Source organism: Polaromonas sp. P1_A2 (assembly GCF_056406895.1).
The window spans coordinates 1-211,351 of the sequence record NZ_JBFTZI010000006.1; the positions used below are offsets into that span (position 1 = coordinate 1).

Below are 211,351 nucleotides of genomic sequence, written 5' to 3' on the forward strand. Positions count from 1 at the left end.
GCTTGCCTCTGCGCTCCTCGGCCCAGCCAGGACGGGGCAATCGGGAACCGAATACCGAAATACCAAGAAGACAAATACAAACAAGGACACGCCATGGCGTGTCCTTGTGGTTTTTAGGTATTGGTATTTTTCTCCCACCCCCTTGTGTATGCGCCGAGGAGCGGAGGTTCAGGCGGATAAGGGATCGCGTTGTTTGAGCGAAGTGAAACGTAGCGAGTTTAGCGAGACCCCGCCTGAACCGAGCACCGCAGGTTGCCCGTAGCGAAGCGAAGGGACGCAGACACCAGGGTCGCCTTTTCTTTGGTGACTTTCTTTTGGCGAAGCAAAAGAAAGTTACTGGCCGCCGGGCCACTCCCGGCCAGCAGGAGTCAGAGGGGAGCGCCCCGCTGGAGCAAGACCGGCCTCAACCCTTGGGCTTATAAGCCACCACATCAATCTCCACCTTCGCATCGACCATCAAGCGAGCCTCGGTGGTAGACCGGGCCGGCTTGCCGCCCGTGAAGTAACTCATGTAGACCCGGTTAAAGCTGCCGAAGTCGCGCGCATCTTGCAGCCACACCGTGGTCTTGCAGACGTCGTCCAGTGTGCAGCCGGCCAAAGCCAGCGCGGCCTGGAGGTTTTTCATGACCTGGCGGGTCTGCACCTCGATGCCTCCCTGCACGATCTCACCTTTTTCGTCACCCGGCACCTGGCCCGAGACATACACAAAATCGCCGGCACGCACGGCGGGCGAGAACGGGCGGGGCTGGTGGTCGGAGGCCAGGGGTGGATTTCCTAAATATTCCAGAGGCATGAAAAACTCCTTTTTAAGTTCAGTTTGTCGCTAAAGATGAAAAATATTTTCAGAAATCCACCTTTTATTCGGGTTTATCCTGAAAAATAGCATTTATAGACCAATTAATCTTCAAGCGTGAAATTTAACTTCAATCAGGAGTTCTTTATGACCCGTGGAATCCGCATGCACCGCCGCACCGCCCTGTCCTCCCTGCTGGCCCTGGGTGCGGCCGGCGCCGGTTTCGGCCCGGCCGCCGCGCAGGGCGGCAAATCGGCCCTGAATCTGGCCATGGTGGCCGAGCCGCCGACGCTGGACATCCAGTCCACGCCGGCAGACCTGGTCTGCATCATCATGCAGCACGTTTACGAACCGCTGTTCACCTTCGATGCCAAGGCGGCGCTGGTGCCCATGCTGGCCGAGGCCATGCCGAAAATCTCGGCCGACGGCAAGCTCTACACCATCACCTTGCGAAAAGGCGTGATGCTGCACAGTGGCCGTGAACTCAATGCCGACGACGTGGTGGCCAGCCTCAAGCGCTGGATGGACGTCTCGCCGCGCGGCAAGTCGGTGGCGGTGCAAGTGGCCGACCTGGCGGCCAAGGGGCCGCTCACGGTGGACATCACATTGAAGAACGCCTATGCGCCGCTGCTTTCGCAACTGGCCATGGCTTCGGGCATGGCGGCCATCATGGCCAAGGAGTCGCTGGCCCAGCCGCTGCGCGAGTATGTGGGCACCGGGCCCTACAAGTTCAAGGAACGCAAGCCCGACCAGTACGTGCTGCTCACCCGCTTCGACGGCTACGCCGCGCGCAAGGAAGCTGCCAGCGGCTATGGCGGCAAGCGTGTGGCCACGGTGGAAGAGCTGCGCTTCGTGCCGGTGCCCAACGCCAACACGCGGGTGGAAGGCGCGCTGGCCGGCCAGTTCCACTACGCCGACCTGCTGCCGATCGAGGCCCTGCCGCGGCTGGAAAAGGCCGGCGGCAAGGTGGTGCCCATCATGACGCCTTCTTTCGGCTTTCCTTACCTGGTGTTCAACACCAAGGAAGGCTCGCTGGCGCACCAGCCTGTGCGCAAGGCAGTGCAGACCGCGCTGGGCGAAGGCGAAATGCTGGCAGCTGGCTTTGGCGACACACGCTTTTTCGTTGCCGAGGGCAACCATTTCCCCAAGGGCACGCCCTTTTATTCGACCGCCGGCACCACCGCTTACAACGAGCGCGACGCAAAGAAGGCCAAGAGCCAGGCCGAACAGGCCGGCTACAAGGGCGAGCCGGTGCGCATCCTGACGAGCCGCCAGTACGACTTCCACTACAACATGGCGCTCATCATGGCCGAGCAGCTCAAGCGCGCCGGCTTCAAGGCCGAGCTGAACGTGGTGGAGTGGGCCACGCTGCTGCAGCGCCGCGCCGACCCCAAGCTGTGGGATATCTACATCACGCATTCCGGCCTGTTCCCCGAGCCCATGCTCTCGCCCCCGCAACTGGGCGACGGCGCGCCGGGCTGGTGGAGCTCGCCCGCCAAGACGGAGGCGCTGGCCGCGCTGAACCAGGAGCCGAACCCGGCCAAGCGCGGGGCGCTATGGGGCAAGGTGCAGCAGGTGGTCTACGACGAGGTGCCCTACATCCAGGTCGGCAAATTCGCCAGCCTGTCGGCGCGCGCCCCGGCGCTGCAGGGTTACACGCCTTATACCTATCCGTTCTTCTGGAACACCAGCCTGAAATAAGCCCCCACGCTTTTCACTTCGTGTAATACGCTGCCCCCCGAGGGGGCCGCCCGCCTGCGGCCCGGCAAAGCCGGTTCCGCGGCTTGAGCTGGTTTGGGTTCGCTTCTTTTTTTGCCGGGTGTAGTGCGGTTGATCTGGAGCGCCTTCGAATGGTTAGAAGATTCACCTCATTGAATAGAAGAAAGTCATGACACGGTATCTTTTGTCCCGGCTAGGCGGCATGCTGGTGGTCATGGCCATCGTGGCCGTGCTGGTTTTCATCCTCACGCGCGCCGCCCCGGGTGACCCGATTGCGGTGTTGCTGGGCGACCAGGCCACGGCGGAGGACATCGCCCGGGTGCAGAAGGTCTACGGCCTGGACAAGTCCCTGCCGGTGCAGTTCGCCTTGTGGATTCGTGAACTGGCACACGGCAACCTGGGCGAATCGATCTTTCTGCAGCGGCCCGTGACCCAGGCGCTCTGGGAGCGGGCCGAGCCCACCGCCTTGCTGTCGCTGATGGCGGTCGCGATTGCCGCCTTGATCGGCGTGCCCTGCGGCATCGTCTCGGCGGTATTTCGCGGCAAGCCCGTGGACCAGGCCTTTACCGGCTTCGCGATGCTGGGCGCCAGTGTGCCCAGCTTCTGGTTCGGCCTGGTGCTGATGCAGATATTCGCCGTCTCCCTGGGGTGGTTTCCGGTCTCGGGCTATGGCGAGCCGGGCGCCTCGCTGGCCGAGCGCATCCATTGCCTGGTCCTGCCTGCGGCGGTGCTGGGCGTTCTCAATTCGGCGCTCATCATCCGCTTTACCCGCGCCTCCATGCTGGACGTGCTGGGCGAGGACTATGTGCGCACCGCACGGGCCAAGGGTTTGTCTGAAAGCGTGGTGGTGCTCAAGCATGCGCTGCGCAACGCGCTGGTGCCCATCGTCACCGTCCTTGGCTTGACGGTGGCGCTCATGATTGGCGGCGCGGTGGTGACGGAGACCGTGTTCGGTTTGCCCGGCGTGGGCAACCTGGTGGTGAGCGCAGTGATACGGCGCGACTACCCGGTGATCCAGGGCGCGCTGCTGGTGGTGGCCGCGATCTACGTGGTCATCAATTTCGCCATCGACCTGCTCTACACCGTCGTTGATCCCCGAGTGAAATACTGACATGCAGATGCCCCTGATTCTTCGCAAGCTGTTCCGCCGGCGCATCGTGCTGGCCGCGGCGATCGCGCTGGCGATCGTCGTCCTGGTGTCGCTCTTCGCCGGCCCCCTGAGCGGCCTGGACCCGAACGAGACCGCCGTGAGCCAGCGGCTGTCCCAGCCGTCATCCTCCCATTTGTTCGGCACCGATGAATTGGGCCGCGACCTTTTCGCCCGCATTGCCTTCGGCGGCCGCTATTCGCTGACCATCGCATTGTTGACCGCGCTGGGCTCGGTGGTCAGCGGCACGCTGTTCGGCCTGGTCGCGGGATTCTTTCGCAGGCTCGATGCGCCGGTGATGCGTGTGGTCGACGCGATGATGTCCTTTCCCGACATCCTGCTGGCGATCGCGCTGGTCGGCATCCTCGGGCCGTCCATGCTGAACGTGGTGCTGGCCCTGGTGCTGGTTTACACGCCGCGGGTGGCGCGCGTGGTGCGCGCCTCCACGCTGGTGGTGCGCGAGCTGCTGTTTGTTGAGGCGGCACGCGCCGTCGGTGTCTCCACCGCGCGCATCCTGTGGCGCCACATCCTGCCCAACCTGATGTCGCCCATCCTGGTGCAGGCTTCTTTTATCTTTGCCTACGCCATCCTGGCCGAGGCCGCGCTGTCCTTCCTGGGCGTGGGCGTTCCGCCTGAAATTCCGACCTGGGGCACCATGGTGGCCGGCAGCCAACAGTACGCCCACCAGGCGTTGTGGATTGTGCTGTTCCCGGGGCTGGCCATCATCCTCACTGCGCTCTCGCTGCAACTGCTGGGCGACGGCATTCGCGATCTGCTGGACCCACGCTTGAGGAAATCGATGTGAAGGAAATCGACGTGAACCGGTTGGAAGTCCGCCATCTCAGCACCTTTTTCGACACCGACGAAGGCCTGATACGCTCCGTCGCCGACGTGAGTTTCAGCATACGCCCCGGCAAGACCACCGCGCTGGTCGGCGAGTCGGGCTCCGGCAAGTCGGTGACCAGCCTCACGCTGATGCGCCTCTTGTCGCGCACCGCCTCCACCCAGGTCAGCGGCGAGGCCTTGTTCACCAACCGCGCCGGCCAGACGCTGGACCTGCTCTCGCTGCCCGAAGCCGGCATGCGGCGCATACGCGGCAATGAGATCGCGATGATCTTCCAGGAGCCCATGACCAGCCTGAACCCGGTCTTCACCGTGGGCGAGCAGATCGCCGAATCGGTGCGCCTGCATATGGGGCTGGACCGCAAGGCCGCGCTGGCCCACGCGCTGCGCATGCTGGAGCTGGTCGAGATCCCGGCCGCCGCGCAGCGCCTGAACGAATACCCGCACCAGCTCTCCGGCGGCATGCGCCAGCGCGTGATGATCGCGCTGGCCATGGCCTGCAACCCGACGCTGCTGATCGCCGACGAGCCCACCACCGCGCTGGACGTGACCATACAGGCGCAGATCCTGGAGCTCATGCGCCGGCTGCAGGCCGAGACCGGCATGAGCATTTTGTTCATCACCCACAACCTTGGTGTGGTGGCCCACCATGCCGACGACGTGGCCGTGATGTACGCGGGCCGCATTGTGGAGGCCGCACCGGTGCGTGATCTGTTTGCCCAGCCGCGCCACCCTTACACGCAAGGCCTGCTGGCCTGCCTGCCCGCACAGCAGCGCAAGCGCGAACTGGCCAGCGGCCAGGCTGGCGCGAAACGCCGGCTCTACGCCATACGCGGCCAGGTCTCCAGCCCGCTGGCGCCGCCGCCGGGCTGCGCTTTTGAGCCGCGCTGCGACCTGGCGATTCCGCCTTGCCGCGATGCCATGCCCGCGCTGCTTGCTGCCGGCCCTACCCGCGCCGCGCGTTGCATTCGCGTGGAAGAAACAGCTGTTGCTACGGTGGAATCAGTATGAGCGCACCCTTGATCGAGGTGAAAAACCTCCAGCGTTATTTCGGCGCGGCCGCGAAGCCGGTGCGCGCGGTCGACGATGTTTCCTTCAGCATCCAGCCCGGCGAAACCCTGGGCCTGGTCGGCGAATCCGGCTCGGGCAAAAGCACCATAGGCCGCACGCTGCTGCGCCTGATCGAGGCCACCTCGGGCCAGGTGCTGTACCGCGGTGAAGACCTTGGCAGTGCCTCGAGCGGCCGCATGCGCGCGCTGCGCAGCAAGCTGCAGATGATTTTCCAGGACCCTTATGCCAGCCTGAACCCCAAGATGCGGGTCAGGGACATCCTGGGCGAGGCCCTGCAGGTGCACGGCCTGGCCAAGGGCAAAGAGGCGCGCGAGGCGCGTATCGCCGAGCTGCTGGAACTGGTCGGCCTGCGCGCCGAGCATGCCAGCCGCTACCCGCATGAGTTCTCCGGCGGCCAGCGCCAGCGCATAGGCGTGGCGCGCGCGCTCGCGGTGGAGCCCGAATTCATCGTGGCCGACGAGCCGCTGTCGGCGCTCGACGTGTCCATCCAGGCGCAGGTGGTCAACCTGCTGTGCGACCTGCGCGACCGCCTGTCGCTGACCATGCTGTTCATCTCGCACGACCTCGACGTGGTCGAGTATTTGTGCGACCGCGTCGTGGTGCTGTATCTCGGCCGCGTGATGGAAGTCGCGCCCACGGCCGAGCTGTTCGCCCAGCCGCTGCATCCTTACACGCAAGCGCTGCTGGCCGCCTCGCCCAAGCCCGACCCTGAGTTCAAAAGCGAGCGCATCGCGCTCAAGGGCGACATCCCCAGCCCGGTCAACCCGCCCTCGGGCTGTGTGTTCCGCACGCGCTGCCCGCATGTGGTGGATGCCTGCTCGGTGGCGCGCCCCGAACTGCGCGACATGGGCAATGGCCGCTTCAAGGCCTGCATACGCGACGATATCGCCAGTGCCGTGCCGGTCGCGGTCGTGCCCACTGCTACATTGGCCGCTGCTTGACAATCCCAAAAAAACTCATGACCACATTGCAAGACCTCCTGGATCCGCAGCTTGACCGTTCCTTCAAGGGCTTTCCCCACAACAGCGGGCCGGTGCGCCGCTCCGAGATGGGCAAACAGGGCTGGAACGTGCTCAAGGGCGACCTGCCGCTGCCGCTGGCCGTCGTCAAACAGTCGGCGATGAAACACAACCTCGGCTGGATGCAGCGCTTTGCCAAAGGCCAGGGCGTGGACATGGCGCCGCACGGCAAGACCACCATGTCGCCGCAGCTGCTCAAGCGCCAGCTTGACGAAGGCGCCTGGGGCCTTACCTTCGCCACCGTCACGCAGATGCGTGCCGGCATCACGGCCGGCGCCAAACGCCTCATCATCGCCAACCAGGTCGTGAACGCCATGGACCTGGCCGGCATCCAGGGCATGCTGCGCGAATACCCGGGTCTGCGCATCGTCTTCCTGGTCGACTCGCTGGCCCAGCTCGCACTGATCGATGCCTGGGCGCGCGCCAATACCGCCCTCATGGCCGCCCCCTTTGAGGTGTTGATGGAAATCGGCGTCATGGGCGCGCGCACCGGCGTGCGCAATGAGGACGACGCCATCGCCCTGGCCGCTGCCATACGCACCAGCCTGGCCTGCCGCCTGGTGGGCATAGAGACCTATGAAGGGCAGGGCGCCACCGGCGATTCGGCGGCGGACAAGGCCTATGCCGATGCGCTCATGCGGCGCACCTGCGACATTGCCCTGATCTGCGACCAGCAGGGGCTGTTCGACAGCGAGGAAATCTTGATGACGGCCGGCGGCTCGGCCATCTTCGACCTGGTCAGCGGCTGGCTCACGCCCAAGCTCTCGCGGCCGGTGCGCGGCCTGCTGCGTTCGGGCTGCTACATCACGCACGACCACGGCAACTACAAGCGCCTGGTCGGCGCCGTCAATGCGCGACTGCATGACAGCGACGGCCTGAAACCGGCCATCGAGGTGTGGGCCACGGTGCAATCCTGCCCCGAGCCGGGCCTGGCCATCCTGGCCGTGGGCCGGCGCGACCTGTCCTACGACCTGGAAATGCCGATACCGCTGTCTTCGATAAGCGCCCCCGGCGCCGCGCCCGTGGCCGCGCCCGCGGACTGGAAAGTCACGGCGCTCAACGACCAGCATGCCTACCTGCGCGGCAGCGGCCCCGAACTGGCCGCGCTCAAGGTCGGCGACCTGGTGGCGCTGGGCATCTCCCATCCTTGCACCACCTTCGACAAATGGCGCTGGATGCCGGTTGTCGATGAGAATTACACGGTCTGCGATGCCCTCGTCACGTGTTTTTAAGCCGCTTGCTCTCCCTGGTGTAATGGTCCGTACAGCTTTCCGTGCACCGCAACCAAAGTCCTCATGACCTCACAAGTTCTTGCCAAAATCGCCGACGCCATCGCCAGCGCTCCCACGTCCAGGCGCAGCGTGCTGGAGTTGATCCTGCAGGACCCCCAGCGCGTGCTGGATGAAAGTTTTGAGCAGCTGGCGCAGCGCGCGGGCAGCTCGGTGCCCACCATCATGCGCACCTGCCGCGACCTGGGGTATCCGGGCTTGCGCGAGTTCAAGCTGGCGCTGGCGCAGGAAATGGCCGTGGGCGGCTCGCCGCTGAACCGGCGCGTGCGCATCGACGACGATACCCGCCAGGTGATCACCAAGGTGACGCGCGGCGCCGCCATCGTGATCAACAGCGTGCAGGCCCAGCTCAGCGTGGAGGCGACGCAGGCGGCGGCCGACGCCATCGTCGCCGGCGCCCGGGTCGATTGCTACGGTGTCGGCGTGACCTCCAACTTCATGGCCTCGGACTTGCAGGCGCGCTTGTTCCGCATGGGCCTGGCCGCCAGCAGCTACCTGGACCCGCACCTGCAACTGATCTCGGCCGCCACCATCGGCCCGCGCGGCGTGGTGATGGCCATCACCCACGTCGGCGGCATGCCCTCGCTGCTGGAGGCCGTGGACGTGGCGCGCTCGCAGGGCGCCACCGTCATCGCGCTGACGCAGCCCGGCTCACAGCTGGCGGCCTTGGCCGACATCGTGCTGGGTGTGGAAGTGGCGCCCGACCCGGTGATGCCGGTGGGCCCCGAAGCCTACCTGGCGCACCTGACGGTGATCGAAATTCTCACCGTGCTCGTGGCGCAGCGGCTGGGCGACAAGGCGGTGAACCGGTTGGCAAACATCCAGCGCACGCTGGAGACGCGCGGCGTGGACATGCACCACCATCCCCGGCTCGACTGGGACGAGGGCGCCAAGCTCACGACAGGAAAAGTGCGATGACCCGCGCCACCCTGCTTGAAAACGGCCTGCTGGTGGACGGCTCCGGCGCGCCGGGCCGACCCGGCGATCTGCTGCTGGTGGATGACCGCATCACGGCCGTCGGCCCGGGCCTGCGCCATCGCCTGCCGCAAGGCCTGGCCATCGCCGACGTCCAGGTGCACGATTGCACCGGCCTTGCCATCACGCCCGGCTTCATCGACGTCCACACCCACGACGACGCCATCGTGCTGAACGCACCCGGAATGTTTCCCAAGCTGTCGCAGGGCATCACCACGGTGGTCACCGGCAACTGCGGCCTGTCGGTTGCGCCCTTCGTGGTGGAAGAACCGCAGGGCGCCCTCACCCTGCTGGGCAATTCGTTCAAGTACCCTTCGGTGGATGCCTATGCAGGCGCGGTGGCCGAGGCGCAGCCGGCCGTCAACGTGGCGCCGCTGATCGGACACACCACGTTGCGCTATGCCTGCATGAAGGACCTCAGCCGGCCGGCCACGGCCGATGAAGTGGCTGCCATGTGCGCTCTGCTGGAGCAGTGCATGGCCCAGGGCGCGATCGGCATGTCCTCCGGCCTGTTCTATGCCGAAGCCATGCCGGCGCCGGCGGCCGAGGTGACCGCGCTGGCGCGTGTGGTGGCCCGCCATGGCGGCATCTATGCCACCCACATGCGCTCGGAGATGGCCGAGATCCTGGAAGCCATGCACGAGGCCAGTGACTGCGCTTTCGAGGCGGGCGTGCCGCTGGTGATCTCGCACCACAAATGCGCCGGCCCGGACAACTGGGGCCGCACGCGCGAGACGCTGCCCTTGATCGATACGCTGGCCAAGCGCCAGGATATCGCGATGGATGTCTATCCCTATGTGGCCGGCTCGACGGTGCTGCGCGAAGACCTGGTTGACGGCGTCATCGACGTCCTCTTGAGCTGGTCCACCCCGCACCCCGAAATGATGGGCCGCACGCTGGCCTCGATTGCCGAGGAATGGGGCGTGGACCAGAAAACCGCCTGCCGCCGCCTGCAACCGGGCGGCGCCTGTTATTTCCAGATGCACGAGGACGACGTCAAGCGCGTGATCGCGCATCCGCTCTCCATGATCGGGTCGGATGGATTGCCGCATGACAAGCATCCGCACCCACGCCTCTGGGGCGCTTTTCCCCGCGTGCTGGCCCGCTACTGGCGCGAGCAAAACCTTTTTCCGCTGGAAACCGCGATCTACAAAATGACCGGCCTGTCGGCCCGCAACTTCCGCCTGCACCAGCGCGGCCAGCTGCAGCCCGGCTGGCACGCCGACGTCGTGGTGCTGGACCCGGCCCGCGTGCGCGACGTGGCGACCTACCAGGATCCGATCGCGGTGTCGGAAGGCATCGAGAAGGTGTTTGTGAACGGTGAGCTGGCCTATGTGGCCGGCAACGCCGAGGCGGCGAACGCCAAGGTGCAGGCGCGTGCCGGGCGGTTATTGAAGCGGCAAACCTAATCCACCCCCGTCCAGGCTCACTGCGTGTAGCCTGTTCCCCCCTCAAGGGGGCGGCGCCTGCGGTCTGGCAAAACCAGTCCCGCGGCGCCTGCTGGCTCTAGTCCAAAGAGTCCACCGTGTCCGGATCGGGCACGTCACCTATGGCCTCGCGCGTCAGCGCGGCCTGGCTTTTGAGCCAGTCGCAAAAAGCCACAACCTCTGGCCTGGCCACATTGCGCGGGCCGACGATCAGCCAGTAGCTCATGGGCGACTCCATGCGTGTCTGCGGCAGCGGCTCGACCAGGTCGCCCGAGGCCAGGCTTTCGGCAATCAGCGGCAGGCGCGCCAGCACCACGCCCTGGCCGGTCAGCGTGGCCTGCACCATCTGGTAGGCGTAGTTGAAGTACAGCCAGCGCTTGGCCTCCAGCTTGGGGCTGGCGTGCTCGTCCAGCCAGCGCCGCCAGGTCAGCCATTCCAGGTGGGTCTGGTGGGCGTCGCCCGCCTCGATCAGGGTGAACTGCGCGAGGTCGTCGGGTTTCTTCAGGCGCGGCCCGCTTTTGAGCAGCCAGGGGCTGATCACCGGCGTGATCTGCTCGCCGAAAAGCCGTATCGCGCCCGGCGGCATGTGGCTGGCCGGGGCGTAGCGCAAGGCCAGGTCCAGGTCCGAAATGTCCAGGTCCACCGCGACGTCCGATGCATCAATCCGGATGTCGATGTCGGGGTTGTCGCGCTGGAAGCCCTCCAGCCGCGGGATCAGCCACATCGACGCGAAGGAGGCAAACGTGGTCAGCGACACGCTCTTGCGCCCCGCTGTCTGGCGTATCTGCCGCACCGCGTTGTCTATGCGCTCCAACGAGGGCGTGACGGCCCGCAGCAGGATGCCGCCGGCGGCGGTCAGTTCCACCGCCCGGGTGTGGCGGTGGAAAAGGCTCACACCCACGTCTTCTTCCAGGCCCTGGATCTGCCGGCTCACGGCCGACTGGGTCAGGGCCAGTTCCTCCGAGGCGGCGCGGAAATTGAGATGCCGCGCCACGGCCTCGAAAGCCCGGAGCTGGCCGGCGGAAATCGGCCGGGAACGCAAGTGTGTTTGTGAATGCAGCATGACAGTTCGGGGGTATTAGGGCAATTTCGGCCTGATTGATTGATGCGATTATGGAATGAATAGCTTACCGCGATTTCATTGGACCGCGCAAGCCGGCGGCGAGATGATTCAACCCTCATCACTCACTTTGTGCCTTTTTTGGAGAACACCATGGAACACTCAGCTTCTCACGCAGGCGACCGCTTTTTGCAACAGGCTACCGATGCCACCACCGGCCAGGTTGACGGGTTGGCGGGCTTCTGGAAGCTGGGTGCGGGACGGGCCCTGACCTTGCACGCCGCCCAGGCCGGTGTGTTGCGAATTGCGCATGGCCGGGTCTGGGCCACCTTCGACTCCGCCAGCCAGGACGCCGAGGTGCGCGCCGGCGACCATTTCCTGAGCCGGGGCGAAAGCCTGACGCTCCAGGCCGGTGAGTCGCTGGTGATCGAGTCCTTCAGCGCGGGCCATGCCGCATCGGCCTACTTCAGCTGGGAGCCTGTTGCGGCCTGCGCCGCCGTCAGGCAGCCCGCCGCCGAGCCGGCCGGCTGGCGCGCCGGCGTGCTGCAGCCGCTGAGCGACCTGCGCGCCGCCTTCGGCCTGGCCGCCGGCGCCCTGGGCCGCCTGGCCCGCGGCCTGGTGCTGGGTGCGGCAGCGGCGTTTGAAGCCCTGCTGACCCCGCTGGCCATGGTTTTTTTGACCGCCCGCGCCCGCCCCATGGCGGCCGGCCACGACTTTGACACTTTCAAGGACGACCAGCGCCGGCACCCGCACCGCTACAACGTGCTGGCCATGTCCAACCTGGTGTAAACAGTTCTAGTCAGTGGCTCCTTCCGGAAGGGAGCTTTGAACCCGCGGCCGCAAGGCTGCGGGTTTTTTTATGCGCGGCTTTTTTTGGCCGGCGCCGCCTTGGCTTGGATTTTGGCCTTGGCGGGGGTTTTTGTTTTGGCTTTCGGCTTCCTGGCCGGTTTGACCGGTTTGGCCGCGCGTGCCCTGAGCGCGCAGTCCAGCGCCAGGCGCGCCCAGGGCAGCATCAAGGACGGCGACTCCATGGCCTCTTCGGGCGCGCTGTAGTAGCCCAGGCTGTGCGGGGAGCGCACGCCGTTGCGGGTCATCTCGTAGGTGAAGCGGCCGCAGCCCTGGGCCTCGAACAGGCCGCGCGTGGCCTCATCGGCCTTGAGCCACAAGGTCTCGCCGCCGCCCAGGTCGGCCACCAGCGCGAAGGTCAGGCCGCCGGTGCTGATGCCGAAACCGCCGAACATGCGTTTGGCCGTGCAGGGCCCCACGCCCGACAGGAGCTCGCAGCAGTACATCGCAAAATCATTTTTGGGTGAGGCCATGGCGCAACGATAACAAAGCACGGGCGCTCCTATCAACCGCGGTTTTGCCTCGGCTGTCACCCAAGGGCGCGCCAAGCGCCCGCGGGCCGCGATAATTTATGCATGACCGCCGCATCCCAGACCCGCCCCCTTCCCGCTTCCGTCACGCCCCATGACGGCTTGCCCGTGCGTGTGGTGGTGATGGGTGTGGCGGGCTGCGGCAAGTCGGCGGTCGGGCGCCTGGTGGCCCAGCAGCTGTCGCTGCCGCTGATCGAGGGTGACGACTTCCACCCGCCCGGCAACATCGCCAAGATGCAACAGGGCATTGCCCTGACCGACGAAGACCGTGCCGATTGGCTGCACCAGCTGGGCGCCGAACTGGCGCGCCACCCCGAGGGCGTGGTGCTGACCTGCTCGGCCCTGAAGGCCGGCTACCGCGACAGCCTGCGCGCCGCGGCTGCGGGCCTGCGCTTTGTGCACCTGGCCATCAGCCAGGCCGAGTCGCTGCGCCGCGTGTCCGTGCGCCCCGGCCACTTTTACCCGCCCAGCCTGGTGGCCAGCCAGTTCGAGGCCTTGCAGGATCCTTCGGCCGAGCCCGGCGTGCTGACCCTGGCCGGTGATGCGCCGCTGGAGTCACTGGCGCGCAGCGCGGTGGATTGGCTGGCCGGGACTCATTCCTGAATCAGGGCGTGCGCGCCTTCATGGCCTCAAGCACCAGGTCGTGCAGGGCCTGCGCGGCCGCCGACAGGCTGCCCTCCTGCCGTCGCACCAGGTAGATCTTGCGCGTCAGCCCGCTGGCAGCCAGGGGCCGGGTCACCAGGCTTTTGCGCTCAAAGTGAAACAGCGTCAGCGCCGGCACCACGCTGATGCCCAGCCCGGCCTCGACCATGCCCGCGGCGGTGGCCAACTGGTCGACTTCCAGCACGGTGTTGGCCTGCTGCGGATGCAGGGCCGCCTCCAGCGCCTGGCGCACGCTGCTGTTGCGCGACATGTGGATAAAAGGGTAGGGCGCCAGTTTTTTCAGCGTGGGCGAGGCCTCGGCTGCCAGCGGGTGGTCCTTGCGGCACACCAGGTAAAAGCGGTCGGTGCAGACCAGCCGCGTGCTCAGGCCCGCATGGCTGACGCCGGTGGAGGCCAGCGCGAAGTCGGCCTTGCCGCTCCTCACCAGGTCCACGCAGGCATCCGACAGCAGGTCGCTGAGGTTGAGTTCTATGCCGGGCCAGGCCTGCCTGAATTCGGCAAACACCGCGGGCAGCCAGCCCGCCGCCAGCGAGGGCAGGGCCGCGATGTGCACCCGGCCCTTGCGGCGCTCCACATGGTCGTTCAGGTCGACCAGGGCGGCGCCGAAATCCTCGACCAGCCGGCGCGCCGAGGCCTCGAAGAGCCTGCCCTCGGCCGTCAGTTCCACGCTGCGCGTGTCGCGGTCAAACAGCCGCGTGTTGAGCTCGCCCTCCAGCGTGCGTATCAGCGCGCTGAAGGCCGGCTGCGAAAGATGGCAGGTGGCCGCGGCCTGCGTGAAGCTGCGCTGCTCGGCCAGGGCCAGGAAGGCGCGCAGTTGCCGCAGCGAGAGGTTGGGTTGGGCCATTTATCTGTAGTTCAAATTAATAGATCAGTATTTTAAATTTTACAAATAAGTACCCAAGGCCTAGATTCAGGGCTTGCACGCCACGCCCATGACTTCATCCCCTCCTTCCCCTTTGTTGATAGGCTGCGCCGCCGGTTTTTCGGGCGACCGCGTCGATGCCGCCGGGCCGGTGGTGGACACGCTGATCGCGCGCGGCGGGCCGGCCTTCCTGATTTTTGAAACCCTGGCCGAACGCACGCTGGCACTTGCGCAGCTGCGCCGCCGCGCCGACCCCGATGCCGGCTTCGAGCCGCTGCTGGACGACATGCTGCGCCCCGTGCTGGCGCGCTGCCTGGCGCACAAGATCCGCATCGTGAGCAATTTCGGCGCCGCCAACCCGCTGGCGGCCGCGCGCCACATCCAGGCCATGGCCGCCGGCATGGGCCTGCCCGCGCCGCGCATCGCCGTGGTGGCGGGCGACGACCTGTCGGGCACGCAGCATGAGCCGCTGCTGCGCGCGCAACTGGGCGCGGCCATGGACGGCATACGCAAGGTCAGCGCCAACGCCTACATAGGCGCCGAAGCCATCGCCGCCGCGCTGGACGCGGGCGCGCAGATCGTGGTGGCCGGGCGCGTGGCCGACCCGTCACTGACGGTGGGGCCGGCGATGTCGCATTTCGGCTGGCGCGCCGACGACTGGGACCGGCTGGCGCGCGCCACCATGGCGGGCCATTTGCTCGAATGCGGCGCCCAGGTCTGCGGCGGCTATTTCGCCGATCCCGGCTACAAGGAGGTGCCGGACCTGCACGCCGTGGGCTATCCCATCGCCGAAATCGACAGCGAGGGAAATTGCGTCATCGGCAAGGCGGCGCATACCGGCGGTGTGGTGAGCCTGGCCGGCGTCAAGGAGCAGCTGCTGTATGAAGTGCACGACCCGGCCGCCTATTTGACGCCCGACGTCGTGGCCGACATCAGCGCCGCGCGGCTCAGCCCCGCCGGCCCTGACCGCGTGGCCCTGAGCGGCGTGCGCGGGCATGCGCGGCCGGCCAGCCTCAAGGTCAATGTCTGCCATGAAGGCGGCTGGCTGGCCGAAGGTGAAATTTCTTATGCCGGCCCGCGTGCCGAGGCGCGCGCCCGCCTGGCCGCCGAGGTGCTGCGCCGGCGCCTGCCGGCGCTCGCGCTGCGCGTGGACCTGATAGGCGCGCTCAGCATCATGGGCGACGACGCGGGCCGTTTACTGGCCGAGGCGCCCGCGGGTGATGCGCGCGACGTGCGCCTGCGCGTGGCCGCGACCCATGCCGAACGCGCGCAGGCCGAGCGGCTGCCGCGTGAAGTGACGGCGCTGTACTGCTGCGGACCGGCCGGCGGCGGCGGCGTGCGCACTTCGCTGACGCCGCGCCTCAATACCTTGTCTTGCCTGGTGCCGCGTGAGGCGGTGCCGCTGCGCTTTGAGATGCTGGAGGATATGCAATGAGCGCCAGTATCACAGTACCTTTGTACCGCGCCGCCCACGGCCGCACCGGCGACAAGGGCAACCGCTCCAACATCAGCGTGATTGCCTGGCATGCCGATCTTTACCCCGTATTGCTGGCGCAAGTGACCGAGGCCGTGGTGGCACGGCACTTTGCCCACAGGCGGCCGGCCCGCGTGCAGCGTTTTGAGCTGCCGGGGCTGGCGGCGCTCAATTTTGTGCTCGACGAGGTGCTGGACGGCGGCGTGAACGACGCGCTCAATCTGGACACCCACGGCAAGGCCCTGTCCTTCTGGCTGCTGGATTTGCCCATAGAGATTCCCGCCGCGCTGGCGCCCCTGCTGGCGGGTCCGCCCTGAGGCTTGCGACAGACGGCGACCGACTTTTAATTCAAAAAAGGAGACAAACATGACCCCCTCAACATCCCACTTCACCAGCCCGCGCCTGCGCCCCCTGGTGCTCGCCGCCGCCGCGCTTTGCGCGCTGGCGCCCGCGCTGGCACCGGCCCAGGGCTTTCCCGACAAGCCCATCACCTTTATCGTGCCCTTTGCCGCCGGCAGCGCCACCGACCAGCTGGCGCGCGCCATAGGCCAGGCCGTGACCAACGACAGCAAGGCCAGCGTGGTGGTGGACAACAAGCCCGGCGCCAACAGTTTTATAGGCGCGCAGGCGGCGGCCAAGGCCAGGCCCGACGGTTACACCGTCTTCATCACCACCAACACCACGCAGTCGGCCAACGAGCACCTGTTCAAGAAGCTGCCCTATGACCCGGTCAAGGATTTCGCGCCGCTCACGGCCCTGGGGCGCGGCGGCCAGATCATGGTCGTCAACCCGGCGCTGCCGGTCAGCAGCGTGGCCGACTTCATCAAGCTGGCCAAATCCAAGCCGGGCAAGCTGTCCTTCGGCAGCGGCAGCTCCTCCAGCCGCGTCGCGGGCGAGCAGTTCAAGCAGATGACGGGCACCTACATCCTGAACATTCCCTACAAGAGCAACCCGCCGGCCGTGACCGACCTGCTGGGCGGGCAGATCGACATGATGATCACCGACATGGCCACCGGCTTGCCGCAGGTCAAGGCCGGCAAGCTCAAGGCCCTGGGCGTGTCCACGCGGCAGCGCTCGCCGCTGGCGCCGGATGTGCCCACCATCGCCGAGGCCGGCGTGAAGGGTTATGAGATGACCTACTGGTTTGCCGCCTACGCGCCCGCCGGCACGCCGGCCGACGTGGTGGCCAAACTCGCCGACATGCTCGCGCGCGCCGCGCGCAGCCCCTCGGCCGCGCCTTTCTACCAGTCCAGCGGCACTGAGATCTTCACCAGCAATCCCGAAGAGCTGCGCAAGTTTCAGGCGGACGAGACCCTCAAATGGGGAAAAATCATCAAGGCGGCGGGCATAGAGCCCGAATAAGGGCAGGGGGCCGTGGGGTTTCGGGATTCAACTATTCGTAATGCATTACGTTTAAGTAAAATTCCCGGGCAAAGCCGGCGGCTGCTGCTCCGCCCTGCGCCGCGCCCCACCCAGGAAACCCCATGTCCAAAGCCTTCGCCTCCCAGTCCGACCTGACCGACAAGACCATCACCTTCGAGCAGCTCAGCGCGCACTGCTGGGCCTATACCGCCGAGGGCGACCCCAATTCCGGCGTCATCATCGGCGACAAGTTCATCATGGTCAGCGACGCCACGGCCACGCCGGCGATGGCGCAGGACCTGATCAAGCGCATACGCAGCGTCAGCGACAAGCCCATCAAGTACGTGCTGCTCACGCACTACCACGCGGTGCGCGTGCTGGGCGCCAGCGCCTACGAGGCCGAAGGCGCGACTGAGATCATCGCCAGCCAGGGTACCTACGAGCTGATCGTCGAGCGCGGCGCGCAGGACATGCAAAGCGAGATGGAGCGCTTCCCCCGCCTCTTTCGCAATGCCGAAAGCGTGCCCGGCCTGACCTGGCCGACGCTGGTGATAGACGGCGGCAATCCTGTCAAAGGCGAAAAGCCCGGCAAGCTGGTGCTGGACCTGGGCGGCGTGAAGGTACAGATCTGGCACCCGGGCCCCGGCCACACGCGCGGCGACACGATTGCCTGGATCGAAGAAGAAAAAGTGCTGTTCTCAGGTGACCTGGTCGAATACGAGGCCGGTGTTTACACCGGCGACGCCCAGCTCGAGGAATGGCCCGCCACCCTGGAAGCCCTGCGCGCGCTCAAGGCCGAGGCCATAGTCCCCGGCCGCGGCGAAGCCATGAAAGGTGCGGCCAACGTCAACAAGGCGCTGGATTACACCAAACGCTGGGTTGAAACGCTGTACCAGGCCGGCAAGGAAGCAGCCGCCGCCGGCATGGACCTGAAAGCCGCCATGGCCCACACGCGCAAAAGCATGGACCCGGCCTTCGGCCATGTGTTCATCTACGAGCACTGCCTGCCCTTTGACGTGAGCCGCGCGTTTGACGAGGCCAGCGGCATCAAGAACCCGCGCATCTGGACAGCGCAGAGGGATCAGGAAATGTGGAGTGCGCTCCAGGGTTAGTGCCGTCGAACTCAGGTATCCAGGTCCAGCGCGGACAGCAGCCCGGCAAAAGCATCGAGCGCGGCCTGGCCGTCCATGCTTTCCATGCGTTCCAGCACGTCGTCATCCTCGACCAGGCAATAACCCAGGCTGAAGCGCTTGAAGCGCCGGGCGGCCAGCTCGCCGTGGTGCAGGACCTGCAGGTTGGTATGGCGGCTGTCCTGGCGTATGCGCTCCAGCAGTGCCAGCACCTGTTTCTGCCCGCCCTCCAGCTGCTGGCAAAAACGCATGCCGTCAAAGATCAGCAGGCCGGTGATGGCGCGCTCGGCGTTGGCCTGCCGGGCCTTGGCGGCGATATCTCCCACAACGCTGAGCGGCGCTTCAGGGGCCAGCGTGCTGACATAAAGGATTTCATACAGGGAGGTGCTTGTGAGTGTCATCGCGGCACAATGTAGCGGCACGCCTTGCACCGCACAATGTCAAAAGACACAGGGATATGCGCCTAAGATAAGTCTTCCATGAGTATCCCAACGCCAACTTCAGCGATCTGCCCGCCGCACTGCAGTGCCTGCGGCTTGCGGCGTACCGGGGCCTTCATGCCGGTGAACGCCGAGGAACTGAAGTTCATTGAAACCTTCCGCACCGGCACCACGTCGGTCAAGGCCGGCGGCACCATTCTTTATGAGCAAAAGCCCAACGGCAAATTGTTCACGCTGTACTCGGGCTGGGCCTTTCGCTACAAAACCCTGAGCGACGGCCGGCGGCAAATCCTCAATTTTTTGCTGCCGGGCGACTTCATCGGCCTGCAGCAGAAGTTTGCCGACGGCCCCATGCACGGGATAGAAGCCGTGACCGACACCAGCCTCTGCGTGTTCCCGCGCGAACGCCTGTGGGAGCTGTTCCGCAATTTCCCCAACCTGGGTTATGACATCACTTGGCTGGCCGCGCGCGAGGAGGGCATGGTGGACGACCACCTGCTGACCGCCGGGCGGCGTAACGCCACCGAGCGCGTGGCCATGCTGCTCATGCATTTGTTCCGACGGCTGGAACGCGTGGGCATGGCCGATGGCGGCATGGTGGAGTTCCCCATCAACCAGCAGCATATCGCCGATGCGCTGGGGCTGTCGCTGGTGCACACCAACAAAACCTTGCGGCGCCTGCGCCAGCTGGGCCTGCACGAAATCCAGGACGGCAAGCTGCGGCTGCTCAATACCCGGGCGCTGGAGCGTATTGCGGATTACTACGACACGCCGCCGCCGCAAGTCCCTTTGCTCTGATTCAGCCCTGTAGGCTGCCGCTGACAGCCGGGTGGCGTGTTGGCCTACAAACACCCCCGACGCCGGGTTTTAAGGTGTTTCTCTTGCCCGCGATAGGCCTTTCGATGGACCATTCTTTCATGCGAAGGAAACCGCGGCGACGCGTCATCCAGGAGCCTCCCATGAACCACGCACAAGCACCGGGCGCACGGCTGCAGCAGCAGCCGCAGCGCTTCATGGACCGCCAGCAACAGCAAAGCAGCGGCTCACGCGAGTTCCAGCCGCACCGCTCGCAGCCCTTCGATGTGCCGTCCAGCCAGATGGGCGGGGGCGAGCGCCAATACCAGGGCAAGCCCAGCCAGGCCGGCTCCAAGTCCTAGCGGGCGCCGGCTCAGGACTTTTGCGCGTTCAGCGTCCTGAAGTCCTGCTCGTAGCGGTGCAGCGTCTCCACCGCCTTGTGACGCTGCGCCGGCGTGGTGCTGTTGTGCAGCTCGGCGAGCGTGGCGCAGGCGTCCTGCGTGAGCTTCTCCATATAGTCGCGGTAAGCCGCATCGGGCGAGTTCAGGGTGCGCTCGAACAGCCCGCGCACCGCGGCCTGGGCTTTTTCGGGTGTGGCCTGGCCCGCCACCAGCGGGTGCAGTGTGTGCAGGGCGTCCTGCTGGCGCCGGATTTTTTCCGCATAGCTGCGCGGGGCGTCGAAGTGCGAGGCGTCTATGCGCCGCTCGATCACGGCCAGCTGTTTTTTCTCGAGCCGGCCGTAAAGCATTTCGGCGCGCTTGACCGCCTCCTTGTAGCGCTTGTCGCGCTGGGCCTTGGGCGAGGCCTCCAGGAAGTCCTCGCGGTATTCCTCATTGCCCTTGGCGAAGCGGCGTTCCAGGTTTTTCAATTGGCCGGCCTGCAGCGAGCCCACCAGGGTCGCCATGGGCGGCTCCGCCTGGCGCGACAGCAGCACCAGCTTGCCGCGCACGTCGGTGTAAATCGCGCAGGCTGCCGCGGCGTCCATGTCCGAAGGCATTTGTTTCTGCAGTTTTTGCAGCGCCTCGATATAGCCGGGCAGCTGTGTCTGCCGGTGCCAGGACTGCAGTTTGTCCAGGTCGGCCTTGACCTGCAGGCTTTGCGCGTCGGTGAAGTCGAAATGGCGGTCCAGCTGCCAGTAGACCAGTTCGGGCGCCTGGTTGTAGGCGATTTTCATGAGGCTGCAGCTTTGCAGCAGCCCGGCCAGCGCCAGCACCGCCAGCCCGCCGATAATCCTTGTGCAGCGCCCCGTGCCCGCTCCGGCGGCCCGGGAGCGCGTCTCCACCCCAAGATCCAGAGGAAATTTCATGGCAGCAACCCCAATCGATGTCGTCATCATGGCCGCGGGCAAAGGCACGCGGATGAAGAGCAGCTTACCCAAAGTCCTGCACCGTTTGGGCGGGAAAGCCCTGCTGGCGCATGTCATCGAATGCGCCGCCTCCGTGTCGGCGCGCCAGGCGGTGGTCATCACCGGCCACGGCGCGGCCGAGGTTGAGGCCGCCTGCGGCCGTTTTGGCCCCTCCGCCGGCACCCCCGTGGCGCTGCAGTTCGCGCGCCAGGAGCCGCAGCTGGGCACCGGCCACGCGGTGCAGCAGGCCCTGCCCCTGCTGGCCGACGACGGCGTCACGCTGGTGCTGTCGGGCGACGTGCCGCTGACCGAGGCCGCCACCTTGCAGGCCCTGATCGCCCAGTGCGACGCCCAGCGCCTGGCGCTGCTCACGCTCAGCATGGCCGACCCCACGGGTTACGGGCGCATCGTGCGCGCCGGCCCCGAGGCCTCGGCGCAGGTGCGCGCCATCGTCGAGCACAAGGACGCCAGCACCGCCCAGCGCGAGATCCGTGAAATCTACAGCGGCATCATGGCCGTGCCCACGCGCCTCCTGCGCGCCTGGCTGGCCCGGCTGGACAACAAGAATGCCCAGGGCGAGTACTACCTCACCGACATCGTGAAGTTCGCCGTGGCCGACGGTGTGGCCGTGGTGGCCCACCAGATCACCGATGCGGCCCAGGTGGCCGGCGTCAACAGCCCGGTGCAACTGGCCGAACTCGAACGTGTTTACCAAGGCCGGCTGGCCGTGGCCCTGATGGAGCAGGGCGTGCGCCTGGCCGACCCGGCGCGCCTGGACGTGCGCGGCACGCTCAGCTGCGGCCAGGACGTCGAGATCGACGTGAACTGCATCTTTGAAGGCAAGGTCAGCCTGGGCGTGGGCGTGCGCATAGGCGCGAACTGCGTGATCGCCAACTGCAGCATCGCCGCCGGCGCCGTGATCCACCCCTTCACCCACATCGACGGCGAAAAGCTGGGCGTGCAGGTCGGCGAGGGCGCACTCATAGGCCCCTTCGCACGCCTGCGCCCCGGCGCGCAGCTGGGCGCGGAAGTCCACATCGGCAATTTTGTGGAAGTGAAGAACTCCACCCTGGCCAAGGGCGCCAAGGCCAACCACCTGGCCTACCTGGGCGACGCCACCGTCGGCGAACGCGTCAACTACGGCGCCGGCAGCATCACCGCCAATTACGACGGCGCCAACAAGCATCGCACGGTGATCGAGGCCGATGTGCACATCGGCAGCAATTGTGTGCTGGTGGCGCCTGTGACCATAGGCGCGGGCGGCACTGTGGGGGGCGGGTCTACCATTACGAAGAGCACGCCTGCTGGTGCGCTCAGCGTGGCGCGGGGCAAGCAGGTCAGTTTGCCGAATTGGTCGCGGCCCGCCAAGGTTGTTAAGGGGTAGATTCCCCTTTCCCCTCTGGCTCGCTGCATTGGCCGGGCCTGTCCCGGCTGGTGCTTCCCCTGCTGGGGCTTGCTGGCCGGGGTTGCCCGGCGGCAACTCACTTTTCTTTGCTTCGCCAAAGAAAAGTAAGCAAAAGAAAGGCGACCCTGGTTGCTGCGTCCCCTTCGCTGCGCTACGGGGCAACCTGCGGTGTTCGGTCCAGACGGGGTCAAAAACAACTCGCTTCGCTCAAACAAGTTTTTGCCCTGATCCGTCTGGCCCTGCGCTCCTCGGCGCATCCACAAGGGGGTGGAGACAGAAATACCAAACAGCCGAAGACAAAATCCCGAATACCTGAAGAAACAAGGACACGCCATGGCGTGTCCTTGTTTGTATTTGTCTTCTTGGTATTTCGGTATTCGGTTCCCGATTGCCCCGTCCTGGCTGGGCCGAGGAGCGCAGAGGCAAGCGGATCAGGGCTCGCGATTGTCTGAGCGAAGCGCAGCGTAGCGAGTTCGAGCGAGACCCCGCTTGACTCGAGCACCGCAGGTTGCCCGCAGCGAAGCGGAGGGACCCAGACTGCGGGTCGCCTTTTCTTTGCCTACTTTTCTTTTGGCGAAGCAAAAGAAAGTAGGTCGCCCGCCGGGGCGAGACCCGGCCAGCAGAACTAAGAAGAGGGAAGAGAGGAAGAGGGGGAAGAGCGCGCTCGCCGAAGCAAGACTCGGCAAACCCTACTTCACGCGATTCACCAAAAACACCCCAAAAATCGCCAACCCCCCACCAGCCAGCAGGCTGACGCTCAGGGGCTCACCGAGAATGAGCCACCCCAACAACACCCCAAACACCGGCACCAGGTTGTTGAACACCACCGTGCGTGCAGCACCCAACTGCCGCAGGCCTTCGTAGTACCAGACAAAAGCCACGGCCGTGCCGAGCACGCCGAGAAAAGCCAGGCCGGCCCAGACTTCCGGTGTGAACGATGCGGCGTGCACCTGGTGGATGTCACGCAGGGCCAGCAGGCCTAAAAACAGCGTGCCCCAGATCGCCGCCCACAGCGTGGCCAGCACCGGCGACAGGCCTTGCAGCAGCTTGCGGCCGACCAGGGTGTAGACGGCCCAGGCGCAGACGGCGCCGAACATCGCGAGTTCGCCCTTGCCCAGCGACTGCACGAGTTGCGAGAGGTCGCCGCGCGTCACCACCACCCACACGCCCAGCAGCGCCAGGGCCACGCCCAGCCAGCGCGTGGCCGAGAGCCGGTCGCCCAACAACGCGGCGGCAATCAGCAAGGTGACCACCGGATTGAGCGCAATGATCAGCGAGGTGCGCCCGGCCGGCAGCACCGACAGCGCGGTGAAGAACAGCAGGTTGTAGGCAAAGATGCCGGTTGCACCCAGCGCCATGGTGCCCAGCAGCTGGCGCCGCGTGATGCGCGTGATGGCGCGCAGGCCTTCGGTGAAATGCAGCGTCGCCAGCAAGGCCAGGGTGGCGAACACAAAGCGGATAAAACCCGCGGTGGCCGGCGGCAGGTGGGCCGAGATCACGCGCCCTGCGATAAAGGTGCCGCCCCAGAGAATCGGCACGCAGGTCAGGCGCAAATACAGGCTCCAGAGCTTGCCGTTTGCGAGTGTGGGCGAAGCCGGTGCGGTGGAAGCGGTGGGCAGGGTGGCGGAGGGGGAGGCGGTGGTCATGGGTGGGGAAGCGGGTACTGGGGGTGGGTATTTGGTGGAAAGCGGCGAATCGGGTAAATTGATGTATGAGATTAATTGTTAAATTGCTCACTATCAAATGAGCATTTACTCATCTTCGAGCCTGTGCATCTACGGCATCCACCTTTGTCTTGTTGACTCTCGTTGAGTCTTTGTTGAGTCCTTGTTGAGTGTCCGTAGCTGGTTCTGATCTTCTTTTTTATCCCGCACACCGTCTTGTATTTTTGAAACACCATGACCCTGGCCCAACTCGAAGTACTCATCACCCTGGACGAATGCCGCAGCTTCTCGCGCGCGGCCATGCGCCTGGGCACCACCCAGTCGGCCGTCAGCCATGCGCTGCGTGCGCTGGAGACCGAATTCGGCGTCAAGCTGGCGCTGCGCGATGCCTCCGGCGTGTCCATGACCGACGCCGGCGAGCGCCTGCTGCTGCGCGCCCGCGAGATGACGGCCCTGGCCGCCACCATGGCGCAGGAGCTGGGCGACGCAAAAGAACTCAAGACCGGCACGCTGCGCATAGGCTCTTTCGGCCCGACCTCCACCGTCAACCTGCTGCCGCCGCTGCTGGCCGCCTTCAAGCAGGCCCACCCCGGCGCGCAGGTGCGCATCGAGGAGGAAAGCGATGAGGTCATTGACGAGTGGCTGCTGCAAAAGCGCGTGGAGCTGGGTTTTGTTGTGGTGCCCGACGAGCGTTTTGAAGTGCTGCCGCTGGTGCAGGACGAGTTTGTCGCCATCCTGCCCGCCGGCCATGCGCTGGCCGCGCACCCGGCCGTGCCCGTCAGCGCGCTCAACGGCCTGGACTTTGTACTGACCGAAGCCGGCTGCGGCCCGGTCATCGTGCCCATCCTGCAGAAAAACATCACCCTGCCCAAGGTGCTTTACCACTTCACCCAGATCATCTCCATCCTGCAGTTTGTGCAGCGGGGCCTGGCGGTCTCGGTCGCCGCGCGCCTGGCGCTGCCCGATGCGCCCGAGGGTGTGGTCTACCGGCCGCTGCTGCCCGCGCAGCCGCGCACCGTGGGCCTGGCCTGCCTGGACGTGGCCAAACTCTCGCCGCTGGCGCGGGCCTTCTGGGAGACCGCGCGCGAGCGGGCACGTGCACAGGCCGGGCCCAAGCCGGCCCCTGCCGGCAAAGCCCGGGCCCTTCGCGACGCCCCGGTCGGCGTCTGAGGCGCGCCGACCCCATCAAGTACTATCAGCCCCATCCATAAAAGGGGAGGGGTTGGGCCATGATCATCTGGAGCATTGTGTGGGGCGCCATCCTGGGCTGGTTCTGGCCGGGTTATGGCGATGCCGGCGTTTTCCTGGGCGCTTTCCTCGGCTTTTTTGCCGGCCTGTCGCTGCGCTGGGCCGTGCGGGCCGAAGTGCACGCCGCCTGGAAAAAAGCGCCGCAGCCGGCCGCACCCGCTGCGCGCCAGGCTTCGGCCGTGCCCCCGAGTATTGAAGAAGCCCACGCACCGGCGGCCTCGGTGCCGCAGCCTGTTCCCGTTCCCCCGCCACCGGCCAGCGCCGCCGACAACGAAGCAGCACAGGCGCCGGACCTCGCCCCCAATGGCTTGCCGCGCGCGCAAGCCGCCGCAGCGCCCGCCGTCCCCACCATCGCTGCACGGCCCGCCTACAAACCGGCCGAACCCAACGCTGTGGAACTGGCCCTGCTCGCCGCCAAAAACTGGTTCCTGGGCGGCAACACCATTGTTCGCGTGGGCCTGGTCATCCTGTTCATAGGCCTGTCATTCCTCGCGCGTTATGCCGCCTCGGCCGGGCTGTTCCCGGTGGAGCTGCGCCTGGCGGCCATAGGCGCGGCGGCCATCGCGCTGCTGGCCGTGGGCTTTCGCAAGCGCCACGACAAGCCCGGCTTCGCGCTCGCGCTGCAGGGCGCCGGCGTGGCGGTGATGTACCTCACCGTCTTCGCGGCTTTCCGCCTCTACGGCCTGCTGGAGCCGCTGCCGGCGTTCGCGCTGATGATCATCGTCTGCGGCCTGAGCTGCGCGCTGGCGCTGCTGCAGGATTCGCGCGCGCTCGCGGTGGCGGCCTTTGCCGGCGGCTTTGCCGCGCCGCTGCTGCTGTCGACCGGGCAGGGCAGCCATGTGGGCCTCTTCAGCTACTACACGGTGCTCAACCTGGCCATCCTGTTCATCGCCTACAAGCGCTCCTGGCGCGTCCTCAACGTGGTCGGCTTTGTCGCCACCTTCGGCGTGGCCACGGCCTGGGGTGTGCTCAAGTACGCGCCCGCGCACTACGCCAGCGCGCAGCCCTTTCTCATCGGCTTTGTATTGATCTACCTGTTCACCGCCATCCTGTATGCGCGCAACACGCCGACCCGCCTGGGCAACGCGGTCGACACCATGCTGGTGTTCGGCACGCCGCTGGCGGGCTTCGGCCTGCAGGCCGGGCTGGTGCGCGGCATGGAGCTGGGCACGGCCTTCTCGGCGCTGGGCTTTGCCGCGCTGTACCTGCTGGCGGCCATGCTGCTGGCGCGGCGCGCGCTGGCCGGCTACCGCCTGCTGATTGAATGTTTCATCGCCGTGGGCGTGGGCTTTGCCACGCTGGCCGTGCCGCTGGCGCTCGATGCCCAATGGACCTCGGCCGTCTGGGCACTCGAGGGCGCGGGCGCCTTCTGGGTCGGCATGCGCCAGGCGCGCTGGATGGCGCGCGCCTTCGGCCTGCTGCTGCAGGGCGTCGCGGCCATGGCCTTCCTCGGCGGGCTCGATGGCGCGGCCGGCGGCCTGGGCCACCATGTGTACGCCATTCCTTTCGGCAACCCGGCTTTTATAGGCGCGATGCTGATTGCCTTGCCCGCGCTGCAGCTGGCCTGGTGGCTGCGCAAGCCCTTACCGCACAGCGAGTCATCCTGGGCCAAGGGCTATGCGGGTGTGGAGGCACAGCTCAGCGTGCCCGTCTACCTCTACGGCTTTTTCTTCTGGTGCCTGGGCTGGCTGCTTGAGATTGCCCGCCGCGTGCCGGCGCTGGAAGCCGACGCCATGCCCCTGCACGTTTTCAGCGAGCGCACCACCGGCCTGCTCATGATGCTGGCCGTGGTCGCCAGCGCGGCCCTGTCCATGCTGCTGGGCCTCAAAAAACAATGGCCGGTCGCGACCTGGCCCGCGCGCGTCAGCGTCGCCGTGCTGGCGCTGGGCTACCTGGCGCAGACCGGCGAAGGCTACCGCGTGCTGGCCACGCCGGCCTGGGCCGTCTGGCCGGTGGTGCTGGTGCTGCACTACTGGATGCTGCGGCAGACCGACCGCCTGGCGCAGGCCCCCATCTCGCCCGGCGGCGAGGGCCGCGCATCGCCTTTCGGCTTTCTGCATGCGGCCGGCGCCTGGCTGGTCACGGTGCTGCTGGCCGATTGCCTGTGGTCGGGCATAGGCAAGGCCGAACTCTGGCGCACCTCCTGGGCCGGCGTGGTGCTGCTGGTCAGCGCCATCGCGGTGCTCATGCTGCTGGCCACCTGGGCCGGCAAGGCCAACCGGCAGGCGCAGCGCCAGGGCTTCGCCTGGCCGCTCAATCCGCATGCGCAGGCCTACTACTGGCTGGCGGCCCTGCCGCTGGTGGTGCTGGTCTTCTGGGGCACGCTGCTTGCTGCCGTGCACTCCTCGGGCCACACCGCGCCCCTGCCTTACATCCCGCTGCTCAACCCCACCGACCTCACGCTGGCGCTCGCGCTGGGTGCGCTGGTGTTCTGGCGCCGCGTGCTGGTCACGGCCGCGCCGCCGCCGGCCGGCGCGGGCTGGGCCACGGGCCGCAATGCGCTGGTGGCCCTGGCCCTGCTGGTGTTCATCGCGGTCAACACCGTCTGGCTGCGCGTCGCCCACCACTTCTTCGGCGTGCGCTGGGATGCCGACGCGCTGTTCGAAAGTTTTGTGGTGCAGACGGGCTATGCGATTTTGTGGACCCTGCTGGCGCTGACCCTGATGGTGCTGGCGCACCGCCGCGTGCAGCGGCCGCTGTGGCTGGTGGGCGCGGGCCTGCTGGGCCTGGTGGTGCTCAAGCTGCTGCTCATTGATTTGTCCAACGCCGGCGGCGCTGAACGCATCATCGCTTTCATCGTGGTCGGTGTGCTGATGCTGGTGGTCGGCTACTTCGCGCCGCTGCCGCCCAAGGCGCAGCCGGTCGCGGCGCCGGATGCCCAAGATATGAAAGAAGAGGCCCTGCCATGAAGACATACCCATACGCCCGCCTGCTGGCGCTCACCTGCTCGGCGGGGCTGGCCATGCCGCTGCTGGCGGCCGATCCGTCCGACGCCGGCAACGCAAAGTCCTATGCCATCCGCATTCCCGTCGCGCCGGCCGACGCCCCGCTGCAGCGCCTGTTGTTGCCGGCCGAGGCGCTGGTGCGGCTGCAAAACGCGGCTTATGCCGACCTGCGCCTTTTCAACGCCGCCGGCCAGCCCGTGCCCATGGCGCTGGCCAGCGTCCCGACGCAGACCTCCACGCAGGAGCACAGCGTCAAGCTGCCCGCCTATCCTATCCTGGGCGCGGAGTCCGCTGCCGCTGCCGGGCTGGAAGGCCTGTCGCTGCGCATCGAAGAGCGCCAGGGCAAACGTGTGGTGCAACTGAACACGGGCGGTACCACCACCGCCGCGGCCGGGCCGCAAAAAGTGCTGGGCGCGCTGATCGATGTACGCAAGCTCAGCGAGCCCGCGGCCGGCATGACGCTGGACGCCGACCTGCCTGTCGGCCAGCCCGTCAGCTTCAATGTGCAGGCCAGCAAGGACCTCAAAAGCTGGCGTTCGCTGGCCGGCACCGTGCTCTACCGCGCCGATGCCTCGGCCTCCGCGGCCAGCCTGGGCGACTCTCGCCTGGACCTGGCCATGGCCGAGCTCAAGGACCACTACCTGCGCATCAGCTGGGGCACCGCCGCCGTCACCGTGCGCGGCGCCACGCTGCTCACCTCGCAAAGCACCGCCGTGCGCCAGCGCGTCAGCGCGAGCATGGCCGCACCCGCACTCACCAACGCGCACGAGCTGGCGTTTACGCTGCCCTTTGCCACGCCGGTGGCCGCGCTCAAAATCACGCCGCAGGGCAGCAATGTGCTGGTGCCGATCCGCGTGCTGGGCCGCAATAACCGCGAGCAGCCCTGGGCCCTGCTGGCCACCATGGTGGTGTATCGCCTGGGCACGGCCGGCAAGGAGCAGGCCAGCGGCCCGGTGGAGATAGGAGGCGCCTCGGTGCGCGAAGTGAAGATAGAAGCCGACGCCAAGACGCCGGGCTTTGCCGCCGCGCCCGAGATCAGCCTGCAGTTCGAGCCCGCGCAAGTCGTGTTCCTGGCCAGCGGCCAGGGCCCGTTCACGCTGGCCGCCGGGCTGGCGGGCCCGGCCGGTGCCGCGGGCGCTTTCCTGCCCATGGCCAGCCTGATCCCGAACTACCAGCCCTCGCAGGAAAACACGCTGCCCCTGGCGCGGGCCGATGTGTCCAAGGCCGAGGCCAGCGGCGGCGCAGTACTCGCCGGCCCGCTGGTGGCCGCCGCGCCGCCAGCCGAGGGCCTGCCCACGCGCAGCCTGGTGCTCTGGGGCATCCTGCTGCTGGGCGTGCTGGCCCTGGCCGGCATGGCCTGGGGCCTGCTCAAACAAACCAAAAAGACCGCCTGACCTTGCCCGGACATTCACGATGAGTAACGACACCTTCCCCAAAGACATCTACACCGAACCCGAGGTCGACCCCGACACCCTGGCCAACCTGGGTCCGCTGCGCGCCATGGCCGGCATCTGGGAGGGCGCGCGCGGCGCCGACGTCAAACCCGTGGCCACAGGCACCAAGACGCAAGCGTATATAGAGCGCTACGAACTGCACCCGATAGACGCGCAAACCAACGGCCCGCAGGCGCTCTACGGCCTGCGGTATCACACCTTCATCCACAAGCCCGGCTTTACCAAGACTTACCACGACCAGGTCGGCTACTGGCTGTGGGAGCCGGCCACCAGCACCGTGTATCACACGCTCGCGATTCCGCGCGGCCAAGTGGCCATGGCCAGCGGCAAGGTCGCCGCCGATGCGACGCAGTTCGAGCTGGTCTCCGAGCGCGGCAGCCTGACCAATGGCATCGTCTCCAACCCCTTTATCGAACACGCCTTCACCACGCTGGCCTGGCGCATTGCCGTCACGCTCAATGCCGACGGCAGCTGGTCCTACTTCCAGACCACGGTGCTGCAGATAGAGGGCCGCGACCAGCCCTTTGACCACACCGACCGCAATACCCTGGTCAAGGTCGGCGAGCCCGCGCTCAATCCCAAGGCGCTGGCGAAGCAGCAGGGCACTACGGCTTAAGGCGCCAGCAACACCCGCGGCGCAAACTTCGCGCGCCGGGTGCTGAAGAAGGCCTTCACATTGCGCACATTCGCATCGCTGGTAAACAGCCGCTGCGCCAGCGCGAGGTAGCGCGGCATGTCGGCCACGTGCACCACCAGCATGAAGTCCGGACCCGGCGAGACGCGGTAGCACTGCTGCACGGCCTCGTCCAGCACCACGCGCGCCTCAAAGGCCTCTTGCTGCTCGGCGCCTTGCCGCTCCAGTGTGATTTCCACGAGTGCTGTGAGTCCGTGGCCCGTGATCGCAGCCAGCTTGTCGACATTGAGCAGCGCCACATCGCGCTCCACCAGCCCGGCATCGCGCAGGCGCTTGACGCGGCGCAAGCAGGTGGGCGGCGAGATATGCACCCGCTCGGCCAGGGCCTGGTTGCTCAGCGAGGCGTCGGTTTGCAGGCTGTCCAGCAGCTTGAGGTCTGTCTCATCGAGTGTTATTTGTTCCATCATTGAACTTTAAATGGAATTAAATTCAATCAGTAAAGAAATATGAAATTAAATTCCATAAATAGATAAAAATCAATCACATAACAAAATCTCAAGCACGTAGCATCCACACATCGTTCTTCAGGAGACCCTCATGTGCGGCATTGTTGCTTCCGTTTCGACCCGAAATATCGTTCCCATCCTGGTGCAGGGTTTGCAGCGCCTCGAATACCGCGGTTATGACTCCTGCGGCGTCGCCGTTTATGCCGACGGCCTCAAGCGCGCGCGCAGCACCTCACGCGTCGCCGAACTGCAGGAGCAAGTGAGCGCCGACAAACTCGAAGGCGGCACCGGCATTGCCCACACCCGCTGGGCCACCCACGGCGCGCCCGAGGTGCACAACGCCCACCCGCACTTCAGCCACGGCAGCGGCGCCGCATCACAAACCAAACCCGGCAAGGTCGCGCTGGTGCACAACGGCATCATCGAAAACTACGAAGAGCTGCGCACCGGCCTGAAGGCCAAGGGTTATGCCTTTGAAAGCCAGACCGACACCGAAGTCATCGTCCACCTGATGGACAGCCTGTATGACGGCGATTTGTTCGAAGCCCTCAAGGCCACCGTCGCGCAACTGCACGGCGCGTATGCAATTGCCGCCTTCTGCAAGGACGAACCACACCGCGTCGTCGGCGCGCGCGCCGGCTCGCCGCTGATCCTGGGCGTGGGCAAGGACAAGAGCGAGAACTTCCTGGCCAGCGACGCCATGGCCCTGGCCGGCGTGACCGACCAGATCGTCTACCTCGAAGAGGGCGACATGGTCGACATCCAGCTCGGCAAATACTGGATCGTCGGCAAGGACGGCAAGCCCGCGCAGCGCGAAGTCAAGACCGTGCAGGCCCACAGCGGTGCCGCCGAGCTCGGCCCCTACCGCCACTACATGCAAAAAGAAATTTTTGAGCAGCCGCGCGCGATTGCCGACACGCTCGAAGGCGTGGAAGGCATAGTGCCCGAGCTCTTCGGCGACCAGGCTTTCCGCGTCTTCAAGGACATCGATTCCGTCCTCATCCTGGCCTGCGGCACCAGCTACTACAGCGGCTGCGCCGCCAAGTACTGGCTTGAATCCATCGCCGGCATCCCCACCCAGGTCGAAGTCGCCAGCGAATACCGCTACCGCACCTCGGTGCCCAACCCCAAGACCCTGGTCGTCACCATCACCCAGAGCGGCGAGACCGCCGACACCCTGGCCGCGCTGCGCCACGCGCAAAGCCTGGGCATGACGCAGACTTTGACCATCTGCAACGTATCCACCTCGGCCATGGTGCGCGAATGCAAGCTCGCCTACATCACACGCGCCGGCGTCGAGATCGGCGTCGCCTCCACCAAAGCCTTCACCACCCAGCTCGCGGGCCTCTTTTTGCTCACGCTGGCCCTGGCCCAAAGCAAAGGCAAGCTCAGCGAGGAAGAAGAAGCCGGCCACCTCAAAGCCATGCGCCACCTGCCCGCCGCCCTGCAAGCCGTGCTGGCCCTGGAGCCGCAAGTCATCAGCTGGGCCGAGGACTTCGCCAAAATGGAAAACGCGCTCTTCCTGGGCCGCGGCCTGCACTACCCCATCGCCCTCGAAGGCGCGCTCAAGCTCAAGGAAATCAGCTACATCCACGCCGAGGCCTACCCGGCCGGTGAACTCAAACACGGCCCCCTGGCCCTGGTCACCAGCGAGATGCCCGTGGTGACGGTGGCCCCCAACGACACCCTGCTCGAAAAACTCAAAAGCAATATGCAGGAAGTCCGCGCCCGCGGCGGCGTCCTCTACGTGCTGGCCGACGCAGACAGCCACATCGAAAGCGGCGAAGGCCTGCACGTGATCCGCATGCCCGAACACTACGGCGCGCTCAGCCCGCTGCTGCATGTGGTGCCGCTGCAGTTGCTGGCGTATCACACCGCTGTGGCGCGGGGGACGGATGTGGACAAGCCTCGCAATCTTGCAAAGAGCGTGACCGTCGAATGACGGTCACGGTGCGCGTAGCGCACTGCGAGGCTTGGTGGACGCTCACTTCGCGCAGCGAAGTTACGCGGCCACACAAACCCTCTTCCCCGCAACTTGGCAAAGTCTGTGACCGTCGCCTCTAACACGTACGTTTGCTCATCACCGGACACCTCGGTCTAGACGGGCAAGCGCAGTTGCTTGCGCAAGCTCTTGTCGAACGCGGACCGCGGCACGAAACGACGCAGCAGGCTCACTTGTCTGGCGAAGCCGCCCGCGGTGTACCGGCTGCCCGGCTTCGCCGTGGTAGCCGCTTTCAAAACAGCCTTTGCGACCACCTCCGGCGAGTCGGCGGTCAGCATCACCTCGCGCGTCACGGTTTCCGCATTCGAACGCGCGGACGCGTAATCGCCCAACGGCTGATCGGCCCGGATCAAATTGCTTTCGAACGATGTGCGCGTGTAGGCGGGTTCCACGAGCACCACCCTGACGCCAAAGTCCCGAACCTCGTGGTCCAGCGATTCCGAGTAGCCTTCCAAAGCGTGCTTGCTCGCCCCATACAGAGCGAAGTAGGGGGCCGGGATAAATCCCTGCACGGAGCTGATATTGACGATGCGGCCCGACCGCTGCCGGCGCATCACCGGGAGGACGGCCTTGACGGTTCGAATGACGCCGAACAGGTTGACATCGAAGAGTGCTTTCGCCTGTTCGATCGATGATTCCTCAGCCGCGCCAATAAGGCCGACCCCGGCATTGTTGACCAGCAAGTCGATGCGCCCGGCTTTCGCGAGGACCTCCGCGATCGCGGCCCCGACCGAGTCATCGCTGGTCACGTCACAAGCCACATGTTCCACGCCCGGGGTTGGTCGAGTCGGCGCCTTGCGAGAGGTGCCGAACACACGGTATCCGGCCTGTGCCAGCGCCCGTGCGGTCGCCTCTCCGATACCGCCCGATGCTCCAGTAATGACTGCTACGGGACTTGGGTGCTGCTTTTGCAGTATGTCCATTCCATGCTCCTGTGTTGAGAAAAAATTCAGGTGGCCGTAATCACGGCGCACACTGACAAACTTCGAATCCGTTCGGTCGATGGGTTTGTAGCCCACCGCGCCGGTTAATGTTGAGGAAGAGCATCAGCGCGGATCAGCCAGCGTTGCCGGGCGGATCTTGAACCAGATGGAATACATGGCAGGCAGGAACACAAGCGTCATGATCGTTCCCGCCAGGGTGCCGCCGATCAGGGTGTAGGCAAGGGTTCCCCAGAACACCGAATGGGTCAGCGGCATGAACGCAAAGATTGCCGCCAGCGCAGTCAGGATCACAGGCCGGGCGCGCTGCACGGTCGCCTCCACGACGGCCCGGAACGGATCCAGCCCCGCCTGTTCGTTGTGATGAATTTGCCCGATCAGAATCAGCGTGTTGCGCATCAAAATACCGGACAGCGCAATCAACCCCACCAGCGCATTGATGCCGAACGGCTGCTGGAACAGCAGCAGCGTAGGTACCACGCCAATCAGCCCTAATGGACTGGTCAGGAAGACCATCACCATCGCGGAGATCGAACGCACTTGCAAGATGATGATCAGCAAGGTGATCGCCAGCATGATCGGAAAGAGCGGCAGCATGGCTTTCGTCGCCTTGCCTGATTCTTCAATGGAGCCGGCCTCGTCGATGCGATAGCCGCCTGGCAGCTTGTCCATGATGGGGCGGAGCTGGCGGGTAATGCTTGCCGACACGTCCGGCGGCTGCAAGCCATCGGCAATATCGCCTCGCACCGTAATCGTTGGCATGCGGTCGCGTCGGCGTATGACGGGTTCTTCCATGCGCACCTCCACCTGGCCGATCTGTGACAGCGGAATGCGTTGGCCGTTGGCTCCGGCCAGCGTGAAGTCGCCGATTCTTGCCGGGTCGAGCCGGATAGTGCCAGCTGACCGGACGACCACTTGCACCGTCCGAATGTCTTCGCGCACCGCAGTCACCGGCACGCCGGTCAACAGGAATTGCAGTTGCTGCGCCACGGCGCTGGAGGTCAACCCGACCGCCTGCAGCCGGTCTTGCTGCAAGTTGAAGTGCAGAGTGGGTGTACGGGTGCCCCAGTCGGAGTTCACCGTTCGCATCATCGGGCTGGCTGTCATGACCTGCTGTACTTCGGCTGCAATATCGCGCAGCTTTTCCGGGTCCGGGCCAGTGACACGGTAGGCCACCGGGAACGGCGAATACGGGCCGAATACCAGCTGGGTGACGCGTACGCGGGCCTCCGGGGCCAGGCCGTCGGCGATTGCCTGGCGCAGCCGGTTTTTCAATGCGTCGCGCTCGTCCTGGCTGTCTGTGCGGACCACGATCTTGGCAAACGATGGATCGGGAAGCTCAGGCCCCACCGAAAAGAAGAAGCGCGGCGCGCCCTGGCCGATGTAGGCGGTGACGATCCTGGCTTCTTCCTGTTTGGCCAACCAGGCCTCTACCTTCGCCGTGGCGGTACTGGTCTGCGAGATCGACGTGCCATAGGGCATCTGCACCTCGACCAGCACTTCAGGCCGGTCGGAGATCGGGAAGAACTGCTTTTTGACCACTGCCATGCCGAGCACGGAGATGACAAAAAGCCCGATCACTGAACCTGCAACCAGCCACTTGCGTGCGATGACGCGCGTAAGCACCTGGCGGAAGCGGTTATAGCGTGGCGTGTTGTACATCGCGTCATGCCCGCCTTCCACCTTTTTAAGGTCGGGCAGCAGCTTGACGCCCAGATAGGGGGTAAAGACCACGGCGACCACCCAGGACGCGATCAACGCGATGCCGACGATCCAGAACATATTGCTCGTGTATTCGCCCGCGGTGGATGGTGCAAAGCCGTTGGGCATAAAGCCGACGGCCGTGACCAGCGTGCCCGAGAGCATGGGTGCCGCGGTATGGCTCCATGCGTAGGCGGAGGCTGCGGTGCGGCTGTAGCCCTCTTCCATCTTCACCACCATCATTTCGATGGCGATGATGGCGTCATCCACCAGCAGGCCCAGCGCCAGAATCAGCGAGCCCAGCGTGATGCGGTCGAAATTCTTGCCGGTGGCAAGCATCACCATGAAGACAGCCGCCAGCGTCAACGGCACGGCCGCGGCGACAACCACACCGACGCGCCAGCCCATGCTCACGAAACACACCACCATGACCACCAGCAGCGCGGCAAAAAACTTGACCATGAATTCGTCGACCGACGAACTGATGTTGACGGCCTGGTCCGTGACCTTGGTCAGACCCAGGCCCAGCGGCTGCTCGGCGTTGATCGCGCCCACTTCGCCGTCCAGTGCCTTGCCCAGATCGAGTCCGTTCCAGCCGTCTCGCATGACGACGCCCAGCAGCAGGGCCGGTTCACCACCGTTGCGGACCAGGAAAGTCGCAGGATCTTCGTAGCCGCGCTTGACGGTGGCAACGTCCGACAGCTTCAAGGTGCGGCCTTGCGCCGTGACCGGCGTGTCGCGAATCTTTTGCAGCGCATCAAAGGAGCCGTCCAGGCGGATGAACACCTGCGGTCCCTTGGTTTCGACAGAGCCAGCCGGCGTCAGGGCATTCTGGCCATTCAGCGCCGCGAACACGTCTTGCGGGCTGACGCCCAGCGTTGCCAGGCGTTCATGGGAGAACTCGACATAGACACGCTCGGGCTGCTCGCCGACGATGTTGACCTTCTTCACGCCGGGCACATGCAGCAGCCGCTGGCGCAGCGTTTCCGCGTCACGTACCAGCAAGCGCTGTGATTCGCCCTTGGCCTTGAGCGCGTACAGGGCAAAGGTGACATCCGAGTATTCGTCATTGACCATCGGCCCGATCACGCCAGGCGGGAGGTTGCCGGCCTCGTCGCTGATCTTCTTGCGGGCCTGGTAGAACTCCTTTTCCACCTCCGCGGGGGGGGTGCTGTCGAGCAGGGTCAGGGTTGTGAAGGCCAGGCCCGGCCTGGTGAAGGTCTCGGTGCGGTCATACCAGCGCAGTTCCTGCAAGCGCTTTTCGAGCTTTTCGGTGACCTGGTTTTGCATTTCCTGCGGCGTGGCCCCAGGCCAGGCGGTGATGATGGTCATCACCTTGATGGTGAACGAGGGGTCTTCTGCCCGCCCCAGTTTGAAGAAGGAAACGAGACCGGCCAGAGAGATCAGGCAGATCAGGAACAGGGTGATGGAGCGCTCGCGCACAGCGAGCGCCGAGAGGTTGAAGCGGCCTTCACTCATGGCTTTTTCGCGGGAACCGCGCCTTGCGCTGCCACACGGATTGGCTGGCCTTCGCGCAGCAGATGCGCACCGAGCGCCACGATGCGATCGCCCTGCTTGAGTTGGCCGGTGATGCGCGCGCCTTCGTCATCCAGGCGCTGCACCTCGACCGGCTTCCAGGAAACCTTGGCCGGTTCACCGCTGATGACCCACACCCCCGGCCCCTTGCCTGCGTCGAAGAGGGCGCCAATCGGCACCTGCAAACCGCCTTGCGCGGAACGGCCGTCTGGGATCTGAATAGTGACTGTGGCGCCTATGGGCGCGTTGGCCAGTTCGCCCTCCAGCACATACCGTGCTTCGAAGGTGCGGGTCAGGCGGTCTGCAGAATCCGAGAGCAAGCGGAGCTTTGCCGGAACGCTCACGCCTTCTTTGCCGAACAGCGTGGCTTGGCCGGCCGATCCCAGAGTGGGCCGGAGTGTTTCCGGCAACTGGATGACGGCCTCGCGGCGTCCGGCATGGGCGACGCGAATCACAGCCTGCCCGGGGTTGACAACCTGGCCGGGCTCGGCCAGCGTCTCCGTGACGACGCCGTCGGCATCCGCCACCAATTCCGCATAACGGCTCGCGTTGCGGGCAACTTCGGCCTGGGCCTCGCTTGCGTTGAGCTGGGCTTTGGCGGCGTCCGCCGCAGCCTTGACCTGGTCGTAGGCCGAAGCCGCTATCGCGCCGGTTCCGCGCAGATCGCGGTAGCGGGCTTCATCTTCGGCCGTCTGCAGTGCCCGCGCCCGGGCCGCGCCAACTGCTTCCAGCTGGGCGTGCGCCGCGAGTTTCAGGTCGACCGGGTCGATGCGCATGAGCGTTTGCCCGCGCCGGACCGTTTGTCCCGCATCGACAAGCCGTTCAATCACCTTGCCGGAGACGCGAAAGCCCAGATCGCTTTGCACCCGGGCAGAGACGGTGCCGGTGAAGTTGCGTAACCCGGAGCCTGCGGCTTGAACTGGGGCCTCGCGAACCAGCAAGGCCTCGGTGCGCGGGTCAGACGGCGCCTTTTCGCCGCAGGCGACTAGCGCAAAGGACAGCCCGGCGATGCCGGCGGAGAAAAGAAGGTGACGGACCATGGGAATTCCATAACGAATTAATTGGAATTCCAATTTTGGTACTAGTGACCAAAATAGTCAAGAGTCACATAAATTCAAGGAGACAAGCTGCGGAGCGCCAATCCAGACAACAGGACGGGTGCCTCATCCGTAAACGCAATACTGTGGGGTAGGAGCAACGGGTTTATGTAGGGCCGCATCACCAGATAAATGGCCAGGGCGGCCTCATCGATCGGCGTCTTCCGTTCGAAATCCCCCGTTTGCCGGCCTTCCTGCAAGATCTCCTGAAGTATTTTCTGGATGTGCTCCTCGTAGGTCAGCACGGTTTGCCAGCGCTCTGTGGCCGCAGACGTGGCAATCTCATAGAGCTTGCGATCCATGGAGAACAGGCGAAGGCTGGCCTCGGTAATCGTCTTGAACATTCGCCGTAACTTCTCGGGCGGGGCGTCGGTTTCACTAATCGCTTGCCTCACCTCGTTTTCGATCTGCTGCAGGCAGGACGCGCAAATCATCTCGCCAATGGCCTGCTTGGATGCGAAGAACTTGTAGATGTATGCCTTGGAAAAGCCGATGGCTTTGGCCAGGTCCGAAACGGTGGTCTTTTCGTAGCCATACCGGCTGAAGTGTTCGGCCGCGGCGGCGACGATTTGATCTCGCACGTCGTGATCGACTGGACCGCGTTCCGAAACGGGGTAGGTGGATGCTTTGCTCATTGCCCTAGCTTAACGCCAAGCAAAAAAAACTACAACAAGTGACCATAATGTAATATAGTCACTATACTTTGTTAGTTTTTAGACCCGGGAGAAGACCCTATGTTGCTCAAATCCGCGATTTCCATGGCGCTGGTTGCCAGCCTGACGGCAGGCTGCGCGGTCGGTCCCGACTACGTCCGCCCGGAGACGCCCATGCCAAATCAGTTTATGGGCAAGGCCGCAGTAGACCGGCGGCAAACCGCTGCGAATGCCGATCTGGTCACCTGGTGGAGCGGTTTTGGCGACCCAAAACTGACCCGATTCATCACGCTAGCGCTGGAGCAGAACCTCGACCTCGCGCAGGCGGTCGCTCGCGTTGCGCAGGCGCGTGCGGGAGTGGGCGCGGCAAATGCCGCATTGCTGCCATCAGGAAACATCAACGGCCAGGCCGCCAGGGCCTATCAGTCGGTTGAAACACCACTCGGCCGGGTCCTGAACTCCACGCCCAATTTCAATCGCCTTGGTAATGCTTACGAAACCAATCTTGGCGCGAGCTGGGAACTCGACATCTTTGGTGGTCTGCGTCGTGGACGCGAAGCGGCGCTTGCCGACTTCCAGGCCACCGAGGCTGGCGCATCCGCCACACGACTCGCCATAGCGGCGCAGACTGCCGACATCTATATCGGTATCCGAGGGCTACAAGCTCGTCTGGCCATTGCGCGGCGGCAAGTTCAAACCCAGCAGGAACTGCTCTCAATTCTTAACCTCCTCCATGGCAAGGGCCTGGCTGCCGAACTTCAGGTTCACCAGGCAGAAGGCGCACTCGCAGAGGTCCGGTCTTCGGTGCCCGTCCTGGAAGCGGGGCTTGCCGCTGCCATGAATGCACTGGATGTGATGGTCGGAGCAACACCCGGCACATTCCGGGCTGAACTGTCCGAGCCTGCTGCCATCCCGGATGCTCCCGCACTTGCTGCCACAGGGGCGCCGGGTGAGTTGCTCAGGCGCCGGCCAGATTTGATTGCAGCGGAGCGCCGCCTCGCGGCTTCAAATGCGCGCATAGGCGCTTCCATCGCAGAGTATTACCCCAAGTTTTCCCTGAGCGGTCTGATCGGTAGTGCTACGTCCGTGTCCGCTGGCAACCTGTTCACCAGCGGCGCCGGTCAAGCCGCAGGTGTGCTGGGCCTGCGCTGGCGTCTGTTTGATTTTGGCCGCATCAACGCTCAGATCGACCTGGCCAAGGGACAAGAAGCAGAGATGCTGGCTGCGTATCGGCTTGCCGTGCTGCGAGCAACCGAGGACGTGGAAAACGCCTTTTCGGGTCTGGTCAAGCGCGAGGAGCAGGCCGCTGTACTTGCGCAAGGGGTGGACTCTCTCGGCCGCGCACGAGCAGCTTCGTTTGCGGCGTATCAAAAAGGGGTCCTGAGCCTGATCGAAGTCCTGCAGGCCGACGAAAACCTGCTGCGCGCCTCCGATGCGCGAGCGCAGGCGCAAACCGAATCCGCACGCGCCGCGGTTGCGGCGTTTAAAGCACTCGGAGGCGGTTGGCAGCCCCAGGAATCCACGGTAGCAGTTAGGTAACAAGCAATGCCGAGCGCGCCCACGGCATCGCCGCCCCGCAGCACCTACCGCCACGGCGACCTGCGGCGTGCCCTGCTGGATGCGGGCGTGGAGCTGGCCCGCGCCGGCGGGCCTGAAGCCGTTGTGCTGCGCGAAGCCACCCGGCGCGCGGGCGTGGCACCCAATGCGGCGTATCGGCATTTCGGCAGCCGCCAGGCTTTGCTCTATGCGGTTCGCTCCGTCGCGCTCGCGGCCATGGCCCGTGCCATGGAGGTCGAGCTCGCTGCGATACCGCAGGATTTGCCGCCCGCCGAACTTGCCCGCGCCAACCTCCGCGCGGTTGGTACCAGCTACCTGCGTTTTGCGCAGGCGGAGAGCGGGCTGTTCCGCACGGCGTTTGGCGTCTCGGATGACCTGAAAGAAGGAGCCCAGGGCGCGCCGGCGAACACTGAGCGCAAAGGGCAAAGCGGCCTCGACCCCTTTGAACTGCTGGGCGCCGCGCTCGACAAGCTTGTGAGTGCCGGCGTGTTGCCGCCAGAGCGCCGTCCCGGCGCCGAATTCCTGGCCTGGTCGGCGGTGCATGGGCTGGCCATGTTGGTCGTAGACGGGCCGCTGGGCCCGATCCTCGGCCCGCAGATGCAGCAGATCGGCGAGCGTCTGGTGCACATGGTGGAAAAGGGCCTGTGCGGGGAGTAGGCGCAAGGCGGGTTCACAACTGCCGCCGTGCTCAGGGGCTTACAACCAGATGTCTCGAGTTGTACCTGCCCAGGATATGGATGCGCTGCGTGTTACAAGTCCCGACAGACGCTATTCCGCGGCAGTAATATTTGCGCTAGCTTCGACGGGCTTTCGACAGCCTCTTAGAACTTTCCGCAACTCATGCTCTCCTGGGTGAAAGCCCGACAGAGGTTATTCCCACGGAACAAGCGCACTGCGGGGTTTGGTGGACGCTCACTTCGCGCAGCGAAGTTACGCGGCCACACAAGCCTCTCCCCTCGCACTCTTGCAAAGAGCGTGACTGTCGAATGACGGTCACGGTGCGCGCAAGCGCACTGCGAGGCTTGGCGGAGCACGCATTTCGCGGATCAACGGTCCGAATGCGTCTCGAAGACAAGTGATCTGAGCCACTGGTTTGCCGGGTCCTTGTGGTACTTGGCGTGCCAAAAAAGATTGATGGCGATTTGTGGCAACTTGACGGGATGGTTGACGTATCTGAGATTGAATGGCGTCGCCATTTTTTCCGCCAGGCGTTCGGGCACTGTGGCCGCCATGTCGGTCGATTGAAGAATATGGCCAATCGCGACGAAATGGGGAACCGTGAGGCGTATGCGTCTTTTTTGTGAACCGCTGTCCAGAATTTCGTCGACTTTCCCGTGTCCGGTTCCCGCGGACGCAATCACGACGTGATCGCTTGCAAAAAAATCCGCTGGAGAAATCTTTCGCTTGTCCAGTGCATGGTTTTTGCGAAACACACAAACGTATTGTTGAGAGAACAGGCGCTGCTGGAAGAATCCGGCCTTCAATTGGGGTAACAGCCCGATCGCCAGATCGACGTGTCCTGCCTCCATGGCATCTTTGAGGTTGACGGTGGTATTGCGCACCGTGCTGATGGAAATCCCGGGCGCCACTTTCTGGATCTTTTCCATCAAGAGCGGCAGGAAGTAGATTTCACCGATGTCGGTCATCCCGACGGTAAAGCTCCGTTTGCTGCTGGCGGGGTCGAATGAATTCTTGACGTTGATCGCGCCGTGGATCATGCCCAGCGCATAACCTATCGATTCGGCCAACTGGTCCGCAAAGGGCGTGGGCTGCATGCCGCTCGACGTGCGCAGAAAAAGTTCATCCCCAAACAGCTTGCGCAGGCGCGCCAGGGCGTTGCTGACGGCGGGCTGTCCCAGGCCGAGGTTCTCTGCCACCTTGGAGACTTTTCTTTCGGTCAGCAGCTGGTTAAAGATCACCAGCAGGTTCAGGTCTATGTCCTTGAGTTCCATTTGCGGCCCCTGGTGGTAGTGGTACTGATTATTGATTCAAATGATATAGAACATTAACGCCATTGTATTGACTGATTTTGGTGGGTCTCTGATCATGCCCTCATTGCAGCTGCTGGTCCTGATTGCCGCTGCCCACGAGACACACCAGATCAATCACGATGGAAATTTTTGTCCGCCCTCTCCAGCGTACGCTGAGCGTTAGCGCAGGGGTGAACTTGCTGGACGCCCTGCGCGCCAACGACGTGCCGGTGTCCTACAGCTGCCTGGCCGGGCGTTGCGGCACCTGCCGCTGCAAGCTCGTCGAAGGGCAAGCGCTCGCCTCGGGCGGGGCAGCGCAGCGGCCGGTGGCGGATGGCGACCCGTACGTATTGGCCTGCCAGACCTTTCTGACGGAATCCTGCATTGTCGAGATCCCCGAGCCTGACGAGGTCGTTGTCCATACGGCAAAAATCGTCAAGGCCACCGTCGTTGCGGTGGAAGACCAGACCCACGACATCAAACGCCTGCGGCTGAAACCGGCCAAGCCCATCGAGTTCTCACCAGGGCAGTACGCCCAGCTTCAGTTCACGCCCGAGCACATCCGGCCTTATTCCATGGCGGGCCTGTGCGCCGACGGCGAGCTGGAGTTCCACGTGCGCCTGGTCGCCGAGGGCCGTGTTACGGGCTACATCGCCAATACGCTGAAGGTCGGCGACGCGGTGCGCGTCAGCGGTCCGCTGGGTTCGGCCTACCTGCGCCGCAAGCATGAAGGGCCGATGCTCTGCGTGGCCGGCGGTACAGGCCTGGCGCCGATTCTGTCCATCATCCGCGGCGTCATTGCCGAAGGCATGCGCAACAGCATCCACCTGTATTTCGGCGTTCGTTCCGAACGCGACGTCTATGGCCGCGAGTGGCTGGCGGAGCTTCAGCGCCAGCATCCGCAACTGAAGGTGCACCTCGTGCTTGCGTCCGGCCAGGCGCCCGGCTGCCGCACCGGCCTGGTCACCGAAGCCATCGCCCAGGACTGGCCGGGGCTTGAGGGCTTCCGTGCCTATCTCTGCGGTGCGCCCCCCATGGTTGAGGCCACCAGCCTGCTGGTGCGCCAGATGGGCGTGCTGCCCGAACAAATCTATGCCGATGCGTTTTATGCCAGCGGCACTTGAGCGACCAGACCGATCAGACCGAACAACAGGAACCCCCATGAACAGCAGAAATACCGACCTTGATTCCCAGCTGAGCCGCAAAGCCTATTACGACCGCATCGGCGTCGACAACATGACGCCCTTATGGGAAGTGCTGGGCGCGCTGGTGCCGCACTCGCCGAAGTCGCCGGCGGTCGCGCATCTGTGGAAATACGCCGACGTGCGCCAACGGGTCATGGAAGCGGGCACGCTGATCAGCGCGGCTGAGGCTGAACGCCGCGTGCTGATTCTGGAAAACCCCGGGCTGCGCGGCCAATCCTGCATCACACAGTCGCTGTATGCCGGCCTGCAGCTCATCATGCCGGGGGAAGTGGCGCCGGCGCACCGCCACACCCAGTCCGCGCTGCGGCTGGTGCTGGACGGTGAAGGCGCCTACACGGCGGTCGATGGCGAACGCACGACCATGCGCCGCGGCGACTTCATCATCACACCGGCCTGGACCTGGCACGACCACGGCAACCCGGGTGACCAGCCGGTGGTGTGGCTCGACGGACTGGACATTCCCATCGTGCGCTTCCTCGATGCGGGATTTGCCGAGAAAAGCGACAGCAACTACCAGGCCGTCGTCCGGCCGGAAGGCGATGCGCTGGCGCGCTATGGCGCCAACATGGTGCCGGTCGATTTTTACCAGCAGCCCGCCGAGCCGACCAAAGTGTTTGTCTATCCCTGGGAGCGCACGCTGGCATCGTTGAAAGCCATCGCCGCTGGCAGCGAACCTGACGCGCACTTCGGCCACAAGCAGCGTTACGTCAACCCGGCCACCGGCCGCTCGCCCATGCCGACGATGGCGGCGTTCTCCCAGCTGCTTCCCGCAGGCTTTGAGACACGGCCCTACCGCTGCACCGATGGCACGGTGTACGTGTGCCTCAGCGGCCACGCCGAAGCGAGCATTGAAGGCAAGACCGTCCGCCTCGATGAAAACGACGTGATGGTGGTGCCCTCCTGGCACAGCCACCAGTTCCGCGCCGGCCCGGACACCGTGCTCTTCAGCTATTCAGACCGCCCGGTGCAGCAGGCACTCGGCCTGTGGCGCGAACACCGCGCCTGAAAGACTTTCAACTTTTCAACGGAACACCGTCACATGAACTACGCCATCGAACCCGCCGCCACTCCCACGCTCGCCGTCGCAGGCATCCGCGAGCGCTTTCCCGTAAACCGGATCTTTTGCGTGGGCCGCAACTACGCCGCGCATGCGCGCGAGATGGGCAAGGACCCGGATCGCGATCCGCCGTTCTTTTTCATGAAACCGGCCAACGCGGCCGTCGATGCGTCGTCGCCGATCAGCATTCCTTATCCGCCGAAGACAAACAACTTCCACCACGAAATCGAACTCGTCGTCGCCCTCGGCAAGGGCGGCCGCGACATCGCCGCGGCCGATGCGCTGGACCATGTCTACGGCTACGGCGTGGGGCTGGACATGACACGCCGCGACCTGCAGCTCGACGCGCGCGACAAAGGCCGCCCGTGGGAATTCGGCAAGTCTTTCTCGCTGTCGGCCCCCGTCGGCGCGCTGTCACGCGTGGTCGACGGCGGCCATGTCGCGCAAGGCGCCATCAGCGTCACCGTCAACGGCAGCGCGCGTCAATCCTCGGACATCGCCAAGCTGATCTGGTCGGTCCCGGAATGCATTGCCTATCTTTCCGAATATGAAACGCTGGAGCCCGGCGACATCATCATGACCGGGACCCCCGAAGGCGTGAACGCCGTGCTTGCGGGCGATGTCATGCAAGGCGATATCGCGGGCCTGGCGGGCATCACGGTCACGGTGGCCGCCTGAAGCACGGGCGCTGAATAACCGAAGAAAAAGGAGACAGCGATGACCGCATCGACCACCCCAACAACGACCGGATCCACCGGCACCTTTCCCATCAAGATCCATTGGGAATCCGAAGGCACAAGCCGGATTCCCTTCATGGCGTACACCGACCCGGACCAGCACAAAAAAGAGCTTGAACGTTTTTTCTACACCAAACACTGGAACTACGTCGGCCTTGACGCCGAGATCCCCAACGCCGGCGACTTCAAGCGCACGGTGATCGGGGAACGCTCGGTGATCATGGTGCGCGACACCGACGGCGGCGTCAGTGTTGTCGAAAACGTTTGCGCCCACCGCGGCATGCAGTTCTGCCGCGAACGCCATGGCAACAAAAAGGAGTTTGTGTGCCCTTATCACCAGTGGAGCTACACCTTGAAGGGCGACCTGCAGGGCGTGCCGTTCCGGCGCGGCGTGAAGCAGGACGGCAAGGTCAACGGGGGTATGCCGGCGGACTTCAAGACCACCGACCACGGCCTTAACAAGCTGAAGGTCGCCACGCGCGGCGGCGTGGTGTTTGCCAGCTTCGACCACGGCATCGAATCTCTTGAAGACTTTCTTGGACCGGTGATCCTCGGCTATTTCGACCGTCTCTTTGACGGCCGGAAGCTGAAGATCCTGGGCTACAACCGCCAGCGCATCCCGGGCAACTGGAAGCTGATGCAGGAAAACATCAAGGACCCCTACCACCCCGGCCTGTTGCACACCTGGTTTGTCACCTTCGGCCTCTGGCGCGCGGACAACAAGTCCGAACTCAAAATGGATGCCCGCCACCGCCATGCCGCGATGATCTCCACGCGCGGCCAGTCGGGCAAGGCGGACCAGGTCACCCAGGTGTCCAGCTTCAAAGAGAGCATGGAACTCAACGATCCGCGCTTTCTGGACATCGTGCCCGAGCCCTGGTGGGGTGGCCCGACCGCGGTGATGATGACGCTGTTTCCCAGCGTCATCCTGCAGCAGCAGGTCAACAGCGTATCGACGCGCCACATCCAGCCCGACGGCCACGGTTCCTTCGATTTCGTCTGGACGCACTTTGGCTTTGAGGACGACACGCAGGAGATGACGCAGCGCCGGCTGCGCCAGGCCAACCTGTTCGGCCCGGCCGGCTTTGTGTCGGCCGACGACGGCGAGGTGATCGAGTTCTCGCAGCAGGGTTTCGAGCAGAAGCCCTGCCACCGCACCCTGGCCGAACTCGGCGGGCGCACCGTCGAGGACACCGACCACATGGTCACGGAAACATTGATACGCGGCATGTACCGGTACTGGCGCGAAGTGATGGAGGCTGATGTATGACCACCGCCGCCGCCGTCAATTTCGAAGACTATCTGCAAATCTCGCAGCTGTATGCCGATTACGCCCAGGCGGTCGACTCGGGCAACTGGGATTTGTGGCCCGGGTTCTTCACCGAGGACTGCCTCTACAAGCTGATCCCGCGGGAAAACCATGAACGCGGTTTTCCGCTGGCAACCCTGCTTTTTGAAAGCAGGGGCATGCTCAAAGACCGTGTCTATGGCATCCGCGAGACCTTGTTCCATGACCCCTACTACCAGCGCCACGTTGTCGGTGCGCCGCTGATTCGCGCGGCCGGCGGCAATCGCTTTGAGTCGGAAGCCAACTACGCGGTCTTTCGCACCAAGCTGTCACAAGAGTCGACGGTCTTTAACGTCGGCCGCTACATCGACGTGATCGTGCGCACGTCTGAAGGCCTGAAGTTCGCTTCGCGGCTGTGCGTATACGACAGCGAAATGATCCCCAATTCCATCATCTACCCCATCTAAACCATGAGCAACACCAACTGGCTTGACGCCACCGAAGAAGCCGGCGTTCCTGAAGACGACGTGGTCGGCCTGCAGGTCGGCGGCCGCGACATCGCTCTCTACAAGGTCGAGGGCAGTATTTTTGCCACCGACAACATTTGTACCCACGGCCATGCCCGCCTGTGCGACGGCTTTCTTGACGGTTATGAAATTGAATGTCCGCTGCACCAGGGCAAGTTCGACGTGCGCAACGGCCGCGGCACCTGCGCGCCGATCACGCAGGACGTTCGCAGCTACCCCGTGCGCATCGAGGGCGGGCGCGTCTTCGTGCAAATTTCCGACTGAACCCGCACCCTTTCAGCCCTTTCGTCATTCCACCCGACCACACGATAAACAGGAGACAACACACCATGAACCCAGCACCCAAAACGCCTTTTCGCCGCAATGCACTGACCGCTGCGGCCGGGCTCATATTGGCCGGCGCCAGCCAGTTCACCGCCGCCGCCACCATCGGCTTGATGGCACCCTTGTCCGGCCCGCAGGCCATCGTCGGCCAGGACCAGGTCGACGGCTTCATGCTGGCGGTCGAGCAACTGGGCGGCAAGCTCGGCGGCCAGGCCGCCACGGTGCTGAAGGAAGACGACCAGCTCAAGCCTGAGATCGGCAGCCAGATCGTGCGCAAATTCATCGACAAGGACAAGGTCGACGCCATCGTGGGCCTGAGCTTTTCCAATGTGCTGATGGCAAGCCTGCCGCGCATCGTCGAGTCGGGCACCGTGGCCATCGCCACGAATGCCGGCCCGTCGCCGCTGGCCGGCGCGGGTTGCAAGGCCAATGTGTTTTCCGCCGCGTGGCAGAACGACGGCGCCGCCGAAGCCATGGGAAAGCTGGCCCAGGACAAGGGCCTGAAAAAGGTCTACCTGATGGCACCCAACTACCAGGCCGGCAAAGACATGCTGGCCGGCTTCAAGCGCTACTTCAAGGGCCAGGTCGTGGACGAGGTTTACACGCAGGTGAACCAGCCTGACTATTCCGCCGAACTGGCGCAGCTGCAGGCTGCCGCGCCCGATGCGGTGTTTGTGTTCTACCCGGGCGGCATGGGCGTCAACTTCATCAAGCAGATGAGCCAGGCCGGCCTGATGGCCAAAGTGCCGCTGTATTCCGTTTTCACCGTCGATGGCACAACCCTGCCGGGCCTGCGCGACGCGGCCCTTGGCAGCATCAGCGGCGCGATGTGGGACGCGGCGCTTGACACGCCGGAGAACAAAAAGTTCGTTGCAGACTTCGAACGCAAGTACAAACGCACGCCCAGCGCGTACGCGGCGACGGCCTACGACGCGGCCAACATCCTGAATATCGCCCTGGGCAAGGCCAAGGCCGGCGATGCCAAGGCACTCGCCGTGGCGGTCAAGGCGGCCGGCAGCGAGTTCAAGTCGGTGCGCGGCACATTCGCGTTCAACAACAACAACCTGCCGGTGCAGAACTACTACGCGTTCGAAGCCGTCAAGAGCGGCGGCAATGTCGTCGGAAAACTCATCGCCACCCCCTTGCCCAAGCAGTCCGATGCCTACCACGCGCAATGCGCGCTGAAGTGACATGAACGGCACGATCGTTTTCGCGCAGCTGCTCAACGGCCTGCAGTACGGCGTCCTGCTGTTTTTGCTGGCGGCAGGCCTGACGCTGGTCTTCGGCATCATGAGCTTCGTCAACCTGGCGCACGGCTCGCTCTACATGATGGGCGCGTACTTCGCGGCCACGGCCTTCCAGTACACCGGCTCCTTCGGGCTGGCTTTGCTGGCGGCCATGCTGGGCTCGCTGCTGCTGGGCCTGGCGCTGGAGTTCGCCGCGGTCGCGCGCCTCTACCGGCGCGACCATCTCGACCACGTGCTGGCCACCTTCGGCCTGGTCTTGTTCTTCAATGAACTGGTGCGCATCATCTGGGGCCCGCAGCCGGTATTTTTGCAAGTGCCGGAGTTTCTGGGCGGCGCCATCCCCATCGCCGGCTTCAGCTACCCGGCCTACCGCTTCGCCATCATCGTCGTCGGGCTGGTGGTGGCGGTGGGGTCCTGGCTGCTGATCAACAAGACCCGCGTGGGCATGCTGATCCGGGCCGGCGCGGTGAACCCCGCGATGGTCGCCGCGCTCGGCGTCAATATCCGCCTGCTCAATGCCATGCTGTTTGCGGTCGGCGCCATGCTCGCGGGCCTTGCCGGCGCGATGGCCGGGCCCATCCTGTCGGTGCAGTCCGGCATGGGCGAGTCGGTGCTCATCACGACACTGGTGGTCATCGTGATTGGCGGCATCGGCTCGGTCACAGGCGCTTTTTATGCCGCGCTGATTGTCGGCATCGTCGACACCCTGGGCCGCGCATTTTTGCCCTTCATGCTGCGGCAGGTCACCGAGCGCTCGCTCGCCGACGCGGCCGGCCCGGCCCTGGCCTCCATGCTGGTCTACCTGCTGATGGCGGTGGTGCTGGCCTGGCGCCCGCAAGGCCTTTTTCCAGCCAACAGGTGACAACCATGAGCCCACTTCTTTCACGCCCCAGCGCCTGGGTTCCCTTGCTGGTCCTGCTGTTGCTGGCGACCGTGCCCTTCGTCGCGCAAGCCACCGGCCAGCCGTTTTATGTCGCCTTCTTCGCGCGCATCATCATCTACGCGATTGCCGCCTGCGCGCTGAACATGGCGCTGGGTTACGGCGGACTGGTGAGCTTCGGCCATTCGCTGTTTCTCGGGCTGGGAGGGTATGCCGTCGGCCTGGCCTCTTTTCATGGCATCGGCAACGGCTGGATGCACCTCGCGCTGTGCCTGGGCGTGTGCGGCCTGGTCGCGCTGGTCACGGGCGCCATCAGCTTGCGCACCAGCGGCATCGCCTTCATCATGATCACGCTGGCCTTTGCCCAGATGGGCTACTTCCTTTTCGTGAGCTTGAAGAACTATGGCGGCGATGACGGAATGTCCATCGCCCAGCCCAGCCGTTTCGGCCCGCTCGACCTGGCGTCCGCGACCAGCGTCTACGCCCTGGCCTTCGTGGTCCTGGTCCTGTCGATCTGGTGGCTGGCCAGGCTGCGCGCCGCGCCCTTCGGCATGGTGATCCGTGGGGCCAAACAGAACACGCGACGCGTCAATGCCGCCGGCATCCCGGTGCTGCGCTACCAGTTGCTGGCCTATGTGATGTCGGGCATGTTGTGCGGTGTGGCCGGCCTGCTGCTGGCCAACCTCAATGCCTTTGCTTCGCCCAGCACGCTGGCCTGGTCGGTTTCGGGCGAGCTGATCGTCATTGTGGTGATCGGCGGCCTGGGCACGGTGTTCGGCCCCCTGATGGGGGCGCTGGTTTTCCTCGGCCTGGAAGAAATCCTGAAAGGGTTTACCGAACACTGGATGGTCGTCTTCGGCCCCTTCATCGTCATTGTCACGCTCCTGGGAAACCGCGGCATCATCGGGCTGCTGCAGCGCCTGGATTCCCGTGAAAAGCCGGCACCACAAGCCGCTCCGTCGGTCGTTGCGGCGACGGATGTCGCCCAAGGAGCCCTGTAATGGCCAGCGTACTTCGCACTGAATCGCTCACCAAACGCTACGGCGCGCTGCTGGTCACGGACTCGGTGTCGCTCGACATCGGCGAGGGAGAACTGCATGCCATCATCGGTCCCAACGGCGCAGGCAAGACCACGCTGATCAACCAGCTGTCAGGCGAGCTGGCGCCGAACAGCGGCCGCGTCTGGTTCAAGGGTGCGGATGTGTCCGCTTTGCCGATTCATGAGCGTGCCAGGCGTGGTTTGTTGCGCTCGTACCAGATCACCTCGATCTTTGAGGACTTCAGCGTGCTGGAGAACGCCACGTTCGCGGCGCTTGGTTCACGCCAGCATGCCTTCAAGTTCTGGATGCCGATGCTGGCGGACAAGAAAGCACGCAAGTTCGCCGAAGAAGCGCTGGCAGCCACCGGCCTCGCGCATCGATGGGACGTGGCGGCCGGCGACCTGGGTTATGGCGAGCGCAGGCAGCTGGAACTGGCCATGAGCCTGGCCGCCGGCCCCCAATTTTTGCTGCTCGATGAGCCCATGGCCGGCATGAGTGTCCAGGAATCCGCCGCCGTCATCGCGCTGCTGCAGCGGCTCAAGCGCCGGTACACCATCCTGCTGGTCGAGCACGACATGGATGCGGTGTTCGCACTGGCGGATCGCATCAGCGTGCTGGTCTACGGCAAGATTTTGTTCACCGGCACGCCTGAGGAAATCCGCAACCACCCGGAAGTGCGGGCGGTGTATCTCGGTGAAGAAGCTCCAGCATGACGCGGGCAAGGAAAAAACCATGACGCCATTTTTATCCGTCCAGGGCCTGCAGGCTTCCTACGGCCATGCGCAGGCGCTGTTTGACATCTCGTTCGACGTCGGCCCGGGTGAGGTGGTCACCCTGCTCGGGCGCAACGGCATGGGCCGCTCCACCACCGTCAAATGTTTGTTCGGCATGCTGCCCGTAGCCTCCGGTAGCGTGTCGGTGAGCGGTGCCCGTGTCGACCACTTACCGTCGCACCGTATCGCACGCCAGGGCCTGGCACTGGTGCCCGAAGGCCGGCAGGTGTTTCCCAATCTGACGGTCGAGGAAAACCTGGTGGCGACCGCCCGTGACGACAAAAAAAGCCATGGAAAGCCCTGGGACCTGCGCCGTGTCTATGCCTTTTTCCCACGCTTGAAAGAGCGCCGCGCTAATCTGGGATCACAGCTGTCGGGGGGCGAGCAGCAGATGCTGGCCATAGGCCGCGCGCTGATGACCAACCCGCGGCTGCTGGTGCTCGACGAAGCCACAGAAGGCCTGGCCCCCGTGATTCGAAACGAAATCTGGCGTGCCCTTGCTGACCTGAAGAAGGAGGGTTTGTCGCAGATCGTCATCGATAAAAACGTGAAAGCGCTCATGGGCCTGGCCGACCGGCACTTTGTGATTGAAAAGGGCCGCGTGGTCTGGCAAGGCAGCTCGGATGAATTGCGCGGGCAACCAGAAATCGTTCACCAATACCTGGGGGTCTGAATCACCTTCACAGCAAGTTCGGCGACCGAACTTATTGCTTGAGGGTTGCGTTCAGCCAGCGTAGTACGACATCTCGGGGTTTAACCCATTTGAACTACTTTGCTTTGATGATGTACTGGCTAAAGTAATAAAGGAGACAACATGGCTCTCAATTGCACCCACCTCAAGGCCACCATGGCCGCGCTTGTGATCCTGGCCTTGCCGATGTCCAGCCACGCCATCGAGCTTGTCTTCGGGCAGGTCGCTTCGCAGACCAATCCGACATCGGCCGCGAACGCCAAAGGCATGGCGGCGGGTATCCAGGCCTATTTCGACAAAGTCAATGCGGGCAGCACCCTGCAGGGCAACAAGCTCAAACTGGTCACGCTTGATGACAGCCTGCAAGCCCCGAAGATGCTTGAGCTGACCCAGCAACTCATCGGCGATCCGGCGGTGGTGGGGCTGTTGGGCTTTCTCAACAGCGGCGGACTCGCCGAAATCGCCAAGCAGGATTTGCCGGGCAAGAACGGCATCGCGCTGATCGCGCCGCTGCAGGGCGATAAAAATGTGGTTTCCGCCAGCAATGTGTTTCCCCTGCGCAGCGGCTATGCGGATGAAGTGGGCAGCCTGCTCAAGGAAGCCAAGACCTGGGGCAAGGACTCGCTGGCCATCGTCAATATGAGCGTCGCATTCGGCCCACCCCTGGCGCAGTTGACGACCCAGCTCAGCGGGCCGCAGGGCGTCAAAATCGTGACGCAGCAGGTGCTTGACGCCGCACCCGACAAGCTGGACGCGAGTGTTCGCGCAGCCGCCGCCGCCATCACGGAGACCCGCCCCAAGGGCATTATTCTGCTGGCCGCGGGCAAGCCCGCATTTGAATTCGTCAAGGCTGTCCGCGACGTCCCCGGGGGGGCGGTGCAGATCTACGGCCTGTCGGTGCTGCTGCACGACGGCTTGGTCAATGCCGTCGGCAAGGACAAGGCGCGCGGCATCGTGTTGAGCCAGGCGGTGCCTTTCCCCTTCGTTCCTTCCAAGCCGGTCATCACCGAATATCAGGCTGACATGAAGAAGTACGCACCGGGCGAGGCCCTGTCTTTCTCAAGCCTCGAAGGCTACATGGGCGCCAAGATCGCTGTGGAAGCCGTTCGGCGTGCGGGCAAGACGCCGACCCGCGCCGGCGTGCTGCAAGCCTTGTCCAACCTGGGCGAATACAACCTGGGAGGTGTCTTTGTCAACTACTCAGCCAACCAGCGGACCGGTTGGGGTGGTGTAGACCTCTCCATCGTGAATTCCAGCGGCAACCTTCAAAAATAGCTTCGAAAATTGTTATCGCCGACTTGATGGAGAACTGGCGTGAACCCCTTGAACTGGACCACGGGGACGAACGCGAAGTTGAACCGCCGGCCCTGGCTTGCCTCGCAAGCAGTTAAAGCGCATGGCCGCCAAGGATGCGGCTTCCGGCAAGCTCCGAAGGGAAACCAGCCAGCCGCAGGCCGGGATTTATCCGCCCCGATACGCCGTCGGTGGACCAGGTTGCGCAAGTGCCTGAATGGAGCGCTGCCACCAACCCACGTCGTGCCAGGCGTTCAACTTGTAGCCGACCTTTCGGTAGATCCCGAGCGGCTCAAACCCCATCGATTCGTGGAGCGCCACACTCGCGACGTTCGGAAGGGCGATACCGGCAAAGGCTTGCGCGTAACCCAGTGTCTTCAGCTCCTCCAGCAGCGATTTGTAAAGCTGTTTACCGATGCCTTGGCCGCGGGCGTCACTGCGCACATAGGCTGTCACGTCCACGGACCACTGATAGGCGGCCCGTTCGCGATGTTTGCTGGCATAGACGTAGCCGCTGACCTGGTCTGAAGCATCAAGACTCACCAGCCAGGGAAAGCGCTGCAGCGTGGTCGCTATGCGCGTCCCCATTTCGTCGGCCGTTGGCGGCTCCAGCTCGAACGAAATGGCTGTCTCGCGCACGATCGGGGCGTAGATCGCGGCAATGGCGGGGGCGTCATCTATCGTAGCGGTACGGATGTCCATGGCTAAACGCGTGGGTAAAGGAGTTGCCGAAATTTTCTCGTCCGGCATTTTGGCAGGAGCCGCAGCGCTCCAGATGCGCAGACCCCAAGGGCTGCGGAAATCCACAAGGGGCCCGTTAGTAGACACCGATCGGTTTGAACTGTCCAGACGCGGCCCCGGCGCCAGCCAGCGCGAAATGGCGGAGTGGTGGGGAGTGCCCGCTCGACCTCCGCTATCGCGCTGATGGAAACCCCGGATACGCGCATAGGAAACCGGACTGCCGGCCTCTCATGGATGCTGGAGCCCGGCGCATGGAGCCACAGCGGAGCCTTGATCGCGCCGGGCGCCTGACAGGCTTTATTCGGGACCGATAGCGGGATAGTCGATGTACCCTTCCGCGCCACCGGCATAGAACAATTGCGGCCGCACTTCGTTCAACGGCGCACCGGTTTTCAGGCGCGCGACCAGGTCCGGATTGGCCAGTGCCATCGCACCCAGGGATTCCATGTCGGCAAGGCTTGCGGCGACGTCCAAGCCGACCTGCTCACGCTTGCGGCCTGGGCGGTTCACGATCAGCGCCCCGCCGAAGCCCTTGCGGATGTCCGCCAGGAGGGCGTCGTTGCCCGCATGGAGGACGTGCAGGTAAGCGATGCCCATTTTTTCGAACTCCGCCGCGAGGTAGCGGTAAAGATCATCATTGTCCCGCCCCTCGGCGATGCCGCCCGCGGGGAATCCCGGCGATACGCGGATGGCGGTTTTCTCGGGGCCGATGGCATCGGCGATCGCGCGTGCCACTTCGATGGCAAAGCGCGCGCGGTTTTCCATGGAGCCGCCGTACTCATCGGAGCGCTGATTCGCATTGGGAGCGAGGAACTGGTGTACCAGATAGCCGTTCGCGCCGTGTATTTCCACGCCGTCCGCGCCCGCTTCGACGGCACGCGCGGCGGCGTGTGCGAAGTCGGCCACGGTTTGCCTGACTTCGGCGGTCGTCAGCTCGCGCGGTGCGGGAATGGCCTGCATGCCCTTGACCGTGAACATGTCGACGCCGGGCGCGATCGCCGATGGCGCGACGGCTTGCCGATGATGCGGTGTGTTCTCGGGATGCGAGATACGTCCCACGTGCATCAGCTGCACGAACAGGCGCCCGCCGGCGGCATGGACGGCATTCGTTACCTTGAGCCAGCCGGCGACATGCGCGTCGGTGTAGATGCCGGGCGTGGCGAGATAGCCCTGCCCGTCGTCGGAGGGCTGGGTGCCTTCGGTGATCAGCAGGCCCATGGTCGCGCGCTGGGCGTAATACTCCGGCGCCAGATCGCTGGGCGTTCCGTCGGGCTTGGCCCGGCTGCGGGTCATAGGCGCCATGGCAAGCCGATGCGGCAGTTGCAGCTTGCCGACCTTGATGGGGGACCAGACATCATTCATTTCATATCTCCTGGGATACATGGGTTAAAAAAAGGGGATGCCCGTTTTCGAAACGGAGCGTTGGGAAGCAATTCGCGGGTGCGTTTCGGCGTTGCGTTGGAGGCCTTTTAAGCGCCGGTTCAGTCGGCAAACGTCACCACGGTCTTGCCGCGTTGTGGATGCGTCCGGTTGCGTTCGATGGCCGCAGCCAGCTCCTCCAGGCGCACGACAGCGCTGACCTCGGACTGCAAGCGGCCGTGCACCACGTCATCGGCGATGGCTTGCAAGCGCGCGGTATCCGGCGTGTTCTGGAACCAGAGGCCGCGGCGGCCCACCGGCGTGTTTGCCGCAATGTCGGGTGATGCGGTACTGACGACGGTGCCGTTTTCGGTAAGCACGGCCCATGAGCGGCTCAGCACGTCGCCGCCGGCGTAGTCGAGCACGAGGTCGATATCGCTCACGAGGTTTTCAAACTGTTCCCTGTCGTAGGCGATGACATGGTCCGCGCCAAGACCGCGGACATAGCTGCTGTGGCTGTCCCGGGCGGTGGCATACACCACGGCGCCTGCCTGGTGCGCGTACTGCACCGCGAACCCGCCCAGGCCGCCGGCGGCGCCCTGGATCAGGATGCGCTGCCCGGGGCGGATTTCGCCGGCAAGGTGCAGGCTTTTCCATGCAGCCACCGAAGCCAGGGGCAAGGCGGCGGCTTGCACGAAGTCCAGCGCGTCGGGCACCGGGCTCAAATTGGCCTCGTTCACCGCGACCAGGTCGGCGTAGGCGCCCAGGCCGCCGAGCGGGCCCATGACGCGATCGCCTGTACGCAGCCGGGTAACGCCCGCGCCCACCGCTTCAACGACGCCAGCGAGTTCTATGCCCAGGACGGTCGGCAATTGCAGCGGGAAAGCGTCGCGGACATAACCCTCGCGCAGCTTCCAGTCGAGCCCATTGACGCCGGCGGCGTGGACGCGGACCAGCACCTGGCCCGCCCCCGCTACCGGCGGCGCGACCGACGAGACCTTGAGGGAACCGGGGCCGCCGTATTCCGTCAGTACCAATGCACGAATGTCATTCATGAGAAACACCTTTGAGGTTTTGTTGCGTAGGACTCGACAATAGGGTGTTTCACATTGGATTCAAAGACTCTAAAATTGATACTTGTCGTATCAATATTGAGACACTATGGATTTAAATGCCCTTGGGGACTTTCAGCTGGTCGCCACGCATGGCGGTTTTGGAAAGGCCAGCCGCGCCAGCGGCCGGTCCAAGGCCACCTTGTCACGGCGTGTCGCCGATCTTGAGGACGCATTGGGTATCCGGCTGATCGAGCGAGGCACCCAGCGCCTGGAGTTGACGGAAGCCGGCCAGCTGTTGCTGCGCAGAACGGAAGGACCGATGCACGAGGTTGCCGATGCGGTCACGGCGGCGCGAGACAGCCTTGCAGCGCCGCGAGGCCGTCTGCGTGTCGCGGCACCGCTGCTGTTTTCGCAAGTGGCGCTCGGGCGGATTGCCGCGCGGTTCCTGGCGAGCTATCCGGAAGTGCAGATCGAAGCCGTGGCGGAGGATAGGCTCGTCAATCTCGTCGACGAGCATTTTGACGTGGCCATCCGCATCAACCCCTCCCGGGATAGCGCCCTGGTCGGCAGGTGTTTTGCCAAAGACCGGATGGTGCTTGCTGCCGCACCCTCCGTTCAGATGCCGACGGGGCGTAAAGACACGCCTTTTGGCGTTCCGGCAGTCGTGACGCCCAGCTATCGCGACGGCGATGTCTGGTCCGTCAACAATGGTCAGTTCACCATCGAGCCGCAACCTGTTCTACGCCTGTCTTCGCTTCTGATGGTGCGCGACGCCATCGCCGGCGGCGCAGGGGCGGCCATGATGCCGCAATCCATCATTGGAGACCTGCTTGAAAAGGGCGCACTCGTGTCCTGGGGCATTGCCGGCGACGAAGTGGAGCTTTGGGTTCTGCACACCTCCCGTCGTTTGCAGAGTCCCAAAGTCCGGGCCTTCGTGGAATTCATGTGCGCCCAGTACCCCAGTGGCTCGTTTGTCGTTCAAACCTGACTTTGCCTCCCCCGGCCTCCAGCCCGAGGGATTCATCCCGGAATTGGTTCCGGGTCAGCTTGCGAGCGCAAGGCTCGCCACCTGGACAAACCAGCTGATGCCCAGCGGCAGCACCTCGTCGTTGAAGTCGTAGCTGGGATGGTGCAATGAGGGGCTGTCTTCGCGCCGCGGGCTGGCGCCCTGGCCCAGCCAGAGGTAGGCGCCGGGCCGGGCCTGGAGCATGAAGGCAAAGTCCTCGGAGGTGAAGGCCGCCGAGGGCGCCATCGAGGCCTTCAGCCCCGCGGCTTCAGCGGCGCGCAGGGCCAGCGCCGCTTCCTGCGGCGTGTTCACGGTGGCGGGGTAGTAGCGCACATACTCCACCTCGATCGTGGTGCCGCTGGCCTGGGCCACGCCTTGCGCGATCTGCCGGATGGACGCTTCTAGGGTGTCCTGCACGTCCGCATCAAAACTGCGCACCGTGCCCGTGAGCTCGACCGCCGAGGGCAGCACGTTGTGCGACTGGCCGCCGCTGATGCGCGTGACCGAGAGCACCGCGTTCTCGGTCGGCGGAATCCGGCGCGACGTGATGGTGTGCAGCTGCGAGACCAGCTCGCTCGCGGCGAGCACCGCATCGGGCGTGCGGTGCGGCTGGGCCGCATGGCCTCCCCGGCCGCGGACCACGATGTCGAAGCGATCGGCCGCGGCCATGATGGCGCCCGGCCGCGTCTGGGCGGTGCCGGCGGGCAGCTCCGGCCAGTTGTGCAGGGCATAGACCGCGTCGCAGGGGAAGCGCTTGAAGAGCCCTTCCTGGACCATCACGCGTGCGCCGCCCCGGCCTTCCTCGGCCGGCTGGAAGATGAAGTTGACGGTTCCGTTGAAGCGGCGCGTGCGCGCCAGGTGGCGTGCCGCGCCCAGCAGCATGGCGGTGTGCCCGTCATGCCCGCAGCCGTGGTGGATGCCGGGGAAACGGCTGGCATAAGGCTTCTCGCCTTGCTCAAGAATCGGCAGCGCGTCCATGTCGGCGCGCAGGCCCACGCTGCGCCCCGCGCTGCCGGCGCGCAGCACGCCGACAACACCGGTGCCGCCTATGCCTTCATGCACCTCCAGCCCCAGGTCGCGCAGCGCCGAGGCGACGATGCCGGCGGTACGGTGCTCCTTGAAGGCGAGCTCCGGATGCGCATGCAGGTCGCGCCGCAGCGCGACCAGCTCGGGCAGCAGGTCGGCAATCTCCCCGGTCATTGGAAGGCCTGGCGTGCCGCCCGAGGCTGGCTGGCAGCCGTGAGGTACTGCCCGGGCGTCATGCCGAACACGGTCTTGAAGTGCCGCGAGAGATGGCTTTGGTCGTAAAAGCCCGCCTCGCTGGCCGCGCTGGCGACCGGCATGCCCTGCCGCATCAGGGCTTGCGCGCGCGCCAGGCGCAGCCGGCAGATATAGCGGTGCGGGGACACACCCACCTGCTGGCGGAACACGGTGGCAAAGCGCCATACGCTGAGCCCGGCGAGACCGGCCAGCTCCGACAGCGCCAGCGCCTGGTTGAGGTTCTCGTTGATGTGCCGCTGCACACGCTGGATCGCTGCGGCCGATCGGGCGGGCGCCGGAAGGCTGGAAGAAGGGTTCATGCTGCAAGCGTAGGCTGGGCCCGCCGGAGATGGCACCGGAAACAGGCGCCGGCGCAGCAGCAAATGTCGAATCAGGTCGGGCTGCAGCAAAAGCTGCGGCCCCCGGCCTGCTCAGCGCGCTCAGGCGTGCGGCTGCATCAGCTGCTCGATGGGGTAGTAGTTCTTGACGAAGGGTGTCTTGATGACGATGTAGCTGAAATATTTTTCGATGCCGATGTTGGCCTCCAGCAAGCCCTCGACGATCTCCTGGTAGTGGTTTACGCCGCGCGTGACGAACTTCAGCAGGTAGTCGTAGCCGCCGCTGACCAGGTGGCATTCCACGATCTCGTCGATGGGGCGTATGCTCATCTCGAACTTGACGAAGTCCTCGCGCTTGTGGTCCTGCAGCGTGACTTCGGTGAATACCAGCAGCGTGTCGCCCAGTTTCTCGAGCCGGATCTGCGCGCCGTAGCCGGCGATGTAGCCGGCTTGCTCCAGCCGCTTCACGCGCACCAGGCAGGGGCTGGGCGACAGGCCGACGGCGTCGGCGATTTCGACGTTCGAGGCGCGCCCGTTCTTTTGCAGATGGCAGAGGATGCGCAGGTCAAGGCGGTCGAGTTTGGGGTTGCCGGTGGATGTATTCATCGTTACCCCATTTAAGCAAGTTCCACGCCCAAGTCAATCAGGTCAAGCCAGTGCGCGCCGCACCTCGGGCTGTTCGAGCACGGTGTCCAGGGTGCGGTTCAGCCGCTCGAACATCTGCTCGAACTCCGAGGGCGTGAAACACAAGGCCGGCGCAAAACCCAGGATGCTGTCGCCGAAAGCGCGGAAGATGAGGCCGTTCTCGTAAGCCGCCTTGGCGATGCGGTCGGGCAGCTGCAACGCCGGGTCGAAGCGGGCCTTGGTGTATTTGTCGCTCACCAGTTCGAGCGCGCCGAGCAGGCCGCGCGAGCGTGCATCGCCCACCAGCGGATGGCGCAACATGGAGCGCAGCCCCGCTTCGAAGTGGGGCGCGACGCGCTGGCCGTTGGCGAGGATGCCGCCCTCTTCGTAAAGGCGTATGACTTCCAGCGCTACGGCGGCGCTCACCGGGTGCGCGGAGTAGGTGGCGCCGTGGCCCACCAGCGCACCTTCGGGCGTGCCGTCGGCAATACCCGCGTACACGCGCTCCGACATCAGCAGCGCGCCCATGGGCGCGTAGCCGGATGTCAAGCCCTTGGCCACCGTCATCAGGTCGGGCGACACGCCCTCGGCGTCGCAGGCGAACATGGGGCCGGTGCGGCCGAAGCCGGTGATCACCTCGTCGGCCACAAACAGGATGTCCAGCTCGCGGCAGGCCTGGTGCATGGCCTTGAGCCAGCCCGCGGGCGGCACGATCACGCCGCCCGAGCCCTGGATAGGTTCGCAGAAGAAGGCCGCGACGTTTTCCGCGCCCAGCGCGTTCACCTTCTCGCGCAATGAGGCCACCGAAGCCGCGATCAGCGCCTGCGGGTCATTGCCCGCGGGGCTGCGGTAGAGGTAGGGCGAGGGGATGTAGTGCTGCTCGGGGCGCGGCAGGTCAAAGCCGCGGTGGAAGGCGGGCAGGGCTGTGAGGCCCGCGCCGGTGGACGATGAGCCGTGGTAACCGCGTTCCAGCGCAATGAAATGCTTCTTGGCCGGCCGGCCCGTGCTGTTGTAGTACTGCACGATAAGCCGCACGGCCGCGTCCACCGCCTCGGAGCCGCCGAGTGTGAGGTATACGTGCTTCAAGCCCGGCGGCGCGATCTCCACCAGCTTGGCGGCCAGGCGTATGGCCGGCTCGCTGGCGTAGCTGAAGTAGCCGGTGGCGTAGGGCAGCTCGCGCATCTGGCGCGCGGCGGCCTCCACCACGCTTTCATGGCCGTAACCGATGTTGACGCACCACAGGCCCGCGAAGGCATCGAGCAGTTCGCGGCCGTCGGCGTCGCGCAGCCAGGCGCCCTTGCCGGAGCGCAGCACCGTGGCGCCGCGCTGCTCATGGCCGCGCCAGTTGGCCACGGGGTGGATCAGGTGCGCCCGGTCGAGCGCCACCAGCGAAGAATCGAGGGAAAGGGTTTTGGTGGACATCATGGGCACAAGCTTAGGCGCGAGTGCGCAGCGGGTGCTGCGGCTTGTCCCCTTGCGCGCGCACGACCATGCTGTTGTTTGCGGGCCTACGGTAGAAGATTCTGCGGGCCTGGGGCTGTTTGGCTGGTCCTAGTACCCGCGCGAGCGGTCCACCACGCCTTCAAGCGGCAGGCCGAAGGCGTAGCGCCGCAGGTTGTCCAGCAGCGCTTCGCCCGCGGTTTCCGCCTGGGTCGCGCTGGCAATATGGGGCGTGAGCCAGATCCGCGGATGCTGCCAGAACGGGTGGCCCTGCGCCGGGGGCTCCGGCTCGCAGACATCCAGGACGGCGGCCGAAAGCCGCCCGCTGTCCAGCGCGGCCAGCAGCTCCGCTTCCACCAGGTGGCCGCCGCGCGCGGCGTTGACCAGGCAGGCGCCTTGCGGCAGCGCGTCGAACACGCGCCGGCCCAGGATGCCGCGTGTTTCGGGCGTGAGCGGCAGCAGGCACACCAGGATGTCGGTGCGGGCCAGGAACTCGTCCAGCTGCGCCTCGCCGCTGTAGCAGCGCACCCCCGGCTCGTTGCGGCTGGAGCGGTTCCAGCCCGCGCAGTCAAAGCCGAGCAGCCGCAGCTGCGCCAGGGCCGCGCGCCCCAGCATGCCCATGCCCATCACGCCCACGCGCCGCGTGGAGGCCGGCCGCACGGGCCGTTCCTTCCATTGGCTGAGGCTTTGCTGGTGCAGGTATAGCGGCATCTCCCGGTGCAGCGACAGCACGGCCCAGCTGATGTATTCGCACATGCAGGCCGTCAGGCCCGGCTCCACCATACGCACGACGGTCAGCCCGGGCGGCAATGCAGAGAAGTCGAACTGGTCCACGCCGGCCCCTACGGAGAACAGGATCTCCAGCTTGGGAAGGGTTTCGGTGATGCGCGGCGGGGGCTCCCAGGCCGCGAGAAAGCGCACCTGCGCCGGGTCTTCGATTTCCGGCCAGGTCCAGAACGGCAGCTGCGGCATTTTGCGCGCGAACTGCTCGGCCCACACCGCCCCGCGCTGCGCGGGGCCCTTGTACAAAAAAGCCATATCAGTTTTCCATGCAACTTGACGGTACCCGCGGCCTACGAACGCGAAGAGCCGAGGCCAGCGCCATCGCGGAACCGGCTTTGCCGGGCCGCAGGTGGCGCCCCCTTGAGGGGGGAGCAGGCTACACGAAGTGAGCCTGAACGGGGGTGGGCCATTCCTAGCCCATAGCCTGACTGACCAGCGCCCAGCCACCAAATGTCGGCCCGCGTTCCAGCGGCCCGCCGCGCACCATGGTCGTCACCGTGTCCACGCGGGGCAGGCCCTGCGCCTCCAGCCATTCAGGCAGCCCGCTGGCGGCGTCGACGTCGATGCGCAGGAACTTGCCGGCATAGTGGCTGCACCAGTGGCCTATGAGTGCCTGCGCCCCCGCAAGATCGGGTGCCACCACGGGGCCGATGGCATGGCCGCGCCCGAAGCGCCGCACGACGGAAAAGCCGACGGCTTCGCCCCCGCTTGCCAGCACCACCGCCTCGCCGTCGGCCAGCAGTTTGCGCAGCATCGCCTCACGCGGCATGCCGGCGCTTCGCGCATCGAGCGCGGCCAGTGTCTTCGCGTCGTTGCGGCCCAGCGGGCGCAGCCGCATGCCTTGCGGCAAGGCCACCAGCTGGGCCGGGGCCGCCATGCCCTGGTGCTGCCGGACCTCGCCCGTGATCGCAAAGCCCATGCGTTCGTACAGGCCGCGGCCTTCGGGCGTGGCGTGCAGCAGCACGGTGCGCCCGTCCAGCCCGGTCATCACCGCGTGCATGAGGTGCTGGCCCACGCGCTGCCCCTGCATGCGCGGCGCCACCACCACCAGGCCCACCGTCGCGTGCTGTTTGCCCCACTGCCAGTGCACAGCCGTGCCCACCAGTTCACCGTCGCGCACCGCGGCCACGCCCTGGCCGTGCGCTACGGCGAACTGCCAGTCTTCCAGCCGGTGCGGCCACTGGAACTCGCGCGACAGCGCCTGCGCGGCTTCAAGGTCATTCGTCGTCAGGCGCCGTAACGACACCCCGTCGGGCAGGGCGCGGCCCACCGCCGCAAGTGCGGCCTGTGGATCAAATATGTGGTCGGACATAGGGCTTTCCTTCAAAACTTCCGCTCGTCAATACATCGATACATCGATCGCGGTTTGGGGGTGATGATGCTTGGCGGGGTGATTTGAGGCTTGTACGATCTTGGCGCCCGCCGCCGCCGCCCGCAGAACGGCACAAAGCGCCTCGTGCCCGCCGCAGTCCGGATGAATACTTTGCGCGTACCGCGCAGAACCGCAACAACTGCGGCGAAGGCTGCCTACGATTGCTTCCTGTATTGAAGCGATTGAATCGATTGAACCACCACTTTCATCACGTCACCACACCACTCACGAGGCAAACCATGATCTTCCGGCCCAAGTACATCACTTTCGACTGCTACGGCACGCTCACCTACTTTCGCATGCACGAAGTGGCCCACGGCATCGTCGGCGACCAGTTGCCCGCCGAGCGCATGCAGCAATTCATCAAGGACTTCAGCGCTTACCGGCTCGACGAGGTGATGGGCGACTGGAAGCCTTACGACCAGGTGCTCAAGTCTGCCTGGCAACGCGTGTGCAAGCGTCACGGCGTTCCCTACCGCGACGAAGACGGCCAGAAGTTCTACGACGCCGTGCCCACCTGGGGCCCGCACACCGACGTGCCTTTCTCGCTCACCCGCGTGGGCCAGAAGATCCCGCTGGTGATCCTGTCGAATGCGATGAACGAGCAGATCCATTCCAACGTGCGCAAGCTCGAGGCGCCCTTCCACAAGGTGTACACCGCCCAGGACGCCGGCGCCTACAAGCCGCGCCTGCAGGCCTTCGAGTACATGCTCGACCAGCTGGGCTGCTCGCCCGACGACATCCTGCACGTGTCTTCCAGCCCGCGCTACGACCTGATGTCGGCCCAGGACATGGGCATCAAGAACAAGGTCTTCGTCAACCGCGGCCACGAACCCAAGCCCAGCGAGCTCTACAGCCACGCCGAGATCCGCGACATCAACGGCCTGCCCGCGCTGGTCGGCCTGTGACCTGAAAGGAAAAGACACTGTGAGCAACCTGACTTTCTTCAAGCTGGATGACCTGGGCGAGGGTCGCGAGAGCCTGCCGGTGCCCGAGAAGCTTTTGGCGGGTGACCCGCGCTTCACGAACTGGGACGTGGATCAGACCGCCGACGGCAAGCTGCGCACCGGCGTGTGGCAGACCACGCCCGGAACGCTGCGCTCCATCAAGGGCGGCGTCTGGGAGTTCTGCTACATCCTGTCGGGCGTCTCGGAGCTGGTCGAGGACGGCGGCAAAACGTACCGCGTGCAGGCCGGTGACGCCTTCGTGATGAAACCGGACTGGGTCGGCGTGTGGCGTTGCATCGAGACCACGCGCAAAATCTGGACCATTTACGGCAGCGCATGAAGCTCGAATCCTTCTGGACCGATACCACCGCGCCCTTCGAGGGCCGCAGTGACGAGCTGCCCGCCAAGGCCGACGTGGTGGTTGTGGGCGGCGGCTTCACCGGCCTGTCGGCGGCCCGCAGGCTGGCCATGCGCGGCGCCCGCGTGGTGGTGCTGGAGGCATCGGTGGTAGCCGCGGAGGCCTCGGGCCGCAACGGCGGCCATGTGAACAACGGCCTGGCCGTGGACTATGCCACCGTCGCCGCGCGCGTCGGCGTCGAACGCGCCGCCGCCTGGTACCGTGCCTACGACGACGCGGTGGACACCGTGGAGCGCATCGTGCGCGAAGAGGAGATTGCCTGCGATTTTCACCGCCGCGGCAAGCTCAAGATCGCCGGGCGGCCTGCCCATTACGAGGCGCTGGCGCGCGGCTTCGAGCGCCTGCGCCGCGAAGCGGATTCCGAGGTCGAACTGGTGCCGCCGCAGCGCATCCACGAAGAGGTCGCTTGCGACCGGTTCGCCGGCGGCCTGCTGTTCAAGAAAAGCGCGCAGATGCATATGGGCCAGTTCGGCCGGGGCCTGGCGGAAGCAGCAGCCCGGCGCGGCGCGCTGATCTATGACCACGCGCCGGTGCAAAAGCTGCAGCGCCTGCACGGCCATGCCTACCGCGTGCACACGCCGCGCGGCACCGTGGACGCCGACCAGGTGCTGGTGGCCACCGGCGCCACGCGCCATGGCGCGTTCTCCAGCTTCTCTTACTGGCGGCGCCGCATTGTGCCCATCGGCAGCTTCATCATCGTGACCGAGCAGCTCGATCCCGCCATGGTGAAAGCGCTATTACCGCAGCGCCGCACCTACACCACTACCGACACGCTGCACAACTACTTTCGCCTCACGCCGGACAACCGCCTGGTGTTCGGCGGGCGCGCGCGCTTTGCGCTGTCCAGCCCGCGCTCGGACGCCAAGAGCGGCCAGGTGCTGCGCGAGCAGATGGTGGCGATGTTCCCGCAACTGCGCGACGTGCGCATCGCCTACTGCTGGGGCGGCATTGTCGACATGACGCAGGACCGCCTGCCCCACGCCGGTGAAACCGAGGGCCTCTATTACTCCATGGGCTACAGCGGCCATGGCACGCAGATGTCGGTGCACATGGGCGAGTGCATGGCCCGCGTGATGGCCGGCGACCTGGCGGCCAACCCCTGGCGCGACAACCCCTGGCCCGCCATCCCTGGCCATTTTGGCACGCCCTGGTTCCTGCCCGCCGTGGGGCTGTACTACACGATCAAAAACAAGTTCGCCTGAAAAGGCCCCACCCCCGAGGAGACATAACAATGACAGAACAACAGCTGACAGGCAGCAGCCTGATCGGGCCGGAAGAAAGCCGCCGCATCATGGGCCAACTGCAGGGCGGCGCCAGCCGGCGCGACGTGCTGGCTATGCTGATGGCCGGCGGCATGCAGGCCACATTGGCGGGCGGCCTGGCCTCCGCGGTGGTTGCGGCGCAAGCGGCAGCGCCGCGCAAGGGTGGGCGCATCAAGGTGGCCGGCGCGGCTGCCTCACTCAACGACACGCTGGACCCGGCCAAGTTCTCCAACCATAGCGACTACATCCGCGGCTGCATGTTCTACAACGGGCTCACCTCACTGGATGGCAGCCTCACACCCCGGCCGGCGCTGGCTGAGGAATTCATCACCACTGACGCCAAAACCTGGGTGTTCAAGCTGCGCCAGGGGGTGACCTTTCATGACGGAAAACCCTTCACGCCGGCCGACGTGGTGTTCTCCATCATGCGCCACAAGAACCCGGCGACCGGCTCCAAGGTCAAGGCGCTGGCCGAGCAGATCGAAGAGGTCAAAGCCACCGGACCGCATGAAGTGACCATACGCCTGGCGGCGCCCAATGCCGACCTGCCCGTGATCCTCGGCACCTGGAGTTTCCTCATCCTGCGCGACGGCGTCAGCGATGTGAACGCGCACATGTCGGGTGTAGGCACCGGTCCTTACAAGCTCAAGGACTTCAAGCCAGGCGTGCGCTCTGTGGCCGTGCGCAACGACCGTTACTGGAAGCCCGACCGCCCTTATCTGGACGAGATCGAGTACGTAGGTATAGGTGACGAGGCAGCGCGCGTCAACGCATTGCTGGCCGGTGAGATCGACCTGACCATGGCGATCAAACCGCACTCGGTGGACCGCATCAAGAGCAGCAAAAAGCACGCCATCTTCGAGACCAAGGCGGGCCTGTACACCGACCTCATCATGCGCCGTGACAGCGGGCCCGGCGCCAACCCGGACTTCGTGCTGGCGATGAAGCACTTGTTCAACCGCGAGCAGATGCTCACGTCCATCCTGCTGGGTTTTGGCGAGGTGGCCAACGACCAGCCCATACACCCTAGCGACCGTTTCTATTTCAAGGGGCTCAAGCAGCGGGCCTACGACCCCGAAAAAGCCAAGTGGCATGTGCAGAAGGCCAACCTCGGCAGCGCGGCCATCCCGGTGGTGGTGTCGCCCGCAGCCTCCAATTCGGCGGAGATGGCGCTGGTGATGCAGCAGGCGGCGGGCCAGATCGGGCTTAACCTGGAAGTTCGCCCTATGCCGGCCGACGGCTACTGGTCGCAGCACTGGATGAAGCACCCCGTGGGCTTTGGCAACATCAACGCGCGGCCGTCGGCCGATTTGATGTTCACGCAATTCTTCAAATCTGATGCGCCGACCAACGAGTCTGCCTGGAAAAACCCCAAATTTGACCAGCTGCTGCTGGCCGCGCGCGCGCAACCCGACCAGGCCAAGCGCGCCAACATGTATGCCGACATGCAGGTCATGATCCACGAAGACAGCGGCATCGGCATTCCCCTCTTCATGTCCAGCATTGACGGGCACAACAAAAAGCTCAAGGGCCTGTCGCCGATTCCGCTGGGCGGCCTGATGGGCTACAACTTTGCCGAGAACGTCTGGCTCGACGCCTGACCGCATTGACGGCCGTGAACACCACTGCCAACAGGCTGGTCCGGGTCACCGCCTGGGTGCCGGCCATGCTCAAGCACAAGCTGGCGGCCGGGTTCAGGCCGCGGGCTTGAGGATCGCCGCGTCAGCCTCTCTCCAGCTGCGCCGCGATGAGATTGAGCGGATGCGTGCGCTTGCGCGATGACTGGCGCAGGACGATACGGCTGGTGAACTTTCCGATTCCGATATCGTCCTGCAGCAGGCGCTCCATCAGCGCCTGAAAATGGCCGACGTTCGGCGCCACGATTTTGAGCAGGTAGTCGTAGCCGCCGCTGACGTTGTACCACTCCACGATTTCGCCGTGCCGGTCCAGGGCCTGCTCGAACTTGCGGAAGTCCGGAGGCCGGTGGCTGCTGATCGTCACCTCGGAAAAAACCACCACACAATTGCCCAGCTTCTCCAGCGCGATGTCGGCCCCATAGCCGCGAATCACGCCGATGTCCTGCAGCCGTTTCGTTCGCACCAGGCAGGGGCTCTGGCTAAGGCCGACGGCTTCGGCCAGCTCGACATTCGAGCAGCGCCCCTCGCGCTCCAGGTGCGCGAGGATTTTGAGGTCGAAGCGGTCTAAGGACATTGCGGCGGTCATGCGCGGATGGTAGCGCCGGATGCTGGTTGCGGCTAGGCCATTCGCGCTTCAGCCAGGGATTCGTCGAGGGCCTGGATGACGAGGCCGGCCTGGTCCGCCGAGAGCACCAGGGGCGGGCGGATCTTGAGCACGTTGTGCCCCATCGCACAGGCGCTGATCAGCACGCCCTTGTCGCGCATCCGGTTGACCACCTGGCTTGTCAGGCCGCGGTCCGGCGCGCGCGATGCCCGGTCGGAGACGAGTTCGACCCCGACAAACAGGCCCGCCCCGCGCACGTCACCGATGGCTTCGTGCCGGGCTGTCAGGGCGGCGATGCCGTCGTGAAGAATCTTCCCCACCTTGGCGGCATGCTGCACCAGCCCGTCCCGCTCTATGGTGTCCAGCACCGCCAGCGCCGCCGCGCAGGAAACGGTATTGCCCGCGAATGTGTTGAAGTAGCGCGAACTCTTGCCGAATTCCGCCAGCACGTCGGCGCTTGCCAGCAGCCCCGCGATGGGTTGGCCGTTGCCCATCGGTTTGCCCATGGTCACGATGTCGGGCTGCAGGCCGTGGCGCTGGAAGCCCCAAAGATGTTCGCCGGTCCGGCCGAAACCGGGCTGGACTTCATCGGCAATGAAGAGGCCGCCCGCCCGTTTGATCGCGCCGACCGCGCCCTTCAGGAAGCCCGCCGGCCCGGGGAGTATGCCGTCGCTGGTGAACAGCGAATCGACAATCAGCGCGGCCGGCTTGATGCCATGGCGCTTCAGGTCGGCGATGGCCGCCTCGACGTCGCGGGTGAAGCGTTCGGCCAAGTCGGTGCCCCCGGCGTGGTACAGGCGCGGCGCCGGCACCAGGCGCACATGCGCACCGAGATCGACGCTCACGCCCAGCGAGGGCGAGAACTTAGCCACGGCGTCGGTGATGCCGTGGTAGGCGGTGTCGGTCACGATCACGCCGGTGCCGCCGGTGCGTACTTTCGCGATGCGATAGGCGAGGTCGTTGGCCTCGCTGCCCGTGCAGGTCAGCATCAGGTGGGCCAGGTCGGTCCCCGGTACGCTCGCCAGCAGGCGTTCGGCCAGTTCGAGGATCGTGTCATGCAGGTAGCGCGTGTTGGTCGCCAGCGTCTGCACCTGCCGGCAGATGGCCTCGGTCACCGCCGGGTGGCAATGCCCCAGCGAGGTCACGTTGTTGTAGGCGTCGAGGTAGCGGCGCCCCTCGGGGTCCATCAGCCAGGCGCCCTCGCCGCGCACGATGTGCAGCGGCCGTTCATACATCAGGCGATAGGCCGGGCCGAGCAGGGCGTCGCGGCGCGCGATCATCTGCGCGGTGGCCGGGTCCACGTCGGCGCGGCCGGGGATATAGGCATTGACCATGTTGAGGTCGGTGGTGCTTTTCATGGAGTGGCTCCTGTGGGTATGTGTATGCCGGCCAGCAGCCGGTCGCGTGCGGTGTCGCGGGAAAGATCGGCCATCTGGGACAGGCCTTCCCAGGCCGCGGGGTTGTGTCGCATGATGTAGGCGCGGTTCTCGGGGTAGCGCGCGGCGCGCCATTCCGAAATCAGCGCCGTGATGAGGTGGCGCGTGGCCAGGAGGTCGGCAAGGACCTCCTGTTCGGCGCCGGTCAGCGGCAATACCGCGTGGTAGGCGGCCACAAACTGGGCCGGCCCCTCGAAAGGGTCGGCGCAGCCGGCCATGTGGAAGGCGGCGGCTGTCGCCACCTCGCCGACCAGCGGCGCATGCACCATGTCGCCGAAGTCGATGATGCCCACGATGCGCGCCGGGTCGTCGGGGGCGACCAGCACGTTGTAGAGGTGGTAGTCGTTGTGGATCACCTGGGACCGCAGCGATGACAGGCGCGGCAGCACGTGCACCTTGAAGCGCTCCATGAATACCTGGGCCAGCGCGCGGCGCCTGGCGTCCACGAGGCTGTCCAGCTGTTCGTCCAGCCGATGCGCCGTGGCGACGTTCCACAGCAAGTCATGCGCCGCGCCCGGATGCGCGAAGCCTTGCAATGCGCGGTTCAAACCGGCAAGCCCGGCCCCCATGGCATGCCGTTGCGCGGCGGTGCGCTCGGTCTGGCGGATCTGGATGCCATCCAGGTAGCTCAGCATGCGCACGCGTGTCTGGACGCCCTCGGCAAGGGCGATCATGTCATGCGTGTGCCCTTGCAGTGTCCGCACGACGCGGGGCACAGGCTGCTCGGGCGCGGCGCGGGCAATGTGGTCCAGCGCCGCGATCTGGAAGTCGACCACCGCGGGCGGCTCGGAGGGGTTGCTGATCTTGAAGACGTAGCGGCGGCCGTCCGACGCCTCCACCAGGCAGTTCTGGTCGCGTTCGCCCGCCAGCGGCTGGGTGCTGCCCTCGATGCCGTAGAGACGATGGACCAGCGCCTCCACCGCCGCGGGGGCCAGGTCGGGCGCAGTGGTGCTCAGCTGGGTCATAGGCCGAGCAGACCCGGAAGCTGGCGGACGTCGGTCAGCCTGCTGACGCCAAAGTTTTCAGACGTCGGCTCGTGGCCGCGGTCAATAAAGGCCTTGGCCATAAAGCCCAGGTCGGACGCCGTCATCAGGTCGTAGCGAAAGCTCGACGAGACATGCATCATCTGGTCGGGCGCGCAGCCGAGCTGGTCGAACATGTATTCAAAGGTCTGGAAGCGCGGTTTGTAGGCGCGCGCTTCCTCGGCGGTGTAAACCGCGTGGAACTTCGCCTTGAGGTGGGCGACGCTCGCCGGGATCAGGTCGACCATCGAGTTCGACAGGATCACCAGGGGCACGTGCGGCGCGATCGCCTCCAGCACCTCGACAACATTGGGATGCGGTTGCCAGGTCGGGATGGCGTCGTACAGCGCTATGGCGTCCGACGGTTGATAGCCGATGCCGTGCGCCTTGCACGCGCGCTGGATGGAATTTTCCACCACGTTGAAGAAGGGCTTCCACTCGCCCAGAACTTCGTCGAGACGATAGGCCCGGAAGCTGTCGAGGAAGGCCGGCATACGGCTGGCCGGCACGCGGTCCGTGAACAGGCGCTTGGCGGTGGGGCCCATCTCGAAGTTGATGAGCGTGCCGTAGCAGTCGAAGCTGATGAATTTGGGTTTGAAGGTCATAGAAGATCCACGCTGTTGGGGTGGATACAAGTCTATGAATTCGCCGCCTTTTGAAATGCCGCATTCACAGGCGGCACAAGTGGAATTCGTTTCAATCCGGGCTCTTGCCGGAACTTTGCATGGCCCCGGCTTTCTGCCGCCGCGTCCGCGGCGCGCCTCTTAGAAATCCGCCACCTTGCCCCAGGCCGATGCGTTGAACCGGGCGGGATCGAAAGGCTTGGGATCGAAGATCGGTTGGGCCCCGGACACGATGTCGGCGATCAGGTGGCCCGCGCCGGGGCCTATGCCGAAACCGTGGCCCGAGAAACCCGCGGCCAGGATCAGCCCGGGCACCTGCGGCAGCTCGCCGATACCGGGCACGCCGTCGGGCGTGCTGTCGATATAGCCCGCCCAGGTGTTGGCGATGCGGGCTTCACGCAGTGCGGGCAGCAGTTTGACGGCACGGCGGTGGGTTTCGCGGACGCCCGCGGCGTCGGGTCTTGGGTTGAGGATACGGGCCCGTTCCATGGGCGTGATGTCGTCCAGCTTCCAGCGGGCGCGGGTTTCGTGGTCCCAGCGCATGCCCTCCAGGCCGCCGGGAAACACATTGCGCCAGCGCTTGGCGAACATGGGGATGAACTGCGGCGCAAAGCGCAGCAGCTGCGGCGTGGGGTCGGCGCGCCCGCGGCCGCTGATGGCCAGCACGTAATGGCCGTCGGGGCGCCGGGTGACGGCGACGTTGGGGCCGGCCAGCGCGGCCGGCAGTTGCTGCGCCGGCGGAGACACACGCACGATGGACTGGCGTATCGTGGCCAGCGGAAACCGCACGTCAAGCTGGTTGCAGAAGGACGATGCCCACGCACCGCCCGCGAGAACCGCGGCGCGGGTTTTGATGGTCCCGGCTTCGGTGACGACGCCGCTGAGGCGGCCGCCCTCCATCTCGATGCCGCGCGCGGCGCAGTTCTGGTGGACCGTGCCGCCCAGCTTGATGAGCGCGGCCGCAACAGCCGGCGCAGCCTTGGCCGGGTCGGCCGTGCCGTCGCTGGGCGAGAAGACGCCGCCTTTCCACGCGCGGCCGGTGGCCCGCCCGCGTTCGGAAGCTTCGCTGCCGCTGAGCATGTGGGTGGTCACGCCGGCGGTGATCGCGAATTCGCGCCACTTGGCCCAGCCCGCAATCTGGGCTTCGTCATCGCTGAGGTAGAGCAGGCCACAGCGCTTGAAGCCCGTGTCTTCGCCGCTGTCGGCGGCAAACTGGTCCCAGAGCTCCAGGCTGCGGGTGGCCATGGGCAGCTCGCGCGCGTCGCGGTTCTGCTGGCGGCACCAGCCCCAGTTGCGGCTCGATTGCTCGGCGCCTATGCGGCCTTTTTCGATCAGGGCGACCGACAGCCCGCGTTTGGCCAGGTAGTAGGCGGTAAACACACCGATGATGCCGCCGCCGATCACGACGACGTCGGCGCTGGCCGGCGGCTTGGGCGAAGTTTCCAGGAGGCGCAGCGGTTGCGGCAGGGTAGGTGGCATTGTCGTTGCCGCGCCCTGGGCGCGTTGCATGGTCAGCGGTGGGTTCATGCTGCCATGGTAGAGGCTGGCGGGCAACCGGTGCTGCCGGATTGCGGCCTTCTTGCAACGAACAATGCTGTTCTCGGTGGATGGGAAGGAGATTTCTGCTCCAGGGTCGCCGCGCCATACGACAGCCCATGCAAAGCCCGACTGGCCCGGCCGGCTGCCTGTGCCGCGCGGCGCCCTGAATACCGGGGTTTCTGTGCGGCGGCCGTGTGAAAACAGGATTTTGTGCAGGCCCTTCGTGTTGTACTTGTACATGCAGGAATACAGAACGACCAGAGAGAGACCACCCGTGAAAACACTGCTGCTCAAGAAAGAGGAAGTCCGCGGACTGATCCGCATGAAGGAAGTCATCGGCACTGTGGAGGAGGCCTACAAAGCCTTCAACAGCGGCCAGGTGATACAGCCCCCCTACATCGGCATCGACCTGCCATCCCATCGCGGGGAGATTGACTTCAAGCTGGGCTACAACCAGGGCAATGAAATGATCTCCATGAAGGCGTCCTCGGGCGGGTTTACCGGCAACCCGGAACAGTACGGGGTTCCCAACGGCATGGGAACCGTGCTGCTGTTCGACGGCATGAGCGGCGCCCTGGTCTGCGTGATGGACGGAAGCCTGCTCACGGGCCTCAGGACCGGCGCGTGCGGCGCCGTTTCGGTCAAGGCGCTCGCAAGAAAGAACGCGAGGAAGATCACCTCGATAGGCACCGGCAACCAGGCCAGGATGCAGATACGGGCCATCAGGGAGGTGATGAAGATCGAAGAAATCCATGCCTGGGACCACCATCCCGAGACGCTGGCCAGGTACAAGGCGGACATTGAGAGCGAGTTCGGCATTCCCGTGCTCACGGCCAACTCCAAGAAGGAAGCGGTAGCGAACGCCGATATCCTGATCACCACTACCCGCGGGAAAGGCTCGCTGGTGGAGGCCCCGTGGATCAAGCCCGGCACGCATATCGTCGCGATCGGTGCGGATGCGCCAGGCAAGCAAGAACTGGAGCCGCAGATTTTCCGGGGCGCGAAAGTCGTCGTCGACTCCATCGCCCAGTGCATCGAAAAAGGCGAAACACAGCACCCCATCAAGGCGAAGATCATGGCCCAGGGCGGCATCCACGCGGAAATCGGCGAGATTCTGCTGGGCAGGAAGCCGGGGCGGGAGAACGACGAGGAAGTCACCATCTTCGACGCCACCGGCATGGCCATTCAGGACAACACCACGGCGGCGAAGATTTACCGCAACGCCATCGAGAACAAGGTCGGCGCCTTCTTCGATTTCCTCGAATAAGATTTCACCGGAGCCATAAAAAAAGCCGCTCAGCGGCTTTTTTTGCTCCAAATGCTTGCTCCGGGTGCTTGCTCCGGGTATTTGCTCGAACTGCGCTTATCCAGCGTCTTTGTAGATCTCGGCCAGGTCGCACAGGTCCCAGTTCCCGCCGGTCAATACCGTGCAGACCTTCTCATTCGGCCTGAGCTTGACAAGGCCGGCCAGCAAGGCCCCGACGCCGATGGAGGCAGCGGGTTCGGCGATCAGCTTGGCATCCTTGGCCAGCACACGCATGCCCGCGACGATGTGCTCGTCTTCCACGAGGATGATCTCGTCCACGTACTTCTCGATGATGGGGAACGGGTTCTGGCCCGGAACGCTGATTCGCAAGCCATCCGCGATGGTGTTCTTCAGCGGAAGCGAGGTGCGTTGCTTGTTGATCCGGCTCTGGAAGTACTTGGGCGTCAAGGCGGGCTCCGCGCCTATGACACGCACCGACGGCTTGGTTTCCTTGATGGCGGTGGCGATTCCCGACAGCAGGCCGCCGCCGCCCAGGGGAACGATGACCGTGTCCACATCCTCCAGGTCCTCCAGGATCTCGCAGCCTATGGTTCCCTGGCCGGCCATGACCAGCGGGTCTTCGAAGCCGTGGACCGCCGTGTACCTGTTCTCTTCGGCGAGCTCGCACACCCTTTTCCATCGGGCGGCCGTGTCGCCGTCGAAAAGAATGACTTCCGCTCCCAGGGCCCGGGTGTTCTCGATCTTGATCCTGGGCGTGGTCACCGGAACGACGATGATCGCCTTGACGCCCAGCATCCTGGCGGCATAGGCGATGCCCTGGGCATGGTTGCCCGAAGAAGTCGCAATGAGGCCGTTGGCGATCGCCTCTCTTGGCAGCGACAGCGCCTTGTTCAGGGCGCCCCGAATCTTGAAGGCGCCCGTGATCTGCAGGGTTTCAGGCTTGAGATAAAGCTGGCAGCCAACGGCTGGCTCGATCTTCTCTGCCCGCAACAACGGCGTATGCCGGATGTGCGGCTTCAGCCGTTCCCGGGCTTCCCGGATGTCCTGGAGGGTCGGGTAGTTGCGCATCTTGCTTTTCACTTTCGAATATTGTTGTCAGCCGGGCTCGCCCTGCCAGCCCAGGATGGACTTGGTCTCCAGGTACTCCTGCAGCCCCTCGACCCCATACTCGCGCCCATTGCCCGAGTGCTTGTAGCCGCCGAAGGGGGCATGCGGGTTCCAGGGCGGGTTGTTGATGTGCACCTGGCCGGAACGAATCCGCGCCGCGACCGTGCGCGCCGCGGCCAGGTCCCGGCCCTGCACGTGCGCGCCCAGGCCGTAGACGGTGCCGTTGGCGATCTCCACGGCCTCGTCCACGCTGTCATAGGGAATGATGGCCAGCACCGGCCCGAAGATTTCTTCCTGTGCGATGCGCATCTGCGGATTCACGTCGGAGAAGATGGTCGGGCGCGCGTAGAAGCCGCGCTCCAGGCCCTGCGGCCGGCCGGGGCCGCCGCAAATGAGCCGCGCGCCTTCGGCGATGCCCGCATCAACCATTTCCTGCACACGGTTGAACTGCGCGCGGTTGGCCACGGGGCCATGTGTGGTCTGCGGCGAGCGCGGGTCGCCAACAACGAATGCGGCGGCTGCTTCACAGGCGATCCGCTCGACTTCCGCGAGGCGTTCGCGCGGCACGATCATGCGCGTCGGGGCGCTGCAGGACTGGCCGACATTGCGAAAGCCCGCGGCCACGCCCGCCGGCACGGCGCGAGCGAGATCCGCATCCGGCAGGATGAGGTTGGGCGATTTGCCGCCCAGCTCCTGGGCCACGCGCTTGACGGTGGGCGCTGCAGCCTGCGCCACCAGGACACCGGCCCGGTTCGAGCCGGTGATCGAGATCATGTCCACGTCGGGATGCGCCGACAGCGCGGCGCCCACCTCCAGCCCGCTGCCGTTCACCAGGTTGAACACACCGGCGGGGATGCCGGCGTCGTGCAGCACCTGGGTGAAGAGCAGGGCGCTCAGCGGGGACAGCTCGCTGGGCTTGAGCACCACGGTGCAGCCTGCCGCCAGGGCGGGGCCGACCTTGGCGGTGATCTGGTACAGCGGCCAGTTCCAGGGCGTGATCAGCGCGCAGACGCCGATGGCCTCGCGCATCAGGGCCATGCCCTCGCGGTGGATGACAAAAGGGTAGCTGCCCGCGTTGTCGCGGGCCACGCGGATGTGCTCTGCCGCCATGGGAACCTGCGCGCTGCGCGCCGTACTGATCGCAGCGCCCATCTCCAGCGAGATCGCCTGGGCAAACAGCTCCGCCCGTTCAAGGATCAGGCTGTGCACGCGGCCAAGAAGCGCAGCCCGGTTTTGCGGCGAACTGACGGACCAGGTCTTGAAGGCGAATCGCGCCGCGATCACCGCCTCGTCCACGTCCTGCGCATTGCCCAGGGCGATCTCCGCGACGGCATCCTCCGTCGATGGGTCGATGACGCTGGTTCGGTCGTGCCCCATGGGCAGCACCCACTCGCCGCCTATGTACAGGCGGTCCAGCAGGCCGCTGCTTGTGAGTTGCTCTACGAGGCGTTTCGCGTCGCCATTTCCCATGATTGCCCTCTCAATAAGAATCGAAGTCATGGTACGCCCCTGCCCCGGAATTGATCTGCCGTTTAGGCGCGGGCATTCGGCATGAACAGTGCACAAGCGGCGCACAACCGCAGCATCTGCGGCGGCTCTTCAATAGCATTCATTGGAAGGCGCCGGCGACGTCGCCCAGGCTTTGCACCACCCTTGCAGGAGGACGTTTTCATGCGCTTTTGTCCCAAGTCCAGCGGCTCCGACCGCCCTGGCGCACCGGCCTGCGACACCCGCGGGGCGTGGGCCGCAAGCCGCCGCAGGCGCACCGCACACCATGCCGCCGGCCATCCACAAAACCGCAGTTTTAACCACGCACCCCCGTACGATCAAGGCATATCCCCGGTCGCGCGGTGCTCCAATGCCTTTACCCCCCCACGAGAAACCAGGAGAACACCATGGCAGATAAGAAGCAGCTGGACGGCCTGATCGGCCCTGAAGAGAGCACGCGCATTCTTGGTGCGTTGCAACGCGGTGCCAACCGGCGCGACGTGCTGGCGATGCTGGCGGCCGGCGGCATGCAGGCCACGCTGGCCGGCGGCATTGCCGGGATTGCCGCGAGCGCGCAGGCGCAAACGCAAACGCCGCGCAAGGGCGGCCGCATCAAGGTGGCGGGCGCGGTCTCCTCCGTGAGCGACACGCTGGACCCGGCCAAGCAGGCCAACCAGGCCGACTACGCCCGCGGTTTCACCTTCTACAACGGGCTGACCTGGCTGGACAGCAGCCTCGCGCCCCAGCCCTCGCTGGCCGAGGAGTTCACCACCAAGGACGCCAAGACCTGGGTCTTCAAGCTGCGCAAGGGCGTCACCTTCCACGACGGCAAGCCGCTGGCGCCGGCCGACGTGGTGTTCTCGCTGATGCGGCACAAAAACCCGGCCACCGGCTCTAAGGCCAAGGTGCTGGCCGACCAGATCGAGGACGTGGCGGCCACCGGCCCCAATGAAGTCACCGTGCGCCTGGTGGCGCCCAATGCCGACCTGCCGGCCATCCTGGCCACCTACCATTTCCACATCGTCAAGGACGGCACGACCGACTTCAACGCCGGCATAGGCACCGGCCCCTACAAGGTCAAGGAATTCAAGCCCGGCGTGCGCTCCATCGGCGTGCGCAATGAAAACTACTGGAAGCCCGGCCGCCCCTACCTGGACGAGATCGAGTACGTGGGCATTGCCGACGAGTCGGCGCGCGTCAACGCGCTGCTGGCCGGCGAGCTGGACCTGATCGGCACGGTCAACCCACGCTCCATCGACCGCATCAACGGCAGCGGCAAGGCCGTCATCTTCGAGACCAAGGGCGTGTCGTACACCGACCTGATCATGCGGCGCGACAGCGGCCCGGGCGCCAACCCGGACTTCGTGATGGCCATGAAGCTGCTGTTCAACCGCGAGCAGATGCTCAAGTCCATCCAGCTGGGCCGCGGCGTGGTGGCCAACGACCAGCCCATTGCCCCGGGCAACCGCTTCTTCGCCAAGGGCCTGCCGCAGCGCCCCTACGACCCCGAAAAAGCCAAATGGCATCTGAAGAAGGCCAACCTGGGCAGCGCCGCCATCCCGGTGGTGGCTTCCTCCGCCGCAACCAGCTCGGTGGAAATGGCCCTGGTGCTGCAGCATGCCGCGCGCGGGGCCGGCCTGAACCTGGATGTGCGCAACATGCCGGCCGACGGGTTCTGGTCGCAGCACTGGATGAAGCACCCGGTGGGCTTCGGCAACGTCAACACACGCCCCACGGCCGACCTGGCCCTGACGCTGTTCTTCAAGTCCGACGCACCGTGGAACGAATCGGGCTGGAAGAACGAGAAGTTCGACCAGCTGCTGGTGGGCGCGCGCGCCGAAACCGACGCGGCCAAGCGCACCCAGATGTACGCCGACATGCAGGCCATGATCAACCAGGACAGCGGCATCGGCATCCCGATGTTTCTCTCCAGCCTGGACGGCCACAACAAGAAGCTCAAGGGCCTGCAGACGAACCCGCTGGGCGGGATGATGGGCTATGGCTTCGCCGAACACGTCTGGCTTGAGGCATGAACCTCACTATTTTGAAACTCGTTGCCGGCCGGATCGTCTCCGGCCTGGCCTCGCTGCTGGCGGTGTCGGTGGTGGTGTTTGCCATCACCGCCGTGCTGCCCGGCGACGCGGCCGAAGAGAAGCTGGGGCAGGACGCCACGCCTGAAGCGGTGGCGGCGCTGCGCAAGGAGATGGGCCTGGACCGCAGCGCGGTGCTGCGCTACTTCGACTGGCTGGGCGGCATGGCCAGGGGCGATGCGGGCAAGTCGGTGGTCACCGGCATGCCGGTGGGTGAGGCCGTTAACAGCCGCCTGCCCGCCTCGCTGTTGCTGGCCGCGGTGACCACGGCGTTTTCCGTGCCGCTGGCCCTGGGCCTGGGCATCCTCTGCGCCTTGCGGCGCGGCTCGGCTTTTGACCGTTTCACCAGCATGGCGACGGTGGCCGTGGTGTCGGTGCCGGAATTCCTGGTGGCCACGCTGGCCGTGCTGGTGTTCGCGGTGCAGCTCAAATGGCTGCCCGCGCTCTCCTACGATGTCAACATTTCCTCGCCGGGCGAAATGCTGCGCTCCTTCGCTTTGCCGGTGCTCAGCCTGGGCAGCGTGATCGTGGCGCAGATGCTGCGCATGACGCGCGCGGCCGTCATCGACCAGATGGCGGCGGCCTATATCGAGATGGTGCGGCTCAAAGGCGCGAGCGCCGCGCGTACCGTGCTGTTCCACGCGCTGCCCAATGCCATCGGCCCCATCGCCAACGCGGTGGCGCTGAGCCTCTCGTACCTGCTGGGCGGCGTGATCATCATCGAGGTGATCTTCAATTACCCGGGCATCGCCAAGCTTATGGTGGACGCCGTCTCCCAGCGGGACATGCCCCTGGTGCAGGCCTGCGCCATGATCTTCTGCGCCGCCTACCTGATCCTGGTGATGCTCGCCGACGTGTGCGGCATCGTCGCCAACCCACGCCTGAGGCACCAATGAACGTCGCGACTCTTGTTCCTTCGAACGCCGCTACCAAGCGCCGCGCCTGGCTCTCGGGCTGGTCGCGCGCCGGCAAGTTCGGCCTGGCCGTGCTGGCCTTCTGGGTGGCCGTGGCGATCTACGCCTGCTTCGTGCCGGACAGCGCACTCGGCGAGATGTCCGATGCCGGCGTGTTCCAGGGTATGGGTGCGCAGCACTGGCTGGGCACCGACTACCTGGGTCGCGACATGCTCACGCGCATCATCGTGGGCACGCCCTACACCATCGGCGTGGCCTTCGTCGCGACGCTGATCGCCTGTGGTGTGGGCGCTGTGCTGGGCCTGCTGGCCGCCGTGACGGGCGGCTGGGTGGATTCGGCCCTGAGCCGGCTGCTCGACACCCTGGTCTCCATCCCGAGCAAGATGTTCGCGCTGGTGATCATCGCCGGCTTCGGTTCCTCGGTCACGCTGCTCATTGCCGTGGCCGCCATCGTCTACACGCCGGGTGCCTACCGCATCATCCGCTCGCTGGCGATCAACATCAACGCCATGGACTACGTGCTGGTGGCGCGCGCCCGCGGCGAAGGCCACGGCTACGTCATGCGCCGCGAGATCCTGCCCAACATCACCGGCCCGCTGCTGGCCGACATGGGCTTGCGTTTCGTCTACGCCCTGCGCCTGCTGGCGAGCCTGAGCTTCCTGGGCCTGGGCGTGCAACCGCCCATGGCCGACTGGGGCTCGCTGGTGCGCGAAAACCTGGGCGCCTTGCCGGTAGGCGGTGTCTCGGTGCTCGCCCCGGCGTTTGCCATCGCCGCGCTGACCATCGCGGTCAACCTCGTGATCGACAACTTACCGGGCCATACCGACGCCGACAGGGAGAAACACTGATGGGCGCTACTGTCCGCGTGAACGAACTGCGCATCGTGGCGCAAGCCGCCGGTGGCGGCGAAACGGAGATCGTCAAAGGCGTCTCTTTTGACATAGCACCCGGCGAGGTGCTGGCGCTGATCGGCGAGTCCGGCTCCGGCAAGACCACCATAGGCCTGGCGCTCATGGGCTACGCACGGCACGGCTGCCGCATCGCCGGAGGCAGCGTGCGCATCGGCGACACCGACGTGCTGGCACTCACCGAACCCGAACGCCGCCAATTGCGCGGCCGGCGCGTGTCGTACATCGCGCAGAGTGCCGCCGCCTCCTTCAACCCGTCGCGCACCATCATGGACCAGGTGGTGGAGACGGCGCGCATCCACTCCCTGATGCCGCGCGCCGAGGCCGAGAAAAAAGCCGTGACGCTGTTCCGCGAGCTGGCGCTGCCGCAGCCCGACACCATAGGCCAGCGCTATCCGCACCAGGTCTCGGGCGGGCAGCTGCAGCGGCTGATGGCCGCGATGGCGCTGATGAGCGACCCGGACCTGGTGATCTTCGACGAGCCCACCACGGCCCTGGACGTCACCACCCAGATCGAGGTGCTGCACGCCTTTCGCCGCGTGGTGCGCGAGCGCAAGACCACGGCGGTTTATGTCACCCACGACCTGGCGGTGGTGGCCCAGATGGCCGGCCGCATCCTGGTGCTGCGCGACGGCGCCGAGCGCGAGATCGGCACCACGCAGCAGATCATCACCACACCCAAGGACGACTACACACGCAGCCTGATCGCCGCCGCCAACCCCAAGGCGCGCACCGGTGAGGCGCACGCCGAGGGCGCCACGCCGCTGCTGGAAGTGCGCAACCTGGTCGCCGGCTATGGCCCGCTGGACAAGCACGGCCGGCCCGCCTCCCCGGTGCTCGACGATGTGAGCCTGCGTCTCTACCGCGGCCAGGCCATCGGCGTCATCGGCGAGTCCGGTTCCGGCAAGACCACGCTGGCGCGTGCTGTCGCCGGGCTGATAGGCCCCGCCGGCGGGCAGATCATGTTTGACGGAAAGCCGCTGCCGCGCCTGGTGAGCCAGCGCACGCCCGAAGAACTGCGCCGCATCCAGATCGTGTTCCAGATGGCGGACACGGCGCTCAATCCTTCGCACACCATCGCCGAGATCCTGGCGCGGCCGCTGCAGCTGTACCGCGGCTTGAAGGGCGAGGCGCTGGACAAGCGCATCGCGCAGCTGCTGGACCTGGTGCAACTGCCGCAGGCTTGCGCACGGCGCCTGCCCGTGGGGCTGTCCGGCGGGCAGAAGCAGCGCGTCAACCTGGCGCGCGCGCTGGCCGCCGACCCCGACCTGATTCTGTGCGATGAAGTGACCTCGGCGCTGGACACGGTGGTGGGCGCCGCCATCCTCGACCTGCTGGCGCAGCTGCGCAAGGAGCTCGGCGTGTCCTACATGTTCATCAGCCACGACATGAACACCGTGCGCGCCGTGTGCGACGAGATCGTGGTGCTGTATGCCGGCCAGAAGGTCGAGTCGCTGACCCGCTCGGCTTTCGCGCATGCGCCGCGCCATCCCTACTTCCATCTGCTGGCGAACTCCGTTCCGGAATTGCGCCAGGGATGGCTGGAAGAAGTCGGGGCGGCGCAGCGCGCGGCCCTGCCGCTGGTGCAGGCGCCCGTAGACCGCGCGGGCATTTGCAGCTTCCTGGACCGATGTCCTTTGCGTGTCGCAGGTTTGTGCGACAGCAAGACGCCGCCGCGGCATGAGCTCGAGGGCGGCGTGGAAGTGTTCTGCCACCGCAGCGCCGATGAATTGCTGCAGCTGCAAAAAACCAAGGCGCAGCCGCGCGAATGCACGGCCTGATTCGCAAGGCCTGATCCGGGGAGCGCTGCGTGCGTATGGAGGTCGCCGTCCCGGGTGGCGCCGGGAATTTTTTCATCCGAACTGAACTGATTGAACCGACATGGAAACACTGAACTTCATTGGAGGCCGCTGGCAGGCGGCCCAGGACGCTCGCCAATTCGAGGTGCGCAACCCGGCCGACGACAGCCTGATCGCCACCGTCGCCGACGGCGGCGCCGCCGACGCACGCCTGGCCGCCGACGCCGCGGCCCAGGCGCTGCACGCCTGGAAGGCGCGCCCGCCGCGCGAGCGTTGCCTGATCCTCAAAAAATGGCAGGCGCTGATAGAGCGCGACGTGGAGCCGCTGGCCGCGCTGATCTCTCGCGAGCAGGGCAAGCCGCTGGCCGAATCGCGCGGCGAGATTGCCTATGCCGCGGGCTATGTCGAATGGTTCGCGGAAGAGGGTGTGCGTGCCCACGGTGAAGTCATCGCCGCGCCCGTCACCTCCAAGCGCTACATCGTGCTGCGGGAAGCCGTTGGCGTCGTGGCCGTGGTCACGCCTTGGAATTTCCCGGCCGCGATGATCGCGCGCAAGATTGCGCCCGCGCTCGCCGCCGGCTGCACCGTGGTCGCCAAGCCCGCCGAAGACACGCCGCTCACTTCCCTGGCGCTGGTGAAGCTGGCCGAGGAAGCGGGCGTGCCGCCCGGCGTGCTCAACATCGTGCCCGCCTCGCGCGATCGCACGCCGGAAGTGGTCGGCGAATGGCTGGCCGACGGCCGCGTTCGCAAGATCAGCTTCACCGGCAGCACGCCGGTGGGCAAGCTGCTGGCGCGCGAGTCCGCCACCACGCTCAAAAAGCTGTCGCTGGAGCTTGGCGGCAACGCGCCCTTCATCGTGTTCGAAGATGCCGACATCAACGCGGCCGTCGAAGGCCTGATGGCCTCGAAATTCCGCAACGGCGGCCAGACCTGCGTCAGCCCCAACCGCGTGTACGTCCACCAGGCGGTACACGACCGTTTTGTCGACAAGCTGGCGGCCCGCGTGGGCGCGCTGAAGGTCGGTCCCGCGACCTGGCCGCAGGCCGAGATCGGCCCCATGATCAATGCCCGTGCGCTGGAGAAGATAGAGCGCCATGTGAACGACGCGGTGGCCAAGGGCGCCAAGGCGGTGGTGGGCGGTTGCCGCGTGCGCAACGACGTCGCCACCGGGCCCAACTACTACGCGCCCACGGTGCTGACCGGTGCCACCAAAGAGATGGCCCTGTCCTGCGAGGAAACCTTCGGCCCCGTGGCCGCCATCTTCCCCTTCGCGACCGAAGAGGAAGTTGTCGCACTGGCCAACGACACGCCTTACGGCCTGGCCGGTTACTTCTATTCGAACGACGTCAAGCGCATCTGGCGCGTGGCCTCGGCGCTGGAGACCGGCATGGTCGGCATCAACGAAGGCGCCATCGCCGCGCAAGCCGCGCCCTTCGGCGGCGTGAAGGAATCCGGCTACGGCCGCGAAGGCTCGCACTGGGGCCTGGACGATTACCTGCACACCAAATACCTTTGCCAAGGCGGATTGGCATGAAAGTCCTGGTGCTTGGCGCCGGCGTGATCGGCACCACCACGGCCTACTACCTCGCGCGCGCGGGCCATGAGGTCACGGTGGTCGACCGCCAGCCCGGGCTCGCGCGGGAAACAAGCTTTGCCAATGCCGGCCAGGTGTCGCCGGGTTACGCGGCACCCTGGGCCGCGCCCGGCGTGCCGCTCAAGGCGCTGCGCTGGATGTTCCAGAAGCATGCGCCGCTGGCCATAGGCCTGGACGGCAGCATGGACCAGCTGCGCTGGATGTGGCAGATGCTGCGCAACTGCAGCCCGCGGCGCTACGCGGTGAACAAGGAACGCATGGTGCGGCTGGCCGAATACAGCCGCGACTGCCTGGCGCAACTTCGTGAAGACACCGGCCTGCGTTATGAAGGCCGCGAGGGCGGCACGCTGCAGGTGTTCCGCACCCTGGCGCAGCTCGATGCCGTCGGCAAGGACGTGGCCGTGCTGCGTGCCGCAGGCGTGCCCTACGAACTGCTGGGGCCTGACGAACTGGTGCGCGCGGAGCCGGCCATCGCCACCGGGCCGCTGGTGGGCGGCCTGCGCCTGCCCGGTGACGAGACGGGCGACTGCCACCTGTTTACCACCGGTATCGGCCACCTGGCCCAATCCATGGGCGTGCGCTTTTCTTTCGGCGAAGCCATAGACCGTGTCGAAGTCTGTGCCGGCCAGGTGGCCGGCGTGCTGCAGGGCGGCCGCCTGCTGAAGGCCGATGCCTATGTGATGGCGCTGGGCTCGTATTCCACGGCCATGCTGGGCGAGGCCTTGAAGATCCCCGTCTATCCGGTCAAGGGCTATTCGATCACCGTGCCCATCGCCGACGCGGGCCGCGCGCCGGTGTCGACCGTGCTGGACGAGAGCTACAAGATCGCCATCACACGCTTTGACCGCCGCATCCGCGTGGGCGGCATGGCGGAACTGCGCGGCTTTGACCTGCGCCTGAACCCGCGGCGCCGCGAAACGCTGGAACTGTGCCTGAACGACCTGTTCCCCGGCGCCGGTGACGCTGGTGCGGCAAGCTTCTGGACCGGCCTGCGGCCCATGACCCCGGACGGCACACCGCTGGTGGGCCGCACGCCGCTGCCCAATCTCTACCTCAACACCGGCCACGGCACGCTGGGATGGACCATGGCCTGCGGCTCCGCGCGCCTGCTGGCCGATATCATGAGCGGCCGCGCACCCGAGATCCGCGCCGACGACCTTTCGGTGCAGCGTTATGCGCAGCCGGAATCGCGGCCATGGGCCGGCCCTTGGGGGGCAGTCCAATTCGACTAACTGCTTGTGAACTTGTTTACGACTATTGCCCAGAACAAGCGCACTGCGGGGTTTGGTGGACGCTCACTTCGCGCAGCGAAGTGATGCGGCCACACAAATCCTCCCCCAATCTTGCAAATAGCGCGACAGTCGAATGGCAGTCGACCTTCAGTACAGGTCATTGCGCACTGATTGATCGTAGTGTTCGTTGATTTGCTGAACCTGCGCGTCATCGAGATCGCTGGAGGCATCGTGGAGCCGGCTGATGGCCGCGAGCATGTCGCCCACTGTGGGCAAGGTGTCGCGATCCAGCCTTGAGCTGTGCTCCCAGAGCTGGGCACGATTGACGGCCTTGCCGCAGTGGAACAGCACCTCGTCGATCTGCACGACGGTTGCTGCTTTGGGTGTGCGCATCCCTTCGCGAAGATCGGACAACAAGTCATGATCGGTAGAGACGCGTCCCCGGCCGTTGATGCGAAGAAAGATCTCCAGCCCCGGGAACAGAAAGACCATTGCAAGCCGCCGGTCGCGCTGCAGGTTTCGCAATGATTCGATCCGGTTGTTGCCCGGCCAGTCGGCAAATGCGACCGTGTTGTCGTCGAGTACGTGAACAAAGCCGGGCGGTCCGCCGCGCGGCGAGGCGTCCAATCCATGCTCGCTCCCCGTCGCCAGGCAGAAGAATGTGGCTTTGCGCAGGTATGCCTTGTGAAAGTCGACCAGGTGGTCCAGCACGGCACGCTGGATTCTTTCGGACGGCGGCGCATAGAGCGCGTCGAGATCAGCTTGCGGCACTTGGGCGTCCGCTTGCGCTTGCCGGGGCTTCGCTGGGGTCGCGTCTTGGGTGGGCGATCCGGCGTTTTGTGTCTTCATGAGATGGCCTTCTTAAAAGTAGAAGAAGTAAAAGAAGTAGAAGACCCCAAGCCTAAGCACGATTGAATGGCTCCCGTAAACTGTATCGGCCATTCAATATCTCAAATCCGCCATGCACGACCCCATGAGCCACCTGGACGACTACATCAACCTGGCAGGCGGCCCGGTGCTTTTTGCCGCGGAAGGCCGCCATGAGGATGAGCTGGCTGCGCAGCCGCACCAGCATGCGCGCGGCCAGCTTTTCGGTTCCATGCGTGGTTTGTTGTCCGTGGGTGTGCAGGAAGGGGTCTGGCTGGTGCCGGCGATCCACGCCGTGTGGCTGCCGCCTCGCCAAATGCATTCCGGACGCACGCATGGGCCTTTTCACGGCTGGAGCGTGTATGTTGCGGAGTCCGCCTGCGGCGACTTGCCGCCACAGCCTTGCACCATCCGCTTGTCCGGGCTGCTGCGTGAAGCCGTGCTTCGCGCCGCACGCTGGCCTGTCAATGCCAGTGAACCCCTGAGCGGCGCGCAGGCGCACCTTGCCGGCGTCATCCTGGACGAAATCCGGACACTGCCTGTTGAGCCGCTCGGCCTGCCTTTGCCGAAAGACCCGCGCCTGCAGCGTGTCGCTCGCGCCCTGATCGCGGATCCGGCGGATGATCGCGACATGGCGCACTGGGCTGATTTCGCGGCCGTGAGTACGCGCACCTTGACCAGGCGCTTTGTTGCCGAGACGGGCTTCAACTTCACGGAATGGCGGCAGCGCGCCCTCTTGATGCGGTCGCTTGAAATGCTGGCGGCGGGCGCCGCCGTGACGACAGTGGCCCTGGACCTGGGCTATTCCACCGCGAGCGCCTTCATCACGCTTTTCCGCCGCACCTTTGGCGAGACCCCCGCCGCCTACAAAGCCCGCCTGTGAAGCCGCGCGGGCGGCACGGCGAGGGGGCGCTCTCCTTCCTCACGCCTCAAGCCGGGCCAGCACACGCCGCGTGGCGGCAAGCGCCCGCCGCGCACGTTCCGTGGCGCCGACAGTGAGCGCCAGCGTATGCGCCGGCACTTCGAGGCTGAGCGGGATGTCGCGCGGCGCCGCGCGCAGAAGGCCGGGCAGGTCCACCTCGCCATCACCGGGAAACAGGCGCTCGCCGCGGGCCTCGGCGAGGATGGCGTCCATCGTCGGCGGAATGGCCGCGGGCACGTCACACAGCTGCATGAAGCGCAAACGCGAGGGCGGGATGTTGGCGATGTCCGTGATGCGGCTGCGCGAGCGGCTCAGGTGGAAAGCATCGATCAGCACACCCGCGTTGCCGCGGCCGGCGTGCTCGACAATGCGCGCGGCCTGGGCCAGGTCTTTCGCGTCGGTCCAGGGCATGAACTCCAGGGAGGGGGCCAGCCCATAGCGCCCGGCGAGGTCGCAGAATGCGGCGAAGGTGTCGGTCAGCCGGGCCTCATCGGAATCGTTGCCGGCCACGAGCAACTCGCTTGCGCCCAGCCGGGCGGCGGTGGCCATCGCGGCTTCGTAGTCGCCGATCCGGGTGTCGGGCTTGAGACGAAAGATCTCCACATCGAGCACCTTGACGCCGGTGTCCGCCAGGCGAGCCTCGACTTCGCGCAGCATAGCCGTGTCTCCCACGATGTCGTATTGCGGCTCGGTGGGCGTTGCGGGCAGCAGGCGAATGCCGACATGGCTGAAGCCGGCATCAAAGGCGCAGCTCACCATCTCGGGTGGCGTCAGCTCCAGCACGGTCAAGGCGGCGAGTGAAATGGGGCGGGTCATGTTTTTGGCGCTGGCTCTTGGGACAGAGGTCTGGACAACAGCAATTTACCGCCAAAACAAGCAAGGGCTTCAGCGCGACCGGGAAAGTTTGAGCGGCCGCGCACCCGAGATCCGCGCCGACGACCTTTCGGTGCGGCGCTATGCGCCGCTACGCCTCCAGGCGCACGACCACCTTGCCGGCGTGCCGGCCCCGCAGCAGGTCCGACAAAGCGGTGGGCGCGTTCTCCAGGCCGTCTACAACGCTTTCCCGCGCCTGGATCTGCCCGTTGTTGACCCATTGCTCCATGTCACGGCGGAACACATCAAAGCGCGGGCCATAGTGGTCAAGAATGATGAAGCCCTGAACGTGCACCCGTTTTTGCAGGATGGCGGCCAGGAACTGCGGCATGTGATTGGGGCCGGATGAGCCGGCCGTGTCGTTGTAGTGCGCGACAAAGCCGCACACGGGCATGCGGGCGCCTACGTTGAGCAGCGGAAGGACCGCCAGCAATACCTCGCCGCCGACGTTCTCAAAATACACGTCTATGCCCGCCGGGCATGCGGCGGCAAGCTGCGCCGCAAACAAGGGGTCATGCCTGTCGATGCAGGCATCAAAGCCCAGCTCGGCTACGGCCTGCCGGCACTTGTCAGCACCGCCGGCAATGCCCACGACGCGCGCGCCCTTGAGTTTGGCGATCTGGCCGACCATCGCGCCCACCGCGCCGGTCGCCGCTGCGACCACCACCGTTTCACCGGCCTTGGGCCGGCCTATGTCCAGCAGGCCGACGTGCGCCGTAAAGCCAGGCATTCCGAGCGCGCCCAGCGCCAGCGAGGGCCTGGCCATGTCGCCCAGGGCCTGCAGCTCGTTGCCGTCACTCACGGCATAGTCCTGCCAGCCGCTGTTGGCAAGCACCAGCTCACCGGTGCGATAAGCGGGATGCCTGGATTCGATGACGCGGCTGACGGTGCCGCCCGGCATGGTGCCGCCCAGTGCAACGGGTGGCGCGTAGCCGGGCCCGGTTTTGTCCATCAGGTTGCGCATGTACGGGTCCAGCGAAAGGAATTGCGTTCGCAGGAGCACCTGACCTTCGCCTGGGCGCGGCACGGGCCCGGTCACGAGGTGGAAGTCCGACGCGGCGGGCAGGCCGTGCGGGTGCGCGGCCAGGGTGATGCGCCGATTTGTGGAGGGCTGTGGCTCAAGACTTGTCATGATGGTCTTCATGCCCTGGCCATGGCGGGAGCGGGGCCGCGACGCCAGGCCAGCAGGCCGCCCAGGGCCACGGCCACCATCGCAAATGCGGGCGCGCCGAGCGCGCCGGTCCGGTCGACGATGAGGCCGCCCGCGATGGCGCCCGTGGCAATGGCAATCTGGAAGGCGGCCACCAGCAAGCCGCCCGCTGCTTCCGCCTGGTCGGGCGCGGCGCGCACAATCCAGGTCTGAAAGCCCACCGGAAATGCGCCGAAGGCAAAACCCCACAAGCTCACCGCCACGGCGGTGACCACGGTGGAGCTGCCGCCCACCAGCAGCGCCGCCGCCAGCACGGCGATCATCGCGCTGCCGGCGACGATGGCGTAGCGCTCGCCGTGCCCGGCCAGCCAGCCGCCCGCGAAGTTGCCGAAGAAGCCGCCTATGCCGTAGCCCAGCAGCACGGCGGAAATCGCCGCCACGGGCAGCTTGGTCACGTCTTCCAGCACGGGCCGTATGTAGGTAAAGCCCGCGAAGTGGCCCGATATGACCAGCAGCACCGCCAGCAGCGCAATGCGCACCGGCCCGCGCGTGAGCAGGTCGCGCAGGCCCTTCAGGCTGGCCTGGTCGCGCGGTGGCAGGGCCGGCAAGGCCGCCAGCTGCACCACAAAGGCCAGCAAGCCGACAACACCTGCCGCGACAAAGGCGCTGCGCCATCCCCAGAGGCTGCCCATCCAGGCGCCCACGGGCGCCGCACAGACGGTGGCAATGGAGACGCCGGTCAGCACCAGCGACATCGCGCGCGGGAAGAGCCGCTCAGGCACCAGGCGCATGGCCAGCGCCGCCGCCATGGACCAGAAGCCACCGAGCGCGACGCCCAGCACCACGCGCGCGAACAGCAGCACCGGGAGCGAGCCGGCCGTCGCGGCCAGCAGGTTGGACACGAGCAGCAGGGCGGTGAGCGCCAGCAGCACCCGTTTGCGGTCAAAGCGCGCCGTCAGCAAGGGGATGGTGGGCGCGGCCACCGCGCCGACCAGCGCCGTGGCCGTGACGGCCTGGCCCGCGGCGCCCGCCGTGACGTGCAGGTCTGCCGCCATGGCGGTCAGCAGGCTGGCCGGCAGGAATTCCGCCGTGACCAGGCCGAACACGCCCAGGGAGAGGGATGCGACCGCCGCCCAGCGCGTGGCGGCTTCGGCAGGCGGATGGTTGGCGGGAGGGGCGCCTGCGGACAGCGGGTCCAGGCAGGCAGAGCAGGAGTTGGATGACATGGGATATGAAGCCTTGAAGCCTTGTTGAAGACAGGGTTGCCAGCTTAGGCCTAGCATCGACAGCTTTCCATGGCGAAAGAGCCGAAATGCTTGACGATTCCTCCAGAACTTTCACGCCCGTTGTTCAGCCTCCCCATGAATACGGGGGCTTGCCCGCCGCCGGACCCGATCCCCTGACCCAGGTGCTGCTGGGCCTGCGCCTGGAAGGCGTCGAATACGGCCGCTGCCTGGTGCATGCGCCCTGGGCCATTTCCTTTGACGCGCAAGCCGCTGCGCGCTTTCATTTCGTCGTCAGCGGAGGCTGCTGGATGCAAACACCGCAATCCGGGTGGATGGAATTGAAGGCCGGTGACGCGGTGCTGCTGCCGCGCGGAACGGCCCACACCCTGGCCAGCTCACCCGAGGTGCCGCCACTGGACCTCGCGAGCTTTGACCGCCAGCGGCTGGCGGACGACATATACCTGCTGCGCGACGCAACGCCCGCGGCGCAGACACCGTCCCACGCCATGTTCTGCGGCAGCATGACCTTCAACCTCGACCCCCTGCACCCCTTGCTGGCCATGATGCCCGAGGTCATACGCGCCAGCGAGCTGGCCCAGCGCGACCCGGGCGTGCCCATGCTGCTGGAGGCGATGGAGCGTGAGGCCTCGCTCAACCGCATAGGCGCCTGCGGCATCCTGGCCCGCATGGCCGACGTGCTGGCCGCGAGCATCATCCGCGCCTGGGTGGAATGCGCCTGCAGCAACTCGACAGGCTGGATCGCGGCACTGCGCTCGCCCGGCGTGGGCAAGGTGCTGGCCGCCATCCACGCCTCGCCTGAGCAGGACTGGAGCGTGCCGGAACTGGCGAACATCATGGGCGCTTCGCGCTCACGCTTTGCCCAGGCTTTCAAGGAGTCGGTGGGCGAGAGCCCTGCCCGGTACGTGGCCCGCATCCGCATGTTCCAGGCCCGCAGCTGGATCGCGCAGGACGGCATGCGTGTCACCACGGCTGCCGACCGGCTGGGTTTTGACTCAGAGGCCTCCTTCAGCCGGGCATTCAAGCGTGTGATTGGCCACCCGCCCAGCAAGGCGCGCGCTGCCGTGTGAGCGAGGCACTGCCCCGCTGTTTCATGCGAGAGGACAAACAGGATGGCAAGATTTGTGTTGGTGCCGGGCGGCTGGCACGGGAGCTGGGCCTTTGAAGCGGTCAGCCGTGCGCTGGCAGGCGCCGGCCACGAGGTCCAGGCGCTCACGCTCGCGGGCCTGGGTGACGAGCCCTCGCATGGCGCCAATCTCGACACCCACATCAGCGAGGTGATTCAGGCGCTTGGTGCGCACGATACGCCTGCCGTGCTTGTCGGCCATTCGTATGGCGGAATGGTCATCACCGGCGCGGCGGACCGGTACCCCTCGGGCGTCAAAGCCCTTGTGTATGTCGATGCCTATGTGCCGGACAACGGTGCCTCGCTCTGGTCGCTCACCACCCCGAACTACCGGGAGCGCTTCATCGCGGGCGCGGCTGCGGACGGCTTGTGCTGCGCACCGGCCGCCCATCTCGACAAGCGATGCCGGCCCCATCCCATGGCCACCTTTCTGCAGGCCATCAAATTGACCGGCGATTGGCGCCAGGTCCCCGGCAAGGCCTTTGTCGCGGCCTTCGGCTGGGAGGGCAGCCCCTTCGTCGCGTTGTACGAGCGCCTGCGGCTGGACCCTGGATGGGCCACACATCGGCTTGAGTGCGCGCACGATGTTCCGCGGCTGGCGCCCGAAGCGCTCACTAAGATTCTCTTGAACTACGTGCAGGCCTGAACGAGCCCTTGACAGGGCGTGCGCGTATACCGGCGGGGTGATCCCTCAGGATCCCAGCAGGTTTCGCCGCACATGCAGCAAATGCTCCCTGGTGTAACTGATGGCGCGCTCCAGGTCGCGGTCCGCCAGTGCATTGACCAGCTGGCGGTGTTCCGCCTGGTAGGACAGGCGCCTGTCCGGCGTCAGGCTGCGGCGTTTGAGCGCGCCCCAGTCATCCTGGTCGCGCGCCCGGTTGATCAACTGGAAAACATGGGTGACCAGGGAGTTGTGGGCCGCCAACGCGATGGTTTCGTGCAACCTTCCGTCCCAGACTTCGAACTCTTCCATGCTTTGGGCCGCCTCCGCCTTGTCGCAGCAGTGCGCCATCTTCGCGAAGTCGCTTTGGGAGGCGTTGCGAATCACCATCTCGACAATGCTGGGCTCGATCGCAAACCTGAATTCCATCAATTCGGCGGGACTGATATTGCTGGAAATGCCCGCCAGCGCCGCGGCGGCACCGGCCGCCGGTGCCATGGCTTGCGGCTGGAAGTCCTTGCTGACATAGGTTCCGCTTCCCACGGTCTGGGTGATGAGCCCGGCCGTTTTCAGCTGTGCCAAAACCCGCCGTACCGTGGACCTGCCGATGTTGAAAGACTCGCTGAGATGCCGCTCCGTATCAATCCGGTGCCCGGGCGCCCATTCGCCTGAATTGAGCTTGCCCAGGATTGCGTCCTTCAGTACCGCCGCGTTGTCCATTGCTTGTTCCCTTGAATGCCAAATCATAGCAAGATGGTTGGCGTGACCCGCCTTGAATCAACCCAATTTAAACCAATTAGAGAATTTAAGCTGAGATTGGGCTGCAATATTCCTAATATTGGTTCTAAAATAAACCAAGACGAGCAAATTGGGTTTATCGTCGAACCAATTGGAGTGTTATGAAAATCGGACGCGTTTCTTACCAGGGCCGGGTGCGCATGGTGCTGGTCGATGAGGCCAGCAGCAAAGTCTCTTTTGTCGGCGGAAGTTTTGCCCAGCACCTGAACCCGGTGCAAGCTGTGATCGAGCGCCGCATGACCGCTGCGGAACTGAAGCCACTCATCGAAGGTGAAGCCGGTTTTGCGGACGTCAGCTTCCTGGCCCCGGTTTCGGTGCCCGTGCGCAATATCTTCGCCGTCGGCAAAAACTACACCGAGCATGCCTCGGAGTTCGACAAGAGCGGCTTCAACGCGACCAGCGGCGCGGCGGCCATTCCCGCCTTTCCGCAAATCTTCACCAAGGCGACGACCTCGCTGGCCGGCCCGCGGGACGATATCCGCTTTGACCCGGCGCACACCAGCTCCGTCGACTATGAAGGCGAAATCGGCGTGGTGATAGGCGCGGAATGCCGCAATGTTTCCAAGGCCGATGCGCTCGGCAAGGTGTTTGGTTTTGTCGCGCTCAATGACGTGACGGCGCGGGACCTGCAGAAGAACCATGCGCAGTGGTTCCTCGGCAAGTCATTGGATACCTTCTGCCCGCTCGGCCCCTGGATATCCACCGCTGACGAGTCGCCCATCGCATCGCTCAAGGTCCAGACCTGGGTCAACGGCGAGTTGCGCCAGACCGGCGTGCTGGCCGATCTGATCTTTGACGTGCCGACCCTGATCGCGACACTGTCCAAGGCGATGACCCTGCTGCCCGGCGACATCATCGCGACCGGCACGCCCGTGGGCGTCGGCATCGGCTTCACGCCGCCCAAATTCCTGAAGGATGGCGACCTGGTTCGCGTGGCGGTGACCGGCCTGGGCGAGCTGAACAACCGCGTTCGCACACTGTGACGGCGGGGCACTCCGCGAGGAGTGCCTGCGCGGTGTTCACGCTGCGCGCATCAGGCAAGCAAAGACAAATCAATTCAATGGATGGAGACAAGAAGATGAACGACTCAAGCAGGAACCGGGCGCCCGTCGCATCGGCGGCAGTGGCGGTGATGGCTGCGATGGCGCTCTTCAGCGCCTTGCCGCTGATGGCGCAGGAGGCCTACCCGGGCAAGCCCATCACCATGGTCGTGCCCTTCCCGCCGGGCGGCGCGGCCGACATTGTGGCGCGGCCTGTCGCGGAGGCCATGGGGCGCTACCTCAAGCAGCCCGTCGTGATCGAAAACAAGGCCGGCGCGGGCGGCGGCATCGGCATGGCGCAGGTCGCCAAGGCCAGGCCCGACGGCTACAGCGTGCTGCTGGCGCTGTCGTCCATCGTCGTGCTGCCTGAAGCCGATGCGGTGCTCAAGCGCGCGCCCATGTTCACGCTGTCGCAGCTCAAGCCCATCGCGCGCTTCACCGCCGACCCGGTTGTGCTGGTGGTGAATGCCAACAGCCCGTGGAAAGACTTCAAGCAGTTCAGCGCGGCCGCCAAAGCCAAACCCGGCGGCTACTCCTTCGGCTCCTCGGGCAACTACGGCACCATGCACGTACCGATGGAGCAGCTGAAGGCCGCCACCAACACCTCCGTGCTGCACATCCCCTACACCGGTGCGGGGCCGGCGGTGGTGGCGCTGCTGGGCGGCCAGGTCGATCTTCTCGCTACCGGACCTTCCACGGTTACCAGCCACATCCAGGCGGGAAAGCTGAGGGCGCTGGCCCAATGGGGCAATGGACGCATCCCCACGCTTGCGGACGTTCCCAGCCTGAAGGAGCTCGGCATTCCCGTGACCTACTCGCAGTGGACGGGGCTGTTTGTGCCGGCTTCAACGCCCGATGCCGTGGTGGCCCGGCTGCGGGAGGCCGCGAAGTTCGCGGCGACCGACGCACGCGTCGTGCAGTCCCTGCAAACCGCCGGCACTTATATGCAGTACCAGGACACGCCTGAGTTCACCAGCTTTGTGGCCCAGGAAGCAGGTGTCATGGCCAAGGTCGTGCAGCGGATCGGCAAGCTGGAGTAAGGGTTTAAGCAGGCCTGAATGGAGGCCTTTATGGGCGGAGCCCGCCCGCGGGTTTCGCCTCGTTTTTGAACAGCTCCACAAAAAGCCGCCGCATCCATTGGTGGGCCGGGTCGAGGTTGAAGCGGTGGCTCCAGTGCAGCGACACGGTGAAAGTGCTGCGCGGCAGGGTGTTGGACAGCAGGGCGTAGCGCTCGGTGTTGGTAAAGCGCATCGCGATGGCGCGCGGCATCACCACCGCCAGGTCGGTGCGCTCGATGATGGCGGGCAGGGCCAGAAAATGTTCCGACGTCAGCACCAGCCGGCTGTCCAGCCCGAGTTCCTGCAGGATGCGGAAGGTCTCGGAGTGCGAGCGCACGGCGACGAACTCCAGCCGCCGCAGGTCCTGCACCTTGCCTGCTTTGTGTTTCGCCGCGAGCAGCGGGTGCCCGGCGCGCACCAGCACGGCATAACGGTCGCTCAGCAACTCCATGCGCTCCGTGCCGCTGACGGAGGGCAAAAAACCCAGGGCAAAGTGGATGGCACCGGTCTCCAGCGCATCGGCGATCTGGGCGTGCGGCAGCGGTGCGGTCTGCACGCGTATGCCCGGCGCTTCGCGGTGCAGCGCGGCCACCAGCTCGGGCAGCAGCCGGGCTTCACCGATGTCGCTCATGTGCAGCCGCAGCGTCATGGTCGAGCGTGAGGGGTTGAAGGCGTCGTCTTCCCGAAGCACGTCCTGGATGGACGCAATCGCCGGCTGGATCACGCTGGCCAGGCGTTCGGCGCGCAGTGTGGGACGCATGCTGCCGCCGGTGCGCACGAACAGGGCGTCGCCGAGCGCGAGCCGCAGCCGCGTCAGGCCCTGGCTGGCCGCGGGCTGCGAAAGGCCCATGGCGTCCGCCGCGCGGCTGACGCTGCCCAGCCGGTAGACCGCCTCGAAGAGCCGAAGCAGGTTCATGTCCAGCTGGTCAATATTCATACGGTGAATTTTACGGTATACGTTTCATTGCATTGACGCATGTTGACGCCCTTGCGAGACTTGCCTTCTTTCAAGTGCCATTCAAGTTGGAGACATTCATGGATCAAGCTGTTGTGCCGGCCGCGACCTGCCAGGGCGAAGCGGTGGAGTTGGTAACGGTCAGGGAGGCGGTGTTCAGGCTGCTGCGCTCCTTCGGCATGACCTCCGTCTTCGGCAACCCGGGCTCGACCGAGCTTCCCATGTTCATGAACTTCCCGGAAGACTTCCACTACGTCCTGGCCCTGCAGGAATGTGTGGTGCTGGGCATGGCCGACGGCTACGCGCAGGCCACGCGCAACGCGGCCTTTGTGAACCTGCACTCGGCCGCGGGCGTGGGCCATGCGATGGGCAACATCTTCACCGCCTTTCGCAACCGCACGCCGCTGGTGATCACGGCCGGCCAGCAGGCGCGCTCCATCCTGCCCTTTGATCCCTTCCTCGGCTCCACGCAGGCCCCCGAGCTGCCCAAGCCTTACGTGAAGTGGAGCGTGGAGCCCGCGCGCGCCGAGGATGTGCCCCTGGCGATCGCGCGCGCTTATTACATCGCCATGACGCCGCCTTGCGGGCCGGTGCTGGTGTCCGTCCCCTCGGACGACTGGGCGGTGAAAACGCTGCCGGTCGACGCGCGCGAGGTCAGCCGCTACCTGCGTCCCGAGCCCGGCCTGCTCGCCAAAATCGGCGATGCGCTGGACACGGCCCGCGCGCCGGCCATCGTGGTCGGCGCCTCGGTCGACCGCGACGGCGCGTGGAGCGAAGCCATCGAGCTGGCCGAGCGCCACAACGCGCGTGTCTATGTCGCGCCCATGTCGGGGCGCTGCAGTTTCCCGGAAGACCATCCGCTGTGGGCCGGCTTCCTGCCGGCCATGCGCGACCGCATCGTTGAACGGCTGGCCGGCCACGACCTGGTGTTCGCCCTTGGGGCGCCGGCATTCACCTACCACGTCGAAAGCAAGGGCGCGCACCTGCCCGACGGGGCCCGGCTGGTGCAACTGACCGAAGACCCCCAGGTCGCCGCCTGGGCGCCGACGGGGACCTCGGTGGTCGGCAGCATACGGCTGGGCTTGCTGGACTTGCTGGCCCGCCCCGCGCCCGCGCCCAGGGCGGCACCTGCGCTGCATGTGCGGCCCGCGCGCGTGCCCGAGCCTTTGCCGGGCGAGCGCCTGCCGGTGGCCTGGGTGCTGCAGACGCTGACCGATGTCCGTCCGCGCGACAGCATCATCGTCGAAGAGGCGCCCAGTGCGCGGCCGACCATGCACGGCCACCTGCCGATTTTCGAGTCGGAAACTTTTTACACCATGTGCAGCGGCGGCCTGGGCTGGGGCTTGCCCGCGTCGGTCGGCGTGGCCATGGGCAAGCCGGGCGCGCGTGTCATCGCGCTGGTGGGGGACGGCTCCGCGATGTACGCGATCCAGGCGCTGTGGAGCGCCGCGCAGCTCGGCCTGGCCATGACCATCGTGATCCTGAACAACCGCCGTTATGCGGCGCTGCACGACTTCGCGCGCATCTTCGGCTACCGGCCCGATGAACCCGTGCCGGGCACCGAGCTGCCCGACCTTGACTTCGTCGGCCTGGCCGCGGCCCAGGGCGTTCGCGGGCTGCGTGTGGCGCGCGCCGACCAGCTGCGCCCCGCGCTCGAACAGGCTTTGCGGTCTACCGAGCCCATGCTGGTCGAAGTCGAGATTGCCTGAAGGAGACAGCAAGGCAAAAACCAAAAACAACAAACACGGTTCAAAACACAAGGAGACAAAAGACATGAGCAAGATATCGATGTTGATCAATGGCGAGTCGCGGCAGGCCGCCAACGGCGCCACTTTCGAGCGCCGCAACCCGCTCGACGGCACGGTGGCCACCACCGCCCCCGCGGCGACGGTGGCCGACGCTGTAGCGGCGGTCGATGCGGCCGCCGCCGCGTTTGAGACCTGGTCGCGCACCGGCCCGGGCGAGCGCCGCGCGCTGCTGCTCAAGGCGGCGCATGCGCTTGAAGCCAAGGCGGAGCAGCTGACGGCGGCAATGGCCGCGGAAACCGGCGCGGCCGCACCCTGGGCCGGCTTTAACGTGCACCTGGCCGCCGGCATGCTGCAGGAAGCGGCCGGCCTGACCACACAGATCAGCGGCGAGGTCATCCCCTCCGACGTTCCCGGCAACCTGGCGCTGGCCGTGCGCCGGCCGGCCGGCGTGGTGCTGGGCATCGCGCCCTGGAATGCGCCGGTCATCCTGGGCGTGCGCGCCATCGCCACGCCGCTGGCCTGCGGCAACACGGTGGTGTTCAAGGGCTCGGAACTGAGCCCCGCCACGCACGGCCTGATCGTGGAGGCCTTCAAGGACGCGGGCTTTCCACCCGGCGTCGTCAACTTCATCACCAACGCACCGGCCGATGCGGCGGCCGTGGTGGAGGCCATCGTGGCCCACCCGGCCTTGCGCCGCGTGAACTTCACGGGATCGACCCGTGTCGGCAAACTGCTGGCCGCGACCTGCGCCAAATACCTCAAGCAAGCGGTCCTCGAGCTTGGGGGCAAGGCGCCCATGGTGGTGCTCGACGACGCCGACCTCGACGCCGCGGTCAACGGCGCGGCCTTCGGCGCCTTTGCCAACAGCGGCCAGATCTGCATGAGCACCGAACGCATCGTGGTCGACAACAAGATCGCCGATGCCTTTGTCCAGCGGCTCGCCGCCAAGGCGGTGAAACTGCCGCTGGGCGACCCGCGCAAGGGGCCGGTGGTGTTGGGTTCGGTGGTGGATGCCAGCACGGTGCAGCGTTGCAACGCCCTGATCGACGATGCGCTTGCCAAGGGCGCCAAGCTGGTCTGCGGCGGCAAGGCGGAGAACACCCTGATGCCGGCGACCCTGCTGGACCATGTGACATCCGCCATGCGCATCTACCACGACGAGAGTTTTGGGCCGGTCAAGCCCATCGTGCGCGTCGACGGTGTGGAGGAGGCCGTTCGGGTCGCCAACGACAACCCCTACGGCCTGTCGGCGGCGGTGTTCGGGCGCGACGTCGCGCGCGCCTGGGAGGTGGCCAACCGCATCGACTCGGGCATCTGCCATGTCAACGGGCCCACGGTGCACGATGAGGCGCAAATGCCCTTCGGCGGCGTCAAGGACTCGGGCTACGGCCGCTTTGGCGGCCGCGCCGGCATCGATGCCTTCACCGAGCTGCGCTGGATCACGGTGCAGACCACGCCCCGCCACTACCCATTCTGAGAGCAGGAGACCCACCATGAAATCATTGCTCGCATCCCTCCTGCTCGCGGCCGGCCTGTGCGCGGGCCTGCCCGTACACGCCCAAAACTGGCCGAACAAACCGATCAGGATCGTCGTCAACTTCGCGCCCGGCGGGGCGGCCGACCAGCTGGCCAGGCTGATCGCCCCGCCGCTGCACGAGGCGCTGGGCCAGCCCGTGCTGATCGAGAACAAAGGCGGCGCGGGCGGCAACCTGGGCGCCGAGTCCGTCGCCAAGTCGCCGGCCGACGGCTACACCCTGCTCATGGCGTCGGGCGGCACGGTGTCCATCAACCCGCACCTGTACACCAAGATGAGCTTCGACCCGGCGAAAGACCTGGTACCGGTGGCTTCGGTCGCCCGCGTCCCTTTCTACCTGGTGGTGCGCGCCGACAGCCCGGTCAAGGACTTCAAGGGCCTGATCGCCGACCTCAAAGCCCATCCCGGCCAGCGCGCCTTCGGCTCGCCCGGCAGCGGCAGCTCGCCGCACCTGGCCACGGAAATGATGAAGAGCGAGACCGGGACCTTCGCGGTGCACGTTCCCTACCGCGGCGCGGCACCGGCCCTGACCGACCTGCTGGGCGGGCAGATCGACTTCCTGTTTGATCCCGGTATCGCGCTCCAGCATGTGAAGACCGGCAAGCTGCGCATGCTGGCGGTCGGCAGTCCGCAGCGTGCCCCGCAGGTGCCCGAGGTGCCCACGCTCGATGAACTGGGGCTCAAGGGTTTTGATGCCGATGCGGTGTTCGGCCTTTACGCACCCGCGGGCACGCCGCAGGCCGTGATCGACCGTGTCAATACCGAGGTCAATCGTGTGCTGAACCAGGCGGCGACCAAGGAGCGCATTCTTGCGATCGGCAACGTGGCGCTGCCGCTCAAACCCGCGGAGTTCGGCCGCAAGGGCGCGGAAGACTCCAGGCGCTTCGGCAAGCTGATCCGCGACCGCAAGATCCAGGGCGACTGAGCGCGGCGGCCCTTGCCGCCTGCCTGTCGGGCTTTGCCTCTCGCACGGGCCGATCATCCCGGTCATTGCGGCGTCGCCGTGGCTGAGGACAAGGTCTTCAGCAAACACCACCACAAAGGAATAAAACGCCATGCCTCCCCCAACCGAGCCGCAACTGCTCGAGACCGATGTCCTGGTCGCCGGCGGCGGCCCCTGCGGCCTGATGCTCGCGAACGAACTGGGCCGACGCGGCGTGTCTTGCCTGGTGGTCGATGCCAAGCCCGGCACCGCCTTCAATCCGCAGGCCAATGCCACCCAGGCCCGCACCATGGAGCACTTCCGGCGCCTGGGTTTTGCCCACGAGATACGCGCGCTCGGCTTGCCCGCCGACCACCCGACCGACATCGCCTACTTCACGCGCTACGCGCGCCATGAGCTGTCGCGCATCATCCTGCCCACCGCGGCCGAGGCGCAGGTCAGGATCAAGTCCATGACCGGCTCGTGGAGCGCGGCCGAACTGCCGCACCGCGTGTCGCAGAAATTCGTCGAGCAGGCCCTGCGCCGCCATGCCGAAGCCTGGCCCTCGGCCGAGCTGCGTTATGGCTGGTCGCTGGAGCGTTTCGCTGAAGAAGAAAGCGGCGTGAGCGCGAGCGTGCGCCCCACCGCCGGCGGCCCGGCGCAGGAAGTGAAGGCCAAATACCTGGTCGGCGCCGACGGCGCGCGCAGCCTGGTGCGCCGCCAGCTGGGCATCGAATGGGGCGGCGTCACCGGCATACAGCGCGAGTTCATGGGCGGAAAGATGTTTGCCGTCTACCTGCGCGCGCCGGGTTTTCTGTCGGTGCTGCGGCATCCCAAGGCCTGGATGTATGTCGCGGTCAACCACCAGCGGCGCGCCTTCATGGCCTCGGTCGACGGTGTTTCGGAGTACGCCTTCCATGCCGCGCTGCGGCCCGGGGAAGACGCCGACAACTGGACCGAGGACGATGCCCGCCGCGTCTTCGCCGAAGCCGTGGGCGTGGAGTTGCCCATCGAGATACTGTCCATGGGCACCTGGCTGGCCGGCCATGCGCTGGTTGCCCAGCGTTTCCAGCAGGGCCGGGTGTTTATCGCCGGCGATGCGGCCCACCTGTTCACGCCGACCGGCGGCCTGGGCTATAACACCGCAATTGAGGACGCGGTCAACCTGGGCTGGAAACTCGCCGGCGTTGTGCGCGGCCAGGCGCCCGCGGCGCTGCTGGACAGCTATGCGGCCGAGCGCAAGCCGCTGGCCGAACGCAACACCGGCTACGCGCGGCGCTTTGCCGATTCAGTAGGGCTGTTCGCCGCCAAGGCCGAGCTCGACGAGGCTTCGGAGCAGGGCGAGGCCGAGCGCGAGCGCGCGGCCCGCTACTTCGGCGAGCACGCCAGGCTGGAGTTCAACATTCCCGGCGTCACCTTTGGTGGCCGCTACGACGGCTCGCCGGTCATTGCCGGCGACGGCGCGGCGCTGCCTCCCGATGAGCCCAACCGCTACACCGCCACCGCGAGCCCGGGAGGGCGGCCGCCGCATGCCTGGCTGGACGACGGCCGCTCGCTGTTTGATTGTTTCCACAGTGAATGGACGCTGCTCGCGCTGGGCCCGGATGCGCCTTCCACGGCCGCTTTCGAAACCGCCGCGCGGGCGCTTTGCGTCGACCTGCGCGTGGTGCGGTTGCCGCAGGCCTCGCTGCGCGAGCTGTATGAAGCGCCGCTGGCGCTGATACGCCCCGACCAGATTGTTGCCTGGCGCGGTGCGGCGGCGAGCGACGCAGCGGCCGTGCTGATGCGCGTCACGGGCCGATGACAACGCCATAACAACACAAATAAGGAGACTTGAATGAAAAACGCAATCCGCCAAATCCTCCAACTGCCGGCCGTTGCAACGGCCTTGGCGCTGCTCGCACCGGCGCAGGCCCAGACCTGGCCCAGCAAGCCCGTGCGCATGGTGGCCTCCTTTCCGCCCGGCACGCCGGGCGACGTGATTGCCAGGCTGATCCAGCCCGCCCTGCAGGCAGCGTGGAAACAGCCCGTTATCGTCGAGAACAAGCCGGGGGCGGGCGGCAATATCGCGGCCGGGGAAGTGGCCCAGGCCAGGGATGAGCACACCCTGCTGGTCGGCCCCGACACCGTGCTCACGATCAACCCGCATCTCTACAAAAAGCTGGGCTTCGACCTGCGGCAGTCGCTCAAGCCGGTGACCTACTTCGCGAGCTTTAATCAGATGCTGGTCTGCAACCCGGCCTCCGGCGTCAACACACTCGCCAGGTTCACCCAGCTTCCAGCCGGCAACACCTACGCCTCCGGTGGGCCCGGCACGCCCAGCCACATGGCCATGGAAATGCTGCTGGCGGCCACCGGCACCCGCCAGACCCATGTGCCCTACAAGGGGCCGGGGCCGGCCGCGCAGGACGTGCTCGCGGGCCATGTGGGCTGCGGTTTTATCGTCTCTTCTGTGGTGCTGCCGCATGTGCAGAGCAACCGGCTCCTGGCGGTCGCCGTCTCCAGCAAGGAGCGCTCGGTGCTCCTGCCCGCGGTGCCCACGGTGGCCGAGAGCGGCCACGCCGGTTTCGACGCGACCTTCTTCGAAACCCTGATGGCGCCCGCAAGCCTGCCCGCCGCCGTCACGGAAAAAATCCAGCGCGACGTGCGCGCCGCACTGATGGCGCCGGCCATCAAGGCAAGGCTGGCGGAGATGGACCTGCGCGTGGAGGCCGGAACGCCCCAGGAATCCGAGAAGCGCAGCCGCGAAGACTTCGCCAAGTGGGGGATGATTGCACGGCAGACACAACTCCAGCTGGACTGAGATGAAACACCCCCTGAGTCGCTTCGCGCCTTCCCCCTCAAGGGGGACGATGCCTGCGGCCGGGCCAAGCCCGTTCCACGGCGTCCGCTGGCCTTGCGCGTGCCAGTTTCATGCGATGTGGATGGCGCGCAGCGCAACAGATTACCGAAAAAAGGAGAGCCGCCATGCGCAACCTTGACCGCAACACCATCACCGAAGCCGTGCTCGCGCGCCATGCCGCGGCGGCGGACCCGCGCTTCAAACACATCATGACCAGCCTGGTCAATCACCTGCACGCCTTCGCGCGCGAGGTCGAACTTACCGAAGAGGAATGGTTCAAGGGCATTGAGTTCCTCACGCGCTGCGGCCACATCACCGACGACAGGCGCCAGGAGTTCATCCTGCTGTCCGACGTGCTGGGCCTGTCGATGCTGACGGTGGCGATGAACAACGACAAGCCGGCAGGCTGCACCGAGGCCACGGTATTCGGCCCCTTCCATGTGGAGGGCGCGCCGCACTACGAACTCGGCGCGGACATCGCCAACGGTGCGCGCGGCATCCCTTGCCTGGTTCGCGGCACGGTGCGCGGCGCGGCGGGGGAGGCGGTGCCGGGCGCCCACATCGATGTCTGGCAGTCCGACGAAGAAGGCCTGTATGACGTGCAGCATGCGGAGATCGACCATGCGCAGGCGCGCGGAACCTTCAATGCCGATGCCAAAGGGGGCTACCACTTCCGCTCCATCCTGGCCGTGCCCTATGCCATACCGCATGACGGCCCGGTCGGCGACCTGCTCAAGGCGGCGGGCCGCCACCCGTGGCGGCCGGCCCACCTGCACTTCATGATCAAGGCCGAGGGCTATGAAACCCTGATCACCCATGTGTTCCGCAGCGACGATGCCTACCTCGATTCGGATGCCGTGTTCGGCGTGCGCCAGTCCCTGGTCGCCGACTGGAAGCCCCAGCCCGACGGCAGCTACCTTGTCGAATACGACTTCGTGCTCAATCCGTCCCGGCCATGAAGGAGTTCATCTACAACGGCCAGCCCTCGCGCGTGGTGTTTGGCGCCGGCGCGCTCCAACACCTGGAGCGGGAAATCGAATTGCTCGGAGCGCGCAAGGCGCTGGTGCTGTCCACGCCTGAGCAGCGGGACCAGGCGCAAAGGGTGGCCGACCGCCTTGGGAGCCGGGCTGCCGGCATTTTCGCCAGGGCCGTTATGCATGTGCCGATAGAGACGGCACGCGAGGCGCGCGAAGAGGCGCGCCGGCTGGGTGCCGATTGCGCGATTGCCATCGGCGGCGGCTCCACCACGGGCCTGGGCAAGGCCATCGCGCTGGACTCGGGCCTGCCCATCCTGGCCATCCCCACCACCTACGCCGGCAGCGAAATGACGCCCATCTACGGCATCACCGAGGCCGGCTTGAAAAAAACCGGAAGGGATGCGCGCGTGCTGCCTCGCACGGTCATCTACGACCCGGCGCTGACACTGACTTTACCCGTGGCGCTGAGTGTGACCAGCGGCATGAATGCGATAGCGCACGCCGCCGAAGGCCTGTATGCCCAGGACAGCAACCCGGTGATGGACCTGATGGCCGAAGAGGGCATACGCGCCATCGCGCAGGCCTTGCCCGGAATTTGCCGGCGTGCCGATGACATGGGCGCGCGCGGCGAAGCGCTGTACGGAGCCTGGCTTTGCGGCAGCGTGCTGGGCAATGTGGGCATGGCCTTGCACCACAAGCTGTGCCACACCCTGGGCGGCAGCTTCAACCTGCCGCACGCCGAAGTGCACACCGTCGTACTGCCCCAGGCGATGGCCTTTAATGCAGAGGCCGCGCCCAGGGCCATGGCCCGTATCGCACGCGCTCTTGGGGTCACGGGCCGCGGCAGCGCCGCGGCGGGGCTGTTTGACCTGGCCCGCGACAACGGCGCGCCGGTAGCGCTCAAGGACATAGGCATGCAGGCCTCGGACCTGGACCGTGCTGCCGACCTCGCCGTGCAAAACCCCTACTGGAACCCGCGCCCCATTGGGCAGGCGCAGCGCGGCGAGATCCGGCAATTGCTGCAGCGCGCTTATGAAGGCGTCCGGCCGGATTGAGTGGCTGTCTTTGCGGCGATAGAGTCGCCGAGCAGCACGCGGGTGGTTTCCTGGTCCAAAATCACACCCATGACAAGCCCCAAACTAACCATCGAGTTCGCGGACGGCATCATGGCCCTGTCCTTGAACCGTCCCGACAAACTCAATGCCATCGACAACGAGCTGTCGCGTGCGCTGCTTGCCGCGATTGAACAGGCCGCGCGCGACGACAAAGTCAGGGTGCTGCTGCTGCGCGGCAAGGGCCGGGCGTTTTGTGCGGGAAGGGACGTCGGCGCGCCGCCCACGGAAGACGACCTGGTGCTGGTGCAGGCCGTGGCCCAGGCGCTGGTCTCATTGCCCAAGCCGGTTGTCGCTGCTGTCCATGGCTGGACCGTGGGCGCCGGCTTTGAGTGGATGCTCAATGCGGACATCGTGCTCGCCGCGGAAAGCGCGCGCTTCAAGCTGCCCGAGGCCTCGTTGGGGGTTTTTGTGACCGGCGGATTGACGGCAACGCTGCCCGCCTATGCGGGCCTTGCGCGCGCCAAGGCGCTGATGCTGCTGGGCGAGGAGTTCTCACCCGCGCAGGCGCAGGCCTGGGGGCTGGTCTGGAAGGTGGTTGCCGATACCGAACTCGAATTGGCTTCGCGGCAGACAGGCGCGAAGCTGGCGGCGCTTTCGCCGGAAGTTGCCGCCCGCTTTAAACGGGTGCTCAACGAGACCGGGCTTGGTCGCTTTGAGGAGGCGATTGCGCTGGAGAACGATGCGCAGCGGGCATTGGGAGGTCGGGCCGAGGCTGCCTGAGCGCAGATATCCCTGCAAGGGGAGAGAGTTCAACTACTTACAGTGCCGCAACCAGCTCAGGCACAGCCGTGAACAGGTCGGCCTCCAGGCCGTAGTCGGCCACGCTGAAGATGGGCGCTTCGGGGTCCTTGTTGATCGCCACAATGACCTTGCTGTCCTTCATGCCGGCCAGGTGCTGGATCGCGCCGCTGATGCCGGCGGCGATGTACAGCTGCGGCGCGACAATCTTGCCGGTCTGGCCCACTTGCCAGTCGTTGGGGGCATAGCCCGCATCGACGGCGGCACGAGAGGCGCCGAGTGCCGCGCCCAGCTTGTCGGCCAGCGGCGTCAGCACTTCGCTGAACTTCTCGCTGGAGCCCAGCGCGCGCCCGCCCGAGACAATGATCTTGGCGGCCGTCAGCTCGGGGCGGTCGCTCTTGGCGATCTCGGAGCCCAGGAAGCTCGACTTGCCGCTGTCGGCCACGCCGGCCGGCGTTTCAATCGCGGCCGAGCCGCCGGTGGCGGCTGCCGCGTCAAAGCCGGTGGTGCGCACGGTGATGACCTTGGTCGCGTCCAGGCTTTGCACGATGGCAATCGCGTTGCCGGCGTAGATCGGGCGCTCAAAGGTGTCTGCGGCATCAACCTTGGTAATGTCGGAGATCTGGCCCACGTCCAGCGTCGCGGCCACGCGCGGGGCGATGTTCTTGCCCGAGGCGGTAGCCGGAAACAGGATGTGCGAGTAGTTGCCGGCAATGGCCACCACCTGGGCGGCCATGTTCTCGGCCAGGCCGTGGGCGAAGTGCTCGCCTTCGACGTGGATGACCTTGGCCACGCCGGCAATCGCGGCGGCGGCCTTGGCGGCGGCTTCGGCGCCCTTGCCGGCCACCAGCACGTGGACCTCGCCGCCGCATTGGGCGGCAGCGGTGACGGTATTCAGGGTGGCGGGCTTGATGCTGGCGTTGTCGTGTTCAGCAATAACGAGTGCGGTCATGTCATCAGTCCTTAAATTACTTTGGCTTCGTTCTTGAGCTTGTCCACCAGGGCGGCCACGTCGGCCACCTTGATGCCGGCGCTGCGCTTGGGCGGCTCGCTGACCTTCAGGGTCTTGATGCGCGGCTTGACGTCGACACCGAGGTCTTCGGGCTTGAGGCTGTCGAGCTGCTTTTTCTTGGCCTTCATGATGTTGGGCAGGGTGACGTAGCGCGGCTCATTAAGGCGCAGGTCGGTGGTGATGATGGCCGGCAGCGTGAGCGAGAGGGTCTCCAGGCCGCCGTCGACTTCGCGCGTGACTTTGGCGGTGCCGCCTTCGACCTCGACCTTGGAGGCAAAGGTCGCCTGGGGCCAGCCCAGCAGTGCGGCCAGCATCTGGCCGGTCTGGTTGCAGTCGTCATCAATCGCCTGCTTGCCCAGGATGACGAGCTGGGGTTGTTCTTTCTCGACCAGGGCCTTGAGCAGCTTGGCCACGGCCAGGGGCTGCAGTTCCTCGGCGGTTTCGACCAGGATGGCGCGGTCGGCACCTATGGCCATGGCGGTGCGCAGGGTTTCCTGGCACTGGGCGACGCCGCAGCTGACGGCGATGACTTCGGTGACCACGCCTTTTTCTTTCAGGCGCGTGGCCTCTTCGACGGCGATCTCGTCAAACGGGTTCATGCTCATCTTGACGTTGGCGATGTCGACACCGCTGCCATCGGATTTGACGCGGACTTTCACGTTGTAGTCGACTACACGTTTGACGGGGACCAGGACCTTCATTGAGCCATTCCTTGATGCTTGATGAATAAATGGCGCGCAGGGCTATCCCCGCGCGCGGGAAAAATGGAGGCAGCCTCAGGCCGCGACGATCTGGGGGATCTGCGTGGCCGGCGGCGTATTGCGGCTGCGGCCGCAGCGCACCAGGCCGTCAATCATCACCATGCCGACGCCGGGGATGTCGCCGCGCTGGATGCTGTCGAGGATGTCGCGCCCGGCGGAGTGCTGGGCCTTGTCCATGAAGACAAAGTCGGCATCGCGGCCGGCTTCTATCAGGCCGCAGTTGAGTTTGCGGATGCGCGCCGTGTTGCCGGTGGCAAAACAGAAGGCCAGCTCCGGGGGGATGTTGCCCAGGCTGCAGAGCAGGGAGATCAGCCGCAGCATGCCCAGCGGCTGGACACCCGAGCCGGCGGGGCCGTCGGTGCCCAGGATGACGCGGTGCGGGCACTTGAGCTGCAGCGCCGCCTGGGCGGCGGCGATCGCGACCTTCTCGTTGCCGTTGTGGACGATCTCGATGGCGCGCGAGGACTTCTCGCAGAGTTCGCAGACATGCGCTTCCGACAGCGCCGTGTGCCCGCCGTTGATGTGGCCTATCACGTCCGCATCGGCCTCCAGCACCACGTCCTTGTCGATCAGGCCGGAGCCCGGAATCGACGGGCCGCCGGTGTGTATGGTGCTCTGGATACCGTATTTGCGCGCCCAGCCGACCATCTCCTTGGCCTCGTAGCCGGCCTTGACGGAGCCCAGGCCCACTTCGCCAAGCAGCGTGACGCCGGCCTCGGCCAGGTCCTTGAAGTCCTGCTCGGTCATGCCTTTTTCGATGATGGGCGCGCCCGCCAGCACCTTGACGCCGCCCGGGCGGAAGTTGTCGAAGGCGCGCTGCGCGGTGATGGCCAGCGCTTTGAGGCCCACGATGTCCTTGGGCCGCCCCGGCAGGTGGACTTCGCCGGCCGAGATCATGGTGGTGACGCCGCCGTGCATGGTCGAGTCTATCCAGCCGATCTGGTTCTGGCGCGGCGTCCAGTCGCCGAAGACCGGGTGCACATGGCTGTCGATCAGCCCGGGTGCCACACAGGTCTGCTGCGCGTCGATCACGGTCTGCGCGTGCGCGGTGTCGCAGTCCTTGGCCTTGCCGACGGCCACGATCAGCCCGTCGTTCACGACGATGGTGTCGGCGTCCAGGATGGGGCGGTCTATGTCACCGGACAGCAGCAAGCCGATGTTTTTGATGACGACTTTTCCGGACTTGCCGGTCGATGCTGCTTCTGCCATGGATGGCCTCTTTTCAGTGTGTGTGGGGAAATCAGGGGTTCAGCATGACGGTGCGCAGCACGGTGCTGATGATGAAGGCCTGCCACTGGGCCAGCGCTTCGGGCGACTGCAGGTCTTCGCCCAGGAAGGCCGACAGCGTGTGGCGGTTGGAGATGTAAAAGTAGCCTGTCGCCGCGATCAGCAGGTAGACATTGCGGGCGGAGATGTCGGAGCGGAAGATTTTCTTGCGCACGCCGCTTTCCAGCAGTTGCCGGATGATGGCGATGGCGGGCGACGAGTAGTCGCGCGCGCGCTGCGACTTGGCGATGTGCTTGCCGCGGTGCAGGTTCTCCGTGTTGAGCAGCGTGATGAATTCGGGGTTCTTGCTGTAGTAGGAGACCACGAAGCAGATCACGTCCGTCAGGGACTCGACGGGATGCTCGACGTCCAGCGACAGCTCGAGCTCCGCATCGTTCATGCGGCGGTACATGTCCTCGAGCACTTCGATGAACAAGCCTTCCTTGCTGCCGAAGTAGTAATAAATCATGCGGTCGAAGGACTTGGCCGACTTGGAGATTTTCTCCACGCTGCCGCCGTCGTAGCCGTAACGCGCGAAGACCTTGGTCGCCGCGCGCAGTATGTTGTCGCGCGTGGTCTGCGCGGCCTGCTCCCGCACGCCCGGCCGTTTGGCTGCCGCACGTTTGGGTGTCGCGGCGCGTGGCGTGGTGGTTCTGGCGGTCTTCACTGTCATGGATGGGTGTCCGGTCGCGGTTGGCAAAGGGGCGGGCCTGAGGCCGCCGGGGAAGAAATTTCCCGGGTAGTGTAGGGCGGAAGCAAACGCCGGGCCATCTTCTTCCTCATTGCTCGGCGAAGGCGCGTTCAATCACGAAGTCGCCCGGCCTGGAGGTGTTGCCTTCGGTGAAGCCCTTGCCCTCGAGCATGTGTTTGAGGTCCTTGAGCATGCCGGGGCTGCCGCAGATCATCACCCGGTCGTGCGCCGCATCCAGCGGCGGCAGGCCCAGGTCCGCCTGCATTTTTCCGGTTTCGATCAGGTCGGTGACGCGCCCCATGTTGCGGTAGGCCTCCCGCGTGACGGTGGGGTAGTACAGCAGCTGTCTGGAGATCAGCTCGCCGAGGAATTCGTGCCGGGGCAGGTGCTCGACGACCAGGTCGTGGTAGGCCAGCTCGTCGGCCTGGCGCACGCCGTGGACCAGCACGACCTGCTCGAACTGCTCGTAGGTCGCCGGGTCGCGGATGATGCTCATGAAGGGCGCCAGGCCGGTGCCGGTCGAGAGCAGGTACAGCCGCTTGCCCGGCAGCAGGTAGTCGATGACCAGCGTGCCGGTGGGCTTGCGCCCGACGATGATCTTGTCGCCGACCTGGATGTGCTGCAGGCGCGAGGTCAGCGGGCCGTCTTCCACCTTGATGCTGAGGAACTCCAGGTGCTCCTCGTGGTTGGGGCTCACGATGCTGTAGGCGCGCAGCAGGGGCTTGTCGTTGACCCTGAGGCCGATCATGGTGAAGTGCCCGTTGCTAAAGCGCAGCGAGGTGTCGCGGGTGGTGGTGAAGGTGAACAGGCGGTTGGTCCAGTGATGGACGGACAGGACGGTTTCTTCGTTGAAGGCGCTCATGGTGGTGGGGGTGTAAAGAGTCGGTATGAAAGAGTTGCGCGCCGGGCCTGGGCCTTCAGCCGAGGTCCAGGCCGGCCAGCTTGTCGGTCTTGTCCTTCCACAGCTCGGCGTCCGGCAGGGGCGCGATGCGTTTGGAGATGGTGGGCCACAGCTTGGACAGCCTTGCGTTGATTTCCAGGAAGGGCTTGAACTGCTCGGGCGTGTCCGTGTCCGCGTAAATCGCGTTCACCGGGCATTCCGGGATGCAGACGGCACAGTCTATGCATTCGTCCGGGTCTATGACCAGGAAGTCCGGGCCCTGCTTGAAGCAATCCACCGGGCACACGTCCACACAGTCGGTGTATTTGCATTTGATGCAGGCGTCGGTCACTACGTGGGTCACAAGAACTCCTTTGCGCGGCGGTTCGGGCCGGCTATCGTCGATGCAGGCAATGTGCCACATTAATGTAGTGAACGCAACATTTAAGTTAAGTGCTCGCAACATTTTTAAAAATAAATTGGAAACCGCGGTGCAAATCCTATTGCGCGGCAATTCCGTATCCGCTACATTGAATTTAAATGTAGCAAATGCAACATGTAAATTAAGTGCGCACTACATTGGGGATTGCGCCCCGGAATGGCGCCCCGGGATGGGGCTGGTGCGAACAAGGTGAACACGATGACTGAACACACAAAAACGGACGGCCTGCCGGGCATGGACGGCCTTCCCCAGGTGCTGGAGAAGGCCAGGCCGCGCAACGAGCGCATGAACAGCGAGAAGATCGAGTGCAACGCCTGTCCGGTGCTGTGCCAGATTTCCGACGGCCGCAGCGGCGCCTGCGACCGCTATGCCAACCACGGCGGCACCCTGGTGCGTGTGGACCCCGTGCTGCTGCTGCGCCGCACCCTGTCCGGCTCGGAGCCCCAACTGGTCTCCTTCGCGGGGCGTGAAGCCGCGGCGCAACCTGCGCCGCAAGACGGCGTTGCGGGCAGCCTGCCCGCGCCGGCGCCGGCCTGGAGCGGCGACCTGTTGCTGGCCGACGAGGTGTTTGTCACCGGCGTCGGCTCCTCGACAACCTACCCGGACTACAAGCCCGCGCCCTTCATCGTGTCGTCGAAGGCGGCCGGCGTGGACCTGGTCACCGTGGTCACCGAAGGGATTTTCAGCTACTGCAGCTTCAAGGTGAAGATAGACACGGACCGCTTCCTGGGCGCGGAGCAGGCCAATGTGCGCTGCAAGGGCGAGGTGGTCGGCCACGTGACGACGGCCGAATACGGCTCCCAGATGCTGTCGCTGGGCGGCGTGCACCACCTGACCGGCGGCAGCAAGAAAGAAGGCCGTGTGACGGTCGAGATGATGCAGGCGCTGGGCAACAAGCAGGCCGTGGAGTTCACCATCGACGGCGGCTCCCAAATCCTGATCCAGGCGGGCCGCGCGCCCGTCGTGAACGGCGTGGAAGAAAAACGCATGCGCGTGGGCTGCGGTTCGGCCACGGTCGGCATCTTTGCCAAGCAGCTGTTCGGCAAGCTCGACGAGGTCGTGGTGGTCGACGACCACATCACCGGCGTGCTGACCGAGCACCAGGCCGGCCGCTGCCTGGACATGCCGCCCTCCGGCATCAAGATGCGGGGGCGCAAGTCCACGCCGGGGCGTTATTTCCAGGTCGCCAATCCTGGTGTGGGCTGGGGCGGCACCGACATCGCCGACCCGCTGTCCATCATCGAGGCCTGGGATGCCTCCGTGGCCTGGCCCGGCCTGCGCCTGCTGATGACTTCCACCACCGGCGAGCATGCGAGCTGGTATGTGCTCGATGAGGCGCTCAACCCTGTCGAGCAGGAGATGCCGCCCGAAGTGCGCCGCATCGTGGAGCGCATCGGCGAGAACTGCGAGCCTTCGCTGTCCACCGTGCTTTTCCTCGGCGGGGCCGGCGGCAGCCTGCGCGCCGGCGTCACCGAAAACCCTGTCCTGCTGACGCGTGCCATCAAGAATGCGCTGGTGAACGTCACCTGCGGCGGCGCGCCGGCCTATGTCTGGCCGGGCGGCGGGATCACGGTGATGGCCGACGTCATGCGCATGCCGGACAACAGTTTCGGGACCGTGCCCACGCCGGCCATCGTCGCGCCGATTGAATTCAGCATGAAGCTGGACGACTACCGCGCGCTGGGCGGCCACATGGACCATGTGCGCACGCTGGAGCAGGCCCTGCACCGCGGCGCCTGGCATAACGAAGGCGCGCCCACGGCCCTGGCCTGGGCCGCGCTGCCGGCGGCCAACCCCTGGCCGCTGGCGCGTCCGCCGCTGCTGGGCTGAGGCCTTTCCGCCATGAACGCCCAACGCACGCAACTGCCCGACGGCCGCTGGCATTTCCAGCATGGGCCCATGGACATCGTCATAGGCGCCAACGGCAGCCAGCCGGCGGTGGAGGCGGCGCATGAGCAGGCCTGGCAACGCTTTGGCGGCATCCTCGGCGAGCTGGTGCGCGAGCTGCCTGTGCTGCGGCAGCCCGTGCAAGGGCCGTGTCCGCTGAGCGGCGCGGTGGCGCGGCGCATGTGGCATGCCTGCCGGCCCTACCGGAGCGGCTTCATCACCCCCATGGCCGCGGTGGCCGGCGCGGTGGCGCAGGAGCTGGTTGCCTGCTACGCGGCAAGCGGCATCTCGCGGGCCTGGATCAACAACGGCGGCGACATCGCGCTGCACCTCGCGCCTTCGCAGTCGGTGCGCATAGGCCTGTATGCGGATATCGAGCGCCTGGGCGTCGATGAAATCCTGGGCGGCGTGCAGACCGACGGGCAGTTCGAGGTCGACAGCGCCCTGCCTGTGCGTGGCGTGGCCACCAGCGGATGGCGCGGCCGCAGCTTTTCACTGGGCATTGCCGACAGCGTGACCGTGCTGGCGCGCACCGCCGCCGAAGCCGACGCGGCCGCGACCGTGATCGCCAACGCGGTGGATGTCGCCGATGCGCGCATCCTGCGCCGGCCGGCTTGCGAATTAAAGGACGACAGCGACCTCGGCGCCATTCCCGTCACGGTGGAGGTGCCGGCGCTGGAGCCCGAGCTGGTGAGCCGCGCGCTGCATGCGGGCCTCAGGCGCGCCCAGACCCTGCGCGCGGCCGGCCTGATCTGGTCGGCGGTGCTGGTGTGCCAGGGCCAGTTCATGACCACCGCCGCCGGCGCATCGGTGCAAAGCCTGGACAAGCCTCGCGGCGGCCGGCAAGCTGGTTCGGTATTTGCTTAATGAAATGAATGGACCTTCAACCATGATAGAAATCAGGCGCATCTTTACGCACGTGGAGCAGATACGGCACGAGTTCGGCCCCGAGGCGCCCACGCCGCTGCTGCGCGGTGCGATTGCCGCGGTGCTGGCCAACCCCTTCGCCGGCCGCTATGAGCCCGACATCCTGCCGATGATGGATGCGCTGCAGCCGGTCGGCATCGACATGGCCCAGCGCCTGCGCGCCGCGATGGACGTCCCGGCCGACCGCATCGAGGGCTACGGCAAGGGCGCCATCGTCGGCGCGGCCGGGGAGCTTGAGCACGGCGCGCTCTGGCATGTGCCGGGCGGCTATGCCATGCGGGAACTGCTGGGCTGGAAGGGCGACCGCAATGCCTACGCCAAAGGCAAAGCCGAGGAAAAAACCGGGCAGCCCGGCAACGCGCTGTCCATCGTGCCCTCCACCAAAAAAGTGGGCGGACCGGGGACGGCGCTCGATGTGCCGATGACACATGTCAACGCCAGCTATGTGCGCAGCCACTTCGATGCCATCGAGGTGCGCGTGCCGGGCGCACCCCTGCCCGACGAAATCGTCTTCATCCTCGCGATGAGCACGGGCCCGCGCATCCATGCGCGCGTCGGCGGCCTGGCCGCCGGCGCGATCGCCAAATGGGACGGCCTGCGCTGATCAGGGCGCGACCCCCACCCCACACATTGAGACAAGGAAACACCATGAGCGCGAAGATCCGAAAAATCATTGTCCAGGTCGATGAGACGCTGATCGAAATGGGCAAGCCCGTCACGCCGCCCACACGCCGGGCGCTGGCCATGGCCGTGATTGAAAACCCCTTTGCGGGGGCTTACGTGGAAAAGCTCGACGCGCTGATCGCCATCGGCGAAGAACTCGGCGGCCTGCTCGGCGGCAAATGCGTGCAGGCCCTGGGCATCGCACCGGGCCAGGCGCACAGCTACGGCAAGGCCGCGATTGTGGGCGAGGCCGGCGAGCTCGAACATGCCGCGGCCATCCTGCACCCCAAGCTCGGCGCGCCCCTGCGGTTGGCGGTCGAAAAGGGCGCGGCCCTGGTGCCGTCCAGCAAAAAGCGCGGCGGCCTGGGCACGGCCATCGATGTGCCGCTGGGGCACAAGGATGCGGCCTTTGTGCGCAGCCACTTCGACGCCATGGAAGCGCGCGTGGCCGATGCGCCGCGCGCCAATGAAATTGTGGTTGCTGTCGTCGTCACGGACAGTGGCCGGCCACTACCGCGCGTGGGCGGATTGCAGGTCCACGAAATCAAGGGCGAGGACGGGCTGCGCTGACGCGCGGCCTGCCAGCCATCAATCTGATCCACGACAAACAGGAGTATTTATGAAGATGCACCACAAGATGCTGAGCGCCGTGACCCTGCTGGGTCTGATGGCTTCGATGATGATGACGGCGCACGCGCAGGACGTCATCAAGATCGGCGAGGTCAACAGCTACAAGGCCCAGCCCGCTTTCCTGGAGCCCTACAAGAAGGGCATGGAGCTGGCCGTCGAAGAACTCAATGCCGCGGGCGGCATCAACGGCAAGAAGGTGCAGCTGTTCATCCGCGACGACAACGCCAATCCCGGCGACGCGGTGCGCGCCGCCGAGGAGCTGGTCTCGCGCGAAAAGGTCGACGTGCTGACCGGCTCCTTCCTCTCCAACATCGGCCTGGCACTGACCGACTTTGCCAAGCAGAAGAAGTTCTTCTTCCTGGCGGCCGAGCCGCTGACGGACAAGATCGTCTGGCAAAACGGCAACCGCTACACCTTCCGCCTGCGTACCTCGACCTATATGCAGGTCGCCATGCTGGTGCCCGAAGCCGCCGCGATGAAGAAAAAGCGCTGGGCGGTGGTGTATCCCAACTATGAATACGGCCAGTCCGCCGCGGCCACCTTCAAGACCCTGCTCAAAGCCGCCCAGCCCGATGTGGAGTTCGTGGCCGAGCAGGCCCCGCCCCTGGGCAAGGTCGACTCCGGCAGCGTGGTCCAGGCCATGGCCGACGCCAAGCCGGACGCCATCTTCAACGTGCTGTTCGGCGCCGACCTCTCCAAGTTCGTGCGCGAGGGCAACACCCGCGGCCTGTTCCAGGGCCGTGAAGTCGTGAGCCTGCTGACCGGTGAACCCGAGTACCTGGACCCGCTCAAGGAAGAAACGCCCAACGGCTGGGTGGTGACCGGTTATCCCTGGTACGGCATCCAGACGCCCGAGCACAAGGCCTTCTTCCTGGCCTACCACGGCAAATACAAGGACTATCCGCGCCTGGGCTCGGTCGTCGGCTACAGCGCCATCAAGTCCCTGGCAGAAGGCATGAAAAAAGCCAAGTCCACCGACACCGAGAAGCTGATCACGGCCTTCCGCGGCCTGCATGTGACGACGCCTTTCGGCCCGGTGGTGTTCCGCCCGGAAGACCACCAGTCCACCATGGGCGCCTATGTGGGCCGCACCAAGAATGAAGGCGGCAAAGGCGTGATGGTCGATTACCGCTACATCGACGGCGCCAAGGTCCAGCCCAGCGCCGCCGAAGTCAAGAAGATGCGCGCCGCCGACTAAAAGCACGGGCGCACCGGCCTGCCCGGTGCGCAGGGGCCCCAGGCGCGGCGGATAGGCCGCCGCGCCGCGGGCTGCCGGTTTCCCGCAAAAAAGGTTTATTCATGAGCTTTTCAGGCTTTATCGTGCAGCTGCTCAACGGCCTGGCCGGTGCGTCCTCGCTGTTCCTGGTGGCGGCGGGGCTGTCGCTGATCTTCGGCGTCACGCGCATCGTCAACTTCGCGCACGGCTCTTTCTTCATGGTCGGCATTTATGTCGCCTATTCCCTGGTGGCCGCGCTGGGCAGCACCCTGGGCTTCTGGCCGGCCCTGCTGCTCGCGGCGCTGGCCGTCGGTGTGCTGGGCGCCCTGGTGGAAATCCTGCTGCTGCGCCGCATCTACCGCGCGCCTGAACTTTTCCAGCTGCTGGCCACTTTTGCGCTGGGCCTGGTGATCAAGGACGGTGTGCTCTGGTTCTGGGGCGCTGAAGAGCTGCTGGGCCCGCGCGCGCCCGGCCTGACGGGTTCGGTCTCCATCCTCGGGCGGCAGTTTCCTTCCTACGACATCTTCCTGATCGTGGCCGGCCCCGTCGTGCTGGGCCTGCTCTGGCTGCTGCTCACCAAGACGCGCTGGGGCACGCTGGTGAGGGCCGCCACCCAGGACCGCGAGATGGTGAGCGCGCTCGGCGTCAACCAGGCCTGGCTGTTCACGGCCGTGTTCGCGCTGGGCGCCTTGCTGGCCGGCCTGGGCGGCGCGCTGCAGCTGCCGCGCGAACCCGCCAACCTCGAGATGGACCTCAACATCATTGGCGCCGCCTTTGTGGTGGTCGTGGTGGGCGGCATGGGCTCGATTCCCGGCGCCTATGTGGCGGCACTGCTGATCGCCGAGCTCAAGGCGATCTGCATCTGGCTGGGCCTGGTCGAGATCGCCGGCATCAGCATTTCCTTTTCCAAGCTGACCCTGGTGGTGGAGTTCCTGGTCATGGCCGTGGTGCTGGTGGCCAGGCCCTGGGGTTTGTTCGGCCGGCCCCAGGCGCCCAGCCGCCATGCGGGCGCGGCGGAGGAACCCCTGCGCCGGCCGCAGCGTCTTTACAAGGTGGGCGGCGCGGCCTTGCTGCTGTTGCTGGCCCTGATGCCCGCGCTTGCGGCGCAATCGCCCTATGTCACCGTGCTGCTGATCGACCTGCTGGTGGCGGTGCTGTTCGCGGCCAGCCTGCACTTCATCATGGGCCCGGCCGGCATGCACTCCTTCGGCCACGCGGCGTACTTCGGCCTGGGCGCCTATGGCGCGGCCTTGCTGGTGCGCAGCCTGAACATGCCCATGGAGATGGCGCTGGTCGTAGCGCCCCTGGTGGCGGCGCTGGGGGCTTTTGTCTACGGCTGGTTCTGCGTGCGCCTGTCCGGCGTCTACCTCGCGATGCTGACGCTGGCCTTCGCGCAAATCACCTGGGCCATCTGCTACCAGTGGGACGCCTTCACCGGCGGCAGCAACGGGCTGACCGGCGTCTGGCCGGCCGCCTGGCTGGCCGACAAGCGCGTCTACTACTACCTGACCCTGGTCCTGGTGGTGGGCGCGGTGCTGTTCATGCACCGCATGCTGTATTCGCCCTTCGGCTACGGCATGCGCGCGGCGCGCGATTCGGTGCTGCGCTCGGACGCCATCGGCATGAACGTCAAGCGCATGCAATGGGCGGCCTTTGTGATCGCGGGCGCGTTCGCGGGCCTGGCCGGCGCGCTCTACGCCTTTTCCAAGGGCAGCATTTCGCCGGAGAGCCTGCATGTGGGCAAATCCATCGACGGGCTGGTGATGGTGCTGCTGGGCGGCATCCAGACCCTGGCCGGGCCGGTGGTGGGCGCGGTCACCTTCACCTGGCTGCACGACACCGTGGCGCGCAACACCGACTACTGGCGCGCCATGCTGGGCGCCATCATCCTGATCCTGGTCTTGCTGTTTCCGCAGGGGATCGCGGGCTTTGCCAAACAGCTGCTGGCCAACCGGCGCGGCGCGGCAGGAGAAAAATCATGAGTTTGCTCAAGGTCACGGGCCTGGGGAAATCGTTCGGCGGCGTCCGGGCGGTGGATGGCATCAACTTCGAACTCGCCGCCGGCGAACTGCTGGCCCTGATAGGCCCCAACGGCGCCGGCAAGTCGACCACCTTCAACATGGTGAACGGCCAGCTGCGCGCCGACAGCGGCTCCATCCAGCTCGACGCCCAGGAGCTCGTCGGCCTGGCGCCGCGCGACATCTGGCGGCGCGGCGTCAGCCGGACCTTCCAGATCGCCGAGACCTTTTCCTCGCTCACGGTGGTGGAGAACGTGCAGATGACGCTGCTGTCGGCGGACCACAAGATGTTCTCCATGTGGCGCCGCGCGGCGGACCACAAGCGCGAAGAGGCCCTCGCCCTGCTCGAGCAGGTCAACATGAAAGCCCAGGCCGACCGGCCCTGCAGCGTGCTGGCCTATGGCGACGTCAAGCGCGTGGAGCTGGCCATGGCCATGGCCAACAACCCCAAGCTGCTGCTCATGGACGAGCCCACCGCGGGCATGGCGCCGCGCGAGCGCAACGAGCTGATGGCCCTGACCAAGCAGCTGGTGCTGGACCGCGGCATGGCGGTGCTGTTCACCGAGCACAGCATGGACGTGGTCTTCGCTTATGCCGACCGCATGATCGTCCTGGCGCGCGGACGGCTGATTGCCGAAGGCAAGCCGCTGGAGATCCGCGACCACCCCAAGGTCCAGGAAGTCTATTTCGGCAGCGGCAAGACCTTCGAGAAAAAAGCCCTGGTAAAGGAAGCAGCCTGATGAGCACCGCGAAGGAAGTCCTGTTGCAGGCCACCGGCCTGTCGGCCTGGTATGGCGCAGCCCAGATCTTGTTCGACGTCGGCCTCAACGTGCGGCGCGGCGAGGTCGTGGCCCTGATGGGGCGCAACGGCGCCGGAAAATCGACCACCCTCAAGACCCTGATCGGCATGCTCGACAAGCGGCGCGGCAGCGTGTCCTTTCTGGGAAAGGACATTTCAAAAAGCGAGCCCCACCATGCGGCCCGCATGGGCCTGGGTTTTGTGCCGGAAGACAGGCGCATCTTCACCGACCTGACGGTGACGGAAAACCTCGAGGTCGGGCGCCAGCCCGCGCGGCGCTGGCCCGACGGCAGCGAAGCGCCCCTGTGGACGCCGCAGCGGCTCTTCACCCTGTTTCCCAACCTCGGTGAAATGCCGGGCCGCGCCGGCGGCCGCATGAGCGGCGGCGAGCAGCAGATGCTCACCGTGGCGCGCACCCTCATGGGCAACCCCTACCTGGTGCTGCTCGACGAACCCTCCGAGGGCGTTGCTCCCGTCATCGTCGAGCAGATGGCCCACATGATTCTGGAGCTCAAGGCCCAGGGGGTCAGCATTCTTTTGTCGGAGCAGAACATGCACTTTGCCGAGCTGGTGTCCGACCGCGCCTATGTGCTGGAGAAAGGGCAGATCCGCTACGAAGGCTCCATGGCCGACCTGGCGGCCAACGACGAAGTGCGCCGCGCCTACCTGAGTGTCTAGACCGCTCGATGACCGGGAATCCTATGAAACTGATCCTCCCTGCACGCCGCCTGGCCCCGGCCTTGCTGGCCCTGACACTGGCCGCCGCGGGGTTCGCCCGCGCGGAGACCGGCGTCACGGACACGGCCGTCTCCATCGGCCAGTCCGCCGTGTTCAGCGGCCCGGTCGCCGCGACCGGCAACAACTACCGGCGGGGCATCGAGCTGTATTTCGAGCAGCTCAACAAGGCCGGCGGCCTGTTCGGGCGCAAGCTGCAGCTGACGGCCCTCGATGACGGCTACGACCCCAAGCGGACCGCCGACAACACCAAAGCGCTGATCGAGCAGAACAAGGTGTTCGCGCTCATCGGCTATGTGGCCACGGCCAACCTGATCGCGGCCATGCCGATTGCCGAGGAGGCCAAGGTCCCGCTGTTCGCGCCGCTGGTCGGAACCACCTCCATACGGCTGAAGCACAACCGCTACCTGTTCCATGTCAGGGCCAGCTACAAGGCCGAGCTGGCCCGCATCACGCAGCAGCTGGCGGTGGTGGGCAATGACAAGGTGGCGGTGGTCTACCAGGACAGTGTGTTCGGCAAGTCCAACCTGGACACCCTGCTGGAACTCATCAAGGCCGAGAAGCTGCAGGTGGTGAAGACCCTGCCCATGGCGATCACGGCGCAAAGCGCCGCCGATATCGCGGCCCAGCTCAAGCAGGCCTCGCCCAACGTCATCATCATGATCATGGCCGGGACCATGTCCGAGGTGCTGATCCGCGACGTGCGCGGCGCCGGCCTGGGAACGCCGCTGTACACCATCTCGGTGGGCCTGGCCGATGCCAAGGCCTCGGCGGCGCGCCTGAACGGCGCCCTGCGCGGCGTCATCACTGCCAGCATCGTGCCTTCGCCGGCGCTGGAGCGCTACGGCATCGTCAAGGAATACCGCAAGGCGGTGGGCGCGTCGGCCGGGGAGGGCGACAATTACACCGTGCTCGAAGGTTATATCGCGGCCAAGGTGTTCAGCGAAGGCCTGCGCCGCGCCGGGCGCAACCTGACGCGCGAGAACTTCATCGCGGCCCTGGAAGGCGTGGGCACGCTCGATGTGGGCGACTTCCGCGTGGAATACGGCCCCGGCAACCACAACGGGTCCGGCTTTGTGGAGCTTGAGATGTACACCGCAGCGGGCAGCCTGATCCGATGACCCTGAATGCCGTCACACTGTCCGTCAACCGGGTGGAGCGCACGCTGCCGGTGCCGGCCGGCACCTGCCTGCTGACGGTGCTGCGCAACGACCTCGAACTGAACAGCCCCAAATACGGCTGCGGCCTGGGCGAATGCGGCGCCTGCACCGTGCTGGTGGACGGTGTTGCCGCGCGTGCCTGCGTGATCCCGGTGGGCGGCGTGGCCGGCCGCGAGATCACCACGCTGGAAGGACTGGGCACGCCTGAGGCGCTGCATCCGGTCCAGCAGGCTTTCATCGAGGCGCAGGCCGCCCAGTGCGGCTACTGCCTGAACGGCATGATCATGATGACGGTGGCCTTGCTGGCGCGCAACCCTTCACCCGGCGAGGATGAGATACGCCGCGAGCTGTCGGGCAACCTCTGCCGCTGCGGTACCCACCTGGAGATCATGCAGGCCGTGCTGCGCGCGGCCGAACTGACCCGGCAAAACATTGCCCAGGGGAAGGCGGCATGACGCGCCGCGCCGACACGCCGCGCACGCGCGCGGATTTCCAGGCGGCCGCCGGTGTGCTGCTGGTCAGCCGCGAACCACCCCCGCCGCCGCCGCCTGCCAAGGGCCAGCCGGCGCTGGTCAGCGGCAACCCGCGCGAAGGCCTTGAAATCCTGGTCGCCGTCTGGGACGACGGCAGCGTGACGGCGCTCAACGGCCATGTGGACCTCGGCACCGGCCTGCGCACGGCGCTGGCCCAGATCGTGGCCGAGGAACTGGACGTCGCGCTGGGGCAGGTCAACATGGTGCTGGGCGACACCACGCGCGCGCCCAACCAGGGCGCGACCATCGCCAGCGCCTCCATCCAGGTACACGCCATTCCCTTGCGCACTGCCGCGGCGCAGGCGCGGGCCTGGCTGCTGGCGCGCGCCGCCGCCGTGCTGCAGGTGGATGCCTCGCTGCTGTCGGTGCGGGACGGGCGGGTGTGCGTCATCGGGCAGGAAAGCCGCGCTGTGGACTACGGCGCTTTGGTGGCCCTGCAGCACACCCAGCTTCTGCTCGCACCGGACACGCCGGTCAAGGCGGCGGCGGACTACCGCATCGTGGGCACCAGCACGCCGCGCGTCGATATCCCGGCCAAGGCCACGGGCGCGCTGACCTTTGTGCACGACATGCGCGTGCCCGGCATGCTGCACGGCCGTGTGGTGCGCCCGCCCTATGCCGGGGCCGACCACGGCGACTTCATCGGCAACACGCTGGAGTCGGTCGATGAATCCTCGATCGCGCACATCCCGGGCATACGCGCGGTGGTGGTGATACGCGATTTTGTCGGGGTGGTGGCCGAGCGCGAGGAGCAGGCCGAGCAGGCGCTGCGCGAGCTGCGCGTCCAGTGGAAATCCTGGCCCGGGCTGCCCAGGCTGGACGACCTCGAGCAGGCGATACGCAACAACCCGTCCACGCAGCGCAAGCTGGTCGACGAGGGCGACGTCGATGCCGCCATGGCGAGCGCCGCGCAGGCGCTGGCGCGCAACTATGTCTGGCCCTACCAGATGCACGGCTCCATAGGCCCTTCGTGCGCGGTGGCCGACTGGCGGGCGGAGCGCCTGACGGTCTGGGCCGGGACCCAGAACCCCCATGTGCTGCGCGCCGACCTCTCGCGCCTGACCGGCCTGGCCGATGTCGACATCGACGTCATCCGCATGGAGGCCGCCGGCTGCTACGGCCGCAACTGCGCCGACGACGTGGCGGCGGACGCGGCCCTGCTGTCGCGCGCCGCCGGCAGCCCGGTACGCGTGCAGCTGACCCGCGAGCAGGAACATGCCTGGGAGCCCAAGGGCGCCGCGCAGCTCATGCAGGTCAACGGCGGGCTCAACGAAGACGGCTCGGTCGCGGCCTATGACTTCCAGACCTCCTACCCCTCCAACGGCGCGCCCACGCTGGCGCTGCTGCTGACGCGCACCGTGGAGCCGGTCGCGCAGGCCTTCGAGATGGGCGACCGCACCGCGCGCCCGCCCTACGACTACGGCAACCTGCGCGTGGCCGTCAACGACATGCCGCCCATGCTGCGCGCCTCCTGGCTGCGCGGCGTGTCGGCGCTGCCCAATTCCTTCGCGCACGAATCCTATATCGACGAGCTGGCCACTGCCGCCGGTGTGGACCCGGTCGAGTTTCGCCTGCGCTACCTCAAGGAGCCGCGCGCCGCCGAACTGGTGCGCGCCACGGCCGAACGCGCCGGCTGGGTGGCGCACACCGGGCCGCAGCAAGGGCAGGCCGGCGAGGCGGCGGACGTCCTGCACGGGCAGGGCTTCGCTTATGCCCGCTACGTGCACAGCAAGTGGCCGGGCTTTGGCGCCGCCTGGGCCGCCTGGGTGGCCGATGTCGAGGTCAACCGCAAGACCGGCGAGGTGCATGTCAGGCGTGTGGTCGTCGGGCATGACGCCGGCACGCTGATCAACCCGGCCGGCGTGCAGCACCAGATCCACGGCAATGTGGTGCAGGCCACCAGCCGCGCCCTGACAGAACAGGTGACGGTGGAGCCGCAAAAAAACACCGTCGCCGGCCTCGAGTGGGGCAGCTACCCCATCCTGAATTTCCGCGACGTGCCGGTGATCGAAGTCGTCACCATGGCGCGCCCCGGCGAGCCGCCGCTGGGCGCGGGCGAGTCGTCGTCGGTGCCGGGCACGGCGGCCATCGCCAATGCGATCTTTGATGCCACCGGTGTGCGCTTTCGCCAGCCGCCGTTCACGCCTGAGGTGGTGCGCGCCGCGCTCAATCCCGAACCGCAAAGTCCACCGGCCGCCTTGCCCATGCCCGAGCGCCGGGCCGTGCGCATGCCCAAAGGTGCGGCATGGCCCAAGGGATTGGGCGCCTGGTCACGCGCCGGCGCCTTGCTGGCGGGCGTGGCCGGCGTCGCCTGGGCCTTGCTGGGCGGGCGGGCGGCGATTGCGCCCATGACACCGGCGGCGCAATCCGGCGCCTCCATCTACACCGCCGCGACGCTGGAGCGCGGCCGCCAGCTCGCGGCCGCCGGCGACTGCGTGGTCTGCCACACCGCGCCCGGCGGCATTCCCAATGCCGGCGGCCGGGCCATGGACACGCCCTTCGGCAAGATCATCACGACCAACCTCACGCCTGACGTCGAAACAGGCATTGGCAGCTGGTCCTTCAGCGCCTTCCAGCGCGCGATGCGCGAAGGCATTTCGCGCGACGGCCGTTACCTGTACCCGGCCTTTCCCTATACCGCCTTCGCCAGGACCAGTGACGAAGACCTGACCGCGCTGTATGCCTACCTGATGGCGCAGCCCGCCGTGCGTTCCGCCAATCCCGCGACACGGCTGGACTTTCCTTTCAGCGTGCGCCCCCTGATGGCCGGCTGGAACGCGATGTTCCATGACCCTTCGCCTTACAGCGCCGACCCGCAGCGCAGCGCCGAATGGAACCGCGGCGCCTACCTGGTCAACGGCTTGGGGCATTGCGGTGCCTGCCACACGCCGCGCAACGCCCTGGGCGCAGAGCGCGGCGGCCAGGCTTTCCTGGGCGGCGCCACGGTCGACGGCTGGGAGGCGCCCGCGCTCACGGCGCTGTCGCGCGCGCCCGTGCCCTGGACGTCTTCGCAGCTCTACGCCTATCTGCGCAATGGCTATGCGCCGCAGCACGGCATTGCCGCCGGCCCCATGGCACCCGTGGTGAAGGAACTGGCCGCGCTGCCCGATGAAGACATTCGCGCCATGGCCGCCTACCTGGTGTCTTTCAACGAAGCGATTCCTGAGGCCGAAAGCGCCGAACGCGCGCGGCAGGCGGTGCTGTCCGCGCAGCAGTCCGCCACCAGCCTGTTGGGCCCGGGCCAGCGCCTTTTCAACGGCGCCTGCGCCTCCTGCCACCACGACGGTGACGGCCCCCGCCTGCTTGGCGTGAACGTGCCGTTGGCGCTCAACAGCAATCTGCACAGCGCCCGGCCCGACAACCTGCTGCGCACGATTTTGCAAGGCATCAGCGCGCCCGCCGGCAAGGACGTCGGCTTTATGCCGGCCTTCCGCCACAGCCTGGACGACACCCAGGTCGCGGCGCTGGCCAGTTATATGCGCAGCCGCTATGCGCCGGCCGAACCCGCCTGGCGCGATTTACCCGCCACGGTGGCGCGCCTTCGCGCCGCGCCGGGCGAGCACTAGGCGTGCTGGCTCGCGGCGCCACCGGCCAGCCACTGCGCCAGCACTTCGTCCGTGTGCTGGCCCAGCAGCGGCGGGGGCCTGTGGTAGCTGACGGGCGAGCCCGAAAGGCGTATGGGGTTGGCCACCAGCGGCACCTCGCCCGCCAGCGGGTGGGGCAGGGCCATGCGCAGGCCGCGGGCTTGCACCTGCGGGTCGGCAAACACTTCGTCGATGCGGTTGATGGGGCCGCAGGGCACACCGGCGGCTTCCAGCGCGGCGATCCAGTCCGCCGAGCTGCGCATCACCGTGGCTTGCCTCAGCAGTGGCAGCAGCACGGCCCGGTGGGCCACGCGCTGCGCGTTGCTCGCAAAGCGCGCATCCCGCGCCCATTCGGCATGGCCCGCGACGGCGCAGAAGCGGGCGAACTGCTCGTCATTGCCGACCGCCAGGATGATGTCGCCGTCCGCGGTCGGGAAGTCCTGGTAGGGCACGATGTTGGGATGCGCATTGCCCATGCGGCGCGGCAGCTGCCCGCCGGCCAGGTAGTTGGACGCCTGGTTGGCCAGGCAGGCGACCTGCACGTCCAGCAGCGCCAGGTCGATGTGCTGGCCCAGGCCGGAGCGTTCGCGCTCCGCCAGCGCGGCCTGCACCGCCACCGTTGCGTACAGGCCGGTCATGATGTCCGTCAGCGCCACACCGACCTTTTGCGGGCCGGCGCCCGGCTCGCCGTCCGCGCCACCGGTCACGCTCATCAGGCCGCCCATGCCCTGGATCAGGAAATCGTAGCCCGCGCGCGCCGCATAGGGCCCGGTCTGCCCGAAGCCGGTGATGGAGCAATACACCAGGCGCGGGTGGCCGTCCTTCAGGCTGGCGTAGTCCAGGCCGTAGCGCTTGAGGCCGCCCACCTTGAAGTTCTCCAGCAGCACGTCGGCCTGGCCGGCCAGCGCCCGCACCTGCGCCTGGCCTTCGGGCGTGGCGATGTCGATGGCGACCGAGCGCTTGTTGCGGTTGGCGCACAGAAAGTAGCTGGCCTCGCCGGTGTCCCGGCCCGAGGCGTCCTTGAGGTAGGGCGGCCCCCAGGCGCGGGTGTCGTCGCCGCCCTGCGGCTTTTCGACCTTGACGACATCCGCGCCCAGGTCGGCCAGCAATTGCCCGGCCCAGGGGCCGGCCAGCACGCGCGACAAGTCCAGCACGCGGATGCCGCTGAGCGGCGGCGGGCGCAGCGCGGAAGAAGGGGAAGCCATGGGGTGGGAATCTCCAGCAAAGAAGCAGTCAATGGGAAAAGCTTAAAGGCGCAAGCCGCCCTTCACAAACGATGATTCGGCACCTGTGTGTGCCCAAAAAGAATTCCGACAACCTTGCCCGCAGGAAAGCCCGCCCCCATGCGCCGAAAAATCCCCTCCACCACCGCGCTCGCCCTGTTTGAATCCGCGGCGCGCCACCAGAGCTTCACCCACGCGGCGCAAGAGCATTCGGTGACCCAGAGCGCCGTTTGCCGGCAGGTCGCGGGGCTGGAGGATTTCCTGGACGTCAAGCTCTTCAGGCGCACCAAACGCGGCGTGCTGCTGACGGACGCGGGCATGCACTACGCCCGCCGGGTGCGCGCGCGGCTGGACGACGTGGAGCGCGACACGCTGGAGATGATGGCCAGGGGCGGAACAGGCGGCGTGCTGGAACTGGGCGTGGTGCCTACCTTCGCGGCCAAGTGGCTGCTGCCCAGGCTGGGGGGCTTCCAGCGCCAGCATCCCGAGATCACGGTGCACCTGTCGTCGCGCACACGGCCATTCCTGTTTGCCGAAACCACGCTGGACGCCGCCATCTGCACCGGCGAGGCGGGCTGGCCCGGCACGCAGTCGTCCTTCCTGATGGACGAAAGCATGGTGGCCGTCGGCAGCCCGGCGCTGGTCACGCCCAGGCGCGTGCTCAAGGCCGACGATGTAGAGGGCCTGCCGCTGCTGCAGATGAGTACACGGCCCTATGCCTGGCGCCAGTGGTTCGCGTCCCTGGGGCTCGATGTGGCCGGCGACATGGCCGGTGCGCGCATGGAGCTGTTTTCAATGGCCGCGCAGGCGGCCATCCACGGGCAAGGCCTGGCGCTGATCCCGCGCTTCCTGATCGAAGACGACCTGGCGCAAGGCCGCCTGTTGCAGCTGACCCGGCACGAGTTCCTGAGCGATCGCCGCTACTACCTGGTCTGCCCCGAACAGAAACTGGGCAATAGCATGCTGGCCTTGTTCAGGGCCTGGATAGAAGCCGAGGCCGCGAAGTACAGGGACTCATCAGGCTGATGGGAGTTTCGCAATCACCTTGATCTCGAACTGAAAGCCATAGAGCCAGGTCACGCCGACGGCCGTCAGCGTGGGGTGGGGTGCCTCGCCCCAGTACTCGGGCACCACCTTCCAGATCGTTTCGAAGGTCGATTGCGGATCGACCATGAAGACGGTCACGTCCACCACGTCCTCGAAGCTGCTGCCCGCCGCTTTCAGGATGGCGTTCAGGTTGTCAAAGGCGAGGCGGACCTGGGTTTGAAGGTCGGGCTCGGGGGAGCCGTCCTCGCGGCTGCCGACCTGGCCCGATACAAACAGGAAGCCATTGGACTTCAGCGCCGGCGAATACCGGTTGCGGTCATAAAGCGCCCGGCGCCCGGACGGAAAAACAACTTCACGTTGTGCCATTCATCTTTCTCCTTGCAAATAGGCCGAAACCGGCCTGTGGTTCACGATGAAGACACTGTAGGGCGCAGTGCCTTCCCGATAAACAGGCAAGCCTGTCCATCACTGTTCGTAAAATCCAAACAATCACCCAAGCCGGGAAAGCACGGGAAGCACAGATGGACCGTTTCGATGCAATGCAGGCCTTCGCGCGCGTGGTGGAAGCGGGCAGCTTCACCAGGGCGGCAGAGACTTTGCACATGAGCAAGACCAGCGTGACCCAGCTGGTGCAGCAGCTCGAGGCGCGGCTGCGCGTGCGGCTGCTCAACCGCACCACACGCCAGGTCAGGCTCACCGCCGACGGCGCGGCCTATTACGAACGTGTGCTGCGTGTGCTGGCCGACGTGGACGATGCCGAGACCAGCCTCTCCAGCGCCTCGGCCTCGCCCAGGGGCCGGCTGCGGGTCGATGTGCCCAGCCCGCTGGCCCGCATGATTCTGGTGCCGGCCTTGCCGGACTTCCATGCGCGCTACCCCGAGATCCAGCTCGACATGGGCGTCAGCGACCGCGTGGTCGACGTGATAGGCGACAACGTGGACTGCGTGGTGCGCGGCGGCGAGCTCACCGACCAGTCGCTGGTGGCCCGCCGCGTGGCCGACCTGCAGCTGGGGGTGTATGCCGCGCCCGGCTACCTGGATCGCATCGGCACGCCCTCGCACCCGCGGGAACTGGAGGGCCCGCAGCACCACATCGTGGGCTTTCTGTGGGCGCGCACCGGCAAGGCCTTTCCTTATGCCATGCACCGCGGCGAAGAGAGCCTCAAGGTGCAGGGCCGCCACCTGTTTGCCTTTGACGACGGCAACGCCTACCTCGCGGCCGGCCTGGCCGGCCTGGGCGTGCTGTGGCTGCCGGACTATATGGCCGGGGCGCATGTGGACAGCGGCGAGCTGCTGCCGCTGTTCCAGGACTGGCGCCTGGACCCCATGCCGCTTTATGTGGCTTTTCCGCCGAACCGCCATGTGAGCGCCAAATTGCGGGTGTTTATCGAGTGGGTGGCCGAGTTGATGGCGCGGCATGCGCCTGTCGGCGGCCCGCTTGATCGCAAGGAACGGGCGAGTCCAGCCCCACGCCCGCGCAGGTCGCGAAAGACCTCCTAGCCCTGGCGACATTCAATTCAAGGAGTATTCAAAATGGACATTCTTCGCGAGGCCCTGCTTTGCGCGCGCGCGGGCCGCTGGGATGAGGCGCACACCCTGGTGCAAAGCGACGAGTCACAGACGGCCGCCTGGCTGCACGGCATCCTGCATGTCCAGGAGGGCGACCTGGGCAACGCCGCCTACTGGTACGGCCGGGCCAAGCGGGATTTCGGCGGGCGCGGGACGGTGGATGAAGAGCTGCAACGCTTTGAGGCCGGGTTGCCCCGCTAAGCGCCTGGCTCCTCGGCCTTCCCGGTGGCCGGTCGCCCGCTAGCGCGCCACGCCTATGGTCGCTGTCGCCGTATACCCAGCTGCGACGCTACCCGTGATGGTGGGCGTCATGGCCGCGATCTGGGCCGCGCTGTTGTCGCCGAACACGTTGTCGCTGGCAAGGGACACCGCCGCGAAATTTGAGACGCTGGCGCTGTAGCCCGTGACGTTGGGGTAGACCGCGGAGCAGATCGCGCTGGGCATGGCGAGCTGGGACGTGAGAACGGAATTGGTGCCCACGGTCGCGGTGGCCAGGCTGGAAAACACCTCGAAATGCATGTGCGGCCAGCGGCCGGAATAGCAGGCCGGGAAAATCGTGGTGAAAGTCACCTGGCCCGCGCTGTTGGTGACCTGCACGCCGCGCAGATAGCTCTCGGTGGGCGCGCTGTACAGCGAATACAGCCCGCTGCGGTCGCAATGCCACAGGTAAATCGCATAACCCGAGAGGGCCGCGCAGCTCGCGTTGGTGTTGACCAGCGTCAGGGTGAGGGTCAGCGGCACGCCGGGCGCCACGGTGCTGGAGCTGATGAAGCTGCTGCGGATGTCGCTGCGCACGATGCCGCTGGCGGTCAGCACGTCCGAGGTCGAGCCCGAGGAACTGTTGGTGCCGTCGGCCGGGTAGGGGCCGCCGGTTTCCTGGGGGTCCGCGATACAGGCGCCGCTGCTCGATGAACTGCTCGAACTCGTTGAGCTGGTGGAGCTGCTTGTCGTGGTGCTGGTTGTGGTGCTGGTTCCCGTCGAGCTGCCCGAGGAGCCGCCTCCGCAGCCCGCGACCAGCAATGCCGGCGCCGCGGCGGCGCCCAGCCAGGCCAGCGCCTGTCGGCGCTGCAGCAGCTGGGCCGAGAGGCGAGGCAGGTCTTCGGCCAGGCTGTGGCCGTGTTGCGGTTCATGGGGCAATAAAGCGTGTTTGTGGGTCATGGGTGACTCATGTGGTTGATGGAGCCCCTAGCGTCGCGCCGCCATGTTGCTGCAGGATGTCCGGACATTGCAGCTGTGTTGCAAGCCCGCAAGGGCCGTGCCCCCGTCAGGCGCGGGCCACCGCCGGCACAAACATATAACCTTCGTTGCGCACCGTGCGTATCAGGTCGGCGCGTTCCTCGCCGAAGGCCAGCTTGCGTCGCAGCCGGCTGATCTGCACGTCGATGGCGCGGTCATAGGTGTCCTTGTCGGAGCCCAGCGCATAGTCCAGCAACTGGTCGCGCGTGAGCACACGGCGCGGGTGCTGGGTGAAGGCACGCAGCAGGCGGAACTCGCCGTCGGACAGGGTGACCACGGCATTCGCGGGATCGTATAAAACCCGCGAGCGCAGGTCTATGCGCCAGCCCGAAAACTGCAGCACCTCGCTGTCCTCATCCACGTTCGCGCCTTCGGGCGAGCGTGAAGCCTGCGGCGTGCCGGCGCTGCGGCGCAGCACGGTGCGTATGCGCGCAAGCAGCTCGCGCGGGTTGCAGGGCTTGGCCAGGTAGTCTTCCGCGCCTATCTCGAGTCCGACGATGCGGTCTATGTCCGAGCCCACGGCCGACAGCATGATGACCGGCGGGCCGCCGCTTTTTTGCAAGGCCCTGAGCGCGCTGAGCCCGTCTTCGCCGGGCAGCATGACGTCCAGCACGATGAGCGCATAGCCGCCTTGGGCCAGCCTGGCATGCATCTCCTGCACATCGCCCGCTGTATCGACACGGAAACCGTGTTTCTCAAGGAACGATGAAACCAGCTCCCGGATTCCGGCATCGTCGTCAACGATCAGTAGGCGTGTGGAGAGGTTCACGGTGGGGCGGTTGGGGGGGGTGCCGAGGGATGATACCGCGATTGCCCGGGCCCGCACCCCGGCTGCAACACACTGAAATAAAGCTGAAATTCCGCGGCAATGCGGGTTTTTGATACTGCGGGCATTCACCAACAAGGATGCCTGTACGTGCCCCCTCTGTCCTTTCTTTTTCCCCTGACTGCCGCGGGCCTTGCCGCCGCGCTGCTGCTGGCCAGCCCGGCCGCGCCCTGCAGCGTGCTGGAGATAGGCGCGGACGGCGCCGTGCTGGTGCGCGCCGCCGACCGGGCCCGCGCGGCCGCCCTTGGCACTGGCGCCACAATGCCCGCCGCCTGGCGGCCCCATCTTGAGCGCATCGCCGCCCGGCATGCGCTGAGCCCCGCACTCGTGGAAGCGCTGGTCTGGCAGGAAAGCCGCTGGAACACCGGCGCGCTGTCGCCCAAGGGCGCCATAGGCCTGGCCCAGCTGATGCCGGACACCGCGCGCGAACTCGGCGTCAACCCCTATGACCCGCTGGCCAACCTCGAAGGCGGCGTGCGCTACCTGCGCCAGCAAATGGACCGCTTTGGCGACCTGCCTTCGGCCCTGGCCGCCTACAACGCCGGGCCGGCCCGTGTCGCGGCCGCCGGCGGCGTGCCCAACATCGCCGAAACCCGCGATTACGTCAGCGCCGTCCTCGGCCGCATCACTGCGTCGGCCGGGTCAGCCGGCATCACTTCCGCCACTCCCGTCAATCCCCCAACTCTCACCAACCCTCAAAAAGGAATCCTCCATGTCCCCTAAACGACTGATACACAGCGCCCTTCACTTTGCCGGCTTTGCCGCCCGGGCCGTGGCCTCGCTGCCGGTCGGCAGCCTGGCGATCGCGGCGCCGGTGGCCGACCCGCAGGGCTCGGGGCCCATACTCGCTGCCCTGATCTGGCTGCAAGGCACCCTGCTCGGCAACCTCGCCACGGCCGCCGCCGTGATCGCCGTGGCCATGGTCGGCTTTTTGATGCTGAGCGGGCGCATGAACTGGCGCTTTGGCGCGACCGTGGTGCTGGGCTGCTTCATCCTGTTCGGCTCGGCCGCGATTGTGTCGGGCATACAGGGCGCGGCCGGGATGGCGCGCTAAGCCATGGCCGCGCTGCAATCGCACCCGGTGTTCCGCGCGCTGACCCGGCCGCAGATGTTTGCCGGCGTCACCTACAGTTTTTTTGTGCTCAACGCCTCGGTCACGACGGAGGCCTTTCTGGTGACGCGCTCCTTCCTCGTGTTGCCGCTGGCGCTGGCCATCCACTGCGCCGGCTACCTGGCCTGCCTGCGCGAGCCCCGGGTGTTCGACCTCTGGCTGGCCAAGGTCGGCAAGTGTTCGCGCGTCCCCAACTGGAAACACTGGGGCTGCAACAGCTATGCCCCTTAGCTTCTTAGCCCTTAGGAGTCCACCCATGCCCTGGAAAAGCCCCGCCGCCTGGCTCAGGCGCGAAGTCCGCGCCGGCGACCGCCTGCCCTATGCCCGCCAGCTGGACGACGGCACGCTGGTGCTGCGCGACGGCGCGCTGATGCGCGTCCTCCACCTGCCCGGCCTGCCTTTCGAGACCGAAGACGCCGAGGCCCTGAACCACCACCAGTCGGTGCGCGAGGTGCTGCTGCGCAGCGCGCTGGACGCGCGCTTCATCGTCTACCACCACATCGTGCGCCGCGAGGTCGCGCCGCAGCCTGAAGGAAATTTCGAGCAGCCCTTCGCCGCCGAGCTCAATGCGCGCTGGACCGCCCGTCTGGCCGAGCGCCGGCTGTTTGTCAACGAGCAGTTCCTCACCGTGATACGGCGTCCCGCGCGCGGCAAGAGCGGTTGGGCCGAAAAGCTGGGCCGGCGCATGCAGGCGGGCGGCACGGCCGGCCATGAAGACCGGCGAATGCTCAACGCCGCGGTGACCGCGCTGGCCTGCGGCCTGCAGCCCTATGGCGCGCGTGCGCTGGGCATTGTGGCGCGCCGGGGCGTGCGCTTTTCCGAGCCGCTGGAACTGCTTTCGGCGCTGTACAACGGCGAGATGCGACCCGTCGCGCTGCCTGATGCGGAGGACCGCGAGGTCGACCTGGGCCGGCACATTCCCTATTGCCGCGTGAGCTTCGGCCTTAACGCCATCGAATGCGCGGGGCCGCAGGGGCGCAGTTTCTCGGCCATGCTCTCGGTCAAGGAATACCCGGCCGCGACGCGCCCGGGCGTGCTCGATTCGCTGCTGCGCCTGCCGCATGAGCTGGTGCTGACCGAAAGCTTCTCGCCGGTGGACCGGCAGATCGCGCGCGAGCGCATAGACCTGGCGCTGCGCCGGCTCAAGGTGGCCGACGACGACGGCGCCACCGAGCGCGTGGAAATGCTCAGCGCCAAGGACGCGCTGTCGGCCGGCGCCATAGGCTTTGGCGACCACCACCTGACCGTGCTGGTGCGCGCTGGCGGCCTGCCGGCACTCGATGCCGCGATTGCCGAGGCGGCCGCGGCCATCGCCGACATGGGCGCCATCGCCGTGCGCGAAGACACCAACCTCGAGCCCGCCTTCTGGGCCCAGTTTCCCGGCAACGAAGCGTATGTGGTGCGGCGCGCGCTGATCTCCACCGCCAGCGCCGCCGGCTTTTTGTCGCTGCACGGTTTTTCCACCGGGCAGGCCGGCAACAACCACTGGGGGCCGGCCGCCACCTTGTTCGAAACCACCAGCGCCACGCCTTATTACTTCAACTTCCACCAGGGCGACCTCGGCAACTTCACCGTCATAGGCCCCTCGGGTTCGGGCAAAACCGTGGTGCTCAATTTCCTGGCCGCGCAGGCGGCCAAGTTTTCGCCGCGCCTGGTGTTCTTCGACAAGGACCGCGGCGCGGAAATCTTTTTGCGCGCGGCCGGCGGCCACTATGCGCGCCTGGTGCCCGGCGAGCCGACCGGCCTCAACCCGCTGGCCCTGGCCGACAGCGCGGAAAACCGCGCCTTTCTGTGCCAGTGGCTGGGCACGCTGCTGCAGGCCAGGGGGCCGGAGGAGTTGGCCACCGTGGCCGGCGCGGTGGACGCCTGCTTCGGCCATGCGCCCGCCTTTCGCCGCCTGCGTTATTTCCGCGAACTGCTGTCGGGCGGCCGCAGGCCGGAAGAGGGCGACCTCTGCGCGCGCATGGCGCCTTTTGTGGGCGAGGGTGAGCACGCCTGGCTGTTCGACAACGCCAGGGACGAGCTCGACATAGACCGCATGACCCTGGGCTTTGACATGACGGCCCTGCTGGACAACCCGCGGCTGCGCACGCCGGCCATGATGTACCTGTTCCACCGCATAGACGCGCGGCTTAACGGCGAGCCGGCCATGATATTGATCGACGAGGGCTGGAAGGCGCTGGACGACGAGGTCTTTGCCGCACAGCTGCGCGACTGGCTCAAGACCCTGCGCAAGCGCAATGCCATCGTCGGCTTCGCGACCCAGAGCGCGCGCGACGCGCTGGACAGCCGCATCGCCTCGGCCCTGGTGGAGCAGACCGCCACCATGGTCTTCATGCCCAACCCCAAGGCGCGCGAGGAAGACTACTGCGCGGGCTTCGGCCTCACGTCGCACGAGCTGGACCTGGTGCGCGCGCTGCCGGCGCACAGCCGCTGCTTTTTGGTCCGCCACGCCAACCACTCGGTGGTGGCGCGGCTGGATCTCTCCGGCATGGACGACATGCTGATGGTGCTGTCGGGGCGCGAGTCGGCCGTGCGCCGGCTGGACATGATACGCGCGCGTGTCGGTGACGACCCTGCCGCCTGGTACCCGCTGCTGACGCGCTCGCGCTGGCCCGGCGAATCCCCGGTGGACATCCCCAGGGGGGTGGCGGCATGAGTTGCACCCCCTTGAACTTCGACGGGCCCTCCGGTATCACCGAAGTCCTGCGCGGCGTGGACTGCGGCATGAAGCAGGCCACCGCGTTTGCCTTTGAGCGCTTCTTCGGCGCCCACGGTGCGCTGTCGCTCGCGCTGACGGCGCTGCTGACGCTCTACATTGCGCTGCTCGCGTTCAACCTGCTCACCGGCCGCACGGCGCTGAGGCTGTCGCTGCTCACGCCGCGCGCGCTGACGCTGGGCCTGGTGCTGACCTTCGCGAGCTCCTGGGTCGCCTACCAGCAGGTGGTGTGGAACCTCGCCGTGGGTGCGCCCGACGAAGTGGCGCGGCTGGTGATAGGCAGCCCGGGTTCGGCGACGGATTTTTTCGCGGGCCAGCTGGACCGCATGTTCAGCACCGTGGCCGACGCGGCCGGCGCCAGTTCCGAGTCGGCCGCGGCCGCGTCCGACGCCGCCAAAAAATCAGCCGGTCTGTCGCCGTCCGACCTGCTCTGGTTCAGCGGCTTGCTGCTGTTGCTGGGAACCGCCGGTGTGCTGATCGTCGCCAAGATCACGCTGGCCGCGCTGCTCGGCATAGGGCCGCTGTTCATGGTGCTCGCGTTGTTCGGCGCCACGCGTGGCCTGTTCGAGGGCTGGCTTAAAAGCGTGGTGCTGTTTGCCCTGGTGCCGCTGGTCACGGTGCTGGTCGGGGCCGGCGGGCTGATGTTGCTGTCGCCCATGGTCCAGGCTCTGTCGGCCGCCGGCGGCGCGCCCTCCATGCGCCTGGCCGTGGGCTTGCTGCTGGCCTCCTGCATCTACACCGCGCTGATGGCCATCAGCCTCAAGGCCGCGGCCACGCTGACCAGCGGCTGGCGTTTGCCGCGCGCTGCCGGCGAAGGGCCGAACACCGACAGCCGGCCAACCTTTACCGCACCACTAGCCGGGGCAAGCGCCGCCGCGCCACCGGCTCTCTCAGGGACGGGCCGCGCGCATGAGGCCGGCCGTGATGAACGCGTGCGGCAGCTGGTCGCGGCCAGCTACCGCCCACCCGCGGCTTCCGCTGCCCACGGCGCCGCATCGCAGCCACGCGCGGCCCAGCTGGTCTCCACCATGCCGGCGCCCGCGGCATCCGGGGCCGGGGAGCGGACACGGCACCTGGGCGCACGCGCGCCAACCCCCTCGCCTTTGAAGGACAAGCAGACACCATGAAACATGTTTTTTTGAACGCGGCGTTTTGGCCCGCCCTTTGCTGCGCGCTACCGGCCCTGGCCGCGCCACCCAACCAGGCGCTGGACGAGGGCCGTGTGCGCAGCGTGGCCTACAGCCCTTCCGACGTCGTGAGCATCGCCGGCCTGGAAGGCTTCCAGTCGCTGATTGCCTTCGGCGATGACGAGAAGATAGAAAACGTCGCCGTGGGCGACAGCCTGGCCTGGCAGGTCACGCCCAACAAGCGTGCCAACGTGCTCTTCCTCAAGCCCGTCATGCGCGGCGCGGTGACCAATATGACGGTGGTCACCGACAAGCGTGTCTACCTGTTTGATTTGCGCACGGCGGCGCGCCCGAACGCCGTCTTGTACAGCCTGCGCTTTTCCTATCCCGCGCCGCCGGCACCGCCCGCGCCACCCGTGCCTGAGCCCGCGGCGCCGCCTCCCGCCGCCCCGGCCAATGAGCTGGCCGAACGTGCCGCCCAGCTCAACTTCGCCTGGGGCCGGCAGGGCTCCGGCAAGCTGCTGCCGGCCCATGTGTTTGACGACGGCCGCGCCATTTACCTCGATTGGGGCAAGGACACACCGCTGCCCGCCATCCTGGTCGCGGGAGACGGCGGCGTCGAAGGCCCGGTCAATTATTCGATGCGCGGCGGCACCCTGGTTGTCGACGGCGTGATGCGCCAGCTGGTGCTGCGTTCGGGCGGCGACACGGCAACGCTGACCAATCTCACGGCCGCCCCCGCGCCCGGCACAACCCGCAACAAGCCCGCAAACCAGGAGATTTACCGATGACAGCCAAGACCGGCCAAGGCCAGGACCCTTCAGCTGACCCGCGCGGCGGAATGACGGCGCAGGCGCTGGCCGACGCCAGCCGCAACGGCTTTCCGGTGGTTGCCGGCCATGTGCAACGGCGCGACCGGCTCGGCACGCTGACGGGCGTTGCCTGCGCGTTGCTGCTGGGTGGCTTCACTTTCTGGGGCATGTCCTCGCAGCGCGCAGCGCCCGCGGCTCCGCCCGCAGCGCCTGCCGCGCCGGCGGCGGAACTTGCGCCGGCCGCCCAAACCGCGCCGCCGTCCCCGGCCGTGCCGCCGGCGGTGCAGCCCGATCCCCTGGAGCACCGCATGCGTGCACCCGCGCTGATCCTGGACATCGCATCGGCCGAATCCAAACCGGCAGCACCGCCGGCAACGGCCGTCGCCGCAGCCGCGCGCGGCCCGCAGCAAGGGCTGTCGGCCGACGAGTCCTTTGCCGAGCGCATAGGCAACAGCAGTGTCGACACCGTCACCGCCACCCGCCTGGTCGACCCCGGCCACACGGTGATCCAGGGCACCCTGATCGCGGCCGTGCTGGAGACCGCCATCGACAGCGACCTGCCCGGCTTCGCGCGCGCCGTGGTCAGCCAGGACATACGCTCGTTTGACGGCTCACGGGTGCTGATCCCGCGCGCCTCGCGCCTGGTCGGGCAGTATAAAAGCGGCGTGGCCAACGGCCAGAAGCGCGCCTATGTGCTGTGGTCGCGTTTGATACGGCCCGACGGCGCCTCCATCGCATTGGCTTCGCCCGCGACCGACTTCGCGGGCAACACCGGCCTGGCCGGCGAGGTGGACACGCACTTTTTCGCACGCTTCGGTTCGGCCATCCTGCTGTCGGTGGTCGACGTGCTCGCCGCAGTGGGCAGTGCCTCGGTGGTGATTTCGGGTTCCCAAAGCGCCGCCGCGGTGGCGGTGCAGCGCGACGCGCAGATACCGCCCACCATCAAGGTGCCCCAGGGTTCGCCCATACGTGTCTTTACCGCGCGCGACCTGGATTTTGCGAGCGTCACGCGGGAGGCCGCCGGCAAATGAACGACGCTGTTTTTGCCGAAAAATCCCGGGAGGCCTTCGGCTCCGTCTACCTCGGCGCCTATCTCGAGCCCTTTCGCGAATGGCTGGAGGGCGACGAGGTCTCGGAGATCATCGTCAACCGCCCCGGCGAGGTCTGGCTCGAAGTGGCCGGCGAAGACGCCATGCGCAGGGTGGCCGCGCCCGCCGTCGACGACACCTTGCTGCGCCGCCTCAGCGAGCAGGTCGCGCGGGTCACCCACCAGGGCATCAGCCGGTCCTGGCCGCTGCTGTCGGCCACCTTGCCGGGCGGCGCGCGCCTGCAGGTGGTGGCCCCGCCCGCCACACGCGGGCACTGGGCGCTGGCCATACGCCGGCACCGGCTCAGGGAAGTCAGCCTTGCCGACTACGCACAAAGCGCGCGCGTGGGCAAGGCGGATGCCGGCCTGCAGATCGATGCGGCCGACCTGGTTGGCACTTTGCGGCGCGCTGTCGCCGCGCGTGCCACCATACTGATCAGCGGCGGGACGTCGAGCGGCAAGACCACCTTCCTCAATTCGCTGCTGCGCGAGGTGCCCGGCGGCGAGCGCGTGGTGCTGATCGAGGACACGCCCGAGATCCACACCGGCGAAGGCAACAAGCTCGCGCTGGTCGCGGTCAAGGGCGAGCTTGGCGAAGCCAGGCTTACGACCGACGACCTGCTGCAGGCGGCCCTGCGGCTGCGGCCCGACCGTATCGTGCTCGGCGAGCTGCGCGGAAAAGAGGCGGTCAGCTTCCTGCGCGCCATCAACACCGGCCATCCCGGCTCCTTCACCACCATACACGCCAACTCGCCGCAGGGTGCGCTGGAACAGCTGGCGCTGATGGTGCTGCAGTCCGGCCTGGGCCTGTCGCGCGCCGACACGATTGCCTACGCCTGCTCCGTCATCGACCTCGTGGTGCAGCTGGACCGCACGGGCGGGCGTCGCGGCATCGCGCACATCGTCGCCGCGCGCGAGCTGGCGCTTGCCATGCGCTGACATCTCTTATGGCCAGCCTTCCCGCCCTGCGTGACACCCCCCCGCTTCCATGGCAGCATCAGGGCATGAACGCAAGCAATGTCTCCCGCCGCTGGTCCGGCCCGCCGCTGGCACTTCAAATCACCGGCCTGCTGCTCGCGGGCCTGGTCGTCGCGCAACTGGTCACCCTGGCATTGACCATGCTGCTGCCGCCCGAACCGCGGCGGCAATATGAAATGGGCGACATCGCGCGCGTGCTGTCGGGCTCGGCCCTGGAGATACGCGGCGCCAGGCCCTTGCAGCGCCTGCTGCAGAGTGAACCGCCGCAGCCCACGGGGCCCGGCTGGCTGACGTCGGAGCGCTCGCGCCACGAGCTGGCCCAGCTGCTGGGCCGGCCCGAGGCCGAGGTGCGGCTTTACTTTTTCACGCCGCTGCCCTTTGCCGGCACCGCAAGCGCCATGCCGCGCGAGGAAAAAACCGGTGCGGCGCCTCTGCCGGCCTATCCAACCTATCCGGCCTACCCGGGGAGCCGCCATGCGCTGGCAAATGCCCACAGCTTGGCGCCGGGTTTGATGCGCGCCGAATTCCTGCGCGTCCAGGCCGGCAGGCCGGGCGGGCCCGCGGGCGGGGCCGGCCCAGGCGGGCCGGGCGGCATGCCCGGCGGTGGTTTCGGCTGGCCGGGCGGGCCGGCGGGCACCCCCGGCCAGGGCACGATCACGCCGCCCTCATCGGGCAATGATCCGATGTCGCGAACGCCGTCGGCGCCTGGCGCGCCCGGCGCGGGCACGACGACCACACCACCCGGTGCAGGCCCGGCTGAATCGCCCGCGCAAGGCCAGGCGGGCCCGGCACCAGGCGCAACTGCGCCTGGTGCGCCTGGGGCGCCAGCGCAGGGCGGTGCTCCCGCGCCGGCCACATCGCCTGCATCACCCACACCACCCACAGCCGGCGCGCCCCCGGCGACCGGTGGGCCCGGCGCTGCCGCGAGTCCCGCCGGCCAGCGTGGCCCGCAGGCTTCCCTTCCTCCAATGCAGCCGCCTGCGCCCCTGCCCACACCGGCGGCACGCACAGGCCCTGTGCTGGCCGCGCCCTCGCAGCCCTCCACGGCACGCCCTGCCGAGCCGGTGGCTGAGCCTCCTGTTGCAAGCTCGCCGGCCCCGGCCGGCAGCACAGGCGCAGCACGCCTGTCCACGCCGGCCGCGGCCCAGGGCGGTGCCTCGGTTGAGGCCGGCCCCGTGCGCGGATTGTTCGGCCTGGCGCCCGCGCCTTTTGTCGAAGGCGACTTCATGGCCGCGATGCAGACCGTCGACGGCTGGGCCGTGGTGCAGCCGGTACCCGAGCCTTTCCCGAATGCCTGGCAGCGCCGTGTGCTTTTGTGGTTCCTGGTGGCGGCCGCGGTGGTGGCACCCGCGGGCTGGTGGTTCTCGCGCCGCCTGGTGCGGCCCATCTCGGGTTTTGCCAGCGCCGCCGAACGGCTGGGCCGCGACCCTTCGGCGCCTGTGCTGGCGCTCAGCGGCCCGGCCGAAGTCGGCCGCGCGGCGCATGCTTTTAACCGCATGCAAAGCCGGCTGCGCAGCTTTGTGGCCGACCGCACGGCCATGATTGGCGCGATCAGCCACGACCTGCGCACCCCGCTCACGCGCATGCGCTTTCGCATTGAGGAAGTACCTGATGATGTGCGCGCAGGCATGGAGGCCGACCTCGATGAAATGGAGCAGATGATCAGTTCGGTGCTGGCCTTTATCCGCGACGCGTCCGAGCCCGGTGTGCGCGAAAAGCTCGAGCTCTCCAGCCTGGTCGAGGACGTGGTCGAGGACGCCGCCTTTGTCGGCAAAAAAGCCGTGCTGCAACACAGCGAGCAGGCCGCGGTGGAAATCGACGCCATAGGCATACGCCGGCTGCTGGCCAACCTGGTGGAGAACGCCGTCAAGTACGGCGAGCAGGCCGAGGTGCGGCTGTTCACCGAGCGGCAGGACGCCGTGGTCGAGATCAGCGACCACGGCCCCGGCCTGACCGATGCGGAACTCGAACGTGTGTTCGAGCCCTTTTACCGCACGCCCGAGGCGCGCGCCTCCAGCAAGACCGGCAGCGGCCTGGGCCTGGCCGTGTGCCGCTCCATCGCGCGGGCCCACGGCGGCGATGTGCAGTTAAGGCGCGCGCCGCAGGGCCTGGTCGCGCAGGTGCGGCTGCCGCTGGCTTTTGATGTGTCGCGGGCCTGAGCCTGGCGCGTTTCCTTCAGCGCTTCGCGGGAGCCGCGCCCTTGTCATGAAGGCCGGAGCGCCGCGAAAAATCGCAGCTCGCGATAGCCAGCTGGACCACCATGTCCATGGCGGGGCTGAAGTTGTCGCGGTGGTAGACCGCGCTGTAGACCATGGGCGGCGGCATGGGGTCGCTGCGCACGATGCGCAGCAAACCCTTGTCGATGTCCGGCTGCATGTACTCCAGGGCCATCTGGCTGATGCCGAAGCCGCTGATGGTGAGCTCCCTGAGCACGGTGGTGCTGTTGGTGGCGAACACCTTGTTGAATTTAAAACCGTGCTGCGCCAGCCAGGCCTCGTAAAACTTGTTTTTTGCCGCGCCGGTTGACTGCTCCAGCACCGGGTAGAGCGCGAACTCCTCGGGCTTGAGGGCGCGCCTGGGCATCTTGAGGCTGGGGCTGGCCATCCAGAGGTCTTCCACCTGGGCGACCTTGACCGTGGTGTACTGCTTGCCCCAGTAGACGCCGGGCATGATGGCCAGGTCTATCCTGTGCGACTCCAGGCTCTGGAACAAATGCAGGCCCGCATCGACCACGGGCTCCAGCATGAGCTTGGGGTGCAACTCCTGCAGGCGCTTGATAAACCCCGTGAGCCAGGTCAGCGCGATCAGCTCGGTCACGCCTATGCGGAAAGTGCCTTCCAGCGTCTGGTCCACGCTGACCTCGGTTTCTATGCGCAGCCTCAGCCTCAGGGTCTCCTCGGCCAGCGGCAGCAAACGGCGGCCCACCGGCGTGAGTTCCAGCCCCTTGGACTTGCGGTGCAGCACCGGCGCGCCCAGCACGTCCTCCAATTCCGCCAGGCGTTTGGAGATCGCCGACTGCGTGGTGTGAAGCTTCACGGCCGCGGCGCTAAAGCTCTGCAGCTTCGCGCTGAAGAAAAAGGCCTCCAGCTGTTTAAAGGTCAGGTTCATTCCCTGCCACTGTAGCGCACCGTCCGGCCGCAGGAAAAAAAGGAATACCTTCTTGCGCCGAATACTCGTTTGTCGATTTGCCGGCCCTGCCGGAAACTCGGTCGCAACGCCACAGGCACGAACTTCCTTTCCTTTTCTTTTTCCCATGATCCAACTCGCCAGCCGTCTCAACCGCATCAAACCCTCGCCCAGCTCCATGGCGGGCCAGCGCGCCCGCGAGCTGCGCGCCCAGGGGCGCGACATCGTCGGCCTCACGGCGGGCGAGCCGGACTTTGAAACGCCGCAGCATATCAAGGAGGCCGCAACACGCGCCATGGCCGCGGGTAAGACACGCTACACCGACGTGGGCGGCACGCCCGAGCTGCGGGAAGCCGTGTCGCGCAAGTTCAAGCTTGAAAACGGCCTGGACTACGGCGTGAACGAAATCATTGTGGGCACCGGCGCCAAGCAGGTGATCTTCAACGCGCTGATGTGCACGCTGGAGGCTGGCGACGAGGTCATCGTGCCCGCGCCTTACTGGGTGTCCTACCCGGACATCGCGCTGCTGGCCGACGGCGTGCCGGTGTTTGTGGACTGCCCCGAGGCCAAGGGCTTCAAGCTGCAGCCCGAAGGCCTGGAGCGCGCCATCACGCCCAGGACGCGCTGGCTGGTCCTTAACTCGCCCAACAACCCCAGCGGCGCGGCCTATACCCGGGATGAACTCGTGGCGCTGGCGCAGGTGCTGAAGCGGCACCCGCATGTCTGGGTCATGACCGACGACATTTATGAACACCTGCTGTACGACGGCCGCGCGTTCGCCACGCTGGCGCAGGCCGCGCCTGAATTGAAAGACCGCACGCTGACCATCAACGGTGTCTCCAAGGCCTATGCGATGACGGGCTGGCGCATCGGCTACGGGGCCGGGCCGGCCGCGCTGATCAAGGCCATGGTCAAGCTGCAGTCGCAAAGCACCTCGGGCGCCAGCTCCATAGGCCAGGCCGCGGCGGTGGCCGCGCTCACGGGCCCGCAGGACTTTATCGCCCAGAACCGGGATGTGTTCCAGAAGCGCCGCGACACCGTGGTGGCCGCGCTCAACGAAGTGGACGGCCTGCGCTGCCATGCACCCGAAGGCGCGTTTTATGTGTTTGCCTCCTGCGAGGGGCTGTTCGGCCTGCGCGGGCCGGGCGGCGCCATCATCGAATCCAGCGACGACTGGATCATGCATTTGCTGGACGCGCAAAACCTGGCCGCCCTGCAGGGCAGCGCCTACGGTGTGCCCACGCACTTCCGGCTCTCGTTTGCCGCCAGCACCGAACAGCTGCTCGAGGGCTGCCGCCGCATCGCGCAAGCCCGCGAGCAGCTGGGCCGCTGAGCGGTGCTCCGTTTGCCCCTTTCGACTTTCCCCGCCACCTCCCTGAATGGACGCTTTATGACCCTACGCACACTCCTGAAGATGATGCCGCTGCTGGCCGCCATCACCTCGCTGGGCAGCACCGCCCTGGCCGCTGACGTTTTTCCGAGCAAGCCGGTCCGCATCCTGGTTGGTTTTTCACCGGGCGGCTCCAATGACATCGTGGCCCGCTTGATCGCGCCCAAGCTGTCGGAAGCGCTGGGCCAGCAGGTCGTCATCGACAACAAGCCCGGCGCGGGCGGCAATATCGCCGCGTCCGCGATGCTGGGCGCGGCGGCCGACGGCCACACACTGATGATGTGCACCACCGGCACCTTGTCCATACAGCCGCATCTGCTCAAGGCGCCCTTCAACCCCGAGACCGACATCCTTCCCGTCACCCAGATCGCCAACGCGCCTTATCTGCTGCTGGTGAATGCCGCGCTGCCGGTCAAGGACGTGAAGGAGCTGGTGGCCTACGCCAAGGCCAAGCCGGGCGTCATCAACTTCGCGTCCTCGGGCAACGGCACGGGCGGCCACCTGGCCGGCGAGATGCTGAAATCGCGCGCCGGCATAGACATCGTCCATGTCGCCTATAAGGGCACGGGCCAGGCCATGACCGATTTGCTGGCCGGCCAGGTGTCCATGATCTTCGACCAGCCGGTGAGCTCCATGTCTTATGCCCAGTCCGGCAAGCTGCGCATCCTGGCCGTGGCCAGCCCGCGCCGCCTGCCGGCGCTGCCCGAAGTGCCCACCGTGGCCGAGGCCGGCATTCCCGCCTTCGACCCCGTGACCTGGACCGGGCTGTGCGCCGCCAAGGGCACGCCCACCGCCGCGATCGAGCGCGTGCAGCGCGAGGTGGCCAAGGTGCTGGCCATGCCCGAGATTTCCAAACGCCTGGTCCAGGACGGCCTGGAACCGGTGGGCAGCACGCCGCAGAAGTTCCGCGAATTCCTGGTCGCCGACAAGCGCAAGTGGGGCAGCGTGATCAAAGAAGCCAACATCAAGGTGGAATGAACATGAGCGCCACCCCTGTGCCCGACATCATCCGCAGCTTCGAGCGCTTGCCCGCTGAAACCGTCGCCAGCGCGGCGCGTTTCCAGCCCGCCATCCTGGCTGACGTGGCCGGCCGGCGCGGTGCCCTGCACGGCCGCATCACGGCGCTGGACGCATCCATGAAATGCGCCGGCACGGCCGTCACTGTCGAGGTGCGGCCCGGCGACAACCTGATGATCCATGCCGCGATGGCGCTGGCAAAACCCGGCGACGTGCTGGTGGTGGACGCCAAGGGCGACCAGACCAGCGCCCTGATGGGCGAGATCATGATCAGCGCCTGCCGCAAGCTGGGGCTGGCCGGCGTGGTCATTGACGGCGCGGTGCGCGACAGCCTGGAGCTGCGCGAGATGGGTTTCCCGGTGTTCTCGGTGGGGACCAACCCGAACGGCCCGACCAAAAACATCGCGGGCCGCATCAACCATCCCATCAGCGCGGGCGGCGTGACGGTGCGGCCCGGTGATTTTGTGACGGCCGACGCGGACGGCGTGGTGGTGGTGGAGCGCGAACGCATCGCGGCCTTGCTGCCGCTGGCCGAAAAGAAAGTCGCCGACGAGGCCAAACGCATTGCCGGCATCGCCCAGGGCCAGACCAGCGCGCCCTGGCTGGACGCCGCGCTGCGCAGCGCCGGCGTGCTGCGCGAGGGCGAAACCCTGTAAGTTGCGCGCTTACTGCTTCTGCCGGTAAACGTACAAGGCCGCAAAGGCGGTGAACACGCCGATGATGGCGACGATCACCATAAAGCCGTGCGGGTGCTGGGCCAGCGGCACGCCGCCCACATTCATGCCCAGCAGGCCGGCCACGATGTTGATGGGCAGGGCCAGCACCGTCACCATGGTCAAGGTGAAGACGCTGCGGTTGGTTTCCTCGCTGACCTGGGCGGCGATTTCTTCCTGCAGCAGCTTGATGCGCTCCTTGAGCTCCGACAGATCGCGTATGGTCAATGAGAACTCTTCGGTGGCCTGGCGCAGCTCCTCGAGGTCGCCCTCGCTGACCCAGGGCGGCGGCAGGCGCAGCAGGCGAAACAGGGCGCCGGGCTCCGGCGCCAGGAGGCGCTGCAGCCGCACCAGCACACGGCGCAGCTTGCCCAGGTCGGCGCGGCGGTTGTGCAACCGGCCCACCAGGAATTTGTCTTCCACCACGTCGACCTGCACCGTCGCGTCGCGCACGATGCGCACCAGCACGTCGCCCTGCTCGCGCAGCAAATGGTTGAGGAAGGACACCGAAGACGCCAGCGGCTTCTTGCCGTTTTTCACCGCGTCGCGCAGCCGGTCTATGGAGCGCAGCGGGTGCGAGCGCGCGCTCAGCGCCATGTGCGGCCCCACGTTGAGCCACAGGCTGGCCATCTCGGCCGGGTCGAAGGCGAATTCGTAAGCCACGTCGTTGACCACGGCGATCAGCGTGTCGTGGGCGTCCTCGATGCGCGTGGAGCGCGAGCCCTCGTGCAGCGCCTCAAAAAACTCCGGCACCGGGTTCAGGTGCTTGCGTATGCTGGCTTCGGCCACCGCGTCGCTGAGGTTGAAGTGCAGCCAGACAAAATCCGACTTGCCCTTGGGTGCGTCGCTCTTGAGCCAGGCCGCCGCCTCCATCAGGTCCACAGGCACGCCGGGCGCGCCGTTTTCAAAGCGGTAACCGCAGAGCAGGCCGGTCTTGTCGGCGCCGTAAGTGATGTCCATTCAGGGAGGGGCGTGAAGCCGGCAGTAGGGCAGGGGAGCTTGGGGCTCAGATTCTGAAAGAGGTCCCACAGTGTGTAGCCCCTTCATGACGGTTCGGTGACAGCCAGGCCAAGCCAGGGCGCGAGTCCGGGCCCATCCACCCCTATGTCATGAAGAGGTCATTTTTGGCGGCTCCAATGTAAACGATTACATGAGGAGCGCGAGTGAGCATTCAGGCGGTGGCGGAACAGGCGGGTGTATCGGTGGCAACGGTGTCGCGGGTCTTCAATGCGCCCGGCAAGGTCAGCCCCGAAACCCGTGCGCTGGTCGAAAAAGCCGCGCGCGAACGCGGCTACCTGCCCAATGCCAGCGCGCGCTCCCTGCGCACCCAGCGCAGCCGCGTGCTCGGTGTGGTGCTGCCCACTTTGCTGAACCCCGTGTTCGCTGAATGCCTGGAAGGCATCGCGCGCGCGGCCACGCGCGCCGGCTACGCCATCCTGCCGCTGACCACCAACTACCGGCTGGAAGAAGAGGAGCAGGCCGTCAACCTGCTGCTGGCCGGCCGCGCCGACGCCATGATCCTGGTGGTCTCCAGCCCGGAAACTTCCGTGGCCCTGCAGCGGCTTGGCGCCGCGCAACTGCCTTATGTGCTGGCCTACAACCGCCACCCCGGCCATCCCTGCGTGTCGGTGGACAGCGAGCAGGCGGTCGCGGCGCTGGTGGCGCGGCTTGTTGCCTTGGGCCACACGCGCATCGCCATGGTCAGCGGCCAGCTCAGCGCCTCCGACCGTGCCCAGCAGCGCCGCCGCGGCTTTCTGCAAGGCATGGCGGCGGCCGGCCTGGCCAACCCGCGGGTGCTGGAAGTGCCTTTTGTGGAAACCGCCGTCAGCGACATCACGGCCCTGCTGGTGCGCGAGCCGCTGCCCAGCGCGCTGGTCTGCTCCAACGATCTGCTGGCGATACGCAGCCTGCGCGCGGCGCACCTGGCCGGGCTCTCGGTGCCGCGCGACCTGAGCGTGGTGGGCTTTGACGGCATCGCGCTCGGTGAAGACTTGCGGCCCATGCTGAGCACCATCACCCAGCCCAATGCCGACATAGGCCGCTGCAGCGTCGAGCTGCTGGTGCAGGCGCTGGCCGGCGGTGCCGCCCTGACACCCGATAGCAGCCTGTCGCTGGCCCACGGTTTTCGCGAAGGCGAATCCTGCGCCGCGCCCTCAGTCAACCCCTAGTCCCCTCACTTTCACTTCATCCACAACGGAGTTCTTATGAAAACATCTTTGCAACGACTCGCCCACGCCGCCGTGCTGGCGCTGGGCCTGGCCGCCGGCGCCAACGCGCTGGCCCAGACCGCCATCTGCTACAACTGCCCGCCCGAATGGGCCGACTGGGGCACGCAGCTCAAAGCCATCAAGGCCAAGACCGGCGTCACCGTGCCGCCCGACAACAAGAACTCCGGCCAGTCGCTCGCGCAGATGATGGCCGAAAAAGCCAACCCCGTGGCCGACGTGACCTACCTGGGCGTGACCTTCGCCATCCAGGCGCAAAAAGACGGCGTGGTCGGCACTTACAAGCCCGCCGCCTGGAGCGAGATTCCCGATGGCCTCAAGGACCCGCAAGGCCACTGGTTCACCATCCACTCCGGCACCCTGGGTTTTATGGTCAACGTCGATGCGCTCAAGGGCAAGCCGGTGCCGCGTTCCTGGGCCGACCTGCTCAAGCCCGAGTACAAAGGCCTGGTCGGCTACCTCGACCCGGCCTCGGCCTTTGTCGGTTATGTAGGCGCGGTCGCCGTCAACCAGGCGCGCGGCGGCACACTGGACAACTTCACGCCCGGCATCGAGTACTTCAAGGCGCTGCAGAAGAACGAACCCATAGTCCCCAAGCAGACCTCCTATGCGCGCATGCTGTCCGGTGAGATCGCCATCCTGCTGGACTACGACTTCAACGCCTACCGCGCCAAGTACAAGGACAAGGCCAACGTCGAGTTCGTGATCCCGGCCGAAGGCACCATCGTCGTCCCCTACGTCATGAGCCTGGTGGCCAAGGCGCCCAATGCCGACAACGGCAAGAAGGTGCTGGACTTTGTGCTGTCCGACGAAGGCCAGGCCATCTGGGCCAATGCCTATCTGCGCCCGGTGCGCGCCAGCGCGATTTCGAAAGAAGCGCAGTCGCGTTTCCTGCCGGCCAGCGAATACGCACGCGCCAAAAGCGTGGACTACGCCCGCATGGCCGCCGTGCAAAAAGGCTTTTCCGACCGCTACCTGAAAGAAGCCCAGTAAAAGAAGCCCAGTAAACCAGCCTGGTAGTGAGAGTACCCATGAGTTCTTCCACCTTCGCGCCCCCGCGCCTGCTGCTGGCCTGCGCGGCGCCGGCCGTCGCTTTCTTCGCGGCCTTCTGGCTTTTGCCTGCGGTGCAGCTGCTGGCCTTGCCCGGCAAGCTGGGGTGGGGAACGTATTTTGTGGTGCTGACAAACACCCGCTACCTGCAAAGCCTGTTGCAAACCCTGGGCCTGTCGCTGGCGGTGACGCTGGCCACACTGGTGCTGGGCGGGCTGGCGGGCATCACGCTGGCGCGCGCGCGTTTCGCGGGGCGCAAGCTGCTGCTCTCGCTGCTGGCCTTGCCGCTGTCTTTTCCGGGCGTCATCATCGGTTTCTTCATCATCCTGCTGGGCGGGCGCCAGGGCCTGGTGGCCGACCTTGCCGATGCGCTGGGCCTGGGCCGCGTCACCTTTGCCTACGGCCTGGCCGGGCTGTTTTTCGGCTACCTGTATTTTTCGCTGCCGCGCGCCATCGTGAGCTACACCGCCGCGGCCGCCGCCATGGACTTCCCGCTCGAAGAAGCCGCTCGCTCGCTGGGCGCCTCGCGCTGGCGTGTGGTGCGCGACGTCTGGCTGCCCGAGCTTGCGCCCACCACCCTGGCCTGCGGCGCGATTGTGTTCGCCACCGCCATGGGCGCTTTCGGCACGGCCTTCACCTTGGCCAGCAAGTTCGAGGTGCTGCCCATCACGATTTACAACGAGTTCACCAACTACGCCAACTTCGCGCTGGCCGCCAGCCTGTCCATCACGCTGGGCCTGATCACCTGGCTGGTGCTGTTTCTTTCGCGCCGCGCCGCCGGCCCGGCCGCGGCGGGGGCCTGACGCCATGAAAACCCCTCGCCAGGTTTCCCTGCCGCTTGTGCTGCTGACGGCGCTGGTCTCCGTGTTCATGCTCGCGCCCATCGCGCTCTCGGTGCTGGCCGGGCTGGTCAACAACTACAGCACCGGCCTTAAAAGCGGCCTCACGCTGCGCTGGCTGGGCGAAGTGTGGGAGCTTTATGGCGGCACCGTCGCCGCCTCGCTGCTGCTGGCCCTGCTGTGCGTGCTGGGCAATTTGTTGATAGGCATTCCCTGCGCCTATGCGCTGGCGCGCAGCCGATCCCGCATCGCCCGGGTGTTTGAAGAGCTGCTGACGCTGCCGGTGGCCGTGCCCGGCCTGGCCACCGCGCTGGCGCTGATCCTGGCCTATGGGCAGATCAGCGGCTTCCGGCAAAGTTATGGCTTTGTCCTGGTGGGCCACATGGTGTTCACCTTGCCTTTTATGGTGCGCACCGTGTCCTCGGCCTTCCAGCGGCCCGAGCTGTATTCGCTCGAAGAGGCCGCGCGCACGCTGGGCGCCGGCTTCGCGCAGCGCTTTATGGGCGTGCTGCTGCCCGCCGTGCTGCCCGCCATCGTGGCCGGCTGCCTGATGGTCTTCACGCTCTCGGTCGGCGAGTTCAACCTCACCTGGATGCTGCACACGCCGCTCACGCGCACCCTGCCCGTGGGCCTGGCCGACAGCTATGCCTCCATGCGGCTGGAAATCGGCTCGGCCTACACCCTTGTCTTTCTTCTTGTCATCCTCCCCGTGCTGTGGGGCCTGCAGGCCGCCGGTACCTTGATTGAAAAACACCATGGACGCTGAACGCACACGCGTGGACATCAGCCACTGCGCCAAAACCTATGCCGACGGCACGCGCGGCCTGCAGCCCACCTCGCTCTCGGTGGAACCCGGCGAGGTGCTGGCCCTGCTGGGCCCTTCGGGCTGCGGCAAGACCACGCTGCTGCGCCTTATCGCCGGGCTGGAAGTGCCCGACGCCGGCAGCCGCATCACATTTGGCGACACCGAGGTCACCCACCTGCCGGTGGAGCGGCGCGGCATAGGCATGGTGTTCCAGCACTATGCGCTGTTCCCGCAGATGACGGTGGCCGCCAACATCGCCTACGGCCTGCGCGTGCGCGGCGTGGACGAGGCCGAAAAGCGCCGCGTGGTCGGCGAACTGATAGACCTGGTGCGCCTGAACGGCCTCGAGAAAAAACGCCCGGCCGAACTCTCGGGCGGCCAGCGCCAGCGTGTGGCCCTGGCCCGCGCCGTGGCCGTGCGCCCGCGCGTGCTGCTGCTTGACGAACCGCTGACCGCGCTCGACGCCAAGCTCAAGGAGTCGGTGCGCGACGAACTGGCCGAGCTGCTGCGCCGCCTGCACATCACCGCCATCCACGTCACCCACGACCAGCAGGAAGCGCTGGCGATTGCCGACAGGCTGGCCGTGATGCAGGCCGGCCGCATCGTGCAGGTCGGCCGCGGCGAGGCGCTGTACCGCACGCCCGAGCATCCATTTGTCGCGAGCTTCCTCGGCCGCGTCAATCGCCTGGAGCGCGACGAGGCCGCGCGCGCTGCCCACGTCGTCAGGCTGGGCGACATGGACATCGCCTGCCCGCCCGCCTGGCAGGCGCAAGAGAGCGTGCTGGTGCGGCCCGAGGACATCGAGGTCGGCGAGGTCACCGCCGGCTGGGGCGATGCCGTGGTGTCGCAGCGCGTCTTCCTGGGCGACCGCATACAGCTCAAGCTCTTGCTGCCCGGCCAGGCCAGCCTCAATGCCGAAGTCGGGCGCGACCACCCGGCCTGTATGGGCGACGCCGTCGGCATACGCATACAGCCGCAGCACCTCATGCCCGGCAGCGAACTGGCAATTGCATAACTCACATCCTTATGACCACTTCACTGCTGCAACTTTCGGACCTGCACATACGCGAACCGGGCCGCCTGGCTTATGGCCGCATCAACACCGCGCCCTACCTCGCGCAGGCCGTCGCTTCCATACTCGCGCTGCCGCAACAGCCCGACGCCGTCGTCATCACCGGCGACCTGACCGACTTCGGCCGCGCGGCCGAATACGCCCACCTGCGCGAGCTGCTCGCGCCCCTGGCCATGCCGGTCTACCTGATGCCCGGCAACCATGACGAGCGCGCGCAGCTGCGCTTGAGCTTCCCCGATCACGCCTACCTGGGAAGTGATGGCTTTGTGCAATACAGCGTTGCCATAGGCGGCCTGCAGCTGATCGCCCTGGACACCGTGGTGCCAGGCGCCAGCGAGGGCAGCCTGTGCGAATACAGGCTGGCCTGGCTGGCCCGCGAGCTCGAAAAGCATCGCGGCCGGCCCGTGGTGATTGCCATGCACCACCCGCCTTTCCAGACCCTGATAGGCCATATGGACGACATAGGCCTGCTCAGCGGCGCAGCCGAGCTCGAGGCACTGGTCAGCCGCTACCCGAATGTCGAGCGTATCCTCTGCGGCCATTTGCACCGCGCCATCCAGGTGCGCTTTGGCGGCACTCTCGCGGCCACCGTGCCTTCACCGGCCCACCAGGTGCGCCTGGATATCGCGCCCGACGCCGCCTCGGCCTGGATGCTGGAGCCGCCCGGCTTTGGCCTGCATGTGCTGCCGGATGGCGGGCGCCTGGTCAGCCACACGGTCGCAAGTGGGAGTTATGAAGGCCCGTTTCCTTTCCATGAAGGCTCGGTGTTGATCGACTGATCCATCCCCACGGCTCAGCGTGCGGTCACCGTGAAGGGTGTGGCCGTTCCCCGCTCGCACGCGATCCGGCTGCCGTCCCGGATTTCGAAGGGCGAACAAGCCCGGTTCCCGGCCGGGTCCTCCAGGTCGGGATGGGTCATCAAGGCGTAGCGGCCGGGTTTCCAGGGGTGTTTCGGCACAAACCGCCAGCTTGTTTCGGCGTCGGCCAATGTGGCGTCTCCCTCCACACGCCGTCCATCGGGACCGCGAACCGCGATCAGGGACACGGCGGTCGACGTGATCGCCGCATCCAGCCGCACGACCAGCGGCAGGCGGCTGCCGCCTGGGGCCGCGCCCAATTTCCAAGAGGCCGGCACCGGCGCCACCCTGTCGGCTTGCACCACCTGCCAGGTCTTGCGCAGCGGCGCTCCCGCCTCGGGGCTGTCCAGCACCAGGGTCAGCGATGAGCCGGCCTGCAGCGCACGCCCCAGCCGCAGGTTGGCGCCCACCCCGGACTTGAGCCGCCCGGGGTGCAGCAGCAGCGTCACGCCGGTGCCGTCCGCGCTGGGCAGCGGCAGGTCCAGAAAGGCATCCTCGATGGCATGCCCGTCCTGGTCCAGCAGCCGCACATGCTCCATCGCCAAAGGCGTGCGCAAGGGCGCGGCAAATCGCAGCTCGATGCGCAGCAGGTTTTCAGGCACGGTCGGCCCGGAAGGATAGATGACGGGCGACTGCGGGCCCGCGGCCATGGCCGAAACGCAGAAGGCCGCGCCCAGCCCCCACAGCATCCGCTGGGCCCCAAGCTTCACGGCGCGGCCCGTGCGGCCAGGTTGGGGTAGCCTTCCTCGCCGCGCAGCAACTGGTGCAGTTCGCGGAAAGGGTCTTTGGGCGAATAGCGGTAGTCTGCGAAATCGTATTCATTGATGAAATCGCTGATGCGCAGGAAAGCGCCCTTGCGCATGGACACCAGCTCCATGGCGCCCGAGGCTTCGTTGCGGCGCAGTGCGCCCAGGAAATCCTTGTCCTGCTCGCCGAGTTTGGCAATCCCGGAAATCGGCACCGGTATCGCCTTCACGCCGAGATAGGGCTCCGTCGGCCACTTGATGGGCGCCTTCAGGCCCGGCTGTGCCGATGCCGCCGCGATGTCCGAGACGGCCATGAAGTCCGCGGACTTGTGGGAGTTCGTCAGCAACACCATGGGGCCCTGGCCGGCGTCAAACGCCACCATGTCGACCGGCGCGCTGCCCCAGCCCAGCTCGGCCACGGTTTTCCCCACCACGTGGGCGCCGTCCTTGAGGTCCTTGAGCGCAATCGTCACCAGCGGCGTGCAGGTGTAGGCGGCGATCAGGCTGGGCTCGCCGTTCAGGGTCGCGATGACCATCTTGCGGATAGGCGCGCGGCTCTCCACCTGGTCGTGCACCGCGTGGTACATCTCTATGCTGGTCGCGCTCGCGGCGCCGCCCTTGAAGGGAAAGTCGTAAACCCTGAGCGTCGACGCGAAGCTCGCGTTCGACAGTCCCGCCACATAGAGCTTGCGGTCGTGAAAGACCATGTCGGTCACCGTATAGGTCGCGGCCGGCACGTCGTTCCAGAACACCTTGTCGGCCTCCGGGCGGTTGGCAATCGGCGCCGAGCTGCGCGCCGCGGCGGCCAGGTTCACGACGGCCACCTTGCCGGCGGCATCCACCGCCACCAGCGCGGGCAGGGGCAAGCCGCGCGCCCGGGTCACCGACAGCGCGATGTAGGCCAGCTCGGCCCCCGGCCGGAAGGCCATGTCCTCAAAGCGCAGCTTGTCGGGCTGCGTGTGCAGCGCCCTGGCGATCGGGCCCGACACGTCCTTGAGGTTGAATTGCCTGGCCACCGCGCCGGGCGCCGCGGCCAGGCTCAGGGCGTGGATCTCGCCCGCGCGCCAGTCCGAGACCAGCAGGGTATCGGCATCGGCGAAGGCCATGGGGCCGACGGAGCGCACCGGGCCGGCCGTCGCGTTCATGCCGGCGCCCGCCACGGTGAGTGCAGCCAGGGCCCGGCACAGGGCGGAAGTGAAGAAACGGCTCATGGCGCGCTCCTGAAGTTGTGGAGCGAGTCATCTTCACCCCGCACTCCTTGAATAGCAAGGCTTATCGAAGAGGCGGCAGGAAGCAGGCCTAGACCAGCAGCCGCGGCGCCATCTGCTGGATCAGCTGCAGGATGGCTTTTTGCGTCAGCGTCGCGGGCCGCTGCGAGCTCATGGCGCTCGCCGCCGCGCCCAGTTGTCTTCTTTTCATAGTGCGCATAGCTTCCCTTAGCTGTCAGGAATGCGCAATATGGTTTTAGGGATAGCTGATAGGGCTAAAAAGCATCGCTCATGTAAGCAGCTGTGTTTCCACCACTGATTGGGTGTGCTTTTTATGCATACACGGATGCTGGGGCTTTGGCTTGCTGCTTTAATCACCAAGGTGAGCCCCCCATGAACCGCTCCAAGCCTCTCACCGCATCCCGGCGGCCGCCGGTTCACTCCCCAAGAAAGCCATGGCAATGACTGAATCCCCTCCCAGCTCCGCCGGCTCCGTGCCGACGGCCCGCGTCACCTTCGAAGTGAACGGCCAGGCGCACACGCTGGACCTGGACACCCGCACCACGCTGCTCGACGCCCTGCGTGAACACCTGCACCTCACCGGTACCAAAAAAGGCTGCGACCACGGCCAGTGCGGCGCCTGCACCGTGCTGCTGGACGGCGAACGCATCAATGCCTGCCTCACGCTGGCCGTGATGCACGAGGGCGCCAAAGTCACCACCATAGAAGGCCTGGGCACACCGCACAGCCTGCACCCCCTGCAGGCCGCGTTTGTCAAACACGACGGCTACCAGTGCGGCTACTGCACGCCGGGGCAGATCTGCTCGGCCGTAGGCGCGCTCGACGAAATGCGCCGCGGCATTCCCAGCCATGTGAGCGCCGACCTCAACACCCGCCCCCTGTTGTCGCCCGATGAACTGCGCGAACGCATGAGCGGCAATCTCTGCCGCTGCGGTGCCTATTCCAACATCGTCGAGGCCATCACTGAAGTTGCAGGGAGGGCGGCATGAAACCCTTCACCTATGAACGCGCCGGCAGCCCGGCCGAGGCCGCGGCCGCCGTCATGCGCCACCCCGGCGCCAAATTCATCGCGGGCGGCACCAACCTGCTGGATCTCATGAAACTGCAGATCGAGGCGCCCACCCACCTGGTCGACGTCAACGGCCTGGCCCTCGACAAGGTGGAAGCCACGCCCGAAGGCGAGCTGCGCATAGGCGCGCTGGTGCGCAACACCGCACTGGCCGCCGACGAACGCGTGCGGCGCGACTACGGCGTGCTCGCGCGTGCCCTGTTGGCCGGCGCTTCGGCCCAGCTGCGCAACAAGGCCACCACCGCCGGCAACCTGCTGCAGCGCACGCGCTGCCCTTATTTTTATGACACCGACCAGCCCTGCAACAAGCGCCAGCCCGGCAGTGGCTGCAGCGCCCTGGGCGGCCACACGCGCCAGCATGCGGTGCTGGGCGCCAGCCAGGCCTGCATCGCCACCCACCCCAGCGACATGGCCGTGGCCCTGCGCGTGCTCGACGCCACGGTGGAAACCGTCAAGCCCGACGGCGCGAAACGTGTGATCCCGATTGCCGACTTCCACCGCCTGCCCGGCGACACGCCGCATGTGGAGACCGCGCTGCAGCCCGGCGAGCTGATCACCTCGGTCAGCCTGCCCAGGCCGGCGGGCGGCACGCACATCTACCGCAAGGTGCGCGACCGCGCGTCTTATGCCTTCGCGCTGGTCTCGGTCGCGGCCGTTGTGCAGCCTGACGGCTCGGGCCGTGTCGCCCTGGGCGGCGTGGCGCACAAGCCCTGGCGTGACGAGGCGGCCGATGCCGCCTTGCCGCAGGGCGCCAAAGCCGCGGCGGCGCACCTGCTCGCCGGCGCCCGCACCACCGAAGACAACGCCTTCAAACTGCCGCTGGTGGAGCGTACCCTCGCCGCCGTGCTGGCCCAGGCCAGGAGCGCCGCATGAAATTCGACACCCCCGCCACCACCAACCCGATTGACCAGCTCAAGGTCATCGGCAAAGCCACCGACCGCATAGACGGCCCGCTCAAGACGACCGGCGGCGCGCCCTATGCCTATGAGCGCCACGACGCCGTGCCGGATCCGGCCTACGGCTACATCGTCGGCGCCGGCATCGCCAAGGGCCGCATCGCCTCCATGGATTTGGACGCCGCGCGCGCCGCACCCGGTGTGCTGGCCGTCGTCACCGCGCGCAACGCCGGCAAGCTCGGCAAGGGCAAGTTCAACACCGCCAAACTGCTGGGCGGGCCCGAGATAGACCACTACCACCAGGCCCTCGCGCTGGTGGTGGCCACCACCTTTGAACAGGCGCGCGCCGCCGCGCAGCTGGTGCGCATAGCATACGAACGCACGCCGGGCAAGTTCGACCTCGCCGCGCAAAAAGAAACCGCGCCGCTGGCCAAGCCTTCCGACTTCGCCGGCCCGTCCGAGACCCAGGTCGGCGACTTCGCGGGCGCCTTTGCCGCCGCGCCCGTGCAGCTCGACGCCAGCTACAGTACACCCGACCAGTCGCACGCCATGATGGAGCCGCACGCCACCACCGCCGCCTGGCAGGGCGACAAGCTCACGCTCTGGACGGCCAACCAGATGATCGACTGGAGCGTGGGCGACATGGCCGCAACCCTGGGCATCCCCAAATCCCATGTGCGCCTGGTCTCGCCCTTTATCGGCGGCGGTTTCGGCGGCAAGCTCTGGGTGCGCGCCGATGCGCTGCTGGCCGCCCTGGGCGCGCGCGCGGCGGGGCGGCCCGTCAAGGTCGCGCTGCAGCGCCCGCTGATGATCAACAACACCACACACCGGCCGGCCACCCTGCAGCGCATACGCCTGGGCGCGGGCCGCGACGGCAAGATCACCGCCGTGGGCCATGAATGCTGGTCCGGCGACCTGCCCGAAGGCCAGCCCGAGACCTCGGCCAACCAGACCCGTTTGCTGTACGCCGGCGCCAACCGCTTCACCGCCACACGCCTGGCCGTGCTGGACCTGCCCGAAGGCAACGCCATGCGCGCGCCCGGCGAGGCGCCCGGCTTGATGGCCCTGGAAATCGCCATGGACGAAATGGCCGAAAAGCTCGGCCTGGACCCGATCGAGTTCCGCGTGCGCAACGACACCCAGGTCGACCCGGAGCAGGCCGGCCGGCCGTTTTCGCAGCGCCGGCTTGTTGAATGCCTGCGCCTGGGCGCCGGACAATTCGGCTGGAACCGGCGCCAGGCCCAGCCCGCGCAGGTGCGCGACGGCCGCTGGCTGGTCGGCATGGGCGTGGCCGCGGCCTTTCGCAACAACCTGCTCATGAAGTCAGCCGCGCGCGTGCGGCTCGACAAAAACGGCGTGGTCACGGTGGAAACCGACATGACCGACATAGGCACGGGCACTTACACCATCATCGCCCAGACAGCCGCCGAGGTCATGGGCCTGCCCCTCAACAAAGTGCAGGTGCGCCTGGGCGATTCGGACTTCCCCGTCTCCTGCGGCTCAGGCGGGCAGTGGGGCGCCAACAGCTCAACCGCCGGCGTGTACGCGGCCTGCATGAAGCTGCGCGAAACCATTGCCACCCGCGCCGGCTTCACGCCGCTCGAGGCCATTTTCGAAGACGGCATGGTCCGCGTGGCCGACCGCGCCGTGCCGCTTGCGCAAGTGGCCCAAGAGGCCGGCGACAAGGGCCTGGTCGCCGAAGACTTCATGGAATACGGCGACCTGGGCAATAAATACCAGCAATCAACTTTTGGCGCGCATTTTGTGGAAGTCGGCGTCGACGCCGCCACCGGCGAGATCCGCGTGCGCCGCATGCTCGCCGTCTGCGCCGCAGGCCGCATCCTCAATCCCAAGGCCGCGCGCAGCCAGGTCATAGGCGCCATGACCATGGGCGTGGGGGCAGCCCTCATGGAAGCACTCGCGGTCGACAAGCGCCACGGCTTTTTTGTGAACCACGACCTCGCAGGTTATGAGGTGCCGGTGCATGCCGACATTCCGCACCAGGATGTGATCTTTCTTGATGAAACCGATCCGGTTTCTTCGCCTATGAAGGCCAAAGGGGTTGGCGAGCTTGGGATTTGCGGGATTGCGGCCGCTGTTGCCAACGCGGTTTACAACGCGACAGGGGTGAGGGTGAGGGACTATCCCATCACGCTTGACAAGTTGTTGGAGCGGTTGCCAAGCGTGGTTTGAATTGTTGTTGCTCCGGCGGTGTGCTCGCCTCTGAGAGCTGCTGGCCGGGGTTGCCCGGCGGCAACTCACTTTTCTTTGCTTCGCCAAAGAAAAGTAAGCAAAAGAAAGGCGACCCTGGTGTCTGCGTCCCTCCGCTTCGCTACGGGCAACCTGCGGTGCTCGGTCCAGCCGGGGTCTGGCTAAACTCGCCTTCGGCTCAGACAACGCCAGCCCTGATCCGTCTGGCCCTGCGCTCCTCGGCGCATACACAAGGGGTGGGAGAAAAATACCAATACCTAAAACCACAAGGACACGCCATGGCGTGTCCTTGTTTGTATTGATTTTTTCTTTGGTATTTGTCTTCTGTCCCCGCTCCCGATTGCCCCGTCCTGGCTGGGCCGAGGAGCGCAGAGACAAGCGGATTAGGGCCGGCGTTGTCTAAGCGAAGCGAGTTTAGCCGGACCCCGCTTGGCTCGAGCACCGCAGGTTGCCCGCAGCGAAGCGTAGGGACCCAGACTGCGGGTCGCCTTTTCTTTGCCTACTTTTCTTTTGGCGAAGCAAAAGAAAGTAGGTCGCCCGCCGGGGCGAGACCCGGCTCCGAAACTCAAAACAAGCATCAACACTCAAACCCACAAAGCACCTTCGACCCCTCAGGCCGAATGATGAGGACTGAGCGGCTTCAAATCATGCTTCCCCAAAGAAAACGAAAGCGCATAGACGCCATGCGTCATGCCCGCAAGCGCACCCGCAGCCTCGAGCCGCTGCGGCGACAGCTCGTTCGCCAGGGCGAGTTGCAAGGCCTGCGTCTCATAAGACGACAGCAGGACAATCCAGTCGGCGACGGCATCCCCGCCGCGGATTTTTTGCTCTTGTGTCATGGCTGCCTGCGGCGTTCTGGTTTGCAGCAGGTGTGCCCCGACGATGCCTCTGCTTTCCGCCAGGTGGGCCAGCCGGTTTTCCAGCCAGGCCCGCAAAGGCCCTGCCTGGCCGTCCGCCGGTGACAGGCGGATCGTCAGCATCGCCTTGCCCAGTCCGGCGCCAAAACTGCCCAGGAGCTGGCACTGGCTGCGCACCATGTTCAGGTGGTGCGGCATCATCTTCGCCGACCATGGCGTCGGGTTGTTCAGGCTTTGCAGGTAACCGGCCGAGGTGAGGGTTTCATACGATGCCAGCTCATACATCACAAAAAACCCCGTTCCGCCGTCAACGTGGGTCCAGCGTGAGCCGCGCAGAAAGCCGTCAATGCCCATGCGTTCCGGAAAGTGTTCACGGGAGTGCCACTCCTGGAACTCCTCGCGTTGCGCGGGCAGGATGTCCCACCACATGGCGACCGCAGCATTGCCTAAAAGTGCCATCTCGTCGAACCTCCGTAGAACTTCAGTCGAGCCTCAGTAGAACCAGCTTGCCGGAACCGTGACCAGTTTGGGGAACACCACCATCAAAAACATCACCGCGAACTCGGCGATCATGAACGGGACGACACCCTTGGTGACGTCGTCCATGCTGATCTTGCCGACACCCGCCACCACATTGAGCACCGTGCCCACCGGCGGCGTCACCAGCCCGATCGAGTTGTTAATGATGAACAGCACGCCGAAGTAGACCGGGTCTATGCCCGCGGCCTTGACCACGGGCATCAGCACCGGCGTCAGGATCAGGATGGTGGGTGTCATGTCCATCGCGGTACCCACCAGCATCACCAGCACCATGATCGCCGCCATCAGCAGGATGGGGCTGCCCATGAAGGGCTTGAGCAGGTCCACCACCATGCCCGGCAGGTTGGCGACGGTGATCAGCCAGGCGCTGACCATGGCCGCGGCGATCAGGAACATCACGATGGCGCTGGTCTTGGCCGAGGCGACGAACACGCCGTAGAGCTGCGAGAGCTTGAGTTCGCGGTAGATGACGGTGGAGACGAACAGCGCGTAGACGGCGGCCACCACGGCCGCCTCGGTGGGCGTGAACACCCCCATGCGCAGGCCGACCAGGATGATGACCGGAAGGATCAGCGCCCAGGTGGCGTCGCGAAAGGCCTTCATGACCTCGGCGCCGCTCTTGCGCGGCGGCGGCACGATGGCCTCGCGCCGCACCAGCCAGGCCCAGGTGATCCAGAGCGCGCCGCCAATCAGCAGGCCCGGCACCACGGCCGCGAAGAAGAGCTTGGAGATCGACACATTGGCCGCCACGCCGAAGATCACCAGCCCGATGCTGGGCGGGATCACCGGGCCGATCACGCCCACGGAGGCGATCAGGCCGCCGGCGCGCTTCTTGTCGTGCCCGGCCTTGACCATCATCGGCAGCAGCAAGGCGGTGAGCGCGGCCGCGTCGGCCACGGCCGAGCCCGACAGCGCCGACAGCAGGCAGCCCGCCATGATGGTCACGTAGCCCAGCCCGCCCTTGACGTGGCCGACCAGCGCCAGCGCCAGGTCGACAATGCGGCGCGACAGGCCACCCACGTTCATGATCTCGCCGGCCAGCATGAAGAAGGGCACGGCCAGCAGCGGGAAGCTGTCTGCGCCCCCGACCAGGTTCTGCGCCAGGATCTGCGCATCGAACAGTTGCAGATGCCACATCAGGGCGACACCGCTGGCCAGCAGCGCAAACGCGATGGGAATGCCCAGGGCCATGGCGGCCAGCAGCGAGCCGATAAAAATGAAGATGGTCATGGCCGTGCCCCCGCGGTGTTGTCCTGCTGGCGCGCATCGTCCAGCACCTGCTTGAGCTGCACGGCCTCTTCCGACTCCTGCACCATGACCAGTTCATCATCCGACAGCCGGCCGGTGAGCACCTTCCACAAATCCAGCAGCAGCAGGCCGCAGGCCAGCACGCCGAACACCAGGCCCGAGAGGTAGACGATGGACATGCTCCAGCCGGTCGTCGGCGCCGTCACGTCCCAGTTGATCTTGACCTGTTCCCAGCTGCCCATGGCCAGCAGCACCACGATGAAAATCATCAGCACGTGGCCGACGATGAGGCAGACCTTCTTGCCGATGACCGGCAGCCGCCCCACCACCATGTCGATGCCGAGGTGGCCGTGTTCACGCAGTGCCACCAGGGCGCCGAGGAAGGTGCCCCAGATGAAGAGCCAGCGCGACAGCTCTTCGGACACCGTGATGCCCGAATTAAAGCCGTAGCGCAGCACGACGTTGCCGAACACCAGCACCACCATGACGGCCAGGCCGAGCGCGATCAGGAACTCGATGCCCTTGCAGGCCTTGTCGACGAAGCTGTCCATGTCAGTTGTGCGCGGATAGGGCCTGCGCTTCGCGCGCGATATCGGTCACGACCCTAAGGCCCTGCAGGTAGGAGCGCGGGCCGAAGCCCTGGATCGTGCCCTTCACGGCCGGCGAGATGATCGAGTGGTGGCGCCAGGGCTCGCGTGTCGCGAGGTTGGACATGTGCACCTCGACCACCGGGAAAGGCATGGCCTTGATCGCGTCATGCAGCGGCACGCCATGCTGCGTGAGCCCGGCGGGGTTGACCAGCGCGCCCTGCGCCGTGTCGATGTGCTGGTGCAGGAAATCAATCAGCGCTCCTTCGTGGTTCGACTGAAGGGTCTCCAGCGTCACGCCGAGTTCGCCGGCCAGTGTTGCCAGCATGGCGTTGATCTGTGCGAGCGTCGTCGTGCCGTAGATGTGGGGTTCGCGCCGGCCGAACAGGTTCAAGTTCGGCCCGTGGAGGACAAGTATTTTCATGGGGCTCAGGGCTTTCAGAACTTCACCATCAGAACTTTGAAACCCGTTCCAGCTCGGACTTGAAGAGCGTCACGACGGCCGGGTCATAGGCGGCCGAGAACTTCTCGTAGACGGGACGCACTTCAGCGCGCATTTTGGCCAGCTCGGCGGGCGGAAGGTCGTTGTAGACCATGCCCTTGGCCGTCAGCTCGCCCAGGGCCTTGGCCGAGACTTCACGGCTGACCACGCGCTGCCAGTTTTGGGCTTCGATGGCGGCGTCCTGCAGGATCTTGTGCTCCGTCGCCGAGAGCTTGTCCCAGAAGCGCTTGCTGATCTGGACCGGGTTGGTCGCGTAGACGTGGTTGGTGCCGCTCACGTACTTCTGCACTTCGTAGAACTTGCTCGAGGCGATCACCGCGAAAGGGTTTTCCTGGCCGTCCACGGCCTTGCTCTCGAGCGCGCCGTACAGCTCGGCAAAAGGCATGGGTACCGGGTTGGCCTTGAAGGTCTTGAAGGTTTCCAGGAACACCGGGTTCGGGATCACGCGCAGTTTCAGGCCTTCCAGGTCGGCGCCCTTCATGATGGGACGCTTGCTGTTGGTCACGTTGCGAAAGCCCAGGTCGAAAAAGCCCAGCACGATCACGCCCTTTTCGGGCAGTTTGGCGCTCAGCATCTTGCCCAGCGGGCCGTCGACCAGCGCGTCGGCCTGCTTCGCATTGGCAAAGAGGAAGGGAAAGTCGAGCAGGCCGAATTCCTTGACGATGCCGTTCAGCGAGGTCGTCGAGGCCACCAGCATTTCCTGCACGCCGCCCTGCAGCGCGGACTGCTGCTGCAGCTCGTTGCCGAGTTGCGAGGCCGCGAATTCCTGCACCTTGATCTTGCCGCCGCTCTTGGCCGCGACGATCTCGGCGAACTTGCGCACGCCCAGGCTGGTCGGGTGGTCGGGGTTGTTCAGGTGGCCGAACTTGATGGTGCGTTCCTGGATGTCCTGGGCCAGGGCGGGCATGGCCGCCACCATCAGGGCGGCAACAAGGGTGAGTGTTCTGCGGCGAACGTGCATGGTGAGGTCCTTTTGGGGTGGTGCCCGGGGGCTGCTGTCAGGGGGACTGGCGATGTCGCGGGTGTCCGGTGCCGCAGCACACGCTGCAGGCCGAAGGCATCATATTCTTGAAATGGAAAGTCTTTCCATTATGGAAAACCATTACCATTATTCAATTGCGACCCGCTTCAGGCCCTGGCCCAATGGATCAAACCCTCGTATATATATAGAGGGGCCCGGCCAATCCCCCAGGAAGCGGCCGGCCCGGCGCATCGCAAAGCCCAGACACCGTCAAGCCAAAGAGTCCCACACCATGAGCAACCTGCTGGAAAGAAGCTTTAACACCCTGGAGCAACTCGCCGCCCACCCCGAGGGCATGACCGTCTCCACCATCGCGGCCACCTTGAACATGCCCCTGAGCGCCACGCACCGCCTGCTGGCCGAGCTGTGCCGCTGCGGTTATGCGCGCCAGGTACGCGAGCAGGGTGAGTACGTGCTCACCATGAAACTGGTCTCACTCGGTTTGGGTTTTTTGAGCGCCTCCGGCGTGGTCGACGTGGCCCAGCCCCTGCTGGACCACCTGGCCGAAGAATCCGGCGAACTGGTGCGCCTGGCCGTGGTCGACGGCGACGAACTCACCTTCGTCGCCAAAGCCCAGGGCGCCCGCCGCGGCCTGCGCTACGACCCCGACATGGGCCTGTCGGTGCGTTTGTCGTGCAGCGCAGCCGGCCACGCCTGGCTCTCGACCATGAGCGATGAAGAAGCCTTAAGCCTGGTCGCCAAACAAGGCTTCGGCCAACCCAAAGACTACGGCCCCAAGGCCCCCACCACCGTGAAGGCGCTGCTCACGTATATCCAAACCGCACGCAAACGCGGCTTCAGCATGATCAACGAAGTGTTCGCCCCCTCCATGACGGCCATGGCCGCGCCGGTGCTGTCACCCACGGGCGCGATAGGCGTGGTCACGATTGCGGGGCCGCTGGTGCGGCTGACGGAGGCGCGTATGGAGGAGCTGGCTGAAGCCTTGAAGGCTACGGCTGATGAGATTCGGGCGGCTAGTGGGGCTTCTGGGATGTTTAAGAAGAGGGCTTAGGCTAGGTGCCAATTTGAGGCCCAGCTTGTAGAGCCAAATCGGTTAGTGTTGAGTGATATGTGTTCCTACGTTAAATTCGCCCTATGAACAATGGCCTTGAAACCCTGACGCAGTCCCTTCGATCTTTCGCCAAGGAGCGCGATTGGGAGCAATTTCATTCGCCAAAGAATCTCGCATCGGCCTTGACGGTGGAGGCTGCGGAACTGCTTGAACACTTCCAGTGGATGACCGAGGAGCAAAGTCGCAACGTCTCCGTTGATAAGAAAGCTGAGATTGGCGCAGAGGCGGCTGATGTCTTGCTGTACCTCCTGCAGATATGTGACAAGCTGGGGATCGACCTTCTGGAGGAGGCGCGTGCCAAGTTGGTCGTCAATGGGAAAAAATACCCGGTTGATCTTGCGCGCGGATCAAGCAAGAAATACACGGAGATATAGATTGCGAAACAAAAAACTATGGGTAAGTGGCCCTAAGAAGATCAAATTGGTTATGCCAAAGTGATCGTCTACCAAGCACACAAGTCGGAGTTTGTGCGGCAGGCACAGAGCACGGATATCGAAGACGTCATTGAAGAGGCCTTCGTCCAGAAAATGGGACGGCGGGTCGGGAAGTCGGAAATCAGATCCTGGCGGTTTTCTCTGCAGTCAATGGCCAAGGTCTTGACCGATGATGAAATTCCGGCTGATGCGGGTGTGGCGATTGAGTACAACATTCCTCAGACGGGCAAGCGAGTTGACTTCATCGTCACCGGCCGCAACGAAAGTCGCTCACTCAATCTCATCATCGTTGAGCTTAAGCAGTGGGAGAGCGCACAACTCACCGAGATGGACGGCCTCGTTTCTACCTATCTCGGGGGTGGAGTCCGCCCGGAAACCCACCCTTCCTATCGGGCGTGGTCTTACGCTGCGCATCTGGAGGGATTCAACGAGTTTGTTTCTAAAGGTGGTGTTGCTCTGCAACCCTGTGCCTACCTTCATAACTACATACCTGATGGCGTAATCCGCCATGACTTCTACGCTCCCTACCTGGATCGTGCACCGGTGTTCCTGAAGGGAGATGAGGAGCGCACCAAACTGAGAGATTTCATCAAGCGCCACGTCAAGTACGGTGACGATGCCAATCTTCTTTACGAGATTGAAAGTAGTCGCATCCGCCCCTCGAAGATGCTCGCCGATAGCCTGGTGAAAATGGTCAACGGGCAGTCAGAATTTGTACTGATCGACGACCAAAAGATTGTTTATGAGAACGCGTTGGTGCTGGCCAAGCATGCCCAATCAGACCGCAAGAAGGTAATCATTGTTGAAGGTGGCCCGGGCACCGGAAAATCCGTCATCGCAGTGAACCTGCTGGGCACCTTAACGAAATTTGGACAGAACTGTCGCTACGTTTCAAAGAATGCGGCACCACGCGCGGTGTATGAAAGCAAGTTAACAGGACATCTCAAGAAATCGCACATCTCAAATCTTTTTTCAGGCTCGGGTGCATTCGTTAATACGGACGCTGGTGCCTTTGATACCTTGATCGTGGATGAAGCGCATCGACTCAATGAAAAGTCCGGTCTTTACGGAAATCTTGGGACGAACCAAATCAAGGAAATCATTGATGCTTCCAACTGTGCAGTTTTCTTTATTGATGAAGATCAGCGTGTAACGCTTAAAGATATTGGCGCCAAGGAAGACATCACCAAGTGGGCGGAGACCGTCGGAGCCGAGGTATCCGTAATGGAGCTGGCCTCCCAGTTTCGATGCAGTGGTTCAGACGGTTATCTGGCTTGGCTTGACAACACACTGGGTGTCAGGACCACGGCAAACCAAATCCTGGAATCGACTGCGTTTGATTTTCGAATCTTTTCGTCCCCGACGGAACTCCATGACGTCATTGTCGAGAAGAACAAAGTCGGCAATAAGGCTCGCCTGGTTGCAGGGTACTGCTGGAAGTGGCCTAGTAAAAATAATTCGAACGCCTTTGATGTCGTCATTCCCGAGCATGGATTCAGCAAGCGCTGGAATCTCAGCAAAGACGGCAGTTTATGGATAGTGGCTCCCGACTCCGTAGAAGAAGTTGGCTGTATACACACTTGTCAAGGGCTGGAGGTTGACTACGTCGGCGTGATCATTGGCGATGACTTCGTGATCCGCAATGGCGAAGTGGTTTGCCGGCCTGAGAAACGCGCTACCTCCGACAGATCCATCTTCGGTTGGAAAGCATTGTTGAAGAGTCGACCAGTTGAAGGGAAGAAGCAACTGGATCTCATCATCAAGAATACATATAGAACATTGATGACCCGTGGCATGAAGGGTTGCTATGTGTATTGCACAGACAGCGAGACGGCAAACTACTTCCGTTCGAGGATGGGCGTACCCGATGTCGCGTCACCTAAAGTGGCGGCGGAGGATGCGTTGCAGAGCACCCTTGCACCTAAGGGCCAGATTCTCCCCTTTAAACGGGTTGATCCAAAGCGCCTCAAGCCGTTCAAAAATGCAGTGCCGCTTGTGGATCTCAAGCTGGCTGCGGGCACCTTTAGTGACGTGCAATCGTTCGACGTGGGTACGTCTGATTGGATTGAGCTTCCCGATATCTATCGTCCCCAACCCGGCATGTTTGTTGCGCAGGTCGTCGGTGAGTCCATGAATCGTCGGATATCGAATGGCAGTTGGTGTCTCTTTCGGACTAATCCACAGGGAACTCGTTCAGGAAAAGTGGTTGTCGCGCAGCATCGCTCCATTGATGATCCTGATCTGGGTGGTTCCTATACGGTCAAGATTTACTCTAGCGAGAAGACGCAGACCGAGGAGGGGGATTGGCGGCATACGCTTGTGAAGCTGTCCCCCGATAGCGATGACTCGACTTTCTTGCCGTTGATCTTTGACCGCGATTCGATGGACTCGGTGAAGATCGTTGCCGAGTTCGTCGCGGTTCTTGACCACTAACCACTTGCACGTGAGGCAGGAAGTGGTTTGCAATTAATCCTATCTATCTCCTTCAATTAGAGGAGGCGCGTAGTAGGTGCACATGTCACGATGTGTATCAGCGAAGAGGCGCCTAGCTCTCGGCTCGCCCATAAGAAGGACTTTTGCATGCCAATCGAAAGCATCTACAGTTTTCTGACATATCCAAAGAGCCATGAAAAGGCGGCCGATGCAATTGAAGGCGTCCATATTAAGCCGGACAAGGGTAAGCTTTCAAAGATGCTCTCGGAGGTGTTTGACAGCGTCAGATCCAGACGTGACGTCCCAATCACATTCGCTACAAACAACCAAGTGAATCCCACGCGCGTGGCTTTACTTTCCTTCTTCGCAAAGCCTAAATTGACAACCGCGCTGCCCCTTGCACAAGCGTTGCAAGTTGCGACCCCTGGCACTGCAGGAATGGGGCTATTTTTTGTTTGCTTGGGCTCAGATGATGGAAAACCCGGCAAGCGCACGGTGCTCTCGCGCTTTGCTGCTGATGAAGGGGTGGTTGCTAGCAAAAACCGCGGCGCACTGAGTGTTAAGTTTGTCGAGCAGGTGTTCCTAAAGAATTCCCATACATACAAGGCTGCAACCTACCGACACGAAGTAGATAAGAACGATGCCTGGAAAGGTATCGCGACTGATCGCCAACTGAATCACGGCTCGAAGGCGATTGCCGACTATTGGATCGTGGACTTTCTTCGATCGGAACTCACAACCACGGCAGCTGAGGGCACACGCCGTCTCGCCATTGCCATGAAAGAGGCGAGTCGTTTTTCCACGGATTCAAAAGTACGCAGTGAGATCGTCGCGGCCGCTCGGCTCGCTGGAAATTTACCAGCGAAGGCCCTGACTATTGACCAGTTTTGCGATCAATTCGCGATGTCTCCGGCCGCCAAAGACGCAGTGAAGGCTGCCGTCAAGCCAGCCAGATTAATCACCGAGTCATTTAGATTTGATGCTGAAGAATTCCTCAAACATGTGCCATACAAGCAAATTGAATTAGACAACGGCGCCACACTTTCAGCTCCCACCGACAAATTTGAAGAAGTGTTTCATCCGAGGCAGATTGGCGACACTCACGCGTACTCAACCCAAGGAGCGATCGTCGACGAGAAGCTAAGGTCTAGCAAATGACAGACGACGAACTTTTCGTTGAGTACTCTCGTCGGTACGCGAAGACTCTAGTTCCCTTGGCGAGTGGGCTGGCCTCGGTCCTAGAAAAGCGCGTCGATGGTATCCAACGTATTGATCGCATCAGCGCACGCGCCAAAGATCCAAAGCGCTTCCTCGGCAAAGCAAAAAAACAGCAGAATGGTAAGCGGAAATATACTGACCCGTTCAGTGAAATACAGGACCAAGTTGCCGCTCGTATCACTGTGTTCTACCTGTCAGACGTCGACACAGTTGAGGCGACGGTAAAAAGGTATTTCAATCACATTGAGTCAAAGGTAATTTCAGATTCGCCTAAACAGTTTGGTTATGAAGGCCGACACCTTATTTTAGAAGTTCCCGAAGAGCTCTTTGTAGAAGAAGAGCATCCCGAAGCTCCGGATTTTTTTGAATTACAGATCAAAACGTTGTTTCAACATGCCTGGAGTGAGGCTGAGCACGACTTAGCCTACAAGCCAACCACGCCTTTGACTGATCTCCAGGTGCGCGAGATTGCGTTTACTGCGGCGCAGGCGTGGGGCGCAGATCATATGTTTGCCAAGCTATTAAAAGAACTCTCGCAATAGACCAATGGCGCTGGCATATTCCTCTATGCCATCAGAGAAGTGTTGAGGCACTAAGTGATGAACTGATACAGGGGAAAGAATCAGATCCCCTGACCCGCTCCCCCCACAAACGGCACAGCCCCCTCCACCGTCTCCCAAATAAACCGCCCCGAGGGACTGTTCTGCTCCTCGACAATATGCGCCACCAGTCCGGCTGCGCGTGAAATCACGGCAAAGCCTCGCATCACGGCGGTGGGCACGCCGATTTCCCCGAGCAGCGCCGCGATGGCGCCGGTGGCGTTGATGGTGATGGGCCGGCCTGCGATTTCATCGACGGCGGTTGAGAGTTGCTCCAGTGCGCGAATCTTGTTGCCGGCCAGTTCGGGTTCGGCGCGGGCTAAATCGAGCAGCTTGTAGGCGCGCGGGTCTACCGGTTTGTGCAAATGGTGGCCGAAGCCGGGGATGGGGCTTTTTTGGTCTTTGTAGTGCTGGGCGATGAGCAGGGCTTCGGCTTCGGGGTCGGCTGCCGCGGATATGCGGTCCAGCAGGCCTGAGCAGTTCTCCATGGTGCCCACAAAGGAGCTGCCCACGGCCAGCAGGCCGGCCGCGACTGCGCCTTGCAGGTTTTCGGGGGCGCTCATATAGACCAGGCGGGTGGAAATCGCGCTGGGCGTGAGGCCGTGTTCCATCAACACAATCAGTACCGCGTCGGTGATGCGCAGGTCCACGCCGCGGGGTGTGCGGTTCAGGATTTGCATGAGCATGACTTCGGTGAAGGTCTTTTTGCCCATCAGGTCTTGCACCAGGTCGGCATTGCGGTAATGCAGGCTGGTGAGGGTATGGGTGCACAGGCTGGTGACGGGTTTGGCCTGGGGTTTGGTGCTGCTCATGGGAGTAAGCCTTTCATCATCATGAAGTGGTTGCGGCATCGGCAGCGGCCTCAATGGCCTGGGCCCGCACCGCGCTTTTCAGCACCTTGCCGACCGGCGAGCGCGGCAGGCTGTCGTGGAAGTGGATGTGCTTGGGTGTCTGCACCGGGCCCAGGCGTTCGCGCACAAAGGCGATCAGCTCGGCCTGGCTGGCCTGCCAGCCGGGGCGCAACTGCACCGCGGCCTGCACGGCCTCGCCCCATTTGTCGTCGGGGATGCCAAAGACGGCGCATTCATGCACGGCCGGGTGCTGGCCCAAAGCGTTCTCGACGTCGACCGGGTAGACATTAAAGCCGCCGGTGATGACCAGGTCCTTGAGCCTGTCCTTGAGGTAGAGGTAGCCGCGCTCGTCGATCAGGCCGCGGTCGCCGGTGTGCAGCCAGCCTTCAACAATGGTTTCGGCCGTCATGCCGGGCAGGCGCCAGTAGCCCGACATCAGCAGGTCGCCGCGCGCCACGACTTCGCCGACCTCGCCCGGCGGCAGCAACTGGCCGCCTGCCATGATGGCGACGTCGCTGAACCAGGTGGCGCGGCCCACGGCGGCCCAGTTGCGTTCGTCCTCAAAATCCTCGGGCCGCATCACCGTCAAAATTTGCGGCGCTTCGGTCTGGCCGTAGGTGGTGCCCAGCACCGGGCCGAAGAAGCTGCGTACCTCGCGGATTTTTTCGGGCGGCATGGGGGCGCCGCCGTAGATCAGGCGGCGCAAGTTGGGGAAGTCCGCGCGCGATGCGCCGGGCAAGGCCATCAGCATGTAAACCAGCGTGGGCGGCATAAAACTCACGGTACCGCCCTTGTGCTGGAAGGCCGCGCGCACGGCCTCGGCGCCCGCGCCGGCCAGCAGCACATGGCAGCCGCCCTGGGCCAGTATGGGCAGCAAATAAGTCGAGGTGCCGTGGGTGATGGGTGCGGCCACCACATAACGTTCGTTCTCGTCAAAGCCCCAGGCATGGATCTGGTTGCTGATATTGGCCATCCAGGCGCGGTAGGTCTGCATCACGCCTTTGGGCAGGCCCGTGGTGCCGCCGGTGAACTTGATGGCCTGCGTCGCCTCGGGCGGCAGTGTGAAGCTGGGGCGTGCCGCGCCCGCATGCCGCGCGCTCAGGGCCGCCATGCTGGGCGCGCCGTCATTGCCGGCCACGCCGCAGTAAATACGCCGGCCCGGCGCGCCTGCCAGCAGGGGCACACACTCGACGTCCAGGATCAGGATGCTGGGCTCGGTCGCGTCAATGATGCGGCGGATTTCAGGGGCGGTGCTTTTGGGGTTCAGCGGCACCCAGGTCTTGCCGCAGGCCAGCACGGCCAGCAGCGCGGCAATGTGTTCGCTGCTGTTGCCGGCGCAGATGGCGACGCGGCTTTGCGGTTCAGGGTCTATCTCCATCAGCGCGGCCGCGAAGGCGGATACCCAGGCCGCCAGTGCGTCATAGCGCAGCGTGCCTTCGGGCGCGTCGATGGCGGTGCGCTCGGGCCAGCGCTGGGCGGCGCGCCAGAAAAAATCAATCGGGTTCATGCGGCGGTTCTTTCTTTTCCTCGGTTTTTATTCAGCGCGCGCGCCGGACTGTTTCACCACCTCGCGCCAGCGTTTGGCTTCCGACAGCGTCCAGCTGCGCATCTGCGCGGGCGTGCCGGGCTCGGGCGTGGCCGCGAGGTTGAGCAGGCGCTGGCGCACCTCGGGCAGGGCCAGCAGCTTGAGGAGCTCGCTGTTCACGCGCTGCACCACGGCCTGCGGCGTGCCGGCCGGACCGGCGATGCCGAACCAGGACTGCACGTCAAAGCCCGGAAAGCCCGACTCGGCCACCGTGGGCACATCGGGCAGCAGCGGCGAGCGCTGGGCACTCGTGATGGCGACCGCATGCAGCTTGCCGCCGCGCACATGCGGCAGGACCGAGGGCGCGTTGTCAAACATGGACTGCACCTGGCCGCCCAGCAGGTCGGTCACGGCCGGCGCGCTGCCGCGGTAGGGCACATGCAACATGGGCGCCTTGGCCGCGATCTTGAAGATCTCGCCCGAGAGGTGAATCGACGAGCCGCTGCCCGACGAGGCAAAGGTGATGCCGTTGGGTGATGTTTTGGCGAAGGCCACATAGTCGGCCAGGGTCTTGACGGGCAGCTGCGGGTTCACCACCAGGATGTTGGGCACCTTGGCGATCAGGCCCATGGGCTCGAAGTCTTTCAGCGGGTCGTAACCCAGCTTGTCGTAGAGCGAGGCATTGATGGTGTTGGCGATGGTGTAGACATACAGCGTGTAGCCGTCGGCCGGCGCGCGCGCGACGATCTCGGCCCCCACATTGCTGTTGGCGCCCGCGCGGTTGTCCACCAGCACGGGCTGGCCCAGCTGCTTGCCGAGCTCGACCGCGACAATGCGCGCAATCACATCGGTGGCGCCGCCGGCCGCATAACCGACGACCAGCTTGATGGGCTTGGTCGGCCAGGCGCTGGTGGTCTGGGCCCGGGCGGGCAGGGTGGTGGTGCAGGCGAGGGCAGTGAACAGCGCGGCCAGGGCCGCCCGGCGCGATGGGGTCTTGAACAAACTCATATAGCAGTGTCTCCTGTTGTCTCTGTTGTCGGTATGCGGTGCATGTGCCGGCCCAAGTGGCGGTAGCGGCGGCAGGGGGAAATTCTTGACCAGGGCCTGCCAGGCCACAAATTCAAACGTCCGGCCAGCGGACGTTTTATAGTCCAGTGCCATGGCCCCGCGTTCTTCCGCTTCCAAACCCCCGGCACCCCTTATCGAATCGGATGACGGCGGCAGCCGCACCCTGAGGCGCGGCCTGCAGCTGCTGGACGCCGTGCTGCAAAGCGGCCGCGAAGGTTTGCGCGTGGTCGACCTGTGCCGCAGCGCCGGCCTGGAACGCGCCACGGTGTACCGCCTGCTGGCCACGCTGCTGGAGTCCGGTTACGTCGCGCCGCGCGGCCGCTTCAGGTATGTGGCCGGGCCGCGCCTGGCCCAGCTGCAAACCCCGCCGCCCTCACCCACGGACTTCGCCGCCCGTTTGCAGCCCGTGCTGGCCCGCGTGAGCAAGGCCTGCGGCGACGCGGCGTTCGCCATCGTGCGCGAGGGCCCGGCCTCGCATTGCATCGCACGCCAGGTGGGGACGCACCCGGTGCAGATGCTGGTGATACAGGTCGGGACGCGCCAGCCCCTGGGCGTGGGGGCAGCCGGCCTGGCTTTGCTGGCCGCGCTGCCTGAAGAAGACGCGGCGGCAGTCATTGCCGCCAACGCACCCAGCCTGGCGCGTTATGGCGGCATGACGCCGGAGCGGATGGAGATTCTGGTGCGGGCCACGCGCGAGAGGGGATGGGCTGTGATTGGCAACCACGCAACTGAAGGCGTTCTGGCCGTTGGCATGGCCGTGGCTGGGAGGGATGGCTTGCCTGCTGCGGCCATCAGCGTGGCTTCTACTATGGAGCGGATGCCTCGGGCGAGGCAGCAGCTGATAGTTCGCTGGATGAAAGAGGCTTTGGTGGCGGTGCTACCGGAGGGGTTGTAGGCCGGTCTTGCTCCGGCCTTTGCGCTTTTTGTTGAATTCGGTTGGCCGGGGGTTGCCCGGCGGCAACTCACTTTTCTTTGCTTCGCCAAAGAAAAGTAAGCAAAAGAAAGGCGACCCGCAGTCTGGGTCCCCTGCGCTTCGCTCCGGGGCAACCTGCGGTGCTCGAGCCAAGCGGGGTCTGGCTAAACTCGCTGCGTTTCACTCCGCTCAAACAACGCCAGCCCTGATCCGCTTGTCTCTGCGCTCCTCGGCCCAGCCAGGACGGGGCAATCGGGAGCGGGGACAGAAGACAAATACCAAGAAGACAAATACAAACAAGGACTCGCCATAGCGAGTCCTTGTGGTTTTCGGTATTGGTATTTTTGTCCCACCCCCTTGTGTATGCGCCGAGGAGCGGAGGTTCAGGCGGATCAGGGATCGCGTTGTTTGAGCGAAGCGCAGCGTAGCGAGTTTAGCGAGACCCCGCCTGAACCGAGCACCGCAGGTTGCCCGTAGCGAAGCGGAGGGACGCAGACACCAGGGTCGCCTTTCTTTTGCTTACTTTTCTTTGGCGAAGCAAAGAAAAGTGAGTTGCCGCCGGGCAACCCCGGCCAGCCACCCTCAGCAGAGGGAGCACCCGTCAGGACAAGACCTGCTCAAAAACTCAAATCCGAAAACAGACTCATAAACCCCTTCTTATTCACTGCAATCAATTGCACCCTTTTTCCTTACAGTCCGCTAAAAGCCCATCTCCGCCGGCCGGCCGCCAGGCCAAAAAACTAAATCAATCCCATGCCAGACAACAAATTCCTTGTACGAGCCCCCCTGCTGGACCCCAAACAACAGGTGGTTGGCTACAGGCTGGCCTGGCAGAGTCCGGTGCCTACGGATGCGCGGGAAGATGTGCGGCAGCTGCTGGACTTTGTGGGTGAGCGGGCCCACGATGCCGAGCTGGGTTTGCTGTTCCTCGATGCCGAGCGCGGCGTGCCGCCGGGTGGCATCCTGGCTGGCGAGGTGCCTAGCAACACGGTGCTGATGCTGGACTGCCCGGACCTGGCCGAGGACTGTGTGGCGGGCATGGCTTCCATGCGTGAACAGGGTTTGCAGCTGGCGCTGCGCGGCGCAAGCCTCGCGTTTATGGAAGCGCATGCCGAGACCCTGCTGCCGCTGGCCACGCATATTGAGTTGCCGTGGAGCCATCCGGATTTTGCGGCGCTCAGCAACCTGGCCAAACAGGCCGAGCCGCCGCTGGCCGTGGTGGTGCAGGATTTCCCGGGCTGGGCGGAGTTTGACAAGTCGGCCGCGCATGGTGTGGGCGGGTTTTTTGGGCAGCTGTGCACCACACCGCGCCCGCTCAACAATGCCGGCGCGCTGAGCCCGCAGGCGATATTCATCCTGCAGCTGATGCAGATGGTGCAGGAAAACGCCGACGTGCGGCACATCGAGGGTGTGCTCAAGCGCGATGCGGCACTGTCGTACAAGCTGTTCCGCTACATCAACTCGCCGGGCTTCGGCATAGAGGTCGAGATCGAATCGCTGCGCCATGCGGTGACCATGCTGGGTTACACCCCGCTGTTCCGCTGGCTGTCGGTGCTGCTGGCTACCACCAACACGGCCGGTTATTCACACGCCTTGCTGCAGGCCGCGATTGTGCGCGGGCGTTTTGCCGAGCTGCTGGGCAAGGACTTGCTGCCGCGCGGCGAGGCCGAGCACCTGTTTTTTGTCGGCATGTTCTCGCTGCTGGACCAGCTGCTGGGCATCCCGCTCGAGAAGGTGGTCAGCCAGATCCTGCTGCCCGAACCCGTGGTGCAGGCCTTGCTGGGCCGCGAGGGCGTGTACGGCCCCTTTCTGTCGCTGGTCGAGGCCTGTGAACAAAGAGACGGCCGCGTGCCGGCGCTGGCCGATGCGCTGTTTGTGACCTCCACCCGCGTCAACCAGGCGCACCTGGCGGCGCTGGCCTGGGCGCATACGGTCACGATTTAGTTTTCCTTGCGCCTTGCAATGGCGCTGGTGGATTTGCTCCTTCCCCCGCTGGGGGAAGGCAGGGATGGGGGCTCGCGGCGTCTGATATGTCGCAGGAGGTGTTTGGAAGGCCGCTGGCCCTCACCCCCACCCTCCCCCAGCAGGGGAGGGGGTAAGAATCCTTGCCCGAAGCGGTAGCTTCCCATCCCCAAAGAAGCGGGCCTTTTCGCGCGCTTTTCAGGCCATGGCGCGTGGCGCAGGCTTTGTACATTGAAGCATCGCCGTTTGCACTGTGCACAAGGCGCGTGCCCCGCGCGCGATGGCCAAAAAACCTATGAACACACCCCTGCATGGCGCCACGGCCTCGTCGGCCGGTCCGGATTTCCTCCTGACGGACCATGATTTTTCAAAAATACGCACGCTGATCCACCAGCGGGCGGGCATCGCCCTGAGCACGCAGAAACGGCAGATGGTCTACAGCCGGCTGGCGCGGCGCCTGCGCGAGCTGCGGCTGACCGAGTTCGCGAGCTACCTGCGTTTCCTCGAAGCCGACCCGCATGGCGACGAGTGGCAGCAGTTCACCAATGCGCTGACCACCAACCTCACGGCCTTTTTTCGCGAAGCCCACCATTTCCCGCTGCTGGCCGAGCATGCCAAAAAATGCGCCCAGCCCATGAGTGTCTGGTGCTCGGCCGCCTCCACGGGCGAGGAGCCTTATTCCATCGCCATGACCCTGATCGAGGCACTGGGCGAGCGCGCGGGCGCGGCGGCCAGCGTGATGGCCACCGACATAGACACCCAGGTGCTGGCCAAGGCCCAGGCCGGCATCTTCACGATGGAGCAGGTCAGCAAGCTCTCGCCGGCGCGGCTCAAGCGCTTTTTTTTGAAGGGCGCGGGCGCCCAGGCCGGCAAGGTGCGCATACGGCCCGAGGTCGCGGCCATGGTGAAGTTTGAGCAGCTCAACCTGCTGGATGCGAAATGGGCGCTGCGCGAGCCTTTTGACGCGATCTTCTGCCGCAATGTGATGATCTACTTCGACAAGCCCACGCAGGGCCGCATCCTGCAGCGCTTCGCGCCGCTGATGAAGCCGCATGGCCTGCTGTTTGCCGGGCATTCGGAAAATTTCTCCTTTGCCAGCGACACCTTCAGGCTCAAGGGCCAGACGGTGTATGAACTCGTGGCCGGCCCATGACCACGGCGCACCGGGAGACCCTGGCCACCCACCATTATTTCGACCGCGAGTTCAACATCGCGGCGGTCAAGCTGCTGCCCGGCGAATACTTTGTGACCTCCAGCGACATGGTGCTGACCACCGTGCTGGGCTCCTGCGTCTCGGCCTGTGTGCGCGACACCGTGGCCGGCATAGGCGGCATGAACCATTTCATGCTGCCCGAGGACGCCGAGCCGGGCACCCGCGGCGCGGCGGCCTCCATGCGCTACGGCGCCTATGCCATGGAGATGCTGCTCAACGAGCTGCTCAAGGCCGGCGCGCGGCGCGAGCGGCTGGAAGCCAAGGTCTTTGGCGGCGGCGCGGTGCTGGCGAATATGACCTTGCTCAACATCGGCGAGCGCAATGCCGACTTTGTGCTGCGTTACCTGCAGATGGAGCAGGTGCGGGTGGCCGCCCAGGATTTGCGCGGCAACTACCCGCGGCGCATCAACTACTTCCCGGTGACGGGCCGGGTCACCATGCGCAAGCTGCGCCAGCAGGCCGACGTGGCGCTGGTGCGCGACGAGGAGCAGGCGCTGGCCGCCACCTTGCGCAGGCCGGCGCGGCCAGCCCCTGTCGAGATCTTCAGCAACAGCCAGGCCGCGGGCGCGGCCGCCAGGAATGCGTGGGCCCTATGAACGGTAACGTGAGCGTGAACAAGATCAAGGTGCTGTGCGTCGACGACTCGGCGCTGATACGCAGCCTGATGACCGAGATCATCAACAGCCAGCCCGACATGGTGGTGGTGGCCACGGCTTCGGACCCGCTGGTGGCGCGCGACCTGGTCAAGCAGCACAACCCCGACGTGATGACGCTGGACGTGGAAATGCCGCGCATGGACGGCCTGGAGTTCCTGGAAAAACTCATGCGCTTGCGGCCCATGCCGGTGCTCATGGTGTCCTCGCTGACCGAGCGCGGCTCGGAGGCCGCGCTGCGCGCACTCGAATTGGGCGCGATCGACTTTGTGACCAAACCGCGCCTGGGCATACGCGACGGCCTGCTGTCTTACACCGATTTGATCGCCGGCAAGATACGCATCGCGGCCAGCGCCAAACTGCTGCCGGTGCGGCGGGCGGCGCCGGCGGGCGGCGCGGCCGGCGCTGAAGTGCCCCTGCTGCACAGCCCGCTGCTGAGCACCGAAAAACTCATCATCATCGGCGCCTCCACGGGCGGCACCGAGGCCATACGCGAGGTGCTGCAGCCGCTGCCGCCCGACAGCCCGGCCATCCTGATTGCCCAGCACATGCCGGCGGGTTTTACCAATTCCTTCGCGCAGCGCCTCAACGGCCTGTGCCGCATCGCGGTCTCGGAGGCGATGCACGGCGAGCGTGTGCTGCCCGGCCATGCCTATATCGCGCCGGGCGGCTTTCATTTGTCGCTCACGCGCAGCGGCGCCAACTATGTGGCCCAGGTCGACCAGGCGCCGCCCGTGAACCGGCACCGGCCCTCGGTCGACGTGCTGTTCGACTCGGCCGCGCGCCATGCGGGCAAGAACGCCATCGGCGTGATCCTGACCGGCATGGGGCGCGACGGCGCCGAGGGCCTGCAGCGCATGCGCCAGGCCGGCGCCCACACCATCGCGCAGGACGAGGCCAGCTGCGTGGTTTACGGCATGCCGCGCGAGGCCGTGGCATTGGGTGCGGTCACCGAGGTAGCACCGCTGCGCGAGATCAGCCAGCGCGTGCTGGCGCACCTGCGCTCTTTCGGGGAGCGCGCCAACCGGGTGTAGGACCTCAAGCTGAACGCCAAACCGGCCGTAAACCAATCGTCAAACTGAATGAAAAAAACTGGAGTGAAGTGTGGTTGATAAAAACATCAAGATCCTGGTCGTGGATGACTTCCCGACCATGCGCCGGATTGTGCGCAACCTGCTCAAGGAGCTGGAGTTCGTCAACGTCGACGAGGCCGAGGATGGCGCGGCGGGCCTGGAAAAGGTCAAGGCCGGCAGCTACGGCTTTGTGGTCTCGGACTGGAACATGCCCAATATGGACGGCCTGGCCATGCTGCAGGCCATACGCGCCGACCCGCAGTTTGCCAAGCTGCCGGTGCTGATGGTGACGGCCGAGGCGAAAAAGGAAAACATCATCGCGGCCGCGCAGGCTGGCGCCAACGGCTATGTGGTCAAGCCCTTCACCGCCGTGACGCTGGAGGAAAAGATCAACAAGATCTTCGAAAAGATCGAGAAGGAGGGTGCCTGACATGGACGCACACCAAGCCGTAGCACTGCACCCCGCGGCCGCCGGCGATTCGGCCGAACAGCTGGTCAACCGCATAGGCCATCTGACGCGCCAGATGCGCGAGGGCATGCGCGAACTGGGCCTGGACAAAAGCATCGCGCGCGCGGCCGAGGCGATTCCCGACGCGCGCGACCGCCTGAGCTATGTGGCCCAGATGACCGAACGCGCGGCCGAAAGGGCGCTCAACGCCATCGACGTGGCCCAGCCCATACAGGACAGCCTGGCCAAGCAGGCGGTGGAGCTCGGCAAGCGCTGGGACAGCTGGTTCGCCAGCCCGGTCGAGCTATCCGATGCGCGCGAGCTGGTGAAAGACACACGCAGCTACCTGGCCGAAGCGCCGCAGCAGGCCGGCGCCACCAATGCCCAGCTCATGGAAATCATGATGGCCCAGGACTTCCAGGACCTGACCGGCCAGGTCATCAAGAAGATGATGGACGTGATCAAGGACATGGAGACACAGCTGCTGCAGCTCTTGATAGACAACGCACCGCCCGACAAGCGCCAGGAAGCCGGCCAGGGTTTGCTCAATGGGCCGCAGATCAAGATCGGCAATGCGGATGCGGTGGATGGGCAAGGGCAGGTTGATGACTTGCTCGCCAGCCTGGGGTTTTAGTCAGGCGGCGCTGGCCCCCATCCCAACCTTCCCCCAGAGGGGGAAGGAGCAAGTACAGCTCCCTCCCCCGCTGGGGGAGGGCAGGGGTGGGGGCCGGCGGCCCCAAAGCACCCCCGCCTTTCCCCGCACACACCACCCCCTTATTGCCTGAAGAACAGCCCGATACAGGGCCTGTTTCGCAGATCGGTTTCAGCTCTCCACTCCAATAATTCTGATGACGAGGTGCCTCCTGTGCCTCGCTCTGCGGAGTATTGATGGCGGAAGAAAGTGAGCTCGAAAAGACCGAACCGGCCTCGCCGCGCCGCCTGGAAAAGGCGCGCGAAGAAGGCCAGGTGGCGCGGTCGCGCGAGCTGGTCACCTTTGTCATGCTCACCACGGGCGTGGGCGGGCTGTGGATGCTGGGCGAGATGATGGGTGGGCATTTCAACAGCGCGCTGCGCGGCGGCCTGCAGTTCGAGCGCGCCTCGGCCTTTGACGCCTCGCACATGATGAACCAGGCCGGCACGGCCGTGCTGCACGCCATGCAGGCCTTGCTGCCGGTGCTGCTGATGCTGCTGGTGGCCGCGCTGGTCGCGCCCATGCTGCTGGGCGGCTGGCTGCTGTCGGCCCAGTCGCTGGCGCCGAATTTTTCCAAGCTCAACCCGGTTGCCGGCATAGGCCGCATGTTCTCGGTCGAGTCGCTGGCCGAACTCGTCAAGACCCTGCTCAAGTCGGCGCTGGTGGGCGGCGTCGCCTGGTGGGTGATCGCGGACGACCTGGGCGCCATCATGGGCCTGATGCGCGAGCCCGCGCATGCCGCGCTGCCGCACACCCTGCGCCTGGTCGTCAGCAGTTGCGCGCTGATCATCGCCTCGCTGCTGCTGGTGGCCGGCATCGACGTGCCCTACCAGCTCTGGAGCCACGCGCGCAAGCTGCGCATGTCGCGCGAGGACCTGCGCCAGGAGAACAAGGAAAGCGAGGGCGACCCGCACATCAAGGCGCAGATACGCCGGCAGCAGCAACAGATGGCCAAGCGCCGCATGATGGCCGAGGTGCCCAAGGCCGACATCATCGTCACCAACCCCACGCACTTCGCCGTTGCCCTTCAATACCTGGACCAGGACATGCGCGCGCCGCGCGTGATCGCCAAGGGCACCGACCTGGTGGCCCTGCGCATACGCGCCATGGCCGAAGAGCACAAGATACCGGTGCTGGAAGCGCCGCCGCTGACGCGCGCGCTCTACCGCCATACCAAGCTCGGCGATGAAATCCCGGCGGCGCTGTATTCGGCCGTGGCCGAGGTGCTGGCCTGGGCCTACCAGCTGCGGCGCGCGGCCGAGGGCGGCGTGGCGCCGCCGCGCGCGCCGCGCGACCTGCCGGTGCCTGAGTCGCTCGATCCGCTTGCCTCCCTTGCCCCGGCCGGAGCCGCCGCATGACGCTGGTTGACGACCTGATGCGCCTGCCACGCCAGATGATGGCCGGCGGCAAAGGCAAGGGCCTGGCCGGCCCGGTGCTGATCATCCTGATCCTCAGCATGATGGTGCTGCCGCTGCCGCCGTTTTTGCTGGACCTGCTGTTCACCTTCAACATCGCGCTGTCCATCATGGTGCTGCTGGTCAGCATGTACACCATGAAGGCGCTGGACTTCGCGGCCTTCCCGGCCGTGCTGCTGTTCACCACGCTGCTGCGCCTGTCGCTCAACGTCGCCTCCACGCGCGTGGTGCTGATGGAAGGCCACACCGGGCCCGACGCGGCCGGCAAGGTGATCGAGGCTTTCGGCCACTTCCTGGTGGGCGGCAACTTCGCGGTCGGCGTGATGGTCTTCATCATCCTGGTGGTGATCAACTTCATGGTCATCACCAAGGGCGCGGGCCGCATCGCCGAGGTGGGCGCGCGCTTCACGCTGGACGCCATGCCGGGCAAGCAGATGGCGATAGACGCCGACCTCAACGCCGGCCTGATCGGCGAGGACGTGGCGCGCAAGCGCCGCGCCGAAGTGGCGCAGGAGGCGGATTTTTACGGCTCCATGGACGGTGCCAGCAAGTTTGTGCGCGGCGACGCGGTGGCCGGCTTGCTGATCCTGGTGATCAACATCATCGGCGGGCTGATCGTGGGCATGGCCCAGCACGGACTGGATTTTTCGCAGGCGGCCACGAGCTACACCTTGCTGGCCATCGGCGACGGCCTGGTCGCGCAGATCCCGGCGCTGGTGATTTCCACCGCGGCCGGTGTCATCGTCTCGCGCGTCACCACCGACGAGGATGTGGGCGGCCAGCTCACGGGCCAGCTGTTCGCGAATCCGCAGGTGCTGTTCCTGACGGCGGGCGTCATAGGCCTGATGGGCTTGATCCCCGGCATGCCCAATATCGCGTTTCTGATCATCGCGGGCGGCCTGGTCTGGCTGGGCCGGCGCATCTTGCAGCGCGGTGCCGTGGGCGCGGCCGCCGCGGCGGAAGCCCCGCCGCCGCCGGCCCCGGCCGAATCGCAGGAGGCCAGCTGGGACGACGTGGCCCTGGTGGACCCGCTGGGGCTGGAGGTCGGCTACCGGCTGATCTCGCTGGTGGACAAAAGCCAGAACGGCGAGCTGCTGGGCCGCATCAAAAGCATACGCAAGAAGTTCGCGCAGGACATCGGTTTCCTGGTGCCCGTGGTCCATATCCGCGACAACCTGGAGATCAAGCCCAACGCCTATGTGCTCAAGCTCAAGGGCGTGCAGATCGGCGAGGGCGAGGCCTTCCCCGGCCAGTGGATGGCCATCAACCCGGGCCAGGTCAGCGCCCCCCTGCCGGGCACGCAGACCAGGGACCCGGCCTTCGGCCTGCCCGCGACCTGGATAGACAGCGGCCTGCGCGAGCAGGCGCAGATCTACGGCTACACCGTGGTCGACGCCAGCACCGTGGTGGCCACGCACCTCAACCATTTGATCCACGCGCACGCGGCCGAGCTGCTGGGCCGCCAGGAAGTGCAGCAGCTGCTGGACCGCATAGGCAAGGAGTCGCCCATGCTGGTGCAGGACCTGGTGCCCAAGACGCTGTCGCTCACCACGCTGCAGAAAGTGCTGCAGAACCTGCTTGAGGAAAACGTGCCGATACGCGACATGCGCACCATCCTCGACGTGCTGGCCGAGCACGCGCCCACGGTCAGCGACACCACCGAACTGAGCTCGCTGATACGGCTGGCGCTGTCGCGCGCCATCGTGCAGCAGATTTTCCCGGGCAACGAAGCCCTGCAGGTGATAGGCCTGGACAGCGCGCTGGACCGTGTGCTGCTGCAGGCCCTGGCCAACAGCGCCGGCCTGGAGCCGGGCCTGGCCGACAGGCTGCTGCGCGAAGCCCAGCAGGCCATGGACCGCCAGGCCGGGCTGGGCCTGGCGCCGGTGCTGGTGGTGCAGCACCCGCTGCGCGTGCTGCTGGCGCGCTTCCTGCGCCGCAGCCTGCCGCAGCTCAAGGTGCTGTCGCACGCTGAGATACCCGACACCCGCACCATCCAGGTGACCGCCACGATTGGAGCCACGACGTGAACACCCGCAGCAGCAACATCGGCGAGACCTGCCGGGTCGTCGCGCCTTCGAGCCGCGAGGCCTTGCGCCTGGTGCGCGAAAAACTGGGCCCCGATGCCGTGGTGCTGTCCAACCGCGTGACGGCCGAAGGCGTGGAGGTGCTCGCGGCGCTGGAAGAGTTCGCCGCCGCGCCTGCGCCGGCGCTGGCCATACCCGTCGCCCCCATGAGCCCGCCGGCCGAAAGCGACGCCGTGCTGCGCGAAATTCATTCCATGCGCGGCATGATTGAAGAGCAGCTTGCCGGCATGGCCTGGAACGACAAGCAGCGGCGCGACCCGGTGCGCGGCCATCTGCTGCGCACCCTGCTGGGCGCGGGTTTCAGCGCGCGCCTGGCCAAGGACATCCTGCAGGACCTGCCCACGGGCCAGGGCCATGCGCAGGGCATGGACTATGCGAAGGCCGAGCTCGCGCGCCGCATGCCGCTGCTCGAAGACGAAGGCGCGCTGCTGGACGAGGGCGGCGTCTATGCGCTGATGGGCCCGACCGGCGTGGGCAAGACCACCACCACGGCCAAGCTCGCGGCGCGCTGCGTGATGCGCTTTGGTGCCGACAAGCTGGCCCTGGTCACCACCGACAGCTACCGCATAGGCGCTTACGAGCAGTTGCGCATTTACGGCCAGATCCTGGGCGTGTCGGTGCATGCGGTCAAAGACGCGGCCGACCTGGACCGGGTGCTGGCCGGCCTGCGCGACAAACACATGGTGCTGATAGACACCGTGGGCATGAGCCAGCGCGACCGTGCGGTCGCCGGCCAGATCGCCATGCTCAGCGGCGCGAGCCGGCCGGTCAAGCGCCTGCTGCTGCTCAATGCCTCCAGCCACGGCGACACGCTGAACGAAGTGGTGCAGGCCTACCGCCATGGCGAGAAGGCCGGCGGCACCGATAGCGAATGGGACCTGGCCGGCTGCATCTTCACCAAGGTCGACGAGGCCACGCACCCGGGCGCGCTGATCGACATGGCGATACGCCACCAGCTGCCGGTGCATTACATCTCCAGCGGCCAGCAGGTGCCCGAGCACCTGGCGCCGGCCGACGGCCGCGCCCTGGTCGACAGCGTGTTCCAGGCGAAAAGCCGCAGCGCGCTGTTTGTACCCGGCGAGTCCGGGCTGGAGGACAAACCCGCGGCCGCTGACCAAGAGGCGCAAGCCGCCAGCGAGCGCCTGCGCGCGCAATGCCGGCAACTGATCAATGCCCTGACGCACAACGCGCAGGAGCTGGCCGCCAACGCGGCCGCGTTGTCGCAGGGCGGCATAGGGTTTGAGGAAACGCGCGCGCTGTGGCGCCAGCTTTCCGGCCCCGCGGATGCCGGTGACGCGCAGGACGTGTCGCGGGCGCTGTTGTCCCGGGCCGTGGAGGACAGCGCCGCGCTGTGCGACGGCCATGTGCTGGCCGTGTCCGGTGAAGCGCGCGGCAGCGAAGCGGCGCAGGGGCTGGGTGCTACCTTGCTGCTGTCGGACCGCACGGGCCAGGTGTTTGCGGCGCCGCTGCAAGGCCACGCGGACCCGGCACGGCCGGCAGGGTGGGCACTGCAGCCTGCGCTGGGCAAGACGGTGGTCCATTTGTTCGCGCAAGTGCCCGAGGCCGGCTTGATCCGCCAGTGGCAAAAAGACGGCCGCGCCTGGGCGGCGGCCGGCAGCTCGGCGATGCGCATGGTCGATGCGGACACCGGCGCGCGCGGCACGCTGGGCAAGCTGGCCGCGGGCCTGGACTTCGGCACGGCCCAGCCTGTGGTCTACCGCAAGAAGGCGGCGCTGATGTCGGTGGCCGAGGCGCGCATCAGCCTGCGGCCCGGGCTGGGTGAGATGGCGCCGGGCACACAGCCGCCCCTGCCGGTGCTGCGCTGCGTGGTCAGGCGCATGGTCGATGCCCAGAGCGGCAAGCTGCTGGCCCACAGCTATGTGCTGGCCGGCGAAGCCGTGCGGGTGCCGGCGCAGCGCATGGCGCAGTGGCCGGCCTGGCGCAGCGCCGCCGAACCGTATTTCAAGCTGCTCGGGCAGGGCATTGGCCAGCTCGACGCGGCGGCCGTGCCTGCGCGCCGGCTGATTGCCGGCCAGGCCTGCGCCACGGTGTTTTTGCTGCAGGGCCTGCAGGACGGCTGGGCCGAGACGGCACGCGCTGCGCTCGCGCAGCTGGCCGGGCGCGCGCCCAAAGCGGGCCGGCCCGTGCCGGCCGCCGTGCTGCTCGAAGGCCTGGGCAAGCTGCTGGTGCTGCTGGACGCGCTGGAGACCGAGGGCGTGGACTCGCCCTTGCCGGCACACATGCCCGCCGCGCGCGGCTGAGGACGGACCCATGAAAACACCGGGCAGCGACCAGGCCGACGGGCTCAGGCGCCTCATGGCGAACAGCCCGGGCCGGCTGCTGGCCTTTGTCGCCGGCGCGCCGGCCGCGGGTGTGAGCAGCGTCACGCTGAATCTCGCGGCGGCACTGGCGCGCCTGGGCCAGGACGTGCGCCTGGTCGATGAGCGCGGCAATGCGCCTTCGGGGCCGTCGCGGCGCCGCGGCCGGCTGGTGCTGCTGGACGCGGTGCTGGGCGAAGAGGGCACCTTGTCGCCGCTCGCGGCCCGGGCCGACGAGATGGTGGTGCTGCTGCGGCCGGAGGCCCAGGCCATCACCGCCGCCTACGCCTGCATCAAGCGGCTGCAACAGGCCCATGGGCTGCGGCGCGTGCGTGTGCTGGTCAACCACGCGGCCGACGAGGCCGAAGCGCAGCGCATCCTGGCCAACCTGGCCGGGGCCGCGAGCCGCTACCTGGGCCTGGCGCTGGAGCCGGCCGGCTGCATCAGCGCCGACCCGCAGCTCGCCGAGGCGAGCGGGCTCAACCTCAGCGTGGTCGAGGCCTTTCCGGGCAGCCCGGCCGCGGCGGATTTTTACCGGCTGGCCTCGGCGCTGCTGCGCTGGCCGGTGCAGCCCGCCGCCGAAGCAGACAGCGCGCCGCGCGTGCACAGCCTGCACGCGGCCGCCGCCTGATCCCCGACCGTTCAAGAAGCAGGAGGAATCCTTCCATGTACACCCCCCAGGGAAAGATGGCCCAGTCCGCCCCGTCGGAGCTGCTGGCGCAGCACGCGCCGCTGGTGCGCAGGCTGGCGCTGCAGCTGATCGCCAGGCTGCCGGCCAGCGTGGAGCTGGACGACCTGATACAGGTCGGCATGATGGGCTTGCTGGACGCCGCCGAAAAATACCAGGACGACCAGGGCGCGAAGTTCGAGACCTACGCGAGCCAGCGCATACGCGGCGCCATGCTCGACGAGCTGCGCGCCAACGACTGGGTGTCGCGCGGCCTGCGCAGGTCTTCGCGCAGCGTGTCCATGGCGGTGCGCGCGCAGGAGCAAAAGCTGGGCCGCGTGCCCACTGAAAGCGAGATCGCCCAGGCCATGGAGCTGCCGCTGGCGGCCTACCAGCAGCTGCTGCACGAGATACACGGCTGCCAGCTTGTCTACTACGAAGATTTTGAGCGCGGTGACGGCGAGGCCGGCGAGAGCAGCTTCCTGGACCGCCAGGACCACGGTGACAAGGTGCTGGCCGACGAGCCGCTCACGCAGCTGCTGCAGGGCGACTTCCGGCGCCAGCTGATCGCCGCCATAGGCCAGCTGCCCGAGCGCGAGCAGCTGCTGCTCAGCCTTTATTACGAAGAAGAGCTGAACCTGCGCGAGATTGGCGCGGTGCTGGACGTGACCCAGTCGCGCGTCTGCCAGCTGCACAGCCAGGCCATCAGCCGGCTGCGCGCCGGCCTGGCCGACGCGCTGGGCCTGCAGGAGGCGCCGCGCAAGCCGGCCGCGGCCGCACGGCCCCGGGCCGCGAAGGCCATGCCATCCGCGGAGATGAATTCATCCAAACGCCAGGGCGGCCTGGTGAGTAGCTCTTGAGTTTTCATCAGGCCGGCCGATAGATACACGATAGATACACGGTAGAGACAGATGTCCATTGATTCCAAAGGAGTGCGTATGCACGAGACACACAACAGCCCCGCATCCGCCGGCAAGGCCCTCGAATTCCTGGCCTTCAGGCTGGGCCATGAAGAGTACGGCGTGGACATCCAGAAGGTGCAGGAGCTGCGCGGCTACGACACGGTGACGCGCATCGCGAATGCGCCCGAGCACATCAAGGGCGTGGTCAACCTGCGCGGCATCATCGTGCCGATTGTGGACATGCGCATCAAGTTCAATCTGGGAACGCCCAGCTATGACCAGTTCACCGTGGTGATCATCCTGAACATCGCCAGCCGCGTGATGGGCATGGTGGTGGACAGCGTCTCGGACGTGATCACGCTGGACGCCGACCAGGTCAGGCCCGCGCCGGAGATGGGCGCGCTGCTGGACACCGAATACCTGATAGGCCTGGGCACGCTGGACGACCGCATGCTGATCCTGGTCGACATCGACAAGCTGATGTCCAGCAGCGACATGGCCCTGATCAACGCCGCCGCATCCTGAGCGGCCACCCCTTTTTGTTTTTGGAGTTCCCATCATGTTTTTAGGCAATCTCTCCATCGGCAAGCGCCTGGCCGTCGTGGTCGGCCTTATTCTTGCGCTGTTTGTGACCAGCAGCGTGCTGGCCGTCCTCAAGCTCAGCCAGCTGGGCGAGGAAATCAAGGCCATGGTCGAGAAGAACATCAAGACCGAGCGGGCCGGCTCCGACTGGCTGCGCCACACCACCGCGGGCATACAGCGCGCCGCGGCCATCGCCAAGAGCAGCGATGTCGGCCTGGTTGCGTATTTCGCGCCGGCATCGGCAACCTCGATCAAAAACACCAACGAGCTGCAGAAATTCCTCGAGCAGCAAATGGACACGCCCGAGAAAAAACAGCTCTTCGACAAGGTCGGCGAGCTGCGCAAGGTTTACCTGGCCGCGCGCGAGGACGTCAGCAAGGCCAAGCAGGCGGGCGACATGGAGGGCGCGAACCGCATCTTCAACGAACGTTTTGAACCCACCTCGCGCGACTACCTGGCCGGCGTGCAGAAGATGGTGGACACCGAACGCGAACTGCTGGACGACGCGGCGCAGCGCGGCGAGGCATTGCGCGCCAGGATCAGCCTGCTGCTGGTGGTCTGCAGCGTGGTCTCGCTGGGCCTGGGCGCCCTGCTGGCCTGGCTGCTGGTGCGCAGCATCACCCGGCCGCTGTCGCATGCGGTGCAGGTGGCGCGCGCGGTGGCCGCCGGCGACCTGACCAGCCGGATTGAGGTCGAAAGCAAGGACGAGACCGGCCAGCTGATGCAGGCGCTCAAGGACATGAATGATGCCCTGGTGGGCATAGTCGGCAATGTGCGCAGCGGCACCGACACGATTGCGACGGCCAGCAGCGAGATCGCAGCCGGCAACCATGATTTGTCGTCGCGCACCGAACAGCAGGCGAGCTCACTGGAAGAGACGGCGGCTTCGATGGAAGAGCTGACTTCCACCGTCAAACAGAATGCCGACAACGCACGCCAGGCCAACCAGCTGGCGGTCTCTGCTTCGAGTGTTGCCGTCAAGGGCGGCACGGTGGTCGCTGAGGTCGTAGGCACCATGGGCGCGATCAACGCCTCTTCCAGAAAAATCGTCGACATCATTGGTGTGATTGACGGCATTGCTTTCCAGACCAATATCCTGGCGCTCAATGCGGCCGTGGAGGCGGCGCGTGCCGGCGAGCAGGGCCGGGGCTTTGCGGTCGTGGCCGCCGAGGTGCGCAACCTGGCCCAGCGCAGCGCGGCAGCGGCCAAGGAAATCAAGACCCTGATCGATGATTCGGTGAGCAAGGTCGAGGAGGGCAGCAGCCAGGTGGCCGAAGCCGGGAAGACCATGGACGAGATCGTTGACAGCGTGAAGAGGGTGACCGATATCATGGCCGAGATCACGGCCGCCAGCCAGGAACAAACCTCCGGCATCGAACAGATCAACCAGGCGATCACCCAGATGGACCAGGTCACGCAGCAGAATGCGGCCCTGGTCGAGCAGGCGGCCGCCGCGGCGTCTTCCTTGCAAGAGCAGGCCAGCGGCCTGTCGCAAGCGGTCAGCGTGTTCAAGGTCGAGGGCGGGCACGTCACTCCGGCGCGCCGCCCGGTCGCCAGCAGGCCGGCCGCCACACCCAAACAGCCGCCCCAAGCGCGCCAGGCGATTGCGGCCTCGCGCAAGGCCGCGCCCGCCAGTGGCGAGCTGGCCGTGGCTGGCGGCGGCAGCTGGGAAACTTTTTAAGCTGCAAGGCCCGGTGAGTAGCCCTTAAGTTTTCATCGCAGCCGGCCGATAAGCACAGACAGCCATTGATTTCTAAAGGAGTGCGTATGCACGAGACAAACAACAGCTCCGCGGCGGCCGGCAAGGCCCTCGAATTCCTGGCCTTCAGGCTGGGCCAGGAAGAGTACGGCGTGGACATCCAGAAAGTGCAGGAGCTGCGCGGCTACGACACGGTGACGCGCATCGCGAATGCGCCCGAGCACATCAAGGGTGTGGTCAACCTGCGCGGCATCATCGTGCCGATCGTGGACATGCGCATCAAGTTCAATCTGGGAAAGCCCAGCTATGACCAGTTCACCGTGGTGATCATCCTGAACATCGCCAGCCGCGTGATGGGCATGGTGGTGGACAGCGTCTCGGACGTGATCACGCTGGACGCCGACCAGGTCAGGCCCGCGCCGGAGATGGGCGCGCTGCTGGACACCGAATACCTGATAGGCCTGGGCACGCTGGACGACCGCATGCTGATCCTGGTCGACATCGACAAGCTCATGTCCAGCAGCGACATGGCGCTGATAGAGCGCGCCACGCTTTAAGCCCTTCAAACCCTGAAAGTTCGCACCCATGTCACTCAACAACATCAAGGTCGGCAGCCGCCTGGCGCTGGCTTTCGGCCTGCTTCTTTTTATCATGGCGGCGATTTCCGCCACCGGCGTCTGGCGCCTGCAGGGCCTGGCCGAGACCACCCACCAGCTGGGCACCATCGACAACGAAAAGCTCAAGATGGCGGTGCAATGGCGCCAGACCATAGACCTGAACTGGATACGCACCCGTGCCTCCATCATGGACGCCGACACCAGCCGCATCCCGCTGTGGCAGGCCGACATGGACAAGACCTCGGAAATCTCGAATGCCTCGCGCAAACGCCTGGTCGAGCTGGTCCAGACGGAAGAGGGCAAAAAACTGCTGGCCAGCATAGACGCCGCGCGCGAGGCCTACCGCACGCCGCGTGCCGCCGTGCTCAAGCGGCGGCAGGCCGGTGAGGACGTCACCGCCGTGCTGGAGCGTGAGCTCAAGCCGCTGGCAGAAGCCTACAGCGAGAGCATCCACAAACTCGAGGAACAGCAGCAAACGCTGTATGACGCCGCGCTGGTGCGCGCCGAAGAAAACGCGGCCCAGGGCCGGTTGATCCTGGTCGTGGGTGCGGTGCTGGCCTTGCTGCTGGGGGCGGCGTCGGCCTTTGTGCTGACCCGCTCCATCACCGGGCCTTTGCGCCAGGCGGCCCGCAGCGCGCGTTTTATCGCCGACGGCGACCTGACTCAGCCCGTGCATAGCACGGGCCGCGACGAGGCCGCCGAACTGCTGCAGGCCTTGAAGACCATGCAGGACAACTTGCTCGGCATCGTCGGCAATGTGCGCAGCGGCACGGACACGATTGCGACGGCTTCGAGCCAGATCGCGGCCGGCAACCATGACTTGTCATCACGCACCGAACAGCAGGCCAGCTCCCTCGAAGAAACCGCCGCTTCCATGGAAGAGCTGACGAGTACCGTCAAACAGAATGCCGATAACGCACGCCAGGCCAACCAGCTGGCGGTCTCCGCATCCAGTGTGGCCGTCAAGGGCGGCAGCGTGGTGGCCGAAGTGGTGGGAACCATGGGGGCGATCAATGCATCGTCCAGAAAAATCGTCGACATCATTGGCGTGATTGACGGGATTGCTTTCCAGACCAATATCCTGGCGCTCAATGCCGCCGTGGAAGCCGCCCGTGCCGGCGAGCAGGGCAGGGGCTTTGCCGTGGTCGCGGCCGAGGTCCGAAGCCTCGCGCAACGCAGCGCCAGCGCCGCCAAGGAGATCAAGGCGCTGATAGGCGACTCGGTCGACAAGGTCGAAGAGGGCAGCAAGCAGGTCGCCGAAGCCGGCAAGACCATGGACGAGATCGTTGACAGCGTGAAGAGGGTGACCGACATCATGGCCGAGATCACCGCGGCCAGCCAGGAGCAGACCTCAGGCATAGAGCAGATCAACCAGGCGATCACCCAGATGGACCAGGTCACGCAGCAGAACGCGGCACTCGTTGAACAAGCGGCCGCCGCGGCGTCCTCTTTGCAGGAGCAGGCCAGCAGCCTGTCGCAGGTGGTCAGCGTGTTCAAGGTGAGCGGCGGGCATGCGCCGGCTGCGCAGCAGCCGCGCGCCAGCGTGGCTCGGCCCGCGGCGCCCAAACAGCCGCCGCAAGTGCGCGAGGCGATTGCCGCGCCTCGCAAACCGGCAGGCGGCGACCTGGCCATGGCCGGCGGCAGCTGGGAAACGTTTTAATGCCGGGTCTTGCTCCGGCGGGCGCGCTCCTGCCTCACCCTCCTCTTCCTTCCTCTTCTTAGTCTTGCTGGCCGGGTCTCGCCCCGGCGGGCGACTTACTTTCTTTTGCTTCGCCAAAAGAACGTAAGCAAAGAAAAGGCGACCCGCAGTCTGGGTCCCCTGCGCTGCGCTCCGGGGCAACCTGCGGTGCTCGAGCCAAGCGGGGTCCGGCTAAACTCGCCTTCGGCTCAGACAACGCCGGCCCTGATCCGCTTGTCTCTGCGCTCCTCGGCCCAGCCAGGACGGGGCAATCGGGAACGGGGAAAGAAGACAAATACAAACAAGGACTCGCCATGGCGAGTCCTTGTTTCTTCAAGTATTCGGCTGTTTGGTATTCCTGTCCCCATCCCTTCTGGATGCGCCGAGGAGCGCAGGGCCAGACGGATCAGGGATCGCGTTGTTTGAGCGAAGCGCAGCGTAGCGAGTTTAGCGAGACCCCGGCTGGACCGAGCACCGCAGGTTGCCCGCAGCGAAGCGGAGGGACGCAGCAAGTAGGGTCGCCTTTTCTTTGGTGACTTTGGTGTTCGCGTAACTTCGCTACGCGAAGTGAGCGAACCCCGCGCGCGCAGCGCGCCTTTTGGCGAACAAAAGAAAACCCGCTTTGCGGGTTTCGCCAAAGTTACTGGCCGCCGGGCCACTCCCGGCCAGCAGGAGTCAGAGGGGAGCGCCCCGCCGGAGCAAGCCCCGGCCCTCCCTCAGCGGGGGATGGAGCAGAGGGAGGGTCAGCCAACCCCCAGCCGATTCCCGCTGCCCCCCGACTGGTGCGTCCCATCCGGCCCGTACAGCGGCTGGCCGCCGGCCTTGAGGAAATTCAGGGTCTGGCGTGTGAAGTCCAGGTGGGTGTGGACCATCACGCCGTTGCGGTGGTTCATGGCCTGGGCTTCGGCGGCGCGGGCCAGCAGCTGTTGCCAGGCGGTCTTGAGCACGGCATCGCCCGCGGCGGCCGCGGCATCGGCGCCGCTGCGGCCGGGGCCGTAACCCAGGCCTTGCTGCAGCGCCTCGCGCTGGCGGCTGATGGCGCTGATCTGTTCGGCCAGCTGGGACTTGCGTTCGGCCAGGCCGGGCAGTTCGGTGAACAGCCCCTCGGTCATGGCCTGGGCTTCCAGGCCCAGCAGTTCCAGGAACAAGCCTGTCGCCGCATGTTCGCGGTGCAGCAGTCCGGCCAGCGCGCTGCTCATTTTTGGGGCTCTTCGCCCAGCAGGTCGCGCACCGTGGCCAGCAGGCCGTCGGCGATCTTGGTGGTATTGACCTGGTAGCGGCCGGCGCTGATCTCTTCGCGGATGCGGGCCACGCGCGCGGCGTCGAAGTCCGACTGGCTGGACAGCAGCGGCGCGGGCGAGACCGGGCGCGCCAGGGCTGTGGGGGCAGGCGCGGCCGATGCGGGCCGGCCCTCGCGGGTGGCGGCGGGCGCCACGCTGTCGGCCACATTCTTGAGGAATGTGAAGGTTTTCTGGATATTCATGGGGTATTCCTCAGGGGGATCTGATCGTTCTAACGGCCGCCTGGATGAAAACTTTAGGGTTCATTCCTAAAAATTCAGTGAACCCGCTCCACCGTGCCGTCCGCCAGGGCAATGCCGCTGAGCAGCTGGCCGCCGGCCGTCCTGACCTGGACCAGGGCGCCCACCGCGGCGCTGCTCATGGCCTTGCCTTCGGTGCTGACGGTAAAACCCGGGCCGCGGGTACGCAGGCGTATGGCCTGGCCCTGCTGCACCGCGATGGCGGCGCGCAGCGATTCGCGCCTGAGCGGCGCGCCGGAGGCAATGGTGTTCAGGGCGGTCACGCCGTCAAACTGCGCCGGGTCCGTGACCACGCCGCGCGGCAAGGCCGCGAGGTCGCCTTCACGGACGGTGGCATCGGCCGCAGTGAGCACTTGCCCGGCGCTGATGGGCCTGGCCGCGACGTAGTAGTTGCCGCGCACGGCCACATAGGCCGGCACATAACGTGTCCAGGGCTGGGCCGAGTTGCAGCGTACGCCGACCGACACGCGGCCCCAGAGCCGCGCGCCGCCCGGCAAGAAGGGCTCAAGGGCATCGCAGGGCGGCAGCGCGCCCGACAGGGGCGTGTCTATCGTGATCAACACCTGGCCGGGCAGGCCCGCAGCCTGCTCCTGCAAAAAGCGCTCTATCACGGGGCGCGCGCTGCCGGCCAGCGGCGCGGCTTGCGGTCCCGCGGCACGCGCCGGCAGGCTGGAAACGGCCAGGCCGGCGAGCAGCAGCGCGAGGCTGCGTGCAAGCCGTGAGCGCTGGGTTCCGGACGCGGTCATCGTGAGGTACTTATTCAATGGGCAGGCCTTGAGGATGAATGGAATTCTAGGCAGCCCCCGGCGCGGCCAAGGCCTGAAGTGCGCAGCAATCGGCCTGCTGTTCGTCCGATTGAAAAACGTCCGCCGGTAGTGCAATGCGTAGCTGCGACAAAGCCTGCGGCGCCGCCGGCAAGGCCTGAATTGGCCGGCTAAACACCGTCTGTTCCGCTGATTAAAAAAGCAGGCAATTCCTACAATTTTTCAAAGGCGGCACTGCGCGGGCGCGGTGCCCAAGCACGGAGAAAAGGCAATGATGGACAAACTGGATTCAGCGCTGCGCTTCCACCAGGAGGCGCTCAGCCTCAGGGCGCGGCGGCAGGAAGTGCTGTCGGCCAATATCGCGAACGCGGACACGCCGCACTACAAGGCGCGCGACTTCGACTTCAGCAGCCGGCTCACTGACGCGCTGGAGCGCGGCCGCCAGTCCATGTCCATGACCATGTCGACCACATCGGCGCGCCACCTGCCCGGCGAGGCGCGCGCCTCGGGCGCGGACGAGCTGCTCTACCGCACGCCCGCGCAGTCCAGCATAGACGGCAACACGGTGGAGATGGACATGGAACGCGTCAACTTCGCCGACAACGCCATGCGCTACGAAGCCAACCTGACCTTGCTGGGCGCCAAGATCAAGTCGCTGCTGGCGGCGGCCCAGTAATCCCCTTACACCCCACACAAACCAGGTTTGCACCCATGCCGGATTTCAACAGCTCCAGCGGCATCTTCGCGATTGCCGGTTCCGCCCTGACGGCGCAGTCCCAGCGCATGAACGTGGCGGCCAGCAATATGGCCAATGCCGACAGCGTGGCCGGCCCCGACGGCCTGCCCTACCGCGCGCGCCAGGTGGTGTTTGAAACCGCACCCGTGCCCGGTGACGCCATAGGCGGGGTGCGCGTCTCGCGTGTCGTTGAGGACGCCTCCCCGTTTCGCCTGGTGCACGACCCCAAGAACCCGGCCGCCAATGCCGAGGGTTATGTGGCCATGCCCAACGTCAACCCGGTGGAGGAGATGGTCAACATGATCTCGGCCTCGCGCTCCTACCAGGCCAACGTCGAGGTGCTCAACACCGCCAAGGCGCTGATGCTCAAGACCCTGACCGTCGGCCAGTAAACGCCGCGCCATCCCTTTGCCCCCCACAGGAGAATTTTCATGGCCGTGAACGCCCCCGCCGCATCCGACCCCGCGAGCACGCTGAACGCCCTGGCCTCGAAGCAGGGTTCCGCCGCCGACAGCGAGCAGCGTTTCCTCAAGCTGCTGGTCACGCAGCTGAACAACCAGGACCCGCTGAACCCGCTGGACAACGCGCAGCTGACCTCGCAGCTCGCGCAGATGAGCACCGTGAGCGGTATTGAAAAACTCAACGGCGCGGTGCAGTCGCTGCTGGCCCAGAGCGGTGCCAGCCAGGTGCTGCAGTCGGCCGCGCTGATAGGCCGCACCGTGCTGGTGCCGGGCAAGGAGGCGGTGGTCAAGGACGGCGTGCCGGACAAATTCGGCATAGACCTGGCCGGCGCCGCCGACGCGGTGAAGGTCAGCGTGAAGAACGCGGCCGGCGAGGTGGTGCGCACTTTCGATTTGGGCGCGCTGCCGGCCGGCGTGAAGATGGTCGACTGGGACGGCAAGAGCGACACCGGCGCCGCCGTGCCCGACGGCAACTACAGCCTCAGCGTGACGGCCAAGGCCGGCAAGGAAGACGTGCAGTCCCTGGCGCTGACCTATGCCAAGGTCGCCAGCGTGGCGCAGGTCTACGGCGGCGCCTCGCTGGACCTGGGCGGCGGCCGCAAGGCCGGGCTCGACGAAGTCCGGCAGGTGCTCTGATTTTTTTGTGAGGTCGCGGCCTGACGGCCCCGGGGCAGCCGCCCCATTTCCCTTTAACCGCAAGCAATCAACTGAATAAAAAGGAAACACTATGGGTTTCGCACAAGGGGTGAGTGGCCTGAACGCCTCCGCCAGCAATCTCGACGTCATCGGCAACAACATCGCCAACTCGGGCACGGTGGGCTTCAAGTCGGGCAACACGCTGTTCTCCGACGTCTATGCGGGCTCGCGCGTCGGCCTGGGCACGCGGGTTGCGGCCGTGGTGCAGAACTTCAGCGCCGGCGCGGTGCAAAGCAGCACGCGCGGGCTGGACGTCGCCATCGTCAACGGTGACGGCTTCTTTCGCATGGCCAGCCCCAGCGGCGAGATCATGTATTCGCGCAACGGCCAGTTCGACCAGGATGCCGACGGTTTTATCGTCAATGCGGGCGGCCTGCGCCTGACCGGCTACCAGCGCTCGGCCAACGGCACGGTGGCCGGCGGCACGCCCGGCCCGCTGCAGCTGCCCACCGCGGCCATGGCGCCCAGGGCCACCCAAAGCATCGTCTCGCAGTACAACCTCGATTCGCGCAGCACGGTGCCCGCCGCCACGCCGTTCGACGCCAACAACTCGGCCACCTACAGCTATTCCAACCCGGTCAAGGTCTACGACTCGCTGGGCAACTCGCACGAGATCAACACCTTCTTCGTGAAGACCGGCCCCAACGCCTGGAGCGTCTACGCCACGGCCGACGGCTACCCGCTCAACGCGACCGGCGGCATGATCGCCGCGCCCACGCCGGCCGGCCCGCCCGTGGTCGCCAACAGCGCGCCGCTGGCCACCGGCACCCTGGGTTTTGACGGCAACGGCAACCTGATCCCCGGCGCGCCCACCACGCTGGTGGGCGGCAAGATCAACTTCGCGGGCCTGAACTTCGCCAACGGCGCGAACGCGATGACGTTCACCATGGACCTGACCAGCTCCACCCAGTTCGGCAACGTCAACGATCCGAAAAAGCTCACGCAGGACGGTTTCACCTCGGGCCAGCTCACGGCCTTCGCGATCAACGAGGACGGCACCATCACCGGCAAGTACTCCAACGAGCAGACCCAGACCCTGGGCCAGGTCGTGCTGTCTTCCTTTGTGAACCCCAACGGCCTGCAGCCCAAGGGCGACAACGTCTGGGCCGAGACCGCCGAATCGGGCCAGCCCCTGACCGGCTCGCCGGGCAGCGGCACCAAGCTGGGCGCGCTGGCCTCGGGCGCGGTCGAGGCCTCCAACGTGGACCTGACCGGCGAGCTCGTCAACCTGATCATCGCGCAGCGCACCTACCAGGCCAATGCGCAGACCGTCAAGACGCAGGACCAGGTGATGCAGACCCTGGTGAACATGCGCTGATGTCGGCGCATTGATGCATCGGACGTAAGAAGCAAGGAACAGCATGGACCGGATGATTTACATAGGCCTGGGCGGTGCCAAGCAGGCGCTGGAGCAGCAGGCTTCGGTGGCCCACAACATGGCCAATGTGTCCACGCCGGGCTTTCGCGCGCAGATCAACAGCTTTCGCGCCGTGCCCGTGGTCGGCGAGGAAATGGGCACGCGCGCGCTGGTGGTGGCGACCACGCCGGGCGCCGACATGAGCGCCGGCCCCTTGATGCAGACCGGCCGGCCGCTGGACGTCGCGGTGCGCGGCGAGGGCTGGCTCACGGTGCAGATGCCCGACGGCAGCGAAGCCTACACGCGCCTGGGCAACCTGCAGGTGGGCGCCGAGGGCCAGGTCAGCACGCAGGGCGGCCGCCCCCTGATGGGCGACGCCGGCCCGCTGGTGGTGCCGCCGGGCTCCGCGCTGGTGGTGGGCGGCGACGGTGTGCTCACCGCCCTAGGCGCGGGCGACCCTGCCGTGGGCGCGGCCGAAGTCGGCCGCCTCAAGCTGGTCAACCCGGCCGCGGCCGACCTGGTGCGCGGTGACGACGGCCTGTTCCGCATGCAGGCCGGCCGGCCCGCGCCGCAGGCCGACCCGGATGTGCGCCTGCAGACCGGCGCGCTGGAAGGCAGCAACGTCAACCCGGTCGAGGCCATGGTGCAGATGATTTCCAATGCGCGGCGTTTCGAGATGCAGATGAAGACCCTGCAGACCGCCGAGAACAACGAGCAGCAGGCCAACAAGCTGCTGTCGAGCTGAGCCGGCCTTTGACGCCTTGGCGCCTTTTGTCGACACCCTTTATTGACACTTCCCCCGCAGGAGTTTTCCCATGATTCGTTCCCTCTGGATCGCCAAGACCGGCCTGGATGCGCAGCAGACCCAGCTCGACGTGGTCTCCAACAACCTGGCCAACGTGGGCACCACGGGCTTCAAGCGCAGCCGCGCGGTGTTCGAGGACCTGCTGTACCAGAACCTGCGCCAAAGCGGCGGCCAGACTTCGGACCAGACCCGCATGCCCTCCGGCCTGCAAATCGGCACAGGTGCGCGCGTGGTGGCGACCGAGCGCATACACACCCAGGGCAATCCGACCAAGACCGACAACCCGCGCGACGTGTCCATCAACGGCAGCGGGTTTTTCCAGGTGCTGATGCCCGACGGCACCAATGCCTACACGCGCGACGGCTCCTTCCAGCCCGACCAGAACGGCCAGCTGGTGACGGCCAACGGTTACCCGCTGCAGCCGGCCATCACGCTGCCGCAGGACACCACCGGTATGACCATTGGCCGCGACGGCACGGTTTCCATCACCCAGGGCGGCTCCAGCGCCAGCGTGCAGATAGGCCAGATCCAGCTCGCGACCTTTATGAACCCCGCGGGCCTGGAGAGCAAGGGCGAGAACCTCTATGTGGAAACCGACGCCTCGGGCGGCGCCAACCAGACCGCGCCCGGCCAGAACGGCGCGGGCGTGCTGAACCAGGGTTACGTCGAGTCGTCGAACGTGAACGTGGTGGAGGAGCTGGTCAACATGATCCAGACCCAGCGCGCCTACGAGATCAACAGCAAAGCGGTGCAGACATCCGACCAGATGCTCGCGCGCCTGGCGCAGCTGTGATGCGCGGCTGTGCGCTGGCCGCCGCCGGGCTGCTGCTGGGCGGCTGCGCCCAGCTGCCGCGCGAGCCCATCGTGCACCAGCCCATGACGGCGCGCTACGACGCGCAGCCGCGGCCGGCCGTGCCGGCCTATGGCTCGATCTACCGCACCAGTTTTGGCGCGCAGGCGCTGTTCGAGGACAGGCGGCCGCGCCAGGTGGGCGACATCCTGACCATCGTCATCAACGAGAACATCAACGCCAGCAAAAATTCGGCCGCCGACGCCAGCCGGACCAGCAGCGCCACCTCGGCCCTGGGCCTGGTGCCCAAGCTGCTCAGCGGCCTGGTCTCCAGCGACCAGGACGCCGACGCCAGCGGCAAGAACACCATGAGCGCCAAGGGCGGCGCCAATTCCAAGAATACCTTTAACGGCGTGATCACGGTCACCGTGGTGGAGCTGCTGGCCAACGGCAACCTGCTGGTCAGCGGCGAGAAACAGATGCTGATCAACCAGGGCACGGAATACATACGCTTTTCCGGCGTGGTCAACCCGCGCACCGTGGGCGCCAACAACGCCGTGCCCTCAACCCAAGTGGCCGACGCACGCATCGAATACAGCGCCAAGGGTTATATCGACGAAGCGCAGACCATGGGCTGGCTGCAGCGCGTCTTCCTCAACGTCTTGCCGTTCTGACCATGCCGCACTCCCTGCCTCATTTCACCTTTGCGGGCGCCCGGGCGCTCAGGCTGTGCCTGCTGCTGCCGGCCCTGATCGCCTTGCCGGTGCTGCCGGTGCAAGCCGAGCGCATCAAGGACCTGGCCAGCATCCAGGGCGTGCGCGACAACCCGCTGATCGGCTACGGCCTCATGGTGGGCCTGGACGGCAGCGGCGACCAGACCATGCAGACGCCTTTCACGACACAAAGCCTCAACAACATGCTGGGCCAGCTCGGCGTGACGGTGCCGCCCGGCACCAATATGCAGCTCAAGAACGTGGCGGCCGTGATGGTGACCGCCGTGCTGCCGCCCTTTGCGCGGCCCGGCCAGGCCATAGATGTCACGGTCTCGTCGCTGGGCAATGCCAAAAGCCTGCGCGGCGGCACCTTGCTGATGACGCCGCTCAAGGGCGCCGACGGCCAGGTCTACGCGCTCGCGCAGGGCAATATGGTGGTGGGCGGCGCGGGTGCCTCGGCCAGCGGCACCCAGGTCAAGGTCAACCAGCTCAGTTCGGGCCGCATCCCGGCCGGCGCGATTGTCGAGCGCGCGGTGGAGTCCCCGCTGGGCGGCGACGGCACGCTGACGATTGAACTCAACAAGACCGATTTCGGCACCGCGCAAAAAGCCGTGGATGCGATCAACCGCAGCTTCGGCCCCGGCACGGCGCAGGCGCTGGACGCGCGTGTGATCCAGGTCAACGCGCCGGCCCGGCCTGAGGAACGTGTCGGTTTCCTGGCCCGCATCGAGGACATCGACGTGAATCCCTCGCAGGCCGTGGCCAGGGTGGTCATCAATGCGCGCACCGGCTCGGTGGTGATGAACCAGGCGGTGCGCATCAACGACTGCGCGGTGGCGCATGGCAGCCTGTCGGTGGTGATCAATACCGACCCGGTGATCAGCCAGCCCGGCGCGTTCTCCGGCGGCAACACGGTGGCCACCCAGCGCTCGCAGATCGAGCTGAGCCAGGGCGGCGGCGCGCTGCAGGTCGTCAAGGGCGGGGCTTCGCTGGCCGAGGTGATCAAGGGCCTCAATGCCCTGGGCGCGAATCCGCAGGACCTGGTCTCCATCCTGCAGGCCATGAAGGCTGTGGGCGCGCTGCGCGCCGAACTTGAAATCATCTAGGCCACATGAGCAATACCTCGGTCTCCGGTACCAGCGGTTTCAACACCCCGGCCGCCGGCGTGCTCGACCAGCGCCTGTCGCTGGACGTGCAGGGTGTGGACGAGCTGCGGCGCACGGCGCGCAGTTCGCCGCAGGAAGGCATGCGGCAGGCCTCGAAGCAGTTTGAAGTGATGTTCATGAGCATGGTGCTCAAGAGCATGCGCGAAGCCACACCCTCGGAGGGCCTGTTCGGCAGCCAGTCCGAAAAAATGTACACCTCCATGCTGGACCAGCAGCTCGCGCAAAACCTGTCGGGCCGCGGCCTGGGCCTGGCCGATGCCATGTATGCGCAGCTCAGCCGCATGGCGGGCGGCGAGGCCGCCGTGGCGGAGCCCAAAGCTGTTCCGCTGCCGCTTCCAACGCCGGCTGTTCCCCTGGGCCGCGCGCCCGACCTGTCGTTGTATGAAGAAGCCACGGCGCAGGCAACACTGAGCCGCAGCGCGCTGCCGCAGGCCCATGTCGAGGCTTTTGTCTCACGCCTGCTGCCGGCCGCGCAGCGCGCCAGCGAAGCCAGCGGCGTGCCCGCGCAGCTGATTCTGGCGCAGGCGGCGCTGGAGTCCGGCTGGGGCAAACGCGAAATCCGCAAGGAAGACGGCAGCAGCAGCTTCAACGTCTTCGGCATCAAGGCCGACCGCAGCTGGAAGGGCGCCGTGGCCGAAAGCGCCACCACCGAATACCTCAACGGCGTGCCGCAGAAAACCCGGGCCGCCTTCCGCGCCTATGGCTCTTATGACGAGGCTTTCGCCGATTACGCGAAATTCCTCGCCGGCAACCCGCGCTATTCCGGCGTGCTGGCCGCGCGCGACCCGGCCGAGGCCGCGCACGGCCTGCAGCGCGCCGGTTATGCGACCGATCCCGAGTACGGCGGAAAACTGGTGCGCATCATGCGGCAGATGAGCGCTTGAGCAGCACCAGGCCGCGAATTAAAACAAGCACCCCACATCCAAGAGTTTTTTCATGATGATCCGTAATTTCAAAATCGGCACACGCCTGGGCCTGGGCTTCGCGCTTGTGCTGCTGTTCCTGACCGCCATCGCGGCCCTGGGCATCTGGCGGCTGCAAAGCGTGGGCCATGCCACCAGCGACATGGCCGAGCGCGCCCTGGTCAAGGAGCGGCTCGCGGCCGACTGGCTGGTGGCCACCAGCACCAACAGCGTGCGCACCTTCGCGCTGGTCAAGACCACCGATGCGCAGGACCAGCAATACTTCCAGAAGGCCATCGCCAAGACCAGCCTCACCATCACCGAGACCTCGGGAAAGCTGCTGGCCATGCTGGACACGCCCGAGGAAAAAACGATTTACGAAGACAGCCTGGCCAAACGCGCGGCCTATGTCGGCCTGCGCGCGCAGGCGCTCAAGCTGAAAGACGAAGGCCGGGCGGCGGAGGCGCTCGAGCTGGTCGACAAGCAGCTGGTACCGGCGCTGGACGCCTACGACGCGAGCATACGCGCCATGCTGTCTTTCCAGAAGGCCCATATCGACAGCACCGTCAGCGGCATAGACCTGCTGTACCGCTCGAGCCGGCTCAGCCTGGCCGCCATGGCCGCCGTTGCCCTGGCGCTGGGCGGCCTGCTGTCCTGGTGGCTCACGCTGGGCATCACCCGGCCTTTGAGCCGGGCCCTCAAGGTGGCCGAAACCGTGGCGGCCGGGGACCTGACCAGCCGCATCGTGGTGAACAGCAGCGACGAGACCGGCCAGCTGATGCGGGCCCTCAAGAACATGAACGACAGCCTGGTGGGCATTGTCGGCAATGTGCGCAGCGGCACGGACACGATTGCAACGGCCAGCAGCCAGATCGCATCCGGCAACCATGACCTCTCATCACGCACCGAGCAGCAGGCGAGTTCGCTCGAAGAGACGGCAGCGTCCATGGAAGAGCTGACTTCCACCGTCAAACAGAATGCCGACAACGCGCGCCAGGCCAACCAGCTGGCCGTGTCGGCTTCCAGCGTCGCCGTCAAGGGCGGCAGCGTGGTGGCCGAGGTGGTGGACACCATGGGCGCGATCAATGCATCGTCCAGAAAGATTGTCGACATCATTGGTGTGATTGATGGGATCGCCTTCCAGACCAATATCCTGGCGCTCAATGCCGCCGTGGAAGCGGCGCGTGCCGGTGAACAGGGCCGGGGTTTTGCGGTGGTGGCGGCCGAGGTCAGAAGCCTGGCGCAACGCAGCGCCGGCGCCGCCAAGGAGATCAAGGCCCTGATAGGCGACTCGGTCGACAAGGTTGAAGAGGGCAGCAAGCAGGTGGCCGAAGCCGGCAAGACCATGGAGGAGATCGTTGACAGCGTGAAGAGGGTGACAGACATCATGACCGAGATCGCCGCGGCCAGCCAGGAACAGACCTCGGGGATAGAGCAGATCAACCAGGCCATCACGCAGATGGACCAGGTCACGCAGCAGAACGCGGCACTCGTTGAGCAGGCGGCCGCAGCGGCCTCTTCGCTGCAGGAGCAGGCCCATGTGCTGTCGGACGCGGTCAGCGTGTTCAAGCTTGAAGACCACTATGCCGTGCAGCGGCCCGCCCAGGCCATGGGGCCGGCCGCGGCGCACAAACAACCACCCCCGGCCCGGCAGGCCATCGCCTCGCCCGGCCGCAAGCCCGCAACGAAAAAGGAGATCGCCCTGGCAGGCGATGACTGGGAGACGCTTTAGTTTTGAGTTGAGTTAATCCGGCGCGGGCATCCGCGACCCTACAAGGAATAAAAATATGCAATGGTTTCATCAACTTCGTGTCATGACCAAACTGGTCGGCAGCTTTCTGATCGTGGCGGCCATAGGCGCCATCATCGGCGGGCTGGGCATTTTCCACATGGGCCGCATCAGCGCCGCCACCGAGAACCTCTACAACCAGGAGGTGCTCGCGCTCAAGGGCGTGCAGGAGGCGAATATCCACCTGGTCTACGCCAGCCGGGCGCAGCTGGGTTTGCTGTCGGCCTCGTCCATGGGCGAGCGCAACACCGGCAAAAAAGACATAGGGGCGGCCCTGCAAGGCATTGAGGACCGCATGGCCGAGGTCAAGCCGCTGCTCGAAGACGAAGCCAAGGGCCTGGCGCTGTACCAGCAGTACGCCGCCAAAATGCCGCAGCTCAAGCAGCGGATGAACGACTTTGTGGTCCTGCTGATGAAGCAGTCGCTGGACTCCTCGCAGTACGACGGCAAGGTGGCCGAGGACAGCGCCGTGCTGCTCAAGGAATCACGTGTGGTTGAGGACATCCTGCAGCAGATGGTGGCCTACAGCGATGGGCAGGCCAAGGCCAGCATGGAGCATGTGGCCGCCACCTACCGCAACTCGCGCCTGGCCATGGTGGTGCTGGTGCTGGGCGGCATCGCGGCCAGCGTGGGCCTGGGCGTGGTGATGGCGCGCATGCTGGGCCAGCAGATAGGCGGCGAGCCGGCTTATGCCGCGACCGTTGTGGACCGCGTGGCCCAGGGCGACCTGACGGTGCATGTGGCGCTGCGCAAGGGCGACAGCCGCAGCCTGCTGTATGCCATCCACAAGATGCAGCAGGAGCTGGCGCGTGTGATCAGCCAGATCCGCCAGGCCAGCGGCACCATCGCGACGGCCAGCAGCGAGATCGCGGCCGGCAACCATGATTTGTCATCGCGCACCGAGCAGCAGGCCAGTTCTCTTGAAGAAACCGCCGCTTCCATGGAAGAACTCACGGGCACCGTCAAACAGAATGCCGACAACGCGCGCCAGGCCAACCAACTGGCGGTCTCTGCTTCGAGTGTTGCCGTCAAGGGCGGCACGGTGGTCGCTGAGGTCGTAGGCACCATGGGCGCGATCAACGCCTCTTCCAGAAAAATCGTCGACATCATTGGTGTGATTGACGGCATCGCCTTCCAGACCAATATCTTGGCCTTGAACGCGGCGGTGGAAGCGGCCCGTGCAGGCGAACAGGGCCGGGGCTTTGCGGTCGTGGCCGCCGAAGTGCGCAACCTGGCCCAGCGCAGCGCGGCAGCGGCCAAGGAAATCAAGACCCTGATCGATGATTCGGTGAGCAAGGTCGAGGAGGGCAGCAGCCAGGTGGCCGAGGCCGGCAAGACCATGGACGAGATCGTTGACAGCGTGAAGAGGGTGACCGACATCATGGCCGAGATCACGGCGGCCAGCCAGGAGCAGACCTCCGGCATCGAACAGATCAACCAGGCCATTACCCAGATGGACCAGGTCACGCAGCAGAATGCGGCCCTCGTTGAGCAGGCGGCCGCCGCGGCTTCGTCGCTGCAGGAGCAGGCCGGCGGCCTGTCGGACGCGGTCAGCGTGTTCAAGCTGCAAGGGGGCGATATGCCACAGCAGCAGCCCACGCCGCGCCGCCCGGCCAGCCCGGTTCGATCGGTGGCGACACCGAAACAGCCGCCCCAGGCCCGCCAGGCCATCGCGCCGCCGCTGGCGGCCGGCGCGGGTGGCGGCAGCTGGGAGACTTTCTAAGAAAAAGAGCCGGCGCGGCGTGGCAAATTGCTCAAGTTTTGCCGCAGCCGGCCGATAAGCAGGGGCGAGGCGTGCCGCGGGCATGGCCTTGCAAGCCGACACCATTGATTTTCAAGGAGTGCGCATGCACACGACCACCAGCCATCCTGTATCGACGATTGAAGAAAAATCGCCGGCCTCCACCCTGGACTGCCCGGGCCTGGCCGCCGGCCCGCTGCCGGCCGAAAAAGTCGCCGACATCATAGGCATGATCGACGGCATCGCGCTGCGCACCCGCTCCCTGGCCCACGCCGCGGCCGAAGCGGCCCATGCCGGCGAGCAGGCCCGGGGTTTTGCCTTGATGGCCGCCGAAGTCAAAAGCCTGGCCCAGCGCAGCGCGGCGGCGGTCCGGGAAATCAAGGGCCTGATTGGCGACTCCGTCTACAAGGCCGGCCAGGCCGAGGAAGAACGCCGGCAGCGGTTTGAGGAACGCGCGAAACGCTGGCAGCGCTCGCTGACGGCTTGAGCCGGAGCCGTTCAAAAACCCTCCTGGCGTTGTTGCGCCGCCTTGCCGTGCTGGTGCACTGTCTGCGGCGGCGCGCCTAGCCAGGACCGCTTCGCTGGGTTTTGTGAACAGCTCTGAACAGTCGGTTCGCGGGCCGTACCCGCAGAAAACCGGGATGTGCTTGAGCTCACTCTCAAGTTCCCCAGGCCCAGGCCGTTATCTCTCTATATATCTAGTGTGTGCCGGCACTCCCCAGGGGAGCGCCCCGTGAAAGACCCGATTTATGTCCAATAGCATGTTTTACACCGGGCTGAGCGGCCTTAACGCTGCCCAGGCCGCGCTGGTGACCACCGGCCACAACACCGCCAACGTCAACACGCCCGGCTACAGCCGACAGTCCGCGCAGGTCGCAACCGCTGGCGGCGTGTACCGTGCCAGCGTGGGTTTCTTCGGCAGCGGCGCCAAGGTGGTCGACGTGACCCGCAGCTACGACGCCTACCTGGCCTCGCAGCTCAACCAGGCGCAGTCGCTGAACCAGTCGCTGACGACCTACTACACGCAGATCAGCCAGATCGACAACCTGCTGGCCAACCAGAAAGCCGGCCTGGCGCCCCAGCTGCAGTCGCTGTTCACCAACATCCAGGCGGTGGCCAACACGCCGGCCGACCCGGCCGCGCGCCAGCAGCTGATCAGCTCCGCCCAGGCCGCGGCCAACCAGTTCCGCTCCATGGACCAGTACCTGAGCGGCCTGAACAAGACGACCAACGACCAGATCTCGGGCACCGTCGACCAGATCAACAGCTATGCCGAGCAGATCGCCAGCCTCAACAAACAGGTGGCCCTGCTCAGCAATGCTTCGGGCGGCCAGGCCCCCAACGACCTGCTGGACCAGCGCGACCAGCTCGTCAACCAGCTCGGGCTGCTGGTGGGCACCAAGCTGGTGGTGCAGGACGGCGGCCAGTACAACATCACCATTGGCAACGGCCAGTCCCTGGTGCTGGGCGACAGCGCCAACAAGCTTGCGGCGGTACGCTCGGCGGCCGACCCCAGCCGCACGGCCGTCGCGGTGGTCAATGCGGCCGGCATGGCGGTGCAGATGCCGGACAGCATGCTCAGCGGCGGCGCCCTGGGCGGGCTGATGCAGTTCCGCAACGAAACCCTGGCCCCCGCGCAGAACGCGCTGGGCCGTATCGCGATCGCGCTGTCGGACGCCTTTAACGCCCAGCACAAACTGGGCATAGACCTGAACGGCGCGCTGGGCGGCGACTTCTTCTCGCAGGCCAGTCCCGGCCTGCTGGCCAACAGCCGCAACACCGGCAACCTGGTGCTCACGCCCTCGTTTTCCAACACCAGCCAGCTGACCACCAGCGACTACCGCCTGGACGTGGGCGCCGGCCCCAGCTACACGCTGACCCGCCTGTCGGACAACCAGGTGATACCGATGACCGCGGGTTTCCCGGGCGCCGCGCCCGCCAACACCACGAGCTTTGACGGCGTCACGCTGACCTTGGCCAGCGGCGCCGGCGCGCCCGGCGATTCGTTTTTGATCCAGCCCACGCGCACCGGCGCGCGCGACCTCACGGTGCTGGTCAGCGACCCGGCCAAGATCGCGGCGGCTTCGCCCATCGTGACCGGCAACACGGCCGCCAACCAGGGCAGCGGCAAGATCAGCGCCGGCAAGGTGGATGCGGCCTACCCCGCCACGCCGCTGGCCGCGAAGGTGACGCTCACTTACGACGCGGCCACCAACCAGCTGTCGGGCTTCCCGGCCGGCGCGGCCGTGACCGTGACGCGCGCCGACGGTACGCCCGACCCGGCCAGCCCCTATGCGCCCGGCGCCTCCGTCAGCTACACACCGGGCGCGACCCTGAGTTTTAACGGCATCAGCGTCACGATCAGCGGCACGCCGGCCAACGGCGACAGCTTTACCGTGGACAAAAACACCGGCGGCATCTCCGACGGCAGCAACGCGCTGCTGCTGGGCGCGCTGCAGAACAAAAAAACCATGGGCGGCGGCACGGCCAGCTTTAACGATTCCTACGCGCAGCTGGTCAGCAGCGTCGGCAACAAGGCCAGGCAGATCCAGATCGCCGGCACGGCGCAGACCAGCCTGGCCACGCAGATACGCTCGGCCCAGCAGTCGGTCTCGGGCGTCAACCAGGACGAGGAAACCGCCAACCTGCTGATGTTCCAGCAGATGTACCAGGCCAATGCCAAGGTCATACAGACGGCATCGACCATGTTTGACGCGGTCCTCGGGATCAACTAAGGAGCCCATGATGCGTATCAGCACCCAGTCTTTTTATGAACAGAGCCAGAGCGCCATGGGCTCGCAGCAAAGCAGCCTGCTGCGCGTGCAGCAGCAAATCGGCGCCATGACCAAAATCCTCGCGCCCTCGGACGACCCGCTGGGCGCCACGCGCGCGCTGGCGGTCTCGCAGTCCATCGCGCTGAACTCGCAGTACGCCACCAGCCGCAAGCAGGCCGGGCAGATGCTCTCGCTCGAAGAAAACTCCCTGCAAAGCGTGACCACCGTGCTGCAGAACGTCAAAAGCCTGCTGGTCGAGGCCGGCAACGGCACCATGACCGACGCCGACCGCGCCACCCTGGCCACCACCTTGCAAAGCGCGTTTGACCAGTTGCAGGGCCTGGCCAACACCGACGACGGCAACGGCCAGTTCTTGTTTGCCGGCTTCAAGACGGGCAGCCCGCCTTTTGTGAAACAGCCCGACGGCAGCATTCTTTATGCCGGCGACCAGGGCCAGCGCCTGATGCAGGTCGACGTGTCGCGCCAGATGGCCGGCAGCGACGACGGCCGCAGCATTTTCCAGAGCGTGCAGGGCGGCGCGGGTTATGTCACCCAGGCCCAGGCCGGCAACACCGGCAGCGGCGTGTTCGGCGCGACCTCGGTGACCAATATCGCCGACCCCAACTACGGAAAAGACTTCGTCATCACCTTCACCACGCCGACCACCTACCAGGTCGACACCAACACCGTGCCGCCGGTCGCCATCGTGCCTTCCACCACCTTCACGCCCGGCAGCCCCATCCAGTTCGGCGGCCTGCAGCTCAGCATCACCGGCGCGCCCGCGGCCGGCGACAGCTTCCACGCCTCCACCGCCAAAAACGCCGGCACCGACGTCTTCGCCGCCATCAGCGACGCCATCACCGCGCTGCGCGCCCCGGTCAACGGCGCCGGCCCGGAAGCACAGGCCAAACTGCTCAATGCCCTGAGCACCGCCAACCGCAAAATCACCAACGCCCACGACAACGTGCTCACGGTGCGCGCCTCGGTCGGCACCCGCCTGCAGGAACTCGACGCCCTGGGCGACACCGGTGACAGCCGCGCCCTCTACGACAAAAGCTATTTGTCAGACCTGCAGGACCTGGACTACGCCAGCGCGATTGCCGAGTTCTACCAGCGCCAGACTGCGCTCCAGGCCAGCCAGCAGACCTTTGTGCGGATCCAGCAGATTGCCTTGTTTAACTACCTGTAGGGCGGGCAACCGGTTTGGCCCGGCCAGGCACTGGCTTCTTCAGCGCCTGGTACTCGCCATTGATATCTTCCAGGAACAGCTTGCCTGCTCCCAGGTCTACCAACATGGTGAATCGGCGTTCAAAACGGTTCAGCCTGTCGACATAGACCGTCACGCTCTGATGGCATCTGCCTTTCCATAACACCGGCCGGTCCATGCCGTCGATGTAGGCGACGCGGCCCACCGGTGTTGCCTGCTTTGCCTCGCGTTGAACGGTCTTGAATTCGGCGGTGCGCTCCACAAGCCTTCGCGCTTGTTGCTGGGCATCTTCTGAAAAAACACAAGCCGGCTTGGCTGTAGCGTCTGCTGCGGGCTTCGCTATCGATGATTCGACATGCGAAAGCAACAGGAGTGTAGTGATGGCGTTGGTAAGAAAAATCTGAGTTCGAAAATCTTGAAACTTCATGCTGTAAGCCCCTTGGCCGTGTCGTTCCCGCGTTTCCACAGGTTCTCAGCATAAAGGAGGTTCACACGGCTCGTGGCCAGAAGGAAGTCTCTCGAAGAAAAAACCGGAAGACAGCAAGAGAGGGCTGGTAATGGCCCTACTGCCGCAACCCCTGCAAAACCCCCAGCGTCCCCGCAAACGCCGCCGCGAAGCGCGGCTCCAGGAAGGGCGCGAGGTATTGCATCAGCAGCTGCAGCATGGCGATGCCGGCCAGCAGGGTGATGGGGAAGCCGACCGCAAAAATGCTGAATTGCGGTGAGACACGGTTCAGGATGCCCATGGCGAGGTTGAGGGTCAGCAGGGTGGCGATCAAAGGCAGGGCCAGCATGAGGCCGCCGGCCATGATCGCGCCGCCGGCATTGGCCAGCAGAAACCAGCCGCCGGCCGCCAGCGGTGCGTCGGAAATCGGCAAGGCCTGGAAGCTTTCGGCCAGCACCATGACCAGCATCAAATGGCCGTCGACCGCCAGAAAGATCAGCATGGCCATGACGTTGAGCAGGCGCGCGACGACCATGGTGTTGCCGCCGCTGGTGGGGTCGAAGAAGGACGCGAAGGACAAACCCATTTGCAGGCCCGCGTATTCACCGGCGGCCTGCACGGCCGCGAAAACCATGCGCATGGAAAAACCCATGGCCGCGCCTAACAGGATTTGCTGGACCAAAATCCAGAAGCCGGCCGCGGAGACTATGGGCACGGCCGGCATGGCGTCCAGCGTGGGCGCGACGACGACGGCCAGCAGCGCGGCCAGGGCGACCTTGGCGCGGCGCGGCACGGCGTGTTCGCTGAACAGGGGCGCAGTGCTGATCAGGGCCAGCATGCGCACAAAAGGCCATAAAAAAAACACCAGCCAGAGGTTGAGCTGGCCCGAGGTGGCCGAAAAAACCGGCTGCATGGGTTTCTTTGCTTGCCCGGCCTCAGCCCACCAGCTGCGGGATGGAGGAAAACAGGTTGCGCATGTAGTCCAGCACCAGGCCCAGCATCCAGGGCCCGGCAATCACCAGGGTGGCGAAGACGGCCAGCAGCTTGGGGATAAAGGACAGCGTCATCTCGTTGATCTGGGTGGCCGCCTGGAACAGGCTGATCAGCAGGCCGGTGACCAGGGCCACCAGCAGCAGCGGCGCGCCCAGCAGCAGGGAGAGCTTCATGGCCTCATAGCCCAGCGCCATGACGGATTCGGGTGTCATCGGTGCCCCCTAAAGGTAGAAGCTTTGCGCGAGCGCGCCTATCAGCAGCTGCCAGCCGTCGACCAGCACAAACAGCATGAGCTTGAAGGGCAGCGAGATGGTGGCCGGCGGCACCATCATCATGCCCATGGACATCAGCACACTCGCGACGACCAGGTCGACGATGAGGAAGGGGATAAAGATGGTGAAGCCGATCTGGAAGGCGGTTTTGAGTTCGCTGATCACAAAGGCCGGCAGCAGGATGCGCAGCGTCACCTGCTCGGGGCCTTCGAGTTTTTCGATATGGGCCAGCCTGGCGAACAGGGCCAGGTCGGCTTCGCGGGTCTGCTTGAGCATGAACTGCTTGAAGGGTTCGACGCCGCGCTCCAGGGCCTGCTCGGCGCTGATCTTGTTTTCAGAAAAAGGTTTGTAGGCGGTGCTGTGCACCTTGTCGAAGACCGGCGACATGACAAAAAAGGTCAGGAACAGCGAAAGCCCGACCAGCACCTGGTTGGGCGGCGAGGACTGTGTGCCTATGGCCGTGCGCAGCAGGCCCAGCACGATGAGGATGCGGGTGAAGCTGGTCATGGACAGCAGCAGCGCCGGCAAGAATGACAGCGAGGTCAGCAGCACCAGGGTTTGCACGCTGAGCGACCAGGTCTGGCTGCCGCCCGGGCCCTTGGTGCTGGTGATGCCGGGCAGGCCCTGGGCCGAGGCCAGCGCGGGCAGCAGCATGATGGCCAGCACAAGCAGGGCCGGCAGCAGGGCGCCCGCGCGGCGGCGCAGGCCGGGAAAATTCGGCTTCATCAATCGCGCTTCTTGAGCTTGTTCAGGGATTCGAGCAGCTTGTTTGAAAATGCACCGGCGCCGGCAAAGCCTGGCAGGGTGGGCGCCGCATCGGCCTCGGGAATTGTTTGCGCGGGCATGTTGTGCAGCGCGCGGACCTGCCCGGCCGCCACGCCCAGCACCAGCCATTGGCCGCCGACCTCGACGACGACCACACGCTCGCGCTGGCCGACCATGGCGCTAGCGACCACCTTGAGCAGCCGGCTGCTGCCGCCGGCCTGCAGGCCGAAGCGCCGCGCCAGCCAGGCGCAGCCAAAAATCATCGCGAGCACCAGGGCCAGGCCCAGGCCGGCCTGCAGCAGGCCGGCGGCGCCGAAAGAGGAGCGCACCGGCTCGGCGGTGGCCGTGGGCACGGTGGGCAGCACCGCGGCGGCCGACAGGCAGATACCGGCCAGCAGCAGGGCGGTGAGCCCGCGAAACAAGGCACGCTTCATCGGTTCAGCTTCTGCATGCGTTCGGAGGGCGTGATGATGTCGGTCAGGCGTATGCCGAACTTGTCGTTGACGACCACCACCTCGCCCTGCGCGATCAAATAGCCGTTGATGAACACGTCCATGGGCTGGCCGGCCAGGCCGTCGAGTTCGACGACCGAGCCCTGGGACAGCTGCAGCAGGCTTTTGATGGTGATGCGGGTGCGGCCCAGCTCGGTGGTCAGCTGCACCGGCACGTCGAGCACGCGGTCTATGTCGCCGCGCGCGATCTCGAAGCCGGTGTTGCCCTGCAGCGGCTGGAACACGCGGTCGCCGGCCGCGGTGGAGGGGGCCGCGGGCGCGGCGGGGGCG

197 protein-coding genes are annotated in these 211,351 nt (G+C 65.9%); 131 read left to right on the forward strand and 66 right to left on the reverse strand.

What is annotated here, in order from left to right; translation table 11 throughout:
* Positions 1 to 403: 403 nt before the first annotated feature.
* Entirely contained in the window at positions 404 to 793 is a 390-nt protein-coding gene (locus tag AC1D09_RS20690; RefSeq protein WP_477662853.1) for a RidA family protein, read from the reverse strand.
* 147 nt (positions 794 to 940) lie between these two features.
* Here AC1D09_RS20690 and AC1D09_RS20695 point away from each other — a divergent pair, with 147 nt between their 5' ends.
* The 8 genes from AC1D09_RS20695 to AC1D09_RS20730 all read left to right on the forward strand — a co-directional run bounded on the left by AC1D09_RS20695 (position 941) and on the right by AC1D09_RS20730 (position 10,265).
* Complete coding sequence (locus AC1D09_RS20695; RefSeq protein WP_477662852.1) at positions 941 to 2,494, forward strand: ABC transporter substrate-binding protein; 1,554 nt, start codon at positions 941 to 943, stop codon at positions 2,492 to 2,494.
* Positions 2,495 to 2,681: 187 nt separating this feature from the next.
* Positions 2,682 to 3,623, forward strand: coding sequence for an ABC transporter permease (locus AC1D09_RS20700; RefSeq protein WP_477662851.1), 942 nt, complete (start codon positions 2,682 to 2,684; stop codon positions 3,621 to 3,623).
* 1 nt (position 3,624) lies between these two features.
* Complete coding sequence (locus AC1D09_RS20705; RefSeq protein WP_477662850.1) at positions 3,625 to 4,464, forward strand: ABC transporter permease; 840 nt, start codon at positions 3,625 to 3,627, stop codon at positions 4,462 to 4,464.
* Positions 4,461 to 5,513 carry an ABC transporter ATP-binding protein gene (locus tag AC1D09_RS20710; RefSeq protein ID WP_477662849.1) on the forward strand — a complete coding sequence of 351 codons (1,053 nt, stop codon included), beginning with the start codon at positions 4,461 to 4,463 and terminating at the stop codon, positions 5,511 to 5,513. Before AC1D09_RS20705 ends, AC1D09_RS20710 begins: the two co-directional genes overlap by 4 nt.
* The gene (locus AC1D09_RS20715) at positions 5,510 to 6,514 is read left to right on the forward strand and encodes an ABC transporter ATP-binding protein (RefSeq protein ID WP_477662848.1); all 1,005 of its coding nucleotides are present in this window, start codon (positions 5,510 to 5,512) and stop codon (positions 6,512 to 6,514) included. Before AC1D09_RS20710 ends, AC1D09_RS20715 begins: the two co-directional genes overlap by 4 nt.
* A gap of 17 nt (positions 6,515 to 6,531) precedes the next feature.
* Complete coding sequence (locus tag AC1D09_RS20720) at positions 6,532 to 7,824, forward strand: alanine racemase (protein ID WP_477662847.1); 1,293 nt, start codon at positions 6,532 to 6,534, stop codon at positions 7,822 to 7,824.
* A 63-nt stretch (positions 7,825 to 7,887) separates the two neighbouring features.
* Positions 7,888 to 8,799, forward strand: a complete 912-nt coding sequence (locus AC1D09_RS20725) for a MurR/RpiR family transcriptional regulator (RefSeq protein ID WP_477662846.1) — start codon at positions 7,888 to 7,890, stop codon at positions 8,797 to 8,799.
* Positions 8,796 to 10,265: an N-acyl-D-amino-acid deacylase family protein gene (locus tag AC1D09_RS20730; protein ID WP_477662845.1), complete on the forward strand. Its 1,470-nt coding sequence runs from the start codon at positions 8,796 to 8,798 to the stop codon at positions 10,263 to 10,265. The genes AC1D09_RS20725 and AC1D09_RS20730 overlap by 4 nt, the downstream gene beginning before the upstream one ends.
* 97 nt (positions 10,266 to 10,362) lie before the next feature.
* Here AC1D09_RS20730 and AC1D09_RS20735 read toward each other — a convergent pair whose 3' ends face one another.
* The gene (locus AC1D09_RS20735; protein WP_413327802.1) at positions 10,363 to 11,346 is read right to left on the reverse strand and encodes a LysR substrate-binding domain-containing protein; all 984 of its coding nucleotides are present in this window, start codon (positions 11,344 to 11,346) and stop codon (positions 10,363 to 10,365) included.
* Positions 11,347 to 11,496: 150 nt separating this feature from the next.
* Between AC1D09_RS20735 and AC1D09_RS20740 the strand changes: the two genes are divergently transcribed.
* Positions 11,497 to 12,132: a DUF2917 domain-containing protein gene (locus AC1D09_RS20740; protein ID WP_477662844.1), complete on the forward strand. Its 636-nt coding sequence runs from the start codon at positions 11,497 to 11,499 to the stop codon at positions 12,130 to 12,132.
* Between the two features lie 68 nt (positions 12,133 to 12,200).
* Here the strand turns inward: AC1D09_RS20740 and AC1D09_RS20745 are convergent, their stop codons facing one another.
* Positions 12,201 to 12,662 carry a TfoX/Sxy family protein gene (locus AC1D09_RS20745; RefSeq protein WP_477701211.1) on the reverse strand — a complete coding sequence of 154 codons (462 nt, stop codon included), beginning with the start codon at positions 12,660 to 12,662 and terminating at the stop codon, positions 12,201 to 12,203.
* A 102-nt stretch (positions 12,663 to 12,764) separates the two neighbouring features.
* Here AC1D09_RS20745 and AC1D09_RS20750 point away from each other — a divergent pair, with 102 nt between their 5' ends.
* Complete coding sequence (locus AC1D09_RS20750) at positions 12,765 to 13,322, forward strand: gluconokinase (protein WP_477662842.1); 558 nt, start codon at positions 12,765 to 12,767, stop codon at positions 13,320 to 13,322.
* Position 13,323: 1 nt separating this feature from the next.
* Here the strand turns inward: AC1D09_RS20750 and AC1D09_RS20755 are convergent, their stop codons facing one another.
* Positions 13,324 to 14,226, reverse strand: a complete 903-nt coding sequence (locus tag AC1D09_RS20755) for a LysR family transcriptional regulator (RefSeq protein ID WP_477662841.1) — start codon at positions 14,224 to 14,226, stop codon at positions 13,324 to 13,326.
* An 88-nt stretch (positions 14,227 to 14,314) separates the two neighbouring features.
* Here AC1D09_RS20755 and AC1D09_RS20760 point away from each other — a divergent pair, with 88 nt between their 5' ends.
* The 4 genes from AC1D09_RS20760 to AC1D09_RS20775 all read left to right on the forward strand — a co-directional run bounded on the left by AC1D09_RS20760 (position 14,315) and on the right by AC1D09_RS20775 (position 18,192).
* A complete protein-coding gene (locus tag AC1D09_RS20760) occupies positions 14,315 to 15,679 on the forward strand; it encodes an acyclic terpene utilization AtuA family protein (protein ID WP_477662840.1) in 1,365 nt (454 codons plus the stop codon).
* On the forward strand, positions 15,676 to 16,035 hold the full coding sequence (locus AC1D09_RS20765; protein WP_477662839.1) for an AtuA-related protein: 360 nt from the start codon (positions 15,676 to 15,678) through the stop codon (positions 16,033 to 16,035). Before AC1D09_RS20760 ends, AC1D09_RS20765 begins: the two co-directional genes overlap by 4 nt.
* A gap of 49 nt (positions 16,036 to 16,084) precedes the next feature.
* Positions 16,085 to 17,080: a Bug family tripartite tricarboxylate transporter substrate binding protein gene (locus AC1D09_RS20770; RefSeq protein ID WP_477662838.1), complete on the forward strand. Its 996-nt coding sequence runs from the start codon at positions 16,085 to 16,087 to the stop codon at positions 17,078 to 17,080.
* Positions 17,081 to 17,202: 122 nt separating this feature from the next.
* The gene (locus AC1D09_RS20775) at positions 17,203 to 18,192 is read left to right on the forward strand and encodes an MBL fold metallo-hydrolase (RefSeq protein ID WP_477662837.1); all 990 of its coding nucleotides are present in this window, start codon (positions 17,203 to 17,205) and stop codon (positions 18,190 to 18,192) included.
* Positions 18,193 to 18,203: 11 nt separating this feature from the next.
* On the opposite strand, the gene AC1D09_RS20780 is transcribed toward AC1D09_RS20775, so the two are convergent.
* A complete protein-coding gene (locus AC1D09_RS20780; RefSeq protein WP_477662836.1) occupies positions 18,204 to 18,611 on the reverse strand; it encodes a BLUF domain-containing protein in 408 nt (135 codons plus the stop codon).
* Between the two features lie 78 nt (positions 18,612 to 18,689).
* On the opposite strand from AC1D09_RS20780, the gene AC1D09_RS20785 reads away from it, so the two are divergent.
* Positions 18,690 to 19,448 carry a Crp/Fnr family transcriptional regulator gene (locus AC1D09_RS20785; protein WP_477662835.1) on the forward strand — a complete coding sequence of 253 codons (759 nt, stop codon included), beginning with the start codon at positions 18,690 to 18,692 and terminating at the stop codon, positions 19,446 to 19,448.
* Between the two features lie 161 nt (positions 19,449 to 19,609).
* Entirely contained in the window at positions 19,610 to 19,807 is a 198-nt protein-coding gene (locus tag AC1D09_RS20790; RefSeq protein ID WP_477662834.1) for a hypothetical protein, read from the forward strand.
* Between the two features lie 11 nt (positions 19,808 to 19,818).
* Here AC1D09_RS20790 and AC1D09_RS20795 read toward each other — a convergent pair whose 3' ends face one another.
* Positions 19,819 to 20,751 carry a DUF6279 family lipoprotein gene (locus tag AC1D09_RS20795; RefSeq protein WP_477662833.1) on the reverse strand — a complete coding sequence of 311 codons (933 nt, stop codon included), beginning with the start codon at positions 20,749 to 20,751 and terminating at the stop codon, positions 19,819 to 19,821.
* Between AC1D09_RS20795 and glmU the strand changes: the two genes are divergently transcribed.
* Positions 20,750 to 22,174 (forward strand): bifunctional UDP-N-acetylglucosamine diphosphorylase/glucosamine-1-phosphate N-acetyltransferase GlmU, encoded by a 1,425-nt coding sequence (gene glmU / locus AC1D09_RS20800; RefSeq protein ID WP_477662832.1) that lies wholly within the window; start codon positions 20,750 to 20,752, stop codon positions 22,172 to 22,174. The two genes, AC1D09_RS20795 and glmU, sit on opposite strands and share 2 nt — an antisense overlap.
* Positions 22,175 to 22,884: 710 nt before the next feature.
* On the opposite strand, the gene AC1D09_RS20805 is transcribed toward glmU, so the two are convergent.
* Positions 22,885 to 23,841 carry a DMT family transporter gene (locus tag AC1D09_RS20805; RefSeq protein ID WP_477662831.1) on the reverse strand — a complete coding sequence of 319 codons (957 nt, stop codon included), beginning with the start codon at positions 23,839 to 23,841 and terminating at the stop codon, positions 22,885 to 22,887.
* A 252-nt stretch (positions 23,842 to 24,093) separates the two neighbouring features.
* On the opposite strand from AC1D09_RS20805, the gene AC1D09_RS20810 reads away from it, so the two are divergent.
* From AC1D09_RS20810 to AC1D09_RS20825, 4 genes are read left to right on the forward strand one after another with little or no spacing between them, the layout of a single operon-like run.
* On the forward strand, positions 24,094 to 25,029 hold the full coding sequence (locus AC1D09_RS20810; protein ID WP_477662830.1) for a LysR family transcriptional regulator: 936 nt from the start codon (positions 24,094 to 24,096) through the stop codon (positions 25,027 to 25,029).
* Positions 25,030 to 25,088: 59 nt separating this feature from the next.
* Positions 25,089 to 28,016: a DUF2339 domain-containing protein gene (locus tag AC1D09_RS20815; protein ID WP_477662829.1), complete on the forward strand. Its 2,928-nt coding sequence runs from the start codon at positions 25,089 to 25,091 to the stop codon at positions 28,014 to 28,016.
* Positions 28,013 to 29,446: a DUF3999 family protein gene (locus AC1D09_RS20820; protein WP_477662828.1), complete on the forward strand. Its 1,434-nt coding sequence runs from the start codon at positions 28,013 to 28,015 to the stop codon at positions 29,444 to 29,446. The genes AC1D09_RS20815 and AC1D09_RS20820 overlap by 4 nt, the downstream gene beginning before the upstream one ends.
* A 19-nt stretch (positions 29,447 to 29,465) precedes the next feature.
* Positions 29,466 to 30,122 (forward strand): FABP family protein, encoded by a 657-nt coding sequence (locus tag AC1D09_RS20825; RefSeq protein WP_477662827.1) that lies wholly within the window; start codon positions 29,466 to 29,468, stop codon positions 30,120 to 30,122.
* Here the strand turns inward: AC1D09_RS20825 and AC1D09_RS20830 are convergent.
* Positions 30,119 to 30,604: an Lrp/AsnC family transcriptional regulator gene (locus AC1D09_RS20830; protein WP_477662826.1), complete on the reverse strand. Its 486-nt coding sequence runs from the start codon at positions 30,602 to 30,604 to the stop codon at positions 30,119 to 30,121. The genes AC1D09_RS20825 and AC1D09_RS20830 overlap by 4 nt on opposite strands.
* Positions 30,605 to 30,737: 133 nt before the next feature.
* On the opposite strand from AC1D09_RS20830, the gene glmS reads away from it, so the two are divergent.
* Positions 30,738 to 32,588, forward strand: coding sequence for a glutamine--fructose-6-phosphate transaminase (isomerizing) (gene glmS / locus AC1D09_RS20835; RefSeq protein ID WP_477701212.1), 1,851 nt, complete (start codon positions 30,738 to 30,740; stop codon positions 32,586 to 32,588).
* A gap of 155 nt (positions 32,589 to 32,743) precedes the next feature.
* On the opposite strand, the gene AC1D09_RS20840 is transcribed toward glmS, so the two are convergent.
* The 4 genes from AC1D09_RS20840 to AC1D09_RS20855 all read right to left on the reverse strand — a co-directional run bounded on the left by AC1D09_RS20840 (position 32,744) and on the right by AC1D09_RS20855 (position 38,558).
* Complete coding sequence (locus AC1D09_RS20840; RefSeq protein WP_477662824.1) at positions 32,744 to 33,571, reverse strand: oxidoreductase; 828 nt, start codon at positions 33,569 to 33,571, stop codon at positions 32,744 to 32,746.
* Between the two features lie 123 nt (positions 33,572 to 33,694).
* Positions 33,695 to 36,769, reverse strand: coding sequence for an efflux RND transporter permease subunit (locus tag AC1D09_RS20845; RefSeq protein ID WP_477701213.1), 3,075 nt, complete (start codon positions 36,767 to 36,769; stop codon positions 33,695 to 33,697).
* The gene (locus tag AC1D09_RS20850) at positions 36,766 to 37,866 is read right to left on the reverse strand and encodes an efflux RND transporter periplasmic adaptor subunit (protein WP_477662822.1); all 1,101 of its coding nucleotides are present in this window, start codon (positions 37,864 to 37,866) and stop codon (positions 36,766 to 36,768) included. The genes AC1D09_RS20845 and AC1D09_RS20850 overlap by 4 nt, the downstream gene beginning before the upstream one ends.
* 74 nt (positions 37,867 to 37,940) lie before the next feature.
* Positions 37,941 to 38,558, reverse strand: a complete 618-nt coding sequence (locus AC1D09_RS20855) for a TetR/AcrR family transcriptional regulator (RefSeq protein WP_477662821.1) — start codon at positions 38,556 to 38,558, stop codon at positions 37,941 to 37,943.
* Positions 38,559 to 38,657: 99 nt separating this feature from the next.
* Between AC1D09_RS20855 and AC1D09_RS20860 the strand changes: the two genes are divergently transcribed.
* Both AC1D09_RS20860 and AC1D09_RS20865 read left to right on the forward strand, forming a co-directional pair.
* Positions 38,658 to 40,115 carry an efflux transporter outer membrane subunit gene (locus AC1D09_RS20860; RefSeq protein WP_477662820.1) on the forward strand — a complete coding sequence of 486 codons (1,458 nt, stop codon included), beginning with the start codon at positions 38,658 to 38,660 and terminating at the stop codon, positions 40,113 to 40,115.
* Positions 40,116 to 40,121: 6 nt separating this feature from the next.
* On the forward strand, positions 40,122 to 40,790 hold the full coding sequence (locus AC1D09_RS20865; protein ID WP_477662819.1) for a TetR/AcrR family transcriptional regulator: 669 nt from the start codon (positions 40,122 to 40,124) through the stop codon (positions 40,788 to 40,790).
* 389 nt (positions 40,791 to 41,179) lie between these two features.
* Here the strand turns inward: AC1D09_RS20865 and AC1D09_RS20870 are convergent, their stop codons facing one another.
* Complete coding sequence (locus AC1D09_RS20870) at positions 41,180 to 42,085, reverse strand: LysR family transcriptional regulator (protein ID WP_477662818.1); 906 nt, start codon at positions 42,083 to 42,085, stop codon at positions 41,180 to 41,182.
* A 158-nt stretch (positions 42,086 to 42,243) separates the two neighbouring features.
* Here AC1D09_RS20870 and AC1D09_RS20875 point away from each other — a divergent pair, with 158 nt between their 5' ends.
* From AC1D09_RS20875 to AC1D09_RS20930, 12 genes are all read left to right on the forward strand, one after another.
* Positions 42,244 to 43,227, forward strand: coding sequence for a 2Fe-2S iron-sulfur cluster-binding protein (locus tag AC1D09_RS20875; protein ID WP_477662817.1), 984 nt, complete (start codon positions 42,244 to 42,246; stop codon positions 43,225 to 43,227).
* A gap of 37 nt (positions 43,228 to 43,264) precedes the next feature.
* Positions 43,265 to 44,314, forward strand: coding sequence for a gentisate 1,2-dioxygenase (gene gtdA, locus AC1D09_RS20880; RefSeq protein ID WP_477701214.1), 1,050 nt, complete (start codon positions 43,265 to 43,267; stop codon positions 44,312 to 44,314).
* Positions 44,315 to 44,347: 33 nt separating this feature from the next.
* Complete coding sequence (locus tag AC1D09_RS20885; protein ID WP_477662815.1) at positions 44,348 to 45,043, forward strand: fumarylacetoacetate hydrolase family protein; 696 nt, start codon at positions 44,348 to 44,350, stop codon at positions 45,041 to 45,043.
* A gap of 39 nt (positions 45,044 to 45,082) precedes the next feature.
* A complete protein-coding gene (locus AC1D09_RS20890) occupies positions 45,083 to 46,372 on the forward strand; it encodes an aromatic ring-hydroxylating dioxygenase subunit alpha (protein ID WP_477662814.1) in 1,290 nt (429 codons plus the stop codon).
* Positions 46,369 to 46,857 carry an aromatic-ring-hydroxylating dioxygenase subunit beta gene (locus tag AC1D09_RS20895; protein ID WP_477662813.1) on the forward strand — a complete coding sequence of 163 codons (489 nt, stop codon included), beginning with the start codon at positions 46,369 to 46,371 and terminating at the stop codon, positions 46,855 to 46,857. Before AC1D09_RS20890 ends, AC1D09_RS20895 begins: the two co-directional genes overlap by 4 nt.
* Before the next feature lie 3 nt (positions 46,858 to 46,860).
* The gene (locus AC1D09_RS20900; protein WP_477662812.1) at positions 46,861 to 47,181 is read left to right on the forward strand and encodes a non-heme iron oxygenase ferredoxin subunit; all 321 of its coding nucleotides are present in this window, start codon (positions 46,861 to 46,863) and stop codon (positions 47,179 to 47,181) included.
* A gap of 65 nt (positions 47,182 to 47,246) precedes the next feature.
* On the forward strand, positions 47,247 to 48,431 hold the full coding sequence (locus AC1D09_RS20905) for an ABC transporter substrate-binding protein (RefSeq protein WP_477662811.1): 1,185 nt from the start codon (positions 47,247 to 47,249) through the stop codon (positions 48,429 to 48,431).
* A gap of 1 nt (position 48,432) precedes the next feature.
* On the forward strand, positions 48,433 to 49,350 hold the full coding sequence (locus AC1D09_RS20910; RefSeq protein WP_477662810.1) for a branched-chain amino acid ABC transporter permease: 918 nt from the start codon (positions 48,433 to 48,435) through the stop codon (positions 49,348 to 49,350).
* A 5-nt stretch (positions 49,351 to 49,355) separates the two neighbouring features.
* Positions 49,356 to 50,369: a branched-chain amino acid ABC transporter permease gene (locus AC1D09_RS20915; protein WP_477662809.1), complete on the forward strand. Its 1,014-nt coding sequence runs from the start codon at positions 49,356 to 49,358 to the stop codon at positions 50,367 to 50,369.
* Positions 50,369 to 51,121, forward strand: coding sequence for an ABC transporter ATP-binding protein (locus tag AC1D09_RS20920; RefSeq protein WP_477662808.1), 753 nt, complete (start codon positions 50,369 to 50,371; stop codon positions 51,119 to 51,121). The genes AC1D09_RS20915 and AC1D09_RS20920 overlap by 1 nt, the downstream gene beginning before the upstream one ends.
* A 19-nt stretch (positions 51,122 to 51,140) precedes the next feature.
* Complete coding sequence (locus tag AC1D09_RS20925; RefSeq protein WP_477662807.1) at positions 51,141 to 51,854, forward strand: ABC transporter ATP-binding protein; 714 nt, start codon at positions 51,141 to 51,143, stop codon at positions 51,852 to 51,854.
* A gap of 141 nt (positions 51,855 to 51,995) precedes the next feature.
* Positions 51,996 to 53,147 (forward strand): ABC transporter substrate-binding protein, encoded by a 1,152-nt coding sequence (locus AC1D09_RS20930; protein WP_477662806.1) that lies wholly within the window; start codon positions 51,996 to 51,998, stop codon positions 53,145 to 53,147.
* 186 nt (positions 53,148 to 53,333) lie between these two features.
* Here AC1D09_RS20930 and AC1D09_RS20935 read toward each other — a convergent pair whose 3' ends face one another.
* From AC1D09_RS20935 to AC1D09_RS20945, 3 genes are all read right to left on the reverse strand, one after another.
* Positions 53,334 to 53,867, reverse strand: coding sequence for an arsinothricin resistance N-acetyltransferase ArsN1 family B (locus AC1D09_RS20935; RefSeq protein WP_477662805.1), 534 nt, complete (start codon positions 53,865 to 53,867; stop codon positions 53,334 to 53,336).
* 336 nt (positions 53,868 to 54,203) lie between these two features.
* On the reverse strand, positions 54,204 to 55,268 hold the full coding sequence (locus AC1D09_RS20940; protein ID WP_477662804.1) for an alkene reductase: 1,065 nt from the start codon (positions 55,266 to 55,268) through the stop codon (positions 54,204 to 54,206).
* A gap of 119 nt (positions 55,269 to 55,387) precedes the next feature.
* Positions 55,388 to 56,320 (reverse strand): NADP-dependent oxidoreductase, encoded by a 933-nt coding sequence (locus AC1D09_RS20945; RefSeq protein WP_477662803.1) that lies wholly within the window; start codon positions 56,318 to 56,320, stop codon positions 55,388 to 55,390.
* Positions 56,321 to 56,426: 106 nt separating this feature from the next.
* Between AC1D09_RS20945 and AC1D09_RS20950 the strand changes: the two genes are divergently transcribed.
* Positions 56,427 to 57,308: a LysR family transcriptional regulator gene (locus AC1D09_RS20950; RefSeq protein ID WP_477662802.1), complete on the forward strand. Its 882-nt coding sequence runs from the start codon at positions 56,427 to 56,429 to the stop codon at positions 57,306 to 57,308.
* Between the two features lie 54 nt (positions 57,309 to 57,362).
* Here AC1D09_RS20950 and AC1D09_RS20955 read toward each other — a convergent pair whose 3' ends face one another.
* The 6 genes from AC1D09_RS20955 to AC1D09_RS20980 form a co-directional block, all read right to left on the reverse strand.
* On the reverse strand, positions 57,363 to 58,526 hold the full coding sequence (locus AC1D09_RS20955) for a M20 aminoacylase family protein (RefSeq protein WP_477662801.1): 1,164 nt from the start codon (positions 58,524 to 58,526) through the stop codon (positions 57,363 to 57,365).
* Entirely contained in the window at positions 58,523 to 58,906 is a 384-nt protein-coding gene (locus AC1D09_RS20960) for a helix-turn-helix domain-containing protein (protein ID WP_477662800.1), read from the reverse strand. The genes AC1D09_RS20955 and AC1D09_RS20960 overlap by 4 nt, the downstream gene beginning before the upstream one ends.
* A gap of 120 nt (positions 58,907 to 59,026) precedes the next feature.
* A complete protein-coding gene (locus AC1D09_RS20965) occupies positions 59,027 to 59,530 on the reverse strand; it encodes an Lrp/AsnC family transcriptional regulator (protein WP_074579680.1) in 504 nt (167 codons plus the stop codon).
* A 42-nt stretch (positions 59,531 to 59,572) separates the two neighbouring features.
* The gene (locus AC1D09_RS20970; protein ID WP_477662799.1) at positions 59,573 to 60,973 is read right to left on the reverse strand and encodes an aminotransferase class III-fold pyridoxal phosphate-dependent enzyme; all 1,401 of its coding nucleotides are present in this window, start codon (positions 60,971 to 60,973) and stop codon (positions 59,573 to 59,575) included.
* Between the two features lie 126 nt (positions 60,974 to 61,099).
* A complete protein-coding gene (locus tag AC1D09_RS20975) occupies positions 61,100 to 62,026 on the reverse strand; it encodes a 2-hydroxyacid dehydrogenase (protein ID WP_477662798.1) in 927 nt (308 codons plus the stop codon).
* A 157-nt stretch (positions 62,027 to 62,183) separates the two neighbouring features.
* On the reverse strand, positions 62,184 to 63,083 hold the full coding sequence (locus AC1D09_RS20980; protein WP_477662797.1) for a GNAT family N-acetyltransferase: 900 nt from the start codon (positions 63,081 to 63,083) through the stop codon (positions 62,184 to 62,186).
* A gap of 299 nt (positions 63,084 to 63,382) precedes the next feature.
* Between AC1D09_RS20980 and AC1D09_RS20985 the strand changes: the two genes are divergently transcribed.
* From AC1D09_RS20985 to AC1D09_RS21000, 4 genes are read left to right on the forward strand one after another with little or no spacing between them, the layout of a single operon-like run.
* Positions 63,383 to 64,051: a haloacid dehalogenase type II gene (locus AC1D09_RS20985; RefSeq protein WP_477662796.1), complete on the forward strand. Its 669-nt coding sequence runs from the start codon at positions 63,383 to 63,385 to the stop codon at positions 64,049 to 64,051.
* A 19-nt stretch (positions 64,052 to 64,070) separates the two neighbouring features.
* Complete coding sequence (locus AC1D09_RS20990) at positions 64,071 to 64,430, forward strand: cupin domain-containing protein (RefSeq protein ID WP_477662795.1); 360 nt, start codon at positions 64,071 to 64,073, stop codon at positions 64,428 to 64,430.
* Complete coding sequence (locus tag AC1D09_RS20995; protein WP_074579690.1) at positions 64,427 to 65,710, forward strand: NAD(P)/FAD-dependent oxidoreductase; 1,284 nt, start codon at positions 64,427 to 64,429, stop codon at positions 65,708 to 65,710. The genes AC1D09_RS20990 and AC1D09_RS20995 overlap by 4 nt, the downstream gene beginning before the upstream one ends.
* 29 nt (positions 65,711 to 65,739) lie before the next feature.
* The gene (locus AC1D09_RS21000; protein ID WP_477662794.1) at positions 65,740 to 67,371 is read left to right on the forward strand and encodes an ABC transporter substrate-binding protein; all 1,632 of its coding nucleotides are present in this window, start codon (positions 65,740 to 65,742) and stop codon (positions 67,369 to 67,371) included.
* A 121-nt stretch (positions 67,372 to 67,492) separates the two neighbouring features.
* Here the strand turns inward: AC1D09_RS21000 and AC1D09_RS21005 are convergent, their stop codons facing one another.
* The 5 genes from AC1D09_RS21005 to AC1D09_RS21025 all read right to left on the reverse strand — a co-directional run bounded on the left by AC1D09_RS21005 (position 67,493) and on the right by AC1D09_RS21025 (position 72,559).
* On the reverse strand, positions 67,493 to 67,993 hold the full coding sequence (locus tag AC1D09_RS21005; RefSeq protein ID WP_477662793.1) for an Lrp/AsnC family transcriptional regulator: 501 nt from the start codon (positions 67,991 to 67,993) through the stop codon (positions 67,493 to 67,495).
* Positions 67,994 to 68,025: 32 nt separating this feature from the next.
* Complete coding sequence (locus tag AC1D09_RS21010) at positions 68,026 to 69,369, reverse strand: aspartate aminotransferase family protein (protein WP_477662792.1); 1,344 nt, start codon at positions 69,367 to 69,369, stop codon at positions 68,026 to 68,028.
* On the reverse strand, positions 69,366 to 70,412 hold the full coding sequence (locus AC1D09_RS21015) for a phosphotransferase (protein WP_477662791.1): 1,047 nt from the start codon (positions 70,410 to 70,412) through the stop codon (positions 69,366 to 69,368). Before AC1D09_RS21015 ends, AC1D09_RS21010 begins: the two co-directional genes overlap by 4 nt.
* On the reverse strand, positions 70,409 to 71,074 hold the full coding sequence (locus AC1D09_RS21020; protein WP_477662790.1) for a haloacid dehalogenase type II: 666 nt from the start codon (positions 71,072 to 71,074) through the stop codon (positions 70,409 to 70,411). Before AC1D09_RS21020 ends, AC1D09_RS21015 begins: the two co-directional genes overlap by 4 nt.
* Positions 71,075 to 71,233: 159 nt before the next feature.
* Positions 71,234 to 72,559 carry an NAD(P)/FAD-dependent oxidoreductase gene (locus tag AC1D09_RS21025; protein WP_477662854.1) on the reverse strand — a complete coding sequence of 442 codons (1,326 nt, stop codon included), beginning with the start codon at positions 72,557 to 72,559 and terminating at the stop codon, positions 71,234 to 71,236.
* A 346-nt stretch (positions 72,560 to 72,905) separates the two neighbouring features.
* On the opposite strand from AC1D09_RS21025, the gene AC1D09_RS21030 reads away from it, so the two are divergent.
* On the forward strand, positions 72,906 to 73,898 hold the full coding sequence (locus tag AC1D09_RS21030) for an ornithine cyclodeaminase family protein (RefSeq protein ID WP_477662789.1): 993 nt from the start codon (positions 72,906 to 72,908) through the stop codon (positions 73,896 to 73,898).
* 96 nt (positions 73,899 to 73,994) lie between these two features.
* On the opposite strand, the gene AC1D09_RS21035 is transcribed toward AC1D09_RS21030, so the two are convergent.
* Both AC1D09_RS21035 and AC1D09_RS21040 read right to left on the reverse strand, forming a co-directional pair.
* Complete coding sequence (locus AC1D09_RS21035; protein ID WP_477662788.1) at positions 73,995 to 74,978, reverse strand: threonine/serine dehydratase; 984 nt, start codon at positions 74,976 to 74,978, stop codon at positions 73,995 to 73,997.
* 15 nt (positions 74,979 to 74,993) lie between these two features.
* Positions 74,994 to 76,475 carry an aldehyde dehydrogenase family protein gene (locus tag AC1D09_RS21040; protein ID WP_477662787.1) on the reverse strand — a complete coding sequence of 494 codons (1,482 nt, stop codon included), beginning with the start codon at positions 76,473 to 76,475 and terminating at the stop codon, positions 74,994 to 74,996.
* A 425-nt stretch (positions 76,476 to 76,900) separates the two neighbouring features.
* Between AC1D09_RS21040 and AC1D09_RS21045 the strand changes: the two genes are divergently transcribed.
* The 6 genes from AC1D09_RS21045 (at position 76,901) to AC1D09_RS21070 (ending at position 85,030) form a co-directional block, all read left to right on the forward strand.
* On the forward strand, positions 76,901 to 78,526 hold the full coding sequence (locus AC1D09_RS21045; RefSeq protein ID WP_477662786.1) for an ABC transporter substrate-binding protein: 1,626 nt from the start codon (positions 76,901 to 76,903) through the stop codon (positions 78,524 to 78,526).
* Positions 78,523 to 79,479, forward strand: a complete 957-nt coding sequence (locus AC1D09_RS21050; protein WP_477701215.1) for an ABC transporter permease — start codon at positions 78,523 to 78,525, stop codon at positions 79,477 to 79,479. The genes AC1D09_RS21045 and AC1D09_RS21050 overlap by 4 nt, the downstream gene beginning before the upstream one ends.
* The gene (locus tag AC1D09_RS21055; RefSeq protein ID WP_477662784.1) at positions 79,476 to 80,345 is read left to right on the forward strand and encodes an ABC transporter permease; all 870 of its coding nucleotides are present in this window, start codon (positions 79,476 to 79,478) and stop codon (positions 80,343 to 80,345) included. The genes AC1D09_RS21050 and AC1D09_RS21055 overlap by 4 nt, the downstream gene beginning before the upstream one ends.
* Positions 80,345 to 82,186, forward strand: coding sequence for an ABC transporter ATP-binding protein (locus AC1D09_RS21060; protein WP_477662783.1), 1,842 nt, complete (start codon positions 80,345 to 80,347; stop codon positions 82,184 to 82,186). The genes AC1D09_RS21055 and AC1D09_RS21060 overlap by 1 nt, the downstream gene beginning before the upstream one ends.
* A gap of 100 nt (positions 82,187 to 82,286) precedes the next feature.
* Positions 82,287 to 83,738: an NAD-dependent succinate-semialdehyde dehydrogenase gene (locus AC1D09_RS21065; RefSeq protein WP_477662782.1), complete on the forward strand. Its 1,452-nt coding sequence runs from the start codon at positions 82,287 to 82,289 to the stop codon at positions 83,736 to 83,738.
* Positions 83,735 to 85,030: a D-amino acid dehydrogenase gene (locus tag AC1D09_RS21070; RefSeq protein ID WP_477662781.1), complete on the forward strand. Its 1,296-nt coding sequence runs from the start codon at positions 83,735 to 83,737 to the stop codon at positions 85,028 to 85,030. The genes AC1D09_RS21065 and AC1D09_RS21070 overlap by 4 nt, the downstream gene beginning before the upstream one ends.
* 147 nt (positions 85,031 to 85,177) lie before the next feature.
* Here AC1D09_RS21070 and AC1D09_RS21075 read toward each other — a convergent pair whose 3' ends face one another.
* Complete coding sequence (locus tag AC1D09_RS21075) at positions 85,178 to 85,879, reverse strand: MSMEG_1061 family FMN-dependent PPOX-type flavoprotein (RefSeq protein WP_477662780.1); 702 nt, start codon at positions 85,877 to 85,879, stop codon at positions 85,178 to 85,180.
* A 112-nt stretch (positions 85,880 to 85,991) separates the two neighbouring features.
* Here AC1D09_RS21075 and AC1D09_RS21080 point away from each other — a divergent pair, with 112 nt between their 5' ends.
* Positions 85,992 to 86,780, forward strand: a complete 789-nt coding sequence (locus AC1D09_RS21080) for an AraC family transcriptional regulator (RefSeq protein WP_477662779.1) — start codon at positions 85,992 to 85,994, stop codon at positions 86,778 to 86,780.
* Between the two features lie 39 nt (positions 86,781 to 86,819).
* On the opposite strand, the gene AC1D09_RS21085 is transcribed toward AC1D09_RS21080, so the two are convergent.
* From AC1D09_RS21085 to AC1D09_RS21095, 3 genes are all read right to left on the reverse strand, one after another.
* Entirely contained in the window at positions 86,820 to 87,635 is an 816-nt protein-coding gene (locus AC1D09_RS21085) for a sugar phosphate isomerase/epimerase family protein (protein ID WP_477662778.1), read from the reverse strand.
* A gap of 148 nt (positions 87,636 to 87,783) precedes the next feature.
* Complete coding sequence (locus tag AC1D09_RS21090) at positions 87,784 to 88,824, reverse strand: NADP-dependent oxidoreductase (RefSeq protein WP_477662777.1); 1,041 nt, start codon at positions 88,822 to 88,824, stop codon at positions 87,784 to 87,786.
* Between the two features lie 8 nt (positions 88,825 to 88,832).
* The gene (locus AC1D09_RS21095; RefSeq protein WP_477662776.1) at positions 88,833 to 90,068 is read right to left on the reverse strand and encodes an MFS transporter; all 1,236 of its coding nucleotides are present in this window, start codon (positions 90,066 to 90,068) and stop codon (positions 88,833 to 88,835) included.
* Between the two features lie 86 nt (positions 90,069 to 90,154).
* On the opposite strand from AC1D09_RS21095, the gene AC1D09_RS21100 reads away from it, so the two are divergent.
* Together AC1D09_RS21100 and AC1D09_RS21105 are read left to right on the forward strand one after the other, a co-directional pair.
* Positions 90,155 to 91,156 carry an AraC family transcriptional regulator gene (locus AC1D09_RS21100; protein WP_477662775.1) on the forward strand — a complete coding sequence of 334 codons (1,002 nt, stop codon included), beginning with the start codon at positions 90,155 to 90,157 and terminating at the stop codon, positions 91,154 to 91,156.
* Between the two features lie 42 nt (positions 91,157 to 91,198).
* Positions 91,199 to 91,858 carry an alpha/beta fold hydrolase gene (locus AC1D09_RS21105; RefSeq protein WP_477662774.1) on the forward strand — a complete coding sequence of 220 codons (660 nt, stop codon included), beginning with the start codon at positions 91,199 to 91,201 and terminating at the stop codon, positions 91,856 to 91,858.
* A 45-nt stretch (positions 91,859 to 91,903) separates the two neighbouring features.
* Here AC1D09_RS21105 and AC1D09_RS21110 read toward each other — a convergent pair whose 3' ends face one another.
* Positions 91,904 to 92,593 (reverse strand): FadR/GntR family transcriptional regulator, encoded by a 690-nt coding sequence (locus AC1D09_RS21110; RefSeq protein WP_477662773.1) that lies wholly within the window; start codon positions 92,591 to 92,593, stop codon positions 91,904 to 91,906.
* Between the two features lie 179 nt (positions 92,594 to 92,772).
* Between AC1D09_RS21110 and AC1D09_RS21115 the strand changes: the two genes are divergently transcribed.
* Positions 92,773 to 93,654: a fumarylacetoacetate hydrolase family protein gene (locus tag AC1D09_RS21115; protein ID WP_477662772.1), complete on the forward strand. Its 882-nt coding sequence runs from the start codon at positions 92,773 to 92,775 to the stop codon at positions 93,652 to 93,654.
* A 95-nt stretch (positions 93,655 to 93,749) separates the two neighbouring features.
* Positions 93,750 to 94,751: a tripartite tricarboxylate transporter substrate binding protein gene (locus tag AC1D09_RS21120; RefSeq protein ID WP_477662771.1), complete on the forward strand. Its 1,002-nt coding sequence runs from the start codon at positions 93,750 to 93,752 to the stop codon at positions 94,749 to 94,751.
* A gap of 28 nt (positions 94,752 to 94,779) precedes the next feature.
* Here the strand turns inward: AC1D09_RS21120 and AC1D09_RS21125 are convergent, their stop codons facing one another.
* Positions 94,780 to 95,706 (reverse strand): LysR family transcriptional regulator, encoded by a 927-nt coding sequence (locus AC1D09_RS21125; RefSeq protein WP_413327929.1) that lies wholly within the window; start codon positions 95,704 to 95,706, stop codon positions 94,780 to 94,782.
* 98 nt (positions 95,707 to 95,804) lie between these two features.
* Between AC1D09_RS21125 and mdlC the strand changes: the two genes are divergently transcribed.
* From mdlC to AC1D09_RS21165, 8 genes are all read left to right on the forward strand, one after another.
* The gene (gene mdlC / locus AC1D09_RS21130; RefSeq protein ID WP_477662770.1) at positions 95,805 to 97,433 is read left to right on the forward strand and encodes a benzoylformate decarboxylase; all 1,629 of its coding nucleotides are present in this window, start codon (positions 95,805 to 95,807) and stop codon (positions 97,431 to 97,433) included.
* A gap of 64 nt (positions 97,434 to 97,497) precedes the next feature.
* Positions 97,498 to 98,949 (forward strand): aldehyde dehydrogenase, encoded by a 1,452-nt coding sequence (locus AC1D09_RS21135; RefSeq protein WP_477701216.1) that lies wholly within the window; start codon positions 97,498 to 97,500, stop codon positions 98,947 to 98,949.
* A gap of 16 nt (positions 98,950 to 98,965) precedes the next feature.
* Positions 98,966 to 99,931: a Bug family tripartite tricarboxylate transporter substrate binding protein gene (locus tag AC1D09_RS21140; protein WP_477662768.1), complete on the forward strand. Its 966-nt coding sequence runs from the start codon at positions 98,966 to 98,968 to the stop codon at positions 99,929 to 99,931.
* Between the two features lie 130 nt (positions 99,932 to 100,061).
* Positions 100,062 to 101,732 (forward strand): FAD-dependent oxidoreductase, encoded by a 1,671-nt coding sequence (locus AC1D09_RS21145; protein WP_477662767.1) that lies wholly within the window; start codon positions 100,062 to 100,064, stop codon positions 101,730 to 101,732.
* A 33-nt stretch (positions 101,733 to 101,765) separates the two neighbouring features.
* Positions 101,766 to 102,731 (forward strand): Bug family tripartite tricarboxylate transporter substrate binding protein, encoded by a 966-nt coding sequence (locus tag AC1D09_RS21150; RefSeq protein ID WP_477662766.1) that lies wholly within the window; start codon positions 101,766 to 101,768, stop codon positions 102,729 to 102,731.
* Positions 102,732 to 102,895: 164 nt separating this feature from the next.
* Positions 102,896 to 103,729 (forward strand): intradiol ring-cleavage dioxygenase, encoded by an 834-nt coding sequence (locus tag AC1D09_RS21155; protein WP_413327935.1) that lies wholly within the window; start codon positions 102,896 to 102,898, stop codon positions 103,727 to 103,729.
* Positions 103,726 to 104,802: a maleylacetate reductase gene (locus tag AC1D09_RS21160; RefSeq protein ID WP_477662765.1), complete on the forward strand. Its 1,077-nt coding sequence runs from the start codon at positions 103,726 to 103,728 to the stop codon at positions 104,800 to 104,802. The genes AC1D09_RS21155 and AC1D09_RS21160 overlap by 4 nt, the downstream gene beginning before the upstream one ends.
* Before the next feature lie 69 nt (positions 104,803 to 104,871).
* On the forward strand, positions 104,872 to 105,582 hold the full coding sequence (locus tag AC1D09_RS21165; protein ID WP_477662764.1) for an enoyl-CoA hydratase/isomerase family protein: 711 nt from the start codon (positions 104,872 to 104,874) through the stop codon (positions 105,580 to 105,582).
* Between the two features lie 37 nt (positions 105,583 to 105,619).
* Here AC1D09_RS21165 and AC1D09_RS21170 read toward each other — a convergent pair whose 3' ends face one another.
* From AC1D09_RS21170 to fdxA, 6 genes are all read right to left on the reverse strand, one after another.
* A complete protein-coding gene (locus AC1D09_RS21170; protein ID WP_477662763.1) occupies positions 105,620 to 106,552 on the reverse strand; it encodes an electron transfer flavoprotein subunit alpha/FixB family protein in 933 nt (310 codons plus the stop codon).
* An 11-nt stretch (positions 106,553 to 106,563) separates the two neighbouring features.
* Positions 106,564 to 107,313 carry an electron transfer flavoprotein subunit beta/FixA family protein gene (locus AC1D09_RS21175; RefSeq protein WP_477701217.1) on the reverse strand — a complete coding sequence of 250 codons (750 nt, stop codon included), beginning with the start codon at positions 107,311 to 107,313 and terminating at the stop codon, positions 106,564 to 106,566.
* 75 nt (positions 107,314 to 107,388) lie between these two features.
* Positions 107,389 to 108,582: an amidohydrolase family protein gene (locus AC1D09_RS21180; RefSeq protein WP_477664479.1), complete on the reverse strand. Its 1,194-nt coding sequence runs from the start codon at positions 108,580 to 108,582 to the stop codon at positions 107,389 to 107,391.
* 31 nt (positions 108,583 to 108,613) lie between these two features.
* The gene (locus tag AC1D09_RS21185; RefSeq protein WP_477664480.1) at positions 108,614 to 109,312 is read right to left on the reverse strand and encodes a TetR family transcriptional regulator; all 699 of its coding nucleotides are present in this window, start codon (positions 109,310 to 109,312) and stop codon (positions 108,614 to 108,616) included.
* A 106-nt stretch (positions 109,313 to 109,418) separates the two neighbouring features.
* Positions 109,419 to 110,192: a ferredoxin--NADP reductase gene (locus AC1D09_RS21190; protein WP_477664481.1), complete on the reverse strand. Its 774-nt coding sequence runs from the start codon at positions 110,190 to 110,192 to the stop codon at positions 109,419 to 109,421.
* Between the two features lie 55 nt (positions 110,193 to 110,247).
* A complete protein-coding gene (gene fdxA / locus AC1D09_RS21195; protein ID WP_477664482.1) occupies positions 110,248 to 110,574 on the reverse strand; it encodes a ferredoxin FdxA in 327 nt (108 codons plus the stop codon).
* 276 nt (positions 110,575 to 110,850) lie between these two features.
* Between fdxA and AC1D09_RS21200 the strand changes: the two genes are divergently transcribed.
* The 11 genes from AC1D09_RS21200 to AC1D09_RS21250 all read left to right on the forward strand — a co-directional run bounded on the left by AC1D09_RS21200 (position 110,851) and on the right by AC1D09_RS21250 (position 124,786).
* The gene (locus AC1D09_RS21200; protein ID WP_477664483.1) at positions 110,851 to 112,482 is read left to right on the forward strand and encodes a 6-hydroxynicotinate reductase; all 1,632 of its coding nucleotides are present in this window, start codon (positions 110,851 to 110,853) and stop codon (positions 112,480 to 112,482) included.
* Positions 112,483 to 112,494: 12 nt separating this feature from the next.
* Positions 112,495 to 113,406: a UPF0280 family protein gene (locus tag AC1D09_RS21205; RefSeq protein ID WP_477664484.1), complete on the forward strand. Its 912-nt coding sequence runs from the start codon at positions 112,495 to 112,497 to the stop codon at positions 113,404 to 113,406.
* Between the two features lie 22 nt (positions 113,407 to 113,428).
* Entirely contained in the window at positions 113,429 to 114,070 is a 642-nt protein-coding gene (locus tag AC1D09_RS21210) for an amino acid synthesis family protein (RefSeq protein WP_477664485.1), read from the forward strand.
* Between the two features lie 44 nt (positions 114,071 to 114,114).
* Positions 114,115 to 114,699 carry an amino acid synthesis family protein gene (locus tag AC1D09_RS21215; protein WP_477664486.1) on the forward strand — a complete coding sequence of 195 codons (585 nt, stop codon included), beginning with the start codon at positions 114,115 to 114,117 and terminating at the stop codon, positions 114,697 to 114,699.
* A 67-nt stretch (positions 114,700 to 114,766) separates the two neighbouring features.
* On the forward strand, positions 114,767 to 115,957 hold the full coding sequence (locus tag AC1D09_RS21220) for an ABC transporter substrate-binding protein (protein WP_477664505.1): 1,191 nt from the start codon (positions 114,767 to 114,769) through the stop codon (positions 115,955 to 115,957).
* Between the two features lie 101 nt (positions 115,958 to 116,058).
* Complete coding sequence (locus tag AC1D09_RS21225; protein ID WP_477664487.1) at positions 116,059 to 117,957, forward strand: ABC transporter permease; 1,899 nt, start codon at positions 116,059 to 116,061, stop codon at positions 117,955 to 117,957.
* The gene (locus AC1D09_RS21230) at positions 117,954 to 118,733 is read left to right on the forward strand and encodes an ABC transporter ATP-binding protein (protein ID WP_477664488.1); all 780 of its coding nucleotides are present in this window, start codon (positions 117,954 to 117,956) and stop codon (positions 118,731 to 118,733) included. Before AC1D09_RS21225 ends, AC1D09_RS21230 begins: the two co-directional genes overlap by 4 nt.
* The gene (locus AC1D09_RS21235) at positions 118,733 to 119,470 is read left to right on the forward strand and encodes an ABC transporter ATP-binding protein (RefSeq protein WP_074580311.1); all 738 of its coding nucleotides are present in this window, start codon (positions 118,733 to 118,735) and stop codon (positions 119,468 to 119,470) included. Before AC1D09_RS21230 ends, AC1D09_RS21235 begins: the two co-directional genes overlap by 1 nt.
* A gap of 23 nt (positions 119,471 to 119,493) precedes the next feature.
* Positions 119,494 to 120,648 (forward strand): ABC transporter substrate-binding protein, encoded by a 1,155-nt coding sequence (locus AC1D09_RS21240; protein ID WP_477664489.1) that lies wholly within the window; start codon positions 119,494 to 119,496, stop codon positions 120,646 to 120,648.
* Positions 120,645 to 121,142 (forward strand): (2Fe-2S)-binding protein, encoded by a 498-nt coding sequence (locus tag AC1D09_RS21245; protein ID WP_477664490.1) that lies wholly within the window; start codon positions 120,645 to 120,647, stop codon positions 121,140 to 121,142. The genes AC1D09_RS21240 and AC1D09_RS21245 overlap by 4 nt, the downstream gene beginning before the upstream one ends.
* Positions 121,139 to 124,786 carry a molybdopterin cofactor-binding domain-containing protein gene (locus tag AC1D09_RS21250; RefSeq protein ID WP_477664491.1) on the forward strand — a complete coding sequence of 1,216 codons (3,648 nt, stop codon included), beginning with the start codon at positions 121,139 to 121,141 and terminating at the stop codon, positions 124,784 to 124,786. Before AC1D09_RS21245 ends, AC1D09_RS21250 begins: the two co-directional genes overlap by 4 nt.
* On the opposite strand, the gene AC1D09_RS21255 is transcribed toward AC1D09_RS21250, so the two are convergent.
* Entirely contained in the window at positions 124,783 to 126,009 is a 1,227-nt protein-coding gene (locus tag AC1D09_RS21255) for a CaiB/BaiF CoA transferase family protein (protein ID WP_477664492.1), read from the reverse strand. The genes AC1D09_RS21250 and AC1D09_RS21255 overlap by 4 nt on opposite strands.
* 138 nt (positions 126,010 to 126,147) lie before the next feature.
* Between AC1D09_RS21255 and AC1D09_RS21260 the strand changes: the two genes are divergently transcribed.
* Positions 126,148 to 127,053, forward strand: coding sequence for a LysR substrate-binding domain-containing protein (locus tag AC1D09_RS21260; RefSeq protein ID WP_477664493.1), 906 nt, complete (start codon positions 126,148 to 126,150; stop codon positions 127,051 to 127,053).
* On the opposite strand, the gene AC1D09_RS21265 is transcribed toward AC1D09_RS21260, so the two are convergent.
* Positions 127,045 to 127,440 (reverse strand): RidA family protein, encoded by a 396-nt coding sequence (locus AC1D09_RS21265; RefSeq protein WP_477664494.1) that lies wholly within the window; start codon positions 127,438 to 127,440, stop codon positions 127,045 to 127,047. The two genes, AC1D09_RS21260 and AC1D09_RS21265, sit on opposite strands and share 9 nt — an antisense overlap.
* 155 nt (positions 127,441 to 127,595) lie before the next feature.
* On the opposite strand from AC1D09_RS21265, the gene AC1D09_RS21270 reads away from it, so the two are divergent.
* The gene (locus AC1D09_RS21270) at positions 127,596 to 128,573 is read left to right on the forward strand and encodes a LysR family transcriptional regulator (RefSeq protein ID WP_477664495.1); all 978 of its coding nucleotides are present in this window, start codon (positions 127,596 to 127,598) and stop codon (positions 128,571 to 128,573) included.
* 33 nt (positions 128,574 to 128,606) lie between these two features.
* Complete coding sequence (locus AC1D09_RS21275) at positions 128,607 to 128,843, forward strand: hypothetical protein (protein WP_477664496.1); 237 nt, start codon at positions 128,607 to 128,609, stop codon at positions 128,841 to 128,843.
* A gap of 39 nt (positions 128,844 to 128,882) precedes the next feature.
* On the opposite strand, the gene AC1D09_RS21280 is transcribed toward AC1D09_RS21275, so the two are convergent.
* Positions 128,883 to 129,800 carry a peptidase associated/transthyretin-like domain-containing protein gene (locus AC1D09_RS21280; RefSeq protein WP_477664497.1) on the reverse strand — a complete coding sequence of 306 codons (918 nt, stop codon included), beginning with the start codon at positions 129,798 to 129,800 and terminating at the stop codon, positions 128,883 to 128,885.
* 106 nt (positions 129,801 to 129,906) lie between these two features.
* On the reverse strand, positions 129,907 to 130,647 hold the full coding sequence (locus tag AC1D09_RS21285; RefSeq protein ID WP_477664498.1) for a response regulator: 741 nt from the start codon (positions 130,645 to 130,647) through the stop codon (positions 129,907 to 129,909).
* Positions 130,648 to 130,794: 147 nt separating this feature from the next.
* Here AC1D09_RS21285 and AC1D09_RS21290 point away from each other — a divergent pair, with 147 nt between their 5' ends.
* The 9 genes from AC1D09_RS21290 to AC1D09_RS21330 all read left to right on the forward strand — a co-directional run bounded on the left by AC1D09_RS21290 (position 130,795) and on the right by AC1D09_RS21330 (position 140,697).
* Positions 130,795 to 131,427: a lytic transglycosylase domain-containing protein gene (locus AC1D09_RS21290; protein ID WP_477664499.1), complete on the forward strand. Its 633-nt coding sequence runs from the start codon at positions 130,795 to 130,797 to the stop codon at positions 131,425 to 131,427.
* A complete protein-coding gene (locus AC1D09_RS21295) occupies positions 131,417 to 131,758 on the forward strand; it encodes a TrbC/VirB2 family protein (protein WP_477664500.1) in 342 nt (113 codons plus the stop codon). Before AC1D09_RS21290 ends, AC1D09_RS21295 begins: the two co-directional genes overlap by 11 nt.
* Positions 131,759 to 131,761: 3 nt before the next feature.
* On the forward strand, positions 131,762 to 132,046 hold the full coding sequence (locus AC1D09_RS21300; RefSeq protein WP_477664501.1) for a VirB3 family type IV secretion system protein: 285 nt from the start codon (positions 131,762 to 131,764) through the stop codon (positions 132,044 to 132,046).
* A gap of 25 nt (positions 132,047 to 132,071) precedes the next feature.
* Positions 132,072 to 134,474: a VirB4 family type IV secretion/conjugal transfer ATPase gene (locus AC1D09_RS21305; RefSeq protein ID WP_477664502.1), complete on the forward strand. Its 2,403-nt coding sequence runs from the start codon at positions 132,072 to 132,074 to the stop codon at positions 134,472 to 134,474.
* Positions 134,471 to 135,661 (forward strand): TrbL/VirB6 family protein, encoded by a 1,191-nt coding sequence (locus tag AC1D09_RS21310; protein WP_477664503.1) that lies wholly within the window; start codon positions 134,471 to 134,473, stop codon positions 135,659 to 135,661. Before AC1D09_RS21305 ends, AC1D09_RS21310 begins: the two co-directional genes overlap by 4 nt.
* Positions 135,658 to 136,452, forward strand: a complete 795-nt coding sequence (locus tag AC1D09_RS21315) for a TrbG/VirB9 family P-type conjugative transfer protein (protein WP_477664504.1) — start codon at positions 135,658 to 135,660, stop codon at positions 136,450 to 136,452. Before AC1D09_RS21310 ends, AC1D09_RS21315 begins: the two co-directional genes overlap by 4 nt.
* Positions 136,449 to 137,504 (forward strand): TrbI/VirB10 family protein, encoded by a 1,056-nt coding sequence (locus tag AC1D09_RS21320; RefSeq protein WP_477701218.1) that lies wholly within the window; start codon positions 136,449 to 136,451, stop codon positions 137,502 to 137,504. Before AC1D09_RS21315 ends, AC1D09_RS21320 begins: the two co-directional genes overlap by 4 nt.
* A complete protein-coding gene (gene virB11, locus AC1D09_RS21325) occupies positions 137,501 to 138,499 on the forward strand; it encodes a P-type DNA transfer ATPase VirB11 (protein WP_477664339.1) in 999 nt (332 codons plus the stop codon). The genes AC1D09_RS21320 and virB11 overlap by 4 nt, the downstream gene beginning before the upstream one ends.
* A gap of 65 nt (positions 138,500 to 138,564) precedes the next feature.
* Positions 138,565 to 140,697, forward strand: coding sequence for an ATP-binding protein (locus AC1D09_RS21330; protein WP_477701219.1), 2,133 nt, complete (start codon positions 138,565 to 138,567; stop codon positions 140,695 to 140,697).
* A gap of 16 nt (positions 140,698 to 140,713) precedes the next feature.
* On the opposite strand, the gene AC1D09_RS21335 is transcribed toward AC1D09_RS21330, so the two are convergent.
* On the reverse strand, positions 140,714 to 141,646 hold the full coding sequence (locus tag AC1D09_RS21335) for a LysR family transcriptional regulator (protein WP_477664341.1): 933 nt from the start codon (positions 141,644 to 141,646) through the stop codon (positions 140,714 to 140,716).
* 145 nt (positions 141,647 to 141,791) lie between these two features.
* On the opposite strand from AC1D09_RS21335, the gene AC1D09_RS21340 reads away from it, so the two are divergent.
* From AC1D09_RS21340 to AC1D09_RS21350, 3 genes are read left to right on the forward strand one after another with little or no spacing between them, the layout of a single operon-like run.
* Entirely contained in the window at positions 141,792 to 142,997 is a 1,206-nt protein-coding gene (locus tag AC1D09_RS21340; protein WP_477664342.1) for a pyridoxal phosphate-dependent aminotransferase, read from the forward strand.
* Between the two features lie 57 nt (positions 142,998 to 143,054).
* Complete coding sequence (locus tag AC1D09_RS21345) at positions 143,055 to 144,032, forward strand: Bug family tripartite tricarboxylate transporter substrate binding protein (protein WP_477664343.1); 978 nt, start codon at positions 143,055 to 143,057, stop codon at positions 144,030 to 144,032.
* A gap of 2 nt (positions 144,033 to 144,034) precedes the next feature.
* A complete protein-coding gene (locus tag AC1D09_RS21350; RefSeq protein WP_477664344.1) occupies positions 144,035 to 144,727 on the forward strand; it encodes an RraA family protein in 693 nt (230 codons plus the stop codon).
* Between the two features lie 9 nt (positions 144,728 to 144,736).
* Here the strand turns inward: AC1D09_RS21350 and AC1D09_RS21355 are convergent, their stop codons facing one another.
* The gene (locus AC1D09_RS21355) at positions 144,737 to 145,744 is read right to left on the reverse strand and encodes a transporter (protein WP_477664345.1); all 1,008 of its coding nucleotides are present in this window, start codon (positions 145,742 to 145,744) and stop codon (positions 144,737 to 144,739) included.
* Positions 145,745 to 145,947: 203 nt separating this feature from the next.
* Here AC1D09_RS21355 and AC1D09_RS21360 point away from each other — a divergent pair, with 203 nt between their 5' ends.
* From AC1D09_RS21360 to AC1D09_RS21385, 6 genes are read left to right on the forward strand one after another with little or no spacing between them, the layout of a single operon-like run.
* Entirely contained in the window at positions 145,948 to 146,952 is a 1,005-nt protein-coding gene (locus AC1D09_RS21360; RefSeq protein WP_477664346.1) for a LacI family DNA-binding transcriptional regulator, read from the forward strand.
* Positions 146,953 to 146,988: 36 nt separating this feature from the next.
* The gene (locus AC1D09_RS21365; protein ID WP_477664347.1) at positions 146,989 to 148,002 is read left to right on the forward strand and encodes an ABC transporter substrate-binding protein; all 1,014 of its coding nucleotides are present in this window, start codon (positions 146,989 to 146,991) and stop codon (positions 148,000 to 148,002) included.
* Between the two features lie 38 nt (positions 148,003 to 148,040).
* Positions 148,041 to 148,862, forward strand: coding sequence for an ABC transporter permease (locus AC1D09_RS21370; RefSeq protein ID WP_477664348.1), 822 nt, complete (start codon positions 148,041 to 148,043; stop codon positions 148,860 to 148,862).
* A gap of 4 nt (positions 148,863 to 148,866) precedes the next feature.
* Entirely contained in the window at positions 148,867 to 149,664 is a 798-nt protein-coding gene (locus AC1D09_RS21375) for an ABC transporter permease (protein ID WP_477664349.1), read from the forward strand.
* Entirely contained in the window at positions 149,654 to 150,718 is a 1,065-nt protein-coding gene (locus AC1D09_RS21380; RefSeq protein ID WP_477701220.1) for an ABC transporter ATP-binding protein, read from the forward strand. Before AC1D09_RS21375 ends, AC1D09_RS21380 begins: the two co-directional genes overlap by 11 nt.
* An 11-nt stretch (positions 150,719 to 150,729) precedes the next feature.
* Positions 150,730 to 151,554: a phosphodiesterase gene (locus AC1D09_RS21385; RefSeq protein ID WP_477664351.1), complete on the forward strand. Its 825-nt coding sequence runs from the start codon at positions 150,730 to 150,732 to the stop codon at positions 151,552 to 151,554.
* A gap of 14 nt (positions 151,555 to 151,568) precedes the next feature.
* On the opposite strand, the gene AC1D09_RS21390 is transcribed toward AC1D09_RS21385, so the two are convergent.
* Complete coding sequence (locus tag AC1D09_RS21390; RefSeq protein ID WP_477664352.1) at positions 151,569 to 152,342, reverse strand: hypothetical protein; 774 nt, start codon at positions 152,340 to 152,342, stop codon at positions 151,569 to 151,571.
* Entirely contained in the window at positions 152,339 to 153,589 is a 1,251-nt protein-coding gene (locus tag AC1D09_RS21395) for a hypothetical protein (RefSeq protein ID WP_477664353.1), read from the reverse strand. The genes AC1D09_RS21390 and AC1D09_RS21395 overlap by 4 nt, the downstream gene beginning before the upstream one ends.
* A 416-nt stretch (positions 153,590 to 154,005) precedes the next feature.
* Between AC1D09_RS21395 and paoA the strand changes: the two genes are divergently transcribed.
* From paoA to paoC, 3 genes are read left to right on the forward strand one after another with little or no spacing between them, the layout of a single operon-like run.
* Positions 154,006 to 154,596 (forward strand): aldehyde dehydrogenase iron-sulfur subunit PaoA, encoded by a 591-nt coding sequence (paoA, locus tag AC1D09_RS21400; protein ID WP_477664369.1) that lies wholly within the window; start codon positions 154,006 to 154,008, stop codon positions 154,594 to 154,596.
* Entirely contained in the window at positions 154,593 to 155,549 is a 957-nt protein-coding gene (locus tag AC1D09_RS21405; RefSeq protein ID WP_477664354.1) for an FAD binding domain-containing protein, read from the forward strand. The genes paoA and AC1D09_RS21405 overlap by 4 nt, the downstream gene beginning before the upstream one ends.
* Positions 155,546 to 157,765 carry an aldehyde oxidoreductase molybdenum-binding subunit PaoC gene (gene paoC, locus AC1D09_RS21410; RefSeq protein WP_477664355.1) on the forward strand — a complete coding sequence of 740 codons (2,220 nt, stop codon included), beginning with the start codon at positions 155,546 to 155,548 and terminating at the stop codon, positions 157,763 to 157,765. Before AC1D09_RS21405 ends, paoC begins: the two co-directional genes overlap by 4 nt.
* 629 nt (positions 157,766 to 158,394) lie before the next feature.
* Here paoC and AC1D09_RS21415 read toward each other — a convergent pair.
* The 5 genes from AC1D09_RS21415 to AC1D09_RS21435 are packed head-to-tail and all read right to left on the reverse strand — an operon-like array spanning position 158,395 to position 162,478.
* Positions 158,395 to 159,099 carry a hypothetical protein gene (locus tag AC1D09_RS21415; RefSeq protein ID WP_477664356.1) on the reverse strand — a complete coding sequence of 235 codons (705 nt, stop codon included), beginning with the start codon at positions 159,097 to 159,099 and terminating at the stop codon, positions 158,395 to 158,397.
* Between the two features lie 33 nt (positions 159,100 to 159,132).
* A complete protein-coding gene (locus tag AC1D09_RS21420; protein WP_477664357.1) occupies positions 159,133 to 160,410 on the reverse strand; it encodes a TRAP transporter large permease subunit in 1,278 nt (425 codons plus the stop codon).
* Positions 160,407 to 160,979, reverse strand: coding sequence for a TRAP transporter small permease (locus AC1D09_RS21425; protein WP_477664358.1), 573 nt, complete (start codon positions 160,977 to 160,979; stop codon positions 160,407 to 160,409). The genes AC1D09_RS21420 and AC1D09_RS21425 overlap by 4 nt, the downstream gene beginning before the upstream one ends.
* Position 160,980: 1 nt before the next feature.
* Positions 160,981 to 161,439: a type II 3-dehydroquinate dehydratase gene (locus tag AC1D09_RS21430; RefSeq protein WP_477664359.1), complete on the reverse strand. Its 459-nt coding sequence runs from the start codon at positions 161,437 to 161,439 to the stop codon at positions 160,981 to 160,983.
* A gap of 28 nt (positions 161,440 to 161,467) precedes the next feature.
* Positions 161,468 to 162,478 (reverse strand): TRAP transporter substrate-binding protein, encoded by a 1,011-nt coding sequence (locus AC1D09_RS21435; RefSeq protein ID WP_477664360.1) that lies wholly within the window; start codon positions 162,476 to 162,478, stop codon positions 161,468 to 161,470.
* Positions 162,479 to 162,770: 292 nt separating this feature from the next.
* Here AC1D09_RS21435 and AC1D09_RS21440 point away from each other — a divergent pair, with 292 nt between their 5' ends.
* The 5 genes from AC1D09_RS21440 to AC1D09_RS21460 all read left to right on the forward strand — a co-directional run bounded on the left by AC1D09_RS21440 (position 162,771) and on the right by AC1D09_RS21460 (position 168,237).
* Positions 162,771 to 163,550, forward strand: coding sequence for an IclR family transcriptional regulator (locus AC1D09_RS21440; RefSeq protein ID WP_074580329.1), 780 nt, complete (start codon positions 162,771 to 162,773; stop codon positions 163,548 to 163,550).
* 83 nt (positions 163,551 to 163,633) lie between these two features.
* Positions 163,634 to 163,984, forward strand: a complete 351-nt coding sequence (locus AC1D09_RS21445; RefSeq protein ID WP_477664361.1) for a nucleotide pyrophosphohydrolase — start codon at positions 163,634 to 163,636, stop codon at positions 163,982 to 163,984.
* Positions 163,985 to 164,044: 60 nt separating this feature from the next.
* Positions 164,045 to 166,477 carry a DNA/RNA helicase domain-containing protein gene (locus AC1D09_RS21450; protein ID WP_477664362.1) on the forward strand — a complete coding sequence of 811 codons (2,433 nt, stop codon included), beginning with the start codon at positions 164,045 to 164,047 and terminating at the stop codon, positions 166,475 to 166,477.
* Between the two features lie 147 nt (positions 166,478 to 166,624).
* Positions 166,625 to 167,635 carry a hypothetical protein gene (locus AC1D09_RS21455; protein WP_477701221.1) on the forward strand — a complete coding sequence of 337 codons (1,011 nt, stop codon included), beginning with the start codon at positions 166,625 to 166,627 and terminating at the stop codon, positions 167,633 to 167,635.
* Positions 167,632 to 168,237 carry a GTP pyrophosphokinase gene (locus AC1D09_RS21460; protein WP_477664364.1) on the forward strand — a complete coding sequence of 202 codons (606 nt, stop codon included), beginning with the start codon at positions 167,632 to 167,634 and terminating at the stop codon, positions 168,235 to 168,237. The genes AC1D09_RS21455 and AC1D09_RS21460 overlap by 4 nt, the downstream gene beginning before the upstream one ends.
* 80 nt (positions 168,238 to 168,317) lie before the next feature.
* Here the strand turns inward: AC1D09_RS21460 and AC1D09_RS21465 are convergent, their stop codons facing one another.
* From AC1D09_RS21465 to AC1D09_RS21475, 3 genes are read right to left on the reverse strand one after another with little or no spacing between them, the layout of a single operon-like run.
* Positions 168,318 to 169,106, reverse strand: a complete 789-nt coding sequence (locus AC1D09_RS21465) for a citryl-CoA lyase (RefSeq protein ID WP_477664365.1) — start codon at positions 169,104 to 169,106, stop codon at positions 168,318 to 168,320.
* 19 nt (positions 169,107 to 169,125) lie between these two features.
* Positions 169,126 to 170,652 (reverse strand): class I adenylate-forming enzyme family protein, encoded by a 1,527-nt coding sequence (locus AC1D09_RS21470; RefSeq protein WP_477664366.1) that lies wholly within the window; start codon positions 170,650 to 170,652, stop codon positions 169,126 to 169,128.
* Positions 170,653 to 170,679: 27 nt separating this feature from the next.
* Positions 170,680 to 171,678, reverse strand: a complete 999-nt coding sequence (locus AC1D09_RS21475) for a tripartite tricarboxylate transporter substrate binding protein (RefSeq protein ID WP_477664367.1) — start codon at positions 171,676 to 171,678, stop codon at positions 170,680 to 170,682.
* A gap of 151 nt (positions 171,679 to 171,829) precedes the next feature.
* On the opposite strand from AC1D09_RS21475, the gene AC1D09_RS21480 reads away from it, so the two are divergent.
* The 16 genes from AC1D09_RS21480 (at position 171,830) to AC1D09_RS21555 (ending at position 190,635) form a co-directional block, all read left to right on the forward strand.
* Entirely contained in the window at positions 171,830 to 172,633 is an 804-nt protein-coding gene (locus AC1D09_RS21480) for an IclR family transcriptional regulator (protein WP_477664368.1), read from the forward strand.
* 771 nt (positions 172,634 to 173,404) lie between these two features.
* Entirely contained in the window at positions 173,405 to 174,595 is a 1,191-nt protein-coding gene (locus AC1D09_RS21485) for an EAL and HDOD domain-containing protein (protein WP_477664011.1), read from the forward strand.
* Between the two features lie 313 nt (positions 174,596 to 174,908).
* Complete coding sequence (locus AC1D09_RS21490) at positions 174,909 to 175,766, forward strand: CheR family methyltransferase (RefSeq protein ID WP_477664010.1); 858 nt, start codon at positions 174,909 to 174,911, stop codon at positions 175,764 to 175,766.
* Positions 175,763 to 176,422, forward strand: coding sequence for a chemoreceptor glutamine deamidase CheD (gene cheD, locus AC1D09_RS21495; RefSeq protein ID WP_477664009.1), 660 nt, complete (start codon positions 175,763 to 175,765; stop codon positions 176,420 to 176,422). The genes AC1D09_RS21490 and cheD overlap by 4 nt, the downstream gene beginning before the upstream one ends.
* A complete protein-coding gene (locus tag AC1D09_RS21500) occupies positions 176,419 to 177,513 on the forward strand; it encodes a protein-glutamate methylesterase/protein-glutamine glutaminase (protein ID WP_477664008.1) in 1,095 nt (364 codons plus the stop codon). The genes cheD and AC1D09_RS21500 overlap by 4 nt, the downstream gene beginning before the upstream one ends.
* A gap of 70 nt (positions 177,514 to 177,583) precedes the next feature.
* Complete coding sequence (cheY, locus tag AC1D09_RS21505) at positions 177,584 to 177,982, forward strand: chemotaxis response regulator CheY (RefSeq protein ID WP_477664007.1); 399 nt, start codon at positions 177,584 to 177,586, stop codon at positions 177,980 to 177,982.
* A gap of 1 nt (position 177,983) precedes the next feature.
* On the forward strand, positions 177,984 to 178,634 hold the full coding sequence (cheZ, locus tag AC1D09_RS21510) for a protein phosphatase CheZ (protein WP_477664006.1): 651 nt from the start codon (positions 177,984 to 177,986) through the stop codon (positions 178,632 to 178,634).
* 254 nt (positions 178,635 to 178,888) lie between these two features.
* Positions 178,889 to 180,049 carry a flagellar biosynthesis protein FlhB gene (flhB, locus tag AC1D09_RS21515; protein WP_477664855.1) on the forward strand — a complete coding sequence of 387 codons (1,161 nt, stop codon included), beginning with the start codon at positions 178,889 to 178,891 and terminating at the stop codon, positions 180,047 to 180,049.
* A 17-nt stretch (positions 180,050 to 180,066) separates the two neighbouring features.
* Entirely contained in the window at positions 180,067 to 182,133 is a 2,067-nt protein-coding gene (flhA, locus tag AC1D09_RS21520) for a flagellar biosynthesis protein FlhA (RefSeq protein ID WP_477664856.1), read from the forward strand.
* Positions 182,130 to 184,451: a flagellar biosynthesis protein FlhF gene (gene flhF, locus AC1D09_RS21525; protein WP_477664854.1), complete on the forward strand. Its 2,322-nt coding sequence runs from the start codon at positions 182,130 to 182,132 to the stop codon at positions 184,449 to 184,451. The genes flhA and flhF overlap by 4 nt, the downstream gene beginning before the upstream one ends.
* Positions 184,452 to 184,461: 10 nt before the next feature.
* On the forward strand, positions 184,462 to 185,139 hold the full coding sequence (locus tag AC1D09_RS21530; RefSeq protein ID WP_477664853.1) for a MinD/ParA family ATP-binding protein: 678 nt from the start codon (positions 184,462 to 184,464) through the stop codon (positions 185,137 to 185,139).
* Positions 185,140 to 185,174: 35 nt separating this feature from the next.
* Positions 185,175 to 186,035, forward strand: a complete 861-nt coding sequence (locus tag AC1D09_RS21535) for an RNA polymerase sigma factor FliA (RefSeq protein WP_477664852.1) — start codon at positions 185,175 to 185,177, stop codon at positions 186,033 to 186,035.
* Positions 186,036 to 186,113: 78 nt separating this feature from the next.
* Positions 186,114 to 186,602: a chemotaxis protein CheW gene (locus AC1D09_RS21540; RefSeq protein ID WP_477701222.1), complete on the forward strand. Its 489-nt coding sequence runs from the start codon at positions 186,114 to 186,116 to the stop codon at positions 186,600 to 186,602.
* Positions 186,603 to 186,636: 34 nt separating this feature from the next.
* On the forward strand, positions 186,637 to 188,340 hold the full coding sequence (locus AC1D09_RS21545) for a methyl-accepting chemotaxis protein (protein ID WP_477664883.1): 1,704 nt from the start codon (positions 186,637 to 186,639) through the stop codon (positions 188,338 to 188,340).
* 86 nt (positions 188,341 to 188,426) lie between these two features.
* Positions 188,427 to 188,915 (forward strand): chemotaxis protein CheW, encoded by a 489-nt coding sequence (locus tag AC1D09_RS21550; RefSeq protein ID WP_477664884.1) that lies wholly within the window; start codon positions 188,427 to 188,429, stop codon positions 188,913 to 188,915.
* A 28-nt stretch (positions 188,916 to 188,943) separates the two neighbouring features.
* Positions 188,944 to 190,635: a methyl-accepting chemotaxis protein gene (locus tag AC1D09_RS21555; RefSeq protein ID WP_477664885.1), complete on the forward strand. Its 1,692-nt coding sequence runs from the start codon at positions 188,944 to 188,946 to the stop codon at positions 190,633 to 190,635.
* A 761-nt stretch (positions 190,636 to 191,396) separates the two neighbouring features.
* Here AC1D09_RS21555 and AC1D09_RS21560 read toward each other — a convergent pair.
* The 3 genes from AC1D09_RS21560 to flgA form a co-directional block, all read right to left on the reverse strand.
* Positions 191,397 to 191,852 carry a flagella synthesis protein FlgN gene (locus tag AC1D09_RS21560; protein WP_477660910.1) on the reverse strand — a complete coding sequence of 152 codons (456 nt, stop codon included), beginning with the start codon at positions 191,850 to 191,852 and terminating at the stop codon, positions 191,397 to 191,399.
* Complete coding sequence (gene flgM, locus AC1D09_RS21565; protein WP_477660911.1) at positions 191,849 to 192,136, reverse strand: flagellar biosynthesis anti-sigma factor FlgM; 288 nt, start codon at positions 192,134 to 192,136, stop codon at positions 191,849 to 191,851. Before flgM ends, AC1D09_RS21560 begins: the two co-directional genes overlap by 4 nt.
* 74 nt (positions 192,137 to 192,210) lie before the next feature.
* The gene (flgA, locus tag AC1D09_RS21570) at positions 192,211 to 192,939 is read right to left on the reverse strand and encodes a flagellar basal body P-ring formation chaperone FlgA (RefSeq protein WP_477660912.1); all 729 of its coding nucleotides are present in this window, start codon (positions 192,937 to 192,939) and stop codon (positions 192,211 to 192,213) included.
* 289 nt (positions 192,940 to 193,228) lie between these two features.
* On the opposite strand from flgA, the gene flgB reads away from it, so the two are divergent.
* The 14 genes from flgB (at position 193,229) to flgL (ending at position 208,076) form a co-directional block, all read left to right on the forward strand.
* The gene (gene flgB, locus AC1D09_RS21575; protein ID WP_477660913.1) at positions 193,229 to 193,633 is read left to right on the forward strand and encodes a flagellar basal body rod protein FlgB; all 405 of its coding nucleotides are present in this window, start codon (positions 193,229 to 193,231) and stop codon (positions 193,631 to 193,633) included.
* A 35-nt stretch (positions 193,634 to 193,668) separates the two neighbouring features.
* The gene (gene flgC / locus AC1D09_RS21580) at positions 193,669 to 194,085 is read left to right on the forward strand and encodes a flagellar basal body rod protein FlgC (protein ID WP_477660914.1); all 417 of its coding nucleotides are present in this window, start codon (positions 193,669 to 193,671) and stop codon (positions 194,083 to 194,085) included.
* Between the two features lie 39 nt (positions 194,086 to 194,124).
* On the forward strand, positions 194,125 to 194,790 hold the full coding sequence (locus tag AC1D09_RS21585) for a flagellar hook assembly protein FlgD (protein ID WP_477660915.1): 666 nt from the start codon (positions 194,125 to 194,127) through the stop codon (positions 194,788 to 194,790).
* Positions 194,791 to 194,881: 91 nt separating this feature from the next.
* Positions 194,882 to 196,168 (forward strand): flagellar hook protein FlgE, encoded by a 1,287-nt coding sequence (gene flgE, locus AC1D09_RS21590; RefSeq protein ID WP_477660916.1) that lies wholly within the window; start codon positions 194,882 to 194,884, stop codon positions 196,166 to 196,168.
* A gap of 43 nt (positions 196,169 to 196,211) precedes the next feature.
* Positions 196,212 to 196,952 carry a flagellar basal body rod protein FlgF gene (locus tag AC1D09_RS21595; protein WP_477660917.1) on the forward strand — a complete coding sequence of 247 codons (741 nt, stop codon included), beginning with the start codon at positions 196,212 to 196,214 and terminating at the stop codon, positions 196,950 to 196,952.
* Between the two features lie 70 nt (positions 196,953 to 197,022).
* Positions 197,023 to 197,805 (forward strand): flagellar basal-body rod protein FlgG, encoded by a 783-nt coding sequence (flgG, locus tag AC1D09_RS21600; RefSeq protein WP_477660918.1) that lies wholly within the window; start codon positions 197,023 to 197,025, stop codon positions 197,803 to 197,805.
* On the forward strand, positions 197,805 to 198,476 hold the full coding sequence (locus tag AC1D09_RS21605) for a flagellar basal body L-ring protein FlgH (RefSeq protein ID WP_477660919.1): 672 nt from the start codon (positions 197,805 to 197,807) through the stop codon (positions 198,474 to 198,476). The genes flgG and AC1D09_RS21605 overlap by 1 nt, the downstream gene beginning before the upstream one ends.
* Before the next feature lie 2 nt (positions 198,477 to 198,478).
* Positions 198,479 to 199,621, forward strand: a complete 1,143-nt coding sequence (locus AC1D09_RS21610) for a flagellar basal body P-ring protein FlgI (RefSeq protein WP_477660920.1) — start codon at positions 198,479 to 198,481, stop codon at positions 199,619 to 199,621.
* A gap of 5 nt (positions 199,622 to 199,626) precedes the next feature.
* Entirely contained in the window at positions 199,627 to 200,565 is a 939-nt protein-coding gene (gene flgJ / locus AC1D09_RS21615) for a flagellar assembly peptidoglycan hydrolase FlgJ (protein WP_477660921.1), read from the forward strand.
* Between the two features lie 52 nt (positions 200,566 to 200,617).
* Positions 200,618 to 202,315 (forward strand): methyl-accepting chemotaxis protein, encoded by a 1,698-nt coding sequence (locus AC1D09_RS21620; RefSeq protein ID WP_477660922.1) that lies wholly within the window; start codon positions 200,618 to 200,620, stop codon positions 202,313 to 202,315.
* Positions 202,316 to 202,370: 55 nt separating this feature from the next.
* Positions 202,371 to 204,095: a methyl-accepting chemotaxis protein gene (locus tag AC1D09_RS21625; protein ID WP_477660923.1), complete on the forward strand. Its 1,725-nt coding sequence runs from the start codon at positions 202,371 to 202,373 to the stop codon at positions 204,093 to 204,095.
* 124 nt (positions 204,096 to 204,219) lie between these two features.
* Positions 204,220 to 204,600 carry a methyl-accepting chemotaxis protein gene (locus AC1D09_RS21630; protein ID WP_477660924.1) on the forward strand — a complete coding sequence of 127 codons (381 nt, stop codon included), beginning with the start codon at positions 204,220 to 204,222 and terminating at the stop codon, positions 204,598 to 204,600.
* A 262-nt stretch (positions 204,601 to 204,862) separates the two neighbouring features.
* Positions 204,863 to 206,848 (forward strand): flagellar hook-associated protein FlgK, encoded by a 1,986-nt coding sequence (gene flgK / locus AC1D09_RS21635; protein ID WP_477660925.1) that lies wholly within the window; start codon positions 204,863 to 204,865, stop codon positions 206,846 to 206,848.
* 10 nt (positions 206,849 to 206,858) lie between these two features.
* Entirely contained in the window at positions 206,859 to 208,076 is a 1,218-nt protein-coding gene (flgL, locus tag AC1D09_RS21640; RefSeq protein ID WP_477660926.1) for a flagellar hook-associated protein FlgL, read from the forward strand.
* Here flgL and AC1D09_RS21645 read toward each other — a convergent pair.
* The 6 genes from AC1D09_RS21645 to fliN all read right to left on the reverse strand — a co-directional run.
* Positions 208,063 to 208,521: a hypothetical protein gene (locus tag AC1D09_RS21645; protein ID WP_477660927.1), complete on the reverse strand. Its 459-nt coding sequence runs from the start codon at positions 208,519 to 208,521 to the stop codon at positions 208,063 to 208,065. The genes flgL and AC1D09_RS21645 overlap by 14 nt on opposite strands.
* Before the next feature lie 136 nt (positions 208,522 to 208,657).
* Positions 208,658 to 209,452, reverse strand: coding sequence for a flagellar biosynthetic protein FliR (fliR, locus tag AC1D09_RS21650; RefSeq protein ID WP_477660928.1), 795 nt, complete (start codon positions 209,450 to 209,452; stop codon positions 208,658 to 208,660).
* 22 nt (positions 209,453 to 209,474) lie between these two features.
* Positions 209,475 to 209,744, reverse strand: coding sequence for a flagellar biosynthesis protein FliQ (gene fliQ / locus AC1D09_RS21655; protein WP_074577803.1), 270 nt, complete (start codon positions 209,742 to 209,744; stop codon positions 209,475 to 209,477).
* Positions 209,745 to 209,753: 9 nt separating this feature from the next.
* On the reverse strand, positions 209,754 to 210,530 hold the full coding sequence (gene fliP, locus AC1D09_RS21660; protein ID WP_477660929.1) for a flagellar type III secretion system pore protein FliP: 777 nt from the start codon (positions 210,528 to 210,530) through the stop codon (positions 209,754 to 209,756).
* The gene (gene fliO / locus AC1D09_RS21665) at positions 210,530 to 211,003 is read right to left on the reverse strand and encodes a flagellar biosynthetic protein FliO (RefSeq protein WP_477660930.1); all 474 of its coding nucleotides are present in this window, start codon (positions 211,001 to 211,003) and stop codon (positions 210,530 to 210,532) included. The genes fliP and fliO overlap by 1 nt, the downstream gene beginning before the upstream one ends.
* On the reverse strand, positions 211,000 to 211,351 hold a 352-nt coding region (gene fliN / locus AC1D09_RS21670; RefSeq protein WP_477701223.1), incomplete at its 5' end, for a flagellar motor switch protein FliN. The genes fliN and fliO, both read right to left, overlap by 4 nt.

Bases quoted from the DNA above. Each gene is read 5' to 3' on its own strand.
- AC1D09_RS20690 (WP_477662853.1), bottom strand. From the start codon at position 793: ATGCCTCTGGAATATTTAGGAAATCCACCCCTGGCCTCCGACCACCAG.
- AC1D09_RS20695 (WP_477662852.1), top strand. From the start codon at position 941: ATGACCCGTGGAATCCGCATGCACCGCCGCACCGCCCTGTCCTCCCTG.
- AC1D09_RS20700 (WP_477662851.1), top strand. From the start codon at position 2,682: ATGACACGGTATCTTTTGTCCCGGCTAGGCGGCATGCTGGTGGTCATG.
- AC1D09_RS20705 (WP_477662850.1), top strand. From the start codon at position 3,625: ATGCAGATGCCCCTGATTCTTCGCAAGCTGTTCCGCCGGCGCATCGTG.
- AC1D09_RS20715 (WP_477662848.1), top strand. From the start codon at position 5,510: ATGAGCGCACCCTTGATCGAGGTGAAAAACCTCCAGCGTTATTTCGGC.
- AC1D09_RS20720 (WP_477662847.1), top strand. From the start codon at position 6,532: ATGACCACATTGCAAGACCTCCTGGATCCGCAGCTTGACCGTTCCTTC.
- AC1D09_RS20725 (WP_477662846.1), top strand. From the start codon at position 7,888: ATGACCTCACAAGTTCTTGCCAAAATCGCCGACGCCATCGCCAGCGCT.
- AC1D09_RS20730 (WP_477662845.1), top strand. From the start codon at position 8,796: ATGACCCGCGCCACCCTGCTTGAAAACGGCCTGCTGGTGGACGGCTCC.
- AC1D09_RS20735 (WP_413327802.1), bottom strand. From the start codon at position 11,346: ATGCTGCATTCACAAACACACTTGCGTTCCCGGCCGATTTCCGCCGGC.
- AC1D09_RS20740 (WP_477662844.1), top strand. From the start codon at position 11,497: ATGGAACACTCAGCTTCTCACGCAGGCGACCGCTTTTTGCAACAGGCT.
- AC1D09_RS20745 (WP_477701211.1), bottom strand. From the start codon at position 12,662: ATGGCCTCACCCAAAAATGATTTTGCGATGTACTGCTGCGAGCTCCTG.
- AC1D09_RS20750 (WP_477662842.1), top strand. From the start codon at position 12,765: ATGACCGCCGCATCCCAGACCCGCCCCCTTCCCGCTTCCGTCACGCCC.
- AC1D09_RS20755 (WP_477662841.1), bottom strand. From the start codon at position 14,226: ATGGCCCAACCCAACCTCTCGCTGCGGCAACTGCGCGCCTTCCTGGCC.
- AC1D09_RS20760 (WP_477662840.1), top strand. From the start codon at position 14,315: ATGACTTCATCCCCTCCTTCCCCTTTGTTGATAGGCTGCGCCGCCGGT.
- AC1D09_RS20765 (WP_477662839.1), top strand. From the start codon at position 15,676: ATGAGCGCCAGTATCACAGTACCTTTGTACCGCGCCGCCCACGGCCGC.
- AC1D09_RS20770 (WP_477662838.1), top strand. From the start codon at position 16,085: ATGACCCCCTCAACATCCCACTTCACCAGCCCGCGCCTGCGCCCCCTG.
- AC1D09_RS20775 (WP_477662837.1), top strand. From the start codon at position 17,203: ATGTCCAAAGCCTTCGCCTCCCAGTCCGACCTGACCGACAAGACCATC.
- AC1D09_RS20780 (WP_477662836.1), bottom strand. From the start codon at position 18,611: ATGACACTCACAAGCACCTCCCTGTATGAAATCCTTTATGTCAGCACG.
- AC1D09_RS20785 (WP_477662835.1), top strand. From the start codon at position 18,690: ATGAGTATCCCAACGCCAACTTCAGCGATCTGCCCGCCGCACTGCAGT.
- AC1D09_RS20790 (WP_477662834.1), top strand. From the start codon at position 19,610: ATGAACCACGCACAAGCACCGGGCGCACGGCTGCAGCAGCAGCCGCAG.
- glmU (WP_477662832.1), top strand. From the start codon at position 20,750: ATGGCAGCAACCCCAATCGATGTCGTCATCATGGCCGCGGGCAAAGGC.
- AC1D09_RS20795 (WP_477662833.1), bottom strand. From the start codon at position 20,751: ATGAAATTTCCTCTGGATCTTGGGGTGGAGACGCGCTCCCGGGCCGCC.
- AC1D09_RS20805 (WP_477662831.1), bottom strand. From the start codon at position 23,841: ATGACCACCGCCTCCCCCTCCGCCACCCTGCCCACCGCTTCCACCGCA.
- AC1D09_RS20810 (WP_477662830.1), top strand. From the start codon at position 24,094: ATGACCCTGGCCCAACTCGAAGTACTCATCACCCTGGACGAATGCCGC.
- AC1D09_RS20815 (WP_477662829.1), top strand. From the start codon at position 25,089: ATGATCATCTGGAGCATTGTGTGGGGCGCCATCCTGGGCTGGTTCTGG.
- AC1D09_RS20820 (WP_477662828.1), top strand. From the start codon at position 28,013: ATGAAGACATACCCATACGCCCGCCTGCTGGCGCTCACCTGCTCGGCG.
- AC1D09_RS20825 (WP_477662827.1), top strand. From the start codon at position 29,466: ATGAGTAACGACACCTTCCCCAAAGACATCTACACCGAACCCGAGGTC.
- AC1D09_RS20830 (WP_477662826.1), bottom strand. From the start codon at position 30,604: ATGGAACAAATAACACTCGATGAGACAGACCTCAAGCTGCTGGACAGC.
- glmS (WP_477701212.1), top strand. From the start codon at position 30,738: ATGTGCGGCATTGTTGCTTCCGTTTCGACCCGAAATATCGTTCCCATC.
- AC1D09_RS20840 (WP_477662824.1), bottom strand. From the start codon at position 33,571: ATGGACATACTGCAAAAGCAGCACCCAAGTCCCGTAGCAGTCATTACT.
- AC1D09_RS20845 (WP_477701213.1), bottom strand. From the start codon at position 36,769: ATGAGTGAAGGCCGCTTCAACCTCTCGGCGCTCGCTGTGCGCGAGCGC.
- AC1D09_RS20850 (WP_477662822.1), bottom strand. From the start codon at position 37,866: ATGGTCCGTCACCTTCTTTTCTCCGCCGGCATCGCCGGGCTGTCCTTT.
- AC1D09_RS20855 (WP_477662821.1), bottom strand. From the start codon at position 38,558: ATGAGCAAAGCATCCACCTACCCCGTTTCGGAACGCGGTCCAGTCGAT.
- AC1D09_RS20860 (WP_477662820.1), top strand. From the start codon at position 38,658: ATGTTGCTCAAATCCGCGATTTCCATGGCGCTGGTTGCCAGCCTGACG.
- AC1D09_RS20865 (WP_477662819.1), top strand. From the start codon at position 40,122: ATGCCGAGCGCGCCCACGGCATCGCCGCCCCGCAGCACCTACCGCCAC.
- AC1D09_RS20870 (WP_477662818.1), bottom strand. From the start codon at position 42,085: ATGGAACTCAAGGACATAGACCTGAACCTGCTGGTGATCTTTAACCAG.
- AC1D09_RS20875 (WP_477662817.1), top strand. From the start codon at position 42,244: ATGGAAATTTTTGTCCGCCCTCTCCAGCGTACGCTGAGCGTTAGCGCA.
- gtdA (WP_477701214.1), top strand. From the start codon at position 43,265: ATGAACAGCAGAAATACCGACCTTGATTCCCAGCTGAGCCGCAAAGCC.
- AC1D09_RS20885 (WP_477662815.1), top strand. From the start codon at position 44,348: ATGAACTACGCCATCGAACCCGCCGCCACTCCCACGCTCGCCGTCGCA.
- AC1D09_RS20890 (WP_477662814.1), top strand. From the start codon at position 45,083: ATGACCGCATCGACCACCCCAACAACGACCGGATCCACCGGCACCTTT.
- AC1D09_RS20895 (WP_477662813.1), top strand. From the start codon at position 46,369: ATGACCACCGCCGCCGCCGTCAATTTCGAAGACTATCTGCAAATCTCG.
- AC1D09_RS20900 (WP_477662812.1), top strand. From the start codon at position 46,861: ATGAGCAACACCAACTGGCTTGACGCCACCGAAGAAGCCGGCGTTCCT.
- AC1D09_RS20905 (WP_477662811.1), top strand. From the start codon at position 47,247: ATGAACCCAGCACCCAAAACGCCTTTTCGCCGCAATGCACTGACCGCT.
- AC1D09_RS20910 (WP_477662810.1), top strand. From the start codon at position 48,433: ATGAACGGCACGATCGTTTTCGCGCAGCTGCTCAACGGCCTGCAGTAC.
- AC1D09_RS20915 (WP_477662809.1), top strand. From the start codon at position 49,356: ATGAGCCCACTTCTTTCACGCCCCAGCGCCTGGGTTCCCTTGCTGGTC.
- AC1D09_RS20920 (WP_477662808.1), top strand. From the start codon at position 50,369: ATGGCCAGCGTACTTCGCACTGAATCGCTCACCAAACGCTACGGCGCG.
- AC1D09_RS20925 (WP_477662807.1), top strand. From the start codon at position 51,141: ATGACGCCATTTTTATCCGTCCAGGGCCTGCAGGCTTCCTACGGCCAT.
- AC1D09_RS20930 (WP_477662806.1), top strand. From the start codon at position 51,996: ATGGCTCTCAATTGCACCCACCTCAAGGCCACCATGGCCGCGCTTGTG.
- AC1D09_RS20935 (WP_477662805.1), bottom strand. From the start codon at position 53,867: ATGGACATCCGTACCGCTACGATAGATGACGCCCCCGCCATTGCCGCG.
- AC1D09_RS20940 (WP_477662804.1), bottom strand. From the start codon at position 55,268: ATGAATGATGTCTGGTCCCCCATCAAGGTCGGCAAGCTGCAACTGCCG.
- AC1D09_RS20945 (WP_477662803.1), bottom strand. From the start codon at position 56,320: ATGAATGACATTCGTGCATTGGTACTGACGGAATACGGCGGCCCCGGT.
- AC1D09_RS20950 (WP_477662802.1), top strand. From the start codon at position 56,427: ATGGATTTAAATGCCCTTGGGGACTTTCAGCTGGTCGCCACGCATGGC.
- AC1D09_RS20955 (WP_477662801.1), bottom strand. From the start codon at position 58,526: ATGACCGGGGAGATTGCCGACCTGCTGCCCGAGCTGGTCGCGCTGCGG.
- AC1D09_RS20960 (WP_477662800.1), bottom strand. From the start codon at position 58,906: ATGAACCCTTCTTCCAGCCTTCCGGCGCCCGCCCGATCGGCCGCAGCG.
- AC1D09_RS20965 (WP_074579680.1), bottom strand. From the start codon at position 59,530: ATGAATACATCCACCGGCAACCCCAAACTCGACCGCCTTGACCTGCGC.
- AC1D09_RS20970 (WP_477662799.1), bottom strand. From the start codon at position 60,973: ATGATGTCCACCAAAACCCTTTCCCTCGATTCTTCGCTGGTGGCGCTC.
- AC1D09_RS20975 (WP_477662798.1), bottom strand. From the start codon at position 62,026: ATGGCTTTTTTGTACAAGGGCCCCGCGCAGCGCGGGGCGGTGTGGGCC.
- AC1D09_RS20980 (WP_477662797.1), bottom strand. From the start codon at position 63,083: ATGTCCGACCACATATTTGATCCACAGGCCGCACTTGCGGCGGTGGGC.
- AC1D09_RS20985 (WP_477662796.1), top strand. From the start codon at position 63,383: ATGATCTTCCGGCCCAAGTACATCACTTTCGACTGCTACGGCACGCTC.
- AC1D09_RS20995 (WP_074579690.1), top strand. From the start codon at position 64,427: ATGAAGCTCGAATCCTTCTGGACCGATACCACCGCGCCCTTCGAGGGC.
- AC1D09_RS21000 (WP_477662794.1), top strand. From the start codon at position 65,740: ATGACAGAACAACAGCTGACAGGCAGCAGCCTGATCGGGCCGGAAGAA.
- AC1D09_RS21005 (WP_477662793.1), bottom strand. From the start codon at position 67,993: ATGACCGCCGCAATGTCCTTAGACCGCTTCGACCTCAAAATCCTCGCG.
- AC1D09_RS21010 (WP_477662792.1), bottom strand. From the start codon at position 69,369: ATGAAAAGCACCACCGACCTCAACATGGTCAATGCCTATATCCCCGGC.
- AC1D09_RS21015 (WP_477662791.1), bottom strand. From the start codon at position 70,412: ATGACCCAGCTGAGCACCACTGCGCCCGACCTGGCCCCCGCGGCGGTG.
- AC1D09_RS21020 (WP_477662790.1), bottom strand. From the start codon at position 71,074: ATGACCTTCAAACCCAAATTCATCAGCTTCGACTGCTACGGCACGCTC.
- AC1D09_RS21040 (WP_477662787.1), bottom strand. From the start codon at position 76,475: ATGGGAAATGGCGACGCGAAACGCCTCGTAGAGCAACTCACAAGCAGC.
- AC1D09_RS21045 (WP_477662786.1), top strand. From the start codon at position 76,901: ATGGCAGATAAGAAGCAGCTGGACGGCCTGATCGGCCCTGAAGAGAGC.
- AC1D09_RS21050 (WP_477701215.1), top strand. From the start codon at position 78,523: ATGAACCTCACTATTTTGAAACTCGTTGCCGGCCGGATCGTCTCCGGC.
- AC1D09_RS21055 (WP_477662784.1), top strand. From the start codon at position 79,476: ATGAACGTCGCGACTCTTGTTCCTTCGAACGCCGCTACCAAGCGCCGC.
- AC1D09_RS21060 (WP_477662783.1), top strand. From the start codon at position 80,345: ATGGGCGCTACTGTCCGCGTGAACGAACTGCGCATCGTGGCGCAAGCC.
- AC1D09_RS21065 (WP_477662782.1), top strand. From the start codon at position 82,287: ATGGAAACACTGAACTTCATTGGAGGCCGCTGGCAGGCGGCCCAGGAC.
- AC1D09_RS21070 (WP_477662781.1), top strand. From the start codon at position 83,735: ATGAAAGTCCTGGTGCTTGGCGCCGGCGTGATCGGCACCACCACGGCC.
- AC1D09_RS21075 (WP_477662780.1), bottom strand. From the start codon at position 85,879: ATGAAGACACAAAACGCCGGATCGCCCACCCAAGACGCGACCCCAGCG.
- AC1D09_RS21080 (WP_477662779.1), top strand. From the start codon at position 85,992: ATGCACGACCCCATGAGCCACCTGGACGACTACATCAACCTGGCAGGC.
- AC1D09_RS21085 (WP_477662778.1), bottom strand. From the start codon at position 87,635: ATGACCCGCCCCATTTCACTCGCCGCCTTGACCGTGCTGGAGCTGACG.
- AC1D09_RS21090 (WP_477662777.1), bottom strand. From the start codon at position 88,824: ATGACAAGTCTTGAGCCACAGCCCTCCACAAATCGGCGCATCACCCTG.
- AC1D09_RS21095 (WP_477662776.1), bottom strand. From the start codon at position 90,068: ATGTCATCCAACTCCTGCTCTGCCTGCCTGGACCCGCTGTCCGCAGGC.
- AC1D09_RS21100 (WP_477662775.1), top strand. From the start codon at position 90,155: ATGCTTGACGATTCCTCCAGAACTTTCACGCCCGTTGTTCAGCCTCCC.
- AC1D09_RS21105 (WP_477662774.1), top strand. From the start codon at position 91,199: ATGGCAAGATTTGTGTTGGTGCCGGGCGGCTGGCACGGGAGCTGGGCC.
- AC1D09_RS21110 (WP_477662773.1), bottom strand. From the start codon at position 92,593: ATGGACAACGCGGCGGTACTGAAGGACGCAATCCTGGGCAAGCTCAAT.
- AC1D09_RS21115 (WP_477662772.1), top strand. From the start codon at position 92,773: ATGAAAATCGGACGCGTTTCTTACCAGGGCCGGGTGCGCATGGTGCTG.
- AC1D09_RS21120 (WP_477662771.1), top strand. From the start codon at position 93,750: ATGAACGACTCAAGCAGGAACCGGGCGCCCGTCGCATCGGCGGCAGTG.
- AC1D09_RS21125 (WP_413327929.1), bottom strand. From the start codon at position 95,706: ATGAATATTGACCAGCTGGACATGAACCTGCTTCGGCTCTTCGAGGCG.
- mdlC (WP_477662770.1), top strand. From the start codon at position 95,805: ATGGATCAAGCTGTTGTGCCGGCCGCGACCTGCCAGGGCGAAGCGGTG.
- AC1D09_RS21135 (WP_477701216.1), top strand. From the start codon at position 97,498: ATGAGCAAGATATCGATGTTGATCAATGGCGAGTCGCGGCAGGCCGCC.
- AC1D09_RS21140 (WP_477662768.1), top strand. From the start codon at position 98,966: ATGAAATCATTGCTCGCATCCCTCCTGCTCGCGGCCGGCCTGTGCGCG.
- AC1D09_RS21145 (WP_477662767.1), top strand. From the start codon at position 100,062: ATGCCTCCCCCAACCGAGCCGCAACTGCTCGAGACCGATGTCCTGGTC.
- AC1D09_RS21150 (WP_477662766.1), top strand. From the start codon at position 101,766: ATGAAAAACGCAATCCGCCAAATCCTCCAACTGCCGGCCGTTGCAACG.
- AC1D09_RS21155 (WP_413327935.1), top strand. From the start codon at position 102,896: ATGCGCAACCTTGACCGCAACACCATCACCGAAGCCGTGCTCGCGCGC.
- AC1D09_RS21160 (WP_477662765.1), top strand. From the start codon at position 103,726: ATGAAGGAGTTCATCTACAACGGCCAGCCCTCGCGCGTGGTGTTTGGC.
- AC1D09_RS21165 (WP_477662764.1), top strand. From the start codon at position 104,872: ATGACAAGCCCCAAACTAACCATCGAGTTCGCGGACGGCATCATGGCC.
- AC1D09_RS21170 (WP_477662763.1), bottom strand. From the start codon at position 106,552: ATGACCGCACTCGTTATTGCTGAACACGACAACGCCAGCATCAAGCCC.
- AC1D09_RS21175 (WP_477701217.1), bottom strand. From the start codon at position 107,313: ATGAAGGTCCTGGTCCCCGTCAAACGTGTAGTCGACTACAACGTGAAA.
- AC1D09_RS21180 (WP_477664479.1), bottom strand. From the start codon at position 108,582: ATGGCAGAAGCAGCATCGACCGGCAAGTCCGGAAAAGTCGTCATCAAA.
- AC1D09_RS21185 (WP_477664480.1), bottom strand. From the start codon at position 109,312: ATGACAGTGAAGACCGCCAGAACCACCACGCCACGCGCCGCGACACCC.
- AC1D09_RS21190 (WP_477664481.1), bottom strand. From the start codon at position 110,192: ATGAGCGCCTTCAACGAAGAAACCGTCCTGTCCGTCCATCACTGGACC.
- AC1D09_RS21200 (WP_477664483.1), top strand. From the start codon at position 110,851: ATGACTGAACACACAAAAACGGACGGCCTGCCGGGCATGGACGGCCTT.
- AC1D09_RS21205 (WP_477664484.1), top strand. From the start codon at position 112,495: ATGAACGCCCAACGCACGCAACTGCCCGACGGCCGCTGGCATTTCCAG.
- AC1D09_RS21210 (WP_477664485.1), top strand. From the start codon at position 113,429: ATGATAGAAATCAGGCGCATCTTTACGCACGTGGAGCAGATACGGCAC.
- AC1D09_RS21215 (WP_477664486.1), top strand. From the start codon at position 114,115: ATGAGCGCGAAGATCCGAAAAATCATTGTCCAGGTCGATGAGACGCTG.
- AC1D09_RS21220 (WP_477664505.1), top strand. From the start codon at position 114,767: ATGCTGAGCGCCGTGACCCTGCTGGGTCTGATGGCTTCGATGATGATG.
- AC1D09_RS21225 (WP_477664487.1), top strand. From the start codon at position 116,059: ATGAGCTTTTCAGGCTTTATCGTGCAGCTGCTCAACGGCCTGGCCGGT.
- AC1D09_RS21230 (WP_477664488.1), top strand. From the start codon at position 117,954: ATGAGTTTGCTCAAGGTCACGGGCCTGGGGAAATCGTTCGGCGGCGTC.
- AC1D09_RS21235 (WP_074580311.1), top strand. From the start codon at position 118,733: ATGAGCACCGCGAAGGAAGTCCTGTTGCAGGCCACCGGCCTGTCGGCC.
- AC1D09_RS21240 (WP_477664489.1), top strand. From the start codon at position 119,494: ATGAAACTGATCCTCCCTGCACGCCGCCTGGCCCCGGCCTTGCTGGCC.
- AC1D09_RS21245 (WP_477664490.1), top strand. From the start codon at position 120,645: ATGACCCTGAATGCCGTCACACTGTCCGTCAACCGGGTGGAGCGCACG.
- AC1D09_RS21250 (WP_477664491.1), top strand. From the start codon at position 121,139: ATGACGCGCCGCGCCGACACGCCGCGCACGCGCGCGGATTTCCAGGCG.
- AC1D09_RS21255 (WP_477664492.1), bottom strand. From the start codon at position 126,009: ATGGCTTCCCCTTCTTCCGCGCTGCGCCCGCCGCCGCTCAGCGGCATC.
- AC1D09_RS21260 (WP_477664493.1), top strand. From the start codon at position 126,148: ATGCGCCGAAAAATCCCCTCCACCACCGCGCTCGCCCTGTTTGAATCC.
- AC1D09_RS21265 (WP_477664494.1), bottom strand. From the start codon at position 127,440: ATGGCACAACGTGAAGTTGTTTTTCCGTCCGGGCGCCGGGCGCTTTAT.
- AC1D09_RS21270 (WP_477664495.1), top strand. From the start codon at position 127,596: ATGGACCGTTTCGATGCAATGCAGGCCTTCGCGCGCGTGGTGGAAGCG.
- AC1D09_RS21275 (WP_477664496.1), top strand. From the start codon at position 128,607: ATGGACATTCTTCGCGAGGCCCTGCTTTGCGCGCGCGCGGGCCGCTGG.
- AC1D09_RS21280 (WP_477664497.1), bottom strand. From the start codon at position 129,800: ATGACCCACAAACACGCTTTATTGCCCCATGAACCGCAACACGGCCAC.
- AC1D09_RS21295 (WP_477664500.1), top strand. From the start codon at position 131,417: ATGTCCCCTAAACGACTGATACACAGCGCCCTTCACTTTGCCGGCTTT.
- AC1D09_RS21300 (WP_477664501.1), top strand. From the start codon at position 131,762: ATGGCCGCGCTGCAATCGCACCCGGTGTTCCGCGCGCTGACCCGGCCG.
- AC1D09_RS21305 (WP_477664502.1), top strand. From the start codon at position 132,072: ATGCCCTGGAAAAGCCCCGCCGCCTGGCTCAGGCGCGAAGTCCGCGCC.
- AC1D09_RS21310 (WP_477664503.1), top strand. From the start codon at position 134,471: ATGAGTTGCACCCCCTTGAACTTCGACGGGCCCTCCGGTATCACCGAA.
- AC1D09_RS21315 (WP_477664504.1), top strand. From the start codon at position 135,658: ATGAAACATGTTTTTTTGAACGCGGCGTTTTGGCCCGCCCTTTGCTGC.
- AC1D09_RS21320 (WP_477701218.1), top strand. From the start codon at position 136,449: ATGACAGCCAAGACCGGCCAAGGCCAGGACCCTTCAGCTGACCCGCGC.
- virB11 (WP_477664339.1), top strand. From the start codon at position 137,501: ATGAACGACGCTGTTTTTGCCGAAAAATCCCGGGAGGCCTTCGGCTCC.
- AC1D09_RS21330 (WP_477701219.1), top strand. From the start codon at position 138,565: ATGAACGCAAGCAATGTCTCCCGCCGCTGGTCCGGCCCGCCGCTGGCA.
- AC1D09_RS21335 (WP_477664341.1), bottom strand. From the start codon at position 141,646: ATGAACCTGACCTTTAAACAGCTGGAGGCCTTTTTCTTCAGCGCGAAG.
- AC1D09_RS21340 (WP_477664342.1), top strand. From the start codon at position 141,792: ATGATCCAACTCGCCAGCCGTCTCAACCGCATCAAACCCTCGCCCAGC.
- AC1D09_RS21345 (WP_477664343.1), top strand. From the start codon at position 143,055: ATGACCCTACGCACACTCCTGAAGATGATGCCGCTGCTGGCCGCCATC.
- AC1D09_RS21350 (WP_477664344.1), top strand. From the start codon at position 144,035: ATGAGCGCCACCCCTGTGCCCGACATCATCCGCAGCTTCGAGCGCTTG.
- AC1D09_RS21355 (WP_477664345.1), bottom strand. From the start codon at position 145,744: ATGGACATCACTTACGGCGCCGACAAGACCGGCCTGCTCTGCGGTTAC.
- AC1D09_RS21365 (WP_477664347.1), top strand. From the start codon at position 146,989: ATGAAAACATCTTTGCAACGACTCGCCCACGCCGCCGTGCTGGCGCTG.
- AC1D09_RS21370 (WP_477664348.1), top strand. From the start codon at position 148,041: ATGAGTTCTTCCACCTTCGCGCCCCCGCGCCTGCTGCTGGCCTGCGCG.
- AC1D09_RS21375 (WP_477664349.1), top strand. From the start codon at position 148,867: ATGAAAACCCCTCGCCAGGTTTCCCTGCCGCTTGTGCTGCTGACGGCG.
- AC1D09_RS21380 (WP_477701220.1), top strand. From the start codon at position 149,654: ATGGACGCTGAACGCACACGCGTGGACATCAGCCACTGCGCCAAAACC.
- AC1D09_RS21385 (WP_477664351.1), top strand. From the start codon at position 150,730: ATGACCACTTCACTGCTGCAACTTTCGGACCTGCACATACGCGAACCG.
- AC1D09_RS21395 (WP_477664353.1), bottom strand. From the start codon at position 153,589: ATGAGCCGTTTCTTCACTTCCGCCCTGTGCCGGGCCCTGGCTGCACTC.
- AC1D09_RS21405 (WP_477664354.1), top strand. From the start codon at position 154,593: ATGAAACCCTTCACCTATGAACGCGCCGGCAGCCCGGCCGAGGCCGCG.
- paoC (WP_477664355.1), top strand. From the start codon at position 155,546: ATGAAATTCGACACCCCCGCCACCACCAACCCGATTGACCAGCTCAAG.
- AC1D09_RS21415 (WP_477664356.1), bottom strand. From the start codon at position 159,099: ATGGCACTTTTAGGCAATGCTGCGGTCGCCATGTGGTGGGACATCCTG.
- AC1D09_RS21420 (WP_477664357.1), bottom strand. From the start codon at position 160,410: ATGACCATCTTCATTTTTATCGGCTCGCTGCTGGCCGCCATGGCCCTG.
- AC1D09_RS21425 (WP_477664358.1), bottom strand. From the start codon at position 160,979: ATGGACAGCTTCGTCGACAAGGCCTGCAAGGGCATCGAGTTCCTGATC.
- AC1D09_RS21430 (WP_477664359.1), bottom strand. From the start codon at position 161,439: ATGAAAATACTTGTCCTCCACGGGCCGAACTTGAACCTGTTCGGCCGG.
- AC1D09_RS21435 (WP_477664360.1), bottom strand. From the start codon at position 162,478: ATGCACGTTCGCCGCAGAACACTCACCCTTGTTGCCGCCCTGATGGTG.
- AC1D09_RS21440 (WP_074580329.1), top strand. From the start codon at position 162,771: ATGAGCAACCTGCTGGAAAGAAGCTTTAACACCCTGGAGCAACTCGCC.
- AC1D09_RS21445 (WP_477664361.1), top strand. From the start codon at position 163,634: ATGAACAATGGCCTTGAAACCCTGACGCAGTCCCTTCGATCTTTCGCC.
- AC1D09_RS21455 (WP_477701221.1), top strand. From the start codon at position 166,625: ATGCCAATCGAAAGCATCTACAGTTTTCTGACATATCCAAAGAGCCAT.
- AC1D09_RS21460 (WP_477664364.1), top strand. From the start codon at position 167,632: ATGACAGACGACGAACTTTTCGTTGAGTACTCTCGTCGGTACGCGAAG.
- AC1D09_RS21465 (WP_477664365.1), bottom strand. From the start codon at position 169,106: ATGAGCAGCACCAAACCCCAGGCCAAACCCGTCACCAGCCTGTGCACC.
- AC1D09_RS21470 (WP_477664366.1), bottom strand. From the start codon at position 170,652: ATGAACCCGATTGATTTTTTCTGGCGCGCCGCCCAGCGCTGGCCCGAG.
- AC1D09_RS21475 (WP_477664367.1), bottom strand. From the start codon at position 171,678: ATGAGTTTGTTCAAGACCCCATCGCGCCGGGCGGCCCTGGCCGCGCTG.
- AC1D09_RS21480 (WP_477664368.1), top strand. From the start codon at position 171,830: ATGGCCCCGCGTTCTTCCGCTTCCAAACCCCCGGCACCCCTTATCGAA.
- AC1D09_RS21485 (WP_477664011.1), top strand. From the start codon at position 173,405: ATGCCAGACAACAAATTCCTTGTACGAGCCCCCCTGCTGGACCCCAAA.
- AC1D09_RS21490 (WP_477664010.1), top strand. From the start codon at position 174,909: ATGAACACACCCCTGCATGGCGCCACGGCCTCGTCGGCCGGTCCGGAT.
- cheD (WP_477664009.1), top strand. From the start codon at position 175,763: ATGACCACGGCGCACCGGGAGACCCTGGCCACCCACCATTATTTCGAC.
- AC1D09_RS21500 (WP_477664008.1), top strand. From the start codon at position 176,419: ATGAACGGTAACGTGAGCGTGAACAAGATCAAGGTGCTGTGCGTCGAC.
- cheZ (WP_477664006.1), top strand. From the start codon at position 177,984: ATGGACGCACACCAAGCCGTAGCACTGCACCCCGCGGCCGCCGGCGAT.
- flhB (WP_477664855.1), top strand. From the start codon at position 178,889: ATGGCGGAAGAAAGTGAGCTCGAAAAGACCGAACCGGCCTCGCCGCGC.
- flhA (WP_477664856.1), top strand. From the start codon at position 180,067: ATGCGCCTGCCACGCCAGATGATGGCCGGCGGCAAAGGCAAGGGCCTG.
- AC1D09_RS21530 (WP_477664853.1), top strand. From the start codon at position 184,462: ATGAAAACACCGGGCAGCGACCAGGCCGACGGGCTCAGGCGCCTCATG.
- AC1D09_RS21535 (WP_477664852.1), top strand. From the start codon at position 185,175: ATGTACACCCCCCAGGGAAAGATGGCCCAGTCCGCCCCGTCGGAGCTG.
- AC1D09_RS21540 (WP_477701222.1), top strand. From the start codon at position 186,114: ATGCACGAGACACACAACAGCCCCGCATCCGCCGGCAAGGCCCTCGAA.
- AC1D09_RS21545 (WP_477664883.1), top strand. From the start codon at position 186,637: ATGTTTTTAGGCAATCTCTCCATCGGCAAGCGCCTGGCCGTCGTGGTC.
- AC1D09_RS21550 (WP_477664884.1), top strand. From the start codon at position 188,427: ATGCACGAGACAAACAACAGCTCCGCGGCGGCCGGCAAGGCCCTCGAA.
- AC1D09_RS21555 (WP_477664885.1), top strand. From the start codon at position 188,944: ATGTCACTCAACAACATCAAGGTCGGCAGCCGCCTGGCGCTGGCTTTC.
- AC1D09_RS21560 (WP_477660910.1), bottom strand. From the start codon at position 191,852: ATGAGCAGCGCGCTGGCCGGACTGCTGCACCGCGAACATGCGGCGACA.
- flgM (WP_477660911.1), bottom strand. From the start codon at position 192,136: ATGAATATCCAGAAAACCTTCACATTCCTCAAGAATGTGGCCGACAGC.
- flgA (WP_477660912.1), bottom strand. From the start codon at position 192,939: ATGACCGCGTCCGGAACCCAGCGCTCACGGCTTGCACGCAGCCTCGCG.
- flgB (WP_477660913.1), top strand. From the start codon at position 193,229: ATGATGGACAAACTGGATTCAGCGCTGCGCTTCCACCAGGAGGCGCTC.
- flgC (WP_477660914.1), top strand. From the start codon at position 193,669: ATGCCGGATTTCAACAGCTCCAGCGGCATCTTCGCGATTGCCGGTTCC.
- AC1D09_RS21585 (WP_477660915.1), top strand. From the start codon at position 194,125: ATGGCCGTGAACGCCCCCGCCGCATCCGACCCCGCGAGCACGCTGAAC.
- flgE (WP_477660916.1), top strand. From the start codon at position 194,882: ATGGGTTTCGCACAAGGGGTGAGTGGCCTGAACGCCTCCGCCAGCAAT.
- AC1D09_RS21595 (WP_477660917.1), top strand. From the start codon at position 196,212: ATGGACCGGATGATTTACATAGGCCTGGGCGGTGCCAAGCAGGCGCTG.
- flgG (WP_477660918.1), top strand. From the start codon at position 197,023: ATGATTCGTTCCCTCTGGATCGCCAAGACCGGCCTGGATGCGCAGCAG.
- AC1D09_RS21605 (WP_477660919.1), top strand. From the start codon at position 197,805: ATGCGCGGCTGTGCGCTGGCCGCCGCCGGGCTGCTGCTGGGCGGCTGC.
- AC1D09_RS21610 (WP_477660920.1), top strand. From the start codon at position 198,479: ATGCCGCACTCCCTGCCTCATTTCACCTTTGCGGGCGCCCGGGCGCTC.
- flgJ (WP_477660921.1), top strand. From the start codon at position 199,627: ATGAGCAATACCTCGGTCTCCGGTACCAGCGGTTTCAACACCCCGGCC.
- AC1D09_RS21620 (WP_477660922.1), top strand. From the start codon at position 200,618: ATGATGATCCGTAATTTCAAAATCGGCACACGCCTGGGCCTGGGCTTC.
- AC1D09_RS21625 (WP_477660923.1), top strand. From the start codon at position 202,371: ATGCAATGGTTTCATCAACTTCGTGTCATGACCAAACTGGTCGGCAGC.
- AC1D09_RS21630 (WP_477660924.1), top strand. From the start codon at position 204,220: ATGCACACGACCACCAGCCATCCTGTATCGACGATTGAAGAAAAATCG.
- flgK (WP_477660925.1), top strand. From the start codon at position 204,863: ATGTCCAATAGCATGTTTTACACCGGGCTGAGCGGCCTTAACGCTGCC.
- flgL (WP_477660926.1), top strand. From the start codon at position 206,859: ATGCGTATCAGCACCCAGTCTTTTTATGAACAGAGCCAGAGCGCCATG.
- AC1D09_RS21645 (WP_477660927.1), bottom strand. From the start codon at position 208,521: ATGAAGTTTCAAGATTTTCGAACTCAGATTTTTCTTACCAACGCCATC.
- fliR (WP_477660928.1), bottom strand. From the start codon at position 209,452: ATGCAGCCGGTTTTTTCGGCCACCTCGGGCCAGCTCAACCTCTGGCTG.
- fliQ (WP_074577803.1), bottom strand. From the start codon at position 209,744: ATGACACCCGAATCCGTCATGGCGCTGGGCTATGAGGCCATGAAGCTC.
- fliP (WP_477660929.1), bottom strand. From the start codon at position 210,530: ATGAAGCCGAATTTTCCCGGCCTGCGCCGCCGCGCGGGCGCCCTGCTG.
- fliO (WP_477660930.1), bottom strand. From the start codon at position 211,003: ATGAAGCGTGCCTTGTTTCGCGGGCTCACCGCCCTGCTGCTGGCCGGT.